The sequence below is a fragment of the Proteocatella sp. QWL-06 genome (assembly GCF_058684135.1).
The window spans coordinates 2,187,365-2,418,050 of record NZ_CM178755.1 but is presented as its reverse complement, the minus strand read 5'-3'; the positions used below and the strand labels follow the sequence as shown (position 1 = coordinate 2,418,050).

At 44.8% G+C, this 230,686-nt stretch carries 191 protein-coding genes, 1 tRNA gene, 6 rRNA genes, 1 other RNA gene, 4 pseudogenes and 4 riboswitches (2 of these 207 cut by a window edge); of the genes and pseudogenes, 147 read left to right on the top strand and 56 right to left on the bottom strand.

Translation table 11 applies throughout. The features are described from left to right. From AC4PGZ_RS11530 to AC4PGZ_RS11515, 4 genes are all read left to right on the top strand, one after another. Positions 1-959, top strand: partial view of an ATP-dependent nuclease gene (locus AC4PGZ_RS11530; protein WP_492158763.1) — the end only. 1,093 nt of this gene lie to the left of the window's left edge; only the last 959 of its 2,052 coding nucleotides appear in the window; the start codon falls outside the window, past its left edge; it ends in the stop codon at positions 957-959. After that, the gene (locus AC4PGZ_RS11525; protein WP_492158762.1) at positions 944-2,554 is read left to right on the top strand and encodes a UvrD-helicase domain-containing protein; all 1,611 of its coding nucleotides are present in this window, start codon (positions 944-946) and stop codon (positions 2,552-2,554) included. Before AC4PGZ_RS11530 ends, AC4PGZ_RS11525 begins: the two co-directional genes overlap by 16 nt. Positions 2,555-2,725: 171 nt before the next feature. Further along, on the top strand, positions 2,726-3,484 hold the full coding sequence (locus tag AC4PGZ_RS11520) for a DUF6414 family protein (protein WP_492158761.1): 759 nt from the start codon (positions 2,726-2,728) through the stop codon (positions 3,482-3,484). Further along, complete coding sequence (locus tag AC4PGZ_RS11515) at positions 3,481-4,590, top strand: AAA family ATPase (protein WP_492158760.1); 1,110 nt, start codon at positions 3,481-3,483, stop codon at positions 4,588-4,590. The genes AC4PGZ_RS11520 and AC4PGZ_RS11515 overlap by 4 nt, the downstream gene beginning before the upstream one ends. Before the next feature lie 15 nt (positions 4,591-4,605). Here the strand turns inward: AC4PGZ_RS11515 and AC4PGZ_RS11510 are convergent, their stop codons facing one another. From AC4PGZ_RS11510 to radC, 5 genes are all read right to left on the bottom strand, one after another. Beyond that, on the bottom strand, positions 4,606-6,006 hold the full coding sequence (locus AC4PGZ_RS11510; RefSeq protein ID WP_492158759.1) for a relaxase/mobilization nuclease domain-containing protein: 1,401 nt from the start codon (positions 6,004-6,006) through the stop codon (positions 4,606-4,608). Positions 6,007-6,086: 80 nt separating this feature from the next. After that, positions 6,087-6,371 carry a CD1845 family protein gene (locus AC4PGZ_RS11505; protein WP_492158758.1) on the bottom strand — a complete coding sequence of 95 codons (285 nt, stop codon included), beginning with the start codon at positions 6,369-6,371 and terminating at the stop codon, positions 6,087-6,089. An 86-nt stretch (positions 6,372-6,457) separates the two neighbouring features. After that, positions 6,458-6,796: a plasmid mobilization protein gene (locus AC4PGZ_RS11500; RefSeq protein WP_492158757.1), complete on the bottom strand. Its 339-nt coding sequence runs from the start codon at positions 6,794-6,796 to the stop codon at positions 6,458-6,460. Between the two features lie 49 nt (positions 6,797-6,845). Next, positions 6,846-7,070 carry a transposon-transfer assisting family protein gene (locus AC4PGZ_RS11495; RefSeq protein WP_492158756.1) on the bottom strand — a complete coding sequence of 75 codons (225 nt, stop codon included), beginning with the start codon at positions 7,068-7,070 and terminating at the stop codon, positions 6,846-6,848. Between the two features lie 2 nt (positions 7,071-7,072). Next, positions 7,073-9,181, bottom strand: coding sequence for a RadC family protein (gene radC / locus AC4PGZ_RS11490; RefSeq protein ID WP_492158755.1), 2,109 nt, complete (start codon positions 9,179-9,181; stop codon positions 7,073-7,075). Positions 9,182-9,306: 125 nt separating this feature from the next. Here radC and AC4PGZ_RS11485 point away from each other — a divergent pair, with 125 nt between their 5' ends. After that, the gene (locus AC4PGZ_RS11485; protein ID WP_492158754.1) at positions 9,307-9,666 is read left to right on the top strand and encodes a hypothetical protein; all 360 of its coding nucleotides are present in this window, start codon (positions 9,307-9,309) and stop codon (positions 9,664-9,666) included. Positions 9,667-9,736: 70 nt separating this feature from the next. Further along, positions 9,737-10,684, top strand: coding sequence for a 3-hydroxyacyl-CoA dehydrogenase family protein (locus tag AC4PGZ_RS11480; protein ID WP_492158753.1), 948 nt, complete (start codon positions 9,737-9,739; stop codon positions 10,682-10,684). 128 nt (positions 10,685-10,812) lie between these two features. Here the strand turns inward: AC4PGZ_RS11480 and AC4PGZ_RS11475 are convergent. After that, positions 10,813-11,022: pseudogene (locus tag AC4PGZ_RS11475) on the bottom strand (thioredoxin domain-containing protein); the annotation flags it as partial. Positions 11,023-11,140: 118 nt separating this feature from the next. Beyond that, a complete protein-coding gene (locus tag AC4PGZ_RS11470) occupies positions 11,141-11,914 on the bottom strand; it encodes an epoxyqueuosine reductase (protein WP_492158752.1) in 774 nt (257 codons plus the stop codon). A 173-nt stretch (positions 11,915-12,087) separates the two neighbouring features. Here AC4PGZ_RS11470 and AC4PGZ_RS11465 point away from each other — a divergent pair, with 173 nt between their 5' ends. Genes AC4PGZ_RS11465 through AC4PGZ_RS11455 form a run of 3 tightly spaced genes read left to right on the top strand, consistent with a single transcriptional unit; the run spans position 12,088 to position 14,478 of the window. Continuing rightward, on the top strand, positions 12,088-12,936 hold the full coding sequence (locus AC4PGZ_RS11465; RefSeq protein ID WP_492158751.1) for a DegV family protein: 849 nt from the start codon (positions 12,088-12,090) through the stop codon (positions 12,934-12,936). A gap of 26 nt (positions 12,937-12,962) precedes the next feature. Next, positions 12,963-13,469 carry a GNAT family N-acetyltransferase gene (locus tag AC4PGZ_RS11460; protein WP_492158750.1) on the top strand — a complete coding sequence of 169 codons (507 nt, stop codon included), beginning with the start codon at positions 12,963-12,965 and terminating at the stop codon, positions 13,467-13,469. A 13-nt stretch (positions 13,470-13,482) separates the two neighbouring features. Then, entirely contained in the window at positions 13,483-14,478 is a 996-nt protein-coding gene (locus AC4PGZ_RS11455) for an MBL fold metallo-hydrolase (protein WP_492158749.1), read from the top strand. A gap of 77 nt (positions 14,479-14,555) precedes the next feature. On the opposite strand, the gene AC4PGZ_RS11450 is transcribed toward AC4PGZ_RS11455, so the two are convergent. Next, positions 14,556-16,583 (bottom strand): methyl-accepting chemotaxis protein, encoded by a 2,028-nt coding sequence (locus AC4PGZ_RS11450; RefSeq protein ID WP_492158748.1) that lies wholly within the window; start codon positions 16,581-16,583, stop codon positions 14,556-14,558. A 254-nt stretch (positions 16,584-16,837) separates the two neighbouring features. Between AC4PGZ_RS11450 and AC4PGZ_RS11445 the strand changes: the two genes are divergently transcribed. From AC4PGZ_RS11445 to AC4PGZ_RS11435, 3 genes are read left to right on the top strand one after another with little or no spacing between them, the layout of a single operon-like run. Beyond that, positions 16,838-17,980, top strand: coding sequence for a 1-deoxy-D-xylulose-5-phosphate reductoisomerase (locus AC4PGZ_RS11445; protein ID WP_492160272.1), 1,143 nt, complete (start codon positions 16,838-16,840; stop codon positions 17,978-17,980). A gap of 45 nt (positions 17,981-18,025) precedes the next feature. Further along, on the top strand, positions 18,026-18,580 hold the full coding sequence (locus tag AC4PGZ_RS11440; RefSeq protein WP_492158747.1) for a LemA family protein: 555 nt from the start codon (positions 18,026-18,028) through the stop codon (positions 18,578-18,580). 55 nt (positions 18,581-18,635) lie between these two features. Next, positions 18,636-20,528, top strand: a complete 1,893-nt coding sequence (locus AC4PGZ_RS11435) for a DUF2207 domain-containing protein (RefSeq protein ID WP_492158746.1) — start codon at positions 18,636-18,638, stop codon at positions 20,526-20,528. A gap of 89 nt (positions 20,529-20,617) precedes the next feature. On the opposite strand, the gene glsA is transcribed toward AC4PGZ_RS11435, so the two are convergent. Next, on the bottom strand, positions 20,618-21,538 hold the full coding sequence (gene glsA / locus AC4PGZ_RS11430) for a glutaminase A (protein WP_492158745.1): 921 nt from the start codon (positions 21,536-21,538) through the stop codon (positions 20,618-20,620). A 257-nt stretch (positions 21,539-21,795) separates the two neighbouring features. On the opposite strand from glsA, the gene AC4PGZ_RS11425 reads away from it, so the two are divergent. From AC4PGZ_RS11425 to AC4PGZ_RS11385, 9 genes are all read left to right on the top strand, one after another. Continuing rightward, a complete protein-coding gene (locus AC4PGZ_RS11425; RefSeq protein WP_492158744.1) occupies positions 21,796-22,545 on the top strand; it encodes a response regulator transcription factor in 750 nt (249 codons plus the stop codon). Next, on the top strand, positions 22,514-24,490 hold the full coding sequence (locus tag AC4PGZ_RS11420) for a sensor histidine kinase (RefSeq protein ID WP_492158743.1): 1,977 nt from the start codon (positions 22,514-22,516) through the stop codon (positions 24,488-24,490). Before AC4PGZ_RS11425 ends, AC4PGZ_RS11420 begins: the two co-directional genes overlap by 32 nt. Positions 24,491-24,596: 106 nt before the next feature. Further along, entirely contained in the window at positions 24,597-25,502 is a 906-nt protein-coding gene (locus tag AC4PGZ_RS11415; protein ID WP_492158742.1) for a 2-thiouracil desulfurase family protein, read from the top strand. 32 nt (positions 25,503-25,534) lie between these two features. Continuing rightward, on the top strand, positions 25,535-26,179 hold the full coding sequence (locus AC4PGZ_RS11410) for a DUF4342 domain-containing protein (protein WP_492158741.1): 645 nt from the start codon (positions 25,535-25,537) through the stop codon (positions 26,177-26,179). A gap of 339 nt (positions 26,180-26,518) precedes the next feature. Next, positions 26,519-27,862, top strand: a complete 1,344-nt coding sequence (gene mgtE / locus AC4PGZ_RS11405; protein ID WP_492158740.1) for a magnesium transporter — start codon at positions 26,519-26,521, stop codon at positions 27,860-27,862. A gap of 209 nt (positions 27,863-28,071) precedes the next feature. After that, on the top strand, positions 28,072-29,415 hold the full coding sequence (gene mgtE, locus AC4PGZ_RS11400; protein ID WP_492158739.1) for a magnesium transporter: 1,344 nt from the start codon (positions 28,072-28,074) through the stop codon (positions 29,413-29,415). 150 nt (positions 29,416-29,565) lie between these two features. Continuing rightward, a complete protein-coding gene (locus AC4PGZ_RS11395; protein ID WP_492158738.1) occupies positions 29,566-29,811 on the top strand; it encodes a hypothetical protein in 246 nt (81 codons plus the stop codon). Positions 29,812-29,930: 119 nt separating this feature from the next. Further along, on the top strand, positions 29,931-30,554 hold the full coding sequence (locus tag AC4PGZ_RS11390) for a transposase (protein ID WP_492158737.1): 624 nt from the start codon (positions 29,931-29,933) through the stop codon (positions 30,552-30,554). A gap of 10 nt (positions 30,555-30,564) precedes the next feature. Next, positions 30,565-30,726, top strand: coding sequence for a hypothetical protein (locus AC4PGZ_RS11385; RefSeq protein WP_492158736.1), 162 nt, complete (start codon positions 30,565-30,567; stop codon positions 30,724-30,726). 383 nt (positions 30,727-31,109) lie between these two features. Here AC4PGZ_RS11385 and AC4PGZ_RS11380 read toward each other — a convergent pair whose 3' ends face one another. Together AC4PGZ_RS11380 and AC4PGZ_RS11375 are read right to left on the bottom strand one after the other, a co-directional pair. Further along, complete coding sequence (locus tag AC4PGZ_RS11380; protein ID WP_492158735.1) at positions 31,110-33,587, bottom strand: ABC transporter substrate-binding protein; 2,478 nt, start codon at positions 33,585-33,587, stop codon at positions 31,110-31,112. Positions 33,588-33,755: 168 nt separating this feature from the next. Further along, a complete protein-coding gene (locus tag AC4PGZ_RS11375; RefSeq protein ID WP_492158734.1) occupies positions 33,756-35,468 on the bottom strand; it encodes an IS1634 family transposase in 1,713 nt (570 codons plus the stop codon). 297 nt (positions 35,469-35,765) lie between these two features. Here AC4PGZ_RS11375 and AC4PGZ_RS11370 point away from each other — a divergent pair, with 297 nt between their 5' ends. The 10 genes and pseudogenes from AC4PGZ_RS11370 to AC4PGZ_RS11325 form a co-directional block, all read left to right on the top strand. Further along, a complete protein-coding gene (locus AC4PGZ_RS11370) occupies positions 35,766-35,975 on the top strand; it encodes a helix-turn-helix domain-containing protein (protein ID WP_492158733.1) in 210 nt (69 codons plus the stop codon). 270 nt (positions 35,976-36,245) lie between these two features. Then, complete coding sequence (locus AC4PGZ_RS11365) at positions 36,246-37,490, top strand: sugar ABC transporter substrate-binding protein (RefSeq protein ID WP_492158732.1); 1,245 nt, start codon at positions 36,246-36,248, stop codon at positions 37,488-37,490. Positions 37,491-37,563: 73 nt separating this feature from the next. Next, positions 37,564-38,445: a carbohydrate ABC transporter permease gene (locus AC4PGZ_RS11360; protein ID WP_492158731.1), complete on the top strand. Its 882-nt coding sequence runs from the start codon at positions 37,564-37,566 to the stop codon at positions 38,443-38,445. Between the two features lie 3 nt (positions 38,446-38,448). Continuing rightward, positions 38,449-39,288 carry a carbohydrate ABC transporter permease gene (locus AC4PGZ_RS11355; RefSeq protein WP_492158730.1) on the top strand — a complete coding sequence of 280 codons (840 nt, stop codon included), beginning with the start codon at positions 38,449-38,451 and terminating at the stop codon, positions 39,286-39,288. A gap of 73 nt (positions 39,289-39,361) precedes the next feature. After that, a pseudogene (locus AC4PGZ_RS11350) lies at positions 39,362-40,461 on the top strand (ABC transporter ATP-binding protein). Positions 40,462-40,546: 85 nt separating this feature from the next. Then, on the top strand, positions 40,547-42,268 hold the full coding sequence (locus tag AC4PGZ_RS11345) for a DUF4091 domain-containing protein (protein WP_492158729.1): 1,722 nt from the start codon (positions 40,547-40,549) through the stop codon (positions 42,266-42,268). A gap of 33 nt (positions 42,269-42,301) precedes the next feature. Then, positions 42,302-42,943 carry a cobalamin B12-binding domain-containing protein gene (locus tag AC4PGZ_RS11340; RefSeq protein ID WP_492158728.1) on the top strand — a complete coding sequence of 214 codons (642 nt, stop codon included), beginning with the start codon at positions 42,302-42,304 and terminating at the stop codon, positions 42,941-42,943. Then, positions 42,944-43,945 carry a uroporphyrinogen decarboxylase family protein gene (locus AC4PGZ_RS11335; protein ID WP_492158727.1) on the top strand — a complete coding sequence of 334 codons (1,002 nt, stop codon included), beginning with the start codon at positions 42,944-42,946 and terminating at the stop codon, positions 43,943-43,945. A 2-nt stretch (positions 43,946-43,947) separates the two neighbouring features. After that, positions 43,948-44,589 (top strand): hypothetical protein, encoded by a 642-nt coding sequence (locus AC4PGZ_RS11330; protein WP_492158726.1) that lies wholly within the window; start codon positions 43,948-43,950, stop codon positions 44,587-44,589. A gap of 208 nt (positions 44,590-44,797) precedes the next feature. Further along, positions 44,798-44,920, top strand: a pseudogene (locus AC4PGZ_RS11325) (cation efflux transmembrane domain-containing protein); the annotation flags it as partial. A 186-nt stretch (positions 44,921-45,106) separates the two neighbouring features. On the opposite strand, the gene AC4PGZ_RS11320 reads toward AC4PGZ_RS11325, so the two are convergent. Next, positions 45,107-46,114 (bottom strand): IS4 family transposase, encoded by a 1,008-nt coding sequence (locus tag AC4PGZ_RS11320; protein ID WP_492158725.1) that lies wholly within the window; start codon positions 46,112-46,114, stop codon positions 45,107-45,109. A gap of 329 nt (positions 46,115-46,443) precedes the next feature. On the opposite strand from AC4PGZ_RS11320, the pseudogene AC4PGZ_RS11315 reads away from it, so the two are divergent. Next, positions 46,444-46,638: pseudogene (locus tag AC4PGZ_RS11315) on the top strand (transposase); the annotation flags it as partial. Positions 46,639-47,021: 383 nt separating this feature from the next. Here the strand turns inward: AC4PGZ_RS11315 and AC4PGZ_RS11310 are convergent. Next, positions 47,022-49,499, bottom strand: a complete 2,478-nt coding sequence (locus tag AC4PGZ_RS11310) for an ABC transporter substrate-binding protein (RefSeq protein ID WP_492158724.1) — start codon at positions 49,497-49,499, stop codon at positions 47,022-47,024. Between the two features lie 220 nt (positions 49,500-49,719). Here AC4PGZ_RS11310 and AC4PGZ_RS11305 point away from each other — a divergent pair, with 220 nt between their 5' ends. Beyond that, the gene (locus AC4PGZ_RS11305; RefSeq protein ID WP_492158723.1) at positions 49,720-50,478 is read left to right on the top strand and encodes a DUF4097 family beta strand repeat-containing protein; all 759 of its coding nucleotides are present in this window, start codon (positions 49,720-49,722) and stop codon (positions 50,476-50,478) included. A 91-nt stretch (positions 50,479-50,569) separates the two neighbouring features. Here the strand turns inward: AC4PGZ_RS11305 and AC4PGZ_RS11300 are convergent, their stop codons facing one another. From AC4PGZ_RS11300 to AC4PGZ_RS11280, 5 genes are all read right to left on the bottom strand, one after another. Next, positions 50,570-52,411, bottom strand: a complete 1,842-nt coding sequence (locus AC4PGZ_RS11300; protein WP_492158722.1) for a methyl-accepting chemotaxis protein — start codon at positions 52,409-52,411, stop codon at positions 50,570-50,572. 163 nt (positions 52,412-52,574) lie between these two features. Continuing rightward, a complete protein-coding gene (locus AC4PGZ_RS11295) occupies positions 52,575-55,658 on the bottom strand; it encodes an EAL domain-containing protein (RefSeq protein WP_492158721.1) in 3,084 nt (1,027 codons plus the stop codon). Positions 55,659-55,668: 10 nt separating this feature from the next. After that, positions 55,669-55,911, bottom strand: a complete 243-nt coding sequence (locus AC4PGZ_RS11290; RefSeq protein ID WP_492158720.1) for a hypothetical protein — start codon at positions 55,909-55,911, stop codon at positions 55,669-55,671. Positions 55,912-56,082: 171 nt separating this feature from the next. Further along, entirely contained in the window at positions 56,083-57,345 is a 1,263-nt protein-coding gene (locus AC4PGZ_RS11285) for an IS1380 family transposase (protein WP_492158719.1), read from the bottom strand. Positions 57,346-57,789: 444 nt separating this feature from the next. After that, positions 57,790-60,459 carry a copper amine oxidase N-terminal domain-containing protein gene (locus tag AC4PGZ_RS11280; RefSeq protein WP_492158718.1) on the bottom strand — a complete coding sequence of 890 codons (2,670 nt, stop codon included), beginning with the start codon at positions 60,457-60,459 and terminating at the stop codon, positions 57,790-57,792. 342 nt (positions 60,460-60,801) lie between these two features. Here AC4PGZ_RS11280 and iadA point away from each other — a divergent pair, with 342 nt between their 5' ends. After that, on the top strand, positions 60,802-61,971 hold the full coding sequence (gene iadA / locus AC4PGZ_RS11275; protein ID WP_492158717.1) for a beta-aspartyl-peptidase: 1,170 nt from the start codon (positions 60,802-60,804) through the stop codon (positions 61,969-61,971). 113 nt (positions 61,972-62,084) lie between these two features. On the opposite strand, the gene AC4PGZ_RS11270 is transcribed toward iadA, so the two are convergent. Further along, a complete protein-coding gene (locus tag AC4PGZ_RS11270) occupies positions 62,085-63,482 on the bottom strand; it encodes an alanine/glycine:cation symporter family protein (protein ID WP_492158716.1) in 1,398 nt (465 codons plus the stop codon). Between the two features lie 320 nt (positions 63,483-63,802). Here AC4PGZ_RS11270 and AC4PGZ_RS11265 point away from each other — a divergent pair, with 320 nt between their 5' ends. From AC4PGZ_RS11265 to AC4PGZ_RS11255, 3 genes are read left to right on the top strand one after another with little or no spacing between them, the layout of a single operon-like run. Then, complete coding sequence (locus tag AC4PGZ_RS11265; RefSeq protein ID WP_492158715.1) at positions 63,803-63,991, top strand: hypothetical protein; 189 nt, start codon at positions 63,803-63,805, stop codon at positions 63,989-63,991. 24 nt (positions 63,992-64,015) lie between these two features. Beyond that, the gene (locus AC4PGZ_RS11260; RefSeq protein ID WP_492158714.1) at positions 64,016-65,383 is read left to right on the top strand and encodes a methyl-accepting chemotaxis protein; all 1,368 of its coding nucleotides are present in this window, start codon (positions 64,016-64,018) and stop codon (positions 65,381-65,383) included. Between the two features lie 6 nt (positions 65,384-65,389). Beyond that, complete coding sequence (locus AC4PGZ_RS11255) at positions 65,390-65,827, top strand: methyl-accepting chemotaxis protein (RefSeq protein ID WP_492160271.1); 438 nt, start codon at positions 65,390-65,392, stop codon at positions 65,825-65,827. Positions 65,828-65,929: 102 nt separating this feature from the next. Here the strand turns inward: AC4PGZ_RS11255 and AC4PGZ_RS11250 are convergent, their stop codons facing one another. Beyond that, the gene (locus tag AC4PGZ_RS11250) at positions 65,930-67,984 is read right to left on the bottom strand and encodes a methyl-accepting chemotaxis protein (RefSeq protein WP_492158713.1); all 2,055 of its coding nucleotides are present in this window, start codon (positions 67,982-67,984) and stop codon (positions 65,930-65,932) included. A 166-nt stretch (positions 67,985-68,150) separates the two neighbouring features. Next, positions 68,151-68,266: riboswitch (FMN riboswitch) on the top strand. 153 nt (positions 68,267-68,419) lie between these two features. Here AC4PGZ_RS11250 and ribD point away from each other — a divergent pair. Genes ribD through AC4PGZ_RS11225 form a run of 5 tightly spaced genes read left to right on the top strand, consistent with a single transcriptional unit; the run spans position 68,420 to position 72,531 of the window. Continuing rightward, positions 68,420-69,517 carry a bifunctional diaminohydroxyphosphoribosylaminopyrimidine deaminase/5-amino-6-(5-phosphoribosylamino)uracil reductase RibD gene (ribD, locus tag AC4PGZ_RS11245; RefSeq protein ID WP_492158712.1) on the top strand — a complete coding sequence of 366 codons (1,098 nt, stop codon included), beginning with the start codon at positions 68,420-68,422 and terminating at the stop codon, positions 69,515-69,517. After that, on the top strand, positions 69,502-70,170 hold the full coding sequence (locus tag AC4PGZ_RS11240) for a riboflavin synthase (protein ID WP_492158711.1): 669 nt from the start codon (positions 69,502-69,504) through the stop codon (positions 70,168-70,170). The genes ribD and AC4PGZ_RS11240 overlap by 16 nt, the downstream gene beginning before the upstream one ends. Positions 70,171-70,188: 18 nt before the next feature. Further along, the gene (locus tag AC4PGZ_RS11235) at positions 70,189-71,388 is read left to right on the top strand and encodes a bifunctional 3,4-dihydroxy-2-butanone-4-phosphate synthase/GTP cyclohydrolase II (protein WP_492158710.1); all 1,200 of its coding nucleotides are present in this window, start codon (positions 70,189-70,191) and stop codon (positions 71,386-71,388) included. Between the two features lie 29 nt (positions 71,389-71,417). Then, positions 71,418-71,885, top strand: a complete 468-nt coding sequence (gene ribH / locus AC4PGZ_RS11230; protein ID WP_492158709.1) for a 6,7-dimethyl-8-ribityllumazine synthase — start codon at positions 71,418-71,420, stop codon at positions 71,883-71,885. Between the two features lies 1 nt (position 71,886). Beyond that, positions 71,887-72,531 carry an HAD family hydrolase gene (locus tag AC4PGZ_RS11225; RefSeq protein WP_492158708.1) on the top strand — a complete coding sequence of 215 codons (645 nt, stop codon included), beginning with the start codon at positions 71,887-71,889 and terminating at the stop codon, positions 72,529-72,531. Between the two features lie 11 nt (positions 72,532-72,542). Here AC4PGZ_RS11225 and AC4PGZ_RS11220 read toward each other — a convergent pair whose 3' ends face one another. Then, entirely contained in the window at positions 72,543-73,235 is a 693-nt protein-coding gene (locus AC4PGZ_RS11220; RefSeq protein WP_492158707.1) for a hypothetical protein, read from the bottom strand. A 219-nt stretch (positions 73,236-73,454) separates the two neighbouring features. Continuing rightward, positions 73,455-73,565: riboswitch (TPP riboswitch) on the top strand. A 61-nt stretch (positions 73,566-73,626) separates the two neighbouring features. Between AC4PGZ_RS11220 and AC4PGZ_RS11215 the strand changes: the two genes are divergently transcribed. The 4 genes from AC4PGZ_RS11215 (at position 73,627) to AC4PGZ_RS11200 (ending at position 76,558) form a co-directional block, all read left to right on the top strand. After that, positions 73,627-73,929, top strand: coding sequence for a thiamine-binding protein (locus AC4PGZ_RS11215; RefSeq protein WP_492158706.1), 303 nt, complete (start codon positions 73,627-73,629; stop codon positions 73,927-73,929). After that, positions 73,898-74,683: an ABC transporter permease gene (locus tag AC4PGZ_RS11210; RefSeq protein ID WP_492158705.1), complete on the top strand. Its 786-nt coding sequence runs from the start codon at positions 73,898-73,900 to the stop codon at positions 74,681-74,683. Before AC4PGZ_RS11215 ends, AC4PGZ_RS11210 begins: the two co-directional genes overlap by 32 nt. Before the next feature lie 75 nt (positions 74,684-74,758). Further along, positions 74,759-75,769: an ABC transporter substrate-binding protein gene (locus AC4PGZ_RS11205; protein WP_492158704.1), complete on the top strand. Its 1,011-nt coding sequence runs from the start codon at positions 74,759-74,761 to the stop codon at positions 75,767-75,769. Between the two features lie 48 nt (positions 75,770-75,817). After that, a complete protein-coding gene (locus AC4PGZ_RS11200; RefSeq protein ID WP_492158703.1) occupies positions 75,818-76,558 on the top strand; it encodes an ABC transporter ATP-binding protein in 741 nt (246 codons plus the stop codon). A 95-nt stretch (positions 76,559-76,653) separates the two neighbouring features. Here AC4PGZ_RS11200 and AC4PGZ_RS11195 read toward each other — a convergent pair whose 3' ends face one another. The 3 genes from AC4PGZ_RS11195 to AC4PGZ_RS11185 form a co-directional block, all read right to left on the bottom strand. After that, a complete protein-coding gene (locus AC4PGZ_RS11195; protein WP_492158702.1) occupies positions 76,654-77,259 on the bottom strand; it encodes an acetate uptake transporter in 606 nt (201 codons plus the stop codon). A gap of 164 nt (positions 77,260-77,423) precedes the next feature. Beyond that, positions 77,424-78,482 (bottom strand): branched-chain amino acid aminotransferase, encoded by a 1,059-nt coding sequence (locus AC4PGZ_RS11190; protein WP_492158701.1) that lies wholly within the window; start codon positions 78,480-78,482, stop codon positions 77,424-77,426. Positions 78,483-78,565: 83 nt separating this feature from the next. After that, entirely contained in the window at positions 78,566-79,219 is a 654-nt protein-coding gene (locus tag AC4PGZ_RS11185) for a M48 family metallopeptidase (RefSeq protein WP_492158700.1), read from the bottom strand. A gap of 176 nt (positions 79,220-79,395) precedes the next feature. Between AC4PGZ_RS11185 and AC4PGZ_RS11180 the strand changes: the two genes are divergently transcribed. The 17 genes from AC4PGZ_RS11180 (at position 79,396) to rrf (AC4PGZ_RS11100) (ending at position 97,419) form a co-directional block, all read left to right on the top strand. After that, entirely contained in the window at positions 79,396-79,977 is a 582-nt protein-coding gene (locus tag AC4PGZ_RS11180) for an HD domain-containing protein (RefSeq protein ID WP_492158699.1), read from the top strand. 32 nt (positions 79,978-80,009) lie between these two features. Then, entirely contained in the window at positions 80,010-81,404 is a 1,395-nt protein-coding gene (gene mnmE, locus AC4PGZ_RS11175) for a tRNA uridine-5-carboxymethylaminomethyl(34) synthesis GTPase MnmE (RefSeq protein ID WP_492158698.1), read from the top strand. 75 nt (positions 81,405-81,479) lie between these two features. Further along, the gene (mnmG, locus tag AC4PGZ_RS11170) at positions 81,480-83,390 is read left to right on the top strand and encodes a tRNA uridine-5-carboxymethylaminomethyl(34) synthesis enzyme MnmG (RefSeq protein ID WP_492158697.1); all 1,911 of its coding nucleotides are present in this window, start codon (positions 81,480-81,482) and stop codon (positions 83,388-83,390) included. A gap of 27 nt (positions 83,391-83,417) precedes the next feature. Then, positions 83,418-84,212 carry a 16S rRNA (guanine(527)-N(7))-methyltransferase RsmG gene (rsmG, locus tag AC4PGZ_RS11165; RefSeq protein ID WP_492158696.1) on the top strand — a complete coding sequence of 265 codons (795 nt, stop codon included), beginning with the start codon at positions 83,418-83,420 and terminating at the stop codon, positions 84,210-84,212. 1 nt (position 84,213) lies between these two features. Beyond that, positions 84,214-84,972, top strand: a complete 759-nt coding sequence (locus AC4PGZ_RS11160; RefSeq protein ID WP_492158695.1) for a ParB/RepB/Spo0J family partition protein — start codon at positions 84,214-84,216, stop codon at positions 84,970-84,972. Between the two features lie 32 nt (positions 84,973-85,004). Further along, on the top strand, positions 85,005-86,168 hold the full coding sequence (locus AC4PGZ_RS11155) for an aminotransferase class V-fold PLP-dependent enzyme (protein WP_492158694.1): 1,164 nt from the start codon (positions 85,005-85,007) through the stop codon (positions 86,166-86,168). A gap of 10 nt (positions 86,169-86,178) precedes the next feature. Then, positions 86,179-87,348: a DUF5711 family protein gene (locus AC4PGZ_RS11150; protein WP_492158693.1), complete on the top strand. Its 1,170-nt coding sequence runs from the start codon at positions 86,179-86,181 to the stop codon at positions 87,346-87,348. 27 nt (positions 87,349-87,375) lie between these two features. After that, on the top strand, positions 87,376-87,924 hold the full coding sequence (locus tag AC4PGZ_RS11145) for a hypothetical protein (RefSeq protein ID WP_492158692.1): 549 nt from the start codon (positions 87,376-87,378) through the stop codon (positions 87,922-87,924). Between the two features lie 27 nt (positions 87,925-87,951). Continuing rightward, entirely contained in the window at positions 87,952-88,575 is a 624-nt protein-coding gene (yedF, locus tag AC4PGZ_RS11140) for a sulfurtransferase-like selenium metabolism protein YedF (RefSeq protein ID WP_492158691.1), read from the top strand. Positions 88,576-88,608: 33 nt separating this feature from the next. Further along, positions 88,609-89,667 carry an aldo/keto reductase gene (locus AC4PGZ_RS11135; protein ID WP_492158690.1) on the top strand — a complete coding sequence of 353 codons (1,059 nt, stop codon included), beginning with the start codon at positions 88,609-88,611 and terminating at the stop codon, positions 89,665-89,667. Between the two features lie 27 nt (positions 89,668-89,694). Next, positions 89,695-89,946: a putative Se/S carrier protein gene (locus AC4PGZ_RS11130; protein WP_492158689.1), complete on the top strand. Its 252-nt coding sequence runs from the start codon at positions 89,695-89,697 to the stop codon at positions 89,944-89,946. A gap of 9 nt (positions 89,947-89,955) precedes the next feature. Then, a complete protein-coding gene (locus AC4PGZ_RS11125; protein WP_492158688.1) occupies positions 89,956-90,171 on the top strand; it encodes a DUF951 domain-containing protein in 216 nt (71 codons plus the stop codon). Continuing rightward, on the top strand, positions 90,168-91,013 hold the full coding sequence (locus AC4PGZ_RS11120) for a bifunctional 5,10-methylenetetrahydrofolate dehydrogenase/5,10-methenyltetrahydrofolate cyclohydrolase (protein WP_492158687.1): 846 nt from the start codon (positions 90,168-90,170) through the stop codon (positions 91,011-91,013). The genes AC4PGZ_RS11125 and AC4PGZ_RS11120 overlap by 4 nt, the downstream gene beginning before the upstream one ends. Before the next feature lie 26 nt (positions 91,014-91,039). Beyond that, positions 91,040-91,837 (top strand): EcsC family protein, encoded by a 798-nt coding sequence (locus tag AC4PGZ_RS11115; RefSeq protein WP_492158686.1) that lies wholly within the window; start codon positions 91,040-91,042, stop codon positions 91,835-91,837. A gap of 375 nt (positions 91,838-92,212) precedes the next feature. Then, positions 92,213-93,849, top strand: a 16S ribosomal RNA gene (locus tag AC4PGZ_RS11110). A gap of 476 nt (positions 93,850-94,325) precedes the next feature. Next, positions 94,326-97,229, top strand: a 23S ribosomal RNA gene (locus AC4PGZ_RS11105). 73 nt (positions 97,230-97,302) lie between these two features. Further along, positions 97,303-97,419 (top strand): 5S ribosomal RNA (gene rrf / locus AC4PGZ_RS11100). The 16S, 23S and 5S rRNA genes sit together here, the layout of an rRNA operon. Before the next feature lie 72 nt (positions 97,420-97,491). Here the strand turns inward: rrf (AC4PGZ_RS11100) and dpaL are convergent. Both dpaL and yqeB read right to left on the bottom strand, forming a co-directional pair. Further along, positions 97,492-98,712: a diaminopropionate ammonia-lyase gene (gene dpaL, locus AC4PGZ_RS11095; protein ID WP_492158685.1), complete on the bottom strand. Its 1,221-nt coding sequence runs from the start codon at positions 98,710-98,712 to the stop codon at positions 97,492-97,494. Position 98,713: 1 nt separating this feature from the next. After that, positions 98,714-99,529, bottom strand: a complete 816-nt coding sequence (gene yqeB / locus AC4PGZ_RS11090; RefSeq protein WP_492158684.1) for a selenium-dependent molybdenum cofactor biosynthesis protein YqeB — start codon at positions 99,527-99,529, stop codon at positions 98,714-98,716. An 89-nt stretch (positions 99,530-99,618) separates the two neighbouring features. On the opposite strand from yqeB, the gene AC4PGZ_RS11085 reads away from it, so the two are divergent. From AC4PGZ_RS11085 to AC4PGZ_RS11065, 5 genes are all read left to right on the top strand, one after another. After that, the gene (locus AC4PGZ_RS11085; protein WP_492158683.1) at positions 99,619-100,647 is read left to right on the top strand and encodes a molybdopterin-binding protein; all 1,029 of its coding nucleotides are present in this window, start codon (positions 99,619-99,621) and stop codon (positions 100,645-100,647) included. Positions 100,648-100,991: 344 nt separating this feature from the next. Beyond that, positions 100,992-102,628: ribosomal RNA gene (locus AC4PGZ_RS11080) — 16S ribosomal RNA — on the top strand. Between the two features lie 476 nt (positions 102,629-103,104). Beyond that, positions 103,105-106,008: ribosomal RNA gene (locus AC4PGZ_RS11075) — 23S ribosomal RNA — on the top strand. Positions 106,009-106,082: 74 nt separating this feature from the next. Next, positions 106,083-106,199 (top strand): 5S ribosomal RNA (gene rrf, locus AC4PGZ_RS11070). Positions 106,200-106,421: 222 nt separating this feature from the next. After that, entirely contained in the window at positions 106,422-108,398 is a 1,977-nt protein-coding gene (locus tag AC4PGZ_RS11065; protein ID WP_492158682.1) for a methyl-accepting chemotaxis protein, read from the top strand. A 75-nt stretch (positions 108,399-108,473) separates the two neighbouring features. On the opposite strand, the gene AC4PGZ_RS11060 is transcribed toward AC4PGZ_RS11065, so the two are convergent. Further along, a complete protein-coding gene (locus AC4PGZ_RS11060) occupies positions 108,474-109,529 on the bottom strand; it encodes an XdhC family protein (RefSeq protein WP_492158681.1) in 1,056 nt (351 codons plus the stop codon). Between the two features lie 28 nt (positions 109,530-109,557). Further along, entirely contained in the window at positions 109,558-110,223 is a 666-nt protein-coding gene (gene yqeC / locus AC4PGZ_RS11055; protein ID WP_492158680.1) for a selenium cofactor biosynthesis protein YqeC, read from the bottom strand. 105 nt (positions 110,224-110,328) lie between these two features. Between yqeC and modA the strand changes: the two genes are divergently transcribed. The 3 genes from modA to AC4PGZ_RS11040 are packed head-to-tail and all read left to right on the top strand — an operon-like array spanning position 110,329 to position 112,451. Further along, entirely contained in the window at positions 110,329-111,093 is a 765-nt protein-coding gene (gene modA / locus AC4PGZ_RS11050; protein ID WP_492158679.1) for a molybdate ABC transporter substrate-binding protein, read from the top strand. A 15-nt stretch (positions 111,094-111,108) separates the two neighbouring features. Next, positions 111,109-111,765: a molybdate ABC transporter permease subunit gene (modB, locus tag AC4PGZ_RS11045; RefSeq protein ID WP_492158678.1), complete on the top strand. Its 657-nt coding sequence runs from the start codon at positions 111,109-111,111 to the stop codon at positions 111,763-111,765. Beyond that, positions 111,762-112,451: a sulfate/molybdate ABC transporter ATP-binding protein gene (locus tag AC4PGZ_RS11040; protein ID WP_492158677.1), complete on the top strand. Its 690-nt coding sequence runs from the start codon at positions 111,762-111,764 to the stop codon at positions 112,449-112,451. The genes modB and AC4PGZ_RS11040 overlap by 4 nt, the downstream gene beginning before the upstream one ends. Before the next feature lie 56 nt (positions 112,452-112,507). Here AC4PGZ_RS11040 and sstT read toward each other — a convergent pair whose 3' ends face one another. Beyond that, positions 112,508-113,746 (bottom strand): serine/threonine transporter SstT, encoded by a 1,239-nt coding sequence (sstT, locus tag AC4PGZ_RS11035; RefSeq protein WP_492158676.1) that lies wholly within the window; start codon positions 113,744-113,746, stop codon positions 112,508-112,510. A gap of 396 nt (positions 113,747-114,142) precedes the next feature. Here sstT and AC4PGZ_RS11030 point away from each other — a divergent pair, with 396 nt between their 5' ends. Beyond that, positions 114,143-115,642, top strand: a complete 1,500-nt coding sequence (locus AC4PGZ_RS11030; protein ID WP_492158675.1) for a DUF1846 domain-containing protein — start codon at positions 114,143-114,145, stop codon at positions 115,640-115,642. 56 nt (positions 115,643-115,698) lie between these two features. Here the strand turns inward: AC4PGZ_RS11030 and AC4PGZ_RS11025 are convergent, their stop codons facing one another. From AC4PGZ_RS11025 to AC4PGZ_RS10995, 7 genes are read right to left on the bottom strand one after another with little or no spacing between them, the layout of a single operon-like run. Continuing rightward, on the bottom strand, positions 115,699-116,367 hold the full coding sequence (locus tag AC4PGZ_RS11025; RefSeq protein WP_492158674.1) for a nucleotidyltransferase family protein: 669 nt from the start codon (positions 116,365-116,367) through the stop codon (positions 115,699-115,701). Then, the gene (locus tag AC4PGZ_RS11020) at positions 116,355-118,688 is read right to left on the bottom strand and encodes a xanthine dehydrogenase family protein molybdopterin-binding subunit (RefSeq protein ID WP_492158673.1); all 2,334 of its coding nucleotides are present in this window, start codon (positions 118,686-118,688) and stop codon (positions 116,355-116,357) included. Before AC4PGZ_RS11020 ends, AC4PGZ_RS11025 begins: the two co-directional genes overlap by 13 nt. Beyond that, a complete protein-coding gene (locus AC4PGZ_RS11015; protein WP_492158672.1) occupies positions 118,689-119,213 on the bottom strand; it encodes a (2Fe-2S)-binding protein in 525 nt (174 codons plus the stop codon). Continuing rightward, on the bottom strand, positions 119,204-120,079 hold the full coding sequence (locus AC4PGZ_RS11010) for an FAD binding domain-containing protein (RefSeq protein WP_492158671.1): 876 nt from the start codon (positions 120,077-120,079) through the stop codon (positions 119,204-119,206). The genes AC4PGZ_RS11015 and AC4PGZ_RS11010 overlap by 10 nt, the downstream gene beginning before the upstream one ends. Before the next feature lie 16 nt (positions 120,080-120,095). Further along, positions 120,096-121,265 (bottom strand): SpoIIE family protein phosphatase, encoded by a 1,170-nt coding sequence (locus tag AC4PGZ_RS11005; RefSeq protein ID WP_492158670.1) that lies wholly within the window; start codon positions 121,263-121,265, stop codon positions 120,096-120,098. A 9-nt stretch (positions 121,266-121,274) separates the two neighbouring features. After that, positions 121,275-123,026 (bottom strand): [Fe-Fe] hydrogenase large subunit C-terminal domain-containing protein, encoded by a 1,752-nt coding sequence (locus AC4PGZ_RS11000; RefSeq protein ID WP_492158669.1) that lies wholly within the window; start codon positions 123,024-123,026, stop codon positions 121,275-121,277. 11 nt (positions 123,027-123,037) lie between these two features. Further along, on the bottom strand, positions 123,038-123,298 hold the full coding sequence (locus AC4PGZ_RS10995; RefSeq protein ID WP_492158668.1) for a (2Fe-2S) ferredoxin domain-containing protein: 261 nt from the start codon (positions 123,296-123,298) through the stop codon (positions 123,038-123,040). Positions 123,299-123,557: 259 nt separating this feature from the next. Between AC4PGZ_RS10995 and AC4PGZ_RS10990 the strand changes: the two genes are divergently transcribed. The 4 genes from AC4PGZ_RS10990 to AC4PGZ_RS10975 all read left to right on the top strand — a co-directional run bounded on the left by AC4PGZ_RS10990 (position 123,558) and on the right by AC4PGZ_RS10975 (position 126,554). Further along, positions 123,558-124,334 carry an ABC transporter permease gene (locus AC4PGZ_RS10990; protein ID WP_492158667.1) on the top strand — a complete coding sequence of 259 codons (777 nt, stop codon included), beginning with the start codon at positions 123,558-123,560 and terminating at the stop codon, positions 124,332-124,334. 50 nt (positions 124,335-124,384) lie between these two features. Next, positions 124,385-125,416 carry a taurine ABC transporter substrate-binding protein gene (locus AC4PGZ_RS10985; RefSeq protein WP_492158666.1) on the top strand — a complete coding sequence of 344 codons (1,032 nt, stop codon included), beginning with the start codon at positions 124,385-124,387 and terminating at the stop codon, positions 125,414-125,416. Beyond that, on the top strand, positions 125,416-126,228 hold the full coding sequence (locus tag AC4PGZ_RS10980) for an ABC transporter ATP-binding protein (protein ID WP_492158665.1): 813 nt from the start codon (positions 125,416-125,418) through the stop codon (positions 126,226-126,228). The genes AC4PGZ_RS10985 and AC4PGZ_RS10980 overlap by 1 nt, the downstream gene beginning before the upstream one ends. A 149-nt stretch (positions 126,229-126,377) precedes the next feature. Beyond that, positions 126,378-126,554 carry a hypothetical protein gene (locus tag AC4PGZ_RS10975; protein ID WP_492158664.1) on the top strand — a complete coding sequence of 59 codons (177 nt, stop codon included), beginning with the start codon at positions 126,378-126,380 and terminating at the stop codon, positions 126,552-126,554. A gap of 68 nt (positions 126,555-126,622) precedes the next feature. Here the strand turns inward: AC4PGZ_RS10975 and AC4PGZ_RS10970 are convergent, their stop codons facing one another. Further along, positions 126,623-127,522 carry a LysR substrate-binding domain-containing protein gene (locus AC4PGZ_RS10970; protein ID WP_492158663.1) on the bottom strand — a complete coding sequence of 300 codons (900 nt, stop codon included), beginning with the start codon at positions 127,520-127,522 and terminating at the stop codon, positions 126,623-126,625. 199 nt (positions 127,523-127,721) lie between these two features. Here AC4PGZ_RS10970 and AC4PGZ_RS10965 point away from each other — a divergent pair, with 199 nt between their 5' ends. The 4 genes from AC4PGZ_RS10965 to AC4PGZ_RS10950 all read left to right on the top strand — a co-directional run bounded on the left by AC4PGZ_RS10965 (position 127,722) and on the right by AC4PGZ_RS10950 (position 133,901). Continuing rightward, positions 127,722-129,416, top strand: a complete 1,695-nt coding sequence (locus AC4PGZ_RS10965) for an FAD-dependent oxidoreductase (protein WP_492158662.1) — start codon at positions 127,722-127,724, stop codon at positions 129,414-129,416. Between the two features lie 34 nt (positions 129,417-129,450). Continuing rightward, entirely contained in the window at positions 129,451-130,716 is a 1,266-nt protein-coding gene (locus tag AC4PGZ_RS10960; protein WP_492158661.1) for a YeeE/YedE family protein, read from the top strand. A 158-nt stretch (positions 130,717-130,874) separates the two neighbouring features. Beyond that, entirely contained in the window at positions 130,875-133,001 is a 2,127-nt protein-coding gene (locus AC4PGZ_RS10955) for a hypothetical protein (RefSeq protein ID WP_492158660.1), read from the top strand. 33 nt (positions 133,002-133,034) lie between these two features. After that, positions 133,035-133,901, top strand: coding sequence for a prolipoprotein diacylglyceryl transferase family protein (locus AC4PGZ_RS10950; RefSeq protein WP_492158659.1), 867 nt, complete (start codon positions 133,035-133,037; stop codon positions 133,899-133,901). Here the strand turns inward: AC4PGZ_RS10950 and AC4PGZ_RS10945 are convergent. The 3 genes from AC4PGZ_RS10945 to ffs form a co-directional block, all read right to left on the bottom strand. Then, complete coding sequence (locus tag AC4PGZ_RS10945) at positions 133,824-135,146, bottom strand: Na+/H+ antiporter NhaC family protein (protein ID WP_492158658.1); 1,323 nt, start codon at positions 135,144-135,146, stop codon at positions 133,824-133,826. The genes AC4PGZ_RS10950 and AC4PGZ_RS10945 overlap by 78 nt on opposite strands. 109 nt (positions 135,147-135,255) lie before the next feature. Further along, positions 135,256-135,388, bottom strand: a riboswitch (SAM riboswitch). Positions 135,389-135,582: 194 nt separating this feature from the next. Beyond that, positions 135,583-137,220, bottom strand: coding sequence for a DNA polymerase III subunit gamma/tau (gene dnaX / locus AC4PGZ_RS10940; RefSeq protein WP_492158657.1), 1,638 nt, complete (start codon positions 137,218-137,220; stop codon positions 135,583-135,585). Between the two features lie 55 nt (positions 137,221-137,275). Next, an RNA gene (ffs, locus tag AC4PGZ_RS10935) (signal recognition particle sRNA small type) lies at positions 137,276-137,372 on the bottom strand. Between the two features lie 200 nt (positions 137,373-137,572). Between ffs and AC4PGZ_RS10930 the strand changes: the two genes are divergently transcribed. From AC4PGZ_RS10930 to AC4PGZ_RS10915, 4 genes are all read left to right on the top strand, one after another. Next, on the top strand, positions 137,573-138,727 hold the full coding sequence (locus AC4PGZ_RS10930) for a double-cubane-cluster-containing anaerobic reductase (protein ID WP_492158656.1): 1,155 nt from the start codon (positions 137,573-137,575) through the stop codon (positions 138,725-138,727). A 430-nt stretch (positions 138,728-139,157) separates the two neighbouring features. Then, a complete protein-coding gene (locus AC4PGZ_RS10925; protein WP_492157812.1) occupies positions 139,158-140,192 on the top strand; it encodes an IS1595 family transposase in 1,035 nt (344 codons plus the stop codon). 37 nt (positions 140,193-140,229) lie between these two features. Beyond that, on the top strand, positions 140,230-140,475 hold the full coding sequence (locus tag AC4PGZ_RS10920) for a (2Fe-2S)-binding protein (RefSeq protein WP_323386845.1): 246 nt from the start codon (positions 140,230-140,232) through the stop codon (positions 140,473-140,475). Between the two features lie 103 nt (positions 140,476-140,578). Beyond that, on the top strand, positions 140,579-142,552 hold the full coding sequence (locus tag AC4PGZ_RS10915; RefSeq protein ID WP_492158655.1) for a methyl-accepting chemotaxis protein: 1,974 nt from the start codon (positions 140,579-140,581) through the stop codon (positions 142,550-142,552). A 150-nt stretch (positions 142,553-142,702) separates the two neighbouring features. Here AC4PGZ_RS10915 and AC4PGZ_RS10910 read toward each other — a convergent pair whose 3' ends face one another. Together AC4PGZ_RS10910 and AC4PGZ_RS10905 are read right to left on the bottom strand one after the other, a co-directional pair. Next, positions 142,703-144,379 carry a formate--tetrahydrofolate ligase gene (locus tag AC4PGZ_RS10910; RefSeq protein WP_492158654.1) on the bottom strand — a complete coding sequence of 559 codons (1,677 nt, stop codon included), beginning with the start codon at positions 144,377-144,379 and terminating at the stop codon, positions 142,703-142,705. Between the two features lie 34 nt (positions 144,380-144,413). Beyond that, positions 144,414-144,971, bottom strand: coding sequence for a folate family ECF transporter S component (locus AC4PGZ_RS10905; RefSeq protein ID WP_492158653.1), 558 nt, complete (start codon positions 144,969-144,971; stop codon positions 144,414-144,416). 8 nt (positions 144,972-144,979) lie between these two features. After that, positions 144,980-145,092: riboswitch (THF riboswitch) on the bottom strand. Positions 145,093-145,263: 171 nt separating this feature from the next. On the opposite strand from AC4PGZ_RS10905, the gene AC4PGZ_RS10900 reads away from it, so the two are divergent. From AC4PGZ_RS10900 to bioB, 5 genes are all read left to right on the top strand, one after another. Beyond that, on the top strand, positions 145,264-145,512 hold the full coding sequence (locus tag AC4PGZ_RS10900) for a hypothetical protein (protein ID WP_492158652.1): 249 nt from the start codon (positions 145,264-145,266) through the stop codon (positions 145,510-145,512). 210 nt (positions 145,513-145,722) lie between these two features. After that, on the top strand, positions 145,723-146,565 hold the full coding sequence (locus tag AC4PGZ_RS10895; protein WP_492158651.1) for an undecaprenyl-diphosphate phosphatase: 843 nt from the start codon (positions 145,723-145,725) through the stop codon (positions 146,563-146,565). 4 nt (positions 146,566-146,569) lie between these two features. Further along, positions 146,570-147,259 carry a YjjG family noncanonical pyrimidine nucleotidase gene (locus AC4PGZ_RS10890; RefSeq protein ID WP_492158650.1) on the top strand — a complete coding sequence of 230 codons (690 nt, stop codon included), beginning with the start codon at positions 146,570-146,572 and terminating at the stop codon, positions 147,257-147,259. Positions 147,260-147,403: 144 nt separating this feature from the next. After that, complete coding sequence (locus AC4PGZ_RS10885) at positions 147,404-147,988, top strand: biotin transporter BioY (protein WP_492158649.1); 585 nt, start codon at positions 147,404-147,406, stop codon at positions 147,986-147,988. After that, positions 147,979-148,911 carry a biotin synthase BioB gene (gene bioB / locus AC4PGZ_RS10880; protein ID WP_492158648.1) on the top strand — a complete coding sequence of 311 codons (933 nt, stop codon included), beginning with the start codon at positions 147,979-147,981 and terminating at the stop codon, positions 148,909-148,911. Before AC4PGZ_RS10885 ends, bioB begins: the two co-directional genes overlap by 10 nt. A gap of 88 nt (positions 148,912-148,999) precedes the next feature. On the opposite strand, the gene yycI is transcribed toward bioB, so the two are convergent. The 5 genes from yycI to yycF form a co-directional block, all read right to left on the bottom strand. Beyond that, entirely contained in the window at positions 149,000-149,779 is a 780-nt protein-coding gene (gene yycI, locus AC4PGZ_RS10875) for a two-component system regulatory protein YycI (protein WP_492158647.1), read from the bottom strand. After that, the gene (locus AC4PGZ_RS10870; protein ID WP_492158646.1) at positions 149,779-151,119 is read right to left on the bottom strand and encodes a hypothetical protein; all 1,341 of its coding nucleotides are present in this window, start codon (positions 151,117-151,119) and stop codon (positions 149,779-149,781) included. The genes yycI and AC4PGZ_RS10870 overlap by 1 nt, the downstream gene beginning before the upstream one ends. A gap of 20 nt (positions 151,120-151,139) precedes the next feature. Then, positions 151,140-151,676: a hypothetical protein gene (locus AC4PGZ_RS10865; RefSeq protein ID WP_492158645.1), complete on the bottom strand. Its 537-nt coding sequence runs from the start codon at positions 151,674-151,676 to the stop codon at positions 151,140-151,142. A 97-nt stretch (positions 151,677-151,773) separates the two neighbouring features. Continuing rightward, positions 151,774-153,597, bottom strand: coding sequence for an ATP-binding protein (locus AC4PGZ_RS10860; protein ID WP_492158644.1), 1,824 nt, complete (start codon positions 153,595-153,597; stop codon positions 151,774-151,776). Between the two features lie 20 nt (positions 153,598-153,617). Then, positions 153,618-154,319 (bottom strand): response regulator YycF, encoded by a 702-nt coding sequence (gene yycF, locus AC4PGZ_RS10855; RefSeq protein WP_492158643.1) that lies wholly within the window; start codon positions 154,317-154,319, stop codon positions 153,618-153,620. A gap of 154 nt (positions 154,320-154,473) precedes the next feature. On the opposite strand from yycF, the gene AC4PGZ_RS10850 reads away from it, so the two are divergent. From AC4PGZ_RS10850 to AC4PGZ_RS10800, 11 genes are all read left to right on the top strand, one after another. Continuing rightward, complete coding sequence (locus AC4PGZ_RS10850; protein ID WP_492158642.1) at positions 154,474-154,935, top strand: Fur family transcriptional regulator; 462 nt, start codon at positions 154,474-154,476, stop codon at positions 154,933-154,935. Positions 154,936-154,969: 34 nt separating this feature from the next. Continuing rightward, complete coding sequence (gene rbr, locus AC4PGZ_RS10845; RefSeq protein WP_492158641.1) at positions 154,970-155,518, top strand: rubrerythrin; 549 nt, start codon at positions 154,970-154,972, stop codon at positions 155,516-155,518. A gap of 187 nt (positions 155,519-155,705) precedes the next feature. Beyond that, a complete protein-coding gene (locus AC4PGZ_RS10840) occupies positions 155,706-156,068 on the top strand; it encodes a BlaI/MecI/CopY family transcriptional regulator (RefSeq protein ID WP_492158640.1) in 363 nt (120 codons plus the stop codon). Positions 156,069-156,134: 66 nt separating this feature from the next. Further along, positions 156,135-158,543, top strand: coding sequence for an ATP-dependent DNA helicase (locus AC4PGZ_RS10835; RefSeq protein WP_492158639.1), 2,409 nt, complete (start codon positions 156,135-156,137; stop codon positions 158,541-158,543). Beyond that, on the top strand, positions 158,540-159,424 hold the full coding sequence (locus tag AC4PGZ_RS10830; protein WP_492158638.1) for a TMEM165/GDT1 family protein: 885 nt from the start codon (positions 158,540-158,542) through the stop codon (positions 159,422-159,424). The genes AC4PGZ_RS10835 and AC4PGZ_RS10830 overlap by 4 nt, the downstream gene beginning before the upstream one ends. An 83-nt stretch (positions 159,425-159,507) precedes the next feature. Beyond that, positions 159,508-159,597, top strand: a tRNA-Ser gene (locus AC4PGZ_RS10825). A 117-nt stretch (positions 159,598-159,714) separates the two neighbouring features. Further along, a complete protein-coding gene (locus tag AC4PGZ_RS10820; protein ID WP_492158637.1) occupies positions 159,715-160,443 on the top strand; it encodes a flavin reductase family protein in 729 nt (242 codons plus the stop codon). A gap of 188 nt (positions 160,444-160,631) precedes the next feature. Beyond that, positions 160,632-161,363, top strand: a complete 732-nt coding sequence (locus AC4PGZ_RS10815) for a Crp/Fnr family transcriptional regulator (protein WP_492158636.1) — start codon at positions 160,632-160,634, stop codon at positions 161,361-161,363. A gap of 68 nt (positions 161,364-161,431) precedes the next feature. Further along, entirely contained in the window at positions 161,432-161,734 is a 303-nt protein-coding gene (locus AC4PGZ_RS10810) for a hypothetical protein (protein ID WP_492158635.1), read from the top strand. Between the two features lie 38 nt (positions 161,735-161,772). Further along, complete coding sequence (locus AC4PGZ_RS10805; protein WP_492158634.1) at positions 161,773-163,635, top strand: heavy metal translocating P-type ATPase; 1,863 nt, start codon at positions 161,773-161,775, stop codon at positions 163,633-163,635. Between the two features lie 22 nt (positions 163,636-163,657). Then, positions 163,658-163,891, top strand: coding sequence for a heavy-metal-associated domain-containing protein (locus tag AC4PGZ_RS10800; protein WP_492158633.1), 234 nt, complete (start codon positions 163,658-163,660; stop codon positions 163,889-163,891). On the opposite strand, the gene AC4PGZ_RS10795 is transcribed toward AC4PGZ_RS10800, so the two are convergent. Then, positions 163,878-164,726, bottom strand: a complete 849-nt coding sequence (locus AC4PGZ_RS10795; RefSeq protein WP_492158632.1) for a LysR family transcriptional regulator — start codon at positions 164,724-164,726, stop codon at positions 163,878-163,880. The two genes, AC4PGZ_RS10800 and AC4PGZ_RS10795, sit on opposite strands and share 14 nt — an antisense overlap. Before the next feature lie 147 nt (positions 164,727-164,873). Here AC4PGZ_RS10795 and AC4PGZ_RS10790 point away from each other — a divergent pair, with 147 nt between their 5' ends. The 13 genes from AC4PGZ_RS10790 (at position 164,874) to lysA (ending at position 182,000) form a co-directional block, all read left to right on the top strand. Further along, the gene (locus AC4PGZ_RS10790) at positions 164,874-165,914 is read left to right on the top strand and encodes a YeiH family protein (RefSeq protein ID WP_492158631.1); all 1,041 of its coding nucleotides are present in this window, start codon (positions 164,874-164,876) and stop codon (positions 165,912-165,914) included. Between the two features lie 184 nt (positions 165,915-166,098). Further along, on the top strand, positions 166,099-167,877 hold the full coding sequence (locus tag AC4PGZ_RS10785) for a diguanylate cyclase (RefSeq protein WP_492158630.1): 1,779 nt from the start codon (positions 166,099-166,101) through the stop codon (positions 167,875-167,877). Between the two features lie 252 nt (positions 167,878-168,129). Further along, entirely contained in the window at positions 168,130-169,470 is a 1,341-nt protein-coding gene (locus AC4PGZ_RS10780; RefSeq protein ID WP_492158629.1) for an ABC transporter substrate-binding protein, read from the top strand. A gap of 125 nt (positions 169,471-169,595) precedes the next feature. Further along, the gene (locus AC4PGZ_RS10775; protein WP_492158628.1) at positions 169,596-170,438 is read left to right on the top strand and encodes a carbohydrate ABC transporter permease; all 843 of its coding nucleotides are present in this window, start codon (positions 169,596-169,598) and stop codon (positions 170,436-170,438) included. After that, complete coding sequence (locus tag AC4PGZ_RS10770) at positions 170,438-171,274, top strand: carbohydrate ABC transporter permease (protein WP_492158627.1); 837 nt, start codon at positions 170,438-170,440, stop codon at positions 171,272-171,274. Before AC4PGZ_RS10775 ends, AC4PGZ_RS10770 begins: the two co-directional genes overlap by 1 nt. Before the next feature lie 30 nt (positions 171,275-171,304). Beyond that, on the top strand, positions 171,305-172,330 hold the full coding sequence (locus AC4PGZ_RS10765) for a LacI family DNA-binding transcriptional regulator (protein ID WP_492158626.1): 1,026 nt from the start codon (positions 171,305-171,307) through the stop codon (positions 172,328-172,330). Between the two features lie 2 nt (positions 172,331-172,332). Continuing rightward, on the top strand, positions 172,333-173,856 hold the full coding sequence (gene malQ, locus AC4PGZ_RS10760) for a 4-alpha-glucanotransferase (protein ID WP_492158625.1): 1,524 nt from the start codon (positions 172,333-172,335) through the stop codon (positions 173,854-173,856). 9 nt (positions 173,857-173,865) lie between these two features. Continuing rightward, positions 173,866-174,981, top strand: coding sequence for an ABC transporter ATP-binding protein (locus AC4PGZ_RS10755; protein WP_492158624.1), 1,116 nt, complete (start codon positions 173,866-173,868; stop codon positions 174,979-174,981). 3 nt (positions 174,982-174,984) lie between these two features. Next, entirely contained in the window at positions 174,985-177,366 is a 2,382-nt protein-coding gene (locus AC4PGZ_RS10750; protein WP_492158623.1) for a glycogen/starch/alpha-glucan phosphorylase, read from the top strand. Between the two features lie 181 nt (positions 177,367-177,547). Continuing rightward, positions 177,548-178,516 (top strand): hypothetical protein, encoded by a 969-nt coding sequence (locus tag AC4PGZ_RS10745; RefSeq protein ID WP_492158622.1) that lies wholly within the window; start codon positions 177,548-177,550, stop codon positions 178,514-178,516. Positions 178,517-178,720: 204 nt separating this feature from the next. Continuing rightward, the gene (tnpB, locus tag AC4PGZ_RS10740) at positions 178,721-179,842 is read left to right on the top strand and encodes an IS200/IS605 family element RNA-guided endonuclease TnpB (protein ID WP_492158621.1); all 1,122 of its coding nucleotides are present in this window, start codon (positions 178,721-178,723) and stop codon (positions 179,840-179,842) included. A 63-nt stretch (positions 179,843-179,905) separates the two neighbouring features. Beyond that, positions 179,906-180,679 carry a S66 peptidase family protein gene (locus AC4PGZ_RS10735; protein WP_492158620.1) on the top strand — a complete coding sequence of 258 codons (774 nt, stop codon included), beginning with the start codon at positions 179,906-179,908 and terminating at the stop codon, positions 180,677-180,679. A 25-nt stretch (positions 180,680-180,704) separates the two neighbouring features. After that, positions 180,705-182,000: a diaminopimelate decarboxylase gene (gene lysA / locus AC4PGZ_RS10730; protein ID WP_492158619.1), complete on the top strand. Its 1,296-nt coding sequence runs from the start codon at positions 180,705-180,707 to the stop codon at positions 181,998-182,000. Positions 182,001-182,112: 112 nt separating this feature from the next. On the opposite strand, the gene AC4PGZ_RS10725 is transcribed toward lysA, so the two are convergent. Together AC4PGZ_RS10725 and tnpB (AC4PGZ_RS10720) are read right to left on the bottom strand one after the other, a co-directional pair. Then, positions 182,113-182,964, bottom strand: coding sequence for a pyridoxamine kinase (locus AC4PGZ_RS10725; RefSeq protein WP_492158618.1), 852 nt, complete (start codon positions 182,962-182,964; stop codon positions 182,113-182,115). Positions 182,965-183,221: 257 nt separating this feature from the next. Continuing rightward, entirely contained in the window at positions 183,222-184,352 is a 1,131-nt protein-coding gene (gene tnpB / locus AC4PGZ_RS10720) for an IS200/IS605 family element RNA-guided endonuclease TnpB (RefSeq protein WP_492158617.1), read from the bottom strand. Between the two features lie 206 nt (positions 184,353-184,558). Between tnpB (AC4PGZ_RS10720) and glgB the strand changes: the two genes are divergently transcribed. The 15 genes from glgB (at position 184,559) to mscL (ending at position 203,002) form a co-directional block, all read left to right on the top strand. Further along, a complete protein-coding gene (glgB, locus tag AC4PGZ_RS10715; RefSeq protein WP_492158616.1) occupies positions 184,559-186,427 on the top strand; it encodes a 1,4-alpha-glucan branching protein GlgB in 1,869 nt (622 codons plus the stop codon). Between the two features lie 18 nt (positions 186,428-186,445). Beyond that, complete coding sequence (locus AC4PGZ_RS10710) at positions 186,446-187,669, top strand: glucose-1-phosphate adenylyltransferase (protein ID WP_492158615.1); 1,224 nt, start codon at positions 186,446-186,448, stop codon at positions 187,667-187,669. Between the two features lies 1 nt (position 187,670). Next, positions 187,671-188,789, top strand: a complete 1,119-nt coding sequence (gene glgD / locus AC4PGZ_RS10705; RefSeq protein ID WP_492158614.1) for a glucose-1-phosphate adenylyltransferase subunit GlgD — start codon at positions 187,671-187,673, stop codon at positions 188,787-188,789. Between the two features lie 12 nt (positions 188,790-188,801). Further along, a complete protein-coding gene (gene glgA / locus AC4PGZ_RS10700) occupies positions 188,802-190,250 on the top strand; it encodes a glycogen synthase GlgA (protein WP_492158613.1) in 1,449 nt (482 codons plus the stop codon). Beyond that, positions 190,251-192,686 (top strand): glycogen/starch/alpha-glucan phosphorylase, encoded by a 2,436-nt coding sequence (locus tag AC4PGZ_RS10695; protein ID WP_492158612.1) that lies wholly within the window; start codon positions 190,251-190,253, stop codon positions 192,684-192,686. Beyond that, a complete protein-coding gene (locus tag AC4PGZ_RS10690) occupies positions 192,676-194,517 on the top strand; it encodes a glycoside hydrolase family 13 protein (RefSeq protein ID WP_492158611.1) in 1,842 nt (613 codons plus the stop codon). Before AC4PGZ_RS10695 ends, AC4PGZ_RS10690 begins: the two co-directional genes overlap by 11 nt. Positions 194,518-194,926: 409 nt before the next feature. Then, the gene (locus AC4PGZ_RS10685) at positions 194,927-195,895 is read left to right on the top strand and encodes an ATP phosphoribosyltransferase regulatory subunit (protein ID WP_492158610.1); all 969 of its coding nucleotides are present in this window, start codon (positions 194,927-194,929) and stop codon (positions 195,893-195,895) included. 16 nt (positions 195,896-195,911) lie between these two features. Further along, positions 195,912-196,559 (top strand): ATP phosphoribosyltransferase, encoded by a 648-nt coding sequence (gene hisG, locus AC4PGZ_RS10680; protein ID WP_492158609.1) that lies wholly within the window; start codon positions 195,912-195,914, stop codon positions 196,557-196,559. Between the two features lie 17 nt (positions 196,560-196,576). Beyond that, entirely contained in the window at positions 196,577-197,767 is a 1,191-nt protein-coding gene (locus AC4PGZ_RS10675; RefSeq protein WP_492158608.1) for a pyridoxal phosphate-dependent aminotransferase, read from the top strand. Next, on the top strand, positions 197,754-198,341 hold the full coding sequence (gene hisB, locus AC4PGZ_RS10670; RefSeq protein ID WP_492158607.1) for an imidazoleglycerol-phosphate dehydratase HisB: 588 nt from the start codon (positions 197,754-197,756) through the stop codon (positions 198,339-198,341). The genes AC4PGZ_RS10675 and hisB overlap by 14 nt, the downstream gene beginning before the upstream one ends. After that, the gene (hisH, locus tag AC4PGZ_RS10665) at positions 198,342-198,959 is read left to right on the top strand and encodes an imidazole glycerol phosphate synthase subunit HisH (RefSeq protein ID WP_492158606.1); all 618 of its coding nucleotides are present in this window, start codon (positions 198,342-198,344) and stop codon (positions 198,957-198,959) included. Positions 198,960-199,028: 69 nt separating this feature from the next. Next, positions 199,029-199,748 (top strand): 1-(5-phosphoribosyl)-5-[(5-phosphoribosylamino)methylideneamino]imidazole-4-carboxamide isomerase, encoded by a 720-nt coding sequence (hisA, locus tag AC4PGZ_RS10660; RefSeq protein ID WP_492158605.1) that lies wholly within the window; start codon positions 199,029-199,031, stop codon positions 199,746-199,748. After that, the gene (gene hisF / locus AC4PGZ_RS10655; protein WP_492158604.1) at positions 199,730-201,154 is read left to right on the top strand and encodes an imidazole glycerol phosphate synthase subunit HisF; all 1,425 of its coding nucleotides are present in this window, start codon (positions 199,730-199,732) and stop codon (positions 201,152-201,154) included. The genes hisA and hisF overlap by 19 nt, the downstream gene beginning before the upstream one ends. A gap of 54 nt (positions 201,155-201,208) precedes the next feature. Then, positions 201,209-202,477: a histidinol dehydrogenase gene (hisD, locus tag AC4PGZ_RS10650; RefSeq protein ID WP_492158603.1), complete on the top strand. Its 1,269-nt coding sequence runs from the start codon at positions 201,209-201,211 to the stop codon at positions 202,475-202,477. Positions 202,478-202,579: 102 nt separating this feature from the next. Then, a complete protein-coding gene (mscL, locus tag AC4PGZ_RS10645; RefSeq protein ID WP_492158602.1) occupies positions 202,580-203,002 on the top strand; it encodes a large-conductance mechanosensitive channel protein MscL in 423 nt (140 codons plus the stop codon). A gap of 76 nt (positions 203,003-203,078) precedes the next feature. Here mscL and AC4PGZ_RS10640 read toward each other — a convergent pair whose 3' ends face one another. The 4 genes from AC4PGZ_RS10640 to relB form a co-directional block, all read right to left on the bottom strand. Continuing rightward, the gene (locus tag AC4PGZ_RS10640; protein ID WP_492158601.1) at positions 203,079-205,322 is read right to left on the bottom strand and encodes a U32 family peptidase; all 2,244 of its coding nucleotides are present in this window, start codon (positions 205,320-205,322) and stop codon (positions 203,079-203,081) included. Between the two features lie 140 nt (positions 205,323-205,462). After that, positions 205,463-207,013, bottom strand: a complete 1,551-nt coding sequence (locus AC4PGZ_RS10635) for a hypothetical protein (protein WP_492158600.1) — start codon at positions 207,011-207,013, stop codon at positions 205,463-205,465. Between the two features lie 268 nt (positions 207,014-207,281). Further along, on the bottom strand, positions 207,282-207,548 hold the full coding sequence (locus AC4PGZ_RS10630) for a type II toxin-antitoxin system RelE family toxin (protein ID WP_492158599.1): 267 nt from the start codon (positions 207,546-207,548) through the stop codon (positions 207,282-207,284). Beyond that, positions 207,549-207,770, bottom strand: a complete 222-nt coding sequence (gene relB / locus AC4PGZ_RS10625; protein ID WP_492158598.1) for a type II toxin-antitoxin system RelB family antitoxin — start codon at positions 207,768-207,770, stop codon at positions 207,549-207,551. Positions 207,771-208,106: 336 nt separating this feature from the next. On the opposite strand from relB, the gene AC4PGZ_RS10620 reads away from it, so the two are divergent. The 6 genes from AC4PGZ_RS10620 (at position 208,107) to AC4PGZ_RS10595 (ending at position 214,884) form a co-directional block, all read left to right on the top strand. Next, on the top strand, positions 208,107-209,366 hold the full coding sequence (locus AC4PGZ_RS10620; protein ID WP_492158597.1) for an L-cysteine desulfidase family protein: 1,260 nt from the start codon (positions 208,107-208,109) through the stop codon (positions 209,364-209,366). A gap of 12 nt (positions 209,367-209,378) precedes the next feature. Further along, positions 209,379-211,175 carry a sigma-54 interaction domain-containing protein gene (locus AC4PGZ_RS10615; RefSeq protein WP_492158596.1) on the top strand — a complete coding sequence of 599 codons (1,797 nt, stop codon included), beginning with the start codon at positions 209,379-209,381 and terminating at the stop codon, positions 211,173-211,175. Positions 211,176-211,245: 70 nt separating this feature from the next. Beyond that, entirely contained in the window at positions 211,246-212,607 is a 1,362-nt protein-coding gene (locus tag AC4PGZ_RS10610) for an S-layer homology domain-containing protein (protein WP_492158595.1), read from the top strand. A gap of 56 nt (positions 212,608-212,663) precedes the next feature. Continuing rightward, complete coding sequence (locus AC4PGZ_RS10605) at positions 212,664-213,929, top strand: CAP domain-containing protein (protein ID WP_492158594.1); 1,266 nt, start codon at positions 212,664-212,666, stop codon at positions 213,927-213,929. Positions 213,930-214,059: 130 nt separating this feature from the next. Beyond that, positions 214,060-214,230 carry a hypothetical protein gene (locus AC4PGZ_RS10600; protein ID WP_492158593.1) on the top strand — a complete coding sequence of 57 codons (171 nt, stop codon included), beginning with the start codon at positions 214,060-214,062 and terminating at the stop codon, positions 214,228-214,230. Between the two features lie 219 nt (positions 214,231-214,449). Further along, on the top strand, positions 214,450-214,884 hold the full coding sequence (locus AC4PGZ_RS10595; RefSeq protein ID WP_492158592.1) for a VOC family protein: 435 nt from the start codon (positions 214,450-214,452) through the stop codon (positions 214,882-214,884). Between the two features lie 75 nt (positions 214,885-214,959). Here the strand turns inward: AC4PGZ_RS10595 and AC4PGZ_RS10590 are convergent, their stop codons facing one another. Both AC4PGZ_RS10590 and AC4PGZ_RS10585 read right to left on the bottom strand, forming a co-directional pair. Then, the gene (locus AC4PGZ_RS10590) at positions 214,960-215,793 is read right to left on the bottom strand and encodes a nucleotidyl transferase AbiEii/AbiGii toxin family protein (RefSeq protein ID WP_492158591.1); all 834 of its coding nucleotides are present in this window, start codon (positions 215,791-215,793) and stop codon (positions 214,960-214,962) included. Beyond that, positions 215,790-216,383, bottom strand: a complete 594-nt coding sequence (locus AC4PGZ_RS10585) for a type IV toxin-antitoxin system AbiEi family antitoxin domain-containing protein (protein ID WP_492158590.1) — start codon at positions 216,381-216,383, stop codon at positions 215,790-215,792. Before AC4PGZ_RS10585 ends, AC4PGZ_RS10590 begins: the two co-directional genes overlap by 4 nt. Positions 216,384-216,528: 145 nt before the next feature. Between AC4PGZ_RS10585 and AC4PGZ_RS10580 the strand changes: the two genes are divergently transcribed. From AC4PGZ_RS10580 to galU, 13 genes are all read left to right on the top strand, one after another. Next, positions 216,529-217,287, top strand: a complete 759-nt coding sequence (locus tag AC4PGZ_RS10580; RefSeq protein ID WP_492158589.1) for a polyphosphate polymerase domain-containing protein — start codon at positions 216,529-216,531, stop codon at positions 217,285-217,287. Further along, positions 217,281-217,964 (top strand): DUF4956 domain-containing protein, encoded by a 684-nt coding sequence (locus tag AC4PGZ_RS10575; protein ID WP_492158588.1) that lies wholly within the window; start codon positions 217,281-217,283, stop codon positions 217,962-217,964. The genes AC4PGZ_RS10580 and AC4PGZ_RS10575 overlap by 7 nt, the downstream gene beginning before the upstream one ends. A gap of 4 nt (positions 217,965-217,968) precedes the next feature. Further along, positions 217,969-219,261 (top strand): carbohydrate-binding domain-containing protein, encoded by a 1,293-nt coding sequence (locus AC4PGZ_RS10570; RefSeq protein ID WP_492158587.1) that lies wholly within the window; start codon positions 217,969-217,971, stop codon positions 219,259-219,261. A 104-nt stretch (positions 219,262-219,365) separates the two neighbouring features. Continuing rightward, complete coding sequence (locus AC4PGZ_RS10565) at positions 219,366-219,878, top strand: ferritin (protein WP_492158586.1); 513 nt, start codon at positions 219,366-219,368, stop codon at positions 219,876-219,878. A gap of 109 nt (positions 219,879-219,987) precedes the next feature. Beyond that, positions 219,988-221,238, top strand: a complete 1,251-nt coding sequence (locus AC4PGZ_RS10560; protein ID WP_492158585.1) for an efflux RND transporter periplasmic adaptor subunit — start codon at positions 219,988-219,990, stop codon at positions 221,236-221,238. A 1-nt stretch (position 221,239) separates the two neighbouring features. Continuing rightward, positions 221,240-222,394: an ABC transporter permease gene (locus tag AC4PGZ_RS10555; RefSeq protein ID WP_492158584.1), complete on the top strand. Its 1,155-nt coding sequence runs from the start codon at positions 221,240-221,242 to the stop codon at positions 222,392-222,394. Then, on the top strand, positions 222,387-223,196 hold the full coding sequence (locus AC4PGZ_RS10550) for an ABC transporter ATP-binding protein (protein ID WP_492158583.1): 810 nt from the start codon (positions 222,387-222,389) through the stop codon (positions 223,194-223,196). The genes AC4PGZ_RS10555 and AC4PGZ_RS10550 overlap by 8 nt, the downstream gene beginning before the upstream one ends. Continuing rightward, entirely contained in the window at positions 223,181-223,858 is a 678-nt protein-coding gene (locus AC4PGZ_RS10545; RefSeq protein WP_492158582.1) for a response regulator transcription factor, read from the top strand. The genes AC4PGZ_RS10550 and AC4PGZ_RS10545 overlap by 16 nt, the downstream gene beginning before the upstream one ends. A 1-nt stretch (position 223,859) precedes the next feature. Continuing rightward, positions 223,860-225,410, top strand: coding sequence for a sensor histidine kinase (locus AC4PGZ_RS10540; RefSeq protein WP_492158581.1), 1,551 nt, complete (start codon positions 223,860-223,862; stop codon positions 225,408-225,410). 97 nt (positions 225,411-225,507) lie between these two features. Then, positions 225,508-227,358, top strand: a complete 1,851-nt coding sequence (locus AC4PGZ_RS10535) for a sensor domain-containing diguanylate cyclase (protein ID WP_492158580.1) — start codon at positions 225,508-225,510, stop codon at positions 227,356-227,358. Between the two features lie 25 nt (positions 227,359-227,383). Next, the gene (locus AC4PGZ_RS10530; RefSeq protein WP_492158579.1) at positions 227,384-229,333 is read left to right on the top strand and encodes a diguanylate cyclase; all 1,950 of its coding nucleotides are present in this window, start codon (positions 227,384-227,386) and stop codon (positions 229,331-229,333) included. Next, a complete protein-coding gene (locus AC4PGZ_RS10525) occupies positions 229,302-230,600 on the top strand; it encodes a glycosyltransferase family 2 protein (protein ID WP_492158578.1) in 1,299 nt (432 codons plus the stop codon). The genes AC4PGZ_RS10530 and AC4PGZ_RS10525 overlap by 32 nt, the downstream gene beginning before the upstream one ends. Then, positions 230,597-230,686: the beginning of a UTP--glucose-1-phosphate uridylyltransferase GalU gene (gene galU / locus AC4PGZ_RS10520; RefSeq protein WP_492158577.1), read on the top strand. 774 nt of this gene lie beyond the right edge of the window; only the first 90 of its 864 coding nucleotides appear in the window; its start codon is at positions 230,597-230,599; its stop codon lies beyond the right edge, outside the window. The genes AC4PGZ_RS10525 and galU overlap by 4 nt, the downstream gene beginning before the upstream one ends.

Sequence of the window (230,686 nt, the reverse complement as noted above, 5' to 3'; positions counted from 1 at the left end):
GTTTAGCAGCGGGTAAAGATTTTTCGTTGCAAACAATAATCAGCACCCATTCATCGCACATCGTATCTCAATGTGACTTTGAAGATATAAAATATTTTTTAAGGCAATCCAGTACAAGCGTTAAATCACGTAGTTTAAAGACTCTTTTTTCAAAAATGGTTACCTCTGAGGATGTTCCTACTAAAGAAGAGCAAGAACGTGCATATAGATTTGTCAAGCAATATGTAACATTAAATCGTGCAGAGCTGTTCTTTGCAGATAAAGCCATTCTAATTGAAGGCGATACCGAAAGAATGTTGATATATGCAATGATGAAAAAAGCCGATGAATTTGCCGCACAGAACCCAGAGGCTGAGAATCACGATCCTCTTCTATCACAAAATATATCGGTGATCGAAGTAGGCGCTTACTCTCATATTTTTGCAACATTCCTTGGCTTTTTAGGTATTAAAACACTAATCATAACGGATCTTGATTGTGCAAAACCGGGTGAAAACGGGAGACCTGTAAAATGTAGATTTTTAGAAGGAACGACCACAACAAATGCTTCAATTAAGCATTTTACTCATCTTTCTAATTTGCAAGATATTGTACCGTTATGTAATTCACCCATGACATTGACTTATGACAATAATACCGGTTCTTGGAATCTTAAAGAAAATGGAAATTTACGCCTCCTTTTTCAAAAAGAAGAGAATGGGTATCAAGCACGCAGTTTTGAGGATGCGTTTATCTGTAACAACTTGCAATTTATCATAGATCATAAAAATATTTTTACAAGTTTAAAGAACCTCGGCGGATTAGACGATTCACCTCCAGATTTCTATGAAATTGCTGAAATGTGCATTGATAGTAAAACTTCATTCGCTTTAGATGTTCTTCTATATGGCGGAAAAGAAAATGAAAAATGGACAACTCCGTTGTACATAAGGGAGGGTTTGGAATGGTTGGCACAGTAATGGAAAAAATCAATTCCTGCCTTGATGATAAAAAGAATTTCTTGTTAAGCGGTGGTGCAGGGAGTGGCAAAACTTACACATTGATACAAACACTTCATCATGTCATGCAAAGTAACCCCAAAGCACATGTAGCTTGTATAACATATACCAATGTGGCAGCAGATGAAATAAAGGAGCGCTCTCCATATTCAAAACTTCGTGTTTCTACTATTCACGATTTTTTGTGGGATGAAATTAAAGAGTATCAAAAAAACTTAAAAAGCAGCGTGCTAAATCTTATATCTGCAGAAAAAGAGAATAAAGGTAGCGGATTAGTCTACTCAGGTGAGATTATAATCAATGAGCAGACGTTTAATAATATTGAATATCAAAACTTTCGCGACCTCGAGCATGGGATTATTTCTCATGATGATTTGTTGAAAATCGCAAACTATATGTTTGCCACATACCCTCTATTAGCAAAAATTCTATGTGATAAGTATGATTATATTTTCATAGATGAATATCAGGACACTCAACGTGCTGTGATTGAGATATTCCTAACGCATATTAAAGTAGCTGCAAATAACCGATTATGTGTTGGCTTTTTTGGCGACAAAATGCAGTCCATTTATGATTCAGGTGTCGGAAATATTCAGTCATATATAGATAATGGTGATGTATACGAAGTAGTAAAAGAGGACAACTATCGCTGCGCTGTAAATGTGATAAACATGCTCAACCGCATACGTTTTGATATTCAACAAGAACCTGCAAAAAGGACAACGGAAGGTGTTATTGCTAATAAATTGGGGAGTACTACATTTGTCTATTCAAACAATGAATTTGACTTGCAGTCTTTCAAAACAAGCAATTTCGCTTCTGGATGGGATTTTGAGAATTTTGAAGAAACACGGGTGTTATTTTTAACCCATAGATTAAGCGCGACTCGATTAGGGTTTGCGGAACTGTTAGCCGCTTATTCAAACAACGACCGTCTTATCGGAAATGAACCTGATCGATTAGCTCGGCATCTTCTAAGAATTGGTGGAATTTTATTCTACTATGGCAAAAAAGATTTTGCATATGTTATCAGTGAAATGCAATGTAAAATAAAAAATACCGCTGATAAAAGACGTATAAGCGAAGCGTTATCTCGCATACATGCAAATCTTGATATAAACATAGAACAACTAGTTGAGACATTTGACATAGAGCGTTTTGTTCGTAAGGACGATGGCTTTATTGAGTTTCTTAAAAACCATTCGGAAACATACGAAAAAATCAAGTTACTACCTGCTTCGCAAGTCCTCGCATATTTCAAATATTATAATGAATTTTCACCATATTCGACTCAACATGGGATTAAGGGTGCCGAGTTTGATAATGTACTTGTCATAATGGACAATGGCAGATGGAACAATTATAACTTCAATTATTATTTTGAACAAACGCCTAATAAAGAGTCTGTAATACAAAGAACAGAAAGAATTTTCTATGTATGTTGTTCCAGAGCAATGAATAATCTTGTTGTCTATTATCCCAATCCTACTCCTAAGATTATTGAAAGGGCGAAAGCCTTATTTGGAGCTGAAAATGTTTGCTCACTAGATTAATTACGGTAACAGATATTTGGTCAACAACAGTACATTATTGGCAAGCAATGCAAGTGTTTATACACTTGCGATTATTAAAAATCAATGTTGATTTTTAACATGCCTTTGGGAAATCTCCCAAACCCTTATGGAACAATTGTTAAGGCTAGTATATTGAAAGAAGGTGTTTACTTGGATGAAATAAGCAAGATCAAATTTGTAAAAATAATATATTTTGATGAGCCATCAGCAACAGATTTAATATACATTACCAGTGGTGGCAAACTACAATCAACTTCAGAAGAGATTGTCACAAAAGCAACTAAACTTGCTGCTGATGCTGAAGCACGGGCCGAAGCAAAAATCCCCTTCTTCAATTTCTTCAAGGCACAAGTTGGAGTTGGCAGTGAATTTAGTGTTGGCCGTGAAGGGCAGAATGTTCTAAGCCATGTAATCACGAGCACTATGCTTACTGATTACTTGGATCTTGTACACGAAAATGATGATCTTATAACACAATTTACGAATTATTCAATTAAGCCCTATCCAGAATCTTTCTCATATTATAAAATCTTGACTCCATTTATGACAATGACTGAAGGTAAAGTTGATGTAGGTTCAGATATTAAATTAAATATTGCAATGATGGATCAAGCACTTGAGCAAGGGCGTGGATATTATGAAATGGTTGCAGAAAAAGACAGCGAGCGCTGTGTACTTCGATTCAATATAAAGGCATTTAGAAACAACTATTCAATTGCCGATCTTGTAAAAATGAAATTGGTTTATCACGCGATTTTGGTTGGCTCAGTTGATGAAGATGAACTTAAAATGGAAAATGAGTTTTCACAGAAGACGAGTGAATTAAGTGGTTATGAAATGACGGGTGATAAAAAAGAATCTGAGAAATTGCAGGTTTATGATGTATTATTGGCAGGTATATGCAAATGATCAAAATATTCTATGGCCCCAAAAATGAATTTAAAAAGATACTGCCACCCAAGAAAAAACACACCTCAATAATTGAACTGGCTGTTTTAAGCGATCAAGCTCATAAAGCTGTTTCAGTAATAGTTCCTGGTCAAGAAAAAACGAAAAAGACCTATAAAAAACATGTTGCGTGTCTTGTTGCAAACTCAGAAGATTACTCCGGTATCAGTGAAACAGGTATTCAAAGTATTTTATCTTTTTTGTCAGAGTTTAGCATAAAGGAAATGTACTTTCAGAATCCACCTCAGTATATCACTGATCAATTATCAAAAGCAGGTAGAGACTACCAGATTCTCGAACATAAATATGCTAACATTTCGAATGATCACTTAAAAACTATTTATCACGATTTTGATGAGAATATTATTGGTCAAAATGCTGTAAAAAAGCAGCTCGTCGGAAGCCTATATTCACTAGCCGCAGGTCGGCAGACTAAGCCAGTCGTTTTAATGTTTTATGGACCTTCTGGTGTCGGTAAAACCGAAACAGCAAAATACCTTAGTAAAGTAATAAATGAACAATTGCTGCGAAAACAATTCTCGATGTATCAAAGCAATGAATTTGCAGACTATGTTTTTGGAGCAAAACATAACCAGGGATCGCTCGCAAGAGATCTTCTTGATAGAGAATCAAATATAATTCTTTTCGATGAATTCGATAAACCAAACCCCATATTTTACAGTGCATTTTACCAAATGTTCGATGAGGGTATTTTTGAAGATAAAAATTACAGGGTTAATCTGCAACATTCAATTATTGTTTGCACTTCAAATTTTAAATCTGAGCATGAAATTAAGACCGTTTTGGGTGAACCTATATATGCACGATTCGATGACATAATTAAATTTGAAGATCTTTCAACAAGTGACAAAATTATTATTATCATTAGAGAATTTAGAGAGCAAGTAGGTCTATTGACATCAGAAGAAAAAAATATTGTTGATGAAGCTGGTGTTGAGGCATGGCTTATTTCTAAAGCAACTGATCTTACAAATGTTAGACACATTAAACGCGTTGTAAAGCAAGCAATATCATCAAATTTAATAAGAGCTCGGTTCGAGTCTTAAAAGGGCATCTAAATATCATCTACTTTGCGATACCTCACTGATAATTTTGATCGGCTTCAATATACTATCAATGTTTTCTTTTGCGACGAGACATGCTTGAAGTTCGGATTTCATTGACTTGTATTTTGAATTTAAAGCTTTCCTCCTGTTTAGACATTGATTGTAGTCCAGTTGCAATGTTCTGAAGCTAGGAACTTTGACATTAGATAACGAGTTAAATGCTTTTTTCGCAGAATTATGAAGTAGAATGTCTTCTAGATTTGCTTCGAAAAATTTTTCGGAATATCCGGATTGTCGATACGCCGTAAATATATCCCTTGTCTTCGCATAGTTGATGATATGTTTCTTCAGCTCAGTAATTTCATACATACGTTTTTCAATTTCCTTGATCTGCTGTGACAGCTCGTGGTAACGATCCGTCGCAGCTTTTGTTTTTTCAACCAGGGTTTCATAGTCGGTGATGTTGTTTTCCGTCAGAAAATTGATGGTCTGAGCCATCTGTTTCAGGTTAAAGACTTTCGCCCAACGCTCGTAGCCAGGACCTTTTCCTGCCTGAAGCTTGGCCTGAATATCCACCAGGAGATTAATTTTGTCTGGATTTTTTCGATAAAGTTTTTTGGCTTTTGGCGTTTGGACAGTTTTTCCGAGTATCGCAGATCTTAGCTTATCCTCATAATATCCTTCACCCAAAGATCGCAATCTTGTGAATTTTTGCTGGCCGCTGGCTCTGAAAGCCAGATGCTGCCCCTGCTTCACTTCATAGCCATTCTCCGCCATTAGCTTCAGGAAAGTGTCAAAATTAGTAGGCTTTTGTGCCATGACGGCATCGATGGTTTGTCGCAGCTTTTCTTGCCAGGATAGCGGTTTTTTGTCGCCCAACCACTTGCCATAATGGGACGGTCCCAGCGTTGGAACTTCGATAATCGAGAGACCATTTTCAAGGCAAAGTTTGTCGCTGATTTTCTGAATCGCTTTACTGGAGCCAAGAAAATTTCTGAATTTCTGTGTATGGTCGATGGATGTGGAATTAAAAATAATGTGATTGTGGATATGGGCATGATCGGTATGTGTGGCGACAACGAATTGATACTTGCCCTTGGTGAAGCTCATGGCCAATTCATATCCAATTTCCTGAGCTTTTTCAGGTGTAATTTCTCCTGGTTTAAAGGACTGCCTGATCTGATAGAGCACGATGTCGCTTTTCTTCTCTTCACTGCGTCCAATGTAGGTCTCATATTCTTTCTTACAAAGCAGCATCTCTCCCGCAGCGGTTTCCGGTTCGCAGCCATAGGCTTTGACGAGCTGTCGGCTATTTGTTTTTTCAGGATTGATGGCATAGGATAGGCGTTCATGTACCGTGTGGGCCACGGTCTGACCTTTGATGACGTGCATGGGGATTAATCTCGTGGTTGCCACAGCGGACACCTCCTTCCAAAAGAAAAAGGCGCAGCAGATTGCTCCACCGCGCCTGTCACAGGATCATGCTATCTTATTTCTCAAATCGCTTTCAGAGAATCATTGAATACGCCAAGCAGTTCAACCAGGAATACTGCGATCAGCGGCAGTCCGAAGGGACTGATCAGCCAGGCCAGGCCCATCAATCTCAGGCCTTCCGGGAAATCCTGAAGCAGGACCATGGTTCCCAGTGCAATGGCAAAGCAGACAAAAGCCACGATCCCCAGCACCATGGTAGACAGCTGACACAGCAAACGGCAGGCTGCAACAAGGATCGTCAAGGCAAGTGTGATTGGGAATAAGAACAGCTTGATGAGAAATCTCATGCTGCACACCTCCATTCAACCAAATTATCTTCTACTCTGATCGTAGCAAGGAATCCAAATGTCGTCCATGTTGTCGATAAAAAATTTTAGTCAATGGTGGAAAGGCGGGTCATGATCTGATCCGCCTTTTCCCATACACTCTTTAGGCTGCTCTGGATATCCTCAATATCAGCCTCATAGATGCGTCCGGTCTCATGAGCCCGCTTGGCATATTGATTCAGGTTGTTGCTGCTTCTTCGAAGGAGCGATACCAGTTCAGAAATATCGGAGAGGTCCAGCCGGACCACATAGCCGTCAATAGCCATCTTTCTGATGTAGGCCCCCATGTTTTTTGTCCCCAGCTGGCGCATCTTTTCTTCGATCAGCGCTTTTTCACGCTCGTTGACCATGATAATAATGGGGATCTGACGCTTCCTGTTTGCCAAATCATCACCTCCTCAAGTGCTCACCACCCTTCTGCAACAGATGCTCCGCTTAGTCGTCTTCTTCCTTATAGTCGGGAACCAGGATCAACTCTCCATATTCCTGATCACTCATGGCCGTCAGCTTCTTCAAAGCACTTTGGATAAGCTCGGAGAGCTCTTCGTCTTCAGGGGCAAGCTCCAGGGCGATTTTTTCAAGCCCTGCCATCAGTCCAGCCCGGGTGCCGGTATCATAAATACACATGAGGTTAAGCTCTTCAATACTGAATCTATCCATCTTCATCTCTCCATTTTGGCAGTTTTGTGAGGCAGCGTTTTGCTGATCTCCGGTTTCTCAGAAGACTTTTTCAGCCGCTGCTTTACGGATTCCTTCTGGGGCTTTTTCTCTTCATGGCCTTCGGCAGCCTCTCTGGTTTTATCCACATCTTTGGTAGGAACGTTATTGATAAGTCCATCGAATTGATTGTCATTTTGCTCCACCGTATCCTCAATGCTCCGCAAGGGATTGATGGGCTTGATGAACTCCGGTACTTCCTTGAAGCCGATGGCATCCACATAATGAGCCGTATTCTTGCCATTTTGCTTCAGGACGATGACATCGCTCATAGAAAGACTATGCCCGGTGAAGTCTTTTGGCCGGTCCTCATTGAATTTTTCGTAGATGCCATTCAGTGTCCCATTGGTGTCTGCAGCCGCCTCAAATTGTCCGATATAGGTCAGATCATAATTCTTATAATCTACAGTCAGACCGAGCTTCTGCAGGTGATGCAGGCTCTCGAATTGATGGTTTCGCAGATTCTCGTCGTTTCTCAGTTGATAGATGGCGTAGGTGTCATCCGGACCTGTGAGGAATTCCACCTCCTGCAGGCGAGGAGATGGATTATCATCAGTCCCCGTCTTTTCGTTTTGCTTTTCTATGTCTGCTGCAGAAATCCCGCGCTCCTGGGTGATTTCCTTGAAATGGCGGTCGATGTCCTCGATGAGCTCGGCTGAGGTCTTGCTGATGGTTTCAAGAGAAGCCTTCAGCTCGGGCAGATCCTTGTCCTTACTCCAGGCAGCAATATAGCCAAAACTATTCTCGTCGGTGGCGATGCCATAATAGGCAAATACTGCAAAGGAAACACTTTCTGCCTCCACTTCTTCGGTTCTCCGATCTTTGGGCTTTTCCGGTGCTTTGCCAGTTTCTCCGTGATCTTGAACCTTTTCAGGCTGCTGATTATGAAGCTTTGCGTGAGCGATCTCATGGATGGCCGCAGAGACTGTCTGAATCTCGCTCATGTCATCCCGAATGGCGATTTTTTGTCTGCCCTGGCTGAAATAACCGTCGGTACTGGCAGGCATGGCTTCGAAGGATATGGGAACCGGGGAGGATCGCTTCAGAGCCTCCATGAAGACATCATATTGCTTAACATCACCGGTCAGGGTACCTGCCAGTTGGGGCAGGGGCTTCCCGTCCGTCTGGGAGACATCAAAGACAGAGACGACCCGAAACCTGGGGATCTTGATCTCCACTTCTTCCGTCAGTGTCTTGCCAGTGACATCCCGCAAGGGTTTCTGCGAAACAGGATCAAGCTTTTCAACTTCCTTTTTGGTTTTGACAGGGGCCGGGGCAATGATGCGGATACCTTTTTCACCCTTCAGTACATTGCGCTGAAACTGATCCTGCCAGCGGTTGTATCCCGCCACCAGTGTGGCATCCGGCTTTTGCATGGCGATCAGGATCGTATTGTTCAGGGAGTAATGATGGAACCTCGACATGGTGCGCAGGTAGTCCTGATATTTTTCACCACTGAAAAAATCACGGATGCCTTGCTCCAGCTTATCCGTGATTTCCATAAGCCCATCCTTGATGTTTTTTCCGGGTACCGCCTGAGCCGACGATTCCCTGACAGCTTGCTTTTGGCCATAAGCAGTGGATTCTTCCAACACACCGTGGGCTTGGAATGAGTAATGATCCTGCTGATTGATCCCATTGATGATCAGGTGATCCAGCACCTGGATGCCTAGAAGATTGCCCGTTTCCTTCAGCCTTTTTGTCACGGTAAGATCTTCGGAGCTTGGTGTCAGATCGCCGGATGGGTGGTTGTGACAAAGGATCACCGCATTAGCCTTGTTGACGATGGCATTGCGGAAGACTTCCCTGGGATGGACGATGGAGCTGTTGATGGTCCCCAGGGATACGACCTCGTGATCGATGACGCTGTTCTTGGTATTGAGGAAGGCCACGACAAAGGATTCCTTGTCATGGACCTGATCCATCACCGAGCAAAAAAAGTCCGCTGCCGTATCCGGTGAATTGATGACCGGGTTTTTCGTGTTGATGCCGCTGCTCATTCGATAAAGATCCAGAAAGGCCTGGTGCTTTTCCCGCTGGACTGGCGTACTCAATAGCTGGGTGGCATTCTCCACCAAAGCGCCGATGCCCTTTCTCTGAGCGTATTCCAGCGCGACATCCTCCTTGACGCCAATGATCCGGGCAAAGGCCTGGACATAGCGAAGTTCATCTAGTTAAGATGTTCCTTCTGGGGATATCAAGCAATCCTCTCGTTTCTGAGGCGATTTCAGTTTCTGTGCTTGCCGGAATAACCGGATCTGCATCGGGAGGACTGAGCATAGCACTTGCGACGCTTGGGGATACTTTCCTTGAAACTGCAAAACAGATCGGACTTAATCCACAGGTACTTCACAGGGTAGCATCAATAGCATGCGGAGGACTGGACACTCTTCCTCACAACGGTGCGGTAATAACTCTTCTTGGAATCACAGGAATGACGCACAAGCAGTCATATATAGATATTGGAATGTGTACAGTCATAATACCTACCATCTCCGTTATCGCGATCATAATACTGGGATCTATGGGAGTGGTGTAGAAATAATCTCTGATTGTATGATAAAATAGATAGAATGATAATTTCAGCAAAAAGAAGGGAAATGTTTCTTATGGAGATTAAAAACATAAAAAATGTAGTTATCGCAGGAGCTGGAGTCATGGGCTCATCAATGGCACAGACTTTTGCACAGAGCGGGTACAAGGTTACGCTTTACGACCTGAAGGATGAATTTCTGGACAGGAGCAGGAATCTTATCAACATAAACCAGAGCGCATCTGTGGATAAAGGGGTATTCACAAAGGAAGATTCTGAAAGAATAATGGGAAACATAAGCTTCACATGTGGAAAAGATTGTTTCAGGGAAGCGGATTTCGTGGTTGAGGCAATCGTAGAGAACATGGATGTAAAGCACAGCTTCTGGTCAGAGGTTTCAGATATGGCGCCGCAGAGTGCTGTACTTACTACAAACACTTCAGGGCTTTCAATAACAAAGATAGCGGAGTCTGTAAAAAATCCTGAGCGCTTCTGCGGAATGCACTGGATAAATCCACCGCACATAATCCCACTCATTGAGGTAATAAATGGGGACAGGACTGCGAAGGAGACCTCTCAGCTTGTCTACGACATCTCAAAGCTCATAGGAAAGCAGCCTATCATGATAAACAAGGATGCTCCGGGATTTGTGCTCAACAGGTTCCAGTTCGCGGTGCTGCGTGAAGCGATGCATATAATTGAAGAGGGAATCGCAAGCAAGGAGGATATCGACAATGTATTCAAATATGCGCTGGGCATAAGATATGCATGCCTTGGACCGCTTGAGATAGCCGATCTTGGAGGCCTTGATACCTTCTACAACATATCATCATATCTGTTTGAGGACCTGAGCGACACGAAGGAGGTATCTTCGATACTTGCGGATCTTGTAAGGGAAGGAAACTATGGCGTAAAGAGCGGGAAAGGCTTCTATGACTACTCAGATGGAAGAGACAAGGAAGTAATAAGGAAGCGCGATGAGGATTTCTATAAGATAACAGAGTGTCTTTTTGGAGAAAAATAAATAGAATTGAATAAAAAAATCCATCTGATGATTTTGCAGAGCCAGATTCTGGTCAAATGCAAAGTTTCAGATGGATTTATTATTTCTGTCAATTTATTATTTTTATTGATTGACAGAATTGAATTTTTTTACAGCCCGAGCTCTTCCTTGAGCTGAGATTTCTGATGAAGGCCAACCAGCCTTTTTGCTTCGTTCCCGTTTTCGAACAGTATCATCGTAGGGATAGACATGACTCTGTATTTTCTGGCAATGTCCTTGCCGTCGTCTACCATAAGCTTTGCTATCTTTACCTTGCCTACGCTGTCAAATACCAGCTCGTCTATTATCGGGGTCTGCGATGCGCATGCGCCTCACCAGGATGCATAAAAATAAACGAATACGGGCATCTTGCTCTCGAGAACTTCAGCTGCAAAGTTCTCACTGTTAAGTGCGATACTCATTACATAACCTCCTTTTCTAAAGCATTGAAACTGGATTTATATATGAACATGGGACTACAGAAAGACATTTTCCGCATACGTCCGCTGTGCCTACTTCTTTAAGCTTTTCGCCATTCTTCAGGCACATGTCATGGCATCTGTTTCTGTCAAATGAAGCCTCATTTTCAAAAAGTGCCTCATTCACGCATTTCTTAACGCACATGGTGCATGTCCCATTGTGCTTGTTAAGGCAGTATTCTCCTGACGGCCTTGTTGTAGGCTCCAGATACATATTAGTGACTATGCTACCTATCCTTCCGCAGCAGCCTTTTTCTGTTATCAGCATGCGATGTAGCCCGAATTTTCCAAGCCCTGCTATGAATGCCACGTGCCGCTGGGACCAGTCGCTTATGAGTTTTTCAGGGTCAAAATTGTTTGTAGGAGGAATGAGCGTGGATTTAAATCCCTTTTCCTTCATGAATGCCTGGATCTCGGCGTTTATAAGCTCTATCAGCCTGTTTGTTTCCACATATGCCTTTCCCCATTCTACGGAGCTGTATTCTCCGTAGGAATTACTTTCTGCCACATACTCATTAAATGGAAGAAAGTATGTAATCACGGTTCTGGGGTGTTCCATGAAATCAGATGGCATTGAATGAGTAGGTGAGACTGTCTCCCTGAGATCCAGAAACATTGGATCGTATGCCGAAGCATATGCGAACAGGGGCTCCTGCCAGATTCCTTCAAGGTTCTCAGTTTTTACATGGTTATCTATGAACTCCCTGATTCGGGTTTCAATAATATTTTTCAATAGAGCACCTCCCTTTTTTCTATATAACGGTTTAATTTCTATATACCCTTAAATTGTTATTGTAAATTTTTTGTTGAAATATGGCTTGACAAATTTTTCAAAAAGCGGCCTCTTTTTTTATTTTGGATTTGGAGTATAATTATATACAGGGGTTTGTATGCAGGGAGGTACAGATGGCAGTAAAGATAGTAACAGACAGCACTTCGTATATTCCGAAGCATATTGCGGAGAAATACGGCATTGAGGTGCTTTCGCTCAGCGTATTCATGAGCGAAGAGATCAGAAGAGAGCTGGACTGGAGCAACGAACGGTTCTATGAAGAGATGAAGAAAACCGGCATATTTCCCAAATCTGCTCAGCCGGGCATAGATGAGATAAGGCAGAGCTTTGAAAAGTTCCTGAAGTCGGGAGATCAGGTGCTGGGGATATTTCTCTCATCAAAAATGAGCGGGACGTACTCGACGGCCGGGACGGTAAGAAATTATCTTCTTGAGATATATCCGGATGCGAGGATAGAAATACTGGATTCAAGGACCAATTCCATGCAGCTCGGGTTTGCAGCGATTGAGGCGGCAAGGGCAGCGAGCGATGGCGCAGGTATCGATGAAGCCGTGAGCAGAGCTGAGCATGTAATACATAACAGCAGATTCCTTTTTACTCCGCAGACTCTCGAGTATCTGAGAAAAGGCGGAAGGATAGGCGGGGCTGCTGCGCTTGCAGGACAGATTCTGAGCATAAGGCCTGTGCTTACGGTTAAGGATGGAGAAACAAAGGTCTTCTCAAAGGCCAGGACAAAGCGAAAAGCTGTGGATGCAATACTTCAGAAGCTCTATGAAGATGCAGCGGGTCTAAGGGTAAAAGAGGTGGCAGTTCATCATATAAACTGTGAGGAAGAAGGCATAAGGCTGGCAGATGAGATATCACGAAATCTCGGCATCGAAGTGATGGTAGAATCCATAGGGCCTGTCATAGGCACTCATGTGGGGCCGGGCAGTGTGGGAGTTGCATACTGGTGGCAGTAAAAATATAAAAGACAGAGGAGAAAGATATGAACAGATATTATGAAACAGGTGTAGAAGATTTCAGGATAAGATTTGCGCAGGAATCAGATGTTGGGCTTATACTTAAATTCATAAAGGAGCTTGCTGACTATGAGGAGCTGCTCCACGAGGTAGTGGCGACAGAGGAGATCCTGATGGAATCGCTTTTTGTCAAAAAGCAGGCAGAGGTTATAATAGGAGAATACAAGGGAGAGCCTGCGGGATTTGCGCTGTTTTTCCACAACTTCTCTACCTTCCTGGGAAAAGCCAATCTCTATCTTGAGGATCTTTATGTGGATCCGGCATTCAGGGGAAAAGGACTCGGAAAGACACTGCTTTCATGTCTTGGAAGGATAGCCGTGGAAAGAGGATGTGAGAGGCTTGACTGGTGGTGCCTCGACTGGAACAAGAGCTCCATAGATTTTTATCTCCAGATGGGAGCAAAGCCTATGGATGAGTGGACTGTTTACAGAGTGGATGGAGAGAATCTTCCAAAGCTTGCTGACATGATGTAGAATCGGAGGAAACGTGGTAGAAAAGATTTTTGACAACCCGAAGATATACAGGGTACTTGTACCTCTTCCGGAGAATCCCCTTCGCAGCCTCAATTCATATGTAATTATGACAGAAGAAAGAAACCTCGTAATAGACACCGGATTCAACAGAGAAGAATGCTACAGAGCCTTGACAGAGGGACTTGATGAGCTGGGTATAGATATTGAGGACACGGACTTCTTCATAACTCATTTTCACGGAGACCACTGCGGTACAGTGGGTAGAATTGCCGGGGAGCACAGCAGGATATTCATGAGCGAGAAAGACTACAGCTACCTTGTCGGGGATTTTGAGGATGCTACCTGGGAGGGCATTGAATCAGTCTATGTAGAAGAAGGTTTTCCGATGGATATAGTGGAAAGGCTCAAAAGCAGCAATCAGGCGAAGAAATACAGGCCTGACAGGCTATTTAAGGCAGTAACACTGCAGGATAGAGATGTTATAAAGCTTGGAGAGACGGAGTTTGCCTGCATTCTCACCCCCGGACACACTCCAGGGCACATGTGCCTGTATCTTCCGAAGAATAAAATCCTGTTTTCCGGAGACCACGTGCTGTTTGACATAACACCTAACATAACCTCGTGGACAGGTGTGGATGATTCTCTTGGAGATTACATGCAAAGCCTCGAAATGATAAAAAATCTCGACGTGGAAATAACACTGGCGGCGCACAGAGACAGTAGAGGAAATCTGAGAGAGCGCGCAGAAGAGATACTGGAGCACCACAGGATAAGGCTGCATGATACGGCTGAGGTCCTCAGAGAAAGCGAAAGACCTCTGAATGCATATGAGATAGCACAGAGGATGAAGTGGAACCTGAGGGGCAGATCCTGGGACAGCTTTCCTGACAATCAGAAGTGGTTTGCCATGGGCGAGACCATGTCTCATATAGACTATCTCGTAAAAAGAGATCTTATATTAAAACAAATAGATACAGAATCAGGGATATATGTGTATTCCCTTAAGTAAAAACAACCCCTTAAAGAGCTTTAAAAAGTCTCTTTAAGGGGTTGTTTCTGTCTGTAAGGCTGAATACTGAGGTCAGGTTAATACTGCTCAGAAAGCACGAATCTCGAAACGAGAGACTTGAGCGCATCCGCCTGAGCTGAAAGCTCTTCGCTTGCCGCAGCGCTCTGCTCCGCCGTTGCGGAGTTGCTGTGAACTACTGAGGCTATCTGATCTATGCCCTGCTGCAGCTGGACTACGGCATCTGACTGATCTTCAGAATCTGAGGATATCTCATGTATTGCCTGAACTATCATTTTTGTGTGTTCAGTCACTGACTGCATTATTTCTGCAGTTCTGTCCGCAATGCCGCTTCCGTTCTCGACTGCGGATATGGAGCTCTCGATCAGCGCGGTGGTGTTTTTTGCGGCCTCGGCACTTTTGGTTGCAAGGTTTCTTACTTCGTCTGCAACTACTGCGAAGCCCTTGCCTGCGCTTCCTGCTCTTGCTGCCTCTACGGCCGCATTGAGCGCCAGTATGTTTGTCTGGAACGCTATGTCTTCTATGGTTTTTATTATCTTTCCTATTTCATTTGAGCTCATGCTTATATCTTCCATGGCCTTCATCATTCTCTGCATCTCGTTGTTGCAGCTCTCGACATCTCTTCCCACCTCTTCGGCCTTGCTGCTTGCATCGGAGGCATTTGCGGAGCTCTTCTTTATGAGCGAGGTCACTTCTTCGACAGAAGCCACGATTTCTTCTACTGAGCTGGACTGCTCCGTTGCGCCCTGAGCTAGTGTCTGGGCTCCTGCAGAAACCTGATCGGATCCGTTTGAAACCTGGTCGGCGCTCATAGCAAGCTCTCCGATGACTTCATTCAGGTTGGCGTTTATAGTGACCACAGACCTTGAAAGAGGCTCAAAATCACCCATATATTGCCCGGACATCCTTACGGTAAGGTTTCCAGACGCCATCTCCGTAAGGTTGAAGGCTACTTCAGATATAGATGAATTCAGAGTCTCAACGGTCGTCTTAAGATCCCTCAGGAGCTCTCCTGTCTCATCCTTTGCAGATGTTTCCGGTACAGGCGAAGACAGGTCTCCTTCTGAAAGCAGCTTTAGCCTTTTTGCGCATTCCATGACAGGAAGGGCAATCGAATCGGCAAATCTCCTCGCGACAATTATGCCGGCGGTCACAAAAATCGCTACGCTTATAAGCACATACATAAGGGCCTTGTATACTCCTCCCATGAATTCGCTCTGCTTGGTATTTACGCCTATGCTCCAGCCGTCGGTGTCTGCAATAGGGGCATATCCGCTGAGCTCGGTTTTTCCGGCATAGGTATATTTCCCAAATCCATTGTAGCCTTTTATCATCTGTTTTTCTATTTCTGCGAGTTTCTCAAGTGATTTGTCTGTCTGAGAAGCCTGGATGGTGTTTTCCACGCACACATTCTCCGGATTGGTGCTGGCTATAGTAAGCCCTTCCTTGTTCAGCATATATGCAGAGCCTGTATCTCCTATCTTTATCTCGCCCATGGCATCGTTGAGAAAATTCTCATCTGGGACAAGATAGATTATTCCCACTACCTCGCTGCCTGCAAATCCATTCTTCCACAGAGGAGCCGAGACTATGGTTGTAAGCTTTCCGGTCACCTTGCTTATCAGAGGCTCTGAAACAAAGGTATCCCCATTTATCGAAGCCTTATAATATTCTCTGTCTGAGTAGTCGTTTCCATCGAATATGCTTATGCCGTTTTCAAGGATTATATTTCCCCTTATAAATCCATATGAAGACAGGCGGCTGTCGATTATTCTCTGTTTTTCTTCCTTGGATATGTCCGGACTGGACAGTTTTGCAATGGAGCCTATCTCGTGGGCTATGTCCCTGTAGGACTGGAGCTGTACAGAAATCTCCTTTGATGCAAGCTTTGCGGTTTCCTTCATGGACACCTCGAGAGCCTCCAGTGTAGATGCATATGTAAGGTATGCCGAAAGCGCACCCAGCACGAGGCTGAGAGTGATTATTATTGCGGTTATAGCACTCGTGATCCTTTTTCGGATACTCGTATCTGAGCTGCCTTCAGTTCTTTTTTTCTTTATACTCCCAAAACTCCCAATTTTTTTCATAAAAATCCCTTTCACATTCTAACACGTTAAACGTTTTTTCTTTACAGTTATAAATATCGACAGCAAATATCAATAGTTAATACAATTCATCAAAAAAAATTATTCAGGGCTCAATTTGGGTATCATAGTGTTATCATTATGTCTGAATCAATTTCAACAGTTGTAGATTGATTAAATTAAGCGTATAATCTGTATGTGATAATATAAACGATAAGAAAACAATTAATCAGAATGAGAAGGAAAATGATATGAAGATGAAAAATATAGCGGTATTAGGGTCTACGGGGTCAATCGGTACTCAGACTCTCGATGTTGTGAGGAATAATGAGGATATAAGGGTAGTGGCGCTTTCTGCAGGCTCAAACATAGAGCTCCTGGAGCAGCAGGCAAGGGAGTTTTCGCCTGAAGTGGTGAGCGTTGCGGAGAAAAAGGATGCTGAAAAACTCAGAAAAAAACTGGAAGGAACCGGAGTAAAGGTCCTCTGGGGAATGGACGGACTCATTGAGGCGGCGCAGCATCCATCTGCGGATACTGTCGTTACGGCTGTGGTCGGAATGATGGGGCTCAGGCCTACCGTAGCGGCGATAAACGCGGGTAAGGACATAGCTCTGGCAAACAAGGAGACCCTCGTAACGGCAGGGCACATAATAATGCCGCTTGCAAAAGAAAAGAACGTAAGGATACTTCCGGTGGACAGCGAGCACAGCGCCATACTTCAGTGCCTGACGGGCGAGGATCAGAGAGAGGTAAGCAGGATAATAATAACCGCATCCGGAGGTCCCTTCAGAGGAAGGACCAGAGAACAGATGAAGGATGTAAGGCTTGAGGATGCGCTAAAGCATCCAAACTGGTCCATGGGAAGAAAGATAACCATAGATTCGGCTACCATGGTCAACAAGGGGCTCGAGGTAATCGAGGCAAAATGGCTTTTTGGCCTTGATGCAGAGGATATAAAGGTGATAGTTCAGCCGCAGAGCGTTATACATTCAATGGTCGAGTTCGTGGATGGCGGCATAATGGCGCAGCTTGGCACGCCTGACATGAGGCTTCCGATACAGTATGCGATATATTATCCTCACAGAAGACCGCTGCCTGGAGAAAGGCTGGATTTTGGGGCACTTAAGCAGATAACCTTTGAGGAGCCTGATTTTGAGAACTTCAGAGGCCTGGCGCTCGCATTTGAGGCGCTGAAAACCGGAGGATCAATGACCACTGTTTACAATGCTGCAAATGAGCTTGCGGTAAGCAGATTCCTTAACAGGGAAATAGGTTTTCTTGACATAACAGCCATGATTGAAGACAGCATGAAGGCGCATAAGGTCATCGAAAATCCTGACATAGAGCAGATTCTCAGAACTGAGAGGGAAACCTATGAATATCTGAATTCGAGATGGTAGATTATTAATTTTATTTTATTTTTTTACACACAAGGAGGTAATATTATGGGTGGAGCACTTATGATAATTCTGGCGCTGGTGGTAATTGCCGCAGTAATGTCCATAGCTTATTACAATACATTTGTAAGGCTCAGAAATCAGACGGATGAAGCTTTCTCTACGATGGACGTGTATCTTAAAAAGCGTTATGATCTTATTCCGAACCTGGTTGAGACTGTAAAGCACTATGCGATCCATGAGAAGGAAACTCTCGAAAAAGTAATCAGTGCAAGAACAATGGCCATGGGATCTCAGAGCATCGATGAGAGAGTCCAGAATGAGAATATGCTCTCTGGAACGCTCAAGAGCCTTTTCGCTGTTTCTGAAAGCTATCCTGATCTCAAGGCGGACACTAGCTTTCTCAATCTTCAGAATCAGCTGTCTTCGATAGAAAATGAGATATCGCAGGCAAGAAAATACTACAATGGCGCTGTAAGGGCGCTCAATACCAAGATCGAGATGTTCCCGTCAAATATTGTCGCAAATATGGCAGGATTCAAGAAATATCCATTCTTTGAGGCTGAAGAGGCTGAGAGGGAAAATGTGAAGGTACAGTTTTAACTGCCGGGATTTTTCGGGAGTCTGTATTTAAATTTATCAGACGGGAGGACATAATTTGAAAAAATTATCTTTAATGATTATTTCACTTTTGCTGGCGCTGATCCCGCAAAGCGTGCTTGCGCTCGAGGCCTTTAACATATCGTCATATGACATTGACATGAAGGCCAATTTGGACAACAGTTACAGTATAACCGAAGTCCTCGAGGTGGATTTCAGCGAGCAGAGACACGGCATAATAAGGAGCATTCCCCTGAAGACAAATGGAGGAAAGCGGGCAGAGGTAAAATCTGTCAGCGTTCCCGGGCATAATTTTGAAACCTACAGAGAAGGTGGAAATCTCAATATAAAGATAGGAGATGCGGATACCTTTGCAGCTCAGAAGCAAAAATACACTATACTGTATGAATATGAGATTGGCTATGACTATCTCGATGACATGGACGAGCTTTATTTCAACCTTATCGGTACTCAGTGGGACTGCTTTATAGATAATGTAAAGTTCAGGATCGAGATGCCGTCAGCATTTGACAGTGAAAAGCTCAACTTCACCTATGGCACTGAGGGAAGCAAGGACAGTGAGGCTGTAAAATACAGCGTTGATGGAAATATAATAACAGGAAAACTCAGCACAAAGCTTGAGCCATATGAGGCTCTTACAGTAGCGCTTCCGCTTGAGGAAGGCTATTTCAGCGAGGCTCACAAAAAAACAACTCCTGCAGATATAGTGCAGAAGTACTATATGGCAATACTGCCTGCCATCACTGCGCTTGGAGCTTTTTTCTGGTTCAGGAAGGGAAGGAGCAAGCCGTTTGTTCAGACGGTGGAGTTCTACGCTCCGGAAGGTGTTACACCTGCGGACGCAGGGTTTATAATAGACAATTCGGTAGACCCTATGGATATAACATCGCTGATCATATACTGGGCAGACAGGGGCTATATTGAGATCGAGGAGCATACGGAGAAGAAGCTGCTGTCTTCCAAAAAGACATTTACGCTCCACAAGCTCTCAGATATAAGTGCAGATGCAAAATCATATGAAAAAACCATGTTCGAATCTCTGTTCGATGAATTCGGAGACGGAACCAGGGTTACTACGGAAGAGCTCGAGTATAAGTTTTATAAGGTCATGAATGCAGTGAAGGAAATGGTAAGGTCATCATGGCAGGATGATCCTGACAGGAGAGTATATAAGAGGATAAACCTCCTTATCTCATTCACACTGATGCTGCTGTCGATTTTGACTGCGTTTCTCGGATTCATACCGGCAATAAACACGGCGTTTGCAGATACTTTTGGGATAACTGCCGTACTGGCTTTCATGTCTTCGGTTGGGGCAATGTTCCCGGTATGGATGCTGATATATTTCATCAGTCGCAACAGATACAGGGAAAAGAAATTCGGATATTTTGCAGGGCTGATAATGCTCACAGCATTAAGCCTCATGGCCTGGGCTCTGGCGCTTTATCTAAGCAATACTCAAAACAGCGCTATACCTCTGGCACTTGCTCTTGCAGGTTCGGCGGCTCTTGGGGCAATGGCTTCCATGTGTGATGGGAGGACAGAGACCGGAAACGAATTTTACGGCAGGATGCTCGGATTCAGAGAGTTCCTTCAGACAGCTGAAAAGGACAGGATAAACATGCTTGTCGAAGAAAATCCCCATTATTTCTACAGCACGCTTCCTTATGCTATGGTGCTTGGAGTTACCGACAGATGGGCAAAGAATTTTGAATCTATAATTACTCAGCCTCCTGACTGGTACAGGACGGATGGATACGGCGGGACCTTTAACACGATATTGTTTGCAAACGCTATCAGTAACAGTATGAACAGCTTCAATTCCGTGATGAGCACGCCAAAACCGCAGAGCACATCGAGCTCCGGCGGAAGCATAGGCGGAGGCTTTTCAGGAGGCGGCTCCGGAGGCGGAGGCGGCTCAAGCTGGTAAATAAAATTTATGGGAACAAAAACTTAATACGAAAACGAGCAAGTGCAGGTCCTTAATAAGGTCTCTGCACTTGCTTTTTTTAAATTATGCTAGAAAACGCTGAGGTAAAGCGAGCTGCTCAGCTTTTCAAGAAGTTTTATTCCGGCCACGCTGTTTCCCTTTGAATCGAGCGCCGGTCCATATATGCCTATTCCCATGATGCTTGGAGCCACAGAGAGTATGCCGCCGCCTACGCCGCTCTTTGCGGGCATTCCTACTCTTATGGCAAAATCCCCTGCGCCGTCATACATGCCACAGGTCATCAGGATCGCATTTACAAACCTCGTATATTTCTTGGAAACTATCTTTTCGTCTGTGCCTTTTGCTCTTCCGTTGTTTGAAAGCACGAAAGCTATGTTTGCGAGGTCCTTGCAGGTTATCTCTATTGAGCAGGCCTTGAAATATACGTCAAGCACATCTTCAACGTCTTCATTTATCATGCCGTAGCTCTTCAGAAGGTATGCGAGAGCCCGGTTCCTGTCACCGGTTTTTTTCTCAGATTCGAACACATCCTGATTTATTCCTATGCTCTCATTCCCTGAAAGCTTTTTCGTAAGGTCCAGAAGCCTCTGGAATTTTTCATCCCTGTCTTTTCCCTGTATAATGGAGCACATGGCGATTGCACCTATATTAACCATGGGATTTATGTGCTCCCTCAGGTCCTCAACCTGCGAGAAGTCCATTATGGCATTGAAGGGCTTTCCTGTCGATTCGACGCCGATCCTCTCTCTTATGAAATCCTCTCCGTTGTCAATCAGCGCAAGCAGCAGTATAAGGGGCTTGCATACGCTCTGTATTGTAAAGAGCCTGTCAAAGTCACCTGCATAAAATTCTTTCCCGTCATTCCTTATAAGGTATATTCCCAGGTCGTCCCTGTTGTATTTAACGAGCTCGGGTATGTAGTCTGCGAGCTTTCCCTGTACTGTAAACTTCCTGCTTTCTTCGACCATGTTCTCTAATAATTCTCTCACTTTACACCTCTCTGTGTCTTAGTCTTGTTATATTTTTATTATATCACCATAGTATGCACGAATTCAACCATTGCTTATTGATGAAGATTCAGTATACTATATTAGAGAGAGATGAATTAGTTCCATATTGAAAAATTAAGAAAAATGTAAGAAAAATATGCATAGTCATGTAAGAATTTGCATTTAGAATAATGTTCACAGGCTTATCTCATTCACGGAAAAGACCATGTGGAAAATCAAACGAAAGGAGAAGCAAATTGAACAGAGAAACAGCAGATGCGAAATCAGGAGAGGCCACGATACTGGTGGTGGATGATGACAGGGAGATTGCAGATTCCGTAGCCAAGATCCTTGAAAAAGAAGGATACATAACCCTTACGGCAAATGACGGAATGCAGGCGCTTGAGACGATAGCCTCCAGCCATGTGGACCTCATAATACTGGATATCATGATGCCAAGACTTGACGGGCTTTCTGCAACCATGAAGATAAGGGAGAAGAAGAATATTCCCATAATAATACTCTCGGCAAAGACCGAAGACAGCGACAAGGTGCTGGGGCTGAGCATGGGCGCAGATGATTATGTGTCCAAGCCATATAATCCCATGGAGCTGGTGGCGAGGGTAAAATCCCAGCTTAGGAGATATCTTTATCTTGGAAGCTCAGGGCGGCTTCAGGATATGTCTTCAGGACACGCTGACATGATAACTGTGGGCGGCCTCGAGCTTGATAAGAGCTCGAAGACCATAACTGTGGACGGCAAGGAGGAAAAGCTCACGGCCACGGAGTACAAAATCCTCAAGCTCCTAATGGAAAATCCTGGCAGGGTGTTTCCTGCAGAGGAGATCTACGAAAGAGTCTGGAATGAAGAAGCATATGCGGTGGAGAATACCGTGATGGTCCATATAAGAAGAATCCGTGAAAAGATAGAGATAAATACAAAGGAGCCTGAATATCTTAAGGTGGTGTGGGGAATTGGATACAAAATCGAGAATAAATTTATATAACGGATTTTTTAAATTCATAGCAGTACTATTTATAATAGCAGGAATGTCAGCGATAACTTTGAACATTTCAAATCCGGGAAGCCTTGAAAGCGTTGCAGTCTTCATCGAGGGAGATAGCTATTATAACTCAAAAGTATATTATGACACGCAGGAAATAGCAGATATGATAGGGCCACTCAAATTCTCAGAGAAGAATTCTGAGGATGGCTGGAACTATTATCCTGATGACGAAGCAAGAGCGAGCATGCAGGGCCGGCTTGACGATTACCTCAAGAAGGGGTACAGGTACCTGGTCACTTCAGATGGCAGGACAGTGCTTCAGGATGGGATAATTCCCGAGATATCGCAGCAAAGCAATTTAGAGAGCAGGTATATAGTAAATGAGTTCGGCCAGAGCTATATGGAAAATGGCGCCTACAAAGATGTTATGATAAAGGTTGCGGTACCAAAGCAGATACTGGCTGAACAGGGATATGATATGAGCCCGGATTCTCCGGAAGGCCGCATCATATTCTACAGCACTGTTGCCGGGATAGGAGCGATACTTGCAGGAGCGCTGTGGCTTATGATCTTTGCAGGACAGGGCAAAAAGGGCGATGAGGTAATTATCCGTCTTTATGACAGGGTTTACTTTGACATATTTCTTGTAATAACCTTTTTTGCAGAGCTTGGCTTTGGAGCGGGATTTATAGTGCTGTATAAGAACATAATAGACGAATCGGCAAATGCTGAGGTCATAGTCACTCTGCTCTGGCTTCTTTCGGCGCTGTTTGTGCTGTACAACATATATTTTGTGACAAACTTCGCCAAGCGGATCAAAAGAAAGGAAATTCTTAGATACACGCTCGTCTTCAGGAGCCTTGCATGGATGAAATCTCTATTCAGGACAGTCCTGAAGTTTTTCAGGAGAAGAGCCATGAATATGAGGACTGCGATCAACAGCCTTATGGGCGAAAAGCTGGCGAAGAGGCATTTCAGGTGGATAGTGCTTGTAATGACGGTTCTGCTTGTAAACCTTGCGCTGAGCGCAGCCATGGGACCGCTGTGGGCGATACTGACCTATCCGGTGATAGTCTTTTATCTGCTGAGGCCCGCAGCAAAGGAGATAAAGGATTTTTCAGAGATGGCAAGGGGAGTAAGAGAGATAAGAAACGGAAACCTTGGACACAAGATCTCGTTTGCATCATGCAGAGAGCTCAGTGAGGTCATAGATGACATAAACAACATAGCGGAAGGCTTTGACAAGGCAGTGCAGGGAGCGGTGAAGGCAGAGAAGATGAAGTCGGAGCTTATCACAAATGTATCGCATGACCTAAAGACCCCTCTCACATCCATAATAGGATATGTGGACCTTCTCGAAGGTACGGATAATCTGCCCGATGAAGCCAGAGACTACGTTGCCGTGATAAAGAAAAAATCCGAGAGGCTCAAGAACATAATATCCGATCTGTTCGACCTTTCAAAAAGCACGAGCGGAAATGCTGAGCTTGAGATGGAGAAGCTGGACATGAAAAAGCTCATGGAGCAGACGCTTGCTGATATGTCAGATGCGATAGAAGCAAGCGGGAGAAGCATAAGACAGACACTCCCGGAAAAGCCTGTAATGATAACAGGAGATGGAAAGAAGCTGTATCGGGTATTTCAGAACATAATTGATAATGCGCTCAAATATTCCCTTGAGAATACCAGGATATTCGTCACGCTGAAGGAGAAGGACGGCAGAGCCATAGCGGAAATAAAGAACACTTCAGCCTATGAGCTTGATTTTTCGGAAACGGAGATAACAGAGAGATTCACCAGAGGCGACAGGAGCAGGGCTACAGAAGGAAGCGGGCTGGGGCTTTCGATAGCGAGGAGCTTTACGAGTGCCTGCAACGGAGACTTCAGAGTCATTCTCGATGGAGACCAGTTCAAAGTTATAATAGAATTCGATACCGTGAAATAAGATATTTAATAGATTAATTTTTTTTATGATGTATTCCTTGTTAAGAAACCTGGAAATAAGGGTATAAATATTATCAGATATCGGATTATGACCAGATGGAGGTAATATGGATAACATACTGCATAGAAAGATACGCGTGGGCATAAGCGCCTGTGCATACGGGTCAAAGACAAGATACAACAGAAAAGGCTGGGATCTCGTATCTGAATTTGGAAGGGATATGTCCAATTTCATATGGTGTCCTGTATGCCCGGAGGTAATGTCGGGAATGGGAACGCCAAGAAGTCAGATAAGGATACAGGGAGAAAGCGGCAGAGATGTCATCGAAGGCCGTGCTAAAATAGTGGCGAGGGATGGAGATGATGTGACTGAAGACATATTGTTTGCCAGCAATCTCTGCATGGATATCCTCAGGAGGTCAGAGGTGGATGCATTCATATACATGGACGGCAGCCCTACCTGCGGAATAGAGCGCACGACTCTCAAGAACAACAGGGCAGGGAAACCGCCCGGAGTATTTGGAGCTATGCTTCTTGATGAGGATATATTCCTTATACCGGCACTCTCTCTTGCAAGCCCTGTCAGGAGATGGGATTACAAGAGAAGGCTGTATGCCTATGTATGGGCAAAAAGTCAGGAAATAACAAACAAGAATGACCTTTATAATTTCTGGCACAATGTAAAATTCCTCTGTCAGGAGCTCGATGAAAAAGAGTCCAGGGTCATGGGAAACCGGATTGCAAACAGCGAGTTCAGCCCTGAGCTTGCAGATGAGCTCAAGGCATTCGTCACGACGCTCATGAAAAAGCCTTCCACTCTGGAGAAGATAAAAAACAGGCTCTGGAAGCATTACGTATACATCAAGAAGACCCAGGGAGCGGAGATATCGGAGATAATGGAGCCACAGGACAACCGCAACATGCACCATATAGCTATGGAGCTTGAGGCAATCGAAAAATTCGCATTCACAAATGACGTTCTTTTTGGTTCAATGCCAGCCAGAAGCAGATAAAACATATTATATATAAACAAGGAGGAGATTTTATGGTAACTTTGGAAAAGATAGACAAAATCGTTGAGAGAACAGGTGTAACATTCGAAGAAGCAAGAGATGCGCTTAACGCATGCAATGGTGACGTTGTCGAAGCAATAATCCTTATACAGTCAGGACAGGACGGAAAGCAGGATAAGGAAGGCAAGGGCTCTGAAATAATTGCTACGCTTAAGGAATACATCAGAAAAGGAAACGTAAGCAGGATAATAGTTGAGAATGACGGAGAAGTAGTGCTCAGCATTCCGGTTACCGTTGGAGTGATAGGCGCTGTTATAGCTCCTGTGATCGCAGTAATCGGACTTGGAGCCACTGTGATAAATAAGGTTACCGTAAAGGTAGTGGATTCTGAAGGAAAAGTCACAAACATAAACAAGGTGAAGGAAGAGAAGGTAGAAGACCTTAAAAAAGCAGGAAAAGAGATGTCAGAGGACCTGAAGGAAATGAAGGATGACATAAAGGACAAGATCAAAATCAAAAAAAAAGCTGTAGAAGATAAGCTTGATGATCTTGACGAGATATTTGAAGACGGAAGCGAAGCAGAAGTAGAGCTTGAGGATGACGATGAGACCTGCGAATGGCGTGAGGATGCAGGCCATGAATGCAAGCCTGAGAAAGATACTAAACTGGATCAATGATTTTTTGAGAATCAGGGCAAAAGCTCTGATTTTCTTTTTTTTATGAAACTTGAAATTCATATCAGTTTACGGTATAATTAATAGTTGGTGAAAACCTGAAATTGAAATTAAAATTAATTCATAAAAATTGCAATTAAGGAGGTAAAGACGTGGACAGTCACAGTCGTAGTATGAAAACGGAAACAATAGAAACATCATATTCTGCAGACGGTTCATTTAATGAGCCTCCGGGGCGGAGCACCTGCACCCCATAGTTGCAAGGACATGCAGTTTCGGCCGTTTTCAGAAAAATCTGAAAGCGGTTTTTCCTGTTTTTGTACTTCTTTTAAGGAGGATAAAATGGAAAATAGAAATGCAGAACTATATGAACTTATAGAAAAAAAGAGATTCATTGAACTCAGAGAGATCCTCATAGAGATGAATGAGGTAGATATATCGGAGTTTCTCGAGACTCTTGAAATTGAGAAGATGACAGTAGTATTTCGAATGCTGCCCAAGGAGATATCCTCGGAAGTATTCGCATTCCTGGAATCAGACACTCAGGAGCACATAATAAACTCGGTAACGGACAGCGAGCTTTCTGAGATAATAGAGGATCTTTTCGTAGACGACGCGGTTGACCTTCTGGAGGAGCTACCTGCGTACGTAGTCAAGAGGGTACTTAAAAATGCAAAAAGCGAGACCCGAAATCTGATAAATCAGTTTCTCAGGTATGAAGAAAACAGCGCCGGCAGCATAATGACGGCCGAATTCATACATCTGAGGAAAAACATGACAGTGGATGACGCGTTCGAAAAGGTAAGAAAGACCGCGCGAGACATGGAGACCATATACACCTGTTATGTGACCGACGAGGGAAGGCGTCTGGAAGGCGTGGTATCTATAAAAAGCATGATCCTTTCAGATCCCAATGTACTTCTTGAGGAAATAATGGAAGATGATGTCATCTCCGTGAGCACGGATGATGACCGTGAAGAAGTTGCAGCATTGTTTTCAAAGTACGGGCTTCTTTCACTTCCGGTGGTAGATCATGAAAGAAGGCTCGTAGGTATAGTCACAGTAGACGACGCCGTGGACGTAATCAACGAAGAAGCAACTGAGGACTTTGAGATAATGGCGGCTATGAGGCCATCAGAAAAGCCGTATCTGAGGACGGGAGTATTCTCGCTCGCAAAGAACAGGATCATGTGGCTGCTGGTGCTCATGATATCTGCGATGCTCACGGGGAAAGTGCTTGAAAAATTTGAGAGCGCATTTGCGGCATTTCCGCTCCTTGTGACCTTCATTCCCATGCTTACGGGAACCGGAGGAAACGCGGGATCTCAGAGCTCAACCCTCATAATAAGGGGTATGGCTCTCTCTGAGATATCCATGAAGGATATAGGAAGAGTAATCTGGAAGGAAATAAGGGTGAGCGTGCTCGTGGGATTCGCGCTTTCTGCAGTAAACTATGCGAGGCTGCTGATGATGTATCCGGACAATGCACTGCTGGCTTTTGTGGTGGCACTGAGCCTTTTCGCAACAGTTATAATAGCCAAGGTTACAGGATGCATCCTGCCCATGCTTGCGAGGCTCGTGAATGCAGACCCGGCGATAATGGCAGCACCAATAATAACGACTCTTGTAGACGTATTCGCGCTTGTGTTCTATTTCACGATGGCACAGAAGATACTGAACATATGAAGGAGGTAAATGAGTGTACAGTCACAGCGACATAAACAGTATGAAAACGGAATCAACAGAATCATCATGTTCTGCAGACGGTTCATTCAATGAGCCCCGGGGCATGCAAGCTTAGCCCTGAATATGCATGATCATGCAGTTTCGGCCGTTTTCAGACTTATCTGAAGGCGGTTTTCCTGTTTTTGTACTTCTTTAAAAGGAGGAAAAAAATGGAAAAAAGAAATGCAGAGCTGTATGAACTTACAGAAAAAAATAAATTTGTTGAACTAAGAGAGCTTCTCATAGAGATGAATGAGGTAGACATCTCAGAGTTTCTCGAGACGCTGGAAATCGAGAAGATGACATTGGTATTTCGTATGCTCCCCAAGGATATATCCTCGGAGGTATTTGCATATTTGGAGCTGGATACCCAGGAGCACATAATTAAATCTGCTACAGACACAGAGCTTACGGAGATAATTGAGGATCTCTTCGTGGATGATGCGGTAGACCTTCTGGAGGAGCTTCCCGCGTACGTGGTCAAGAGGGTACTCAAAAACGCAAAGGCTGATACCCGAAATATCATAAATCAGTATCTGATGTATGGAGAAAACAGCGCCGGCAGCATAATGACGTCTGAGTTCATACACCTGAGGAAAAACATGACGGTAGACAGCGCATTTGAAAAGGTAAGAGAAAACGCGCGCGACATGGAGACCATATATACGTGCTATGTCACAGATGACAGCAGGAGGCTCGAAGGGGTTGTATCCATAAAGACCATGATACTTTCGGACCCGCAAGTGCTGCTTGGGGAAATAATGGAAGAGGACGTTATTTACGTCAGTACTGATGATGACCGCGAAGAGGTTGCCGCGCTGTTCTCGAAATATGGATTTTTATCGCTTCCGGTAGCTGATAATGAAAGAAGAATCGTAGGGATAGTTACCGTAGATGATGTACTGGATGTAATAAATGAGGAGGCTACTGAGGACTTTGAGATAATGGCAGCTATGAGGCCATCTGAAAAGCCCTATCTCAAGACAAGCGTGTTCTCTCTGGCAAAGAACAGGATCATGTGGCTGCTGGTGCTCATGATATCTGCCATGATTACGGGAACGGTGCTTCAAAAATACGAGCATGCATTTGCTGCATTCCCGCTCCTCGTGACCTTCATACCAATGCTTACTGATACGGGAGGCAATGCAGGATCTCAGAGCTCGACACTTATCATAAGGGGTATGGCGCTTTCTGAGATAAAACTCAGGGATGCGGGAAAGGTTCTTTGGAAGGAACTCAGAGTCAGCATAATCACAGGCAGCATACTGTCCCTGGTGAACTTCGCAAGGCTCCTGATTATGTATCCGGGGGATGAAGTAATTGCTTTTACAGTAACCCTGAGCCTTTTTGTCACAGTAATCATATCAAAGGCGGCAGGATGCATGCTTCCAATGCTGGCAAAGCTGATAAGGGCAGATCCTGCGATAATGGCAGCTCCTTTGATAACTACGCTCGTGGATGCATTTGCATTGATATTTTACTTCATGATGGCGCAGAAGCTTCTGAATATATAGATTTTAAGTTAAAAACATAAGGGGCTGTCGGGAAATAGCCCCCAAAGAAAAAGCGACTAGCTCGCTTTTTTTAATGCAAAAAAACACAAAAAAAAGATGACAAAATAATATTGCCATCTTTTTCCGTTATATTATAAAATATAACTACTCATGAAACAATATTATAACCGATTTTTTGAAAAAGGACAACAGGTTATTAATTTTAATTTTTACAATTTAGGTTTATCTGCTGACGATCCAGTCTATACCCTAATAAATATATTGGAGGATTTCGATTTTTCTAGCTGCTGGTTAGATACTCAAACAAGGGAAGAAAAGGCTATAACCCTATTTATTGATGGCACTAAAATTGAAGCAAATGAAATAGATATACATTTGTATGGAGAGGAACTGTAAATTATCATTTAGCAGGTCTTCTGGATAATATTGATAAGCTGTACCTAAGATATAATCAGTTTCTGGAATCTCAAAATTATCACAAAGCCTATAACTTACCTTTAGAAACCATGTTTGTTGTGGAAGGAATTGATAAAGTTAAGGATATTATTGCTAAAAATAGAAAGCGAAAATCATTAAATCTGGAAAAGATTTCAAACAACTCAATCATTGAAATCGGCAATATATGTCCATTGAAATTAATTGAGCTTCAAGCAAACTTAAGTCGCATTGCTGACGCAGAAAAAATTCTCTTTGTTCATGGAAAGAGAAATAAAAAAAGCGAGCTGCAAAAACTCTATGAGGCAATTGAAGAAGCTTCAACGAGACTATTGAAATATAAAGAACATTTCAAGCTTATGGGAACTGATAGAAATAGCTATTCAAAAACAGATATAGAAGCAACCTTTATGCGTATGAAAGATGATCATATGCAAAACGGACAGTTAAAACCAGCATACAACGTTCAAATTGCAGTTGAGAATTACTTTATTATCCATACTTACATAAGCAATGACCGAACGGATTACAATACACTTATTCCTGTACTTGAAAAACATAAAGCTTATCTTAATAATTTTCCGCAGGAAGTGACGGCCGACAGTGGTTATTCCAGTGAAGCTAACTTAGTTTACCTTAAAAACAATAACATAGATTCATACATAAAACTTCAAATGCAAAGATTGCAGCGGATGCGAGTTTAAGCCACACTGTTTGTATAAATACAACGAAGAAAAAGATATCCACAAAAACAAAGTTATGAAGATAAATCTGCTTTGGGAAACCTTAAATACAGAGTCCAATAATAATGTACAAAGTGAAAAAGGTATCTTGTATCGTCAGATACGTTCCATTCAGACCGAAGGTCATTTTTGAGACATCAAAGAAAATGATAATTTTAGAAGATTTAATCACCGGACATCTGAAAAAGTACATAAAGAGTTCTTTTTGTATGCTATAGGCAGAAATTTAAATAAGTATTATCGCTTCTCAAAAGAAATAATTAAGACCTATGAAGCAAAAATAGCTTAATCCTATCGGATTTTTATAAGTCATGAGAAACTATCAAGTGGCTTTTTTGTCATACAATAAATATTGAATTAAACAAAAAAAATCCTAAATTATTCTGTGTTCTACGTTTTTGTAGATGTTGAATAATCTAGGATTCTTAATTATTAAAGTTTGGGGGTCAAAAAACTTCATTCTCCGACAGCCCCCTAAGGCATATAGCCTGGAATTAATTTTTTATTAAGTGTTTTCTAAATGCTTTTCATGAAGAACTGGTCATATCTGATTACGGATATGGCATTAAGATTGGCGCCGCCGATATTCTTCTGATATGCGATTCCATTTTTCGGGTGGAACAGGAATGCCCATGGGGCATCCTCGTGGATTATTTCAGCGAGCTCGCAGTACATCTTTGCCCTCTTTGTCGGATTCACCATCTGTTTTGCATCCTCGAGAAGCTGTATAACTTCCGGATTGAAGTAGGATGAGAAGTTGTCGTTGCTGTCTTCTGTGAAGTTTGGTCTCAGGAAGTTGTCCTGATCTCCTGTGTCCGCCGTCCATCTTGATATGAATATGTCCGATTTCTGGTATGCGTTGGTCCTTATGAACTCCGCGGAAGGTATACTGTGAAGGTTTATGTTAAATCCCGCTGCCTTGAGATCCTCTACAACTAGCTTCTCTGTTCTCTTGAATAGGCCGCCTGAGCCGTCATCTCTCGTATATAGCTCTAGGGTGAGGTTGTTTATGCCGCTGGCTCTTATGAGCTCCTTTGCTCTCTGAAGATTGTGCGGATATGGCGAGATATGGCTTCCCTCAAGCATTGAAGGAGGAAGCGGAGACGCAGCTGCAGAACCATAGTTCATAAGCACCTCGTTCACTATTTTTTCCTTGTTTATGGCCATATTGACAGCCTGTCTTATAAGCTTTGAGTGAACAGCAGGATGATTTGACCTGAAGTTGAAGCCTAGATAATATACTGACAGCATATCCATGTACTGTATTTCCAGGTTTGCCTTTTTTGCCGCCTGGTAGGTCTGGCCGTCCTCTATCCTCACAAAGTCAAGTTCACCGCTTATGACTCTCTGGACTCTGTTTTCATCGCCCAGCGATATCTTAACCTTTGGTATATATGGAGCGCCTGAGTAACAGTCATCAAAGCCTTCCAGCAGCATCTCGTCAGAGGCATTCTTTGCCAGTCGATATGGTCCGCAGCCTGTTATGCGGCGGTCCTTTTCAAATGCGCGCATTGAGATAACTGAGGATGCAGGCTGTCCGAGGTTGAGAAGGAATCCTGTGTATGGTGTATTTAGTTTTATAGTGAGAGTATGGGGATTTATAACCTTTATGCCTGACACTGATCCGGCCTGGCCTTTGTGATACTCCTCTGCTCCTTCTATATCCATCAGTATCCATGCTGAATTTGCGTTCAGAGCCTTGCTGAGGAGTCTCTCATATGAGAATTTCACGTCTTCTGCGGTAAGCACATCCCCGTTGTGGAAACGGATTCCTTTTCTTATCTGGAATTCCCATGTGAGCTGATCCTCGTGGACGTGCCAGAATTTTGCGATTCCCGGAGAAACCTTGCCTTTGGTGTCTATATTTATGAGCGTGCCGTGAATATTATAGAAAGTACTTGAATCCACCAGGTCTGAGCTGGTCATAGGGTCTTCTGAGGATAGACCGTAAGGCTCGCAGCATCTAAGCACAAGAGCATCAGAGATTTCGCTGCTGATGTCCTTTGAGGATATGGTCTTCTGAGAGCCCTGTATGGAGCCGGAGATATCATTCAGCCTGCTCAGTGCGGTGCTTGTGAGCTCGGTGTTCAGTATCGTGAGCTCGACGGTCTTTATGAGCTGAGCAAAGCCATGGCTCATCTGCTGCGTAGAATATATCACAGACTCGAGGGAATCTGTCTGTCTTGATATTGCCGTGCTTATTTCGGCAGATACGCTCAGATTCTCTCTGGCAGAATCTATTATGCTTTCAAAGACCTGCTTTGTAGCCTCTGAAGTCTGTTTTCCATCGTTTACTCTGTCGATTGCTGAAAGCATGAGGTCTGAAGTCTTTCCTATGCTTTGCTTTATTTCATTCAGTATATTGTCTATGTGTGAGACTGATTCCATGCTGCGGTCGGCCAGTCTCTTGACTTCTCCGGCCACTACTGCGAATCCCCTTCCAGCTGCTCCGGCGTGAGCTGCTTCTATGGCTGCGTTCAGAGAAAGCAGATTTGTACTTGTGGCGATGTCTTTTATTATGTTCAGAAGATCGTCTATGTTCTTTGACTTTTCGAACAGCTCGTTAACGGATCTCCTTACCTCGTTCACCACATCTTCAATCTCGTCCATGGACACAAGGACATTCCCAACGGCATTTGTACCTTCGTTTGCGTTTTCAGCTGTTTTTTCAGCTATCTCCTTTGAGCTTTCTATGCTTGTGAAAACCTCTTCGGCAAGAGACGAATAGCTTGTGATCTCGTCAACTACATTTTCTATTATATCCATCTGCTTCTCGATGGATTGGTTGATTCCCTTTGTAGAGGCAATCAGCCCGTCTGCGACAACCGCTGTCTCTTCCACCTGGCTTGTAAGCCTGAATAGCATTTTTGAACGGTTGAGCTCCTGAAGCGCATCTCTGTTTTTTTCTGAGACAGATACTTTTTTAGGAGCATTTTCGCTGCTTAAGTAAGTACTTTCTTTTGATACAGGTGAATCCTTTTTCTTAAAGAACATGATTATGTAACTCCCTCTTTTTTATTTGAATGTATAAATATTAACACATTTTCCCGGAGTTGTAGTATAATCTCATCTTTGACACTTTAATGGAATAAAAACCTGTGAATCGAAGCAATATCAACGATTTACAGGTTTTCTTGTTTTTTGAAAAGTGAGTAATGTTTTTTATTTTTTTGTATCTTTGAAAATTTTTTTCATTTGTTTTGTATTTACTATCTGATAATCTGTTCTGAATCCAAATGCATCGTGAAGATCATCAGTTAAATCTGTTCTTGTATATGTTGGAAGGTAGCCTTCACCAGTGATTTCAAAGAAATTCATGTCTCTCAGTCCTGTCACTATGTCGTGACATGTATATTTTTCGCCCAACTTCTTTTCAAGAATTCTGTATATCATGAGTGAAATGAAGCAGGTAGTGAAGTGTGCCTCTATTCTGTCATCACGCTGCAGATATACCGGTCTAGCCTTGAACTCAGACTTCATGATCCGGAAGGATTCTTCAATCTCCCATCTTCTCTGATTTACCTTGATGATTGCGGAAGCATCGTCATCGAGGTTTGTGCAAACCGCATAGAATCCATCGTAAGCGGCTTCGCCGGCAATCAAATCAGTATCAATGGAGTAGCTTTCATTTTCGGCTACCTCACCATTTTCGGTGCAATGAGACTTGGATATGAATCTCTTGTAATCATTTGAATTACACTTCTTCAGTTTTCCAGAGTTTGTATCAATTACTTTCTGTGCGCGTTCTATCTGACGATTCCTGATGCTCTGCTGATACTTCTGATATTTGGTAGAGAATGTCACAATCAGTTTTTGTTCCAGGTCTTTCTCCTTGATCCATCTTTCTTTGTAGAATGTGAGGTCCAAGTTACTGTCCTCATTTAACTCCGTTAAATCATAAAGAACATCTGAACCACTCATTTTCCATCCCGTAGGATCCAGAGCCCATTCCCTGAGAGATGCCTTCAGTTTCTTGATAGACTGAGTAGTTATGAATGCCCGGTCCTGTATGTCGTTGAACTTGCGATTAGCAACAGAAGCCAGCCCGGCATCAGTACATACTACAAATCTTGAAAGACCAAAGTCAGATATTATCTTTTTCTCCAGTGGTTTCAACGTAACCTGTTCATTAGTGTTACCTTTGTTTATGCAAAATGCAAGCGGGAAACCATCCCCATCCATAAACAGTCCCATCTGGACAATCGGATTAGGCCTGTGCTCCTTCGAAACGCCATATTGCCTTAAGCCATCTTCCTGCTCTGTTTCGAAGAAATAGTTGGTGCAGTCATAGTAAAGGATCCCATTGTTTCTGTCGCAGATTTTGAGGCTGTTCTTGTAAAGCTCAGACTGTATGTAATCTGACTCTTTGGCGAGTACTTCCAGAGACCTGTAGAGATGCTGAAGCTCAAATTCAGGCTGTTCCATGAATAACTTCGATTGCTCGCATGTAGCGAGTTTAGAAGCAGGAAAGATAATCCTGCTGTAAACAAGTCTTGAAAGAACCGAATCCAGGTTGTATGTAAATTTGTATTTTTCTGAGATTACCTTTGATATCTTTGAAAGACCCAACTGGTGGTATATCTGCTGCAGGAACAGATATCCGCCATTGAATGTTTTTTGTTCATCCTTGGCAATCTGCTTCGCAGGAGAATACCTGACCATAACTTCTCTTTTTTCTTCTTTTTCTTTTCTTGTAAGCTCAGCAACATAAGCCTTAGCCCATTCGATAGGGTCCTCACCGTTGAGTTTTTTCTCAAGGTCTGCATAAGTACCAAGTTTTTCAACAATCTTGGAGGTATGAACCCCGTTAACATAAATAGATTTTGTGACGTATAAGGACGAAGCATTTTTAGATTTAGAAATAGTAAGTTTCATATTTACACCTCCATATATACTATATTATAACACATTGCCACAAATTCCTCAATAATTATTTTTAAAATTTGACAAAAAAATAAGCCTGTTGCAAGGCTTTGGAGCATATTCTAATGGGATAAAGTGTCAAAGATCCGGGTATATTCACACCTAAAATCCTAATCCTATATAGAAAAAACGATTTTCAAAGAGGAATTCGCAAATATCTATATATTTTTCTGCCATTTGGAAATTCATCGTGATATAATCGAATAGATAGGCAATGTATTGTAATCCTTATAAACGAGGTGTGAATTTATGGGTGTCAGCTACAACAAACTCTTTAAACTTCTGATCGATAAAAGCATGAAAAAAACGGATCTTCGCCTAGCCACAGGAATCAGTCCAAACACCCTCACTAAACTTTCGAATAACGAATATGTTTCCATGGAAGTGCTCGTTAAGATCTGCCGAGTGCTTGATTGTGATTTTGGGGACATTATGGAAATTGTGCCTACCAAAAAGTAGGCTTTATTACATGCGCTTTGAGAGAATAATTTTGTCGTTGTCATGAATAATTCAGGGTGAATATTATTAGGTGTATGTATAAAGATTATCAATAAAATAATGCTTCATTATAGAAATATTAAATTAATGTGTCATTATAGAAATATTAAATTAATGTTGACTATATAGTTTGGAGTGCCTATAATTATAAAAAGGGTTCAAAAACACATAGGACAAAAAGTGTATAGTTAAATGTATGCTTTTAATTGTAAAAGGAGGCAATAATCTATTATGAAAAAGAAATTCAAGGGCATTTATTCAGCGCTAATACTCCTGCTTGTAGCTTTTGTAGCGGGCTCAATGGTGGGCTGCACAGGAAAGAAAACAGAAGAGGCGTCAGGCGAAAAGCAGGTAATTAAAATATTCATTCCTGGTTACGAGGATGAGCTGTGGAAGGGTCTTTACGATGCAGGCATAAACGACTTTGAAAAGGAAAACCAAGGCGTGGATGTTGAGGTAATTCCTGCAGGCTGGGACGAGGCAAACAGCAAAATAGTCTCACTTATACAGGCAGGCGAGGCTCCTGACGTAATGATAACAGGCTCAAGATCGCTCAGACAGTTTGCCGAGATGGGCGCAATAGAAAAGCTGGACCAGTACATGACTGACGAATTCAAGGCCGGCCGTGTAAAGCCTGTGCTGGCTACTGCAAATATAAGCGGAACGCAATACGGAATCCCTCTGGCGTTCTCATCAAGGGCTCTTTACTACAGAACTGACCTCATACAGACTCCTCCTACTACCTGGGACGAGCTTTATGCGGCAGCTGAAAAGGTAAAGCAGGAGCATCCTGAGATGTACGGCTTTGCAATACCTACAGACATCACTTCAGGAACGGACGAGCTTTTCAACTTCATATATCAAAATGGCGGCTCGGCTACAGACGCTGAGGGCAACATAAAGTTGGCTACAGCTGAAAATATTGCAACACTTAATTTCTTAAAGAAATTCAATGATGCTAAGCTAATACCTGATCCAGTTTCAACATCAAGGTCAAGCCAGGCCCCTATGTTCCAAAACGGAGACCTTGCAATGTTCATATCAGGACCATGGGAACAAAAAACGCTTGATGAGAGTGCCGACAAGGCTCCTTACGGCGTGGCTATGCTTCCTGCAGGTACAAAAATGGCTGAGACACTTGTTACAGACTCATTCTCACTATCTTCACAAAGCAAGAACAAGGAGCTTGCATGGAAGCTTATAGAGCACATGGGCAAATTCGAATACCAGAACGCATATGATGAGGCAATAGGCTTCTTCCCTATACTAGTAGAGGAAGAAAAGGAAGAAAGATATAGCAGCGATTTCCTTAAGCCATTCAAGGAAATGATACAATACGGTGTGGCGGAGCCACAGGTTCCGGTTTGGGACACTTTCAACGAGCAGTTTATTACAGCGGTTCAGAAGGTGCTTACTGGAAACGCCACAGCTGAAGACGCTCTAAAAAGCGCGGAGCAGGAGCTCACAGCAAAATAAATACTATAACAAGAATGTAGCTGATTTCAGCTACATTCTTATGATAAAACGATAAAGGAGTTGTAAGGCAGCTATGATAACTGAGTTGAAAAGAAAGCAGGCGACTCCGTATGCTCTTATAGTGCCTGTAATCTTATTTATGGCACTAGTCTACGGCTACCCGCTGCTCTTGACATTTAAGTACTCTTTTCAGGACGTGTCCCTGATTGGGGGTAAGAGCGCTTTTGTAGGATTAGACAATTACATAACCGTACTTACAAACCCAAAATTCTACAATACGCTTATACTTACGATAAAATGGACGGCGCTGACTGTAGGACTTAAGATGGGTATCGGATTTGTTATGGCACTTTTGCTTAACGGAGAGATCTATTTCAAAAAAATTTACAGATTCCTTGTGCTTATTCCATGGGCTATACCCCAGGTTGTTGTGGCGACACTCTGGGCGTGGATACTTGACGGCCAGTATGGGTATCTTAATTACTATCTGCAAAAGCTGGGCGTAATCGGTGACGCCATATACTGGCTATCCAGCCCGAGGCTAGCCTTCCTGTCGGCCTCTGTAGTAGACGCCTGGATAGGAATACCTCTTGTGACCATGATATTTCTGTCGGGGCTAAGCGCTATTCCGGATTCGCTCTATGAGGCGGCAAGGGTTGACGGCGCCAGCTCTCTCCAGAGATTCACGCACATAACGTTGCCCGGCATGAAGAAGGTCCTGCTTATCGCCCTTACGCTTACGACTATCTGGACTTTCAATTCCTTCAACGTGATATACGTTCTGACGGGAGGAGGACCTATGGGCGGCACGGAGACAATGATGATAAGGATTTACAAGGAGATATTCGGCAAATACGACCTTGGAATGAGCGCCACGCTTTCAGTGACGGTATTTGCCGTATTGACTGTGCTGAGCATATTCTACTGGAAGCAAATACACAGGGACGGAGAATAGGCCATGGGAAAAACTAGAGCTTCGATATTCAAAATCATAAACACTTTAATAGTTACAATCGTAATAGGCCTTATGATAGCTCCCTTCTTCATAATGGTGTCAACCTCCCTTAAGTCCTACGCGGAGGTTACAAAGTGGCCACCTACATGGGTTCCGGATGTGATTAGGTGGGAGAATTTCAGCGAGGTGTGGAGTGGGGATGGTAATATAAGGACCGCCTTTACAAACAGCCTCATAGTATCTATAAGCACCATGCTCCTATGCACAGTTCTGGGACTTTTTGCCGCCTACAGCGCTTCCAGGTTCAAGTTTGCAGGCAAGAAGATTTTTCTGTTTGGTGTCATAATAACCCAGATGTTTTCCGCTGTAATTCTAATAGGTCCCATGTACGGCGTAGTAAGAGATATGGGACTTTTAAACACCTACCTGTCGCTCATAATACCCAACACGGCATTTTCGCTGCCCATGACGGTATGGCTGCTTTATGGCTATCTGGATGGAATATCTCCGAGTCTTGATGAGGCGGCCATGCTCGACGGCTGCACAAGGACCCAGGCGTTAATAAAAGTGCTTATGCCTGTACTGGCGCCGGGCTTGATAACCTCTGGACTGTTCGCGTTCATTGTAACATGGAACGATCTAATATTTGCAAACTCCTTCATAACACAAACAGAGATGAGAACAATTTCATTGGAGCTCACATCCTACAAGTCGCTCTTTGAGACATACTGGCACAAGATGATGGCGGCCTCGTTGATTTCAGTAGTGCCCGTTTTAGTTTTGTTCCTTGCAATACAAAAGTATATTGTTAAGGGTCTGGCTGCAGGCGGAGTAAAGGAGTAGGCACAGCCTGACTAAATTGAAGCATGCCCAATTAGCAACTTGATTCTTTATTATAGAGAAAGGGAGTGTCAGTATGGCTAATATAACATTCAAGAGTATGGGAAAAGTATATCCGGGCGGCGTACGGGCCATTTCCGATTTCAACCTTGAAATAAAAAATGAAGAGTTCATCATATTCATAGGTCCATCAGGCTGCGGTAAGTCCACAATGCTTAGGATGATCGCGGGCCTTGAGGACATAACCGAAGGCGAGCTATATATAGACGGCAAGCTTGTCAACGACGCGAAGCCCAAGGACAGGGATATTGCCATGGTATTCCAAAACTACGCCCTATATCCGCACATGAGCGTATACAAAAACATGGCCTTCGGTCTTAAGATGAGAAAGGTGCCTAAGGATAAAATAGACGAGAGGGTAAAAAACGCCGCAGGCATACTGGGCATACAGGAGCTGCTTGACAGAAAGCCGAAGGCCCTTTCGGGCGGCCAAAGACAGAGAGTGGCATTGGGAAGAGCCATAGTTAGAAATCCCAAGGTATTCCTCATGGACGAGCCTTTGTCGAACTTGGACGCAAAGCTGCGGGTTCAAACCAGGGCGGAAATAGTCAAGCTCCACAAAAGGCTTAGAACGACGTTCATATACGTAACACATGATCAGACGGAGGCCATGACAATGGCCGACAAGATAGTCTTGTTGAAGGACGGCGTGATTCAGCAATTCGCATCCCCTCAGGAGCTGTATGAAAAACCCCAAAACCTTTTTGTGGCAAGCTTCATAGGAATTCCTCAGATGAATTTCATAGATCTTGAGGTGAGGGAGAACGAAAGCGGATTGTACCTTGAAAGGGAAGGCCTGAGTATAAAGCCGGGTGATGATATCGCCAAACCGCTAAAGGAAAAATCGTATGGAGGCAAGACGGTGGTAGTAGGTATTAGGCCGGAGGACGTTTTTGTCGGAGGAGACGTGAAAAGCCATATTATCGACGCCACTGTAGATGCCGTAGAAAACATGGGAAGTGAAAAGTATGTTTACCTCAAGGTCGGAGCCGACAACGTGGCTGCAAAGGTTGGTCGGGAGACGCCTTCGGAGCTTGGTATGGCCATGAATATAAGCTTCAATGAAAAAAAATACATTGCTTCGACAAGGAAAGCAAACAGAGGATAGGGCTTTAGAAATTTCATAGCTTATAGTATAGCTTATATAGTAAAGCTCATAGCAGCAGCCACGGTAATGGGCTGATGGGAAAGGAGAGATAGCATGAACCTGGATTTGAAAATTTTTGATTCATCATGCAAGCATGTTAAGGGCTCTGAAGAGCTCCTGTCTGTGGAAACCAAGACTATGGAAGTAGTAAAGGAAGAGCTCTTCGGATTTCAGCTACTCATAAAGGGAGACAGGCCTTTCCTTTGCACTCTGGGAAGGTCAAGAGACATACATTGGAAGGGGCTTAATGACAAGGTGCGTTTTGAGATATCCGGGGCAGAGACAGAGCTCGATATGAATTTTCTCGGGTATGTGCAAATAGACGATGGAAGCATAGTAGCAGATCCTATGCTCAAGCAAAGGTCGGTGTATATAGAGGACGGTTACCAGATGGTATGGGTAGGCGGCAGGATACCCTCGGGATTTGACAAAGCTGTTATGGAGCTTGAAGTAAGGGCCTATTATTCAAAGGGCTATGAAAGGGAAGAGCCAGTAGCAAGCAAAATAGTTGATATAAAGGTTATTGACTATACCCTGCAGCCTGTGAAGGAAGGCGAATTCTATCTCGATCTCTGGCAGCATCCCTGCAGCTGGGCAAGAGCCTATGACGTGGAATATTTCTCGGAGGAGCATTTTCAGATTATAGACAACTACATCAATGAGCTTTCCGAGCTTGGCCAGAGGGTGGTGGACCTTATTGTGACTGACTATCCCTGGGCCGGCCAACGATGCTACCAGTTTGAGGAAAACGCCTCGAACCTCTTTGAATTCAACATAGTAAAAGTAAGCAGAAAAAACGGCAGGATAGTCTGCGATTTTGTCGCTATGGACAGGTATATAGACATATGCTTTAGCCACGGCATTAAAGAGGAGATAAACATATTCGGAATAATAGGCAACTGGGACGCCTATTCCTTTGGCAGCCCAATAGGCGACCTAAGGGACCCCATGAGGGTAGTCTGCTATAATGAGGACACTGGGCGCTTTGATTTCATAAGGTCTAAGGCCGAATTCAGAGAATATCTTTCACAGATTTTCAGGCATCTGGCCCAGAGAGGGCTGTGGGACAAGAGCCTTGTTATGAGCGATGAGCCTAACAACGTGGAGCTTTTCATGGAGACTTTGGAGCTCATAGAATCGGCGGCGCCGGAGCTCCAGGTCAGATTCAAATGCGCCATACATGACCAGCATTTCTTCGAAAAATACGGCGACAACATACAGAGCCTATCGCTAAACACATGCGAGCTAGTGAACAATATCGACAATCTACATTCAACAAAGGAGAAACTGGAAAGCAGGGGCGGAAGATTCACATGGTTTTCATGCTGCTTTCCAGAGGATTTGAATATTTTCATAAAGTCTCCTCTCATCGAAAGCAGGCTCAAGGGCTGGTTCACATATTATTGGGATTTCGACGGCTTCCTAAGGTGGGCCTATGCCATATGGCCTGCAGACCCTCTCAAGGATGTCAGGTACAAGTATCCGAAATGGAACGCCGGGGACATGTTCTTTGTATATCCGGGCAAGGATTTGAAGCCCATGGGCTCTGTGAGGGAGAAAAACTTCCTGTTTGGCATACAGGACTTTGGAATATTCAAGGAGCTGGAGAAAAAGGGGCTTTCAAAGGCTGAAATCCTGCGGGAAATGGAGCCTTTCCTTGGCAGCAAGGCTGAAATGGAGTTTGTGCCTGAAAGAAGCGTCAGGCTGGACTACTCGCTTAGCTATAAGGACTATATGGAGCTAAGGAACAAATTGATTAAAAGACACCTCATATAGCCTAGGCAGAAATTTTGCAATGGAGGAATAAGCATGGATATTTTAAAACGAATTTCAGACTGCATACTCAACATGGACGAGGAGAGCATTGGTCAATTAATTAAGCAGGCAATAGAATCAGAGCATATGCAGCTGCAGGATATATACGAAAAAGGCCTAAACGACGGTATGGTGAGGGCTATAGAATTTTTTGAAAGCAAGAGGTACGACATACCTGAAATAATAGTGTGTGCCGACACGCTAAACAAGGGTCTGAAGGCGCTTGAAGAGTACGGCAGCTTAAACAGCGAGAGCAAGGGCAGGATACTGCTTGCCGTCGTAGCGGGCGACACTCACGAGATAGGCAAAAACATAGTCAAGATAATGCTTGAGGCTGCAGGGTATGACGTCATAGATTTCGGAGTCAACAAATCAGTTGATGAAATAATAAAGGCGGCAGAGGCCGAGGGGGCTCAGGTTATAGGGCTCTCCTCAATGATGACCACCACAAGGGGCGAGATGAAGAAACTGATAGACAGGCTCGGCTCCATGGATTCGGCTGATAAGCCCTATGTCATAATAGGCGGCGGTAGCGTCACACAGAATTACTCTGTTGAAATAAACGCTGATGGCTACGCTTCGAATGCGCCTAATACAGTAAAGCTGCTTCAAAGGCTACTAAAGGAGGGAATATAGATGACTCTGTTTGAGTATATAAACAGCGAGGATAGAAGTTTTTTTCTGCCGGACATGGGTACAAACGGCCTCTTTTTAAAGGGTTACAAGGCCTACGATGTTTACACTGATCCAAACAAGCAACTTGAGCTTGCAAGAAAGATGAACGAGACCTTTGAAACCGACTTCATATATTCGCTGTGCGATGGCGCAATATTCTGCGAGACGCTGGGCTTGGACCTGATTAAGCCCGATTATGACTTCCCCAGCGTGCTGAGCCATCCCATAGTGGACATGGAATCACTCCTGCGTTTTGAAGTCCCCGACCCCTACAAGTCAGGCAGGATGCCAGTAAATCTCAAAAGTCTGGAACTGATAGCCAAAAATATTGACAAGCCGCTCTTCGTGTCTATACAGGGGCCATTCACACTGGCTGTACAGCTGGCGGGGGCCACACATCTTCTAAGAAGTGTAATCATAAACCCTGACTATGTAAACAGGCTTCTGGATTTTACCACAGAAACCGTAAGACGCTATGCCATAGCCGTGAATAAGGCCGGCGCAAAATACATATCCATAGCCGAACCGGCCACGGTCACACTGGGTCCCAAGAGATTCGAAAGGCTTGTGGTTCCCAATCTCAACAGGATATACGGAGAGCTCGACTGCTGGAAAGCGCTTCATATATGCGGAGACACCAATTTCCTGCTGGATCTCATGCTCAAATGCAACATAGACGCTCTCAGCCTCGACCAGATAATGAACTATGAGGAGGTAATGAAGCGAATACCTCCAAACATAGTGCTGCTTGGAAATCTTGATCCACTAGAGCTTCTTTTCAATTCGGATGCGGATACCATAAGAATTGAGACGGTAAGACTGCTCAAGAAGATGAGGAAATACGACAACTACATGTGCGCTTTCGGCTGCAACTGCATGAACGATACGCCGATTGAAAATCTCCAAGCTGCCATAAGGGCCGGCAGAATGTTTTATAGAGAGCTCGACAGCATAGAGGTGTAGTGATGCGATTGAACATTGAAAGCATCAGTCTTGACAAGGAGCAGGTGAAGAAATTCCTGGGCTATGCTAGCAAGCCGTGCCCTCCGATAATCCTGAAAAAAATTGATGAGGAAATAGCTGGGGCTGCCGAGCTTTTCGAAGCTAAGGTGTTTGTCAAACGTTTCAAGATAGATTCTATTAAAGGCTCTGAAACACGCTTTGGTGGAATTTATTTAATTGAGAGCGAATACGTGGTACAGGGGCTTCAGGGCTCATCAGAATTGTATCTGGTGCTTTATACAATAGGATACAGGATAGAAAAAAGGATACAGGAACACTCAAGCTGCAGCGAGATGATAAGGGCTATGATACTCGACAAGATAGGTGTAGTTGCTCTTGACGATATTAACCGCCAGATTAGGGAGGCTATAGCCACTGAGGCTGCGCCCTTGAAAATATCAGCGCAGCTCTTCCCGTCACAGAAGGATTTTGAAATATCGAACCAGAAAATAATATTTGAAGCGCTAGAGGATGAAATAAGGGGCATAACAATTAGCCCATATTTCCAGCTCCACCCCATCAAGACTGTGGCAGTAATTTTTGGAATGGGAAGCACCGAAGACAAGCTGAGCATGTGCGACAGATGCGAGGATAAATGCCATTAAAGTGTTGACATAAGCGGCAGCGTATAATATCATATTGAGTACGGTGCAGCTGTGCTGTATGCAGTCGGGCTTTGAACGAAGCAGTGGGCTTAAATCCATGGGACAATTTTTAAGGTTTTATTGTCTTGTGGATTTTTTATTTTGCGTAAAAGGAGTTGTTCTAGGGAATATGGAAAAATTCAAAAAGGTAAAGGAAATACTCTGAAAAATACTATTTGCTAACTTGTTTGTTGCTGTACTTAAGATAGTCATAGGAAGTATGATAAACAGTGCCAGCATGACAGCAGATGGCTTCCACTCGCTTTCCGACGGTTCGTCCAACATAGTTGGTGGATAGGTTACACTAATTTAGACAGAAAATACTCGGACATGATAAAATAAATTAAATTAATTTGGAGGTTTATCATGTCTAATACAAATAAAAGGTATAATGAAGAATTTAAAAAGCAAATTGTAGAACTTATAAATAGTTGAAAAAACATAAATGAAGTTGTTAAAGAGTATAACATTGCTAGGCCTACTGTAAATAAGTGGGTATTTCGTTTTCATCCAGGGTTATGTCTGTAGAAATGATTGCAAGATAGTCTTTCTTCTTATTTCGGTTCCTTACAAATACAACCTTTGCCGGAATCGAGGCTGCGCCTTTGACTACATTGACATCCACTGAAAGCAGGTACTTTGAAAGCCCCCTGCGTTTGCGATTCTGTTTGTATATCTCAGTGACCGGAAGCATCTCACCATTGTATTGATAATGCATTTTGGGTGTCTTTTTGGTCATTGCTATGGAGTCAAGTCCCATGCTTTTAATTGAAGTCAGGGATGATGGTGAGCAGAACCATGTATCAAAAAGTACATGCTTTGCAGGGATTTCATACTGAATTGCTTCTTTAATCAGCTCAAGCATTACAAGTGGAGCTTTTGTCTGAGCAAGAACTCTTCTCTTGTGACCTGAGGTTCTCTTGTCCAGTTTTTCAGCTTCATTGAATCTGTTCTTCATATTTTCAGAAGAAAGCAGGCAGCTGTTTACGGGAAGAAATGTATTGCCGTCAGACCAGCCTAGCGTGAGCAGGCGAAAGCCTCTTCTGAATTTTGAATTTGTATGATCGAATACTTTTGAAAGAAGTTCAACATTCTTAGACTTGTTTCTTTCAAACATAGTATCATCAACGATTAGAACATTTATGCGGTCTTCATCAGTAAGTTTCTCGATAGTTGTGCTTACAATCCTGGACGAAAGCATTGTCGTAAAGCGAAACCAGTTTATATTGGCTGATTTTACAAATCGATATACGGAATCCTTAGCGAAGCTATTTACACGCTTTTCGGACATCATCTCCATGTACATGCTTCTGTTGAAGAAGACAAGAGAAAAGATGTACTGAAAAATAGCTACTGAAGCAATCCCCTTGGATTTACAGCCATTGGAAGCTTTCAGTATGGAACCTACCCTGTAAGTCTTAAAAAAACTTGATATTCTTGAAGAAACTGTATTATCAATTTCGTATTTTTGTGTTATTATTTTCATAGCATGAACCTCCGGTTTTGATTTATTGTTTCTGATAACTCAATTATACCAAAAACGGAGCTTTCATGCTTTTTATTTGTCAAATATTATTGAATTTTCAAGGTTCATAGGCACTTTTTGAAGTGCGAAGTATGAGTTTATTATCCATACTTATATAAGCAATGACCGAACGGATTACAATACACTTATTCCTGTAATTGAAAAACATAAAGCTCATTTTAATAATTTTCCGCAGGAAGTGACGGCCGATAGTGGTTATTCCAGTGAAGCTAACTTAGTTTACCTTAAAAACAATAACATAGATTCATACATAAAACTTCAAATGCAAAGATTGCAGCGGATGCGAGTTTAAGCCACACTGTTTGTATAAATACAACGAAGAAAAAGATATCCACAAAAACAAAGTTATGAAGATAAATCTGCTTTGGGAAACCTTAAATACAGAGTCCAATAATAATGTACAAAGTGAAAAAGGTATCTTGTATCGTCAGATACGTTCCATTCAGACCGAAGGTCATTTTTGAGACATCAAAGAAAATGATAATTTTAGAAGATTTAATCACCGGACATCTGAAAAAGTACATAAAGAGTTCTTTTTGTATGCTATAGGCAGAAATTTAAATAAGTATTATCGCTTCTCAAAAGAAATAATTAAGACCTATGAAGCAAAAATAGCTTAATCCTATCGGATTTTTATAAGTCATGAGAAACTATCAAGTGGCTTTTTTGTCATACAATAAATATTGAATTAAACAAAAAAAATCCTAAATTATTCTGTGTTCTACGTTTTTGTAGATGTTGAATAATCTAGGATTCTTAATTATTAAAGTTTGGGGGTCAAAAAACTTCATTCTCCGACAGCCCCCTAAGGCATATAGCCTGGAATTAATTTTTTATTAAGTGTTTTCTAAATGCTTTTCATGAAGAACTGGTCATATCTGATTACGGATATGGCATTAAGATTGGCGCCGCCGATATTCTTCTGATATGCGATTCCATTTTTCGGGTGGAACAGGAATGCCCATGGGGCATCCTCGTGGATTATTTCAGCGAGCTCGCAGTACATCTTTGCCCTCTTTGTCGGATTCACCATCTGTTTTGCATCCTCGAGAAGCTGTATAACTTCCGGATTGAAGTAGGATGAGAAGTTGTCATTGCTGTCCTCAGTGAAGTTTGGTCTCAGGAAGTTGTCCTGATCTCCTGTGTCCGCAGTCCATCTTGATATAAATATGTCCGATTTCTGGTATGCGTTGGTCCTTATGAACTCCGCGGAAGGTATACTGTGAAGGTTTATGTTAAATCCCGCTGCTTTGAGATCTTCGACAACGAGCTTCTCTGTTCTCTTGAAGAGGCCGCCTGAGCCGTCATCTCTCGTATATAGCTCAAGGGTGAGGTTGTTTATGCCGCTGGCTCTTATGAGTTCCTTTGCTCTCTGAAGATTGTGCGGATATGGCGAGATATGGCTTCCCTCAAGCATTGAAGGAGGAAGTGGAGACGCAGCTGCAGAACCATAGTTCATAAGCACCTCGTTCACTATTCTTTCCTTGTTTATGGCCATGTTGACAGCCTGTCTTATAAGCTTTGAGTGAACAGCAGGATGATTTGACCTGAAGTTGAAGCCTAGATAATATACTGACAGCATATCCATGTACTGTATTTCCAGGTTTGCCTTTTTTGCCGCCTGGTAGGTCTGGCCGTCCTCTATCCTCACAAAGTCAAGTTCACCGCTTATGACTCTCTGGACTCTGTTTTCATCGCCCAGCGATATCTTAACCTTTGGTATATATGGAGCGCCTGAGTAACAGTCATCAAAGCCTTCCAGCAGCATCTCGTCAGAGGCATTCTTTGCCAGTCGATATGGTCCGCAGCCTGTTATGCGGCGGTCCTTTTCAAATGCGCGCATTGAGATAACTGAGGATGCAGGCTGTCCGAGGTTGAGAAGGAATCCTGTGTATGGTGTATTTAGTTTTATAGTGAGAGTATGGGGATTTATAACCTTTATGCCTGACACTGATCCGGCCTGGCCTTTGTGATACTCCTCTGCTCCTTCTATATCCATCAGTATCCATGCTGAATTTGCGTTCAGAGCCTTGCTGAGGAGTCTCTCATATGAGAATTTCACGTCTTCTGCGGTAAGCACATCCCCGTTGTGGAAACGGATTCCTTTTCTTATCTGGAATTCCCATGTGAGCTGATCCTCGTGGACGTGCCAGAATTTTGCGATTCCCGGAGAAACCTTGCCTTTGGTGTCTATATTTATGAGCGTGCCGTGAATATTATAGAAAGTACTTGAATCCACCAGGTCTGAGCTGGTCATAGGGTCTTCTGAGGATAGACCGTAAGGCTCGCAGCATCTAAGCACAAGAGCATCAGAGATTTCGCTGCTGATGTCCTTTGAGGATATGGTCTTCTGAGAGCCCTGTATGGAGCCGGAGATATCATTCAGCCTGCTCAGTGCGGTGCTTGTGAGCTCGGTGTTCAGTATCGTGAGCTCGACGGTCTTTATGAGCTGAGCAAAGCCATGGCTCATCTGCTGCGTAGAATATATCACAGACTCGAGGGAATCTGTCTGTCTTGATATTGCCGTGCTTATTTCGGCAGATACGCTCAGATTCTCTCTGGCAGAATCTATTATGCTTTCAAAGACCTGCTTTGTAGCCTCTGAAGTCTGTTTTCCATCGTTTACTCTGTCGATTGCTGAAAGCATGAGGTCTGAAGTCTTTCCTATGCTTTGCTTTATTTCATTCAGTATATTGTCTATGTGTGAGACTGATTCCATGCTGCGGTCGGCCAGTCTCTTGACTTCTCCGGCCACTACTGCGAATCCCCTTCCAGCTGCTCCGGCGTGAGCTGCTTCTATGGCTGCGTTCAGAGAAAGCAGATTTGTACTTGTGGCGATGTCTTTTATTATGTTCAGAAGATCGTCTATGTTCTTTGACTTTTCGAACAGCTCGTTAACGGATCTCCTTACCTCGTTCACCACATCTTCAATCTCGTCCATGGACACAAGGACATTCCCAACGGCATTTGTACCTTCGTTTGCGTTTTCAGCTGTTTTTTCAGCTATCTCCTTTGAGCTTTCTATGCTTGTGAAAACCTCTTCGGCAAGCGAGAAGTAGCTTGTGATCTCGTCGACTACATTCTCGATTATCTCCATCTGCTTCTCGATGGATTGGTTGATTCCCTTTGTAGAGGCAATCAGCCCGTCTGCGACAACCGCTGTCTCTTCCACCTGGCTTGTAAGCCTGAATAGCATTTTTGAACGGTTGAGCTCCTGAAGCGCATCTCTGTTTTTTTCTGAGACAGATACTTTTTTAGGAGCATTTTCGCTGCTTAAGTAAGTACTTTCTTTTGATACAGGTGAATCCTTTTTCTTAAAGAACATGATTATGTAACTCCTCTTTTTTATTTGAATGTATAAATATATTCTTAATTGTAACACTTATGTAAATTTAGTTCCAGTTAATTAATAAAATTTCACTAAAATACTCGGACAAAAAATCCGGTTCAATTGTATAAATATTAACACATTTTTCCGGAGTTGTAGTATAATTAATGTTATAGAATAATTCGAATATATAGAAAATAAAGATGGGTGGTGACTGATGAAGTTAAAAAGAGTATGGATGACGAGGGCCTTAGTCGCAGTCGTAGTTGCGGGAGCAGCCTTTTCGGTATGGGACAGAGGGAACGGATTTTTCAAGCTGGGGACATCGAGTGCTGATCCATACACGTTTTTTGGAGAGATTAAGGAGTACTCAACAGGAGGAGCAAAAATCCCTTATGGGAATGTAAGGCAGATAGACGTAATATGGTCCTGGGGAGAGGTGGAGATATCCGAATATGATGGAGAAGACATAGTCATTGATGAAGTTTATGACGAGGAGCTTCCTGACATAGACCGCATGAGATACCTTTCAAAAAACGGAAAGCTGATCATAAGATACAGTGGCAGAAGCTCTGAGCACAATCTCAAAAATCCTGGAAGCAAGACTCTTAAGCTGAGGATTCCAAAGGATGTAAGTGAGAATATAGATCTCATAAAGGTTATAACTCATGAAGCAGACGTAAATGTTTCTGCGGCTCACGAGGACAAGCTTGTGGTATCTTCTGATAAAGGAGACGTAGGTCTTGTGCTTGGCTCTGTCCCTGATGATATTGAAATAAGCACTGATACGGGAGATGTCACGCTGCAGATACCCGAGAACGAGGGATTTGAACTGGAATACAATATATCAGGGGGAACTTTTGAATGTGAATTTCCGCTTGTGTCGAAATCGAATTATGGAATATATAAGAAAGCCGGATCGAAATTTGAAATAGTAAGCGCGGATGGAGATCTAAGGATACTCAGAAGGGCATGATCGTAAAATAATATGCTCCTCCATGGAGCAGTCAGTTCCTGTGATTTGAACTGTCTGCCTCAAGGGGAGCATATTTTGTTTTTTCAGTATATTAATGTCTCATCTTGAATTTGCTTACAAGCGAGTTAAGGAGCTGTGCCTGTGCGCTGAGCTCTTCGCTTGCAGCAGCACTTTCTTCGGCAGTAGCTGAATTTGTCTGAACAACGCCTGATATCTGCTCTATTCCCTGAGTTACCTGGCCTATGGAGTTTGCCTGTTCATTTGATGCTTTTGATATATCCTGCATCAATGAGGTTATCTTGCTGGCTCCTGTCACGACTGAAGACAATGATTCTGCGGTTTCATCGGCTATCCTGGTTCCGTTTAACACGGCGGAGATAGAGCTTTCTATAAGCTCAGTTGTTTCGCTGGCAGCCTGAGCGCTCTTGCCTGCGAGATTTCTTACTTCGTCTGCAACGACTGCAAAGCCTTTGCCGGCAGCTCCTGCACGTGCGGCCTCTACTGCGGCATTTAGCGCGAGTATGTTTGTCTGGAATGCAATGTCATCAATAGTTTTGATGATCCTTCCAATCTGCGCAGACTTGTCGCTTATTTCAGAAATGGCTCTTATCATTTCCTGCATGTGGATATTGCTGCGGTCGATTTCTTTGCCTACTGATTCTACCAGTGAAGTTGCATTGTTTGCATTTACCGCATTGCTCCTGACCTGATCTGAGATTTCGATTATGGAAGCAGAGAGCTGCTCTATTGAGCTTGCCTGCTCGGTTGCGCCCTGAGACAGTGCCTGAGCGCCGCTTGAAACCTGATCTGAGCCGATGGCAACCTGATCTGAGCTGTTTTTTATCTCAATCATAGTATCTGTCAGTGAAGCTGCTATTTTTTCCATAGAATCCTTTATTGAAACAAAGTCTCCGATGTACTCTTTTTCAATCTCTACATTCAGTTCGCCGTTTGATATTTTTCCAAGAACGGCTGATATTTCTGTAATGTATTCACGCAGAAAGTTGACTGTATTTATAAGGGACTGATTCAGGGTTCCGATCTCGTCCTTTCTGTCGATAACACTTATATCAGAAGTCAGATCTCCCTCTGAAAGAAGCTGTATGCGATCACTCATGTCGCGAACCGGGTTGGCAATGCCAGAGGCTACTCGGTAAGCAACAAATAAGCCTATAAGCAGGAATACAAGACTCGAAATGCTCAATCCATATACAGTGTATATAAGGGATGAAGTCATTTCCTTTACTGGTGCAACGACGCCGTATGACCAGCCATCAGTTCCTGCTATAGGGCTGTAGTAGCATATTCTTTCGCTTCCGTTAAACGTGTATTTTCCTGTTCCGCTTTTACCGGCTGTCATCTCGGAGTATATGGCAGCAGCTGATTCATAAGCCTTGTCGGTTTTTGCGTTTTCGATAAAGTTTGCCTGTTCAGCAACAAGTTCAGGTCTCATGTTCGCAATCATGGTGCCTTCGCTGTTTATGATGAATATATTTCCGGATTTGTTTACAACGATGTCCTTGATTATGTTGCTGTATACCTGTTCGTCAATTGTTGCGCTTACGATTCCCTGATAGCCATGTATATTGTTTACCTTGGTATTTGCAAATACATTAAGTTCGCCATTTACATCCATGGTAGGGCTGCTCATTAGAAACTCGCCGGCCATTGCACGTTTGAAGGCATCATACTCTGCAATGCTCTCACCATTCTTGGTAGGATCTGTACTGATGGCAATACCGTTTGCATCTGCTATCATAAGCGATTCAAAGCCATACTGATCTCTCAGTCTCTCCAGATTTTTTATGATCTCTTCTGGTGTAAGGTTTGGGTCTCCTATGAATGACTGCGATGCGATACTTGAAACCATGACCTTATATTTTTCCATAGAGGCCTGAATAGCAATTTCTGCGGTAGTCCCGATTGACTTCATATCGTCCTTGACTGTGAGGTAAAAACAGAGTTGTGTTTGAAATATAACTACTAGCCAAAAGAGCTTAAAAGATTGCTCCGAATGAAAAAAATCCCCTAATTCCAGAAATATGGAATTAGGGGATTTTTATTTTGTTTGCTTAGTTATTATATCAAGTAATTTACTAACGGAGAGTTTGAAGGATCCCTTTGATTTCTTCGGCAACCATCGGTTTATAAAAGTAGTATCCTTGTACTGTATCACATTGTTCCTTCTCTAAAAAAGCAAGTTGTTCCGCTGTTTCCACTCCTTCAGCCACAACAGTAAGATCTAAACTTTTTGCTAAAGCAATAATTGTTCTAATAATCGCCTGGTCTTTTACACTCGTTTCAATGGCCTGGATAAACTGCATATCAATCTTCAGTCGATCCACTGGAAGCTGTTTTAATCGACTAAGCGAAGAGTACCCTGTACCGAAATCATCGATAGTAATCGAGGCTCCAGTCTGTTGAATTTCGTTTAAAATGTCAAGAACAACATCACCGCCATCAATTGCTATACTCTCTGTAACCTCTAATTCAATATATTTTGGATCGAGTCCTGTATCCTTCGTGATTTTCTTAATTTTTTCTGCAATACTCAGATTTCTAATTTGTGCTGCCGAGAGGTTCACTGCGACATTAATTGGGGGAAGTCCCATATCTTGCCATTTTTTATTCTGTCGAGTAGCCTCTTGTAGGACCCATTCTCCGATACTATCAATCAAATTATTTTTTTCAGCTAATGGAATAAAGATTTCAGGTGAGATTAATCCTCTTGTAGGATGCATCCAGCGAATCAGTGCTTCCACTCCAGATATTTCATTAGTCAAAAGATCAACTTGAGGCTGATAGTGAAGGATGAACTCTTCCCGAGCTAAAGCCATACTGAGATCAGCTGACAACTTTTGAGTCGTTAAATCATTCTCTTTCATTTCTTCAGTACAGAAAACATACTGATTTTTCCCTTGGATTTTAGCTTGATACATCGCCAGATCTGCATTTCGGATTAAAGTCTCTGAATTTTCACCGTCATTTGGATAGATAGCAATTCCTGCACTGGCTGTTACAATGAAATGTTGATTCTGGACTAGAAATTCTTCGGCGAAAACATTAATAATTTTATCGGCAATTTGTTCAATTGTCTTTGAATCATCGATATTATTAATCATAATCAAAAATTCGTCGCCACCAAAGCGAGCCACCGTATCAGTTTGACGGAGGGTCCTTTCCAATTTTTGAGCAACTTGTTGCAATAGAATGTCGCCCCCCTCATGGCCCAAAGTATCATTGACGGATTTAAAACCATCTAAATCAATAAAAAATATGGCAAACATTTTCCCTGTTCGCTGAGACAAGGGAATCGCTTGGTTGACTCGATCGATAAAAAGAAAACGGTTAGGAAGCATTGTTAAGGCATCGTTATAGGCCATAAATTTTGTTTTCTTATCGATTTGTATTGGAGTCAGAACATTCGCTAAAATATTCGCTAGGATCTTCAGTAATTCAATTTCTTTGTCTGACCAATCTTTATATTCTTTTACGGAATCGACTCCAATAAATGCATAGATTTTGTCGTTTTCTATAATCGGCACAGCGATTAACGACTTGACTCCTTGTCTTTCAAGCTGTTTTTGTTCGGCCATTGCTTCATCGGGCATTAGATTAACATCTTCAATTTTGACTAAATGATTACTTTTCATTTGTTCAACCCACCAAGAAAAAGTATTCAAGGGGACTTCAGTAATTGTTCCGATTTCAGGATCAATCCCCATTTTACACCACTCATTTGAATAGGTCATCGTAGAATTTGCATGGCTAATGGTAAACAAATAAATGCGATCAACATCAAAAAACTCCCCGGTTTTTTTTAAGAGATGCTGTATTTTTTCTCCTGAGTTTTCTTCGTTAAAAGTAAGAAAATCATAAGTAATAGCAGAAACAAGCTCTAAAAAGGTAATTTGCTCCCTGTTTTCTCTTACTTTAGCGATATAGACTTTATTTACATAGGAGCCTAAAATGAAGGCGGTAATTAAAAAGAGGATTCTTAAAATATAATCATATTTACCAACAAAGACATATGATTCGCCTTTTATGATCCAAATTAATAGCTGAGTAATAATGGCAATAATCGTTGTTGAAAGAAGCAGAAAGCGTTTATCAAATAAAAGAGACCCCATTAAAATCAGAAACGAATAAGCCCAGATAGTAGTCGTTGAAGTGTTGATAAATTGGAACAGAACAATTGGAATACTTGCGACTAAAATAACAAGGGTCAAGTTTTCTCTTAACCAATCATCAGTGATTTTTTGAACCCCAAGACTAATAATTCCTAGACCAAGGATGGCACTGCTTCTAAGCAAGGAATTGGTTAAATCTCCAGCAATGCTAGATTGATTTAAAAAAAACAGTAAGGTGAAAATTACAAGGCCCCCTAAGAAAAGGCCGATTGCAAGTTTTCGAAACACTTCTGCTTGTTGGTTGTTTGACAAAATACTTTCTTCTTTTTTTATCGGGTCCATATTTAAGATATCATGGTATCGTACAGAATAGTACATGGCCCAGACAGGAAATAGAGCAAACAAAGGCGCTAATTGTGGGAGGGAATCCGTTGTATAAGACGGGATGATTAAGTCTGTTAACGTTCCCAATATAGTCGCAAAAAAGATGGCATTTAAAAGGAGTTTCGCTTGTCGAATTCTTCCTTTATCTTTTAATCGATTTTTCCATTTCCAAACGATGAAAATACTTGCCGCCAAATAAACCCCATAAAAAAGATAGTAAAGATAATCCCAAGTGTTATTTACAACACTGTTTATCCAGCCAGTATCTACTTTAATCAGATTATATTGAACGGCTGACATCTTGTTTGAAAAAGAAAAGACAAACATTAAAATGAGTGATGGAATATACAGGAGCGGTCGAAATTTACAAAATGTACTTTCCCGCGAATCATCAGTTACTAAAAGAAAGAAATGCAAAATTAAACTAAAGATTGACGTCCAGCCAATTGCCGCAAAGCGCCTCCATAGTAAAGCCACCTCAACAGTACTTTGTGAATTGGCCATGGCAAAGCCTAGCAACCAAACACTTAATGCAAGACTCGAAAGTAGAAAGATTCGATTAATTATCAATTTAGAATCTAATCGGATCATGTACAGCCCCCAAAAAGGAGGCAACAAAGCACCTAAAAAGAATAATAAAGAAATAATTTCAGCAGTATTTTTCATAAGTCTCTCCTTAAAAAAATGGCGTCAAATAATTTTTCAAAAGTTCAACATCCTTGCTTATATCTCGTGGTTTGATTCTGTTGATTACCTTTTCTTCGACTTCTGGAGTCCAGTAAATCTTTAATTTTTCTCTTGCTCTTGTGATAGCAGTGTAGAAAATATTGTGAGTTACTAATTCTTCTACCTCATCAGTGATTACTATTTCTAAATTCCACGCCAATTTTAAAAATGCATCTAAATTCGCTATCCTCATGTATTTTAGGAGGAATCCAAGTAGTTGCTTCTACATTTTAACATTTATAGCACCCCCCTTTCAACAAAATCATTTCTAATATTCTTAGAGCACTTGATTTTGAAAGCGCTTAATAAGCCCCTTATTGAAGCAACATTAGACCTGAAATATTAAGGACATTCTTTTCAAAACTCAACATAAACATTTTTCATACACTTCCTTATAAGGATATTTTTCAGACAATTTCATAATGACAGACCTAGCCGTTTTAATAATTTTGGCAGCAAGAAACACGTATTTCAAACGGAATGTTTTGATTTGCTGTCTGTATTCAGACACGGCAAGGTAGTCAAACTTAAATAACAGAAACAGATTGTATGATAACATCATCATTTGAAAGACCGCTTCATTTGCCCAAAATGATTTTAGCAGAAGGTGGCCCACTGCCATGTCGTATTTAGCTTCTTTGATATAATTCTCAGCGTTCCCACGCTTTTCATATAAGATAACCACCGCTTCTGACAGTAGTTTTGTATTGGTCACAAAGAAGAAATACTCGTACTCAGAACCTTCTAGCAGGCATAACTGTGCTCTCTCTTTTTCTGGCTTCAGTACACGAGATACGACAAACCGTCTGCTTTTCTCCCACTTATCTAATTTTGTAAACAATTCTGTAGTTTCTCTACCTTCCGCACCCTTAACGAATAGAATGGATGAATCTGCTACCTGTGATGCAAGCGTTGAGTAAACTTTAGCTTTGATTAAGTAGTTGCAGCCAAGAGACTCGATTGTTTCGATGATTTCTTCATCAAAGTAACCACTGTCCATTCGAAAAAAGATTTCTAAGTCGTCAGTTTTTAGGGTGGCTACGATTTCTTTAATCAGTTCAGCAGCACCATTTGCAGTATAAGTATTGCCACTTCTAACAAATCCAGTGACGTATGCTTTTAATTCGTCGCAAAATGCAAACTGAATATTGTAGCATCTATTGCCGAGCTTTTTAGGATTGTACCCTTTGGTAGCGCCTTCTTGATGGCCTTCTACGTTTATAACACTGCTATCAATATCAATCGTGATGGATGTCAGTTTACTTTTCAAAAGTAGTTTCTTGAATACTTTGAAGTTTATTTCTCTAAACATTTGTGTTGTCTTGAAGTTGAATTTTCCTAAGAATCTTGAGACTGTTTCAGGTTCTTTTACGGAAATATCAAATTCATGTACGAGAGGGTCATTTTTTAAGAGCTTCAAACGTTCGAGCTTATCGATACCTATAAAATGGCCACAGAGCATGGTCTTAATATGATTCATTTTGATTTTGTTCACAGAGTCACTTTCAAAGACGAGATCATTTTCAATCATCTCAAAAATGGCATTTTCTTTTGCATTCTCTAACAGAAGGAAAAGTCCTGCATTTGATGTTAGATTCTTAGCATTAAAATCAATTTTATTAATCATAGGCCATCTCCTTCGCAACGTTTCTATTGCTATATTCTTACCAAATGAGCAAGGCAAAAAACATATAAATAGGGTCTTTCTGCTGTTATTTCCTTTCACCCAATGGGTGAAAGACCGGTTTTGGCCTAATCATTATAAATGCTTGCTTAAAGGACTATTGGGATACTTTGCACGTAGAATCTAGGTGTGATATTGATGCTGTTGTTTGCACTGATCAGCCCGATGATCAGGTTGGCTGCCGAGACGCTTAGGAGCAGTAGAGTAAATGACAATATCAAAATTTGCTTGATTGATTTCATTTTTTTAAATTTCTCCACTTCCAGTTCTGATTTTAAATTCTAATATGATAATATCGACAGGTACCGGAAAAGGATAATATAATTTCTTGGGACGTCAGTACTTTTATATTGACGGCAAATAAGTTTCTTGAACTCGATCAGAGCATCAAGGGTTGCCGACGCTTATAAGTGGTGACTTAAGTCCTACTGTTTCAAAAATGGTGGTTGAGTAGATTTCGGATCCAGTGTTTTTATCTGTTATTTTTAATCCTATGGTGTAGTTGGTTCCGTCATCGATATTTTTGATAATAACATCAAAAGGATCACTGCCTCCAAATGGATTTGTTGAGCCGTTTAAGTCACTGGTATCCATTACTTCCACTGGATTTTCGTGGATAAGATTTACTGTCATGGAGGCTCCGCTGAAGGACGCGGATTTTGGATCATTTAGATTTATAACAGTACCCTTGTCAGAAGAGATTGTCCATTTAAAATCGAAGCTAGCAGGGTTTTCCAGGCTCTTGCCCTCTGCTGTAAGCTTTACAGTTTTAGTTGTTCTGGTGATATTGGAGTATTCTCTCTTTACGCTTATGGCAGAATCTTCTACAGACACTCTGCCCTTCATGGTGTATTTTGTTGCATTAGGGTCATTTAATGCTGAGTTTCCAGCCACAAAGTAGATGATGTCTCCTTTTTCTACTTCTACAGTTGTAAATTTTTCCTTTTCGCTTGCCAGCTCCAAGATAGGCTTAATGTAAGCTGACTTGCTATTGGACTTTAGAAGGTATGCATTTACTCCCAGTCCCAGGTCTGGAGATTCAGCTTTTACAATTACCATTCTTTTTTCTTTGTCTGGTATTTCTATTCTGACTGCGCTGATATTTGGCACATAAGAATCGAAAAGGCTGAGATCTCTGTATATCCGGCCACCGTTAAAAGAAAGTTTATAGGATTCTGCATACATATCTGTAGTCGATAAATCCCCGGCACTGTCAAACATCATATAGCCGGCAAAATCCAGATAGGCCTTGCCGAGGATGAAACCAGGCTTCTTTGTCTTCATATAGTCTTCCAGGAACTGGAAATCATTTACCATAATTTGATTGCTGTAATGATTAAACATATCTGAAAGGTTTAATCCGTGGTTTTTCACCAGATATTCTATAAATTTGGAACTCTTATACTCGTGGCTTCCTCTTGACCACAGCAGGCTTTCTACTGTTCCGAGTTTAGTTCTGAAGTATTCCATGTTAGCAGTTCTTCCGGAAATTGGCATAGGGGATGGAGGAGCCAGTTTATAGCCGGCATACTCAGCCGTGGCCTCCATCAGCCATTCGTTTTTAGCCATATCCAATGGATTGGCATACATTCTCTGTACCATATGAAATACTTCATGGCCAACAGTAACCCATACATCGGCAGGTCTGTCTATATGATCAAGCGAAAGCTCCATGTGATTTTGATACTTAGTAACCTTTGGACTTCCCTCTGGAATAATCCTGATGGTAATAGGGTCTGATATTGGTCGGAAGCTTTGCTCATATTTACTGTATACGGCTTCTGCGATCATAGCAAACTCTTTTATTCTTCTTGGAAGAAGTGCGCTGGTTTGTGCTTCGTCAAGGCCTAATACATTTTTTATTAGAGCCGGTGACATCTGGTCGTTGTTGTATTGAAGGTAGAAATTCTTTCCGTATTCAACTTTTGGATACTGACTTTCGTCATATGCCCAGTCAATATAGGTAAATCCTTTTGCCGTCATATCTTTTTCTTCCTGTATATTGAATTTTACAGTAAAGTGTTTTGTCTGGTAAACAGCGTCATAGGCATGCAGATCCGGTATTTGCGGAGCCTTGCCTGATGCCGCCTCCGCCAGGACTTTTTGGGCACTGGCTTGTGTGGATACATTATGGATCTCAGGGTTTGTTCTGGCAACCATTATTTCTGTCAGATGATCAGTTTTTACTCTTACAACCATGGTGGATGGGTCAACTTCATATGGTATCAGCTTCCATTCTCTGTCGGTTGTATCATAGTAGGCTGCAAGAAGTTGGTCCCTGTCCGCATAGTCAGGGTTAAGTAAACTTTTTTTGTAAGGGAATTCAATGATCAGTTTTTTAGAAAACTGGCTTTGCTCTGCTATGGTGACATCATATGAAAGCAAGGGCGTAACAATTGCCGGATTCAAGCCACTTGGTAGAGTTGGTTTTATTGTGAGGGTACTTGACTGTCTTAATGCTCCCGCTGGTATTGCGACATAAAGTGAGTCCTCTCCATTTTTTCCGGCTGTATAAATTATTTCGTTATCAATATCTGTATTGCTGATCTTTTTGGTATTGCTGCTGGCTGAAATCAGGTCTACTATGCCAGGAATATTGCCAGTATCCATGGCATCTGTTGTATCTGTTTTTACAGCTACAAGTTTTTGTGAACTTTTCCAGTCCACATTTGCCCCAAGGCTTTCGGCAATAAACCTGGTAGGCACCAGAACCCGACCATTTATAGCATTTGCAGGTACGTCCAGAGTTACGCTTTTGCCGTTGATATAGGCAGTTGCAGATTTAAGAGCCAATCTGACAATTGTTCCATCTTTTTCTCCGGTGATTGTCTTGTTTGCTGAGTTATAGCTTACGTTGGCGCCAAGACCCTCAAAGATTGCCCTCAGCGGAACCATGACCCGTCCATTTATCATCATTGGCGGCTGGTCAAACTTAACATAGCTGTCATTAATGGTTACTTTAATTGCATTTGGCGCTGCGTGGGCAGCAAGAAGACCTGGTAAAAATATGCACAGCGAGATGGCTGTAAGCAGTTTCTTCTTGAAATTTCCTTTCATTTGGATACCCCCTTTAAAATTAAACTAAATCATATAAAATCATATAATATAATACCATCTCATCTCAAAAACGTCATTTGTTTTTTATGTTTCCTACTGTTATATTCTTACCCAATGATTCAGGGAGGGAAAATGCATAAGGCGATATTTTAAGATGGATTTTTCCTGAAAAACACTTGTGTGGCACAGGTGTTTTTTCATTGTGAAAAAGCTGTAGAGGTTATGTATTCTTGTCTAGTAAAACTATCTGTGGTAGTATATAATCAGGAATCTGAAAAAACTGACAATTCAGATATATGTAGATAGTCAGTAAATTATTTTATTTTCATGGAGGTGTTTATTATGATAACGCTGATTAAAAATGCAGAGGTTTATGCCCCAAGACACATCGGCAGACGGGATGTACTGCTTACAGCAGACAGGATCTGCAGAATCGGTGAGGTTATTGAGATAGGTGGATCTGTGGAATATACAGAGATAGATGCCACGGGAAAGATAATGTTTCCCGGATTCATAGATTCACATGTGCACATAGCAGGTGGAGGCGGCGAAGGCGGATTCAGCACGAGGACTCCTGAAATAATGCTGAGCGACATCACTCGCGGAGGAGTTACAACCGTCATTGGTACTCTTGGGACGGACGGAAGTACAAGGAGCATGGCAAATCTGCTTGCAAAGGCGAGGGCGCTTGAGGAAGAGGGGATCACGACCTTTGTAAATACAGGGTCTTATCAGGTACCCGTGAGGACTCTTACAGGGTCTGTAACGGATGATATAGTTTTCATAGACAAGATTATAGGCGTAGGAGAGATTGCAATTTCGGATCACAGATCATCTCAGCCTTCATTTGAAGACATAACGAGGATAATATCAGAGGCAAGAATCGGCGGAATGCTTAGTAAAAAAGCAGGGACCGTCAATTTTCATATAGGAGATTCTCCGAGGATGATGGATATTCTGGAGCAGGTAGTCGAAAACACGGAGATACCTGTAAAGAACATCGTGCCTACGCATATGAACAGAAATGAGTTTCTGTTCGAAAAAGGCATGGAGTATGCGAAAAACGGAGGGATAATAGATCTCACTACGAGCAGCATCCCGGGATTCATCGAGGAGGGAGAGGTTAAGTGCTCATCTGCTCTCAAGATAATGATTGAAGAGGGTGTTCCGATGGAAAACGTAACGATGTCATCTGATGGCCAGGGATCTCTTCCTGAGTTCGACTCGCAGGGAAGAGTGACAGGAATAAGCGTGGGAAAGGTCACTTCGCTTTACAAGGAAGTCCAGGATGCGATACTGGTAGACAAGGTGCCAGTTGAGGCTGCGATTATGACCGTGACATCCAATCCGGCATCCGTATACAAGCTGAGAGGCAAGGGAAGCCTGATCGAAGGCTTTGATGCAGACATAGTGCTTGTGGATGCGGATACTTTTGACATAGATACGGTAATCGCAAAAGGAAGGATAATGGTGAGAGGCAGAGAGGTCATAGTCAAAGGAACTTTTGAATAGAAATTATGATAATACGGATCTGATCCATAAATTGAAAAGCCCCATGAATATTTCTTCATGAGGCTTTTTGGGTGCGCCCAGCATCGACGCACTATGATTTTAATGTAATCAGATTACCATACATCCGTATTTTTTATTCCAAGAGCCTTTGCAGAGAAAACCGGGTCCTTTCCTGCCTTTTTCTGATCAGTATAGTCCTTGAGAACCAGGAATGCCGTATTTCCAAGGAGAAGTATGGCAGTTATGTTTATCAGGGCCATTATTCCCATAAGCACGTCCGCAATGTTCCATACAAGGTCGTATCCGGCGATGCTTCCGAGGAATACCGCTATTACGCAGGTTATCCTGAAAAGCGTAAGCGATCCGTCCGGCCTGTTCTGTATGAACATTACATTTGACTCTGTGTAATAGTAGTTTCCTATTATCGAGCTGAATGCGAAGAAGAAAACTGAAATCGTTATGAAGGTGATTCCCCATTCTCCTACCTGAGAAGACACAGCCTGCTGAACGAGTGGCATAGCCTTGAGCGCCGTGTAATCTACCCCTGAAAGGAGGATTATGAAGGCAGAGGTGCTGCATATAAGAAGCGTATCGATGAATACTGATATCAGCTGAACGAGTCCCTGTTTTGCAGGGTGAGAAACCTGTGCAGACGCCGCAGCATTTGGGGCGCTACCCATACCAGCCTCATTTGAGAAAAGACCACGCTTGATTCCCCATAGAACTGCAGAACCCATAAGGCCGCCGGAGAAGCTTTCAAAATCGAATGCGCTTACAAATATATTCGCAATAGTAGCTGGCAGTATTCCGATGTTTTTTACGATTATGAAAAGTCCGAGCGCCATATAGAATATAGCCATCACGGGAACCATTATCGAAGATATAAACGCGATATACTTCTGGCCTTTGAATATTATAAAACCTGTGAGAGCGGAAAGTGCAAGACCTATAGCAGCCGGAATTGCAATGCTCGGGAATTCTCCGCCGAAATAATATGAGAAGGCCGAGACTATGTTGTTAGCCTGAAGGGAGTTGAATCCATAGGCAAAGCATGCAATCAGAGAGATAGAAAAAATTATTCCAAGCCATCTCTGTCCCAGGGCTTTCTGAATGTAATATGAAGGGCCTCCGCGGAACTCTTCGCCATGCTTTACTTTGTAAACCTGAGCCAGAGTGCTTTCAACAAATGCAGATGCAGATCCCAGAACTGCGATGAGCCACATCCAGAATACTGCTCCGGGACCTCCGGCAGAAATTGCCGTAGCTACTCCGGCGATGTTTCCAACGCCGACACGCGATGCGGTAGATATCATTAGGGCCTGAAAAGAGGATACTGCCGACTTGTTGTCATTTTTCTCCATTATCTGTTTTATCCCGTCAGGAAGCAGTCTGAACTGAACAAACCCTGTTCTCAATGTAAAGTAGATACCAACTATAACCAGAAGGCCAACAAGGATGTAGCCGTACATAAAGTCATTGATAGTACCAATGATACTGTTTAATAATTCCATAAAAATCTCCTTTAAATAATATTTTTATAATACTTCATTATGACAGTAAACATTATACCATCCTTCAAGATACAAATAAAGATAAAATTTTAAAACAATGAGGTGTATTATAAAAAATATTGTAATTAAAGCAGTTTAATCTGTAACACAAAGTGTGTGTGCAAAAAAAGACAGATGAAACCGTGAAGCAAATCCTGCAAAATGCATAATATATACAGAAAAAATGCAAAATACAAAATTTGATATTGAATAGCATATAAGTGTTAATGTATAATGAGGGGACTAAGATAAAATCATAACAAGATAAGAGGAGGATGAAATTGAAGAGACAGAAGAGCAGTATCTTTTTCAAAATGATAGTAATGATTCTGGTGCCTGTGATAATAACGCTTACGATAATGCAGGCGGTGCTACTGAGAGAGGCGGGCGGCGAGCTGAACAAGCTGAGCAGTCAGCAGGTGGGGGACAATTCGCTTATGGCCGCAAAGGACACAGAGGCGTTTTTCTAAAAATACAGGATGATCTCAGAGCAGATGGCGGCAAATACATATGTGGCAGAGGTATTTACAAAGGTAAAAGACCCGACTGACAGAATTTCTGAAATGCCTCAGTATCAGCAAATATTGAGCGAAATGAAGGATTCGGCATCTCTTGATACCGAAAACGTGCTGTTTACATGGTACGCGGATGCAGACACAAGTCAGTATATCCAGAATGATGGATTTGTGGCAAAGGCCGAGTGGGACGTTACCAGCAGGCCGTGGTACAAGGTAAAGGACCTCGGAGCAACACTGCTTGTTCCGCCTTATGCAGATACATCTACAGGCAAGACCATAGTGAGCCTCGTATCCCCTGTCTTTGAGCCGGGCACCAGGAACGTGGTGGGATTTGCAGGGATAGATCTTCTTCTTGATACCCTCGGAGAAAACTTCAAGACATATAAGCTGGGAGAAACAGGATTCTTCATACTGTGCTCCGATGACGGAAGGATAATCTATCATCCGGACTCGGAAATGCTGGATAAGTCTGTCGATGAGATGGATATATCAGAAGCAGCCCTGACTGCAGTAAAATCCGGGGAGAGCAGTGGAATAAGCTATGAGTTCGAGGGAATCGATGTATATGGAGTAACTCAGCCTGTAGGAGATACAGGGTGGATGGTGCTTACAGGTCTTCCTGACGAGGAGTACGGAAAAATAGTAAAGGGACTTAACACAAGAGCAGGTATAATACTTGTTGCCGGAGCCCTTGCAATCGCACTGATAATATACCTTATCGCAAAGAGCATAATAAATCCTATGAAGCGACTTGCTGAAGGGGTGGAAAGAATTGCAGACGGGGAGCTTGATGTCAGCATAGACGTAAGGACAAATGACGAAGTCGGCCTTATAGCAGACGGAGTGAGAAAAACCACCGACAGGCTGAGCCAGTATGTGGCATATATAGAAGAAATCACGCTTATTCTTGATGACGTGGCATCGGGAAATCTCGACTTTGCCCTCACTCAGGATTACAGCGGTGAGTTTGCAAAGATAAAGGATGCCCTCATAAACATATCTGAATCGCTAAGCTCTACGCTTTCGCAGATAGGTACAGCAGCGGATCAGGTGGCTGGAGGATCGGACCAGGTAGCGGCTGGAGCGCAGAGCCTGAGCCAGGGATCTACAGAGCAGGCCTCATCTGTTGAGGATCTTTCTTCAAGCCTTTCAGAGATAACGGAAAGGATTTCTGAGAACAGCAGAAATGCAGAAGCAGCAAGCCGACTGAGCATGGAGACCGGAAAAGCCGTGAATGAGAGCAATCAGAAGATGAATGAAATAGTGGAAGCGATGGAAGTGATCACTCAGAAGTCGGACGAGATAGGAAAGATAATAAAGACTATAGATGACATAGCATTCTAGACGAACATACTGGCGCTCAACGCCGCCATAGAAGCAGCGCGTGCGGGCGCAGCAGGAAAGGGATTTGCGGTAGTGGCGGACGAGGTAAGAAACCTTGCCCAGAAATCGGCGCTTGCCGCCCGGGAAACCACAGAGCTTATAGAAGGCTCAATGGAGGCCATCTCCGCAGGAAGATCGGTGATAAGTCAGACTGCCTCGGCGCTGGAGCTCGTAGTTGAGAAGACAGAATCGGTAGGCAGAGAAATCACTAGGATAGCGGATGCCTCTTCGCTTCAGGCGCAGGAAGCAGAAAAGATAACCTCAGGAGTAGAGCAGATATCATCTGTCGTCCTGAGCACGTCAGCGACTGCAGAAGAGAGCGCTGCGGCCAGCGAGGAGCTTGCAGCTCAGGCGCAGACGCTTAGAGAGCTCGTAGGTACCTTCAGGATAAAAAGCGATTTTTAATAAGAATGATTGAAACCTGAATAAGAATATTTGAAGCATACAAAAAAAGCAGTACCTCTGAATGAACCGGAGGTACTGCTTTTACGTTTTTACTGAAGTGAGTTATTTTATTCTGAACTTGCCGATCAGATTGTCCAGGATCTGAGACTGTCCGAACAGCTCTTCGCTTGCTGCGGCGCTTTCCTCGGCTGTAGCCGAGTTTGTCTGTACAACTGCGGATATCTGATCCATGCCCGTCGTTATCTGAGATATGGCAACTGATTCCTGCTGGAGCGAGTCTGATATGAGATCTATTTTCTCTACTATGGACAGGGAATCAGAAGAAACCTTTGAAACTGAGTCTGCGGTCTTTACGGCCATCGCAGATCCATCTTTTATCAGCTCCACTGAAGATTCTATGAGCTCTGAGATATTTCTTGCCGCCTCGGCGCTCTTGCCCGCGAGATTCCTTACTTCATCCGCTACGACGGCAAAGCCTTTTCCGGCGCTTCCTGCTCTTGCGGCCTCTACTGCGGCGTTGAGCGCGAGGATGTTGGTCTGGAAGGTAATGTCTTCGATGGTCTTGACTATAAGGGAGATCTCATTTGACTTGCTGTCGATGGCCTTCATCGCTTCGAGCAGGTTCTGCATCTGGGAGTTGCTGCTTTCCATCTCGGTTCCCATCTCAGCTGCCTGCCTGCTCACGTTTTCGGCGTTTATGGCATTTTTATTTACCTTGTCTGAGATATCCTCTATCGTCGCTGAGAGCTCCTCGACTGAGCTTGCCTGCTCGGCAGCTCCCTGAGCCAGAGACTGGGATGCGCTCGAAACCTGATCTGAGCTTAATGAGACTTGACCTGATGCCTGCTGCATCTCGGCAAGTACTTCATTCAGAGAGTAGATTATGTTGTTGAGGGAATCCTTTATTTTCTGGAAATCGCCTTCGTATTCACGATCTACTTCGAGCTGGAGATTTCCTGAGGCAATGTTTTCGAGTATATATGATATGTCGCTTATATATCCATGCAGGCTCTCCGATGTGGATGTGAATATCCTCATGAGATCTCCGAGCTCGTCCTCAGGAATCTTTGATTCATCGAGCTTTGTATTCAGATTTCCTTTTCCCATCTGCTCCGCCATGTCTATGACATCATTCAGAGGAGAAAGAGATTTCTTGAGTATCGCAAGTGCCATAAGAGCAAGTATCAGGACGCCTGCAATCGCTATTGCGATAACGATTAGAGTTACGTTTCTCACCGGCGCCAGGGCTTCACTCTGGTCCACTACGAATACGCTCGACCATGATTTGTCAAAGCCGCTTATCTTCACGGGGGAATGCACTACGAAGGTCTTCCCGCTGCCGTCTATGGAGCGGTCGCCCTCGCTTATTATGAATTCTCCATTTTTTGAGGCATTCAGCACGAAATCATTTTCGCCGGCTGACTCATATACTGTACCTACCATGGAAGGGTCTGCCGAGTGGGCGATATAGCTTGCTCCGTTGGTGAGCATATAGCTGTAGGCTGTTTCGTAGTCGCCTCTGTCGTATTCAAGTCCGCTTATAGCGTCTGTGAGTATGTCGCAGTTGGCAACTCCTATGAAATTTCCGTTTGCATCGAGGATGGGATTGCTTAGAGTTATAAGCCATACGGTCTCACCTGTGGAAAGCTCGTATGAGTAAGGCTCTGTTATGTGCGTTGAGAGAGTGTCTCTTGCAGGAGCATAGTAATCTGCGGGTGAATATGTTTCATAGTCGTTATACACATCCATTACTACATCAGCGCCGTCGCGAAATGCATAGTATGAGAGCCCCTGAGGAGTATCTTCAAAGAACCTGTCCGGCTCAAACGCATAGTAGGCGGAAAAAATCCTGTCATCCTTGAGGATTTCGGTAAGGGAATTCTTCAGCATCCTTTCTGCAGATTCCTTATCAAGTGACCGGTACCTGTTGACCTCCATTGCGAGGGCCTTTGAGGTAGTCTGAAGATTTTCCAGGTAGGCCTGGGCAATGTTGGCGTTGTGTTTTGAGATATAGCTTATCTCGCTCTTTACATCTCCTGAAATAATGCTGTTGAGAAGTATGTTCAGCGCGATGCAGATAACGAGCATTACGGCTGTGACTATTCCCGCGATTTTCAGCGGTATCTGGAACATGAGGCTTTTTCTGTTTTTGATCATATACACATTCGATTCCTTTCTTTGTGGATAACTGGGGTCTTATAAAAAAGTTGTTTTACTATGATAGCACCATAGCGTGGGAACTGTCAATAATTTCAGAAATCATCTTTGTGAAAAAATAATTGACATGGGTGTAAAGACATGATATCCTTAAGAAAATTGAATAATGAATCTTCAGGGCAGGGTGAAATTCCCGACCGGCGGTAAAGTCCGCGAGCCTTAATTGGCTGAACTTGTGCAATTCAAGTACCGACAGTAGAGTCTGGATGAAAGAAGACATTTACAGGAATCATTTCCTGTATTTACAGCATGTAAAAAATGAGCTCTGGAATGTAACCGCATTTCAGAGATTTTTTATTTTTATGCAGATTTTTGAGCCCTGAATATTTTAAATATTCAGGGTTTTTTATTTGGTAAGAAAAAGGAGAGCGGATTATGAGAGAAAACTACATGAGACTCGCCATGGAGCTGGCACTTAAAGGCGGAAACAGGGTGAGTCCCAACCCGATGGTAGGCGCCGTCATAGTAAAGGACGGAGAAATCATAGGTCAGGGATATCATGAAGAATACGGCGGGCCTCATGCAGAGATAAATGCTCTCAGATCCGCAGACAGATCTCCCGAGGGGGCCACCATGTATGTAACGCTTGAGCCCTGCTGCCATCATGGAAAGACCCCGCCCTGCACAGAGGCTTTAATAAGGAGCGGCATATCGAGGGTAGTCGTGGGGGCAAAGGATCCTAATCCGCTTGTTGCTGGCAGAGGAATGGAGATTCTCAGAGAAAGTGGTATAAGCGTTGAAATATCAGAGCTCGAAAGTGAATGCGAGGCGCTGAACCGGATATTCTTTCACTACATAAGGACAGGAACTCCATATGTGGTCATGAAATACGCAATGACTCTCGATGGAAAGACAGCAACCTCGAGCGGCAGATCGAGGTGGATAAGCGGAGAGGTTTCCAGAGAGAACGTTCACAGGACAAGGAACATGCTGACGGCCATAATGACGGGCTCGGGCACTGTGCTTGCAGATGATCCTGAGCTTACCTGCAGGATAGAGGGAGGAAGAGACCCCATCAGGATAATATGTGACAGCAGGCTCAGGATTCCTCTTGATGCGAAGGTGTTCAGGAATACAGACAGGATACGTACCATAGTGGCAACCTGTACCAAAGACAGATTAAGGATTGAAAACCTTGAAAACGCTGGATGCAGGGTAATAAGAGTAAAAGAGCGCGATGGGCATCTTGATCTGAACATGCTGATGAAGAAGCTGGGAGAAGAGAAGATAGACAGCATACTGCTGGAGGGTGGATCCACGCTCAATGCGGCGGCGCTGGAGTCTGGAATCGTAAGCAGCGTGCAGGCATATATCGCGCCAAAGATATTTGGGGGAGAGAACGCCAAAGGGCCTGTCGGAGGTATCGGGGTATTCAGCCCTGAGATGGCATACATGATGAAGAACAGGAAGATCACGATTATGGATGAGGACATACTGCTGGAATATGAGGTGGAAAGATGTTTACAGGAATAATCGAAGAGACAGGAAGGATAGTCAGGATCGAAAGAGGCGCAAGGTCATCGAGGCTGTGGATTGAAGGAAAGAGAATATTTGACGACCTCAGGCTGGGAGACAGCGTAGCGGTAAATGGAGTATGCCTCACGGTGTCGCACATGAGCTCGAATATATTCACGGCAGACGTGATGAGCGAGACCATATCGAGGAGCTCCCTGGGGATGCTCAGGCAGGGGAGCAGAGTCAACCTTGAGAGGGCGATGCCCGCAAATGGAAGGTTTGGAGGGCACATAGTCAGCGGCCACATAGACGGAACCGGAACCATAGAATCCATGAAAGAAGACGAGAATGCCGTATGGATAACCATAAGCACAACGGAGAAGATATCGAGATATATAATCGAAAAAGGCTCTGTAGCCATAGACGGCATAAGCCTTACGGTGGCGCAGGAGAGCCCGGGAAGGTTCTCGGTATCGGTAATCCCTCACACAGGAAAAGAAACGACGCTTCTCGAAAAGAAAGCAGGAGACACCGTAAATATAGAAAATGATGTCCTGGGAAAATATATAGAGCGATTTTCAGGATACGCAAAGGTAAAAGGCACGGCTTCAGAGGAAAATAAAAGCGAGAGCAGGATCACTGCAGAATTTCTCATGAAGTCAGGATTTTAAATAAAGGGAGGATAAGAGATGTTTAAATTCAACACTATAGAAGAGGCGCTTGAGGATCTCAGACAGGGAAAGATAATAGTAGTGACAGACGATGAGGACAGAGAAAATGAGGGAGACTTCATATGCGCAGGCGAATTTGCCACCACGGAGAACATAAACTTCATGGCTATCCATGGAAAAGGACTCATATGCATGCCTATGAGCAGAGAGCTTGCAGACAGGCTTGATTTTCATCAGATGGTCACAAGAAACACAGACAATCATGAAACTGCATTCACTGTATCGGTGGATCACGTGGACACTACTACAGGAATATCCGCAGCAGAAAGATCGGTCACAGCCCTCAAGATACTTGAAGACGGGGCAAAGCCGGAGGATTTCAGGAGGCCTGGCCATATGTTCCCTCTTATAGCGAAGGATAACGGAGTGCTTGCACGAAACGGACATACAGAGGCGACTGTGGACCTTATGAAGATGGCAGGCCTAAAGCCATGCGGGCTCTGCTGCGAGATAATGAGAGAGGACGGCACCATGATGAGGACTCCGGAGCTCATGGAGCTTGCTCAGAGGTTTGGGTTCAAGTTCATAACGATAAAGGCGCTTCAGGATTACAGAAAGCGGTTTGACAACCTTGTGGAGAGGGTGGTAGAGACCAAAATGCCACTTATCCACGGAGAATTCAGGGCGATAGGGTATATAAACAGGCTAAACGGCGAGCACCACGTGGCGCTCGTAAAGGGAGATATTACAGATGGTGAGCCTGTGCTTTGCAGGGTTCATTCCGAGTGTCTCACGGGAGACTGCTTCGGATCTCTCAGATGTGACTGTGGCCAGCAGTTTGATGCGGCTATGGCACAGATCGAGAAAGAGGGCAGAGGCGTGATGCTCTACATGAGGCAGGAAGGCAGGGGCATAGGCCTCATAAACAAGCTTAAGGCCTATGCGCTTCAGGACACTGGCCTGGACACGGTCGAAGCAAACCTTGCACTCGGCTTTGAGGAAGACCTCAGAGAATACTATATAGGAGCTCAGATACTGAGGGACCTCGGCATAAAGAAGCTGAATCTGCTGACAAACAATCCGAAGAAGATCGATGGGCTTTCCGAATTTGGGATAGAGATAACAGAGAGAGTGCCTATCCAGATGGAAGCTACGGAGCACGACCATTTCTATCTCAAGACCAAGCAGGACAAGATGGGACACATGATGCATTTTTAATATTAAATTAAATCTAAAGGAGAGAAAACATGAAAACATACGAAGGAAATCTGGTATCAAGAGGAATAAAGGTAGGGATAGTTGCGGCGAGGTTCAATGAATTCATAGTTTCAAAGCTCATATCAGGCGCAACCGACGGGCTTGTGCGTCATGACGTCAGGGAAGAGGACATAGAGATAGCATGGGTACCGGGCGCATTTGAGATTCCGCTGATAGCTTCGAAGATGGCAAAGTCAGGAAAGTATGATGCAGTCATATGCCTTGGGGCCGTAATAAGAGGGGCTACCACCCACTATGACTATGTATGCAGCGAGGTTACAAAGGGGATCGCAAGCGTGTCTCTTGGAGCGGACATACCGGTTATGTTCGGGATACTGACTACGGAAAACATCGAGCAGGCTATAGAAAGAGCGGGAACAAAAGCGGGAAACAAAGGATATGACTGTGCCATGGGAGCAATCGAGATGGTAAACCTGATAAGGAAAATAGAGCAGTAAAATGAAGGGCGTGATTTTTGATTATGACGGCACCCTGCATGAGAGCATAAGGATATATTCACCGGCATTTAGAAGAGCCTACGAATATCTGGCAGCCAAAGGGCATGCGCCTCAGAGAGAATGGAGCGACATCGAGATAGGAAGGTGGCTCGGGTACAGCAGCAGGGACATGTGGAATGAGTTCATGCCGGGACTGGATGAAGATACGGTGCAGCACTGCAGCGCCCTGATAGGAGAGGCAATGCTCGAGCTCACGGCAGGCGGAAAGGCAAGGCTCTACGAAGGCAGCCTTGAGACCCTGGAGCTGCTTAAGAACAGAGGCTACAGGCTGATATTTCTAAGCAACTGCAAGACCAGCTATATGAACGCGCACATACAGGCTTTTCATCTGGACAGATATTTTGACGGGTTTTACTGTACCCAGCAGTATGACTTTGCACCAAAGCATGAGATATTCAGCCATATAATTTCTGAGCACCCGGCGGTCTATACCGTTGCCGGGGACCGTTTCCAGGACATGGAGATAGCGAAGAAACACCATCTCCTGTCCATAGGCTGCAACTATGGCTATGGGGAGCCGCATGAGCTTGAAGATGCTGACTTCAGGATTTCTGACATAAGAGAGCTCGGGGACATACTAAAGTAGGCGCTTGTCTGCTAAATTCCGCTGTAGCCCTCGGGGATTTCAAACATGTCAGGAGTGACATTTTCGGAGAACTCCGTGATTTCCATCATTACCGTTTCTACTGGATTGGTATTGAGGACAGCATGGAGTTTTTTGTCATCTTCAGTGTCAAAAAAGAACTTCAGCTTGCCTATGTCATAGCTGTATTCTTCGTATTTCATGGTCCTTCCGTCTATTATCTCCTCACCCTCGGAACTGAACTCCAGAGATTCTCCGTTTATCATGCTGGTTTCCATGTTGGACATTGTTCCGGTGATGTAGCTGCGGGATTCATCGTCGACCATGAAAGCGGTATCGCCCCTGGTTATTATGTGACTTTTTGAGCCTTCCGCCTGGATTATCCAAAGTGAATTTTCGCCTTCTCTTGCAATGGTCACGTCTGAGAATATGTCCTCAGGATCCAGATCCACAACTCCCCTGAACTTTAGGACGTATCTTCCGCTCTTAAGAAGCTCTACGTATGGATTTGAGAGCAGCTTTGAGGTATCGACCTGCGCGGCATCCTCTGAAGCAGTATCCTCGGGAGCGGTCTCTCCGGAGATGGCATCCTCTGAAGCGGCATCTTCAGACACCTGATTTTCGGTAGCGGCATCATCCTTGCTGCATCCTGCAAGTGAGAGGCTCATAGTTAATATGATCATAAGAAAATACAATATTTTTTTCATTGATTGCAAACCTTCCTTTATATAGGACATTTCAAATATATAATTAACGAATTTCAAATCATGTCATTCATTCCGTGTTTTTAATATGGTAACAAATAGATATTCTATCATATTATCGGCAGAAATCAAACCCGATTATTAAAAAATGGAAATTAATTTATGCCGCATGGACAACAGGCATTGACCAAAGCCTTCATGAGTGCTACAATCAGAGTATATCGATATAATACAGGGAGCTGATGCGAAATCGGCTGAGATAGGAGTTAGCGCACTCCTGACCTTAGACCTGATCCAGGTAATGCTGGCGTAGGAAAAATAAATTGAGAAATTTTTTCTGCGCAGGCTCAGCTTGCGTATTTTTTATTTATAAATAAATGAAATGGAGAACAGTATGAAACAACCGGAAGCAAGTATTGCAATACAGGTACTTCCTGCAGTCGAGGGAGAAAAGGTGATAGAGGTAGTGGACAAGGTGATCGAATATATAAAGTCCACCGGACTCAACACTTATGTGGGACCTTTTGAGACCACGGTAGAAGGTGATTTTGAAAAGCTTATGGAGATAGTGAAGCAGTGCCAGATAATATGCATACGCGAGGGTGCTCCGAGCGTTATGTCATATGTAAAGATAGCCTTCAATCCCGAGGCGGGGGTGTGGTCAATTGACAAAAAAGTTAAGAAGCATCACGAATAACATCCATTCGATTGTCTTCATGGCGGTGATAGTGCTCATATGGCATCTGGTATGCCGATTTGAGCTGGTGCCGGGATTCATGCTTCCTTCACCAGAAAGCGTGGCAATCGCTCTTTTCAGGGACGCATCTCTGCTGATGGATCACGCGGCAATATCTCTCACGGAGGCTTTTGCAGGGCTTTTTCTGAGCATCATCTTTGCCCTTCTGCTCGCAGTTGCTATGAATGAGTCGGAGTTTATCAGAAAGACGCTGTATCCTGCGGTAATAATAACGCAGACAGTGCCTGCGATAGCAATGGCTCCGCTTCTTGTGCTCTGGATGGGCTATGGCATGGCGCCAAAGATAGTGCTCATATTCATCACGTGCTTCTTTCCTATGACGGTGAGCACCCTTGGAGGGCTTATGTCCGTGGATGAGGATATAATAAGGCTTTTCAGGTCCATGGGGGCAGGAAGGCTAAAGATACTCCTGTGGGTAAAGCTGCCCTCGGCTATGGAAAGCTTCTTTTCAGGACTCAGGCTCGCGGTTTCATATTCGATAGTTGGCGCGGTAATAGCGGAGTGGCTAGGTGGAAATGGCGGGCTTGGCGTATACATGACCCGTGTGAGAAAGTCCTATGCGTTCGACAGGATGTTTGCGGTAATAATATTCATAAGCATACTGAGCCTGATACTGATCAAGCTGGTGGACATGATACAGAAAAAAAGCATGCCATGGAAGAGCATCAGGGAGAAATCGGAGCAGGGAGACTGATTATAAACGAGACAGATAAGATAAAAATAACGGACAGTTATAATACAACTGATAACAGGACAAGGAGAAAATGACATGAAATTCTGGAAAAAACTTGCAAGCGCAGCGCTTGCGGCTTCAATGGTGATTGCACTCGGAGCATGCTCGGGAGGAGACTCGGACGGAGGAGCTTCAGACGCAGCAGAGCTTAAAAAGGTTACATTCGTGCTCGACTGGACCCCGAACACGAACCATACAGGGGTATATGCAGCCATTGAGAACGGATATTATCAAGAAGCAGGACTTGAGGTGGAGATAATACAGCCTCCGGAAGACGGAGCGCTTGCTGCAGTAGGTACAGGGCATGCGCAGTTTGGCGTGGATTTTCAGGAATCCCTGGCAGTAGCGCTCACAGCGGAGCAGCCTGTTCCGGTTACTGCAGTCGCAGCGGTACTGGATCACAATACTTCGGGAATAATCTCCATGAAGGACAAAGGAATAGACAGCTTTGACAAGCTTGAAGGAAAGACATATGCTACCTGGGACATGCCATCGGAAAAGGCAATCATAAAGCAGGTAATGACTGATGCAGGCGCAGATTATGAGAAGCTGAACATGGTGCCTCACCCTGGATCAGATGCGCTTTCGCTCATGCAGACAGATGTAGACGCCGTATGGGTATATGAAGGATGGGACGTTATGATGGCAGAGCTTGCGGGGATAGAGTACAACTATATTCCTTTTGCAAACCAGTCTCCTGTGCTTGATTTCTATACTCCGGTAATAGTTGCCAGCAACGACTTCCTGGATTCTGATCCGGATACGGCAAAGGCATTCATGAGCGCTACGGCAAAGGGATATGAATTCGCTGCGCAGAACCCTTCTCAGGCAGCTGAAATACTGGTAAAGCATGTGCCTGAGCTTTCACCGGACCTTGTTAAAAAAAGTCAGGAGTATCTCGCTCAGCAGTATATGGGTGAAAAATCAGCCTGGGGAGCGATTGACGAAGAAAGATGGAGCGCATTCTATGGCTGGATGTTCGAGCAGGGCCTGATTCCAAGAGAGCTTGGAAATGAAGGCTTTACAAACGAGTACCTTCCTCAGTAGAAAGCATCGGCAGCTGCCGTATTTTGCAAAAAGAAATGGAGCGCAGACATGGCTTTTTTTGAAGCGGAAAATATATATAAATCCTATGACGGAGAGCCCATACTGGATAATGTGACGGTCAGGCTTGAAAAAGGAGAGCTGGTGTCCCTGCTTGGTGAAAGTGGTATAGGAAAGACGACGCTTTTCAACATAATGTCGGGGCTTGAAAATCCTGACAGCGGGAAAGTGAGCCTTGATGGAAATGACGTGACTGGAATACCGGGAAAGATAAGCTACATGCAGCAGAAAGACCTGCTTCTGCCTTTTCTGACCATAATAGATAATGTCAGCATTCCACTCAGGATAAAGGGCGTGAGCAAATCAGAGGCCAGAAGGACGGCAACGGAATATATACAGGAGTTCGGACTCGATGGGGCAGAGCACAAGTATCCTGTCCAGCTTTCGGGAGGGATGCGTCAGAGGGCTGCATTTCTGAGATCATATCTGTATTCGGACAATGTGATGCTCCTGGATGAGCCCTTCAGCGCGCTTGATTCCATCACGAAATCAGCTATGCACAAGTGGTACAGAAAGGTGTCTGATCTTCACGGGACCACAACCTTCTTCATAACGCATGATATTGATGAAGCGCTGCTGCTGTCGGACAGGATATATATAATGGAGGGGCCTGTCGGGCATATAACGAGAGAATTCAGTGTCGCAGGAGGCAGGGACAGAGGTGCGGAGTTTGCCATGACTGAGGAATTCATACAGCTCAAGAAGCAGATCATGGAATATATTAAAGGATAGTCTATGTCATAATTATTTATGATAATGCATAAATCCCTGCTGAAAGCATAACGCTTTTAGCAGGGATTTATCTGTCTTATTGAAAGATCATTATTTTATTTAAATATTCCGAACGGCTTTCCAACTGGAAGGAAAGTTTTTCCAAAGTGGTTGTTAAGCACGTTTGCGCCGCATCCGTAGAAAGAAAGGATAGCTATAAGAAGCTCAGAGTAAGCTGCAAGGCTGTGCATTGCGTGCTCCGCTATTCCAAGGTTTGAAAGCGCAAGTCCGAGGAAGAGGAAATCTATCAGTACGAAGATGAAGAACAGTACCTTGTTAGTTTCCATCGCTCCGATAGTCATGAAGAGCGTAAATATCAGATAACCTAAAAATGCGAATCCGAACTGCTTTGGATCTGCAGCAGCTGCAAGTGTTTCTCCAAAAACTCCGTTCTGGATCATCCATGACATTGCCATAGCGAACCAGAAGAATGCGTATGCTCCAAAAGCAGTAGCGCCAAAGTGGTTGTTATGCTTGAAATCATTTATGCAGGCAACAAGCTGAGCAGCAGCTCCTAAAAATATTGCCCATGGGATAACAAGTGATACCCCAGATGTGAGACCCAGTTTCTGAGAAGACGCAACAAGTGTAACCATTGCGAGTCCAAAAAGTCCGATAGCCGAAGGGTCAGCTACAACTATCTTAACCTTACTTTCGTTCATGATACCTCCGAATAATAATATAATTTTTAATAATGCAAAAAATGCATGCCATCAAACTTTACCAAATTTATGTACGCTTGTCAACAACAATTATGAACAATTTTAAAAAAAGCACCTCCATTGGATGAAGGTGCTCTGGATATTATATTTACATATGCTGAATATTATTCACAAACAACTATCCAGCCCTCTGGAGCTTCTACTTCTCCAAACTGGATTCCTGTAAGCGTCTCATAAAGCTTCTTAGTAACAGGGCCAACCTCTGTCTCGCTGTGGAATACGTGCATCTTGCCGTTGTGAGAGATTCCGCCTATCGGAGATATAACAGCTGCAGTACCACATGCGCCCGCCTCTGCGAACTCGTCAAGATTGTCTATGAGGACGTCTCTTTCTTCAACTTCCATTCCAAGATATTCCTTTGCAACATGCATAAGTGAATATTTAGTTATACTTGGAAGTATAGATGGTGAGAATGGAGTAACGAACTTGTTGTCCTTTGTTATTCCAAAGAAGTTTGCAGCGCCTACTTCTTCTATTTTTGTGTGAGTCGCAGGGTCAAGGTAGATACAGTCTGCAAAACCACTGTTAACAGCAAGCTGATGAGGATAAAGGCTTCCTGCATAGTTTCCTCCAACCTTTGCCGCGCCTGTTCCGTGTGGAGCAGCTCTGTCGAATTCAGATGTGATAAAGTTTACAGGAGTCATTCCACCCTTGAAGTAAGCTCCAACCGGCATGCAGAATACTGCGAATATATATTCAGGAGCAGGTTTTACTCCTATGTTCTCTCCAACTCCGATGAGCATCGGTCTCAGGTAAAGTGTAGCTCCTGTGCCGTATGGCGGAACCCACTTCATGTTTGCCTTGACTACCTGAACGCAGGCATCTATGAATTTCTCAACAGGAACCTGAGGCATAAGCAGTCTGTCTGCACTGTTGTTCATTCTCTTTGCATTCTGATCAGGTCTGAAAAGCTGAACCTTGCCTTCTTTTGTCGTGTAAGCCTTAAGGCCTTCAAAAGACTGCTGACCATAGTGAAGCGCCGTAGCACATTCTTCTATGTATAATCTGTTGTCTTCAACAAGAGCTCCGTCGTCCCATTTGCCATCCTTATATCTTGAAACATATCTGAAGTCTGTTTTAAGATAGCTGAACCCAAGATTTTTCCAGTCGATATTTACTTTTTCCATTTTAATTTCCTCCTTTGGATAAATAGCTGATAACAATATAATGCCACACTTTTTAAATAAAATCTATATTAAAGCGTTAAAACAGCAGGAAATTTTTATGAGCATCTGTTTTTTGATTATCATATGCTCATGAAAGGTCCGAATCTTGCGAGGTACTCCTGATGCTCCTGGTACTGCGGATCATATGCGCCTACTTTTCGCCAGAAGGACCTGTCGTGGTTGAGGTGGAGTATGTGGCAGAGCTCATGGATTATCACGTAATCTATCACTTCCTGCGGAGCCATGGAAAGGCGGTAATTGAAAGTGAGCTCTCTGAGTGAATTGCAGGTTCCCCAGGTGGCGGGGGAATCCACGATAGACACGCTCTTTGACTTTACGCCGATGATGCCTTCGAAATGCCTGACTCTTTTTTTAACTATTTCGCCTGTCTTTGATACATAAAACTTCTTAATCATCTCCTGAGCTTTCTCATCCGAATCCGGGATCTCTCCTATTATCTCAGAGAGGCTGCATGCATACCCGAGATACAGAAAGGTTTCTTCGCCCTCATAGCGCTTCTCCCTGGATATATATCTCCTGTTTTCAAGCTTCTCAAGCACTTTCAGGATTTCACTTGAATTGGATATCACGAAATCTGTTATATCGCTCGCCTGCGTCTTTGGAGGAGCCTTTACCGTGACATATCCTTCCGGCGTTATATCCAGGCTCAGCTTCTTTCTCTTTGAATATTCGACATTAAATACAACTTCTCTGCCTTTTATTTCAATCTGCATATCTGATTCTCCGGCTATAATAAAAACAAAACAATCCCATACAGATATATTATATCAGAATATTGCCTTCAGAAAATGCTCAGATATGGAAATCATGAATCAAAGATGATATAATGAAGGGTAACGACAGAACATGACTTTAAAACTATAAAATTAATATAAAAGGAGAACCCGATATGGATACTACGGTTAATATGGACAGAGAAAAGGCGTTTGAGCTTCTTGAAAAATATGTTTCCACTCCGCACATAAAGATACATTCACTTGCTACAGAGGCCGTGATGCGGGCGCTTGCGACGAGGCTATCTCCGGGAGACGAGCAGATGTGGGCAGTGGCAGGGCTTCTTCACGATCTTGACGAGGACTGCTGCGACTGGCGAAACGACATGTCCACGCATGGGCCAAAGAGCATAGAGATACTGAAGGAACACAATTTCGGTAACGAAGATATTTACAATGCAATACTGGCGCACAATCCGGAGAATGGAAAGAAGCCGGAGACGAAATTTGAGATAGCGATGTACGCGGGAGATCCTATAACTGGATTCATAAATGCCATAGCGCTTGTATATCCAGATAAAAAGATAGGCAGCGTGAAGGTAAAATCGATAATAAAGAGGATGAAGGAAACCAGATTTGCCGCAGGAGCAAACAGGGAGGCCATGATGGCGATCGAAAAGACCGGGATCCCATTCGCCGAGTTTGCTGAGATTTCGCTCAACGCGATGCAGGAGATAGCAGAAGATCTGGGCCTTTAAAGTAACGGCTTTTGAAAGAACAGGAGAACAAGATGTATATAGATGATACGATTGCCGCCATTGTGACTGCACCGGGAGAAGCCGGAGTAGGCATAATCAGGGTGAGCGGCAGGAATGCGCTCGAGTGCGTTAACCGCATATTCGAGCCCGCAAGGCCAGGAGTAAGGCTTGAAGAAAAGGTAAGATACATGACGCTCGGGCATATAGTAGATAGATCAGATGCCTCTCAGAAAAAGACCGTAGACGAGGTGCTGTGCGTATACATGAAGGCACCGTACACATATACGAGAGAAGATGTGGTCGAGATAAACTGTCACGGTGGTTACCTGAGCCTGAGAAAGACGCTTGAGCTTGTCCTGAAAAACGGGGCGAGGCTTGCTGAAAGAGGAGAATATACAAAGAGAGCGTTTCTGAACGGCAGGATAGACCTGTCCCAGGCGGAAGCGGTAATGGATATAATAACTGCAAAGACCGGAAAGAGCCATGAGCTATCCCAGCGGCAGCTTGAAGGAAAGCTTTCAGGAAAGCTCTCCGAGATAAGACACGCAGTCACGGCAGACCTTGCGAGGATAACCGTAGCCGTGGATTTCCCCGAAGAAGACGAGCCGGAGGTTACCTACGCGGAGCTCATAGAGAGCACGCAGAATCACCTACAGGAGATAGAGCGGATGGTTCAGAGCTTTGAGGCAGGAAAGATATACAGGGACGGCCTCAGGACGGTAATCATAGGAAAGCCGAACGTGGGCAAATCCTCACTTCTCAACGGCATACTGAAGGAAAACAGGGCAATAGTGACTGACATAGCAGGCACTACAAGAGACATAATAGAAGAATACCTTACTCTTGACGGGATACCGATAAGGCTCGTGGACACGGCGGGAATAAGATCCACCGATGACGTGGTAGAGAAGATAGGGGTTGAGCGCTCAAAGGAGTCCATCGAAAACGCGGACCTAGTGATCCTGATGCTCGACCGCTCAAGAGAGCTCGACCGCGAGGACATTGACATAATAGACATCGCTAAGGACAAGAAGCTCATAGTCATAATAAACAAGCAGGACCTTGAGAGCAGGCTCGACGAAGAGACCGTCAGGCAGCACCTTGAGACAGGCAGCATAATCCATGCCTCTGTGATAAACAATCAGGGGATAGATGAGCTCAAGGCCATGATAAAACATATGGTAGAGGGGCAGGGACTCACTGCGGACAATGATTACATGATAAACAACGTCCGCCACAAGAATGCCCTCGAAAGAGCGGCAAAGGCTTGCGAGGATGCGCTTGAGTCGCTTTCTGCAGAGCTTCCGCTGGACATAATAGAGACGGATTTCAAGAATATATGGGACTATCTCGGAGAGATAACAGGAGATACCACGTCAGAAACCCTTCTGGATACCATATTTGCAAACTTCTGCATAGGGAAATAAAGCTTCACAGCTATATTTCGGATGCAGTACTGATTAAAAAATCGATTTATTTACAGATAGAATTTTGGAGGAAAAATGTATTTTGATGCAGAAAAATATGACATTATAGTTGTCGGAGCAGGTCACGCAGGCTGCGAAGCCGCGCTTGCGAGTGCGAGGATGGGAAAAAAGACCCTGATGATAACTCTGTCACTTGACACCATAGCGCACATGCCGTGCAATCCGGCTATAGGCGGAACAGGAAAGAGCCAGCTCGTAAGGGAGATTGATGCTCTTGGCGGAGAAATGGGTAGGAATATAGACAGGACATTCATACAGTCGAGGACCCTCAATGCCTCAAAAGGACCGGCGGTTCAGTCGGTAAGAGCTCAGGCGGACAAGGTCAGATACCACGTCGAGATGAAGAAGGTCATGGAGAACACTCCAAATCTGGATCTCGTGATGGATGAGGCGGTCTCGCTTATACATGAGAATAGCAAGGTAAAGGGAGTAAGGACGAAGCAGTTCTGCCAGTACCTGGCCGATGCAGTCATACTCTGTACAGGAGTATTCCTCAACGGAAGGATTTATATGGGAGAAGTCAATTTCCCGTCAGGCCCTATAGGACAGCCAAATGCGCCGTACCTCAGCGACAGCCTGCTTGAGCTTGGACTTCCGCTGAGAAAGTTCAAGACAGGAACTCCGGCCAGAGTCCATGGAGATTCCATAGATTTCAGCAAAATGGAGATACAGCACGGAGATGATGACATAGTGCCATTTTCATTCATGACGGAAAAGGTAGAGGAGATGGATCAGGTTCCATGCTATCTCACAAGGACCACTACGAGGACCCATGACATAATAAGAGAAAACCTCAGCCGCTCGGCAGTATATGGCGGCATGATAGAGAGCACAGGTCCAAGGTACTGCCCATCGATAGAGGACAAGGTAGTCAGATTTTCTGAAAAGCAGAGCCACCAGTTCTTCGTGGAGCCGGAAGGAAGAGATACTAAGGAATACTATATCCAGGGCTTTTCGACCTCGCTTCCATATGAGATACAGCTTGAGATATATCACAGCGTTACAGGACTTGAAAATGCAAAGCTCATGAGGCCCGCATACGCCATAGAGTACGACTGCATAGATCCGCTTCACCTTATGCCTTCGCTTGAGGTGATGTCGGTAGAAAATCTCTTCAGCGCGGGGCAGTTCAATGGCACCAGCGGCTATGAGGAGGCAGCGGCTCAGGGGCTCATGGCAGGAATAAACGCCGTGAGAAAGCTTGACGGCATGGACCCCATTATATTCGACAGGGCTACCGCATATATAGGAGTTCTGATAGACGATCTCGTCACAAAGGGGACCAATGAGCCATACAGGATGATGACCTCAAGGTCAGAGTACCGCCTGCTTCTGAGGCAGGACAATGCAGACCTCAGGCTGACTCAGACAGGAAGAGATATAGGTCTCGTGGATGATGAGAGATACTCGAGATTCCTTGAGAAGAAATATGAGATAGAAAAAGAGATGAAAAGGCTCGAAGAAGAGAAGATAAAGCCTTCGGAGGCAAGGGGGCTGCTTGAGGAAATCGGCGCATCGCCGCTCAACAACACCATTTCCCTGGCAGACTTCATAAAGAGGCCTGAGATAAACTATGAGATACTGAAAAAGCTCGGGAAGTACGATGGAAGCCTCAACTGGCAGGTAACTGAACAGTGCGAGGTCCAGCTCAAATATGACGGGTATATAAAGAAGCAGGTACAGCAGGTTGAGTCATACCGAAAGCTTGAAAAGAGAATGATCCCAAGGGACATGGATTTTTCAGCAATAGACGGCCTCAGACTCGAGGCAAAGCAGAAGCTCGAGGCCATAAAGCCGCTGAACATAGGGCAGGCAAGCAGGATATCAGGAGTTTCGCCGGCAGACATATCGGTGCTCCTCGTATACCTTCAGGCATATAACAGAGAAAACGAACCTACCATGGAAAGCTACCATCCGCAGGACTGATATCCTGTAAGAGAAAGAGAGGCACAGATGAAAGAAGCTAAGGAAATCATAAGATATGATCAGGAAGTGCTCGACGAGATACTGATAAGCGGCCTTGAGAAGCTGGGACTTCTTGCAAGGGAAAACGACAAGATCGCAAGAGAGCTGTGCATGGACTTTGCGCTCTATAAGGACAGGCTCCTCGAATACAATTCGCACACGAACCTTACCGCTATAACAGATGAAAAAGAAGTATATATAAAGCATTTCCTGGATTCACTTTCGGCATTCAGGGCAATGGAGATGGCAAAAAAGAAGGTGGAGCTTCCGGAAGGAGCGAGCATAATAGACGTAGGGACAGGCGCAGGATTTCCTTCGCTTCCGATGAAGATATTCAGAAGAGATCTTCATCTCACTCTGCTCGATTCCCTCAACAAAAGAATAAAGTTCCTTCAGGAGGTATGTGAATCCCTTGAGCTTGAAGATACGCTTTGCCTTCACCAGAGAGCCGAGGAAGGCGCGAGGATGGAAGACCACAGGGAAGCCTATGACATGGCAGTATCCAGGGCAGTTGCTCAGCTGCCTGCGCTTCTTGAATACTGCATCCCATACGTAAAGGTCGGAGGATATTTCGTATGCCTCAAGGGCCCAGCCGTGGAGGATGAGATAAAGCTGAGCGAAAGAGCGCTGAAGGTGCTGAAGTCTGAGATAATAGAGGTCGTGGATGTGGAGATACCGCACAGCGAGCTGAGCCATAAGGTAGTAATAATAAGAAAGAATGGAAAGACAGACAAGGCGTATCCGAGAAAAGCCGGAAAGCCAAGCAAGGAGCCGCTGATCTAAGATGAACCAGATAACAGAGATAGCCCTTGAAGACATAATAAGGGATGAAGCCCAGCCAAGAAAGCACTTTGACAAAAGCGAGCTCTGTGAGCTGGCGGACTCGATAAAGAAATACGGCCTGCTTCAGCCCATAATAGTAACGAGGGATGAAAGCCAGGATAAATACACTATAATTGCGGGTGAGAGAAGATACAGATCCAGTGTCATCGCCGGTATGAAGACCATAAAGGCTCTTGTGAGGAGCCGCGAGGACAAATCGGAGATCGCGCTCATAGAAAACCTTCAGAGAAGGGACCTGAACAAGATAGAGGAAGCAAGTGCCATAAAGCGCATCATGGAAGAAAAGAAGTATACTCAGGAACAGGTTGCCGAGATACTGTCAAAAAGCAGGCCCTACATCGCAAACAGCCTGAGACTTCTCAGTCTGAGTCCTGATATCCAGAAAGCCCTGATAGACGAGAGAATATCGGATGCCCATGCCAGGGTGCTTGCCGGGATAAAGGAAGAACGTGAAAAGCAGAGGCTGCTGGAGAAGATAATAAACGAAAAGCTTTCCGTAAGGGAAGCTGAAAAACAGAGCAGAGATCTGAGGCAGAAGAAGGACATATTTCTTGAAAGCGCTCTGGTGGAGCTCGAAGACAGCCTGGGAACAAAGGTATACACAAAGGGAAGCGAAAAAAGCGGGACACTGTGCATCAGCTATCACAGCGGGTCACAGCTTGGAGATATAATTGAAAAATTGCTCGAGACGTTCAGATAAAACAGCTGACGCCTCAGAAAAGGAGAAATGTCATGATATATTTGGATAACTCAGCGACAACCTTTCCGAAACCGGAATCAGTGATTGAGGCTATCTCGGGATTCATGAGAAATACCTGCGCAAATCCGGGCAGGAGCGGTCATAAGATGGCTCAGGAGACAAACAGGGAGATACTGATGGCAAGGATGGAGCTTTCTGAGCTCCTTGGAGTTCAAAACCCCATGCAGACAGTGTTTACGAAAAATGCATCAGAGGCGCTCAATATGGCAATAAACGGATATCTGAGCCAGGGAGACCATGTGGTAACATCATGCATGGAGCACAACTCGGTGCTCAGGCCGCTGCACTTCCTTGAAGAAGAGGGTTTTATAACCCTTACGATAGTGGACAGCGATGATGAGGGATTTGTGCATGCGAAGGACATTCAAAAGGCCATAAACTGGGAGACCTCACTCGTGGCAGTTACCCATGCGAGCAATCTCACGGGGAGCATAAACGACATTGAAGAGATAGCGGACATGATAAGAAAAGAAAACGAGAGCAGAACAGGCAACAGGATAGCCCTTCTTGTGGATGCGGCTCAGACGGCTGGCTTTGCGGATATAGATATGACGGAGATGGGGATAGACCTGCTCGCGGGTGCAGGGCACAAATGCCTCTATGGCCCGACGGGAACAGGATTCCTGTGCGTGAATGAGCATATAAAGCTCAGACCGGTCTATCGCGGAGGGACAGGAAGCATATCCGAATCCCTTGAACAGCCGGATTTCATGCCGGACATGCTCGAGACCGGAACCCTCAATGCCGCAGGAATAGCAGGGCTAAGGGCCGGAGTGTCATATATCAGGGAAAATGGCATCGAAAAGCTCAGAGAGAAGCAGCAAAGCCACATAGCAAGGCTGATAAGGGAGCTTTCATCTATAGACGGAGTTACACTTTTTGGCACAAGAAATGCTTCAAAAAGAGCGGGAGCGGTAGCTATAAACATAAGAAACAGGGATTCTCAGGAGATAACGCATCTTCTCAGCAGTGAATATGATATAGCGACAAGAGGCGGCAAGCACTGCGCTCCTCTTGCACACACAAGGATGGGCACTCTCGAGCAGGGAATGGTAAGGATAAGCGTATCAAGCTTTACAACGGATAATGATATAGAGAGCGTGATACAGGCCGTAAGAGAGCTCGCGCAGGAATAAAGAGGTTCAGATGGATAAGGAAAAGATAGACAGCGTTCTGGAAGAGTTTCTGAAGCAGCAGGAGCTGCAGGCAGAGCGGGAGCGAAAAAAACAGGAGCTGGAGCTGAAAAAAGAAAGGCGTCAGAAGATATTCAACAGGGCAAAGATCATCCTCGCCGTGATTCTCATCTTTGCAGCACTCATATTCAACCCCTACAACATAAGGAAGATGAAGGATTATCGTCAGCAGCAGAGACCGAGGGAAGAATACCAGATGACCTGGAACTACTCGCAGGGCATGGAGGTCATCCCGTTTGGTCAGGACATACTAATATATGATTCTTCAAACCTCAGGCTGCTCAAGCTTTCGGGCGAGGAAATCTTCAATGTTAACCTTGCTCTTGACAGCTGGACTCTGGAGGTATCGGACAAAAACATATATCTTCTGGACAAGGTGGAAAAGACGCTGTATTTCATTTCCTCAAAGGGAGAATTCAAAAACAATGTGCAACTTTCGAACATACCTCAGAAGATAGTCGCAGGGAAAAACGGAGCAATCGCCGTATACTACAGGACAGAGGTTGGCGTCGAGGGGACTGTGTTTTTCAGCAGTGAAGGAAAACAGATAGCGGATCTCAACTTCCCGAAGGTAAGCATAACGAAGGTGATGGTGAACGACCAGAACCAGTTCACGGTACATGGGGTATACCGCATGGCACCGTCTCTTACGAGCAACATGTATCATTATTCTTCAGAAGGCAATCTTATATATTCTTCGGAGATAAAGGACGCCATAGTAATAGATCAGCTGGACATGAAGGACAGGTATATGCTCGTCGACATAAACAACCTTATAATGATGAAAAAGAACACCAACGAAGAGATGTTTCGCATAAGCTCTGCGATACCTTTCATATCGGTACAGCTTCACGAGGACAAAATCTATGCTCTGGACAGGAGAAACAAGCTCACGGTCATAAACCCCGATGGGACCATAGCGGATGAAAAGTATTTCCAGAGTGACTTTGAAGGCATAACCTGGCTGGATGGAGAGATGATTTTCTACAGCAGGGACTATATAAAGAACTCCCAGACTCAGCTCAAATTCCCCAAACCGATAGAAAAGGTAATACATGTCGGAAATCATCTGGGCGTTGTAATGAAGGGCGAGATCAGGCTGATGAACAGGATAGTGCAGTAATTTTGATATTAGATTGGAGAGAAGACGTTGAACAGTTTGGACATTGCATTTGGCATATATGCACTGACTCAGATATACAGAGGGTTCAGGCTCGGGTTCAGGCGCATGCTCTATGATACAGTAAAGTGGGTAATGATATTTGGCGGGGCAGGCCTTGGATACAGATTTCTCATGCCCCTTCTGATAAGACAAGAGAAGTACATCGAGATGTCAGCGGATGTAAACAAAAGCGTTCTCGGATTTATAAGCAAGACCTTTGAAGGAAGCGAAGGAAACCTCATAGCTGACTTCATACTTACCATTTCTCAGGATGCAAGCTTTGACAGGGTGGCCGTGTTCCTGATACTCATGATAATAGCAAGCCTCATTGCAAGGGCGCTCATCGTGGGCAGCTTCTGGAAATCCGGAAGCGAAGCAAAGATTCTCGGAGCGGCATTTGGATTTGTAAAGGCTTCTATATATACAATAATAGTTATGATGCTGCTTTCAGGAGTCATGAACATAGTGAATCCGGAAGGTTTCTACAGGTGGCAGATGGAAAGCAGGATATTAGATTATGTTAACCTTGTTTTTTAGAGATTTCGAAGGAGAATAGGAGAGAGTATGAAAACGACATTGGATCTTAAAGGGATGGCATGCCCAAAACCGGTGCTTGAGACACAGAAGGCATTCAAGAACCCTGAAATCACAGAATTTGAAGTCATAGTAGACAACACTTCAGCAAGAGAGAATCTAAAGAGGCTGGCAGCGAGCAAGGGATACAGATGCGATGTGTCAGAAGAGGGAAGCATAATAACGGTTACGATAAGAAGAGAAGCAGCGCTTGCCGTGGAAACTGACGGTCAGGAATATGTGGCGGCCTGCGACATAGATGCAGGAGATTCGATTACAGCGGGCAGGGTTCTCATGATAAAGAACGAATTCCTGGGAGATGGAAATGACGAACTCGGGAAGGTGCTGATGAAAGGCTTCCTTTATACTGTCACAGAAACAAAGCCATACCCTGAGAAGGTAGTGCTTCTGAATTCGGCGATAAAGCTGTCCACGATAAACGAAGAAACAGTAGTGCATCTTAAAAAGCTTGAAGAAGCAGGCACTAAGATATATAGCTGCGGAACCTGTCTCAACTACTATGATCTGGCAGATCAGCTTAAGGTAGGAGTTACAGGAAACATGTATGACGTGGTTGATTCGCTCATGTCCACTTCAGACAGGATAATATTATAGTACTTAAAGAGTTGATTGCTTAAGGAGAAGACGATGATAGAATTCGGAAATACCGGGATGAAGGTAAACAGGCTTGGATTTGGAGGAATCCCGATACAGAGGATAGATCAGCAGGGAGCAAATGAGCTGCTGGCCTTCATAAGAGAATCGGGAATAAATTTTCTGGATACGGCAAGGGCATACGGCCAGAGCGAGACCTATATAGGAGAAGCCATAAAAGGCATGAGAGACAGCTTTTATCTTGCAACTAAATCCATGTCCAGAGACTATGAGGGAATGAAAACGGATATCGAAAAAAGCCTGAGCGAGCTTCAGACGGATCACATAGACCTTTATCAGATACACAATGTGCAGTTTGCAGAGATTGAAAAGGTTATGTCAGAAGACGGAGCATACAGGGCGCTTTCAGAAGCCAGAGAGCAGGGAAAGATAAGGCATATAGGAATAACGACGCATACACTCGAAAGTCTTGAAAAAATAGTGGAGATGGGAACCGAGTTCTTTGCGAGCATACAGTTTCCATTCAACATAGTGGAATCCCAGGGAACGGAGCTTCTTACAAAAGCTCACGAAAAAGGCATGGGTACAATAATAATGAAGCCGCTTGCAGGTGGAGCCATAGAGGATCCGGAGCTTGCAGTAAGGTATATACTGGACAAGACATTTACGGACATAGTGATACCGGGGATGGGAGACATAGAAGAAGTAAGGCAGAACGTAGAGTCCGCAAAAGCCGTACTTGAGGCAGAAAACCATGAATTCAACGAGCAGGAGAGCCTAAGGATAGAAGAGATCAAGAAGGAGCTCACGGGAAACTTCTGCAGACGCTGCGGATACTGCAAGCCATGCCCACAGGGAATAGACATACCTCTGGCATTCCTTTCGGCAAGATACATGAAGAGATACAATCTCGCCGAGTGGGGATACGGAAGATATATGGCATCTCATATAGAGAAGGACGGAGAGCTCGCCTGTATAAGATGCGGCGCCTGCCTGCCTAAATGCCCATACTTCCTTCCTATACCTGATATGCTTGAGCAGGTATACAGAACGAAGATAGAGACCGATGCCGCAAGGAATGCCGGCAAATAAAATATACAGAAATGGAAAACATAAGATATGTATCTGATAAGCTTTAAATCGACCCATCACGCAATGATGATGGAAATGAAAGTAAAAGAGAAAAACCTCAAGGCGCTTACGATACCTACGCCCAGAGCCATAAGCAACAGCTGCGGGATGAGCATAAAGCTGATGGAGGAAGTAGAACTGGAAAAGCTTGTGGAGATAGTGGAAAAAGAAGACCTGAAGATACTTGGGATATTCAAGGTGGGAGACAATACCCTTGAAATGGTATATGAAGGAAGATAGGGAGGCAGTATGTACAAACCAATGAAGCTTGACCTTGGCGACAGAGTCACTACAAGGAAAAATCATCCATGTGGCGGCAATACCTTTGAGCTTACTAGAGTAGGAATGGACATAAGGATGAAGTGCGAGACCTGCGGAAAAGAAATATGGATTGCGAGACCAGAGCTCGAGCGAAGGATAAAGAAGCTTGAAAAAGCTCCCGGAAAGGAAGAGGTGCAGATATGAGCGCAAGAATCCTCAAAGGAAAACCGGTAGCAGATTCCATGCAGGCAGCTCTCAGCGAGAAAGCGCATGAGCTGAGGAAGAAAGGCATTATTCCAAAGCTGTGTATAATAAGGGTGGGCGAAAGAAGTGACGACATAGCCTATGAGACTGGCGCAGTAAAGAAGATGACCGCAACAGGCATAGAAGCAGACAGGGTGATACTCAATGCATCGTGCACTCAGGAAGAACTCGAAGAAGTCATGAAAGAAAAAAACAGTGACGAAGAAGTCCATGGCATACTCATGCTGAGGCCGCTCCCTGCACATCTTGACGAGAAAAAGATAACCCAGATGATATCTCCTGAAAAAGACGTCGACTGCATGAATCCGGCGACTCTCGCGGGAATATTCGAGCCTTCAGAGGGCCTTAAGACTCCATGCACTCCTCAGGCAGTAATAGAGATGCTCAGGTATTATGACATAGAGATGACAGGAAAGAAAGTCGCAGTTCTGGGAAGGTCAAGTGTTATAGGAAAGCCGGTAGCACTGCTTCTTCTCAATGAAAATGCCACAGTCACCATATGTCACTCAAAGACAGCTGACCTGAGAGAAACAGTCAGAGAAGCAGACATAGTCATATCTGCTATGGGCAGGGCAAAGATGATAGATGGATCCTACATCAGAGAAGGCGCGACCTTAATAGATGTGGGCATAAATACAGATGAAGACGGAAAGCTCTGCGGTGACGCGGATTTTGAAAGTGCAGAGAAAGTGGCAGGGGCCATCAGTCCTGTTCCGGGAGGAGTAGGAAGCGTGACCACTACGATACTTGCAAAAAATCTTCTTTCAGGAATATCAGAATAAGCTTGAGAGTCAAAGGAGGGTTTTGTATGAGCAGATTCATAAACAGGCAGATTGCGAAGCTGGATAAGAAGGAGCATAAAATGCTTCAGAAAAAATCATCAGGTTTTGTGCAGAAAAACATCGACAGCATATCGGAAAGACTCGAAGACAAAATTCCTCAGAATCTGAGGGATACGCTCGAAAATGCATTTGAAAAGGCATTCAGGCTGGTACTCGAAAAAGGAACCGGAGTAATCGAAAAAACATATTCAAAAGACAGAACGGCCTTTGAGCACGAGATAAACGATTTTGCCGTGGATGCAAACAAGCACAGGATGGCTGTCAGAAAGTACATGAAAAATATGGACAGGATATCCAGGAACAGCAGGATAGTTGGAAAAGGTCTGTCCTTTGCAGAAGGCGCGGGACTCGGGCTGCTCGGAATAGGAATCCCGGATATACCTGTGTTCATATCTGTGATGCTCAAGGGAATATACGAGACCGCAACGAGCTATGGCTACGAATATGACAGTCCTCAGGAAAGAATGTATATTCTCAAGCTCATACAGGCAGCCCTTTGCGAAGACGAAGATAAATACCTTAAGAACCATGAAGTCGACAGGTGGGCGGATGACATAAGAAAAAAACACTGGCACGGCGATCTTGAGAAGGAGATAAAGGATACCGCAAAGATACTCTCAGACAATATGCTTTTTGCAAAATTCATACAGGGATTGCCTATTGTAGGCGTTACAGGCAGCCTTTTCAACCTGAGCACATATTCAAAGGTTTCGGAATATGCGGCACTCAAATACAAAAAAAGATATCTTGAGAGCAAGAAATAAAAGGCGAAAATTACAGACAAAAAAGAGCGCGTCCCAGACATATTTTTTAGAATTTATGTTTGGGAATGCGTTTTCAGGGTATAAAACAGAAGTACACTAAAAAAATATACTGAAATAAATCAAAATAGTGCTTGACTTTTTTTCGGTATCGAAGTATACTAAGAAAGTCGCCAAAACAAAGCAACACAGACAGCGGCAGACAACAACAGCAACAGACGATACAGAATGAACCTTGAAAACTAAACAGCAGAATATACAAACCATTTAGATGAGAGCCTTCGGGTGATCATCAAAAAAAGAAACAAACCGTAATTTCAATTTATTGAGATAACAAAATAGATATGTCGGATGTTTAATCCGGCCAGTCAAACCATTAAATTTAAGAGTTTGATCCTGGCTCAGGATGAACGCTGGCGGCGTGCTTAACACATGCAAGTCGAGCGGACTTATTATTCAACACTGAGAGCTTTATATAAAAAGCGCCAGCGTAATTGTGAATTTCAACCCTGGTTTTTAAGGGTAGAAGAAATTCGCATTCGCCAAAAGTGCTTACACAGCCCCTGACGGGGATAGAGCCTTGAGTGTTGAATAATAAGTTAGCGGCGGACGGGTGCGTAACGCGTGGGTAATCTGCCCTTGTCACCGGGATAACACATCGAAAGGTGTGCTAATACCGGATGAAATACAGACCCGGCATCGGGGCTGTATCAAAGTCATGCGGACAAGGATGAGCCTGCGTCTGATTAGCTTGTTGGTGGGGTAAAAGCCTACCAAGGCGACGATCAGTAGCCGACCTGAGAGGGTGATCGGCCACACTGGAACTGAGACACGGTCCAGACTCCTACGGGAGGCAGCAGTGGGGAATATTGCACAATGGGCGCAAGCCTGATGCAGCAACGCCGCGTGAGTGATGAAGGCCTTCGGGTCGTAAAACTCTGTCCTAAGGGAAGATAATGACGGTACCTTAGGAGGAAGCCCCGGCTAACTACGTGCCAGCAGCCGCGGTAATACGTAGGGGGCAAGCGTTATCCGGAATTACTGGGCGTAAAGGGTGCGTAGGTGGCCTGACAAGTCAGGGGTCAAAGGCAACGGCTCAACCGTTGTAAGCCCTTGAAACTGTCGGGCTTGAGTTCAGGAGAGGAAAGCGGAATTCCTAGTGTAGCGGTGAAATGCGTAGATATTAGGAGGAACACCAGTGGCGAAGGCGGCTTTCTGGACTGATACTGACACTGAGGCACGAAAGCGTGGGGAGCAAACAGGATTAGATACCCTGGTAGTCCACGCCGTAAACGATGAGTACTAGGTGTCGGCCCTAAGGGTCGGTGCCGCAGTTAACACATTAAGTACTCCGCCTGGGAAGTACGCTCGCAAGAGTGAAACTCAAAGGAATTGACGGGGACCCGCACAAGTAGCGGAGCATGTGGTTTAATTCGAAGCAACGCGAAGAACCTTACCTAAGCTTGACATCCCTCTGAAAGCCCCTTAATCGGGGCCCCTCTTCGGAGCAGAGGTGACAGGTGGTGCATGGTTGTCGTCAGCTCGTGTCGTGAGATGTTGGGTTAAGTCCCGCAACGAGCGCAACCCTTGTCTTTAGTTGCCAGCAGCTTGGCTGGGCACTCTAGAGAGACTGCCGAGGATAACTCGGAGGAAGGTGGGGATGACGTCAAATCATCATGCCCCTTATGCTTAGGGCTACACACGTGCTACAATGGCTGTTACAAAGGGTTGCCAAGCCGCGAGGTGGAGCTAATCCCATAAAGACAGTCTAAGTTCGGATTGCAGGCTGAAACTCGCCTGCATGAAGCTGGAGTTACTAGTAATCGCAGATCAGAATGCTGCGGTGAATGCGTTCCCGGGTCTTGTACACACCGCCCGTCACACCACGGGAGTTGGGGGGGCCCAAAGTCAACTATCCAACCGTAAGGGGGAAGTTGCCTAAGGCAAAACCAATGACTGGGGTGAAGTCGTAACAAGGTAGCCGTATCGGAAGGTGCGGCTGGATCACCTCCTTTCTAGGGAGAAACTATTCTGCTGTTTAGTCTTGAGGGTTCATCATTTTTTTTGATGAAAAACTCAAAAATGTACCTTGAAAACTGCATACCAATTAAAAGAAACACATCTTTTAATTCCAGAATATAAATTACAGATGATACGCAAAGACGAAGAAAGAAATACAAATATACTAATCACCCTAAAAGTTGATAAAGTTATGTAGGTCTGAAATCCGTCGAAGGTAACACAAACTGTAATTTCATCGAGAAAAAAACAAAACAGTTAAAAATATCTATTATTTTTAACAACAATTCTTAAGTTGATTGCAAAATCATCAATAGATTTAAAGACGGCGAAAGCCGATTAAATAAACAGGCGAAAGATTTACAAGAAATCCGAGGCGTGGATTGAGCGACTGAGCGAGCGTACTGACGTACGTGAGTGAATGAGTGAAAGAACACAACAAAGGAGTTTGCAGTAAATGTGAAGCCGAATAGGTCAAGTTATTAAGAGCGTAAGGTGGATGCCTTGGCGCCAGGAGCCGATGAAGGACGTGGTAAGCTGCGATAAGCTTCGGGGAGGTGCAAGCAACCTTCGATCCGAAGATTTCCGAATGAGGAAACTCATACAGGGTAATGCCTGTATATCTCTGCATGAATACATAGTGCAGTGAGGGGAACCCGGAGAACTGAAACATCTAAGTACCCGGAGGAAAAGAAAGAAAACTCGATTCCCTAAGTAGCGGCGAGCGAAAGGGGAACAGCCTAAACCTGATCGGTTTTCCGGTCAGGGGTTTTGGACACCATCATGGAATAGAGGTATCATAGTAGAAGAGCTTTGGAAAGAGCCGCCGCAGAGGGTAACAGCCCCGTAAACGAAATGAGAAGACTTCCAGGTGTATCCAGAGTACCACGAGACACGTGAAACCTTGTGGGAAGATAGGGGGACCACCCCCTAAGGCTAAATACTACCTGGCGACCGATAGAGAATAGTACCGTGAGGGAAAGGTGAAAAGAACCCCGGGAGGGGAGTGAAATAGAACCTGAAACCTTATGCTTACAAGCTGTAGGAGCACGTTAATGTGTGACTGCGTACTTTTTGTAGAACGGGCCAACGAGTTGCGGTATTGAGCAAGGTTAAGGACTTCTGGTCCGAAGCCGTAGCGAAAGCGAGTCTTAACAGGGCGAAAGTTCAATGCTGCAGACCCGAAACCAGGCGACCTATCCATGGTCAGGTTGAAGTTTCCTTAATCGGAAATGGAGGACCGAACCCACGCACGTTGAAAAGTGCGGGGATGAACTGTGGATAGCGGTGAAATTCCAATCGAGCCTGGAGATAGCTGGTTCTCTCCGAAATAGCTTTAGGGCTAGCGTCGAGGTTAAGATTGCGGGAGGTAGAGCACTGAATGTCCTAGGGGCCCTTTGGGTTACCGAAGACTATCAAACTCCGAATGCCCGTACATCATACTCGGCAGTCAGACTATGGGTGATAAGGTCCATGGTCAAGAGGGTAACAGCCCAGACCGTCAGCTAAGGTCCCAAAATATATGTTAAGTGGAAAAGGATGTGGGATTGCACAGACAACCAGGATGTTGGCTTAGAAGCAGCCACTCATTTAAAGAGTGCGTAATAGCTCACTGGTCGAGTGGTCCCGCGCCGAAAATTACCGGGGCTCAAACATATTACCGAAGCTACGGATTCTCCGTAAGGAGAGTGGTAGGAGAGCGTCGTATACAGGCTGAAGCTGTACCGTAAGGAGCAGTGGACAGTATACGAGTGAGAATGTTGGCATGAGTAGCGAGATGGGGGTGAGAATCCCCCAGGCCGAAAACCCAAGGTTTCCTGAGGAAGGTTCGTCCTCTCAGGGTTAGTCGGGGCCTAAGCCGAGGCCGAAAGGCGTAGGTGATGGACAACGGGTGTAGATTCCCGTACCACCAAAGATCGTTTGAGCAATGGGGTGACACAGAAGGATAGCAGAAGCGCGCTGTTGGTTATGCGCGTCCAAGCGTCAAGGCAGTACCTGCAGGCAAATCCACAGGTACAATGCCAAGGCGTGACGGGGAGTGAAATTAAGTAACGAAGTCTGCGATTTCACGCTGTCAGGAAAAGCCTCTAGTTAGATCAAGGTGCCCGTACCGCAAACCGACACAGGTGGGTGAGGAGAGAATCCTAAGGCCAGCGAGAGAACTGTTGTTAAGGAACTCGGCAAAATTACCCCGTAACTTCGGGAGAAGGGGTGCCTGAGAAATCAGGCCGCAGAGAATAGGCCCAAGCGACTGTTTACCAAAAACATAGGTCTCTGCAAAACCGCAAGGTGAAGTATAGGGGCTGACGCCTGCCCGGTGCTGGAAGGTTAAGGGGATCTGTCAGAGCAATCGAAGCAGTGAACTTAAGCCCCAGTAAACGGCGGCCGTAACTATAACGGTCCTAAGGTAGCGAAATTCCTTGTCGGGTAAGTTCCGACCCGCACGAAAGGCGTAACGATTTGGGCACTGTCTCAACAACAGACTCGGTGAAATTGTAGTCCCGGTGAAGATGCCGGGTACCTGCGACAGGACGGAAAGACCCCATGGAGCTTTACTGTAGCTTAGCATTGAATTTAGGCAATACATGTACAGGATAGGTGGGAGGCTAAGAAGATGGGACGTCAGTCTCGTTGGAGCCGCCGTTGGGATACCACCCTTGTATTGTTTGAGTTCTAACCACGACGAGTGAATCCTCGTCTGGGACACTGCTTGGCGGGCAGTTTGACTGGGGCGGTCGCCTCCTAAAGAGTAACGGAGGCGCCCAAAGGTTCCCTCAGCACGGTCGGAAATCGTGCGAAGAGTGTAAAGGCAAAAGGGAGCTTGACTGCAAGACATACAGGTCGAGCAGGGACGAAAGTCGGGCTTAGTGATCCGGTGGTACCGAGTGGAAGGGCCATCGCTCAACGGATAAAAGCTACCCTGGGGATAACAGGCTGATCTCCCCCAAGAGTCCACATCGACGGGGAGGTTTGGCACCTCGATGTCGGCTCATCACATCCTGGGGCTGTAGTAGGTCCCAAGGGTTGGGCTGTTCGCCCATTAAAGTGGTACGCGAGCTGGGTTCAGAACGTCGTGAGACAGTTCGGTCCCTATCCGTCGCAGGCGTAGGAAATTTGAGAGGAGCTGACCTTAGTACGAGAGGACCGGGTTGGACGCACCTCTGGTGCACCAGTTGTCACGCCAGTGGCACAGCTGGATAGCTATGTGCGGAATGGATAAGTGCTGAAGGCATCTAAGCACGAAGCCACCCTTAAGATAAGATTTCCCATCCGTAAGGAGTAAGATCCCATGAAGACTACGTGGTTGATAGGCTCAAGGTGTAAGTGCAGTAATGTATGTAGCTTATGAGTACTAATAGATCGAGGACTTGACCAAAATTTACCTGGAAGAAAAAAGAAGCGAAGCTTAGATTGGCATGCAGTTTTGATGGTACATCCATCCAAATTAATATGGTTGCAATAGAGTAGGAGATACACCTGTTCCCATTCCGAACACAGAAGTTAAGCCCTGCATCGCTGATAATACTTGGAGGGCAGCCTCCTGGGAAAGTAGGACGCAGCCAATTGAAAAAATCACTTGAGAATATCTCAGGTGATTTTTTTTGATTCTTTAAATTTTTTGATGTGAGAGTCGGATATTAAAGCGAGTTCATGCCTTCCCATACTATAGATCTGTAACGATCGGGATCTGTGTCTCCCTCGGTAGAGAAAAGCATTATCGAAGAATTCTCATCAAGTTCCAGTTTATCCTTAAGCTCGCTGTATGCAGGATCCGTAAGGAGAGTATACAGAAGTCCCATAGTAACGGCGCCTGATTCTCCTGCGGTTACAGGGGCATCTCCCTTTGCTGGAGCAGCCAGTAGCCTCATTCCGAGGGTGCTTACCCAGTCAGGGCATGATACGAATGTATCCACATGATTTCTGAGGATATCCCAGGCGATAGTACATGGCTCGCCGCATGCCAGTCCGTTCATCAGAGTGAGCATGTCTCCGCCTACTGTCTGCGGATTTCCACTGCCTTCAAGAGCGCTTTTGTACAGGCAGTCAGCTACCTGAGCCTCTACGACCACGACCTTAGGCTCACAGTCGCTGTACTTGTTTGCAAAATATCCCTGCACGGCACCGGCAAGCGAGCCTACTCCGGCCTGTATGAATATGTGCGTAGGCCTTGTGCATCCATATTTATTCATCTGATTATCAGCTTCCAGAGCCATAGTTCCATATCCCTGCATTATCCATGTCGGGATTTCTTCATATCCATCCCACGCAGTATCCTGAATTATGATGGAATTTTCTCTTGCCTGAGATTCGCTGTATGCTTTTCTTACGCAGTCGTCATAGTTCAGAGATTCTATAGTCGCAGTCGCGTTTTCATTAAGAACGTGATCAAGTCGAGTCTGTGTGGTGCCTGTAGGCATGTATACCACGCATTTCTGTTTCAGCTTGTTGGCAGCCCATGCTATGCCTCTTCCGTGATTCCCATCGGTGGCAGTGTAGAAGGTTATCTCTCCAATTCTGTTTCTCAGCTCATCGGAGGTCAGAACGGAATAAGGAAGATCGCTTATATCTTCTCCGGTTATGGAAGATATGTATCTGGCTATGGCATAAGATCCTCCAAGCACCTTGAAGGCATTGAGATCAAATCTGTAAGATTCATCTTTTACAAATATGTCTTTTACGCCAAGATAAGCAGCGAGGCTTCTCAGTTGTACAAGAGGGGTCTCGCTGTACTGAGGAAAACTCTGGTGAAACTTAAGTACATCGGCTGATTTGTTCTGAGACATGAGATGAAGGTTCTCATCATCAGTCTTTGGCATTGTATTTGATATCCATCTTATTTTACACTCTTTATTATTCAATTTAAAATTTCTCCCTTCCAAGTTTAAGTATGGATTCAAGCGCTGACCCTCCTATGCTTCGGGCTTTGTCTGATATACTGAAGCAGTGAGAACGTTCTGCCCTCGGGTCGATATCGGCAACCTTCATTCCGGAGTGGACACGAAGTCCACCTCTGAGATGCCCGCGGAGAATTCCGTCAATAGAAGCCTTTACAGGCACATCATCTGCATAGGCAATTATGTCATCTTTATTCACATAGTCTCCAATATGGAAGATCTCGCGGTATATTCCATCAGAAGGAGATTTGATAACCCTTTCACTCGAGTATCCTCCAACCTCACCGGGAATGCCTGTATTTGGCGCCGCAGATCCAAAATATATGCATCTTCCAAGGTCGTGTCCGCGCTGAGACTCAATAACGCAGTCACAGTCAGATTTTGCGCAGAATCCAGGACCTACGCCTATAGTAACTGGAGCATCATTTATATTTAGCCCGAGATTCCTCTTTGCGAGTATGGCATCTATTATTATGTCAGGTTTCCACCCGTGTATTATGGACGCATTTTCGTCAATGATTACGCATATATTACCATCTTTAAAGGCCTCACGGCATTCGTTCAGATCCTTGCACAATATTGCAGTGATTCCTTCCAGCGTTATGGAGCCTTCATATACCGCTTCACAGAATGAGACAGTCCTTCTTATTGCGGTCGGTTCGGGAATTTCCGTCATTATTATCTGAAAGCCGGATTCGAAAAGCCTGCATGCGATTCCTGAGGCGATGTCGCCGGCCCCTTTTATCAGTACCTTGTAGCTTCTGTTAAAAATATGTTTCACCCCCTTTGAATTTACTTCATTTTACCATATTTGACATCAAAATAATACTGCTGTATACTCATTCTAGAAAAGAGATATGGAGGAATACGATGTATAAAGTAAGAACACAGGACAGCGTAGGAAAGGTACTCATACATGATGTCACAAAAATAGTATCTGATGGGAAAGTGCATGAGAAATACGCGGTCTTTAAGAAAAATCATGTAATAAAGGAAGAAGATATAGAAGTGCTGCTTTCGATAGGGAAAGAATATATATACGCCGGGGATACCGACTCGGGAATGGTCCATGAAAATGATGCGGCCCTTGCCATGGGCAGGATGTGCGAGAACGAGCATCTTATCCATACAGATGTTTCAGAAGGAAGGGTAGACATAGTAGCGCAGGAAGAAGGACTTCTCAAGGTAAATGTAGAAAAGCTTTATGCGATAAATACGGTTGAAAATTTCATGATATCTTCGATACACAACAATTCAGAAGTAAAAAAAGGCCAGAGGATAGCAGGAATGAAGATAATTCCTCTTGAAATAGAAGAAGAGCTTCTTGAATACGTGCTGAATATACAGAAAGATACTGCGATCTTTACCCTGATTCCATATGTCATAAAAAAAGCAGGACTGGTCATAACTGGAAGCGAGATATATCATGGAAGAAGAGAAGATGCATTCACTCCCGTAATGAAATCCAAGCTTGGCAGGTATGGCTGTGAGCTTATTGGAAGCAGGGTCGCGTATGATGACGAAGACCTGATTGCCAGCTATATAGATGATTTTATAAATGAAGGCGCAGAGATCGTATTCTGCACAGGGGGCATGAGCGTGGACCCCGATGACAAAACTCCGGTTGCTATAAGGAAGGCAGCCACAGAGGTAGTAACTCACGGAGCACCGGTTGTTCCTGGAGCAATGCAGATGGTAGCCTACAAAGGAGAGATTCCCGTCATTGGAGTTCCGGGAGGGGCACTTTTCAATAGGGTCACTACACTGGATATAATAATGCCGAGGCTTATGGCAAATGACAGGATAACAAGAAGAGATATAGTAGAAATGGCACACGGAGGATATTGCCTCAAGTGTGATGTATGCCATTTCCCACAGTGCGGATTCGGAAAATCTTAGAACAGCCTGATTCCAATGATTTAGAAGCAATTCATGAGGTACTGAAAAAAGGTTCAGGCAGCTAAATGATCACAAATAAAAAAATAAATCAAAATAGTGCTTGACTTTTTTTCAGTATCGAAGTATACTAAGAAAGTCGCCAAAACAAAGCAACACAGACAGCGGCAGACAACAACAGCAACAGACGATACAGAATGAACCTTGAAAACTAAACAGCAGAATATACAAACCATTTAGATGAGAGCCTTCGGGTGATCATCAAAAAAAGAAACAAACCGTAATTTCAATTTATTGAGATAACAAAATAGATATGTCGGATGTTTAATCCGGCCAGTCAAACCATTAAATTTAAGAGTTTGATCCTGGCTCAGGATGAACGCTGGCGGCGTGCTTAACACATGCAAGTCGAGCGGACTTATTATTCAACACTGAGAGCTTTATATAAAAAGCGCCAGCGTAATTGTGAATTTCAACCCTGGTTTTTAAGGGTAGAAGAAATTCGCATTCGCCAAAAGTGCTTACACAGCCCCTGACGGGGATAGAGCCTTGAGTGTTGAATAATAAGTTAGCGGCGGACGGGTGCGTAACGCGTGGGTAATCTGCCCTTGTCACTGGGATAACACATCGAAAGGTGTGCTAATACCGGATGAAATACAGATCTGGCATCGGGACTGTATCAAAGTCATGCGGACAAGGATGAGCCTGCGTCTGATTAGCTTGTTGGTGGGGTAAAAGCCTACCAAGGCGACGATCAGTAGCCGACCTGAGAGGGTGATCGGCCACACTGGAACTGAGACACGGTCCAGACTCCTACGGGAGGCAGCAGTGGGGAATATTGCACAATGGGCGCAAGCCTGATGCAGCAACGCCGCGTGAGTGATGAAGGCCTTCGGGTCGTAAAACTCTGTCCTAAGGGAAGATAATGACGGTACCTTAGGAGGAAGCCCCGGCTAACTACGTGCCAGCAGCCGCGGTAATACGTAGGGGGCAAGCGTTATCCGGAATTACTGGGCGTAAAGGGTGCGTAGGTGGCCTGACAAGTCAGGGGTCAAAGGCAACGGCTCAACCGTTGTAAGCCCTTGAAACTGTCGGGCTTGAGTTCAGGAGAGGAAAGCGGAATTCCTAGTGTAGCGGTGAAATGCGTAGATATTAGGAGGAACACCAGTGGCGAAGGCGGCTTTCTGGACTGATACTGACACTGAGGCACGAAAGCGTGGGGAGCAAACAGGATTAGATACCCTGGTAGTCCACGCCGTAAACGATGAGTACTAGGTGTCGGCCCTAAGGGTCGGTGCCGCAGTTAACACATTAAGTACTCCGCCTGGGAAGTACGCTCGCAAGAGTGAAACTCAAAGGAATTGACGGGGACCCGCACAAGTAGCGGAGCATGTGGTTTAATTCGAAGCAACGCGAAGAACCTTACCTAAGCTTGACATCCCTCTGAAAGCCCCTTAATCGGGGCCCCTCTTCGGAGCAGAGGTGACAGGTGGTGCATGGTTGTCGTCAGCTCGTGTCGTGAGATGTTGGGTTAAGTCCCGCAACGAGCGCAACCCTTGTCTTTAGTTGCCAGCAGCTTGGCTGGGCACTCTAGAGAGACTGCCGAGGATAACTCGGAGGAAGGTGGGGATGACGTCAAATCATCATGCCCCTTATGCTTAGGGCTACACACGTGCTACAATGGCTGTTACAAAGGGTTGCCAAGCCGCGAGGTGGAGCTAATCCCATAAAGACAGTCTAAGTTCGGATTGCAGGCTGAAACTCGCCTGCATGAAGCTGGAGTTACTAGTAATCGCAGATCAGAATGCTGCGGTGAATGCGTTCCCGGGTCTTGTACACACCGCCCGTCACACCACGGGAGTTGGGGGGGCCCAAAGTCAACTATCCAACCGTAAGGGGGAAGTTGCCTAAGGCAAAACCAATGACTGGGGTGAAGTCGTAACAAGGTAGCCGTATCGGAAGGTGCGGCTGGATCACCTCCTTTCTAGGGAGAAACTATTCTGCTGTTTAGTCTTGAGGGTTCATCATTTTTTTTGATGAAAAACTCAAAAATGTACCTTGAAAACTGCATACCAATTAAAAGAAACACATCTTTTAATTCCAGAATATAAATTACAGATGATACGCAAAGACGAAGAAAGAAATACAAATATACTAATCACCCTAAAAGTTGATAAAGTTATGTAGGTCTGAAATCCGTCAAAGGTAACACAAACTGTAATTTCATCGAGAAAAAAACAAAACAGTTAAAAATATCTATTATTTTTAACAACAATTCTTAAGTTGATTGCAAAATCATCAATAGATTTAAAGACGGCGAAAGCCGATTAAATAAACAGGCGAAAGATTTACAAGAAATCCGAGGCGTGGATTGAGCGACTGAGCGAGCGTACTGACGTACGTGAGTGAATGAGTGAAAGAACACAACAAAGGAGTTTGCAGTAAATGTGAAGCCGAATAGGTCAAGTTATTAAGAGCGTAAGGTGGATGCCTTGGCGCCAGGAGCCGATGAAGGACGTGGTAAGCTGCGATAAGCTTCGGGGAGGTGCAAGCAACCTTCGATCCGAAGATTTCCGAATGAGGAAACTCATACAGGGTAATGCCTGTATATCTCTGCATGAATACATAGTGCAGTGAGGGGAACCCGGAGAACTGAAACATCTAAGTACCCGGAGGAAAAGAAAGAAAACTCGATTCCCTAAGTAGCGGCGAGCGAAAGGGGAACAGCCTAAACCTGATCGGTTTTCCGGTCAGGGGTTTTGGACACCATCATGGAATAGAGGTATCATAGTAGAAGAGCTTTGGAAAGAGCCGCCGCAGAGGGTAACAGCCCCGTAAACGAAATGAGAAGACTTCCAGGTGTATCCAGAGTACCACGAGACACGTGAAACCTTGTGGGAAGATAGGGGGACCACCCCCTAAGGCTAAATACTACCTGGCGACCGATAGAGAATAGTACCGTGAGGGAAAGGTGAAAAGAACCCCGGGAGGGGAGTGAAATAGAACCTGAAACCTTATGCTTACAAGCTGTAGGAGCACGTTAATGTGTGACTGCGTACTTTTTGTAGAACGGGCCAACGAGTTGCGGTATTGAGCAAGGTTAAGGACTTCTGGTCCGAAGCCGTAGCGAAAGCGAGTCTTAACAGGGCGAAAGTTCAATGCTGCAGACCCGAAACCAGGCGACCTATCCATGGTCAGGTTGAAGTTTCCTTAATCGGAAATGGAGGACCGAACCCACGCACGTTGAAAAGTGCGGGGATGAACTGTGGATAGCGGTGAAATTCCAATCGAGCCTGGAGATAGCTGGTTCTCTCCGAAATAGCTTTAGGGCTAGCGTCGAGGTTAAGATTGCGGGAGGTAGAGCACTGAATGTCCTAGGGGCCCTTTGGGTTACCGAAGACTATCAAACTCCGAATGCCCGTACATCATACTCGGCAGTCAGACTATGGGTGATAAGGTCCATGGTCAAGAGGGTAACAGCCCAGACCGTCAGCTAAGGTCCCAAAATATATGTTAAGTGGAAAAGGATGTGGGATTGCACAGACAACCAGGATGTTGGCTTAGAAGCAGCCACTCATTTAAAGAGTGCGTAATAGCTCACTGGTCGAGTGGTCCCGCGCCGAAAATTACCGGGGCTCAAACATATTACCGAAGCTACGGATTCTCCGTAAGGAGAGTGGTAGGAGAGCGTCGTATACAGGCTGAAGCTGTACCGTAAGGAGCAGTGGACAGTATACGAGTGAGAATGTTGGCATGAGTAGCGAGATGGGGGTGAGAATCCCCCAGGCCGAAAACCCAAGGTTTCCTGAGGAAGGTTCGTCCTCTCAGGGTTAGTCGGGGCCTAAGCCGAGGCCGAAAGGCGTAGGTGATGGACAACGGGTGTAGATTCCCGTACCACCAAAGATCGTTTGAGCAATGGGGTGACACAGAAGGATAGCAGAAGCGCGCTGTTGGTTATGCGCGTCCAAGCGTCAAGGCAGTACCTGCAGGCAAATCCACAGGTACAATGCCAAGGCGTGACGGGGAGTGAAATTAAGTAACGAAGTCTGCGATTTCACGCTGTCAGGAAAAGCCTCTAGTTAGATCAAGGTGCCCGTACCGCAAACCGACACAGGTGGGTGAGGAGAGAATCCTAAGGCCAGCGAGAGAACTGTTGTTAAGGAACTCGGCAAAATTACCCCGTAACTTCGGGAGAAGGGGTGCCTGAGAAATCAGGCCGCAGAGAATAGGCCCAAGCGACTGTTTACCAAAAACATAGGTCTCTGCAAAACCGCAAGGTGAAGTATAGGGGCTGACGCCTGCCCGGTGCTGGAAGGTTAAGGGGATCTGTCAGAGCAATCGAAGCAGTGAACTTAAGCCCCAGTAAACGGCGGCCGTAACTATAACGGTCCTAAGGTAGCGAAATTCCTTGTCGGGTAAGTTCCGACCCGCACGAAAGGCGTAACGATTTGGGCACTGTCTCAACAACAGACTCGGTGAAATTGTAGTCCCGGTGAAGATGCCGGGTACCTGCGACAGGACGGAAAGACCCCATGGAGCTTTACTGTAGCTTAGCATTGAATTTAGGCAATACATGTACAGGATAGGTGGGAGGCTAAGAAGATGGGACGTCAGTCTCGTTGGAGCCGCCGTTGGGATACCACCCTTGTATTGTTTGAGTTCTAACCACGACGAGTGAATCCTCGTCTGGGACACTGCTTGGCGGGCAGTTTGACTGGGGCGGTCGCCTCCTAAAGAGTAACGGAGGCGCCCAAAGGTTCCCTCAGCACGGTCGGAAATCGTGCGAAGAGTGTAAAGGCAAAAGGGAGCTTGACTGCAAGACATACAGGTCGAGCAGGGACGAAAGTCGGGCTTAGTGATCCGGTGGTACCGAGTGGAAGGGCCATCGCTCAACGGATAAAAGCTACCCTGGGGATAACAGGCTGATCTCCCCCAAGAGTCCACATCGACGGGGAGGTTTGGCACCTCGATGTCGGCTCATCACATCCTGGGGCTGTAGTAGGTCCCAAGGGTTGGGCTGTTCGCCCATTAAAGTGGTACGCGAGCTGGGTTCAGAACGTCGTGAGACAGTTCGGTCCCTATCCGTCGCAGGCGTAGGAAATTTGAGAGGAGCTGACCTTAGTACGAGAGGACCGGGTTGGACGCACCTCTGGTGCACCAGTTGTCACGCCAGTGGCACAGCTGGATAGCTATGTGCGGAATGGATAAGTGCTGAAGGCATCTAAGCACGAAGCCACCCTTAAGATAAGATTTCCCATCCGTAAGGAGTAAGATCCCATGAAGACTACGTGGTTGATAGGCTCAAGGTGGAAGTGCAGTAATGCATGCAGCTTATGAGTACTAATAGATCGAGGACTTGACCAAAATTTACCTGGAAGAAAAAAGAAGCGAAGCTTTAGATTGGCATGCAGTTTTGATGGTACATCCATCTAACTGAATATGGTTGCAATAGAGTAGGAGATACACCTGTTCCCATTCCGAACACAGAAGTTAAGCCCTGCATCGCTGATAATACTTGGAGGGCAGCCTCCTGGGAAAGTAGGACGCAGCCAATTAAAAAAATCACTTGAGAATATCTCAGGTGATTTTTTTTGCTTAATCATGTGGTCAAAATCCTTCAAAGTGATTTATTTAACACAGAAATATTGCAATTATCTATTAATTTAATGTACTAAATGACGATATAACAGATATACAATAAAATCCCCCCCAAAAAAAGGAGACCATATGGGAAAAAATGGACAAAAAGCAAAAACAGGCAGAAATTATGGGTTAAGATGCTTCTGGGTATTTCCCTCCCGGTTATACTCATACTTGCCATAGCAGGATTCACGATAATGTCCTCTGTAAACAATTCAGTTTCAGGAATCGTAAAAAACAATCTTACATCAGATTCGATGTATCTTTCAAAACAGGTAAGCTCATTTCTGGCAGACTATATTTCAACATCACAGACAGGCGCAGGCACTTCAGAAATCATAAATTATATTATAGAGACAAAGCCTGGGGAAAAATTTGCGGACAAGCCTCAGTGGTCACAGATACGGACAAGTCTTATCAATTATACTGTAATCGACCCGGAAAACATCCTCAGAGTATGGATTGCAGACTTTGACTCCAGCCAGATAATAGCTTCGGATGATATAGTTACAGATGAGACCTTTGATGTCACAACGCGTCCATGGTATGTGGTAAATGAACTCAGAAGGCCTGTGGTAGTTCCTCCATACAAGGATACTGCCGTTGATTCTCTGGTCATCACGGTTGCCTCTCCTGTAATAGATCCAAAGACGGACAAAGTAGTAGGCGCCTTTGCCTATGATATTCAGATCGGCCAGCTTTCGCAGGTGCTTTCTCAGTTCAAGCTTGGAGAAAGCGGATTCATAATGCTGATTGATGAAAACGGTAATATAATATATCATCCACAGGAAGAATACGTTCAGAAGAACATATCAGACACGGATATATCATCAGAGCTCATAACATCAGTATCCTCAGGGACTTTCGGACCTGTCGAATATGAGATGAACGGAGAGAAATACGTTGGAGATACAAGCGCAGTAGAAGGCTCGCAGTGGGTAGTCATTACGGGAATAACTGAAGATGAAGCTTACAGCACGAATGCAAATATAAGGAACATAATCCTCGGTCTCTTCGCAGCGGGAATACTTTTTGTAATAGCGGCAATCGTTTTCATGTCAAAGAACATAACTAAATCCGTAAACAGGCTTTCATATGCCGCATCACAGATAGCGGAAGGAAACCTTGACGTGGAGATAAAGGCTGACTCTGACGACGAGATAGGCGAAGTGGCTGAAGCTCTGGGAGACACGGTAGTAAGGCTCAAGTCCTATATCCACTATATAGAAGAGATTACAGAAGTCCTGAATCAGATAGCGGTAGGTCGTCTTCAGTTTGACCTCAGACAGGAATATGCTGGAGAGTTTTCGACTATCAAGGAGGCACTCTTTGATATAAGAGATACTCTGAGCCAGACCATCTATGAGATAAAGGAAGTGGCGACGCAGGTAAACAGCAACTCCATGCAGCTTTCGACAGGATCTCAGATACTCGCGCAGGGTACTACCGAGCAGGCAAGCTCAATAGAAGAGCTTTCATCCACTATAAGCGACGTGGCTTCAAAGATAGATGACAATGCGAAGCACACGATAAAAGCCAATGAAAGCATGGTAAAGGCCAGCCAGAGGATAAGCGAGAGCAACAGACAGATGCAGGAAATGGTAGAGGCCATGAACGAGATCAATGCAAGGTCTACAGAAATTGGGACCATAATAAAAGCGATAGACGACATAGCATTCCAGACAAACATACTTGCGCTCAACGCTGCAGTCGAAGCGGCAAGATCAGGAGCTGCAGGCAAGGGCTTTGCAGTAGTTGCGGATGAAGTAAGAAATCTTGCTGCAAAAAGCTCTGAGGCGGCCAAGAATTCGGCTCATCTGATAGAACGCTCCATGAAGGCTGTTGAGGAAGGAAGCTCTCTCGCAGATGAGGCAGCGGCAAATCTTCAGGCGCTCTATGAAAACACAGGACAGATAACATCAACGATAACTGACATCGCAAACGCATCGCAGGAACAGGCATTTGCAGTATCTCAGATAAATCAGGGTCTTGAGCAGATAGCATCTGTAGTTCATACAAATGCGGCTACGGCAGAAGAAAGCGCTGCATCGAGCAAGGAGCTTTCAAATCAGGCGGAGCTTCTGCAAAACCTTGTGGACAAGTTCGAAATATAAGATTTTAAATTAAAAAGCAAAGTCAGATGGGGATTCCTCACTGGCTTTGCTTTTTCAATTCTGTTTCTCGATTTTTTAAACGATGTCGAACAGTATATCCACTGCCCCGCCGCACCACATGCCTATTCCTGCGGCATTTTCGTTGCTGAGGATGAAGTTCTTGATAAAAGGCCTTGGATCATCTTCATGAAGCAGCTTTACGGCTTCCTGTATGCAGAGGTGCTCTATTGTACCTCCGCCTATTGTATCCGCTATGGAACCATCTATTCGTATTATCATTTGGCTTCCTATGCCTCTTGGTGAAGAACCCTTTTTATTTATTATCTTTGCGAGAACTGCAGGAGAATCTGAGCTTAGTATGGCATTTTTAATTGAATCACTGAAGTACGACTTGGGATCATTATTTATTGTCTGTATAATTTCAGCTATTATGCTGACAGCTATTTCCTCAGGGGTCTGTCCGCCTATTGGAAGGCCTATTGGAGTGTGTATATTATCAAAATCCTCTTCGGTGAAGCCTTTGGAGAGAATCAGATTTTTTGTCTTCTGGACCTTTGCACGGCTACCGATCATTCCGGCATACATGAAATCCCGCCTCATTATGTTTTCAAGGCACAGGGCATCGTGGGAATGGCCTCTTGTAGCTATCACAAAACAGGCATTGGGCTCGAAGTCATTATTTTTGAATATGTTTTCAAAGGAATCCACAATTATTCTTTTTGCATCGGGAAATCTCGAGGGATTTGCAAATTCTGCCCTGTCCTCAAGTATGATGAGGTCATAGTTCATGAACTTGCATAATTTTGAAAGCGCAAGGCTTACATGGCCCCCGCCGCATATGACTACAGGGATCCTCGGGCTGATGCTTTCTATAAAGACTGAAGTTTCACCGTCCTGGTATGTAGAACCTGAAAGATCTATTCCTGAAATCAGATTTTTCCAGTATTCTTCAAGATCTGAATCCTGTATCAGATCAAGGGATATGCTTCCATCTTGCTTTCTGCTTGCAAGAGCCTTGCTTCCAAGGTTCGATTCGTCTGTCACGGTCAGTATGAAAGCGTCTTTCTTATTATTAGCTGAGTCAGAGATTATGTCTTTATAGAAATCTGATCTTGATATGTTTTTTTTCATGATTTTCCTCCATCTATCTTATAAATTCCTAAATCTGAAAGTTGATATAGTCTTTCCTGTCATAGAATATATATTTCAGGAATGCTCTTTTACCAACATTCTTTCGGTATCCGTAGACACTGTTCATTATTCTCAGCACATCCTCTCTCGTGACTTTATGATCCGGTCCTATATGGCATCCGTACTCATCTGAGAGAAATCGGCAGGCGAGCTCATATCTGTGACATACTTCTGATATGGGATGGCCGACGCACCACATTCCGGCAACGGCTATTACCATGTCGCTTTCAGCCGGGATTACCGGCTCGTTTTCTCCAGGAAATTTCAGGGGCATATGCTTTGATCCATCAGCTTCTATGAGCACAAAATCTGCAACCTTGAGGAAATCTTTTGGAGTGAGGCCGAACTGTTCACAGAAGCATAGCTTCTGAGGCTCAAAAAGGCCTGTACCTGGGCATGGAGAGCCGATTACGCATATAGGATCATTCTTGAGAGAAGAAGCGGCCAAAGAGAGGCATTCCTTATCGAGAAGCACTACATTATAATCCGTGGGAAGATATATCTTTGTGCTGGTGGTTATTATCACTTTCTTTCCAAGCTGTGAAAGCTTTTTCGCAACTGCAAACATAAGTGTGGTTTTTCCACCGCTCCCTACGAATGAAATTATCCTGTGCATTAAGATATCATTGATCAAGAAATCACCTCCATGAGAGGATTTTATCACAATTGACACAAAAATGATACTGATGTATACTCAATTTGTAGTTAAAAATATACTTAATATATAAGAGACAGAGGAATGGTAAAAGTCATGAAAAAAATTACTTACTTAATCTTGCTGGCAGTGCTTATCGCTTCGATGACAGGCTGTGAAAAGCAATCTGCAGTAAATATATCTGCAGCAATAAGCCTGAAGTCTTCGCTTGAAGAAATCGAGGCTGTTTTTGAGAGCGAGCATCCGGAGTATGACATAGCACTCAATCTTGGTAGCTCGGGAGCGCTACAGGCTCAGATTGAAGAGGGTGCGCCTGTCGACGTGTTCTTTTCTGCCGGAGCAAGGCAGATGAATGCACTGGAGGATAAAGGATTCATAAAGGAAGGCAGCCGAAGGTCGCTGCTCAGTAACTCACTTGTTGTAATCGTGCCTTTGAAGAGCGGGAATGTTCCGGAAAAAATAGAAGATCTTTCAAAGGACAGCTTGAAGGTCATAAGCTGCGGAGACCCTTCCGTGGCACCAGTCGGTCAGTATGCATCTGAGGCGCTTGCGTATTATGGAATCACAGAAAGCATAAGCGACAAGATGGTCCTTGCCCCGGATGCAAAGACTACGCTTTCATGGGTAGAGTCAGGTGAAGCAGATGCCGGGATTGTATATATGACAGATGCTGTAAGCAGTAAAAATGTAAAAATCGCATTTGTCATAGAGCCCCAGGCACATTCGCAAATTGAATATCCGGTGGCTGTGATAAACGAATCTGCAAACGCGCAGGGCGCACAGACCTTTGCTGAGTTTCTCGAATCGGAAGCAGCGCTGGACATATTCAGAAAAAATGGATTTTCATAAAAGGAGAATTTGAAAATGGATTATTCACCACTGCTGATCTCTGTAAAGACCTCTCTTGCAGCAACCGCGGCAGCTTTTGTTTCAGGGATAGCCGCAGCCTGGTTCGTAATGAGGATAAGACGCTTCAGGAATCTGGTGGATGGAATCTTTACAATACCGCTCGTGCTTCCGCCAACAGTAACAGGATTCTTTCTTCTGGTGCTGTTTGGAAAAAATGGGCCCGCAGGAAACCTGCTCATGAAACATGACCTGACTGTAGTCTTTACCTGGACGGCTACGGTGATCGCATCCTCTGTGGTAGCCTTTCCGCTGATGTACAGGGCTGCCAAGGCTTCATTTGAACAGCTCGACCAGGACCTCATATATTCAGCGAGAACGCTTGGAATGCCGGAGAAGGACATATTCTTCAGGGTGATACTTCCCAACTGCAGGTATGGGATACTCTCAGGAACAATACTGGCATTTGCGAGAGCCATGGGAGAATTTGGAGCTACGGTCATCATAGCAGGCAACATACCGGGAAAGACACAGACGATGGCGCTGGCGGTATATACGGCAATACAGTCGGGAGACAGGGCTCTCGCATATAACTGGGCTGTAATAATACTGGCTATTTCGCTTGCAGCTGTTATCCTTATGAATCGGATTTCACAAAAAGGGGATATGAGATGAAGCTTAAGGCAAAATTCACGAAGAGAATGGGGAGCTTTATTCTAGATGTCAACATAGATTCTGACTGCAGGAAGCTCGGATTTTTTGGATCTTCCGGTTCAGGCAAGAGCATGACTCTCAGGTGCCTGGCAGGAATCGAGAATCCGGATAAGGGATTCATATCGATTGGAGACAGGGTGCTATTTGATTCTGAAAAGAAGATAAACATAAAGCCTCAGCAGAGACGCGCTGGCTATCTGTTTCAGAGCTATGCCCTCTTTCCCAACATGACGGTAAGGCAGAATATAATGGCAGGCCTGAGGACAGGAGACAAAAAAGAAAGAAATAATATATTAGAAAGCTGCATCGAAAGTTTCAGGCTGAACGGCCTGGAAGACAGATACCCCTCTCAGCTGAGCGGGGGTCAGAAGCAGAGAGTAGCGCTTGCAAGGCTGATAGCATCTCAGCCGGAAATACTGCTTCTGGATGAGCCTCTCAGCGCTCTCGATGAAGACCTACGGATGAATACGGAGAAAGAAATTGAAAAAGTAATGGATAAGGTAGCAGGAACTATATTTGTATCCCACAGCCGGGGCGAAGTAGCAAGGCTGTGTGACGAGGTGGCCTTTGTAAAAAATGGAATAATAGACGGGGCGGCTTCAGCCGCGGAGCTGATGACTCTGGCGGTGAGGGTTGAAAAGCAATAGAAAAAGAGTGCAGATTTTTTAAAATCTGCACTCTTTCAATTTATACTGCGTATTTATTAACCTTTAGTATTGATAACAACTTTTTCTCCTGCAAGACGTCTTTTTCTGAACTCAGCAGAAGCTGTGAATAGAACGTCAGTTGAAGAGTTAAGAGCAGTCTCAGCTGAATCCTGGATAACTCCAACGATGAAACCAACTCCAACAACCTGCATCGCAACGTCATTTGGGATACCAAAGAGACTACATGCAAGAGGTATAAGAAGAAGCGATCCACCTGCAACTCCAGATGCTCCACAAGCACTTACTGCTGAAAGAACGCTCAGGATTATTGCTGTTGGGATATCTACAGTGATTCCAAGTGTATGAACTGCAGCAAGAGAAAGTACAGATATAGTAACCGCAGCTCCCGCCATGTTTATAGTTGCTCCAAGCGGTATAGATACTGAGTAAGTATCCTTGTCAAGTCCAAGCTTTTCACAAAGAGCCATATTTACAGGGATATTCGCAGCTGAGCTACGTGTAAAGAATGCAGTGATTCCACTCTCTCTAAGACACATAAGCACAAGCTTGAACGGGTTCTGACGTATACATACATAAGTTATGATAGGGTTTACAACGAATGCAACGAAAAGCATACATCCTACAAGAAGGATAAGAAGCTGTCCGTAGCTTAGAAGTGACTCAAGTCCGCTTGTAGCGATAGAATCAAATACAAGACCCATGATTCCAAGTGGTGCGAAGTTGATTACCCATCTTACCATTGTAGCAAGACCTTCAGCAAACGTAGATATCATGTCCTTTGTTGTCTGAGATGCACCCTTGATTGCAAGACCAAGAACTATAGCCCATGCAAGGATACCGATGTAGTTTGCGTTGAATAGTGCTTTAACTGGGTTGTCAACAACGTTCATAAGAAGCGCCTTAAGTACTTCAACAACTCCTCCTGGAGGCGTTATGCTGTCTACTCCTGCTCCAAGCGTAAGTGACACTGGGAAAAGGAAGCTTGCAATAACCGCGATAAGTCCTGCAAGGAAAGTTCCTAAAAGGTAAAGAACGATGATAGATTTCATGTTTGTCTCAGTACCTTCTCTGTGGCCAGAGATAGCAGACATAACAAGGAAAAATACCAGGATAGGTGCGATAGCTTTAAGTGCACCAACGAATAGTGATCCAAATATTGTGATACCACTAACTTGCTCTGGAACAGTAAGCGCAAGGGCTATACCGATTATAAGGCCGACAAAGATTCTTTTTACCAGGCTCAGGCTGTTCCATTTCTTCATAAGATTGCTCATAGATTATTCCTCCTATAATATTATAAAATAGGACATACACATTTGAAAGCGTTACCATTAAGCTGGAATAAATATTATGAATACGAAATAAAGGCGTTTTTCTTTCTTATTATGTATATGTACTAATATATTTAACATAATACCACAGTTTGTTTTATAACGGAAGACAAAATTTAACAAACTTGAAAAATTTTTGAATTGTTTGTTTTTTAACACTTATTATTCAGCAAGCGTTTTCATAAATAATGTAATTCTCATATAATGACAGAATATTGATTTGAGCATTATTTTGTGTTATCATAGAAACATTAATTATACAGACACCATTATGTTGCGATAAATCAGTTCAGGCGGATAAAATTTTGCCTGAACTGTCTGATTTAAAGAGGAGGAAATATGAAAATCGGATTTGATCATGCTAAGTATCTGGAGGAGCAGTCCAAATACATACTCGAGAGAGTAAACAACTATGACAAGCTCTACCTTGAATTCGGAGGAAAGCTCATGTTCGACATGCACGCCAAAAGAGTGCTGCCGGGATTTGACGAGAATGCAAAGATAAAGCTTCTGAACAGGCTTAAGGAAAAGGTAGAGGTAGTCATCTGCGTCTATGCGGGAGATATTGAGAGAAACAAGATAAGAGGAGATTTCGGGATAACCTACGACATGGATGTCTTCAGGCTTATCGATGATCTCAGGGGACATGAGCTTGAAGTCAACAGCGTAGTAATAACAAGATACAACGACCAGCCATCTGTGACAGTGTTCATGAACAAGCTAAAGCGCAGAGGGATAAAGGTATACAAGCACAGAGCCACCAAGGGATATCCTACAGACGTGGATACTATAGTGAGTGATGACGGATATGGTCAGAATCCATATATAGAGACTTCAAAGCCGATAGTAGTCGTGACAGCTCCAGGCCCGGGAAGCGGAAAGCTCGCGACCTGCCTGAGCCAGCTTTATCATGAGAACAAGAGAGGAAGAGCCGCTGGATATTCGAAATTCGAGACCTTCCCTGTATGGAACGTGCCGCTAAAGCATCCACTCAACATCGCATATGAGTCCGCAACAGTAGACCTCAGGGATGTCAACATGATAGACTCATTCCACCTTGATGCATATGGAGAGACTGCCGTAAACTATAACAGGGACATAGAAGCTTTTCCGGTCCTCAGGAGAATAATAGAGAAGATAACCGGAGAGGAATCCGTGTACAAGTCGCCTACGGATATGGGCGTGAACAGGATATCATGTGGCATAATCGATGACGAAGCAGTACAGGAAGCCTCACGCCAGGAGATAATAAGAAGATATTTCAAGACGGCATGCGAATACAAGAAAGGCTATGTAGACAAGGAAACTGCAGACAGAGCGAAGCTTATAATGGAAGAGCTCAGTCTTAAGGAATCAGACAGGAAGTGTGTAGAGCCGGCCAGAGCAAAATCCCAGAAGTACAAGCGCCAGGACGTAAACGTATACCCTGCGGTAGCGCTCGAACTCAGAGATGGAACCATAGTCACCGGAAGAAAGACCAACGTCATGGATGCGGCAGCGGCAGTTCTGCTGAACGCCATAAAGCATTTCGCGCACCTCGATGACTCGATACATCTCATAGCTCCGGAGATACTTGAGCCGATAATGAACCTCAAGAGCAACATACTCTCAAACAAGAATCCACTTCTTTCGTGCGAAGAAGTCCTGATAGCACTCACTATAAGCGCTACGACAAACCCTGTAGCCAAGGCGGCGCTATCTATGCTGGGAGAGCTCAGCGGGACACAGGCTCATTCGACTACTATACTGAGCAAGAACGACGATCAGACATACGGAAAGCTGGGAATAGATGTTACCGCAGATCCATATTTCCCGACGGAGAATCTTTACTATATATAGGAAGAAACGATTTATAAATTAAAGTATGATATCAGAAGACATGAAAAAAGAGCCTTTCAGCTCTTTATCATGTCTTCTTTTGTGTCTATGTCATGAAGCTCTTTTTCATCATCTGTATATACTCTGTTAAGGAAAAATTTCACGTCGCCGGACACGGCCTTTTTTATAACGCCCTTTCCGCCTGTATCTCCTTTTAGCATAAGCAGCTCGCTCAGGAAGTCTCTGGTGAATATGACCGGATTTCCGCTCATATCGCCACAGCACAGCATGGATATTACAGGAAGAGTTTCCCTGTTTACAGCCTCTGTGTGCGAGGCCGTCAGCCTGCACAGGGTATCCTTTTTCAGGAAGGGCTGGTCTGCCACCATGAAAATCACTGAAGATGCAGAGGCATCGCCGAAAAGATGAGTACCCTCATCATGGAGCTTGGTGTCCATGACAGCGCTGGTTCCTATCCTTATTGATGAAGATATTCCCTCATCTGCGAATGGATTGTGGATAACTGAGATGGTTTTCTGTCCGAATCGAATAAGGATATCCACATTTTTTTCTATATATTCCTCTATCTCCCGGTACCTCGTGACCACCGTTATATCTGTTATCTCAGGGCAGGACAGGGCATTTTCGAGGGCATATGAAAAAAGCGGCCGGCCGTTCAGGAGAGAGAGGAGCTTGTTTGCTCCAAACCTCCTGCTGCTGCCGGCTGCAAGTATTATCGCATGCATGACATAGCCATCATGAGTTTTTCAGATGTCATAGGAAGCTCTCTCAGCCTCACTCCGGTAGTATTCTCAATTGCGTTGGCAAGCGCCGGAGAAGGTGTGTTTATAACGAGCTCTCCTACAGACTTGGCGCCGAAAGGACCGGTCGGCTCGTAGGTTGGCTCGAGGTATACCCTGACGTTCCTGATATCCAGCCTTCCCGGAATCTTGTAGCTCATGAAGTTGTCATTGAGCAGCTTTCCGTTTTCATCAAAGCGCACATCTTCCCAGAGTGCCATTCCTATTCCCTGAGCTATTCCGCCCTCAGCCTGTATCCTTACAAGGTTAGGGTTTATAGGGGTTCCGCAGTCGAGTACGCCTACATAGTCTATGATCTCTATCTTTCCTGTGTATCTGTCGACCTCTATCTCTACTGCTCCTGCCATGAATGGAGGCGGGGAGTACTGAGAGAAATGGGACTCGCTGGCAGAGATCATGTCTACCGATCCTCCGCCTGTCTGAGCAGCCAGGTCAAAAAGGGAAAGCTCTTTATATTCAACGTTCGGAGCATCTATAGTGAATATCTTCTTCCCGTCGAATTCCAGTATGTCCTTTGAGACATCCATCATTCTTGCGGCCTGCTCGAGGATCTTCTCTGTAATCTTCTCACAGGTCTTTACAACGGCCATTCCGGTTATATATGTCGTGCTCGAAGCATAGGCTCCCGCATCATAAGGCGAAACATCCGTATCTACACCGCTCACGATTATGTCGTCCATGCTGCAGCCAAGCGCCTCGCATGCTATCTGTGACAGGATTGTATCACTTCCTGTACCTATGTCAGCGGCGCCCACATTCATATGGTAAAAACCGTGGTCGCTCAGCCTTATCTCTACTCCGGCCGTGTCTATTCCGGCTATACCGGAGCCCTGCATTGCGATCGCAAGCCCTACGCCGCGCACTTTTCCATTGCCCATTTCTCTTCTCGGATATTTGCTGTCCCAGTCGATGAGCTCCTTGGCTTTTTCTATGCATCTGTCGAGGTTGCAGGTGTTGACCGGCTTGTTTTCATACATGAACACTGCCTCTCCCGGCGTAACAAGATTCAGCTCTCTCAGCCTTATCGGGTCGAACTCCATGGCCTTTGCAAGCTCATCTATCGAGGATTCTATGGCAAATACTCCCTGTGTAGCACCAAAGCCTCTGTAGGCACCGCTTGGCACCTTGTTAGTGTAAACTACGTCATATGAGAATCTCTGAGCAGGAATCCTTCCGTAGAGGGATAGGGATTTTGTAGCGCTCAGTCCTACGGTTGTCGAGCTGTGCTCGTTGTATGCGCCTGCATTTGAAAGCGTGTACAGTTCCATTGCTCTTATCTTTCCATCTTTTGTAGCGCCAATCTTTACGGTCATCTCCATCTCATGTCTCGGGCTTCCTGCGATGAAGCATTCAGCTCTTGTATATATTATCTTTGAAGGCCTTCCGGTCTTAAGCGTTACTATTGCAGGATACATCTCGCTTACAGAGCTCTGCTTTGAACCAAATCCGCCGCCTATCCTTGGCTTTATAACTCTTATCTTTGATTTTGGAACATCGAGGGCATTTGCGACTATCCTTCTGACGTGGAAAGGAGTCTGGGTGGAGCTGACTATCTTTATTCTTCCGTAAGGGTCCACATCGGCAAAGGTAGTGAAGGGCTCCATAGGGGTCTGATTGTTCTGAAGGGTATGGTAGCTTCGTTCTATAACCACGTCGCATTTCTCAAACTCTTCATTTACATTCCCGTATTGAGTCTCTCCATAATATACTATGTTTCTTTTTATCTGCTCAGGAAAGAAAGGGTTTGTCTTTATGTCATCTTCAGGATGCACGAGCACAGGGTTGTCCTTTGATTTCCTGAAATCAAGCACCGGCTCAAGCACCTCATACTTTACTTTTATAAGCTTGAGGGCCTTGTCCACGGCCTTCTCATCTTCACCTGCGACTATTGCTACGGCATCCCCCACATATCTGAGGCGCCTCTCGAGTATGAGCCTGTCATAGTTGCTCGGCTCTGGATATGCCTGGCAGGCGATCGTGAATCTGCTTGACGGAACGTCCTTCCAGGTAAGCACACATGCTATACCTTCGACATTTTCAGCGCGGCTGACATCTATATCCTCTATGATCGCATGGGCGTGAGGGCTCCTGAGGATCTTTATTATAAGTGCATCTTCCGGAGCTATATCATCTGTGTATACTGGCTTTCCAGTGACCAGAGGCATGGCGTCTTTCTTTCTGAAACTGTTGTTTACAGATCTGAATTTACTTATGTCGACTTTAGGTTCTTTTATATAACGAGCCATCTATTTCACCTCCCCGATATAATCATTCGAAAGATCGGTATGACTTCCTGTTATATCTATGCTGTGAGCTGCGAAATATCTTCTGAGCGCTCTTATATGGCCCATGTATCCGGTGCATCTGCAGAGATTTCCGGCAAGGTATGACAGGATATCTTCTTCGCTGGCCTCAGTTCTTTCTTCGTTTACCCATTCGTTTTTCATTGCGATGATGTTCATTATAAATCCCGGGCTGCAGTAGCCGCACTGCTCTGCTCCCTCGTCAGCGATGTATCCGCCGATTTCAGCAGCGTCCTTCTGCATTCCCTCAAGCGTGGTGACCTGCTGGCCATCCGCTCTCACAGCCGGAGTCGAGCATGAAAGCACGGGCTTTCCGTTCAGATGCACTGTACAGAGCCCGCAGTTTGAGGTCTCGCATCCTCTCTTTACGCTGGTATATCCATTTTCTCTAAGGAAATCTATCAGCATCATGTCTGGAGAGATCTCCCTTATGAGGATTTTCTTGTTTACCGTTATTCTTACTTCCATGAAGAAGCTCCTTTCTCAGCAAGCTTTGCAAGGACCTTTGCAGCAAGAGCCCTGGAAAGGATCATTCTGTACTGGGCACTTGCCTTTATATTGCTTCCGTAATTCAGATTGTTCAGATCTTCTATCAGATATTTGTCGACAAGACTGTTAATCGCGTCACAGGAATTGTTATTCACATCCTGTGCATAACTTGTGAATAATTCAGATATGTCAAAATTTTCTGACTTTATCAACCTTGCCACGTTAGGCCTTGCACCTACTGCAATCTGAAGCCTGGAGGTATCTGACCCATGCATCGGTTTTTCGATTGAAGCGGACACATTGAGCTGTGGAAAATCTGTCGAGATTATGCGAAGAGACTCATATGAACAGACTGAGTCACGTTTATTTATGATTATCCTGGACAGCACGGAGTTATCTCTCTTAAGTGAAACGAAATTCTCAAGTGGAATTATCTCGGTGCTTCCGTTGAATATTTCCACGCTGGCATCAAGGACCATGAGCGCCGTAATGACATCCGAGAAGCCATAACGTCCAAAAACGCTTCCTCCGACTGTAGCTCCGTTTCTAAACTGAACTCCTACTATAGATCCGAGCGCATCCCTGAAATAGTCTCCAAAATATTTCTGAAGGACTTCGCTTTTTTCCATTTCCCTTAGCGTAACCATAGCTCCTATCTCTATGTGAGAATCGCAGTCCTTTATGTCGTCGAGCCCGAGCCCGGAAAGGTCTATGAGGGTATTAATGTTCTTCTTGCTCTGCTTGAGCCACATCAGGCCTCCCATGATGACGTTTGTCCTCGTCTTGTTGAGTTCATAGGCCTGCTCGAGGCTGCCTGCTCGTATATAATTTTTTGCAGTATACAACTGACTCCTCCTTAATTTAAAAATACTCAATATTAACTATCTTGCCGATTTTTTCAAGCTCTGCCTTCATCTCTTTTATGAGGTTGAGCTTGAGTCCGAGGGATATCGGCATCTCAGGGTTCTGATGGGCAGGATTTATAGCCCTTCCGACCAGGAATCTGACCTCGGTGGATTCTTCGAGGAGAATCCGTACAAGCCTTGAGGCTGCATCTTTTTTTGAAAGCGCGATGACCTTTTCAGAGCGGTCCATGTATGGGAATCTCTTTAACATGTCAAGTGTCTTTCCGATCGTGAGAACGCCCTCTGTTACAAGGTCGATGCCTTTTATATGAGCGGCAGGCGGTATGCCGGGGTTCTCGTAGTTAAGGGTTACTGAGAGCTGCTCTCCGGTATGGGTGCTTACGATCTGAGATGTAGTTCCGCCGCACACTACCTTTATACCCCTGCTTTGCACAAGCTTATCAACTACGATCGGATCAAGCTCCGGATTTATTGGAGGGCCTATCATTATGGTAACAGGATTGCTTTCTTTGAACCTGATCGCGCATACCGTGGAGTCATCTCCGATCTCTCCCATGTAAAGGGCATCCACCGCGTTGAGGATCCGGCTGCACATTTCAACAGGGGATATGTCATGGCTTATATTTTCACTCACGAACTTTACTATATTATCATATTGCCACCCAAGGTCAAGCAGTTTTCCTACGCCGGCATGGACGACCCCATCGCTGAAGCCTACGAGCATGTCTCCGTTTTCTGCCTTGAAGGATGAGTGATATACTGTTTTGTCATCTATGGACATGGGGACTCTCTCCAGATCCAGGATCTGGTTTTTGCGAAAAAGCGTCACGAGAGGATTATCAAACTCGGCAACAGTGCACATCCCATCGGGCATTACCCTTATTATGGTGAAGGTGGAGTAGGCTATGTCTCTCTCCCTGCACACAGGAAGCGTTCCGGCTATGGTCTCTATGGCGTCTGTCAGCCTTGCGCCGCCAAGGAGCATTGTAGCTATGATCTTGCTTGTAAGAGTCGAAAGTATGTTGGCTTTTACTCCGCTTCCGAGTCCGTCTGCAAGCACGGCCACAAAGCTGTTTTCCTGGCGCACGAACTCCACCTTGTCGCCGCACAGCTCCTCCCCGTGATGGTTGAGGCTTTCATATGCGGCATCTACGTAAATTTCCATGGCAGCCTCCTAATCGTTAACTATGGTTTCCTTGAGGTTGTTGAGTGCGAGCTTTGTTTCAGCGGCGGTCTCTCCAAGAAGGCTGGCAATCTCCTGGACTACCCGCATCTGCTTCTCGATGACGTTCTGAGTGACATCGGCAGTGTGTATCCTCATCTTCAATATCTGCTCCTTGTGGAGCTCTTCTGCGGAGGTATCCTTTATGAAGGCGACAAAGGTGTCATGCTCTTCGATGTATACCATTGTCTTCTCTATATATATCTCCATGTCCAGTATCTTGAGCTTCAGGTTCTGCATTACCGGAGATTTGGATTCTCGGGCCATGTCAAAGGAGTCATCGTCATAAAGCTCCGGGATTATGCCGCCTATTATCTCAGATTCATCTACCTTGTATATCTTTGCCGCCATAGGGTTTATGTCAACCACGAAATGGTCTCTGTCAAGTGCGACTATTCCGTTTGGAGAATGTTCGATGATTACATTTGAAAAATTCTCTGCTTTCTTCCTGAAGAAAGGAAGGCACATCTTTATGTCAGCCTTTCCGTAAAATACAGCCTCAGCCTTGCTCCTGCAGGTAAGGTATCCGCACGTTCCGCAGTTGAGCTCGTCTTCGGGCCTGTGCTTGCCCATTTGGGCAAGTATCGCGGTAATATCATCGGGCTGAGGATGCTTCACGACTGGTTTCCTGTTGAGGTACTGCCTCTCAAGAGTTATTGCATATATGCTTTCGTCTCCGGAAACGGCTCTGTCGTGCTTCTCTGGGGTTTTTGAAAGCCGGTGGCTCGCAAATACGGTACGCTTTCTTGCAATCTTGAATATGGGGCCATTCATGCAGGCGCCCTTGCATATGTTGGCTTCTATGAAAAGCTTTTCCTGCGGCATGTTTCCTGTCCTGAGGCATTCGTCCAGATAAGCAAACATGTCTATGCAGTCCCTTGCACCGTCAATCGCCACAGGAAGATAATCCGCAAACGGCTCTGTCACGGCCATCGAATCGATGACTCCTCTTGAGCGCGGATATATCCTTGTTGAGGAATCTCTCAGGCCGCTGACATCTGAGCCAGAAAAGCCGGGATCATCGATATGGCTCCTCATACGGCCTCTTCCACTGGCAAGCTCTGAGGAAATCCAGCTGTCTATCTCGTCAAAGGTAAGCACATTATCTATATATCCGCTTAGAAGAATGTCAGAGGGCTCATATTTCTTGCTTATGCACGGGCCTATGAACACAACGTGAGCATCCTTATGAATTTCCCGGATAAGCTTTGCGTGTGCCATCATGGGTGACAGCGTAGGTGCAATGAGCTCGATGACGCGTGGATAATGGCGTTCAATCAGCATTACGACAGAAGGGCAGGCGCTCGTTATGATAACGGGCATGTTGCCCTCTCTGATTATGCGTGAGTAATCGTGGTTTACCATGCTGGCACCAACTGCAGTTTCCTGAGCATCGGAAAATCCGAGGTCGAGGAGGCGGTCTCTGAGATTCTCAAAGCCGGATTCTGACCATGCCTTGTAGGAAGGGGCCACTGAGGCTATGACTTTCTTTCCTGATGCGATCAGAGTCTGAACCTGATATAGCTCGCTCTGTATGAACTTGGCCTTGTGAGGGCAGACCTCAATGCATTTTCCGCAGAGTATGCATTCACTTTCTATTATGGTGGCCTTGTCATCCTTGAACTGAATGGATTTGACCGGGCATTCCCTTATACATCTGTAACAGGCCTGGCAGCTGCCAGGGTTGAGATTTATATATGACATGGAGGCTCCTTTCAGGAATTGTCAGATACAGCTTTTGGAAGTATGAATTCCAGAAATCTGTCTGGAGCATTAGAGATATTCACACCAGAAATAAGCTGCCCGTCAACGCTCGTGGAAATTCCATTGACGCAGTTCTTCATGCAGAATGAAGCCTTGATATTAATCTTATCCGAAACACCATGCTCCTGAGCCATTTCCTTAAAAGTCTGGACAACTCTGTAGGATCCCTTCATATGGCAGGAACTTCCAACGCATATTACCACTTCGACCATCTTGACCTCCAGTTTTATCTGTTTATGAATCAGTAATATTATATCAATAACGCGGTATTATAGCAATAACACAGAATGGCGCTCTGGCTTCTGCGTCAATGCTGAACCGCAGAGATTGGATGTTCATAAGGATTTTTTATGCTTCATAAGACTTACTTATTATGAAATGAAATGAGAATATGGTATATTAAATTGAGATAAAATTAACAATTGTATAAAATTAACGAGCATATGAGCACATACTGGAAGGGAATTATAAATGTACAGAAAAACTGCAACTGAAAAAATACTCTCATGGGGGACTGCGGTTTCTATTTTGCTTTTGTGGCTTATTGTTTCTGAATTCGGACTGATTGACCAGAATCTGGTCCCGACTCCGCAGGCAGTATTTGCAGCTTTCATTGAAATCATGGAAAACGGCTACAAGAACTTTACTTTGCTGGAGCATCTGGGAGAGAGCATGAAGAGGCTTGTGATTGCCTTTGTGCTGTCCTGTGTGACCGCAGTTCCGCTGGGGATTGCGAGCGGCTATAATTCAAGGATCAGAGCGATTTTTGAGCCGATCATAGAATTCTATAGACCGCTTCCTCCGCTTGCATACTATACTCTGCTGGTTCTCTGGATGGGGATAGAAAACGAGTCAAAAATCTCGCTGCTGTATCTTGCATGCTTTGCACCGGCATATATATCATGCGTGTCGGCAGTGATAAAAATCAGGGAAGACTATATAAACAGCGCTTTTACGGTGGGTGCATCAAGGTTTCAGGTAATCGTCCATGTAATATTTCCTGCGTGTCTGCCAGATATTTTTACTGGACTTAGGACATCGCTTGGAGTTGCATACACGACGCTGGTGTCGGCGGAGATGGTAGCTGCGAATTCGGGGATAGGATGGATGGTGCTCGATGCGAGCAGGTACCTCAGGAGCGACATAATATTCCTGGGAATAATTGTAATGGGAATAACAGGCATATTGCTGGACCGTGGAATACAGCTCATAGAGCGAAGGGTAGTTCCGTGGAAAGGGAAAGAATAACAGTAAGGATGGATTATATAATACAATCAAAGCAAAAAGGAGATAATATCATGAAGTTAAAAAAAATACTTACGGCGGCAGTCACACTGGCCCTCATCACGGCATCGATTGCAGGGTGCAAATCACCTGAGGCTTCGGATGCAGGCGGATCGGATACTCTGGAAGTCGTAAATATAGGTACGCAGCAGATACCCAATGATGAGAAGATAGCCATAGCGAAGAATTATTTTGAAGAAGAGCTCGGAGTAAAGGTAAACGTAGTGGAATTTCAGGCAGGTGACATCAGAAATGCACTCATTTCAGGAAGCATAGATTTTGCCATGCTGGGATCGGCCTCAGCGACTCTGGGCATTGCAAATGGAATGGATGCGGAAGTAATATGGGTGCATGAAGTGCTTGGGGAAGCAGAAAGGCTGGTTGCCAGAAACGGATCCGGCATAGAGTCCATGCAGGATTTGAAAGGAAAGAAGATTGCAACTCCATTTGCAACAACTGCTCATTACAGCCTGCTTAAGGCTCTGGAGCTCAGCGGGATTTCTGAAACTGAGCTGACACTTCTGGACATGCAGATGCCGGATATATATGCAGCGTGGCAGAGAGGTGACATAGACGCGGCATACGGATGGGAGCCTGTACTTTCTGATCTTCTCAAAGATGGAAGCACTATAATAACTAGCCAGGATCTGGCGGCAGAAGGCATAATAACATCTAACGTGGAGATAGTCAGCAGGGATTTTGCGCAAAAACATCCTGAGATGGTGACAAAATATATCAGAGCGCTGGACAGAGCGGTAAAGCTTTATAATGAAGACAGAGATGACGCAGTAAAGACAATCGCGGAGGCTATGAACATATCAGAAGAGGAAGCGCTCAAGCAGACACAGGGATCGATCTGGCTTACAGCAGAGGAGCAGCTCAGCCCCGATTATTTTGGGACATCACAAAAGAAAGGCGCGCTTGCAGAAAACCTTAAAGATACAGCGGACTTTCTATACGAGCAGAAGAGCCTCATGACCGAGCCAAAGCTTGAAACATTTACAGATGCTGTAAATCCATCATATATAGAAAATGGAGTATCTTAATGGCCGAAGATCTCAAAAAGCCTGAAGGCAGCGTAGTATCCCTTAAAGATCTGTATTTCAGATATAGCAGTGAAAAGGGCAATTCCGATGTGCTTCAGGATATAAACCTGAGTATCGGCGAAGGCGAATTCATATGTGTGCTGGGACCGTCAGGATGTGGGAAAAGTACGCTCCTTAAAATCCTGGCAGGATTTATAAAACCCTCTTCAGGAGAAGCTCTGATGGAAGGTGAAGCCATAGATGGACCGGATTATCATAAAGGGGTAGTATTTCAGAACCCCGTACTGTACCCGTGGCTGAACGTGGAGGACAACATAGGATTCGGCCTTAAGATGAGAAAGTTTCCAAAGAGTGAGATAGAGGCGCTGACAAAAAAACATCTTGAGCTGGTGGGGCTGACTGGATATGAAAAATATAAACCCTATGAGCTTTCTGGGGGGATGAAGCAGAGAGTATCCCTGGCAAGGACTCTGGTAAACAAGCCGGGGCTTGTACTGATGGATGAGCCTTTTGGGGCACTGGATGCCTTCACGAGAAGTAATATGCAGAAGCTCATAAGAACGATATGGAGCAAGACATCTAACACAGTCCTTATGATAACTCATGACGTAGATGAAGCCCTGGAGCTTGCTACGAAGATAATAATACTGTCCCACAGGCCAGGGACCATAATCAAGGATTTCAACACATCATACACTTATGATATAATAGAAAACAACAACGAAAATATCAGATATTCGGAGCAATATATAAACGACAGGGAAGAGATTCTGAGAATAATCAACAGTCAGAACGATTTTTTCAATATATGAAGCAGTTGACAGGTCTTTGCTGTCTTATTGGAGAAGGGAGTTCAAACGTGAATATAACGATAACCTCTGCTGCGGCCGAAGCATTCAGATCGGAATATGGAACCAGCTCTGAAACCGGATTCAGGCTTTATCTTGCCGATAAAAGCTGAGTGGGTCCAAGGATAAGGCTGGTTCTGGATGAACTTGAGGACGAAGACATAATTGCCGAGATAGATGACATAAAGGTGTATTATAAGCATGATGTGACAATCTTGGCCAATAGCGTGAAGATAGACTACAAGGCAACATTTTTTAAGAAGAAATTTTTTGTGGAAAGAATAAACTGATATTGAAAATGGTCCCACTGAGGGACCATTTTTTGTAAAATTCCAATTGAGTGTTAAATTCGGCAGTTTTACTGATTTTTAAGCAGGAAATCGTAAAAGCTCTGTTCATAGGTATTGAGCTGATACTGCTTTCTTTTTATCAGGTGGTATGAAAAACGCAGATCGTCAAAATTATCAAGATCGGAGATTTTTATTATCTTCATCTGACCGCTTTTCAGTTCATTCTGAATACAGCTTTTCGAAACAAAGCTTGCGCAGCAGCTCTTGAGGATGGAGGATTTGATGATCTCCGTGCAGTTGCTTCTTATAAGTATGTCAAGATCTGACATATCGATTCCGCTCTTCCCCAGGAATCTCTTTACCATTTTATACGTCCCGGAATCAGAATCTCTCATTATAAGGGGGATTCTCTTTACTTCCTTTATTTTTATCTCATCCTTGGAATACGAAGGATTTATGCATAAAACTATTTCGTCATCATAAAAAGGTACTTCCTCTATCATTTCCTTTGCCTCAGGACTGCAGTGACCTTTGATTATTCCCATGTTGTAGTCGTGGCTCAGGATCTTGTCGATGACTTCGGATGTATTGTAGGTATCCATGCATATGTCCAGCCCTGAATGGATATCCTTAAAGTCGCATATATTGAAAGCCAGCTGGTATGAACCGTATGTCTTGCAGGAAGCTATGAACAGGGTGTTTTTCTTCTGCTCCAGAGAATTTATGCTGTTGTACATGTTTTCTTCCAGGGTGAATATGGATTTGGCATAATCATATACTATCTCCCCTTCGGTTGTAAGGAGCACACCCTTGTTTGAGCGGCTCATCAGAGAAAATCCAAGCTCTGATTCAAGGCTTTTGAGCTGCATGCTGAGCCCCGGCTGAGTAACGTGCAGGATCTCACTTGCCTTGGATATGCTGTTGCACTGCGCTATATAATAGAATGATTTAAGGTAGTCTAAATTCAATTTTCTCACCGATCCTTGTTAAATTAATGCCATAACAATACCTTATGGTACATAAAAGTTATTTATTATACAAACTTGTGACTTAAGTATACAATAATAAATGAAGATGGTAAAGATATTTTGCCAGGCTATGAATCGTTAATTTATACACACAATTTCATAAGATAGGAATAATAAATTATAATGGAGGAAATTTAAAATGAGCAAAAGAATTTTGATTGTCGGCGGAGTTGCCGGCGGAGCTTCTGTAGCAGCAAGAGCAAGAAGACTGGATGAAACAGCAGAGATAATCATGTTTGAAAAAGGGCCGAATGTTTCGTTTTCCAACTGTTCACTGCCATTCCACCTTAGCGGGATAGTTGAAGACAGCCAGAGCCTTGTGCTGATGGATCCGGTGGTATTCAAAAATCAGTACAACATAGAAGCAAGGACAAGAAGCGAAGTGACTGCGATAAACCGTGAAGAAAAAACGGTTACAGTAAAGAACCTCGAAAACGGAGAAGAATATAAAGAATCATATGACAAGCTGTTCCTTTCTCCAGGAGCAAACCCTATCCTTCCTGGAATAGAAGGAATAAACAACGAAAACGTATTTACAGTAAGAAATGTAGTCGATATAGAAAAGCTGAATACTTATATCAAAGATAACAATGCCAGAAAAATAACCGTAATAGGCGGCGGATTCATAGGAATGGAAGTAGCAGAAAACCTTGAGCTTGCAGGTTATGAAGTTACTTTAGTCGAAGCTCTCAACCAGGTTATGGCACCTTTTGACTATGATATGGCTCAGATACTTCACAAAGAAATGATGGATAAGGGAATAAACCTTGTACTTAGCGACGGAATACAGAAAATAGGAGACAAAACCATTGAACTGGCTTCAGGAAGAGTTCTGGATGCGCAGGTTGTAGTTATGGCAATAGGTGTAAGACCAGAAACAAAGCTCGCGAAAGAAGCAGGTCTTGAAATAGGAGAAACAGGAGCAATCAAGGTAGACCACAATTATCTTACAAGCGACAAAAACATATATGCTGTGGGAGATGCTATCGAAGTATATCACAGACTTACACGCAAGCAGACAAAACTGGCGCTTGCCGGACCAGCTCAGAGACAGGCAAGAGCAGCCGCAAATCATGTTTTTGGAATGGGAAGCAGAAATACAGGAGTTATAGGTTCATCATGCGTTCAGGTATTTGAAATGAATGCCGCATCAACAGGACTTAACGAAAAAGCAGCAAAGGCAGCCGGGATAAACTATGACTTCGTTTATATAATCCCGGGAGACAAGGTAGGACTTATGCCAGGAAGCAATCCAATGCACTTCAAACTGCTTTTTGAAGTACCTACAGGAACAATACTTGGTGCGCAGGCTATAGGAAAAGGAAACGTTGACAAGAGAGTAGACGTAATAGCAGCCATGATAACCATGGGAGCTACACTTGAAGATCTTAAAGAGCTTGAGCTGTGCTACTCACCTATGTTCGGAACTGCAAAAGACGTAGTGAACTTTGCGGCGCTCGTAGGCCTCAATATACTAAACGGAATATTTGAGCAGGTACCGGTTACAGCAGTAAGAGACCTTGTAGAGAACAACGCTTTCATAGTGGACGTAAGAGAGAAGGACGAATATGAAGCAGGCCATCTTGTAAATGCGGTAAACATTCCGCTAAGCGAAATAAGAGGAAGAATGTCAGAAATTCCAAAGGATGTTCCTGTATATCTTCACTGCCGTTCAAGCCAGAGAAGCTACAATGCGCTTATGGCACTGAAAAATTCCGGATATGAGAACGTAATAAACATTTCAGGTTCTTATCTCGGAATCAGCAACTATGAATATTTCAATGATCAGATAACAGGCAGAAGCAAGATAGTAACAGAATACAACTTCAACTAAAAATAAAATTCATCGAAACATGGAGGAGACGAAATTGAAAAATATAGAGAGAGTTTTAGGGTTTGTCCTCATTCTGGCAGCCCTGATATTGGGAAAGAACCTGCTTAAGACAGATATGCTGTTTTTCAGGCTGCTGGTGGGATGTGGACTTGGATACACGCTCACAAGAGCTTACATGGGATTTGCAGGCAGCGTTAACAGAGCGTACAGAACAGGCTCTACAAAGCTGATGAGAACGCTTATGTTCATGTTCTTCATATCATGTCTTGCATCCGTTGCATTTTTCTTCAAGCAGGACGTGACTGTTTACGGTCTGTGGATCAACCCTATAAACATGGGTCTTATACTTGGAGGAATCCTGTTTGGATTTGGTATGTCATTTTCATCATGCTGTGCATCAGGAGTGCTCACAGACCTTATAACAGGACTGCCAAGAGCGCTTACCACACTGATATTCTTTGGAATGGGAGTATTCCTTGGATTCCCTGTTCAGAATTCAGCTTCATGGGTCAAAGAATCATGGTTCACTTCTCCAGTGGGAGAGCAGATGGCGGGCGGAGTTTTCCTTCCCGATCTGTTCAAATGGGACGGCCTTGAAGGCTACCTGGGAGCACTTGTGCTGACTGCAGTATTTTGTGCAATAGTGGTTGCTGCTGCACATGCATATGAAAACAGCCGTAAGAAAAGCAAGACATTCATAGGCACTCCTATGGAAAAAATTCAGGCACAGCTTGCAGTCGCAGCATCAGATGATTACGCTCAGTCAAGTGACAAGCCATATGACAGGATATTCATAAAGCCGTGGACTATGAAGCAGGGCGCAGTTATCATCGCTATCCTCTTTACCATACTTATGGGAGTTACAAAGTCAGGATGGGGAGCATCTACTCCATACGGAATCTGGTTTGGAAAGGCGCTCATGATGACTGGCGTTTCAGCGGATTCTCTTGCAGCATTTGGAAAGATGAAGCCGGACGGATTCCTTCAGCCTTTCTTCGAAAATGCAGTATCAGTACAGAACTTCGGAATAATAGTCGGAACAAGCATATACCTTCTTACTGCAGGAATCTTCAAGAAGACATTCTTTGAAGAGATGAACATTTCCTTCAGAGAGATACTTCTCTATGCTATGGGTGGTCTGAGCATGGGATTTGGAACAAGACTTTCAAACGGATGTAATGTTGGAGCACTGTATACACCTATAGCAAACTTCTCGCTTTCAGGATGGTTATTCCTCGCTGTAATGGTAGTGGGAGGAATCCTCGGAAACAAGCTTGCAAGAAGGCTGTTCAAGAACTAAAAGAATCTGCACAAAGAATATCTATATATAAAGGAAGCTATTGGATTTTCAGTTATTGAGAATTCAATGGCTTTTATTTTTACTTAGAAGAATGGACTGTACAGTTCTAACAAGTTAATGTAAAATAAGTATAACAAATTCAAGGGGAGGATTACTATATGAAAAAAAGAAAGAAGATTTCGCTGCTTCTGGCAGTAGTGCTGCTGGCAAATCTAATGTACGGCTGCAGCCCAGATGGATCGTCAGGAAATGGGAAACTAAGGGAGTACACCATTTCAGAGGAAGAACCTGTAATCGAAGGCGAAGGCGTAAAGATAGCCTTTTCGCCATATGACGTGAACGCAGAGATGAAGGTAAGCGTGCAGCAGATAGATCCGCCGAATCTCTTCAGCGAAGAGGTCACGCCTGAAGAAGTAAAGGTTACGGCCTATGATATCAAGGCACCGGAGATCACAGAATTCACAGATCTTATAGAGATAAGGATTCCGTTTGACCAGAGCTTTATAGAGTCAGGGAGCCCGGAGAAAAACGTCGGAGCAATGTATTATGACGAGGAGCTTGGCGAGTGGACTCCTGTTCCATATGAAATCGACAAGGAGAGCTCAGAGGTAGTCATAACGGCGAACCACCTTTCAGTCTATTCGGCTTATACCATAAAGAATGCGAACACAAGGGTTGCGCAGATAATAAGCGTAAATTCGTTTCCGATGCTGCCTCCGGGAACCTCAGCGTCATTTGATGAGGTAATAGAAGAAGCTATGTCAAATCAGATGACTCCGGGTCAGAAGGCCATGGAGCTGGGGCTTGGGATAACCGGAGACTGGATGAATATAAGCGGAGCAGCGCTCACTACGATAACCCAGACCATGTACGCATCTGAATTCGCAGAAGGACTGGGCAATGCATTCACCAATGTAGGTCTTGCGGGAGCGTTCGTTCAGGCTGCATATGACTTCAGCAGAGGCGATGACACGGCCCTGTTCACAAATCTCACCAAAAATCTTTCATACTTCAGCGTAGGCAAATGGGGAACAAATGCGCTCAATCTGGCGTTTGTAGGCGTATATGCCATAGACTATTCGCTGAATAAATTTGCGACTGAGGCCTGGGATGGAAGGAAGGAAATCTGGTACGAGGCATACAAGGAATATTACAAGAAGGAAAATCCGAGGAGCTACAAAGAATGGTACAGCAAACTCTACTGGATATGGCAGGACAACAAGGACAGTAAGGATCCAAATGCGGTGAGCAACAAGATAAATCAGGCCATTGATGAATATACGAATGCGTTCTGGAACCTGCCGGAAGCAGACCAGGCATTCTGGCAGTCAGAGATCCAGAACACAGGATTCTCCGGCGGTGGAGGCCTCAGCGAAGGGCTTAAGAAAGAAATTTCAGCTGCTGCAAAAGCTGAACTGGTAGCTACGATGCAGGAGACCGTGTTCAATCGTCTGGAGCAGAAGATAACCGCACAGCTCATGGAAGAATACAGAAAAGAGCTGATAAGCCTCAAGAACTATCTCAACAAGAAAATAGATGTCCTCATAACTGAAAATATCAAGGAAAATGAGACTTCAGAGTATGCAGGCTACACGGTGAGATTCGCACCTCTTGCCGAAAACGTGTACAAGCCAAATTGGACAGGTAAGGTAAAGGAAGATGGTACGGTAAGGACCGTATTCACGCCGCTTGGACATATACAGTCAGGGGCGCCGGACAAGCTGCTCCTGTTCGAACCTTCGGCAGACCCTGATACAGATGAGCCAGTGAAGGAGATTCCATTCAGGATATCATTCCCTGAGACCCGCATAAACCTAAAAGAATCAAAGCCGACCATGGATGAGATTTCAGGGCCGTGGTCAGAGGTATACCTTGATTTTCCTAATCCACCGGCAGCTGAAGAATCCGCAGAAGAAGGAGAGTGCGACCTTGGACCTGCCATAGCTGAGATGATAAGGGTTGCAAAGCTCAAGTGCATATTCGATGTCAGAAAGATCGATGAGGAGAATGCCACTCTCATATTCGGAGTTTCGGGAGGGGTAAACAAGGAGACCGGAGAAGACCTTGAAGCCGAGCCGGCAGACCCTGTAAGCGGTACGGCGACGTATAAGGATGGAGTATTCAAGGCGAGCATATTATATGAGGAATCGAATATATCCATCAGCCTCAACATGAAAAAATCCCCGGAAGGCGAGATAACTGCAGAGGGCGGAGGCATGATTACCTTCATAGAGGAAGGATATAAAAAAGGGACACTGGATATAAGAATGGTTGGAAAGAAATAGATATATAGAAAATGTTGGGAAAAAGGAGGAGTCATGCTTCCGGAGATAAATTTCAGCGCAATGGGCGCTCAGATACACATACACACATATGATCTGTTCGTATGGCTGAGCATCGCGACAGGCCTTGCCATGGCCTATGTACAGCTCATAAGGATGGGTACTGGAAGAAGAACGGCAGCTTTTATATGCGCAGTGACAGGCGCAAGCTTCCTCCTGGGAGCAAGGATTCTTAACTATGTCATAAACTATAAGAAATATACGGAGGCAGGAATACCGCTTTTCATCATGAAAAGCGGTTACTTCTCTTTATATGGAGGAATGGCAGCTTCATTTATGGCATTGTACATATCATCTTACAGGCTCAAGGCAGATTTTTTGGAGCTTATGGACCGCCTGACCTTTCCTTTCCTGCTGAGCTACTTTGTCATGAAGATCGGATGTTTTCTGAACGGATGCTGCTACGGAAAGATGACAAAATCATCATTTTCAGTGCCGCTTCCATTAAAGGAGCAGGCGGAGCTTGCTGCAAGCCCGCTGATATCACAGTTTTTCGGGAGCCCTGAAATAAGGGTATATCCTGCCCAGCTCATGGAGGCATCAGCAGCAATATTAATAATAGCGGCTGTACTGCTTGCAGAAAGGCTGTTCAGGAGCAAAATAAAAGGCAACACAAAAGGAGCAGGATTTGCGCTTTCGGCAGCTCTTCTCAGCCTTTTCAGGCTGATAATTCTGCAATTTCGAAGCTCATCCTACTCCTATACTGTTCTTAATATATTCTATCCTATGCTCTACATCTCTGTAATTGCAGTCTCAGCAGCATTTTTATGCAGCCGACTCTGCCTCCGTAACTCTGACTTCCTTTCTCACGGCTATGAAGATCACAGCGCTGATTCCCATTAGGACAGGGTAGTAGAGGTTAGGAATGATTTGAAAAGGCGTGATTCCGGTAAGAGATGCAGCTGTAAGCAGCTGAGCGCCATATGGGATAAGGCCCTGGAATACCGAGGTGAATATATCAAGTATTGAGGCGCTTCTCTTGGGATCCACGCCGAATTCATCGCTTATCTCCTTTGCGATAGGGCCAGCCATGACGATGGCTACCGTGTTGTTGGCTGTACACATATCAACTGCTGATGCCAGGACTGCTATTCCAAACTCGGCGCCCTTGGCGCTGTTCACCTTTGATTTTATTACATTAAGGATAGCATTTATGCCTCCGTTTTCCTTCACAAGTTCGACCGTACCTCCGATTATTATTGAAAGGACGGTTATCTCAAACATCCCTGAAACACCTTCGCCTATGATTCCAAAAACCTCGCTGAATGCGAATGTTCCCTGAAACACCCCTACTCCGAGCGAAAGTACGGTTCCAAGCACAAGAAGCGCAAATACATTCATTCCGGAAAGCGCTCCGGCGAGAACGATCACATAAGGGAGTATCCTGAGTATGCTGTAATCGAGGTTCTGATCTACTGTAAAGGATCCTCCTGAAGTCCTGATAAGAAATATCGCAGCCGTTATGATGGCAGCAGGAAGAACTATAAAGAAGTTCTGTCTGAATTTATCCTTCATAAGGCAGCCCTGAGTCCTTACGGCCGCTATCGTAGTGTCGGATATCATGGACAGGTTGTCTCCGAACATCGCTCCGCATACGACTGCGCCTATGCAAAGCTCTATTCCAAAACCTGTCTTTTCGCTTATTCCAACTGCAATCGGGGAAAGTGCGGCAATAGTTCCCATCGAAGTTCCCATGGAAAGCGAAATGAAGCAGCCTATAAGGAAAAGTCCCATTACGGCTATATTTGATGGGAGTATCGAAAGTCCAAGATTTACAGTGCTCTCAACTCCGCCTGCAGCCTTTACAGCCCCTGAAAAGGCTCCTGCAAGAAGAAATATGAGCGCCATTATCATTATATTTTCGTGACCGGCTCCACGGCTCATAACTGAAAGCTTTTCATCAAAGCTCATGCTTCTGTTCTGAACGAAAGCTACAAAAAGTGCCGCAAGAAATCCGACTATTGCAGGCATCTTGTAGAAGTCGTTGAATATCAGTCCTGTTCCAAAGAAAAGGAGCAGAAATACCAGAATTGGAAGCAGCGCCGCCACGCTTGATTTTGGGTTGCTATCTGTCTTAATTTTGTTCATCTTTTTTGATTTTCCTCCTGAAAAAATAATATATTTGTCGCAGCGAGAAGTTTACTGCATTAAAAAAGCCTTCTCCAAGAGAAGGCACAGAATTAAAGCTCTATATCTTCTCTTATCTCTCAGATCTTTACCACTGCGAGCACACGCAGGCGATAAAATCTGATGGATTTGGCACCTTTTCACCGTAGTGAAGGTTGCCGAGACTTCTCAGGGCCATTTCCCTCCATCTCTCTAAATAAGAAAATTTTTATTAAGTTGTAAATAATTTTTGACAGTAAAAAATCGAGCGGGGTAACTCGATTTTTAAAAAAGGGGGTATTAATAAGGTTCAATAATTAGGGGGAGTGAACCCTTATTTATTCACTCTTCACTCATTATAATCAATATGGACAAATTTGTAAATAGTTTTTTTGTAATTTTTTTATAATTTTCAAACCTAAGGCTTTATATCGATATTTACATCCGGGAATGTCTCGGAAAGCTTTTCAATGAGCTTTTCCTCATCTGATATCTTCTTTGATTTTATTGATGAAAGCTCGCTGTAAAGTATATACTGCACGGCTATATTCCTTTTCAGGAGCTTGCTGAGTATTTTCTCGACGGAATTATTTATGTCCTGAGTCTCGAGCATGTTCTTGTGGAATATGTTCTTTTCCTCAAAGCAGAAGAAGATGTTGTCATCAAAAAACCTTTCAGGCTTTCCTTCCCTTATAAGTGCAGCGAGCTGTGCCTGCTTTACGGCCCTGAGTTCTTCATAAAGAACCGGGATGGCATCGTAGACTCTGTCAAGCTCAGCTTTTTCATCATCGCTTATCTCTACCCGCTCTATCTTCTTCGTGGAAACCCTTGAAGGAGATTTCGAAGATGAAGGTCCTTTTGTATGGCTTGTTACAGCCATGCGGCCGCTGTTTTCCACACTGCCTTCAATATTACCCACAGGTAGCTGTGGATTATTTTCGATCTCAGAAAGCCTGCTTTCAAGGCCCTGGACAAGGGTCTCAAGCCTTCTTATTTCGGAGTTCATCAGAGCGAACTCAGCCCTTATATCCTCGCTGACATAACGGTTTGAGCCTATTGCATCATATCTGGTGCCTGTTATCCTCACTATATCGGCAAGCAGGAGCACCTGTGGCTGTGGAGAATAGCGCATGTTGCTGCAGGTTGTGGATAAGTCCTCTATTATATTTGCCGCAATTTCATCCGTGCATATCTGCGCTGCCTGGCTGACATTCGGGTTATCCTGCTTTACGTCGTTGAACTCCAGTATTACCTGCTTCATGAAGTTTATGAGCTCAAGTGCGAATATCCTCGGGTCCATGCCTGACTTTTCTATGCTGCCCAGTACCATTATGGCATCACGAGTATTGTGGGCCATTATTGCCTTAAGCATCGAAAGATAGTTGTCCGAGTGAATCTCTCCAAGTACCTGCAGAAGGTTCTCCATTGTGAGATCTCCGTATGAAAGCGCCTTGTCAAGAATGCTTAAGGCATCCCTGAGGCCGCCCTCGCTCTTTAAGGCGATGAATTCAAGCGCCTCTGACTCAAAGTCCTTTCCTTCCTGCGCGAGCACGTCAGAGAGTCTTTGCACTAGTACATCCTTCTCAATCTTTCGGAAATCAAATCTCTGACATCTTGAAAGCACAGTCTGTGGAATCTTCTGAGGCTCAGTCGTCGCAAGAATGAATATAACGTGCGAAGGAGGTTCCTCCAGAGTCTTGAGCAGAGCATTGAAAGCCGCCGCGGACAGCATGTGGACCTCGTCTATTATGTATATCTTGTATTTTCCTGAAGTCGGAGCAAAAGCAAGGTTGTCTCTGATATCTCTGACATTATCCACGGAGTTGTTTGAAGCAGCGTCAAGCTCAACCGTATCGATATCGATGCCGCCGTTTATGGCAGAGGCGAATACCTTTGCAGTAGAAGTCTTTCCAGTTCCTCTTGGACCGCAGAAAAGGTATGCATGGCTCAGATTGCCGTTTTCCAGCTGATTCTTCAGTATGGAAACTATCTGGTCCTGGCCATATATCTCGTCAAAGTTTTTAGGTCTGTAAATCCTGTATAGAGCTTGTTGCATGATCGTTTTTATGACCGGATATGCCAGTCATATCTCCTTTCAATGAAAATAGATAACCCAACAGGTTGTTTCCGCACACAGGGGGCTCGACTTAGTGCTGCTATCTTCCGATCCTGACACGGTTCACCGATTCCTGTTGCAAAAGCCTGTTGGGCTAAAATATATTATATCAGCATATCCCGCTCAAGTCAACAAAAAACCTCTACAGCGCATCTTAAAGGTAGCTGGTGCGATAGAAAGACTTTATTGATGCGATACGTTTTTTCGATTAGACACTCAGATGCAGGTGATATAAAATGAAGTTTGATACAGAGATTTATGCTTATATTGATGTTAGAAAAGGAGATTGATTATGGAACTTAGAAAAGAACTTCCGGAGATATTTGACGAATTTGCAGAGGCAAGAAGAAATGGCTTCATAGCAGCAAAAAACCTTAAGGAAAAGAACGTTCCTATGGTAGGAACATTCTGTACATACATGCCTCAGGAGCTTCCACTGGCATTTGGAGCAGCAGTGGTGTCATTATGCGCTACATCAGACGAGACAATCCAGGAGGCAGAAGCAGACCTTCCGAAAAACCTGTGTCCTCTCATAAAATCAAGCTATGGTTTTGGAAAAACAGACAAATGTCCATTCTTCTACTTCTCAGACATAGTGGTTGGAGAGACTACATGTGACGGAAAGAAAAAAATGTATGAATATCTTGGTGAGTTCAAGGATGTTCACGTAATGGAGCTTCCAAACAGCCAGGCTACAAAGGAAGGCTTCCAGCTCTGGAAAAGCGAGATAATCAAGCTCAAGGGAATACTTGAGAACAAATTTGAGGTAGAGATCACGGAAGAAGACATAAAAAAAGCCATAAAGCTTAAAAATCAGGAAAGACAGGCTCTCAAGAATATGTATGAAATAGGCAAGCTCAATCCGCCGGCGATGTCAGGCTTGGATATATTAAAAGTGCTTTATGGAAGTACATTCAAATTTGACAAGAATGACACTATAAAGGAAGTAAACGAACTGGCAGACAGAGTAAGAAAAGAATACGAAGAGGGAAGAAGGCTTGATCCAAAGCCAAGGATAGTGGTTACTGGATGTCCTATAGGCGGAGTTACGGAAAAGGTAGTAAAGGCCATAGAGGACAACGGCGCATATGTAGTAGCATTTGAAAACTGCATGGGCGCAAAGGCTATCGACAGGCTGGTAGACGAAAGCAATGAGGACGTATATGACGCTCTTGCGGAAAAGTATCTTAACATAGGCTGCTCATGTATGACTCCAAATCCAAACCGTATAGACCTTCTCAGCAGGATGATAGATGAATACGAGGCGGATGGAGTTGTGGATGTAATACTTCAGGCATGTCATACCTATGCCGTGGAAACTCTCAGTATAAAGCGTTTTGTAAACGGAGAAAAAGAAATACCTTATATGAGCATAGAGACAGATTACTCTCAGTCAGATATAGGACAGCTCAATACAAGGATGGCGGCATTTGTAGAGATGCTGTAGACGCATAAAATTAATTTCAAAATAAATAGAACTGAAACAAGAGGCATGCTGTTTTTTATCCAGTATGCCTTTTGCTTTGATTATGATTAGAATATATTTATGAATCATATTTGCAATCTTCATTAAAATCTAAACTTTTTTTGTTTAATCTATTGAATTCAACCATTCCCATGAGTTATAATGAAGCGTAAATACTTATCAAACTTATATGTTCAGTGATAATTTCGACATTTTAGCGATATAGACCAGTGAACAATTATGCTATACTGTAAACATGCTGTTTATAAGTAATGTATATTTAATTATTTTTTTTGGAGGGTTATATGAAAAGGCTGTGTCACAATTAATAGTTGATAAATTAGTAATATTGCAAAATCCGGAGAGTGTGATACAATTTACTTAACACTCTCTCGAAAGGATGGGCCAAGTTATGGCAACTATCGAAGATATTCTTCTATTGGTAGAGGGGCTTACACCCTTCGAAAAAGATGAGCTGCGGGCTAAACTAATGGAAAACAGTATTGCTGCACCAAGCATTGAAAAATTGGTCAGTGAGGACCGGTTTTCCGGTGGTCTTGTATGCCCTCATTGTGGTTGCTTAGGTCATATCGTGAGGAATGGTCATCGAAGTGATGGCCGTCAACGCTACAAGTGTAGAGATTGCGACAAGTCTTTCTTGGCTGCTACAAACTCTATAGCTTCTGGAACCCGAAAGGAATTGAAAGTCTGGAAGCTGTACATGGAGTGCATGATTAACAAACTGCCAATTCGAAAGACGGCTGAAATATGCGGAATTCACAGAAATACTGCCTTCATCTGGAGGCATAAAATTCTTGACGCCCTTCAAAAGGTGGCAAACCAAACAAACCTCAGAGGAATTATCGAAGCAGATGAAACCTTCTTTCCCTTGTCTTTCAAGGGCAACCATAAGCATAGTTCAACCTTCAAAATGCCAAGGACGGCCCATAAACGCGGCAAAGCTATCAGCACCAGAGGAATATCTAAGGAGCAGGTTTGTGTTCCTTGTGCAATAGATCGGACAGGGAACTCACTATCTAAGATAGCTACATTAGGGAGAGTTAGAACCAAAGATCTTCACAAAATATATGACGGGAAGATCATTGATAAATCAGTGTTCTGCACAGATAAAATGAATTCCTACGTGCGATTTGCAAATAGCAATGGCATCGAGCTCGTCCAACTGAAGACAGGCAAATCCAAGAAGGGCATTTATCATATTCAGCACATCAACGCATATCACAGCAAGCTGAAGGCTTTTATCCGGATTTTCAAGGGAGTTGCGACGAAATATCTCAACAATTATTTGCTATGGAATAACTGGATCAATTCAAGTTACGGCACTCTTCGGGAACGAGTTGATCGAATCATTAAGGTTGCCTTGACTACAAGGGTAACGGTCAAATGCGCCCTGTTGTCAAGAAGGTCACCAGTCCCATTGGCATAGAATTACTATTATCAAAACACCAAGGAGGTGTGCGTATATGTCTGGCTGTTGTTGTGGTTGTACATCAACCGAGAAAGAAGAAGTTGTAATTGGAGAATACGTCTGCTATTGCAATCATGTGACGGAGCAGGACATCATTAATGCTATCCAAGATGGCGCTAAAAGTGTCCAGGAAGTGATTAACAGGACCGGTGCTATGAAGAATAGCAACTGCGCGGTAAATAACCCTAAGGGGACTTGCTGCTATCCAGATATTGTTTACGTATTCGATAAGCACAAATAAAGGTTTAGCCTCTTAAACGGAAAAAATGAACCAAGTATACCCTGCTTGGTTCATTTTTATGAAATATCAACTATTAATTGTGACACAGCCTATGAAAATAAGAATGAACAGCATCAGAACAAAAATCATGGCTGTGATTTTGATTGTGCTTCTGATTTCACTGGGAACAGTAACTACACTTTTCAGCATTATGAGCATCAGGAGCACGGAGGAACTGCTTTATGAATTGATGAAAGAAACATCAAAGACCGCAGGACTGGCTATGGAGAACAGGCTTGAATCATCAAGGCGTCTGCTTAATGAGTTCGGTACAATGCATGAGCTTACAGGGGAAGATACGCCTTTGGAACAAAAGATTGTGCTTCTTGACAATAAGATAAAAAAATATAATCTTGCAGATCTTGATGTGGCATATCCTTCCGGGAAAACGCTCAAGGGACATGATGTTGCAGACACAGAATACTTCAGATCTGCACTTGAGGGAACTACATATATAAGTTCGCCGATTATTGATTCAGGAGTTCAGACCGTTTTTGTTGCAGCACCAGTATGGAAAAATGGAGTTTATTCATCAGAAATTACCGGTGTAGTATTTACGAGGTTAAGCGGGAATTTCTTTTCAGATATAGTTAAGAATATCCAGATAGGAGAGACTGGAAGCGCATATATATTAAATGAGAATGGAATCACTATAGCTCATAAGGATAACAAGGAAGTTGAGAATCAGAAAAATCTCATAAACACTGAAAATATGGATCCTGGTCTGCTTGAGCTTTCAGAAATAGCAAAGTCGGCAGTTGGAGGAGAAGAGGTGTCTGGAGAATACACGTACGCCGGAGCTACCAAGATAGTTGTTTTTGAACCAATCGCGGGAACCGAATGGACAATGGGAGTAAGCGTAGAAAAAGGTGAGTTCATGAAGCTGAGCTACATTACAGCTGCCATATGCACCGCTATATCAGCAGCGGCTCTAATTATCGCGGCATTTATTGTAATAAGGGTTGCAAACTCAATAGTAAGGCCGGTGAAGGAAGTTGAAGAAGCGGCTCAGAGGATGGCTATGGGAGACTATGACATTGCTATTGCTTACCAGTCGGAAGATGAAATAGGAAGCCTTGCAGAGAGCATGAGGACCATGTCAGCGACTACTAAAATGCTGATAGAGGATGCGACGAGAGGCCTCGAAAAACTTTCAGAAGGTTATTTCGATCTTCACAGAGATATGGAATATCCGGGCGTGTTCGCGCCTATAGAAGCATCAATACTGAACATCGCAGTATCGCTAAGTGATACGCTTTCGGTTATACAGAGGTCATCCGACCAGGTGAGCGCAGGCGCAGATCAGGTGTCCTCAGGCTCGCAGACCCTTGCTCAGGGAGCGGCGGAGCAGGCGAGCTCTATCGAAGAGCTTGCAGCATCGATAGCTGCAATCTCAGACAAGATAAATCAGAACGCAAAGAATTCGCAGCAGGCAGATGAACTGTCTTCAAGAGTCGGAGAAGAACTGAGGTACAGTACGCAGAAGATGGAAAGCATGGTAACTGCGATAGAGGACATCTCTGTAAAATCAGCTGAGATAAACAAGATAATAAAGGTAATAGAGGACATAGCATTCCAGACCAACATACTTGCGCTCAACGCAGCAGTAGAGGCTGCAAGAGCGGGTGCTGCCGGAAAAGGATTCGCAGTTGTGGCAGATGAGGTAAGAAATCTTGCTGGAAAATCTGCCGAAGCCGTAAAGAATACTACGGCGCTTATAGAAGATACCGTAAGGGCTGTTTCTCAGGGAACATCCATAGCAAAGGAAACCGCAGAGGCCATAGAGCATGTAGTTGGAAATGCGGAGAAGGTAGTTGAGGCAGTAGGTGAGATAACGAGTGCATCTACAGAGCAGGCGGGTGCAATATCTCAGATCACCGCAGGACTGGACCAGATATCAAACGTAGTGCAGTCAAACTCAGCGACTGCAGAGCAGAGCGCAGCTGCGAGCGAGGAGCTCTCAGGGCAGGCGATGATGCTTCAGGAAGAGGTTGCAAAATTCACGCTCAAGGAAGGCAGAGAGTTCAATCAGATATAGCTAAGAAAGAACACACAGAAAATTTTGCAACTATAGAAACGTATTAGAATATACGCATATAATATCAAAGAAATCACCGGTTACGAAACTGTAACCGGTGATTTCTTTGTGTTGAGATACTCATCGTATATTTTTATATCAGCCATCAGCCTAGAAAAGCCCGGAGATCTTTCCGTTCTCATCAACGTCGATCCTGTTGGCAGCAGGGACCTTAGGAAGTCCAGGCATGGTCATTATCTCTCCTGTGAGCGCAACTGCAAATCCTGCTCCGGCAGAGATCTTTACATTTCTTACGGTTATCCTGAATCCTTCAGGTCTTCCAAGCTTCGTCTGGTCGTCAGTGAGAGAATACTGAGTCTTTGCCATGCAGACAGGCACCTCTGAAAAACCGAGGTCCTCGATCTCCTGGATCTGCTTGAGGGCAGAAGGAAGGAAGTCCACGCCGTCAGCGCCATATATCTTAGTCGCTATTGCGTTAATTTTGTCCTTTATTCCCATTTTAAGGTCATAGGCATACTCAAATCCATCTGACCCTTTTTCGATCAGTTCAAGCACGTTTTCAGCGAGCTCTTTTCCGCCTGCGCCACCGTTTGCCCACACCTCTGAAAGCGCTACATTGACTCCGAGCTCCCTGCATCTGCTGCGGATGAGCTCGAGCTCAGCTTCAGTGTCGAGCGGGAATCTGTTTATTGCAACCACAGCAGGAAGCTTGAATACCTGAGTTATGTTCTCGACATGCTTGAGCAGGTTGGGAAGTCCCTTTTCAAGAGCTTCGAGGTTTTCATTTCCAAGGTCTTCCTTCTTAACGCCGCTGTTGTATTTGAGAGCTCTCACCGTAGCTACGATGACTACTGCATCAGGCTTTATCCCAGCCATTCGGCATTTTATATCAAGAAACTTCTCCGCGCCAAGGTCCGCTCCAAATCCGGCCTCGGTAACTACATAGTCTGCAAAATGCATTGCCATCTTTGTCGCTATAACAGAGTTGCAGCCATGCGCTATGTTGGCAAATGGTCCGCCATGAACGAATGCTGGCGTTCCTTCGAGTGTCTGAACGAGATTTGGCTTGAGAGCGTCCTTCAGGAGCGCAGCCATCGCGCCGTTTGCATCAAGCTCGGCAGCGGTTACAGGCTTGCCGGCTCTCGAGTATCCGATTATTATCTTTCCCAGTCTTTCCCTGAGGTCTGATATGTCATTTGCAAGGCAGAATGCAGCCATTACCTCAGATGCTACGGTTATGTCAAACCCGTCTTCTCTTGGAGTTCCGTTTGCCCTTCCTCCGAGTCCGTCCGTTATGAATCTCAGCTGACGGTCATTCATGTCCATGCAGCGTTTCCATGTTATTCTTCGCGTGTCTATATCAAGCACATTGCCCTGCTGGATGTGATTGTCGATCAGTGCTGCAAGCAGGTTGTTTGCAGCGCCTATCGCATGAAAATCTCCTGTGAAGTGAAGATTTATGTCCTCCATAGGTATAACCTGGGCATACCCGCCGCCTGCAGCGCCGCCCTTTACCCCAAAAACCGGTCCGAGAGAAGGCTCCCTGAGAGCCACCATAGTATTCTTTCCGAGCTTTGAAAGCGCATCAGCAAGTCCTATAGTAGTTGTCGTCTTGCCCTCACCGGCAGGAGTGGGGTTTATGGCGGTCGTCAGTATCAGCTTTGCCTTTTTTCCGCCCGGCTTCTTGAGCAGGTTGTAATCAAGCTTTGCCTTGTATTTGCCATAAAGCTCCAGATCATCCTCGGTGAGTCCCATTTTTTCAGCTATCTTTCGTATATCCGAAGCTATTGCTTCCTGTGCGATTTCAATATCAGATTTAAATCCCATAATATCCTCCCGTATTAACGAAATATACTGGAAATCAAGCTCTTCCAGTCTTACCAAAATGTCCCCTGAAAGCTGTCAGAAGAACCTTGAGCAATATGGCTTCTATGAACGCTATAGCAAGGGCAGATACTATCCTTGTAGGAAGAAGTACCAGAAAACCCTTCTTAAGCAGTATTGTAAGCCAGAAAGTGTTGAGGATAAGAGAGCAGATCACTGCGCTCAGTATACTCGAAATGGCGATCAGGCTTATCGAAGGCTTGCGTCTGTAAAGAACGAGCCCCGGTATCAGGCCTGAAAGCGCCGCAGTAAGCGTAAACCCTGGAAAGAATGCTCCCTGTGGAAACAGCGTGGCTCCAAGCACGTCGGCCACCATCCCGGTCATTGCGCCCCAGAAAGGTCCCAGCAGTGCGCCGGCAAGCGCTATAGGCAGGCCGCCGAAGCTTATCCTTACAGCACCTCCAAAAGCCATGAAACCAAGAAATCTTGTGAAGATGATGCTTGTAGCTACAAGCAGGCCACTGAATACAATACTCTGGGTATTGCTTCCTCTGCCGGCATCAAGTCCAGATGCGTTAATGCTTTTTTTATTCATTTTTCCTCCTCAGCGGATGCGGCATCATATCGCAGACATAGCCCCTCAAATTTGAGCATGTCCTTCGTCTTCAGGCAACTTCCCATCTCTGCAGCACTTTACGCATGATACCTACTCTGCACAACTTCATTATATACTGACACGTAGTATTATTGCAATAAAAAGCAATTAAGTTAACTAAAATCTTTCCGAATATTCAATGCATATGGTATAATTGAGTCATAAAAATGCTGTAACGTTTTCTTTTCGTACATTTTGTACGATTTGTGCGGTTTTAACAAGGAGGCCGGCCATGAAAATAATAGACAGAGGAATGAAAGGCGTAAAGAGATTTGATGTGATGGATTTTGCATTTTTCAAGATTTGCATATTCACGCTCGGAGTACTGACTGGGGTTTATTTCTTCAAGTTCTTCAGGCGAAAGGAAGGCATGCTCTGGGGAATATTTGGAACTACCTGGATATACACTCTCTGCAAGGCGTTTGGACCTGACAGATATGAAAAGGCAGTGAGGAAATGTTCTAAAAAACTTAAGTTTTAGACTGGAAATACAGGCTTCACACTGTAAAACATAAGCTTCGCACTGTTAAATCAAAGCCCTGCCGGAATAATCCTGCGGGGCTTTTTCTGTGTGCGCTCAGAATGGGCGACAGAAGGCTATTCCTGTACTGTGGCAGCGGCGGTTCACAACAGATGTTTTTTGTGATATAATTATATTTTGGAAAAATAAAAATCAATAAGGAGAATGAGGATGGATTTTACTGAAATACTTAAGGTAATACTTCTGGGAGTGGTAGAAGGCATAACAGAATGGCTTCCTATAAGCAGCACCGGCCACATGATACTTGTGGATGAATTCGTAAAGCTCAATGTATCAGAAGCCTTCAGGGAGATGTTCTTCGTAGTCATACAGCTGGGAGCTATTTTTGCAGTAATAGTGCTTTACTGGAGCAAGCTGTTTCCATTTAAGAAGCAGAAAATCGCAGATGCAAAGGCCAGGATAGTTCTTGACAGGGAAACCATGCTGATGTGGCTGAAGGTAATAATAGCTGTGCTTCCGGCAGCGCTTATCGGAATCCCGTTTGACGATCAGATAGATGCGATGTTCTACAATTATCAGACAGTAGCCGTGACACTCATACTTTACGGGGTGCTTTTCATAGTTATAGAGACCAGAAACAGAGGAAAGCTTCCAAGGATAAATTCAATTGAGAATATAACATACGGGACCGCGATAATAATAGGTATATTTCAGGTGCTGTCGCTTATTCCGGGGACTTCGCGCTCAGGGGCGACTATTGTAGGAGCGATACTTATAGGAGTTTCAAGGACGGTTGCGGCAGAGTTCACATTCTTCCTTGCAATACCTGTAATGCTGGGAGCGAGCCTTCTCAAGCTTGTCAAGTTCGGGCTGGTATTCACGCAGGCAGAGGCAGTCATACTGGCTGTCGGGATGGTTACGGCCTTCGTGGTTTCAATCCTTGCCATCAAATTCCTGATGGGTTATATAAAGAAGCATGATTTCAAGGTTTTTGGATACTACAGGATAATTCTTGGTATTGCAGTAGTGGCATACTTTATGATAGCAGGTTAATGATATGATAAAATACAATACGATAATGTTTGATGTGGATGACACGATCCTTGACTTCAAAAAAGGAGAAGAACAGGCGCTCCGCAGTCTGTTCAGCGAAATAGGAGCACCACAAAACAGCAGGATAATAAATGAATACAGAAAGATAAACCGAATGCTATGGCTCAATTTTGAAAAAGGTGAGACAGACAGAGATTATATATTCCGCAGCAGATTTACCATGCTTTTCAGGAATTATGGGATCGAAGTAGACGGAGAAGATATGGAACAAAGATATCGAAGGTATCTGGACATGCAGCATGACCAGATAGAAGGAGCACATGATGTTCTGGAATATCTTCACTCAAGATGCCGTCTCTATGTAGTGACAAATGGAGTCTCGAGCACACAGTACAGGAGGCTCTCAGATGCGAAGATGGACACTTATTTCGAGAAGATATTCGTATCGGATGATATAGGATACCAGAAGCCCATGAGAGAATTCTTTGAGACAGTGACGGCGCAGATTCCGGAATATGATCCAAAGAAGACCCTGATAGTGGGAGATTCGCTCAACGCCGACATACTCGGCGGGATGAACATGGGCATGGACACCTGCTGGCTCAACCGCTTTGACGAAAAAATATCGGATATAGTACCTCATTATGAAATAAATGAGCTGAGCCAGATTTTTGAAATCGTAAAGATTGTATAGAAAAATAGCAGCCATAATCAAATCTGACACAAACCCATGTCAACCAAAAATAAAATTTGGTTGACATGGGTTTTCTTTAGTTATATAATGAGAAAAACTGATCAGGTAAAGACTATAATATAACAGTTAATTCAGGGGGTAATTTTGGAAACATCATCAGGAATAAAAAGAAAAATAAGTACAAAAGAGATGATTCTGTGCTCTCTCTTTGCAGCGCTTATAGCAATAGGAGCATTCATAAAGGTTCCTCTTCCGTATGTGCCGTTCACCATGCAGCTCATGTTCACCACTCTGGCGGGGATACTCCTCGGATCAAGGCTGGGAGCCATGTCTACAGGAATATATATAGCAATAGGACTCATAGGGATTCCCGTATTTACCAAAGGCGGAGGAATCGGATATATATTTCAGCCTACATTCGGATATCTGGTAGGATTCATGGCAGGCTCATATCTTACGGGAAAAATAGTTGAAAGATTTGAAAATCCTGGATTCTTTCATGTCCTGGGAGCAAGCCTTGCAGGACTCTTAACGGTATATCTCATCGGAGTCCCATACCTTTACATGATATCGAATTTTATGATAGACAGCCCTCTCGGTGTAAAGGCGGCGCTCAGCTATGGCATGATGATGTTCATTCCGGGAGACATCACGACCTGCATTATATGCGGATTCCTTGGCAAAAAGCTGGTTCCGATTATCAGGAGGCAGAGACGCTCATGGAACTGATAACGCGCCGTCAGGCACTGGAGCTTTTTGAATCGCCTCTGGATGAGCTTCTTTCTGCAGCCGATGATCTGAGAAGGAGATTTCGCAAGGACCACTTTGATCTCTGTACCATAATAAACGCAAAGAGCGGGAGCTGCTCTGAAAACTGCAGATTCTGCAGCCAGTCATCTCATTACGAAACTTTTTCAGAGACATATCCCCTGCTTTCAGAAGAAGATATACTCGTAGACGCGAGGCATAATGAATCTCAGGGTGTGAGGCGATATTCGCTCGTGACCTCAGGACGAAGGCTCAGCTCTCAGGAACTGGACAGAGTCTGCGGCATATATGAGTGCCTTAAAAGAGAGACTGGGCTGTATCTTTGCAGCTCGCACGGGCTTCTTGAATATGATGATTTTGTGAGGCTCAGAGAGTCCGGAGTGAGCCGCTATCACAACAACCTTGAGACAGGAAGGGAATTCTTTCCTCAGATATGCACGACTCACAGCTACGATGACAAACTCAGAGCAATAAGAGAAGCGATGAGAGCTGGACTGGAGGTATGCAGTGGAGGAATAATAGGGCTGGGAGAAACGATAGAGGACCGTATCGACATGGCCATGGACCTCAGGGAGCTCGGTATAAAATCCGTGCCCGTCAACATACTTAATCCGATAAAGGGCACTCCCTTTGAAAGCAACAGGCCTCTTGATGAAGAAGAAATCCTCAGGACCATAGCGGTGTTCAGATTCATTCTTCCAGATGCCGACATCAGGCTGGCAGGAGGCAGGAGCCTGCTTTCGGACAGGGGAGAGAGGGCATTCAGGTCAGGCGCAAACGCCGCGATTACCGGTGATATGCTGACTACGGCCGGCCTTGGTACAAAGAGTGACATTGAGCTTGTGAAAAGCCTCGGATATACGGTATGTCAAAATAATATGTGAAACTAAAAACTCAGCCCGGAGAAGGAAAACACACATCCTTAGAGCTGAGTTTTTTTATATTCAATCCAATTTAGCTTTTTCAGCTGCACTAATTTTCGAGTGCAGGTACATAAAATAATTCATTATCAGAGGTCATGAGCCTCCAGCATGGGAATGCGCGGGCATTCTTTACCTTATAGATATCCTCTGCTGAAGCAGTCTCAAAGTAATATATGAAATCTATCCGCGTTATCACTGTATTCTCCTTCATCGAAGGGAAAGCCTTGAGTATGGCCTCTACGCTGGTTATGGCATTCGTCCTTGTCGCGGAGACGTCGATTGGCTTCATTACTATCATTACGATCTTCATGCCTTCATCTGAAAACTCGAATTTCAGAGTGCTGTCTTCATAGGCAAAGCCTTCATATACCGGATTGTAGAAAAAGGTTATCACTCCGTCATCCTGAGTATAGTTTCTAAGCTCGTAAGTGTAGTCACCAAGATATCTCGCGATGAATTTAAGGGCAAAATTCTCTGCGTCGACGCTGTCCTCTATATTGATTTCGCTGTCGAGTATTACCAGCTTCTTGAGAGAGTTGACGCTTATTCTGTCCTGATATTCTTCAAAGAGAAGCGGATAAGCCGCTGCACTGAGTGTCTGGTATTCTACGTTGACAGTTCCGGTATTGTAGATTTCCTCCGGTATCTCGGTAGTTATCTTCACATTTCTGCGGTCAAGCATTGTATGGAGATCGGTGAGCGATTTTTCCGAGAAATATATGTTGTCTATGGACACATTGTTGTTGTGATTTACTATGCTTATCACAAGAAATATGTTGAGAACGGCAAGAGCCATTATCAGATAGTTTTTTGCCTTGTCCCAGTCCATCAGAAAACCTCCCCGCTCAGCGTGGAAAAATAAAATATCTTTCCGCCGATTATCATCTTGTAAGCAGGCACGTAGTTAAGCTCATCGTCGTATACATAAACGACATCGATGAGCGAAATCCTGTCAAAAAGCTCGATGCTGTCCTTGAATCCCACGAGGGATTTGATGTTATCATAGTTTATGTTAAGCACATCCAGCGCGCTGAATACATATCTATCAGCAGCTTCGGATGGTTTTTCTGTACTTTCTTCATATGTCCTGAAGAGGCCTCTGAAGCTGTAAACCCTGCCGTTAACCACACTTATCTCGGTATTGACATCTTCGTTTTTCAGGCATGCTCTCAGACCGTCTATTCTAGGGGCAAGCGTGAAGGTATATCCGCTTGTACCGTTCTCAGCAAAATCTCGGACATCTTCGACTGTGTAGACGTCATTGTTAAGGTTGAACTTGTCCAGGAACAGATACGCTATTACGAGGCTGCTTGTCATGGAGGTCTTTACAGGATTGCTCAGGGCATCGGTATTTGAATACAGGACCCTTCCGTCAGGCGATATCTTGAGCAGCTCTCTACCGTAATCGTTTGAGGTTATGGTGGTTCCATCGAGCTCCTGTATGCGGTTTGCAAAATCATACCTGGAAGAAAACACTGACCTTGAAACCGGTCCCGAATTATCCTCGTTAAAAGGAGAATATGTGCTGTAGCCGGGAATGCTTATCGCACTTTCAGAAATAAGCACATCGCTTGAAGAATCAAAAAGCTCCTCGAGAGAATAGTATTTTGCGTATTTCAGCTTGCTCAGATTGTCGACATAAGGCATGTAGTTTATAGCCTTGTTACTTATCCTAAAAAATTTTCCATCTGAAGTCCTTATATATATTGAAGTGTCATTTGCAAGTGGCATGAGCACTTCTCTGATATTTTCAAAATCGCCAAAGCTTCCGTCTTCTAAAAAAAGACTCCCGTAAAGGAGTCTTTGATTGACAGCAGGTTCAAAATCGAGCTGAATGCTCTTGGAAATCTTCGTTTCACGATATTCTTCCTCCGGAATTTCTGAAATTCCAGTTATATCACCCAAAGAATCCCTCAGCACTATGCGCGCCTCCTGATAATAAAATCCATCCTTGTCTACTAATTTGGTTACGTTGTTGGTACCATATCTTATTATGATTGATGTGGGCCTGACAGAAGATTTTAAAATTCCTTCAACTCCGACGGCATCGAAAGTCGTTGCGGTGACGGAAGAAGGGGAGACAAACAATTCAAACCTTACGGACAGAAGAACTATCGACGATATCAATAAAAAAATTATAGCAGAGTTCCGTAGCTGGTTTTTATTCATATCGGCATCCTTCAGTTAAATTAAGGCTTTACAGCAGACGTTGCTGAGAAAGTGCTGAAACCTGTACTCCTCAAGGTACTTAGAGATTCCTGAAGATCATTTTTGTCTGAAGCTTTTATTACTCTGTAATCCCTTAGAACGGAATCACCTCTTTTGAGTGTGAGGACTACAAGTGTATCCTTGGAAATCCTTGACTCAACTGGAAATTTTGAAGTCTGATATTTGAGGGAAATCTCTTGTGTGAAGACTCCTATTGGTCCTATTTCAAAATCTATAGAATCCTTCATTGGAACATACTCATCTCCAGATCTTGTGTAGAGCGATACAGTTATCCTGTCGCCTTCTTTTCCCATTCCGGATATTATGACATTGTCATCTATCGTAGCGAGAACAAAATCCTTTGGCTTGTTGATGACGCTGCGCTCTGAATTGAATGATTCCGATAGTGTCTGAACAGTATCAGCTGATATGCTGTCTGCCGGCGCTGCAAATGACATGGCAGTGAACGCAATAAATATGAACATCGTCATCAGTGATAATCTGATTGCTTTTTTCATTCAGCCAACCTCCTTTCTCCATTAATATATACTTACATCACTTTAACATTATACTATGCTCATGTTACAAACAGGTTACATAGTAGTTAAAAATGATTTACACATTTAAACCCTTTAATTCCGGGATTACTTCAGAGTTATCCACAGGGAGGCTTATCCTGAAGGTACTTCCCCTGTTGATTTCTGATGAAGCGCTTATCGTGCCGCCGTGAGCAGTAACTATATCCTGAGCTATGGAAAGCCCAAGTCCAGTCCCACCCTGCTGTCTGGAGCGTCCCTTGTCCACTCTGTAGAACCTTTCGAATATGTGATCGATATCCTCTTCAGGGATGCCTATACCGTTATCGCTGATGTAGATATCTACAAAATTGTCCACAGTATCAACAGATATATCCACAGTTCCGAACTCTGGTGTGTACTTTATTGCATTGGATAGTATGTTCAGGATAACCTGTTTGATCTTGGCTTTATCCACTAAAATATTCGGATTATCTGCCGCCGTAAGATTTACGGTCTGATTTTTTTCAAGATAATATATCTTAAGATGCTCTATGCATTCCTTTATTATATCTTCAATAGGATGGCGCTCAAAGCTCCACTGAGCCTTCTTGAAATCGAAATGAGACAGCTGGAGGAGATCCCTCACTATGGCCGTCATCCTGTCAGCCTCACTTTCGATGACGCTGAGGAACTCACTAACTATTTCAGGCTCTGTGACGATTCCGCTCGAAAGGGTCTCTGCATAGGACTTAATAGTCGTTATAGGGGTCTTGAGCTCGTGAGACACGTTTGCTACGAAATCCTTCCTCATATTCTCTAGCCTCTGAGCATCAGTGATGTCCTGAAAAACAAGGATGAAGCCCGTCTGCTTCTTGGCATCATCACTGTAATAGGCAGGAGATATCCTCAGGATCTTGTCATCGCCGACATTTACTACCAGATGATTTGTGCTTTCATCAAAAACACATTTCTTTATTGCAGAAAATGAGATTTTGAGACCTGTCTGAAGCGCCATGTCGTGGACAGAGCTTCCATATATATCTATGTCGCGGGCCTTGAGGAGCTTGAGCAGAGCCTTGTTGTAAAGGACTATGAACCCATGCTCATCCAGAGCCATGAGCCCGTCAGCCATGTTGTTTATTATCGCATCAAGCTTGCTCTTCTCTGAGGATATCTCAACAAGTGTATTGTCAAGCCGTTTTGTCAGATAGTTGAAGGTGTTTCCGAGCATTCCTATCTCGTCGTTCGAGTGATTGCTGACCCTCTGCGAGAAATCTCCCTTTGCGATAAGGCTTGCCTTAAGGTTGAGTTCATTTATTGGCGTAGTTATAGAGCCTGATATCAGAAATCCTACCAGAAGCGATACGATAAGCGCTATGAGAGTTGCAGTGAGGAATACATCCGTGACGGTGTTGAGCGAGGCGTAGACTCCTTCGAGGCTCGCACTCGAATATATGATGTAGCCTCCTCCGTTTGCATCATTTATAAAGGAAAACGCCATTATCTTTACCATGGGGCTTCCCGGAGCCGGATTTACGATATCGAGCTCATATGATTTCTGGGTGAGGCTGCTCATTATGACCTTTCTGTCGAGGACATCAAGGCTGTTCTTTCCCGTAAAGCTGTCGTTTGAAGATGCTATGACGCTGTAGTCCAGCGCATCCACTATTGAAATGCTGTAGCCTATGGGAAGCGTGATCATGTCGATACTGTCCTGTATGGACTCTCTTGCATCGGGAAGGTCCGAATCGGGTATTATACTTCTTATGGTGTTGTTTGAAATAGACACCAGGTTCTGACGCACAATATCCAGATTGTAATCTTCCAGGCGGTCGGTTATGAATATGCCGACGATGGCCATTGCAATAAAGACCAGAACAAAGTACAGTATACTCAGTTTCCAGCGTATACTTTTAAACACTCTTTATTCTCCTGACTTTCTCATTCACCTTTGAAATAATAGCCGACGCCACGTCTGGTCATTACATATGAAGGCTTTGCGGAGTCATCCTCGATTTTCTCACGCAGCCTCCTGACTGTCACATCCACAGTCCTTATATCTCCGAAGTATTCATATCCCCATACTCTTTCGAGGAGCTGCTCGCGTGAGAATACCTGCTCCTGCTGAGTGGCAAGGAATTTGAGCAGCTCGAACTCCCGTACTGTAAGTGGCACAGGGTCGCCTGATTTAGTGACCTCATATTTTGAGACATTTATCGAAAGATCGCCGCTGCTTATGAGATCCTTTGAATGATCGTCATGTTCAGGAGCTGTGACAGGCATGGCAGTCCTTCTGAGGTTTGCCTTAACTCTGGCTGTGAGCTCGCGCACGCTGAAAGGCTTTGTGATGTAGTCATCTGCGCCAAATTCGAGCCCGAGTATCTTGTCCACTTCCTCTTCCTTTGCCGTAGCCATTATTATAGGAACATTTGATGTCTCCCTTATCTTTTTGCACACGTCAAACCCGTTCATTCCAGGGAGCATTATGTCCAGAAGTATCAGGTCCGGATTTGCAGAAAGCGCCATTTCGAGGCCTTCCTTTCCGTCATATGCAGTAAGTATGTCAAATCCTTCCTTCTGAAGATTGAACTTTATTATATCCGATATCGGCTTTTCATCCTCTATAATCAGTATTGTACTCATGATAACCTCCTGTTTCCATATAAGTATACAAAACAATTTTACCACAAAAAACAGAAAAAGAAATCAGTATTTGCAAATCGGGCTTGACAGAAATTAAAAATACCCATATACTACTAAGTAGGAACTATTCTCAGTAAGGAAACAAGGTGTAATAATGGAAAAGATAATTGTAAATGAAATTGAAAGTACAGACTGCGAAAGACCTGTACAGAGAAGAAACACTATACAGAAAAAGCTTGTGCTAGATGCAGTGCAAAGCCTTCAAAACCATCCTACTGCAGAAGAAGTGTACAGGCACATTATCAAGACATACAAGAATATAAGCAAGGGGACTGTGTACAGAAACCTCAACATGCTTGTAGAGGAAGATGTCATACAGAAGGTAATGGTTATGGATGGGGCGGACAGATTCGACCATACCATGACAGACCACAACCATATAAGGTGTGACCTTTGTGGAAATGTATACGATGTTCCGGCAGAAGCGGGAGAACTTGCAGACAGGATGATCAGCATGGACACGGATTTTCTGAAAAAATCAGGATTTACGGTAAGCGGACATGAGATAATCTTCAGAGGAATATGCCCGCACTGCAGCAAAAAATGTCAGCAATAAAATAAAATATAAAAATGAGAAGGAGAACATTAAAATGGCAGAAGTAAAAAGCTTAAAAGGTACAAAAACCGAGAAGAACCTGCTTGACGCATTCGCAGGAGAGTCAATGGCAAGAAACAAATATACTTATTATTCAAGCATTGCAAAGAAACAGGGATATGTTCAGATTTCAAAGATATTCGAAGAGACAGCTAACAACGAGAAAGAGCACGCAAAGATGTGGTTCAAGCTTCTTGACGGAATCAGCGCTGATACAGTAGAAAACCTTATGCATGCAGCTGAAGGCGAGAACTACGAGTGGAATGAAATGTATCCTACATTTGCAAAAGAAGCTAAAGAAGAAGGATTTGACCACATATCATTCCTTTTCAGCAAGGTAGCTGAGATAGAAAAAGAGCACGAAGACAGATACAAGGATCTTCTTCAAAATATCCAGAGCGGACAGGTGTTCAGAAGAGAAGAAAAAGTACAGTGGCATTGTGACAACTGTGGCTATATAGTTGAGAGCCTTCAGGCACCTCCAAAATGTCCAGTATGTGATCATTCTCAGGCGCATTTCCAGATAAGAGCATGCAACTGGTAAGACAGGAAAGCATATTTAAGAATATAAAAAATAAATAATGGTTTACTCAAAAAATCCATAGTGTGTCCGTAAAAAGGAACATTATGGATTCTTTTTGTGGCATATGTCCGTTAAAGTATTGACCATAGTCAACAATTCTGATAGAGTAAACATATAACTAAAAAACTGTCAAAAAGGAAAGAGAGCCATGGAGAGAATACGAATATTCGATGCAGAACTGAAAATGATGGAAATCTTATGGAAGAATGAACCCATGTCAACCGGCGAACTCTCAAAAATGTGCGCAGAACAGCTTAACTGGAATAAATCGACTACATACACAGTTATAAGGCGACTGGTAGACAGAGGCGTGCTGAACAAGAACAGGACGATACTCACTTCAAGACTCTCAAAGAAGATGGTTCAGTTTACTGAATCAGAGGAGCACATTGAAAAAATGTACGGGGGCTCACTCAAGAAATTCTTTGAGACTTACCTCAAGCATGCAGATCTCAGGGATGAAGAAATAGAGCTACTCAGGGACATACTCGAAGAAAAACAGGTCTGTTAATAACTTGAATTATCTTAATGCAGCGGGGCACAGCACAATGCCCGGCTGTTTTTACGTGGAGAAGAAATGGAAAAAAGGATAAGATACACCATATCCGTGAGAGAGCTGGTAAACTACAGTATGCTCTCAGGCGACATTGACAGCAGGTTCACTACGAATGCGAGCGCACTCGACGGCATAAGGCTTCACAGGAAGATACAGGAAGAATCCCCCGAAAACTATCAGAGCGAGGTAACTCTCCAGCACATAAAGGATTACAGCGATTTCGAGCTTTTGATCCAGGGCAGGGCAGACGGCATAATAACAGAGGACCTGGAATCAGGGACAAAAGTCACGGTAGATGAGATAAAGACCACGAAGCGGCCTCTTGACATGATACAGGAAAAAGAGCTGCACAGCGCGCAGGCAAAGTGCTACGGGTATATATATGCCCTGCAGAATGAACTTGACGAAATAAACATAAGGCTTACCTACTGCCATGCAGTAACGGAGGCAATACGAGTTTTTGAGAACCGATTCAGCTTTGATGAGCTTAGCAGTTTCTTTGAAGGCCTCACGAGATCATTTGAGAAGAAGCTCAGAGAAAAGAAGCTCTGGAGAGAAATGCGGAATCTCAGCCTGAATTCGCTCGAGTTCCCGTTTCCTCACTACAGAAAACATCAGAGGGAGATGGCGGTTACCGTATACAGGGCTCTCAGAGACGAAAAGAACATATATCTTCAGGCGCCAACCGGAATAGGAAAGACAATATCCACGCTGTTTCCGGCGCTCAAGAACATGGGCGTGACGGACAGCGAAAAAATATTCTATCTTACGGCGAGGACCACGATAAGAAAAGTAGCAGAGGATACTCTGCATTCAATAAATAAAGGCGGAACCAGGGTAAAATATCTCACCATAACAGCCAAGGACAAGATATGTTTCATGGAAAAGACACGGTGCATTCCGGAGTACTGCCCATACGCAAAGGGATATTTTGACAGAGTCAGAGCTGCAGTTGAAGACATCCTTGGTGAAAAAGACTGCATAAACAGGGAGGCTGTAGAAGCATATGCGTCAAAGCACAGCGTATGCCCCTTCGAATTTCAGCTTGACATATCCATGGAATCCGATATCATAATCTGTGACTATAATTACCTCTTTGACCCCAATGTAGCGCTCAAGAGGCTGTTCGGGATGGAGCAGAAGCAGGACTATGTATTTCTCATAGATGAGGCTCACAACCTTCCGGAGCGGGCAAGGGAGATGTACTCCTCAGTGATAGACCACTCAGATGTAAAGGAGCTCCGCAGCCTCTTCAAAGACTCACATGGGGAGACTCAGGAAGAAGTCGAAACCGCCCTCAGCAGACTTTCGAGAGCCCTCACGAGGCACAGGAAAAAATATCTTACAGACTCCCATGGGGAGATGATCGAACACGCAGTAGAAAAAGAGGCGCCCGAAAAACTAGGAGAAGACCTCAGGAAGTTCAATCGGAGCATAGAGGACTATCTTCTCGAGAACAATCAGGACGAAAAGAGCGAAAAGCTGACCACCTTCTACTTCGAGGTTCTCAGGTTCCTCAAGGCGCTTGAGATGTTTGACGAGACATATCTCATGTATGTAGAAGGCCAGAAATACTCAAGGACCAAGCTTTACTGCCTCGATCCAGCCAGCAGGATAAGAGCGGCTACGGATCAGGGAAAATCAGCCGTATTCTTTTCGGCGACTCTTGTTCCCGGAGACTACTTCAGGAGCCTTCTCGCATATCAGGAAGGAGATGTGCTTGCAGAGTTCAGCAGTCCGTTTCTTCCTGAAAACAGGAAGATAATGATAGCTCCGGATGTCTCCACAAAATACAGGAACAGAGAGTACAGCTACGAAAAAGTCGCAGACTACATCCACAGGATGATAAGCTCCAGGACCGGGAATTACATGGTATTTTTCCCGTCATACAGATACATGAACACAGTCTATGACAAATACACGCAGAAATACAGCAATTCGGATGAAGAGATTACCGTATTTCAGCAGTCGGGCGACATGAGCGAGGAAGAAAGAGAAGAGTTCCTTGAGAGATTTGAGGACTCTCCAAGCAGGACTCATGCTGGCCTTTGCGTAATGGGAGGAGTGTTTTCAGAAGGAATAGACCTTCGTGGAGAGCGGCTCATCGGAGTTGCGATAGTAGGAGTAGGGCTGCCACAGGTATGCCTCGAAAGAGAGATAATAAACAGGTATTTTAAAGAACACAGAAACCAGGGCTTTGAATATGCATATGTATACCCGGGCATAAACAAGGTGCTCCAGTCTGCAGGAAGGCTCATACGCACGGTATCCGACAGAGGAGTTATACTCCTCATAGACGAGAGATATATGGAGCTTCAGTATCAGAGACTGCTGCCCGCAGACTATTATCCATGCAGGAAGATAAACCTTCACAATATAGATGATGAGCTTGCCCGGTTCTGGAATTTACAAACAGGAGAACAAAGATGACCACATTTTTAACCGCATTCACCCTCATATTCCTTGCAGAAATGGGAGATAAGACCCAGCTGCTTGCGCTCGCATTTTCGACGAGATTCACAATGAGACAGGTGCTCACAGGAGTAATAGCAGGCTCGTTCCTCAATCACGGGATAGCAATAGCCCTCGCTTCGCTTGTATCGGGATTTGCATCAGAGAGCTTGATAAAGATTGCAGCCTCCGCGCTTTTCATATTCTTCGGGCTCTGGTCCATGAAACTTGATTTTGAGGATGAGGAAGATGAAGACCAGAAGATGAAATTCGGGCCGGTACTGACCGTAGCGCTTGCATTTTTTGTCGGAGAGCTCGGAGACAAGACCCAGATGAGCGCGATGGCTCTGGGACTCAATTCTGCAAACCCTTTTATAACCCTTCTTGGCACGACCGCCGGCATGGCAGCAGTCAGCCTTGTGGGCATAATAGCAGGAAAGCTTATCGGAAAGAAGATTCCGGAAGTCACCATGAAGTTCATAGCATCTCTTGTATTCCTCGGATTTGGAACGGCAGGGCTTGCAGCATCTCTGCCTCAGGATTATCTTGGAATCATACCGGTATCCGGCTTTGCAGTTCTTCTGGCGGCATTGGTATATATGATTTACAGAATGAACATGAAAAACAGGGATTCATACTACTCGGCAAAGCTTGAGGAAGCCGTATCCAGGTGCAGGCGCTGCAAGGTCCATGATGAAAAATGCCAGGTGGGCATAGATATACAGCGAGTTGCAAAGGAATATATAGGAGAAGACATCCCATATGCAGGCAAGGTGATCCAGTTCTTTGAGTCAATGAAGAAGATATCTCCAAAGAAGACGATCGCGCTGAGTGAATGTCAGAAAAAATTTCTGGAATAGGGATAACAGCATATAAATAATATTGCTTGATGAAAAAGAAATTCTGTGGTAAAATAATTTGGTGACAGTGCAATCAAATATATGGAGAGGTGTCCGAGCGGTTTAAGGAGCACGCCTGGAAAGCGTGTATACGGGGAACTGTATCGGGGGTTCGAATCCCCCTCTCTCCGCCATAAAATCATACAGCATCAGTGTTAAATGTGTGGCAGGTTTCTGAAAGGAATCATGCTATTTTTTTTATATAAAAGCGGATCCGCAGAGCGGATATTCACCCAGAAACAGGAGAAAAAATGAAAAAAGAATTCAAGGCAGGCACGCTGTTTGGAGCAGTGCCACCAGTGATGGTATCATGTGGAGACATGAAGAATCCAAATATAATAACAATTGGATGGACAGGAATAGTGAACACCAAGCCGCCTACGACATATATATCGATAAGGCCTGAGAGACATTCATATGACATGATAAAAAAAAGTAAGGAATTCGTCATCAACCTTACCACAAAAGACCTTTTACACGCAGCAGACCTCTGTGGAGTAATAAGCGGCTCCAAAAACGACAAGGCGGAAAAAGCGGGACTCACATATGAAAAAAGCACTCACGTTGCAGCTCCCTCTATAAAAGAGAGCCCAGTATCCATAGAATGCAAGGTAAAGCAGATCATAAAGCTCGGAAGCCATGACATGTTCCTCGCAGAGATCCTGGCAATAAATGTAGATGAGTCAATAGTCAACCGAAATGGAAAGATAATGCTGGACAAGGCAGAGCTGGTTTCATATCTCCATGGAGAATACTTTGAGCTTGGCAGAAACCTTGGCAAATTCGGATTCTCAGTAAACAAGAAGAGAGCAAACACAAGAAACAACAGCGACAGCACGAACAGGAAATCTACATCAAAGAAGAGCCCTGAGAAGCAGAGCAGAGCGCTTGCTGCAAACAGCGGAAAAAGCATAACTCCGGGAAGCGCAAAAAGCAAGAAGCACAGCAAGGACAAATACAGCCACCTGAAAAATAAATAATCAGAATCCAAATAATAAAAAACCATCTTTTCGATAAGAATTCTTATCAGAAGATGGTTTTTTTATCAAAACTTGATCAGGATCAAGGTTATTATCTTCACGCTGAGCTAAAATGAGGTCAAGAATAGAATTTTGGGTATCAAACTACTAAGAGGGCATAAAATAAGAAGGCATGAAAGGAGAATGAAATGATTGACAAAGTGAATGCAGGACATCAGAGCCACGGCCATCATCACAGCCATGATCATGATACAGAAAACCATGAAAGCTGTGTTGCTCTGGTCCCGATTTTTAATCATCTTGAAAAGAGTCAGATGGATGAAATAATGGCGGTGACTCACTCTGTTTCATACAGAAAAGGAGAGTATATTTATCGGGCAGGTGAAGAGTCGGACTCTCTGTACATTGTCAGCAAAGGCCGGGTGAAGATATATCGGCTCTCTGAATCAGGAAAAGAGCAGCTGCTGCGAATTCTGAACCCGGGAGACTTCACCGGAGAGCTGGCTTTATTCAGCGAGACTATTCATGAAGCCTATGCATGCGCTATGGAAGACACAAGCATATGCACGGTAAGGCGCTCGGATCTTCAGAAGCTTCTCCTTAAATATCCCTCCATATCCCTGAAGGTTCTGGCTGAATTTTCGAGCAGGCTCGAACAGTCGGAGAAGCAGACCACCCGTTTTGCTACCGAAAAAGTAGAGACAAGGATAGCGCTTTTCCTGGCAGAATGCGCTGACTCAGACAGTCACGATGTGGAGATAATACTTCCGATGAGCAAAAAGGATCTGGCATCATATCTGGGTACGACACCAGAGACGATCAGCCGCAAGTTCTATGAACTTGAAGATGCAGGATATATAAAGCAGAAGTCGAACAAAAGGATTCAGATACTGGATATGGACAGCCTGCTTCTGGTGTGATCCTGTCAAACCACATGCAGCAGGATAATAAAAATTATAATTATAAGCTAAAGAAAGAAGGGGAGAATATGTCAGGAAAATCAATGTTCAGTGAGGCAGCAGAAAGACACCTTGCGACTCTGGAGCAGTATGTTCCGATCGTAGCAAGAGTCCATGGAGGCAACCATCCGGAGTTTCATGAGGTTAAGAGGCTGTTTGATTCAATCAGCAAGAAGATAAAAGCATTAGGTATGCAAAGACCTGAATTAGGCGATGAATTTGCCAGACTGCGCGAGATTACAGACAATTATTTAGTACCGTCAGACGTGTGCGAAAGCTACCAGGCTGTCTACAACATGCTGGCAGAGATGGACAGAGCATATAAGGCTTAGACTTGGAAAATGGCATGATAAGAAAGGGGGAGCATGACTTGCAGAAATTCATACTCAGCAGAAAAAATCATATAACATTAGTAAGTGGAATATTAATTGCAGCTGCATATGCCGCAAAACTGGTCTTTGCAAATCCAGGCATATTCAGATGGGCCCTTATTGCGGCCTCTGTCGCAGGAGCTGTACCAATCGCGATTCAGGCTTTTCAGGCATTAAGAGTACGGGTCGTGAGTATAGATCTGCTGGTTACCATAGCAGTAACGGGAGCCTTCATAATCAGCGAATTTGAAGAATCTGCAATCGTAACCTTCCTGTTCCTGTTTGGAGCATATCTTGAGCAACGCACGCTTAATAAGACCAGGTCTGCCATAAAGGAGCTTACTGAGATGGCGCCGGAAAGCGCCCTTAAACAGATGGAGGACGGCGAATTTGAAGAGGTAGCGGTAGAGGAAGTAGACGTGGGTGACATCCTGCTGGTCAGGACCGGGGCAAAGGTTCCTGTAGATGGCACGGTTCTTAGCGGAGGAGGCCATATTAATGAGGCCAGCATAACCGGAGAATCCGTTCCGGTAAGTAAAGAGGAAGGCTCCGGAGTTTATGCAGGCACTATACTCGAAAATGGAACCATTAAGATCGTTGCAGACCGTGTAGGAGAGGATACCACCTTTGGAAAGATAATTGAGCTGGTCGAAGAAGCGCAGGATTCAAAGTCAGAGGCGGAGAGGTTCATTGACAGGTTCTCCAGATACTACACTCCTGCAGTCCTGATGCTTGCCCTTATAGTATGGGCATTCTCGCGAGACATTGAACTTTCCATCACGATACTGGTTCTCGGATGCCCTGGGGCGCTTGTCATAGGCGTGCCGGTTTCAAACGTGGCAGGTATAGGCAACGGTGCTAAAAATGGCGTTCTGCTCAAAGGCAGCGAGGTCATCCAGTATTTCAGCAAGGTAGACACAATAGTATTTGACAAGACGGGCACACTTACCATAGGAAGCCCTGAAGTGGCTGAAATGCAGACTTACAGAGATAAAGACAAAGAAGATGAGGACGAAGTGTCAGGTTATCTGGCAAGCATCGAAAGAGAATCAGACCATCCTCTCGCCAAAGCCATAGTGCAGCATCTGGGTGATGTAAGAAGATATGCCGTTGAAGGCACTGATGTCGTAAAAGGCGGAGGAATCGTAGCGAACGTAGACGGACATCGTGTAGCAGTTGGAAACATGGCGCTTATGGAGCAGGAACAGGTTCACATAAGCGAAAAAGCCCGTGAAGCTGCTGCAAGGCTTGAAAAAAATGGAAATTCAATTGTTTTCACATCGGTAGACGGAGAACTGAGGATCCTTACAGGAATCCGTGACAGGATTCGTCCGGGGGTAAAAGAGGATCTTCAGAAGCTGAAGAAGCTTGGGGTCAGAAACCTGGTGCTCCTCTCAGGGGATAATCAGGGAACCGTAGATCTGGTAGCTCAGGAACTTGGACTGACAGAGGCTCACGGCCACATGCTTCCTGAGGACAAATCCAGATATATTGAAAAATTGCAATCTGAGAATAAAATAGTGGCATTCGTAGGCGATGGAGTAAATGACAGCCCTTCGCTGGCCCTTGCGGAAATAGGGATTGCCATGGGAAGCGGCACTGACGTAGCAATCGAGACCTCTGATGTCGTGCTCATGAACTCAAACTTCAGCAGGCTGCCTCATGCACTGGGGCTGGCAAAAGCCACCGCTCATAACATGCACCAGAACATATTGATAGCAGTGGGAGTCGTAGTATTCCTGCTTGCCAATGTATTTTTCAGCGAGTGGATGAATATGTCTATAGGTATGCTGGTTCATGAGGCAAGCATACTGGTCGTAATATTGAATGGCATGAGGCTGCTCAGATACAGATTAAGATAGAAACAGAAAGGGAGGCATTAAAATGCAAAAAATCGTAATTCAGTTGGAAACATTGACATGTCCGTCATGTGCACAGAAAATCGAAAATGCCGTAAAATCGCTGGACGGAGTAGTAAGGGAAAGCGTGAATGTGCTATTCAACTCTAGCAAGGTAAAGCTCGACTTCGATTCTGAAAAGGTATCGGCAGAGCAAATCGCAAAAGCGATAACTACGCTTGGGTATGAGGTCCTCAAAATCCAGGTTAAAGACAGATAAGCTCCAGAAGCTCATCTACGCATGTATCCTTTAAAAAAACATAATTATACTCATGAAGAATCTCTGCATTTTCAATCCTGAAGGTGCGGAGATTCTTGTTGCTTCTGGCAATGGATTCATATACAAAGGATATCCCGCAGTTCTCGCTCACGGCAAGCTCCGTCAGATGGAAGCTGCTTATTACGGATTTTCGGGCAAAGCTGTCGAAAGAATAGCTGCTCTGCTGAAGAAACTGCTCAAATATGCTTCTTGTTCCTGAGCCAGGTTCCCTGATTATTATATGCTCCTCAAGCAGATTGGAAAGGCTTACAGTGCGGTTTGCGAATGGGTGCTCGCCGGAGCAGATCCCAACGAGCTCTTCCTGTCTGAGAAGCCTGAATCCGTAGCTGTCCTTGTCAAAGGAACCCTCTATAAGAAGAATGTCCAGCTCCAGGGCATTCAGCCTGCCCAAAAGGTACTGAGTATTATCTATGACAAGCTCAAGCTCTATATCCTCAAGCTTAAGCAGATCCATGACCTTCTCCTGGATTATGTAATCCCCTACGGTTTTTGTGGCTCCGACAGATATCTTTCTGACCGGAGGCTTTTCTATGTTTCTCCTCATGACAGTGTCGTTGTATACGACCGAACGGGCATATACCTCAAGCTCTGTGCACTTTGGCGTTTTGGATAAAACCCTTCCGTTGTATTCAAACAGCCGGCAGCCATACTCTCTTTCCAGAAAATGGATCTGCTGCGTGACCGCAGGCTGGGACATATTGAGTGACTCGGCAGTCTTTCTGTAGTTCATGAGTTCGCAGAGCTTTAAGAACGTATAGATTCGGGTATCAAGCATGATAAATATCCCCTTTCATTGATAATTATTATTTATCGATATATTACAAATGATTATTTTATTTTATCATTAATCCGGTATAAAATAAACATGGAAGATATATCAGGAATATAAAATACAATCAAGCTGTGAAGGAGAAATTTTGAAATGGAACTCATAAGATCGAAATCAAAAATAATCCCGGGCTTTGTGGTAGCCGTACTTATAGCGCTATGTGCCAGGTACATAGAGGGACTGATGCCGATACATCTGGTAGGGGCCTCTGTAATAGCGCTGTTCATAGGAATGACGATAAACTCGTTCTGGAATCCGGACATACTGCAGGAAGGACTAAAATTTACCTCGAAGAAAATCCTCAAATTCGCCATAATCCTGCTGGGAGCCTCGCTGAGCGTAAACACCATACTGACAGTAGGAAAAATATCTCTTTCGGTAATGATATTTACACTTCTTACATGCTTTGGAGGGGGATATTTCATAGGAAAGGCCCTGGGGCTCAACTGGGAGCTGTCCAATCTCATTTCTGCCGGGACTGGAATCTGCGGAGGCTCGGCAATTGCGGCAATCGCGCCGGTCATTGATGCAGAAGACAAGGAAATAGCGTATGCGATGTCAGCGACATTTCTGTTCGATATGGCCATGATAGTGCTGTTTCCAATAATGGGGCACTGGCTCGGACTAAGCGACATGGCCTACGGGCTCTGGGCAGGAACGGCTGTAAATGATACATCGAGCGTTGTAGCAGCCGGCTATGCATTCAGCGAATCAGCAGGTGATTTTGCCACGATGGTAAAGCTTACGAGGACTCTTTCGATAATACCTGCTGTAATAATATTTGCGCTTATCAACATAAGGCTCAAGCAGAAATCTCAGCTTTGCAGCGAGGGGAAGTCTGGTGAGAGCCTGAGCGGGAAAGTTAACTTCATCTCCCTGTTTCCATGGTTCATACTGGGCTTCGTAGGACTCTCTGTTGTAAACAGCATGGGTTTCATCCCGGCTGCTGCTTCAGGTGCGGCCAAAGAGCTGAGCAAATTCCTGATGGTAGCTGCTCTGGCAGCCATAGGCCTGAATACGAGTTTTAAGGATATGAAAAAAGCAGGCTTTGCTCCGATGCTGCACGGATTCATAGTCTCCGTGCTCGTGGTGATCGTTGCCATTGCCGTGGAGTGGGGCATGGGAATTGTTTAATCGCGGAGAGCGGACAGACTTTTTAAAATGAGATGAAACCTCTGAAATTGACGGATGTCCGTGAATTTCAGGGGTTTTTAAGCAAGCCTGGAAATTAAACAGATTGTCAAAAAATTCGGGATAAAGTATAATACATAGAGATGCTATAAGAGATCGGAAAGTAATGAAGGCGAAGGAGAAAAAGGTGGACGAAAATATATACAGAGGAGCCATTCAGCAGGCATCATGTGCATTTGCATGTCATGAAGCTGTATTTGACGAATCCGGGAATATGACAGATTATGTTTTCCTGGATGTCAACAGGGCATTTGAGGAATTCACTGGGCTTGAAATGGATAAAGTCATAGGCAGAAGATTTGTACAGGATATAGCAAGAGACAGGGAGCATGCCATGAAATGGGTAGGCATATTCGGGAAAGTGCTTTCAAATCAGGAAACCAGTGAATTTGAGGAATATTCTACTGAGTTCAGAAGGCATTATCATGTGAAGGCATATCCTGTATCGAAAAATCAGTTCGTAACCCTTTTTCACGACATGACCTTCGAAAAGAAGATACAGGAGACAACTGAATATTTCAGGGAAAACATGGGAAGTTATATAGACTACGAGGAAATAACGAGGCTGGCCTGCGATCTCTCAGGGGCGGAGTATGCCGCACTGAATATTTTAAGCCGGGAAGATAATAAGACAGTGACTGTCTCCATCCACGGAATCGCAGAAAGCATGAAGGAAAGACTGGTTGAAATGGACATGGACTTCGTAGGTAAGAAATGGGAAAATTCTTCTCAGAGGCAGGCACTGTTTAATGATAGCGCAATAACGCACTTTGCATCTATCCATGAGCTTGCAGGGGATGCAGTCGAGAAACAGCTGATGGATCAGATAGAGGAGACCTTTGACACTGGTGCAGCTGCTGTCGCCAGGATAGGAAAGACTGAAAAACACATAGGAGACTTCATACTTCTGTTCAGAAAAGGCGAAAAGCTGAAGAATCATGATCTGTTCATGCTGTATCTCTCTCAGCTGGGACAGTTCATCGAAAAAACCCGTCTGGAAAAGTCACTGAGATCAAGCCAGCGAAGATTTTACACCCTTGCAGAGTATGCGCCGATAGGGTTCGTTTCATGCAATCTCAGCGGCGAGGTTACCTATGCAAACAGAAAGCTGCTCGAGATAATGGATTCTCCTTCATATCATGATACCCGCAAGATAAATCTGCTTGAGCTTCCAAGACTTGTAAAAACAGGCTTTTCAGAAAATCTGAGAAGCTGCATGGACAGGGACCTGCAGATGTCCTTTGACGTATCCTATGAAAGCATATGGGGAAGAGACAGCTGGCTGAGCGTCCATATAACGCCAAGCCGGGAGGGGGATCTGGTAACGGGAGCAAACATACTCATAAACGATATTACGGATAAAAAGAAGACCGAGGATGAGCTGAGGGAAAGAGCAGTAAGAGATTCGCTCACAAGGGCATACAACCGGTATGCGCTTGATACCGTACTCGCGGAGAGACTCAGCGAAGCAGGAGAGAAAGAACTTATCAGCTGCATCGCAGTCCTTGACATAGACGATTTTAAGGAGATAAACGATACCCGCGGCCACAAGGCCGGAGACAGCGTCCTGAAATACCTTGCCACCAGGATAAAGAAGGAACTTAGAGAAAATGACCTCATAATAAGGACGGGCGGAGACGAGTTCGTGATATATCTGCATGACATAAAGGATGAGAAGAACGAAGGAATATTCATGGACAGGATCTTCAGAAAGATAACGGGCGAATATACAATCGAGGACACCTTTGACGACGAGAAGTATACTCTCGAGATCGGATGCAGCATGGGAGCAGCATTCTATCCGGTAGATGGAGATACTGCGGAAAGGCTCATGGCAAAGGCAGACGAAGCGCTCTACAAAGTAAAGAAATCCGGGAAATGCGGGTACAAACTAGCAGATAAATAAATTGAAGATTCAGTAACTTAAGAGCAGCAAGCTTATCGCCATATTAAGATAAGCTCGCTGTTCTTTACTTTCAGACTGATTTTGAAACAGGCGGCCGTTATCATGATTTACTCATCAAGTACTAATATTTCGTATTTTGCAAAAATTAGGGTTGACTTTTGCGGGAAAACGATAGTATAATAGGTTTATACATAACAGGAAACGTTTCCAGTAACGGTTCCTGCATTTGAATAATTCACGGGAGGGTTAAAAATGAAAAGATTATTGGCACTTTTAGTTACAGCAGTGATGACCATGTCACTTGCAGCATGTGGTGGAACGACAGATTCAGGGGACGCCGCAGCAGCAGGATCAGGAGAAATCTATTACTTAAACTTCAAGCCGGAGATAGCTGAAGTATATGATGAGATAGCGGCAGCATACGAGGCAGAGACAGGGGTAAAGCTCAACGTAGTAACAGCGGCATCAGGAACATATGAGCAGACTCTTAAATCAGAGATTGCAAAAGAAGACGCACCTACGCTTTTCCAGATAAACGGACCAAAGGGATACGCAAGCTGGAAGGATTACACAGCTGACCTCAGCGATACAGAGCTTTACAGCCATCTTACTGACAAGAGCCTTGCAGTTACAGACGGCGAAGGCGTATATGGAATTCCATATGTAGTTGAGGGATATGGACTTATCTACAACAACGCTATAATGGAAAAATACTTTGCTACAGCAGATCCAAAAGCTGCATCCATGGATGAAATCAACAACTTTGAAACTTTCAAGGCAGTTATAGAAGACATGACCGCTAAAAAAGATGAGCTTGGAATCAAGGGTGCATTTGCAAGTACTTCACTCAAGCCGGGTGAAGACTGGAGATGGCAGACACACCTTGCAAACATTCCTGTATACTATGAGTTCAAGAACAACAACATAGACCTTGCAAGCGATGCAACAAAAGAGATTCAGTTCCAGTATGCAGACAATTACAAGAACATATTTGATCTTTACATCAACAACTCAACGACAGACTCCAAGCTTCTTGGAACAAAGCAGGTTGCAGATTCGATGGCAGAATTCGCTCTTGGACAGTGTGCATTCGTTCAGAACGGAAACTGGGCATGGTCACAGATCAATGAAGTTGACGGAAACGTTGTTGCAGAGGATGACATCAGATTCATGCCTATATACACAGGCGTTGAAGGAGAAGAGACACAGGGACTTTGTACAGGAACTGAGAACTTCTTTGCTATAAACTCACAGGCTTCAGAAGAAGATCAGAAGCTTGCTGCAGACTTCATCTACTGGTTATATTCAAGCGAGACTGGAAAGAAATTCGTTATAGAGAAGCTTAACTTCATAGCTCCGTTTGATACATTCACAGAAGAAGAGAGACCTGCAGATCCTCTTGCAAAAGAAGTAATCAGATGGATGGAAAAAGAAGGAACTACATCCGTAGCATGGAACTTCACAGTATTCCCAAGCCAGACATTCAAGGATAACTTTGGAGCAGCTCTTCTTCAGTATGCTCAGGGAACAATGCCTTGGGAAAATGTAGTGACTACAGTAGTTGACGGCTGGAAAGCTGAAAGCGCTGCATAGGCAGAACATACAATTTAACTCATGATTAATCAAAAGCCCCTGCCTGGAAAAACGGGCAGGGGCTGTATTAAACAAAAAACCGTACTAACGCATTAACATTTACCGAAGTAAACCGGAGGAAACATATGGAAAAGGCACTAAAAAAATATTTTGCAGTATTTGCGCTTCCTACCCTCATAGCCTTTGCGATCTCATTCCTTATACCATTTCTGATGGGAATATACCTGTCATTTACAGAATTCACCACAGTAACCAACACTACATGGGTAGGATTGAAAAACTACAAGGCGCTTCTCGGAAGTCCGGACTTTATGAACGCTCTCTGGTTCACCGTGAAATTCACGGTAGTATCGGTGCTTTCTATAAATCTCATAGCATTCACGCTGGCGCTGCTTCTGACAAGAGGGATAAAGGCAACGAATCTTTTCAGGACGGTATTCTTCATGCCCAACCTCATAGGAGGTATCGTGCTTGGATATATCTGGCAGATAATAATAAACGGAGTGCTCATAAAATTCGGAGTGGACATCACCTTCAGCGCCAAATACGGATTCTGGGGACTGGTAGTGCTCATGAACTGGCAGATGGCAGGATACATGATGATAATATATATAGCAGGGCTTCAGAATATTCCGGGAGACCTGAAGGAAGCTGCTGAGATAGATGGAGCATCGCCATTCCAGACGCTCAGGCACATAACGATACCGATGGTCATGCCGTCAGTAACTATATGTACATTCCTTACGCTTACCAACTCATTCAAGCTCTTTGACCAGAACTTCGCCCTTACAGGAGGAGCACCCGCAAAACAGACTGCGATGCTCGCACTCGACATATACAACACCTTCTACGGAAGAATAGGATCCGAAGGAATAGGACAGGCCAAAGCCGTAATATTCTTCATAATGGTAGCGGTCATAGCCTTCGTGCAGCTCTACATCACGAGGAGAAAGGAAGTGGAAAGCTAATGGAAAGTAGAAGCAAAGCGGCAAACAGGGCCATATTCATTTCGATGATAATACTTTCAGTAGTATTTCTGGCACCAATATTCATAGTACTCATGAACTCATTCAAAGGACAGTTCTTCATATCGGATGCTCCATTCGTGCTTCCTACGGCGCAGACCTATGTTGGAGGGAAGAACTATGTAAACGGGATAGAAAAGACAGGCTTCATATCGGCTTTTGGATACTCGCTTTTCATAACTGTCTTCTCTGTTATGGCCATAACCCTCTGTACATCCATGACAGCATGGTTCATAGTAAGGGTAAAGAACAGATTAACATCAGGGCTCTATTACCTGTTTACATTCAGCATGATAGTGCCGTTTCAGATGGTCATGTTCACGATGTCAAAGACCGCAAACGTGCTCGGGCTTGACAATCCAGTAGGAATCATAATAATATATCTGGGATTCGGAGCAGGGCTTTCGGTATTCATGTTCTCCGGGTTTGTAAAGAGCATACCGATAGAAATCGAAGAAGCGGCGATGATAGACGGCTGCAATCCTATACAGACATTCTTCCTGATCGTGTTCCCGATACTCAAGCCTACAGCAATAACTGTATCGATCCTCAACACCATGTGGATATGGAACGATTATCTGCTCCCTTATCTTGTCATAGGAAACAAGTACAGGACTATACCGATAGCGGTACAGTACCTTCAGGGAGGCTATGGCTCAAAGGACATGGGAGCGCTCATGGCGATGCTGGTGCTGGCTATAATACCTATAGTGGTGTTCTATCTTTCAGCGCAGAAATACATCATCAAGGGTGTCGTATCAGGAGCAGTGAAGGGATAACATATTAGAATTTACAGGGAGAAATCACAGATGCCAATGGTAACGATAAGAGATATAGCAAAAGAAGCAGGCGTAGCGGTGAGCACCGTATCAAGGGTGCTGAACAACCATCCTGACGTCAGCGAGTCCACAAAACAGAAGGTAAATGAAGTAGTCATAAAGAGGAATTTCGTGCCGAACAGCAACGCAAAGCATCTGAAGCAGCAGAACACCAGGGTCATAGGGATATTCGTCAAGGGTACATTCAACTTCCTGTTCTATTCGATACTTGAAAAGATACAGCATAATATTGAAGGAAAGAAATACATTGCGGTCGTAAACTACCTGGATGAGGATACTGACGAAGTAGATCAGGCAAGGATATTCTGCAATGAGAAAAAGCCTCTTGGAGTAATGTTTCTTGGCGGAAACCTCGACAATTTCAGAAATGGCTTTGAAAGGATAAAGCTCCCCGCAGTGCTCGTGACAAATACCGCAGAGTCGCTCGGATTTGACAATCTCTCAAGCGTGACTACGGATGACAAGGCGGCCTCAGAGAGCGTCGTGGAATATCTCGTATCCATGGGGCACGAGAAAATCGGAGTCATAGGAGGCTCATGTGAGTCCTCAAACATAAGCAATACGAGGATGAAGGGCGTTCTGGCAGTGACTGAGGCGCATGGCCTTGGATTTGATCCGGAGCTTCAGTTTGAGCAGGCAAGATATTCGTTTGAAAGCGCATACAGAGCGGCGCACAGGCTTCTTGAAAAAAACCCCGGAATAACCGCAGTCTTTGCGATGAGTGACGTGATGGCTATAGGGGCCATGAGAGCCATGGCAGACAGAGGGCTCAGGATACCGCATGACATATCCATAGCCGGATATGACGGAATAGAGCTCGTGAACTATTACAATCCAAAGCTGACGACCATAAGGCAGCTCCAGGACGAGCTGGCAAAAAACGGAGTAGACATACTCCTCAAACAGATAGAAAGAAACGCAGCCCCGCTTCACAAGGTTCTTTCATATGAGCTGGTAGAAGGAGAGAGCGTAAAACCCTCAGGCAAGGTGGTATGATTATGATAGATAAAACAGAAACAGGCACTATAGATAAAAAACAGCAGCCGTTAAAGCGAGGTGCAGGCACGCTCCTTCCCGTGGCGAGCCTTCCCTCGAAATACGGCATAGGTACATTTGGAAAAGCCGCATTTGATTTCATAGATTTCCTCAGGGATTCAAAGCAGAAATACTGGCAGGTACTCCCTGTAGGCCCTACAGGCTACGGAGACAGCCCGTACCAGAGCTTTTCCGCCTTTGCAGGAAATCCGTACTTCATAGACCTGGAGATCCTCATAGAAGAAGGACTCATAGAAAGAGAAGATGCAGATTCAGTGAACTGGGGCGATTCCCCGGCTTGCATAGATTACGAAAAGATTTACAAAGAGAGATTCGCTGTCCTTCGAAAGGCGTTTTCAAACAGCAGCCACATGAAGGATCAGAAGTATACGGATTTCTGTGAAAAAAACAGCTTCTGGCTGGGGGACTACAGCCTCTACATGGCTGTAAAGGAGCACTTTGGAGGAATAGAGTGGCTCAGGTGGCCTGATGATATAAGGCTCAGAAAACCGGAGGCGGTAGAAGCATATGCGGACAGACTTAAGCAGGATGTCCAGTTCTGGAGCTTCACGCAGTACAAATTCACAGAGCAGCTTCAGGCACTCAGGAGATATGCGCACGAAAACTCCGTAGAGATTATAGGGGACATACCTATATACGTAGCTATGGACAGCGCGGACACCTGGGTAAATACTCAGCAGTTCCAGATGGATGAGGATCACAGGCCTTTACTGGTTGCAGGAGTGCCGCCGGATATGTTCTCAAAGACAGGCCAGCTGTGGGGCAACCCGCTCTACGACTGGGACTACATGAAAAAAGACAACTTCAGTTGGTGGAGAGAGAGGATGAGATATTCCGCTACGCTGTACGATATAATAAGGATAGATCACTTTATAGGCATAGTAAACTATTACGCCATAGACGCTGAAGCAGATACGGCTATGGAAGGAAAGTGGAAAAAAGGCCCGGGAGCAGAGCTTCTGAATGCGATAAACGAAGAGATTGGAGATACCCTCATCATAGCAGAGGACCTGGGAGTTGTTACGAAGGAAGTTACAAGAGTCCTTGAGATGTCAGGATATCCAGGCATGAAGCTCATGCAGTTCGGCTTTGACGCAAATCCGAGGAACAGCAACCTCCCAAGACATTTCAGCAGCAACTGCGTAGTGTACGGAGGCACTCACGACAATGAGACCCTCAGGGGATATTTTGAAAATGCAGGCAGCCAGATAAGGGCAAATGCACGAAAAGCCCTCAGGATAAAGCGAAACAGGCAGCTTGTATGGGCAATAATAGAAGCGGCATTCAGGTCAAAGGCAGATACGGTAATATTCCAGATTCAGGACTATCTTGAGCTTGACAACAGCGCAAGGATGAATACCCCTTCCACAATAGGAGGCAACTGGTGCTGGAGGCTGCTGCAGGGTCAGGCGACGCCGCAGCTTGCGCACAGGATAGCAGAGCTTTCAGAAAAACACAGGAGATAGGAGATAAATATGGCAAATATAAGTCTTAAGAACATATACAAGGTATATCCGGGCAATGTGACCGCCGTGAGCGACTTCAACCTTGAGATAGATGACAGGGAATTCATAGTCCTGGTAGGGCCTTCCGGATGCGGAAAATCTACCACTCTAAGGATGATAGCCGGACTCGAGACCATAAGCAGCGGAGAGCTTCGAATAGGAGACAGGCTCGTGAACGACGTAGCCCCAAAGGACCGCGATATCGCAATGGTTTTCCAGAGCTATGCCCTCTATCCGCACATGTCAGTGTACAAGAACATGGCATTCTCCCTTAAGCTCAAGAAAATGGAAAAAGACGAGATCGACAAAAGGGTAAGAGAAGCTGCAAAGATACTTGACATAGAGCATCTGCTCGACAGAAAGCCAAAAGCGCTTTCGGGAGGTCAGAGGCAGAGAGTCGCGCTTGGGAGAGCCATGGTAAGAAACCCAAAGGTATTCCTTCTTGACGAGCCACTTTCCAACCTCGATGCAAAGCTCCGTACAGCGATGAGGAGCGAGATAAGCAAGCTTCACCAGAGGCTGGGCACAACCTTTGTATACGTTACGCACGACCAGACCGAGGCCATGACCATGGGAGACAGAATTGTGGTAATGAAGGACGGATTCGTGCATCAGGTAGACACTCCGCAAAACCTCTATGACCATCCCGTGAACCAGTTCGTGGCAGGCTTCATAGGATCTCCTCAGATGAACTTCATGAAGGCTGAAATAACGAGAGGAAGCAGGGGATACGTCGCAAAGCTTGGAAAATATGACATAGACATAAACTGGGACGACAGAAAAGCGCAGAATCTTGGCGCATATGTAGGAAAGCAGGTTATCCTGGGTATAAGACCAGAAGAGCTTCATGATGACCAGAGCATCGAAGATTCTCAGAATCTCAGCCATGTGGACGCCTTTGTAGAGCTCTCAGAGCCGATGGGATCGGAGATATATCTTTACGTGACCATAAACGGGGAAAAGAACATAGCCAAGATACCGCCAAGGAGCAGCGCAAGACCTGGAGACACAATAAAGCTGGGAATAAACACGAATCAGATTCATCTCTTTGATATGGAAACAGAAAAATCAATAGCAGTGAGGTAGAAAATGGATATAGAAAAAATAGTGAAATCAGCGCAGAAAAAAGCCCGGACGAGCCATGGAAAGGACCTTTCAGAGGCAAATACATGGCAGCTGCACGACGCGCTCTCATCGTCGGTAATGGAAGCCATAGGGCCGTCATGGATGAAACACTCAGGAGAAAAGGACAGAGGCCGCAAAGCCGCATATCTTTCAGCGGAGTTTCTTGTGGGAAGGGCAGTTCAGAACAACCTGCTCAACCTTGGCATATCCGAAAAGCTTCAGAAGGAGCTTTCGAAAAAGGGCACAGACCTCAATATCCTCGAGGACGTCGAAGATGCCGCACTTGGAAACGGAGGGCTCGGGAGGCTCGCGGCCTGCTTCATGGAAAGCGGCGCCACCATGGGACTTCCGCTAGACGGATATGGGATAAGATACAGATACGGCCTGTTCAGGCAGAAGCTTGAGGATGGCTTCCAGAAAGAGGAGGCGGATGATTGGGCAAAGCACGGAGATCCGTGGTCAGTGCGAAGGGATGAGGACACGGTAAGGGTCGATTTTGCAGACTACAGCGTGCTTGCAGTGCCTTATGACATGCCGATAATAGGATATGGGGGAAAGAACATATCAACTCTGAGGCTTTGGCAGTCAGAGCCTCTGACAGAATTCGACTTTGCAAAATTCAATGACCAGCAGTACGACCTCGCAGTCCAGGCCAAAAACCGCGCCGAGGATATATCAAGGGTGCTATACCCAAATGACGATGCCCTCGAAGGAAAGAAACTTAGATTCCGCCAGCAGTACTTCTTCAGCAGCGCAGCCCTTGCTGACATGGTGAGGATATTCAAAAGAGAGCATGGATCAGACCTTTCGAAATTTGCAGATTACAATGCAGTCCAGCTAAATGACACGCATCCGGTCATAGCCATACCTGAGCTAATCAGGATACTGACAGATGAGGAAGGCATGGGATTTGCGCAGGCGCTTGAGATAAGCAAAAAGACCTTCGCATATACAAATCACACCATAATGCCCGAAGCCCTCGAAAAATGGGATGCAAGGCTCATCAAGTCGCTCGTTCCAAGAGTGTATGAGATAATAGAGATGATACATGCAGCCTTCGAGCAGGAAAAGCTGGAGCTCATAAGGCAGGACAGGATATCCAAGGCCCTTGCTCACCGGACGAAGATAATAAGAAACAGGACAGTCCACATGGCGCATCTCGCCATATATGGAGGCAGCTATGTAAACGGCGTGGCAGCAATCCACACAGAAATAATAAAGCATGATACCCTCAGGGACTGGTACCAGCTCTACCCTGAAAAATTCCAGAACAAGACCAACGGAATAACCCAGAGAAGATGGCTGGCGCTATGCAACAGAGAGCTTTCAGACATGATAAGCCACAAGCTCACAAACAGGGACTGGATAACAGACCTGACTCAGCTCAAGGCACTCGAGGTATTCTCAGATGATGAGAAGGTGATAGAGCAGTTCAGCCAGATAAAGGACCTCAAGAAGCAGCATCTCGCTGAGTATATAATGCACAGGGAAAACATAGAGATAGATCCGGCCAGCATATTCGACATCCAGATAAAGAGGCTCCATGAGTACAAGAGGCAGCTGCTCAATATCCTGACCATACTCTATATCTACAGGGAGATAAAATCAGGCAATCTGAAAGACTTCCACAAGACCACCTTCATATTCGGCGGGAAATCAGCGCCGGGATACAGGCGGGCGAAGAGCATAATAAAGCTCATAAACGAAGTCGCAGCGCTCATAGACAGCGATGAAGAGGTAAGAGATATAATTAAAGTCGTGTTCATCTCAAACTACAATGTATCCTATGCCGAGAAGCTTGTTGCAGCAGCAGACGTGTCAGAGCAGATATCAACGGCAGGCACCGAGGCCAGCGGCACAGGCAACATGAAATTCATGCTCAACGGCGCCGTGACCCTTGGTACCCTCGATGGAGCAAACGTAGAGATCGTGCAGGAAGCAGGCCTTGAAAACAACTTCATATTCGGGGCTACCGTAGAAGAGATAAAGAAAATATCAAAGACCTACGATCCGAATGAGATCTACGCCTCAAATCCAAAGATAAAGGCAGTCCTCGACATGCTCATCGACGGAAGCCTCAGCGATGGCGGCACAGGCGGCTTTAAGGAGCTCCATGACTCAATCCTCAAGGGCGCGTCATGGCACAGGCCTGACCAGTACTTCATACTGCATGACTTCATGGCAGCGGTAGAGGGCAAGATAAGGGTAAACGAAGCATACAGGGATATAAAGAGCTTCAGGAAGAAGTGCTATATAAATATGTGCAACGCAGGCAAATTCAGTTCAGACAGGACGATAATGGACTATGCGCAGAACATATGGAAGATAGAAAAAATAAGAATGTAACAAAAAACAATCAGGCGATATCTGCATTTTTAATGCGGGTATCGCTTTTTTTGGGTAAAACAGCTTCAGAATCAAAATAAATATAGTTATGTAACATGTTTGTTGACTTGTAACATTGTAAATGTTACAATGAAAATAAAATGTTACAAATGATATAAATTATTAAAAAGGAGCATTGTTTATGGGTAATTCGATTGATATTCTTGGACTGGATTTTGTATTTCACATAATGAAAACTGAAGATAAAGATAAGCTGCCAATTTATCTAAGGGAATTGTATGATATTTGCTGGGTTGAGATACTGGGCAGAAATTATATATATGCAAGGCTCCTGGAGCCAGTTACAAAAGCAGATGCAATGAAAAAGCACAGAAATGCAATGTTTAAGATATTTTCAACCGAATGTATATTTGAGATTCCAAAAATTACAGTATACAAGAGAAAAAAATTGATAGAATCAAAATTAGCATTTGTAGTACCAGACAAACAGGTTTTTCTTGCTTATCTGGGAATAAATCTCACTGATAAAGTCAATAAAGAAATAGAGAAATATGATATAGAAATATTTTCGACTTCTTCTCAGATTTTGTTTCTTAACTTGATTTACAATGAGACTTTCCAAGAGATTAACCCTACTGATGCTGGGAAAATACTGGGATTTACAAGGATGACAATGACAAGAGCATTTAATGAAATGGAATCTCTGGGATTAGTATCATCAAAAAAAATAGGAAATAAAAAGATATATTATCATTCATCGAATTACAGCCAGATGATAAAGAAAGCTTTTGAACATTTGAAAAATCCAGTGTCAGAAAGACTTTGTACAGATGATTTGGAAATACTTAAAAATGCTCCAATATCAGGATTACAGGCATTATCTGAGATATCTATGATTAATCCACCTTCATATGAGATCAGAGCTCTGAAAAAAGACGATAATAGACTTAAAGCAGTTAAGCTATGTGATAAAGAACATATTTCAGAGCCGGGGTTTTATGAACTCGAGCTTTGGGATTATGATCCATCACTTTTCAAAAAGGATGGAGTTATAGATATTGTTTCACTAATTGCATGCATGAAAGAGATAAATGATGATCGCATACAAATAGAAATTGAAAAGTTGATTGGAGGAGCACACAATGGTTAAAGGCATAGAGACTTTTGAAAACCTTTTATAAATTCTGAGAGAACACCCCTGCCTCTAAACCACCTTACTCGGTTAACCGAGAGTGAAGGCGGCGGGATGAATCTCATGTGTTTTTTTAAAGAAAATATAAGCCCTCTTAATGCCTGAAAGCCATTGATTTAATAATGCTTTTGCGGTATACTGCAGTCATAGGAGGTGAGTATATTGTTGGTTCATAAGGCGTACAAATTCAGGATATATCCTGACAGTAATCAAACGCAATTAATAGTTAAAACCATCGGTTGCAGTCGTTTTGTTTTCAACCATTTTCTTGCTGAGCGTAAAAACCTGTATGAATCTGAAAAGAAAACTTTAAACTACAACAACTGTTCGACTATGCTCACTGACCTCAAAAAGGAACTCATCTGGCTTAAGGAAGTAGACAGTACTGCGCTTCAGTCATCTCTGAGGTTTCTTGATGATTCCTTCAGGAGATTCTTCAGCAGGCAGAACGACTACCCAAGGTTCAAATCAAGAAAGAATCCTGTGCAGTCATACACTTCCAAATTCACCAACAATAATATTGCAATAGAAGGCAGTTTCTTGAAGCTCCCAAAACTCGGCCTTGTCCGCTTCGCAAAATCAAGAGAAGTGGATGGCCGCATAATCAGTGCTACTGTCTCAAGGAAACCTTCGGGTAAATTCTTTGTATCTGTTCTTGCAGAAACTGAGGTGTCTGAGCTTCCAAAAACTGGAAGCTCCTGCGGCATAGACGTAGGTCTCAAGGACTTTGCGGTCATCTCAGGTGAGAAAACACACGCCAACCCAAGATTCTTCAGAAGTCTTGAAGCAAAGCTCGCCAAAGAACAACGAATCCTCTCAAGAAGAGTGAAGTTCACAAACAACTGGTACAAACAGAAGCTCAAGGTTGCTAAAGTCCATGAGAAAATAACAAACACAAGAACCGATTACCTGCATAAACTGTCTATCGATATAGTCAAAAACCACGACATCATCGGTATGGAGGATTTGCAGGTATCAAATATGCTTAAAAACAAAAGACTGTCAAAAGCAATATCTGAGGCCTCCTGGTCGCAGTTCAAGGAACTGCTTGAGTACAAGGCTCTCTGGTACGGAAAGAAAGTAATAACCGTATCCAAAACCTTTGCATCAAGCCAGCTTTGCTCTGCTTGTAGTTACCAGAATAAAGCCGTTAAGAATCTGTCCGTAAGGACATGGACTTGTCCATCCTGCAATGCTGTGCATGACAGGGATATTAACGCAAGCATAAACTTACGAAACGAAGCCATAAGGCTTCTAACCGCAGGTACTGCGGGGCTAGCCTGATAAGAAACCGCCACAAGGGCGGTGTTTCCAGGAATCCCCTGCCTCTAAGTTTTAACTCAGGCAGTGGGAGCGTTCAAGGCAGGAGACGGAGAAGTCAGAGCCAAGTGGATAAATGCCATGTTCGCAGACCCTGAGGTAGACGCCATATTCTGCGTAAGAGGAGGCTACGCGGGAAACCGTGCCATGGAATATCTTGACCTCGACGTCATAAGAGCAAACCCGAAGATATTCGTAGGCTACAGCGACGTAACGAGCATGCACATAGCAATAAACAAAGGCTGCGACCTTGTAACATTCCACGGACCTATGGTTTCTTCAAACATAGTGGACAAATTCGACGATCTTACAAGAAAAAGCTTTTTCAAGGCCCTGAGCGCAGAATCACCCTTTGAGTTCAAAAACCCCGATGAGCATGAGATAAAGGTACTCAGAGAAGGAAAGGCTTCAGGCGAGCTGACAGGTGGAAATCTTGCGATTCTCACGGCATCCATAGGGACTTCATATGAGGTAGACACAAAGGGAAAGATACTCTTCATAGAAGAGGTGGGAGAGACCATAAGCAGGATTGACCGCATGCTTTATCAGCTCAGGAATTCAGGCAAGCTGAGAGACTGCGCGGGAATAATTCTCGGACAGTTCACGGACTGCCCTAACGAAGAGGTTCCTCAGTATACAGAAATACAATGCCTCAATGACATACTCAGAGACATCGACGTGCCGGTAATGTACAACATCCAGTCAGGGCACGACCATCCTATGATGACACTTCCACTTGGAGCGGTCTGTACAATGGATACCTTCAGCAGGACAATAGTCTTTGAAGCCCCAGAAAGATAAATTGTATTAGATTGGAGAATAATCAATGATAAGACAGATAAAAAACGGAGAGCTGTATTTCGACGGATGCAGCACTCTGGAGCTGGCAGAAAAATACGGTACGCCTCTGTATGTACTTTCCGAGACAGATATAGTGAGCAGGTTCTCAGAGCTGAGGGAGTGCTTTACGGATAAATACCCGGACACGAGAGTCGCATATGCTGCCAAGGCGTTCAGCACCATGGCGATGTACAGGCTCTGCCAGAGAGAAGGGGCATGCATAGACGTAGTTTCGGCAGGAGAGCTCTACACAGCTATAAAGGCGGGATTTCCTCCCGAGATGATAGAGTTCAACGGAAACAACAAGCTTCCGTATGAAATCGAGATGGCGCTCGACTACGGCATAGGCAGATTCATAGTAGACGGCCTGGGAGAGACAGACCTTATCGAAGCTATATGCAGAGAAAAGGGAAAGAAGGCGAGCATACTGTTTCGTATAACGCCGGGAGTCAAGTCAGATTCGCATGACTATATGGTCACCGGAAAAAAAGACTCCAAATTCGGGATACCCCTCGATGAAGACGTACTCTATCCTCAGATAGAAAAAGCCATAGCATCTGAATATATAGACTTTCTCGGATTTCATTTTCACGTTGGCTCACAGCTGCATGACAATGCATCACACCTGAAGGCGGTGGAGATAACCCTCGGGCACGCAGGCGAGGTAAAGAAAAGGTTCGATTATGACGTAAAGGAGCTCAACATAGGAGGAGGATTCGGGGTACATTACACCGATGAAGAAAGAAAGCCTTTCTCATACTTCCTTGACCCTGCAATGGACATGATCGAGAAATACTTCAGCAGCCTGGGAATAAAGAGGCCTGAGATAGTCATAGAGCCAGGCAGGAGCATAGTGGCAGAGGCAGGCATAAGCCTCTATACAGTAGGAAGCATAAAGGATATTAAGGGAATAAGAAAATATGTTTCCGTAGACGGAGGCATGACAGACAACATAAGACCGGCGCTCTATCAGGCAGTTTATGACGGCATTATAGCAAACAAGGCAGATGAGCAAAAGACAGAGAAGGTTACGATCTGCGGCAAATGCTGCGAGTCGGGAGACATACTCATAAGAGACATAAATATAGCAGAGCCTCAGACAGGAGACATATTCGCTGTGTTTTCCACAGGAGCCTACGGCTATTCTATGGCATCCAACTACAACAAGAATCCTATCCCTGCGGTAGTCCTTGTAAAGGAAGGCAGAAGCGAGCTGATAGTAAAGAGGCAGAGCTTTGATGACATCATAAAGAACGAGCTGATCCCGGAATCGCTTAGATAATTACCCCCAGAGAACAACATATTACCCATAAAAAAAGCAAAACCCTCAATAAATCGAAGGGTTTTGCTTTTTTAAAATACAGTATTTTCTCAGACTGCCATCCTGACTGCCGCTATATCAGCCCAAGCCTCTTTATAAGATAAGGTATCGCCATCTCAAAGCACACGCCGTATCTCTTTTCCTGGTTCATGCTCTCTGTCAGCTTTATGCATTCATAGGTGTAGTCCACCGCTATCTGCGCAGATTCGGCAAGCGAGAAGCCGTGCATCACACCTGCAAGCAGGCTGCTTGCAAATACATCCCCGGTCCCGTGGAATATCTCGGGATTCTTTCCGTTGAAGGCATAGTCTATGCTTCCCGTAGACCTGTCATAACATACCGCACCAAGTCTTTCATCATCATAGGAGACCCCGGTGAGCACGACCTTTTCAGGACCAAGGTCCGACAGCCTCACGAGCAGGTCCTCTATATATTTTCGGTCATAGTTCTTTCCGACATATTCCTCATCCAGCAGAAACGCCGCCTCAGTAAGGTTGGGCACGATTATGTCAGCCTTAGCGCAGAGCTTCTTCATTCCTCTTGCCATTTCCCTTGAATATACCGAGTACATCTCGCCGTGGTCAGCCATTACAGGGTCTACCATTATCAGGGTCTGTGAATCCCTGAAGGATTCAAAAAGATTGCTGACTATCTCTATCTGGTCGTATGAACCCAGAAAGCCGCTGTAGAAAGCGTCAAACCTGAGTCCGAGGGATTTCCAGTGGCTCGCTATGGGCGCTATGTCCGAGGTGAGGTCACGGTAAGTGAAATCCTCAAACCCTCCGGTATGAGTCGAAAGCACTGCAGTGGGAAGTATACCTGTATCAAAACCCGCAGCTGAGAGCACAGGAAGGGCCACCGTGAGTGAGCATCTTCCGACACATGATATGTCATGCACCGCTGCGATTCTTTTTTGCATTTTCATATAAAACCTCCAAGTCTTAATATGATAATTATAACAGGAATCTGTTATCTGTAAAAGTGACAGTTTTCAAAAAATTAAAATATACAGATTACAGAAATATACGGCTATCTGTTAGATGCTTCAAATATATTTAACATAGTTGCGGTAGCAAAAATATCTTCTTTGTAATATAATACTAATTGAACACTCCCGCCGCCTGCACTAAAATTTAGAGGCGGGGGATTCCTGGAAACACCGCCCTTGTGGGCAGTTTCTTATCAGGCTAGCCCCGCAGTACCTGCGGTTAGAAGCCTTATGGCTTCGTTTCGTAAGTTTATGCTTGCGTTAATATCCCTGTCATGCACAGCATTGCAGGATGGACAGGTCCATGTCCTTACGGACAGATTCTTAACGGCTTTATTCTGGTAATTACAGGCAGAGCAAAGCTGGCTTGATGCAAAGGTACTGGATACGGTTATTACTTTCTTTCCGTACCAGGCAGCCTTGTACTCAAGAAGTCCCTTGAACTGCGACCAGGATACCTCAGATATTGCTTTTGACAGTCTTTTATTTTTAAGCATATTTGATACCTGCAAATCCTCAATACCGATGATATCGTGGTTTTTGACTATATCGGTAGACAGTTTATGCAGGTAATCAGCTCTTGTGTTTACTATTTTCTCATGGACTCTTGCCACCTTGAGTTTCTGTTTGTACCAGTTGCTTGAATACTTCACTCTTCTTGAGAGGATTCGCTGTTCTTTGGCGAGCTTAGCTTCAAGGCTTCTGAAGAATCTGGGGTTAGTGTGTCCACTGCCGTCAGATAAAACAGCAAAGTCCTTGAGTCCTACATCTACGCCACAGGCGATTTCGGTTTTTGGAAGCTCAGACACTTCAGTTTCCGCAAGAAGAGACACAAAGAATTTACCCGAAGGTTTCCTTGAGACAGTAGCACTTATTATACGGCCGTCCACTTCTCTTGATTTTGAGAAGCGTACGAGTCCGAGCTTTGGAAGTTTTATGAAACTGTCTTCTACGGCAATATTATTGTTGGTGAACTTGGAAGTGTAGGACTGGACCGGATTCTTTCTTGACTTGAACCTTGGGTAGTCATTCTGCCTGCTGAAGAATCTCTTGAAGGAATCATCAAGAAACCTCAAGGACGACTGAAGTGCAGTACTATCGACCTCTTTAAGCCAGGTGAGTTCTTTTTTAAGTTGAGTGAGCATAGCTGAACAGTCGTTGTAGCTCAGAGTCTTCTTTTCGGACTCATATAAAATGCTGCGCTCAGCAAGGAAGTGATTGAACACAAAGCGGCTGCAACCGATGGTTTTAACTATTAATTGCACTTGATTACTGTTAGGATATATCCTGAATTTGTACGCCTTATGAACCAACAATATACTCACCTCCTATAGTTGTAGTATACCGCAAAAACATCATTAAATCAATGGCTTGCAGGCATTAAGAGGGTTTATATTTTCTTTAAAAAAACACATGAGATTCATCCCGCCGCCTTCACTCTCGGTTTACCGAGTAATGTGGTTTAGAGGCGGGGGTATTCTCTCACAAATTTTAATAAAAGATTGAAAATTCAAAAAAACGGGAGGATAAAATGGAAAACAGACTTGAACTTCCCATATACCTTTTTCATCAGGGAACAGCAGAAAGAGCCTATGAGCTTCTCGGAGCTCATCCGTGCACAAAAGGCGGCAAGGACGGATATATATTCAGGACATGGGCTCCGAATGCTGTGAATGCCTATGTCACAGGAGAATTCTGCAGCTGGAGGGCAAAAGCCATGCCCATGAAGAAGATAAGCGCACAGGGAATCTGGGAACTCTTTATAGAAGGCGTAAAGGAATTCGACATGTACAGGTACATACTCGAGGACAGCGCAGGAGAGCTTCATGAAAAGAGCGATCCTTACGGCTTTCACTCAGAGACCCCTCCTGCGAGCTCATCCCGGACCTGTGATATTTCCGGATACAGCTGGAATGACCAGAACTGGATGGAGTACAGGAAAAACCTCAACCCATACAAGAGCCCAATGAACATCTACGAAGTCCACGCAGGCTCATGGCGGAGATATGATGACGGCAACTACTTTGATTATGCAAAGCTTGCGCAGGAGCTCATACCCTATGTAAAGACTATGGGCTATACCCACGTCGAGTTCATGCCCCTTGCAGAGCATCCGTTTGACGGCTCGTGGGGATACCAGGTTACAGGCTACTATGCTCCAACGTCGAGGTTCGGAACCCCGAAGGACTTCATGAAGCTCGTGGACATCTTCCACCAGAACGGCATAGGCGTCATACTTGACTGGGTGCCGGGGCATTTTCCCAAGGACTCGTTCGGTCTCATAAACTTTGACGGAGCTCCCTGCTATGAGTACAGCGACCCTCTCAAGAATGAGCAGAAGGAATGGGGTACGATGGTGTTTGACTGGGGCAGAAACGAAGTCAGGAGCTTTCTTATCTCGAATGCCATTTACTGGTTTGATAAATTCCACATAGATGGCCTTCGGGTGGATGCGGTGGCATCCATGCTCTATCTTGACTATGGAAGAGAAAATGGAGAGTGGAGGCCGAACATACACGGAGGAAGAGAAAACCTCGAGGCCGTAGAATTCTTCAGAGACCTGAATGAATCAGTGCTCACCAATTATCCGGGAGCGCTCATGATAGCAGAGGAATCCACATCCTGGCCTATGGTAACGAAGCCGCCTCATACAGGAGGGCTGGGCTTCAACTTCAAATGGAACATGGGGTGGATGAATGACACCCTCGAATACATGAAATATGATCCGATGTACAGAAAATACAGGCACAGCGCCCTTACATTCTCGATGACATATATATACACCGAAAACTTCCTGCTGCCGCTCTCGCATGACGAGGTAGTCCACATGAAGGGCTCCATGATAAACAAGATGCCGGGCAGCTACAGCAACAAATTCGCCAATCTCAGGAGCTGCTATGGGTATATGATGGCTCACCCGGGCAAGAAGCTGCTCTTCATGGGAGGGGAATTCGCACAGTTCTCAGAGTGGGACTATTCCAGAGAGCTCGACTGGAATGTGCTTGAATATGGCGCTCACGCCAGCATGCAGAAATATGTGGCAGACCTCAACCACTTCTACCTCAGAAGCCCAGAGTTCTGGGAGGAAGAGGAGGACTGGGACGGCTTCAGGTGGATAAGCTGCAATGACAGCGACCAGAACATAATAATATTCTCAAGGCTTAACTCGAATAAAGATGAAATAATCGTTATATGCAATTTTGCACCCGTAAAAAGGACAAATTATAGCATAAAGGTTCCCAAAATGGGAATATATAAAGAAATATTCACAAGCGACGATGTCACATATGGAGGAGAAGGAAACCACATACAGAGCGCGCAGGCAGAAGAAGACGAAAACGGGATATTCATAAGAGTCGATATCCCGCCTCTTTCAACCGTATTTTTAAAAATATCATAATATAAAGGGGGACTACAATTGCTACAGACAAGAAAAAAACAGATGATAGCGATGATACTCGCAGGAGGCCAGGGAAGCAGGCTGGGAATACTTACCCAGAAAATAGCCAAGCCCGCAGTTCCGTTTGGAGGAAAGTACAGGATAATAGACTTCACGCTCTCAAACTGCACCAACTCGGGCATAGATACAGTAGGCGTGCTGACTCAGTACATGCCTCTCGAGCTCAACGCCTATATAGGAAACGGCCAGCCCTGGGACCTTGACCGTCAGAACGGCGGAATCAGCATACTGCAGCCTTATGTAAAGGGAAAGAAGGGCGAGTGGTATACCGGGACAGCCAACTCCATATACCAGAACATGCACTTCATCGAAGCCTCAAATCCTGACTACGTACTTATACTTTCGGGAGATCACGTGTACAAGATGAACTACGACCTCATGCTCGAGCACCACAAGGCAAAGGGGGCAGACTGCACCATATCCGTGATAGAAGTCCCCATAGAGGAAGCCAGCCGCTTCGGGGTAATGAACTGCGATGAAAGCGAGCGCATATATGAATTTGAAGAAAAACCGGAGCATCCAAAGAGCAACCTCGCTTCCATGGGAGTGTATATATTCACCTGGAGCAAGCTCAGGGATTATCTTATAAAAGATGAAGAAGACCCTGAGTCAGACAACGACTTTGGAAAGAACATAATCCCGGCCATGATAAAAGGCGGGGAGAACATGTTTGCATACAAATTCGCAGGGTACTGGAAGGACGTAGGAACCATAGAATCGCTGTGGGAAGCCAACATGGACCTTCTCGATCCGGACATGCCTATAAGCCTCTATGATCCGCCGTGGAAGATATATTCCAAAAATCCCGTAAAGCCTCCTCAGTATATAGGAAAAGACGCCGACATCAAGAACTCGCTCATAACAGAGGGCTGCGTCATAGAAGGCACTGTCACTAAGAGCATAATATTCCAGTCCGTAAAGATAGGAAAGGGAGCATTCGTGAGCAACTCCATAATAATGCCTGGAGCAGAGATAAAAGAAGGCGCAGTTGTGGAATACACTATAGTAGGCGAAGAGTCCATAATCGAAAAAGACGTGACCACAGGAGAATGCGGCGGAATAGACTATTCAGGGAGCAGGCCTCCGATAACCGTCATAGGACAGGAAATAAGGATAGGCGAAGGCGCAGTGATATGCTCGGGCGCCATGATAGACAAAGACATAGAAAGGGAGGAGGCATAACATGAACGCACTTGGAATCATCTTCACATACTCAGAATTTGCAAACCTCAGAGAGATAAGCGACGAGAGGACCATGGCCTCGGTATCCTTTGCAGGAAGATACCGCCTGATAGACTTTGCGATGTCAAATTTCGTAAACTCAGGGATATTCAACATAGCCCTCATAACCAAGGACAGCTACAACTCCCTCATAGACCACGTAGGGATAGGTACGGAGTGGGACCTTGACAGAAAGCGTGGAGGCCTCAGCATACTCACGCCATACGGTGGTGCGAGCACAGGCGGCATATACAGAGGAAAATTAGACGCTCTCTCCAGCCACATGAAGAGCATCAAGAGCTCCATGGCAGAGTACGTGATACTTGCATCGAGCAGCCTCATATACAGCATAGACTACAGAGAGATGATAGAGCACCACAAGGCCACCGGCGCAGACATAACCATGGCATACACCAGAAATGCTCAGAGCTGCGAAAACATACCTCTTGGAGCGCCGCTGTGCACCTTCGACCATGAAAACCGCATGACCGACATATACCTCAACAAGGACGAAAGCTGCGCAAACCCTGTAAACCTTGGCATGGGTGTCTTCGTTATGAGAAAATCCCTGCTCGAGGCTCTCGTTGCAGACGCCATGTCCTACGGGAGATACGATATATATACAGGCCTCATAGGAAAGCAGCTGAACGCGCTTCGAATAATGGGATATGAATATACAGGAAACCTCATGCTGCTTGCCTCAGTGACGAATTACATGCATGCCAATATGAGCCTTTTAGATCCGCAGATAAGAGAGCAGGTATTCAAGAATACTATATACACCAAGATAAAGGACAGCGTTCCCGTAGAATACGGCCCTCAGGCAAGCGTGAAAAATTCTATAATAGCAGACGGCTGCATAATAGAAGGCACCGTGGAGAACTGCATAATATCAAGGGGCGTCAGGATCGGGAGAGGTTCAGTCATAAAGGACAGCATCATAATGGAATATACCACCATACTAGAAAATTCAGAGCTTGACTACGTGATAATAGACAAGGATGTAATAGTAAGAAACTCAAGCCAGATATCAGGCCATATAACATTCCCTGTGGTAATCAAAAAAGGCAGCATAATTTAAGAGGGAGAAAAGATGAATATATTATTTGTAAGTTCAGAAGCCACACCCTTCGCAAAGAGCGGAGGGCTCGGTGACGTAATAGGCACGCTTCCTGCAGAGCTCGTAAAAAGGGGCATAAGCGCAGGAATAATGATACCTCTTTACAAAAGCATAAAGGAGAAGTATGCGTCCTCGCTCGTTCTCCTGGAGACCTTCAATGTGCAGCTGGCGTGGAGGAATCAGTACTGCGGCCTCTACACCATAAGAGAGAGCGGCGTGGACTACTACTTCATAGACAACGAGCAGTACTTTAAAAGAGACAGGTATTACGGCTACTATGACGATGGAGAGCGCTTTGCATACTTCTCAAAGGCAGCTATAGAGGCAGTAAAGCACCTTGAGAAAAAGCCGGACATCATACACTGCAGCGACTGGCAGACAGCGCTGATACCGATATACCTGAGGACCCTCTATGAGCAGGACGCTTATCTCAGGGACATAAAGACCGTATTCAGCATACACAACATAGAATATCAGGGGAGGTTCAATCCCTATATAACAGGAGATATCCTCGGGCTTTCGCAGGAAGATGAAAAGCTCATGATAGACGGAGACTCAATAAATCTCATGAAGGGCGCCATCAAGACCAGCGACGCGCTTACGACCGTGAGCAGGAGCTATGCATATGAGCTGTGCGACCCATTTTTCGCAGCAGGCCTTCAGGACACTATAGCCCGGTATTCATTCAAGCTCAGAGGCATAATCAATGGGATAGACACTTCGCAGTATGACCCGCAGACAGACAAAAACCTAAGATACAGCTTCAGCGCGGAGAAGATGGAAGGAAAATTAAAGAACAAGGAAGCTCTCCAGGAGGAACTGGGGCTCGAGGTGAACAGGGAAGTTCCTGTCATATCGATGATAACCAGGCTCGTATCTCACAAGGGAGTAGACCTCGTGCAGAAGGTATATGATGAGATTATGGCGCTTGGAGTGCAGCTCATCATACTGGGCACAGGAGACAGGGAGTACGAGGAATTCTTCAGCTGGAAGGCCTCTCAGTACGAAGGCAGAGCCGCAATGCTGAACTGCTTCTCATCAGAGCTTGCAAGCCGTATATACGCTTCCTCCGACATGTTCCTGATGCCTTCAAAGAGCGAGCCTTGCGGGCTTGCGCAGATGATAGCCTCAAGATACGGAACAGTACCGATAGTCAGAGAGGCAGGAGGACTGAGGGACAGCATAGAGCCGTTCAATCCGGTAAGCAGGAAGGGGAACGGAATAACCTTCAGGAGCTTTGATGCATATGACATGCTTGACGCCATAAAGAGGGCGCTCGAGATATACTCAGATCACAGGCTGTGGAAGCATCTCACCGCAAATGCCATGAAAAAGGATTTTTCGTGGGATGGCCCGGTCGAGGAATATATGGATCTTTACAAGGAACTGGAAAAGAAATACGAACAGGAAACGGAGGTATAGATGAGGCTCAATTACACATCAAGACAGATATCCGATCAGATAGAAGGAAAACTCATGAGGTATTTTGCCCGTGAACCGCACAATGCCACGATGCCCCAGTATTACGAGGCTGCATGCAGAGTCATAAGAGACATAATGTCAGAGCTCTGGCTTGAGAATCATGACCTTGTAGACTCGCATCAGGGAAAACAGGTGTATTACCTTTCTATGGAATTCCTTCCGGGGACATCGCTGAGAAACAATCTCTTCAATCTTCATCTCGAAGACGTCATGTCAAGAGCTCTTGCCAATTTTGGGAAAAGCCTCGAGGACCTGTATGCCATAGATCCGGATGCGGGTCTTGGAAACGGCGGCCTTGGAAGGCTTGCCTCATGCTACCTCGATTCCATAGCCTCACAGGGAATGGCAGGCCACGGGATGTCTATATGCTATGAATACGGCATATTCAGGCAGGCCATAGAAAACTGCAGCCAGGTAGAAAAGGCGGATGACTGGCAGGATCTTGGAGGAGCATGGCTTCTGGAAAAAGAAGATGAAGCAGAACATGTTCATCTTGGGGGAGACCTCGAAGAATACTGGCAGGATGGAAAGCTCAGGGTAAATCACAAAAACTTCCATACGGTCATAGCAATACCAAACGACTACTATGTCAGCGGATATGACAGCAGGGTAGTGAACACTTTGAGGCTCTACAGAGCCACATCTCCGGTCAGCATAGACATGGAGCTGTTTGCTCAGGGCAAATATCTAAAGGCCATGGAAGAAAAGCACATGGCAGAGGTCATCTCAAAGATACTCTATCCAGAGGATGCCCATCAGGAAGGAAAGATGCTTAGGCTCACCCAGCAGTACTTCTTCACATCGGCAGGCGTACAGACCATAGTAAAAAGGCATATGCGCACCTTCAAGGACCTTAAGACATTCCCTGACAAGGTGGCAATACACATAAATGACACCCACCCGGCGCTTGCGATACCGGAGCTCATGAGGATACTGATAGATGATCACAGGCTCGAATGGGAAGACGCATGGGACATAGTGACAAGGTCCGTTTCATACACCAACCATACCGTAATGCCGGAGGCCCTCGAAAAATGGCCCGAAAATCTCATAAGAGAGATACAGCCGAGGATATATTCTATAATAGCGGAGATAAACAGGAGGCTCACCCTTGAGCTCAACATAAAATACCCTTATGATCAGGACATGATAAGGGAAAATGCCATAATATACGACGGAGAAGTAAGGATGGCCAACCTCTGCGTCGCGGCCTCCCATACAGTAAACGGAGTATCAGCGCTTCACAGCGAGATAATCAAGAAGGACATATTCAGCGGCTATGCAAGGTCCGCGCCTTCAAAATTCACCAACGTGACAAACGGGATCGCATACAGAAGGTGGCTGTGCCAGGCCAATCCGAGGCTCAGCGAGCTGATAGAGGACCTCATAGGGCCGGAGTTCAAAACCGATGCCATGAACCTCGAAAAGCTCCTCAAATTCAGGGATGACAAAAACGTCCTCGAGCAGCTGAGGCAGATCAAGAAGGACAACAAGATAAAGCTTGCAGACAGGATATTCAAGACGACCTCCATAAAGGTAGACCCGAACTCCATATTCGACGTTCAGGCAAAGCGTATCCACGAATACAAGAGGCAGCTGCTCAATCTGTTCCACATAATATATATCTATGACAGGATAAAGACAGAGCCTGACTTTGACATGGAGCCGCGCACCTTCATATTCGCAGGAAAAGCGGCCGCTGGCTATCAGGTAGCCAAGGAGATAATCAGGTTTGCCTGCCACCTTGCAAAGAAGGTTAATTCAGACCCACAGGTCAGAGACAGGATAAAGATAGTGTTCCTCGAGAACTATTCCGTATCCCTCGCTGAGCTCATAATGCCGGCGGCGGATGTGTCGGAGCAGATATCCCTCGCAGGAAAGGAAGCCTCGGGTACAGGAAACATGAAACTCATGATAAACGGAGCCCTCACAATCGGGACCTACGACGGGGCCAACATAGAGATAAATCAGCAGGTAGGCGATGAAAATATGTTCCTCTTCGGAATGAGAGAAGACGAGGTCCAGAGGCTCAGGGATTCTCACAGCTACAGCCCGTATGACTACATGGTGAATGACAAGCATATATACAGGATAATGAAACAGCTCTCCTGCGAGATAGACGGAGAGTGCTTCAATGTGATCGCAAACCTTATAACAAGCGGCAGCGGAGGACCCGCTGACCAGTATTTCGTGCTTGCGGATTTCGAATCCTACATGGATGCCCACAGTCGTATCCAGGAAACCTGGAAGGACCGGGACAGATGGACAAGGATGTCTCTTACCAATATAGCAAAATCAGGGATATTCTCGGCAGACAGAAGCGTAGGCGAATATGCGCAGCGGATATGGGGGATTGAATCGATAAATGGAAAATAAAGTGATAGAGTACGACTCCAGGGATGAATTCTTTAAATCGCCATTCGGAGCGACCGCCGAAGGCATCCCTATAGTAATACGTGCAGGCATCCCGAGGAGTCTTGGACAGTGCCAGGCAGTGCTTGTCGCATCAAATGATGAGACCAGGAAAAGTGAAGAGATACAGGGAGAGTGGATATCCATGAAGGCAGGCATTGACTACTATGAATTCAGGTGGACGCCGCAGACCCCCGGACTCTACTTCTATCATATCCGGGCCATCACCACCAGCGGCCTCAGCAGGATGCTCACGAGCACCCACCAGAGCCAGGAATACCAGCAGACTGTATACCGAAAGGATTTTTCAGTCCCAAAGTGGCTGGGAGAGGGGATTATGTATCAGATATTCCCCGACCGTTTCGCGAAAAGCAGAAGTTATGAAGCGCCTCGGATAGACAAGGACTATATCCTGAGGAGCGACTGGGGAGGAAGGCCTGACGGAAGAGATGAAAACGGAGTGGTAAAGAACAACGACTTCTTCGGAGGAAACCTCGCCGGCATACAGGAGAGGCTGGGATATCTTTCGGATCTCGGCGTTACGGTCATATACCTCAATCCGATAACGGAGGCCTATTCCAACCACAGATACGATACCGCCGACTACAGGAATGTTGACCCTCTGCTCGGCACTAACGAGGACTTCAGAAAGCTCTGCAGCGCCGCCGCAGAAAAGGGCATCAGGATAATCCTTGACGGGGTATTCAACCACACCGGCGATGATAGCATATACTTCAACAGGAAGAGAAGATATGACGATTCAGACGGAAAAGGTGAAAACGGAGCCTATAACAGCAGGAATTCGAAATACTACAAATGGTACAGCTTTACCAGCTATCCGGACAAATACGAGTCCTGGTGGGGAATAGATACCCTTCCGAAGGTAAAGGAAGAAGATGAAAGCTACCTTGACTTCATAATAAGGGACGAAGATTCAGTCATAAATCACTGGCTCAGCCTTGGTGCGTCAGGCTTCAGGCTCGATGTCGCAGACGAGCTTCCGGACATATTCATCGAAGAGCTCAGAAAGCACATGAAGGCCAGATATCCAGACAGCGTCCTGATAGGAGAAGTATGGGAGGACGCCTCCAACAAGATAAGCTACGGCTACAGAAGAAAGTATCTTCAGGGCAGCCAGCTGGACAGCGTCATGAACTACCCCTTCAAGAAGGCAATCATAGGATATATGGAGACCGGCGATGCAAAACTGCTCTCAGGCGAGGTGGATACCATAAGAGAAAATTATCCCCCTCAGGTGCTGAATTCCCTTATGAACATACTTGGCACCCATGACACCGCGAGGATCCTCACGGTATTTGCAGAAAACGAGTATCATACAGCAAAGCGAAAGCTCTGCCTCTCAGTCATACTCTGGGCATTCCTGCCGGGCACCCCGTGCATATATTACGGAGACGAGACCGGAATGACAGGAGGAAAGGATCCCCTCAACAGAGGCTGCTTTGAGCTGGAAAAGAAAAATGACAGGATATATTATCACTACAAGGACGTCCTCAGCATCAGAAAGCGCATGACAGATATCGGAAGCTATGACTGCAGGACCGTGAGAGACGATGACGGAGCCTTTGTGTTCACCCGCGAGAAAAAGCCAGAGCCGGGATCAGAAAAAAAGGCAGACAAGCTTCTTGCAGGAGTCAACCTGGGCGAGGAAAAGATAATACACCTTCCCTTTGGCAGGATCCGCACCTTCTTCAGGATGGGAAAAGTCGAGGTCCTGGACCCATACAGCGTAAAGCTCGGAAAATATGCAGGGATAATAGTGACAGGCGAGGAATGAAGCAATAAGGTGAATGAAAAATAGAACGAATTCACAAAAAAATAGAAAGAATTCACAAAAAATTCTTGACAATGTAAAAATAAGGTCTATAATAAGTATCAATTAATATTTCAGAAAGTTTTTTATTTAAATCAGGTTTTTTTCACCAAGAAGGAGATTACGATGTATATATTTGACTCATCAAAACAGAATCAGAACAGAATACATCATCATTGGCGCAAGAGTTTGTAAATGAGAGATAATCTCATAGATACAAGCTCTGATTGTGATTCAGCAAAGCTTGTGCCTGTGAGGAGAGAATATAGATCCCCCGACCATCCGGCATACAGCTGGGTGGTTTTTTTATACTTATTTTCAGGCGTGCGCCAGCGCCCGGGACCCGTGGGCCCTCACCCGGCAGGGCCCGCCAGTGCTCTGGCGCAGAAAGGAAGGAAGCATGAATTTTTACAGGATAGAAGACGAGATAGAATTCACGGACAGACGCCAGCGTCTCATAGATGGCATGATGCAGCAGATGAGAGGAAAAGGCTACAGATACATGGAGCCGGTTATGTTTGAGGATTATGACGCCTTCGTGGGCGAGAACAGCATGATAGAAGGGAAATCCACAGTAAAGGTCCTTTCAAACGACGGAAATATAAGCATTCTCGCAAGGGACCTCACCAGCGGGCTCATATCCGCCATACTTCGCAGGTGCGATGCAGACTCAAGGCTCAGGATAATGTACTGCGGAAAGGTATTTAGAAATACCAGCTCAGGCATACAGGAAATAAGAAAGCTCGGTGCAGAGTACCTTGGAGAGGAAAGCTCAAGCGCGGACATGGAGATCCTCGAGATGGCGATGGACATAATGTCAGGGCTCAGTAAGGATTACATCTTCGAGATAGGCAGCAGCAGCTTCCTGAGAAACCTCATAAAGGATCTCGGCCTCAGCCTTGAGAGCTATCTAGAGATAATGGAGATCATCTACAGAAAGGATGCCTTCAGGCTCGGAAGATACATCTCGGAGTTCGAGGACAGCCAGAGCCGCAGGATGCTTGAAAACATCTTCAGCCTCAGCGGGACCTTTGAGGAAATCATGAGCCGCATGAAAGAGCTTGGAGCGGGCAGCGGACTCATATCCAGCCTCAGCCAGCTTGAGGAGACAGACAGCTTCATAAGGCAGAAGGGGCTTGAAAAAAATGTGGTATATGACCTTTCGACAGTGTCCGAGCTCAACTACTACAGCGGCATCATATTTCGAGCATACATCAAGGATTCAAACGGAGCCGTAATCAAAGGCGGCAGATACAGGGCAAGCTCCCCGGGCGTCAATGCCCAGATGAGCGCGACAGGATTTTCGGTAGAGATAGACAGGCTTACACATATACTGGTTTAAAAGGCAGGAGGAAAAAATGAGCATAACGATAGCAGTACCCAAGGGAAGGCTTGGAAACGACCTTATAAGGCAGCTTCAGAAATCAGGAATAGGAAGCTCCATAGACCTCAAATCCAGAAAACTCATATTCAGGGATGAAGAAAACGACATGGAGTTTGTATTCCTCAAAAACTCCGACGTCATAACCTATGTAGAAAACGGCATAGCAGACATGGGGATAGTCGGAAGCGACGTGATAGCAGAGAGCGACTCTCAGATATACTGCCTCCAGAAGCTCGACATCGGAAAATGCAAGATGTCCGTAGCCGGAATAACAGGAAGGGAAAAATTCAGCGAAGACGCCGTGCTCAAGGTAGCCACCAAGTTTCCAAGGACGGCAAAAAGCTTCTTCGAGGGCAGGGGTCAGGAAATAAAGATAATAAAGCTTAATGGATCTATAGAGCTGGCTCCTATACTGGGACTCTCGGATGTCATCGTAGACATAGTAGAGACAGGAAACACACTGAAGGCCAACGGGCTCAGCGTGCTCGAGGACATATGCGAGATAAGCGGATACATCATATCGAACAGGGTCAGCTACAAATTCAACAAGAAGCAGATGGACATGGCTATAAAGGCTATGATCGCAGAAGAAAAAACAGAACAGAAAACAGAACAGGCATAGAAATAAGGGAGGACAAAATGATAAAACCAAGAAAGACCGTACAGAAAATGCAGCCATATTTCGTAAACGACAGGCCGTGCAGGATAAAGCTCGATGCCAACGAGGGCAGCAGTTACCTGCTTGACAGCATTGACGGGACGCAGATGATAGAATCCCTCGCAGGAAAAGGCTCATTTCGCGCAAATCTCTATCCGGACAGCGACTGCGTATCGCTCAGAGAAAAGCTGGCGCAGTATTATGGCTGCAGGAAGGAAAACATGGTGATTGGAAATGGCTCCAGCGAGCTCATCCACTTCGTAATAAGCACCTACTGCGAGCCGGGAGACAGAGTGCTCACATTCTCACCGGGGTTCAGCATGTATGACATATATTGCCAGCTGTGCGAGGCTGAGATAGTAAAGCTCGAATCAGGAAAGGACTTTGAGCAGAATATAGACCGCCTCATAGAAAAAGCCCGGGAGACTGCTCCAAAAGTGGTAATCCTCTGCAATCCCAACAATCCTACAGGCTACGTGAATTCAAGAGAAGACGTCATAAGGCTCGTGAAAGCCCTGCCGGATACAGTCGTAGCAGTTGACGAGGCCTATGCAGATTTTGGAGACCAGTCAGTAGTATCAGAGATAGAAAACTTCAGCAACCTCGTGGTGCTCAGGACCATGTCCAAGGCCTTCGGGCTCGCAAATCTCAGAGTGGGATGCGCTGTCGCATGCGAAGCTATGGCTTCAGACATATGGAAGGTAAAGGTACCCTACAATCTTAACGGCCCTTCCCAGCTGCTGGCGGAGCTGGCCCTTGAAAACAGGGACAGGATAGAGCCATATGTACAGCAGGTAAACGAGGAGAGAGCAAAGCTCACAGAGGCTGTAAACGGTAAGGACGATGCAGTTGCATCATCCGACCCTGCCGCAGCAAGCGAAATTTCAGCTGAAGCTGCAGAAACTGCCGCAGCTTCAGCCTCTAAGGCAGACGGCCGCCCGCTTCTTCGGGCATATCCTTCCGGCGCCAACTTCGTGCTCATAGAGAGCCCGGACATAGATCTTGAAAGAGAGCTCTTTGAAAGAGGAATAGCAATAAGGAGCTTTGGAGGAAGCCTTGCAGGGTTCTACAGGATAAGCATAGGCGAGCCTGACCAAAACCAGGAGGTAATAAAAGCGATAGGAGAGATAATAACCATTGAAGAGAGAAGGAGAGGATATGAGCAGAGATAGATCAGCCTCAGTAAAGCGAATTACAAAAGAGACCGACATAGAGCTCAGCCTCAGCCTCGATGGCAGCGGCAGGAGCAGCATAGATACGGGCATAGGATTTCTGGACCATATGCTCGAGCTGTTCGCATTCCATGGCAGCCTGGACCTTGAGATAAAATGCAGAGGAGACCTTGAGGTGGATACCCATCACACGACGGAGGATATCGCGATAGCCCTGGGACAGGTCTTCAGAGAAGCCCTTGGAGACAAAAAGGGAATAGAGCGCTATGGCATGTGCTACCTTCCTATGGATGAGACTCTTGCGAGGATAGTACTCGACTTCAGCGGCAGGAGCTGCTGCGTGTTCAACGCCGGATTTACGAGAGACAGCCTCGGCAGCCTCGCGACAGAAGACATAAGAGAATTCTTCATGGCGCTTTCGGCAAATGCCGGCCTCACGCTCCATGCAGAGGTGCTTTACGGCAGCAATGACCACCACAGGGCAGAGAGCCTCTTCAAGGGACTCGGAAGAGCTGTAAAGTCAGCGATCTCAGTGACCTCGGACAGGATACTTTCAACGAAGGGAGTAATATAGATGAACATTATAGCAGACTATGGGAGAGGAAACCTCAGATCCCTCAAAAACGCCCTCGACAGGATAGGCATGGAGACAGAAATCTCGAGCTCGCCCCAGAAAATAATGAGAGCAGACAGCCTCATAATTCCGGGAGTCGGAGCCTTCGCAGATGCCATGGATGCCATGGACGCAGCCGGACTCACTCAGGTTATAAAGGATTTTGCAAAAAGCGGGAAATACGTGCTAGGCATATGCCTTGGCATGCAGCTGCTTTACGAAAAAGGCTACGAATACGGCGAGCGTGAAGGGCTCGGGCTCATAAAAGGCAGCATAAGGTACCTGGACATAGAGGAAAAGGTGCCGCACATGGGATGGAACGACCTGAAATTCGAAAAGGATAGCGACCCTGTGCTCAGAAAAATCAAGGAAGGCGAATACGTATATTTCGTGCATTCATATTACGCGGACTCGGACGGATCCGAAATCGTAGCCTTCGCCGAATATGGAACAAAGATACCGGCAATCGTCAGGCAGGGAAGCATCTACGGCATGCAGTTCCACCCAGAGAAGAGCGGAGACACAGGCGAAAGACTGCTCGAAGCATACAGGGACATGGTTGAAAAAAGAAGACTGTAGCAAGAACGCGGCAGAGCCTGCTTCAGCTGAAGAGAAATCGCAGGCCTGTTATTTGAGAAAGGACTTAAGATGATTATATTTCCGGCAATAGATATAAAAGACGGCAGATGCGTGAGGCTCACCCAGGGAAAATTCGACCAGGTGAGCATATACAATGACAATCCCGCAGAGGTGGCAAGGCTCTGGGAATCCATGGGGGCCCAGTATATACACCTCGTGGATCTCGATGGAGCAAAGGACGGCTCACCAGCCAGCAGGGCCATGGTAAAAAGCGTCATAGATGCTGTAGACATCCCGGTGCAGGTCGGCGGCGGCATAAGGAGCCTCGAGAGGGCAGACCAGCTGATAGCGCTCGGAGCCCGCAGGATAATCCTCGGCACGGCGGCCGTAAACGACAGGGAGCTCACACAGGCAGTCGCAGAAAGATATCCGGGAAGAACAGCGGTGTCAGTTGATGCCGTAAACGGCATGGCAGCAGTGAACGGCTGGGCGAAGGTCAGCGATACGGATGTGCTCGACATATGCACCTTCATGCAGGAAATCGGGATAAATACCCTCATATACACGGACATACTCATGGACGGGATGCTGAAGGGACCCAATTTCGGGGAATACGAGAGGCTGATGAGAGAGACCAGCCTTGATATAATAGCCTCAGGCGGAGTGACCACGAAAGAAGACATAGAGAGGCTCGCGCAGATGGGGATATATGGAGCGATAGTAGGAAAAGCGCTCTATGACGAAAAGATAGACCTTAAGGAGGCGATAATATGCTCGCGAAACGAATAATAGCCTGCCTTGACGTAAGAAACGGCAGAGTGGTAAAGGGAACGAAATTCACGGACATAAAAGACGTGGACAGCCCCGAAAAGCTTGCGAAGTTCTACAGCGACAATTCGGTCGATGAGCTCGTGTTTTATGACATAACCGCATCAAACGAAGAGCGCAAGACCTCCCTCGAGTTCGTGGAAAGAGTGGCGAGGGTCATAAACATACCCTTCAGCGCAGGCGGAGGCGTAAGCACGATAGAGGATTTCAAATATATACTTCGAAAAGGCGCAGACAAGGTATCCGTGAATTCAGCAGCAGTAAGAAATCCCCAGCTCATACGCGAGGCTTCGATGGCATTCGGATCCCAGTGCGTGGTGCTTTCCATGGACGTAAAGAAAAACGACGAGGGCTCGTGGAGCGTATATGTAAAGGGCGGCCGGGAAAAGACAGAGCTCGATGCGATAGAGTGGGCAGTCAGGGCAGCAGAGCTTGGAGCCGGAGAGATAGTAGTAAACAGCATAGACGAAGACGGAATGAAAAACGGATATGACCTTGAGCTGCTGCGCAGGATAACCTCAGCCGTTAACATACCGGTCATAGCTTCAGGCGGAGCAGGTAAAAAAGAGCATTTCCTTGATGCTCTCCAGAAGACAGGCGTAGATGGAGTGCTTGCGGCATCAGTATTTCACTTTGGCGAGATAAAGGTTCCCGAGCTCAAGCAGTACCTTAAGGAAAACGGAGCCGAGATCAGGATGCCAGAGGCAGCGCCGCAGAAGAAGGAGTCCCCATCAGCTGCAGATGCAGATATAAGCATGATAAGATTCACAAAAGACGGCCTCGTGCCCTGCATATGCCAGGATGCAAAGACTGGAGAAGTGCTGATGCTCGCATACATGAATGAGCAGTCCCTAAGGCTCACTCTGGAAAAAAAGCGCGCCGTGTATTATTCGCGCAGCCGCAGCGAGCTCTGGGAAAAAGGCGCGACCTCCGGAAACACTCAGAAAGTCAGGGCGCTTTACTATGACTGCGACGCAGATGCGCTTCTCATAAAAGTCGAGCAGACAGGAAACGCCTGCCACACAGGAGAGTACTCGTGCTTCTTCAATGCAGTGTTCGACGATCAGGAAGCTTCAGCAGATCCAGGCAGCTCCGTCTTCGGGGAGCTATACGCCACAGTGATAGGCAGGAAAAACGACCCTTCAGAAGGCTCCTACACAAATTATCTCTTTGATAAGGGCCTTGACAAGATCCTCAAAAAAGTAGGCGAAGAAGCCGCAGAGACCATAATAGCCGCAAAAAATCAGGACAGGCAGGAGCTCATAGGAGAAACCGGAGATCTCATATATCACCTTACAGTGATGCTCGCAGAAAAAGGGATAAGCATAGATGAAATAGAGCAGGAGCTGAAAAGCAGATTCAGATAGAATCGATGCAGACGGCAGCCATATTAAGATATAAAAAGAGAAAGAAGGGATACAATGCAGTACTTCAAATCATCAGTTAAAAAAGATGCAGAGCAGAAGGATGAACTTGAAATCCGGGTAAGAGAAATAATAAAGGACGTTATCCAAAACGGTGACAGTGCTCTGATGAGCTATAACATGAGATTCGACGGCTGCGAAAGAAATAGCTTAAGGGTCAGCAGAGAGGAGATAGAATCTGCATACGCCCAAGTATCTGTGGAGCTCCTCAGCGACATGAAAAAAGCAGCGGAGAACATAAAGGCCTTTGCGAAGGCGCAGAAGGATACCATAAAAAATCTGGAGAGCTTTGAGGCGGCGCCTGGGGTCGTGCTCGGACACAGAGTGATTCCCATACAGTCCTGCTGCTGCTATGTACCGGGAGGCAGCTACCCGCTTTACTCGAGCGCCCTCATGCTGGCAATTCCTGCAAAAACTGCGGGAGTCAGCCGCATAGCTGCATGCTCGCCGCCCGTGAGAGGGACGGCGCATATCCATCCCGCGACGCTTGTCGCCATGGACATCGCAGGGGTCGATGAGATCTACGTGCTCGGAGGAGCACATGCGATAGCAGCATTCTCATATGGTACAGAGCAGGTAAATCCCGTAGACATCATAGTCGGTCCCGGAAATCAGTACGTGGCAGAGGCCAAGCGCCAGTGTTACGGCCAGGTAGGGATAGACTTCGTGGCAGGACCCAGCGAGGTCCTAATAATAGCAGAAGAGGGCGCAAATGCCGAGTATATCGCAGCTGACATCCTCGCGCAGTCAGAGCATGACCTCCAGGCGAGGGCAGTCCTTCTTACGACCGACATCGAGCTGGCCCGCACAGTAGAAAAACAAGTAGAAACTCAGCTTGAGCAGCTGGACACAAAAGAAATCGCAGCAGCTTCATGGAGAAACAACGGAGAGATAATCATAACGCAGAGCCTTGAAGAAGCCTTTGAGCTGTCAAATCAGGCTGCACCCGAGCACCTCGAGCTTCATGTGAAGGATGAAGAATATGCGCTGGATCGCCTCTTCAACTACGGCTCCCTCTTCATTGGAGAGAATTCAGCCGAGGTATTTGGAGACTATGCCTCAGGCACCAATCACACCCTTCCGACTCTGAGAGCCTCCAGATACACAGGCGGGGTATATGTCGGCACATTCATGAAGACCTGCACATGGCAGAAGATAGGCAGAGCAGGCATTGCCTCAATAGGCAGGACGACATACAACATGGCCATCGGCGAAGGACTCAGCGCCCATGCAAACGCGGCACTCAAGAGACTTATGGACAATTGACACAAATGCACAGTGAAAAGCTATTAATTCTTTACTTTTTGGTTAGGAATATGACATAATGAAATTACATGAATTAAGAAACAAAAAAGGAGGAATTATAGTATGTGGAAAGAATTTAAGGAATTTGCATTCAAGGGCAACGTGCTTGACCTTGCAGTAGCGGTAGTTATCGGGGGCGCATTTGGAAAAATCGTCACATCGCTCGTTAATGACATCATAATGCCTATAGTAGGATTTCTTACAGCGGGAACAGACTTCAGCAGCCTCAAATACGTAATGACCCCGGCGGTCATGGACGGAGAGACAATAATAACTCCAGAGGCGGCAATTCTCTATGGAAGCTTCATAAAGAATATAGTGGACTTCCTTATAATAGCCTTCTCGATCTTCATTGCCATAAAGTTCATAAACAAGGCAAACAGGAAAAAGAAAGAAGAACCGGCGCCAGCTCCAGAGCCAGCACCAGTCCCAGAAGACGTAAAGCTTCTTGTAGAAATCAGAGACCTTCTGAAATCTCAGAAATAAATGAAGTTTGCAAACGAATTAAATATCAATACAGCAAAAGCGCTCAACTGGACTTATCCCGCGGAGCGCTTTAAATTTATATGATTTCTTTATTAAAATGGCCTCTCGTATCTTTCTTCTGATTAAAGACAGACTTGGAAACTGTGCCTTTCAATTTGCCTTGGGCATCACTGATGGTTTTTATAACCTGCTCCTTCGACTCGACAGTGAAGCTCAGCCTGAAGGCCTCGATTCCTGTCATGCCCGGCAGCTCATCCAGAAGATTGAGCGTCCTGCTGTTAAGGATGGTCGTTGTACAGTCATCATGAGAGATTATCGGGAAGGTTCCGTGCTCATCTCTTATAACATAGCTCTTCGTCCTGCAGGTTCCGCACTGATCCATTTTTTTCATCGGACAGTATTTCGTAAACATCAGAGGCGCCCTTCCATATACGATCATTTCCAGCGAAGGCAAGCCGCCGTTTTCTTTCTGGTAGGCATCGATCAGATCATTGATCTGATTCCTGTTCAGTTCATGTGACAGCGTCACTCTTTTAGCGCCCAGGCGGTACAATTCGTAGCAGCTGTCAGAATTGACGACATTCAGAGAGTAGTCCGTGACAAAAGGATTGGTTTTTCTGTAGTGATAGATTCCGCCGTATCCTCCGATCAGCAGCTGACCTTTCATTTCCTTATAATCGTTCTGGTTTCTTCTGACTATGTTTTCAAAATAGATTTCCTCAATTCCGCAGCTCACGCAGGCCTCATACTGCTCTCTGGTAGTTACAGAGGCTGTAAGATAGGGCTTTACAGGCTCAAAGCTTATTTTTTCCTTGGCTTCCAGAGCTCTGGTCCTTTTCTTCTGGCTGCCCAGCTTCAGGTCATACAGCCCCTGCACTATATCTCTTCTTGCTGCATTAAGCAGCTTTGCCGGGATGAATGCATTGCACTGCTCAAAATCCACCTCGCCAAGTTCGAATACAGTATCATTCAGTCTTGAAAACTGCTTTATCACCTGTTCTTTTGTCGTCGGATTGTTGATCGCTTCGCCAAGCAGCTCATCGCTCTCATATGAATAATCAAAGCCAAAGCCCTGAGCATCAATCACAAGCTTTGAATCCGGATATGCATGCACTCGTATGTCCAGGGCAAAACGCCTGAATTCCTTTTCCGGGGATGATTCCAGCTCCCTGTAATACAGATTATTCTTCGTTATATATACGGGATCTCCATTGGACAGCTTTTCCTTGACCCTTATATAGCAGACATTGTCCGCCTTGTTTATCAGATTGCCATCCTTATCATACAGCTTCACGACAGTCAGATTGACATCTTCGTTGTTGTGGCTTATCCTGATCGTATCGTGCTGGTGCAGAGTACGGGTGAGCTTTATCTCATACATATCCTTTACAGTCCTGCTGATACAGCCGATTTCATAGCCGTGGTTGTTAGGCCTTGAGATGTTTGTTATATCCTTCTTATCTTCGTGAAACAGATAGCCTTTGGTGAATGTCCTGTGGAATGTCTTCTGCAGATCCTCTTTATCCTCTTCGGTTATCCTGCTGTCCAGAGCCTTGCGGTATTTGGACACAGCATTGGCGACATACGCAGGTTCTTTCATCCTGCCTTCTATTTTCAGAGAATCAATTTCTCTCAAATCATCTATGTGATCGATAGTATTCAGGTCCTTGGTGGACAGGATATAACTTTTTCCCAAAGCGGTATCTTCAGTCCTGTCAATCAGTTCATATTCCTTACGACATGAACCGACACATCTGCCGCGGTTTCCGCTTCGATATCCCATAAGGCCTGACATCAGGCAGTTTCCTGAATAAGACACACACAGAGCGCCGTGAACAAATATCTCCAGAGGTATCTGTGCTGCTTTTTTTATCTCTTTTACTTTTTCAATCTCAACCTCTCGGGAAAGGACGACTCTTTTGGCGCCAAGCTCTTTAAATAATAAAGTTCCATCCAGATCGTCTATTCCCATCTGAGTAGAACAGTGAGCTTCCATATCAGCATAGTTTTTGACTATATAATCGAAGGCAGCCAGGTCCTGGACGATGATTCCGTCAACTCCGATCTCATTCAGTTCGTCAATCTGTGCCTTCATCTCTTCGATTTCATCTTCGAAAATGATGGTATTCATAGTAACATATATCTTAACATCCCTCAGGTGAGCGTACTGGACAGCATCTCTCAGTGATTCAAAATCAAAATTAGATGAGTATGCACGTGCACCAAACTTCTGCATTCCCAGATATATTGCATCACAACCATTAGAGATTGCAAGCTTCAAAGCCTCCATGCTTCCTGCAGGAGCTAGTAATTCAGTCATTTTTTCCTCCATACTGCGCATTATCCTGCGCTAAGCCATATGTGTTATATCGGCTGTTATTTCCAAAGTAAATTATATTGTATTTGTCATTACAAGTCAACAAAACACAATTTCACTATAGAATCAAAAAAGCAGAATTCCTAATAGGAAGCTGCTTTTTTGATTCTATCGATATATCTCCTTAGCCTCTCTGATTCCTCAGATCTGTCAAAATCCGTATATCCAGAGCTGCCCGACATGTCGCTGAGAAAATCCCAGAAAGCTGCGGTCATGTTGGTCTCATTGACATAGAGCACTACATAGGGCGCAGAGGTCTTGGAGATTATTGCGCCATAATTTTCCTTTATATAGAGCATGTAATTAATATCAGATATGCCGCCTACGAGCTTTACGTGAAAATTCTCGTACTTATCCATCAGGTGAATAAGGTTCTCAAGATGCTGAATATACTCCTCAGCAGTATAATATACAGGATGACCATACATCATGTCCGAAAAAGACACCTTCACTTTTCCATCGGCTACATCCTCGGGAGGAAATTCCGGGATTATCTCTCCAAAAAAGCTTGTTCTCAGATTATCTTTAAATGTAGCGGTCCTATGGCTGCGATACCTCGCAAGCGTGCTGTCAGGCTCTCCTGCTCTCTCGGATATATTCAGAAAAATATTTTCGGGCATAGTCAAAAAAGACAGGGATTCACTTCTTATAAGCGAATTCACATCGTGGCTCTCAAATCCGGCCAGCATATTCAGATGACTGTCACGATTCCTGTCCATCAGAATCTGCATCAGAGGCCTGCACTGCGCAAGATACTGGTTGAACTGGATTTCATAAGAAGCAAGGACATCCTTTCTCCTTACGAGAAGATTGGGCGCACTTTCTACAGAGCTGCCAACAGAGCTGGAAATGACCGCCGAAACACCCGGCGCCACAAAAAGCGTCTGCCGAAATATTCCATCCCTTTTTCTCGGGTAATAATATGGCTCGATAAGACCAGTCATGTAGAGCGGCATCCACTGATGGATAGCCCTCAGCATCTCGTCAAGGTCCCTGCTTACAGTATGGATTATGCGTATGCGGTTGCCTTTTCCAAGCACCTTCTTCATGAGCTCAGCCCATCTCATACAGAATTTCGGATCCTGAGTCATCCAGTCGGTGACTTCATCGCTGTAAAGAAGAAGCGTCCTCGGAGTTTCCTGCTCAATTACTTCCTGAAGGAACATAACCGCGGCTCTGCGTTTTCCTTCAGGACCGATATATACAGAGATATCATCATCCGGAATATCTCTTTCGGTCTCCATTTGGCCAGCTTTGCCTTGCGAAGAAGGAGCGACAGAAAACCCTGAGCCCATCCTGTTCAGGCTTTCGAGAAAGCCCCCGATAGCTCTTATCTCCTGGCTTTTTTCATCTGCAAGCCATTTCGCTATGTATAAAGAACGCGCCCCCTCATCAGACAGATCCGTCCCCTTTTCAAGCCTTTCAGCCAGTGCCTTCATCTGGTAATCAGCTGTGAAGCTGCGTGCAAAATACTCCGCCATAGACCTTATTATGCCTTCATCCTTTACGGCATTTCTCTGGCCCCTTCGCAGGCGGCTTATGTATGAAGGATCCAGCTTCACCCTGTGACCGAGCGCGCTGTTGGTGGTCCTTGTTATATCCATCAGAAAATCAAGTTTTTCATTAAATTTCAATGTGTTCACCTCTCTTGTGATATGATATCAGCTTAAAGAATCAGAGTCAATATTTTTGTCACGATTCATGACAAAAACTGTCATTGTCATATGCTGTTTTGACGAGATTTTTCTCTTGCTAAAATGACATAATCCATGCAAGAGGGGTCACAATACATTTAAAGAACTGAGGAATCATGCAGGGACGGTTTCGAAAGAACAGGGACATGATACTCTTAGTTATTGCAGAAGGCTGCAGTTTCTATTAATGAAACTGCAGCCTTCTGTTTTAATCCATATATATGTCTTTTCTGTGCCCTGTTTTGACGATCAGTATAGTTACTTTTTCGTCATTTATTTCAGCTATTAATCTGTAATCTCCGATACGGTATCTCCAAAGATCGGACATATTCCCTTTTAGAGATTTACCATGAAGCCTTGGATTACTGCATCCTTCAAGATTTTTTCGTATCCATGAAATAATAAGAAAGCTCTCCATTTTATCCGCTTTCTTAAGCTCCTTGAGCGCTTTTTTTGAGAATTCTACCTTATACATTTACCTGAACCCCAGTTCTTTTTCGACTTCTTCAAGAGTGAAAGTTACAGGATCTCTGTCAAATTCTGCTTTTGCTTCAAAATATTCTCTTATGTCAAACTCGTCTTCGATCTGTTCTATGACAGCTCTTCTTACAACCTCAGAAACACTCATGTGTTTCATGGATGCATATGTTTTAATCAGTTTTTCATCTTTAGGATTGAGTCTTAGTGATATGGTCATAACAACACCTCCTCTTTGTATTACATTGTATTACAGAATGATTCTCCTGTCAATGCATCATAATTGATTATACCAATCTCGTTGTTTGCTATTCTCAGTTCTATCTCATTATGATACAATAAACCTACACGGTATCATTATGAAACACGATTATCGGATGCGAGACAGTCGGACGTATCAAAATGAAACATATCCATACATGACAGCGGCATCAAAACTCCTGAAAGCATTCAAATACAGAACATCCCGACTGGTGGCATGATATTTGCATAATATATTCATAATAAGCTTTATCGCATTATGCGGCGAAAATATATTATACAGGAGGAAATAATCATGTTTGAAAATTTCATAGATATACTTAAAGAGGAACTGGTTCCGGCGCTTGGATGCACTGAACCTATAGCGATAGCATATGCAGCGGCAAAAGCCAGAGTGGTGCTAGGGGAGATGCCTGATTCAATGACGGCGCACTGCAGCGGAAACATAATAAAAAACGTCAAGGGCGTCACAGTTCCATCTACAGGAAACATGAAGGGAATCGAGACCAGCGCAATCCTCGGAGCAGTAGGCGGAGATGCCTCAAAAGAGCTTGAGGTCCTTACCTCGGTAAGGCCGGAGCATGTAGAAAAAACCAGAGAACTCCTTGAGCAGAAGATATGCAGCGTGACCCTTGCAAAGGGCGTGGAGAATCTATTCATAGAGATAACTGCTGTAAAAGGAGATAAAAGCGCGGTAGTCACTATAGCAGACAGCCACACCAACATAATAAGGATACTGAAGGACGGCGAGACCATTTTTGAAAAGGATCAGAGAGCCGTTTCCGCCCAGAAGAAACTGGACAGATCAAACCTGAGCGTAAAAAACATATATGAATTTGCAAATACTGTAGACATCGAATCCGTAAAACCGGTACTGGACAGACAGATAAAATGCAACATGGAGATAGCGAATGAAGGACTTAAGAACAAGTACGGAACAGCTGTTGGAAAAACTCTGCTCAAATATGACTGTGACGAGATAAAGACAAGAGCAAAGGCATACACCGCGGCAGGATCAGATGCGAGGATGAGCGGCTGCGTGCTTCCCGTAGTTATAAATTCAGGCAGCGGAAACCAGGGAATGACGGTCTCGATTCCTGTAGTGCTTTACGCAGAGCACATAGGAGCATCTCAGGAAAAACTTTACAGAGCCCTCACCCTGAGCAATCTCCTGGCGATACATCAGAAATCAGGAATAGGCAAGCTCAGCGCCTACTGTGGAGCCGTGAGCGCAGCATGTGCATCAGGTGCTGCAATAGCTTATCTTGAGGATAAGCCGCTTTCAGTCATAGAAGACACCCTTACAAACTCACTTCTCAACGTTTCAGGCATAGTATGCGACGGAGCCAAGCCTTCATGCGCAGCAAAAATAGCATCCTCAGTAGATGCGGCATTCATGGGATATCACATGGCACTCGAAGGAGACAGATTCTCTCCTGGAGAAGGCCTTGTGACATCTGATATAGAAAAAACAATAAAGAACATAGGCCTCATGGCCAAAGAAGGAATGAAAGAAACCGATGTAGAGATACTGACCCTTATGATCAGCGAATAACAGGAGGAAATATTGGAACTTAAGGATATTCAGTCGACCGTACAGCAGATAGCCGAGGCGATATCGAGCGTCATAGAGATAGACGTAACGGTGACAGACCGCAGCCTCGTCCGCATAGCAGGAACAGGAAAATACAAGGCCCAGATCGGAGAAAAAATATCCCAGAGCGGCGCCTTTGCCAGCTGCCTCAGGGACAATTCGGCATATATAGTCGAAAACCCAAGAGAAGCTGAGGTTTGCAGTGACTGCAGCGTCAAGGACACCTGCACGGAGTGTGCGGAGATGGTAGCTCCTATAACCGCAGGAAATAAAGCAGAGGGCGCGATAGGGCTCATTGCCTTCGATCAGCAGCAGAAGAAAAAGCTCCTCAAAAACGAAGCCGGCATACTCAGCTTCCTGCAGAAGATGTCCCAGATGATAGCCGCGACTCTGACAGAAAAAGAAAAGACTTCTCAGATCAACATACTCGCAGGCCAGCTCCAGACAGTCATGGACATAATGGACAAGGGCATCATAACCGTCGACAGCATCGGAGACATAAAATACAAAAACAGCATAGCCGACAGCATGCTGGGGATAACGCAGCAGAGATTCAGAAATATCCAGGAAATAATAAATCATACCAGCATAAAGGACTTCAGGCTCGGGAAAAAACTGAAGAGCAGGGAATTCGAATACCGCCACCCGTCAGGAAAAGTGACCGGCGGCATAATAAGCACGAAGATAATCGAGAGCGAAGAAGGCACGCAGTCCTCGGTCTTCATAATACAGGAGATGCAGGGCCTCATAAAGTCAGCCCGAAGCCTCATATCAGCCAACATAGCGACCCCTTTTGACAACATAATCCACAAAAGCCGCATAATGGAAGACACCATAAAGCTTGCAAAAAAAGCTTCGCAGAGCAATTCCACGCTCCTCATAACAGGAGAGAGCGGCACAGGAAAAGAGCTTTTCGCAAGGGCAGTGCATTACGCCAGCGACAGAAAAAGCGAGCCCTTCATAGCCATAAACTGCAGCGCCATACCCGAAAATCTCTTCGAGAGCGAGCTCTTTGGCTACAGCGAAGGCGCCTTCACAGGAGCATCAAGAGGCGGTCACCCCGGCAAGTTCGAGCTTGCAGACCGAGGAACCCTTCTTCTCGACGAAATAGGCGAAATGCCGCTTCACCTTCAGCCCAAGCTTCTCAGAGTGCTCCAGGACGGAAAAGTAACGAGAGTAGGAGGGAGCCGCCAGATTGAAGTTGACGTCAGGATAATAGCCTCCACCAACGTAAACCTTGAGGAAAAGGTAAGAAACCGGGAATTCAGAGAAGACCTCTACTACAGGCTCAACGTCATACCCCTTGACGTACCTCCGCTGAGAGCGCGAAGAGAAGACATCGGGATAATGACCAGTACCTTCATAGAAAAATTTTCACGCAAGCTCGGCAAAAAAGTCGAGGGAGCAGAAATCAGCGTGCTCCAGGCGATAGAAGCATATGAATGGGAAGGAAACGTGCGCGAGCTTGAAAATGCCGTGGAATATGCGGTCAACATGTCAGAAGGAAGCATTATATCCCTCAGAGACCTCCCGCCAAAGCTACAGGAAAAAGGTAAAGACAGTAACAATCAGCAGGGAATCGAGAAGGTCGCAGCGGAGCAGTCAGAAAAACAGAGGACAAATATAATGAACCTCGAAGAACTCGAAAAAATGGAGATAGAAAAAGCCATGATCTATAGAGAAAATCACGGCCTGACAGTGGATGAGATGTGCGCTATGCTTGGAATAAGCCGCGCAACGCTGTACAGAAAGATAAAGAGAAATAAGTAAACCGATATGGACTAAACTTACTATTATCTGTAAAATAGAGGGTAATAAAAACTACATAAAGGGGGTTCATATGAAGAACAAAATATTACTATTCACACTGTTTTTTACGCTGGCATTCAGTACTTTCTCTTTTGCAATGTCAACAGAGTTATCAAAAGCAGAGTCCACAATATCCCAGTTAGAGGTATTAAGAACAGAAGAGAACAGGGTATCCAAGTCACTAATAAGTGAAATGGCGAGTGGGCTATTAGAGTTAGAATCAGCAGTAAGGATGTCAGGCAAGACAGCAACAGCAGAGGTGTATTCCGTTTTAGACAGAGCAGAAAGTGTCTTAAAAGGCGTACCAGATAGTTATGCAGAGGTACAATCAGCAAAGAAAGCAATAGAGACAGTAAGAACAAGTTTAGGTGTAAGTGCCTATATAGAAGAAAAGAACACCAGTGCAAAGGCAGTAGCCCTATCTGATATAAAAGGTCATTGGGGAGAAGCCAATATAAAATCGCTTGTAGCAAGAGGTGGAATAGCAGGTTATCCAGACGGTACATTTGGTCCAAACAAAACAATAACCAAAGCCGAGTTTGTGACCATAGCTGTAAAGAGTCCATTAAACGGTCAGATATCAGGTTCAGTAGGACCTCACTGGGCTTCAGGTGCATTTCAGTCAGCAAGGGATAATAATGTACTCTTACTGAATGACTTTCCTGAGAGTGAGTGGAACAAGCCAATCACAAGGTATGAGATGGCATATGTAATGATAAGGGTAACAGAGAACATAATGAAAGAGCAAAGTGTAAGCACAACAGATGTAGCCAAGATAATGAGTGACTATCAGGAAGTGAGTAAGCAATCAAAATATAAATACTATGTAGAGCAAGCCTTTATGAAAGGTTTAGTAGGTGGTAAAACCACAGATGGTTTATATGATGGTAAAGCGAATGGAACACGAGCAGAAGCAGCCACAATGATAGTAAGGATGTTAGAGAAATCAGAACGAGGGGTAGTCGATACGAACAAGGTAATCACTTCAGACAAAGTAATCAGTCTAACAGATGGCAGCAGACCATTAGTACCAAAGCCAGGTGATACAGTAGTCAAGGCAGACGGTACAAAAGTTGTATTAAAAGTAGGTCCAGCGGGTGTTTTAGGTGAAGGTCAAGGGGTAGATTACTATTCAGGCATAACATTTGCCAATGGTTATGTTTTTGGTCCAAATGAGTTAGGACTTCCTTCCATGGGTACAGATGGTCAAACCTACTTAGTAGACCCACGAACAGGCGAAGGACACTTTGCATTAGAGTGGAATGCAATAAGAGGTTATTATGCAGATGCCGCTTTTAAGGAGTATGGACACAAAGCAAAAGTAGGTACAGTATACAAGAACATTGTAATGTATGACGGTACAGGATGGCAGTGGTTAGGACCAGTAAACTAATAAATAGTTACTATAAAAGAAGAAAGGGTATAACTTAACAGTTTAAGGGGGTTAACATGAAAAAATCAGTATTACTTATTTTTACTCTCATAATGATCCTGGGGAGTACAGGAAGTGTATTTGCACAAACCCTAACTATGATACTCAGGGACAATGAGGCAGTATGGGTAGATGTAAACAGCAAAGAGGCAAAGGATTATTTTGCGAGGGTAAATGCTTATACTATTCCTCCTGAGGAGTTAGAGCGTGAGGTTAAATCTTTAAATAAAAAAATAATTGAATCTGAGCCAAAAGAAGTACAGGCAAATCCAACAAGTGAGAAGATAACAGTAGACGGAAAACCTGCGAGTTTTCGTGCCTATAACATAGGTGGGTATAATTATTTTATGCTTAGAGACTTAGCTCACATATTTAATGGTACCATGGCTCAGTTTGAAGTATTATGGGACCAGTCAAAACAAGGTATAAATTTAAAAACCAATACACCTTACACTGGAAAAGGTGAGGGTTTTGACATGAAAACCCCTCATGTGGCAGAAAAAGGTTACAAGAGCAGGGCAACAATCTACAAAAATGGTAAAGAATCAGTTATGTTAGCTTATACAATAAAAGGCAACACATACTTTAAGTTACGTGACTTAGGCGATGAAATGGGATTTGGTGTAAAATGGGATGACAAAAGTAAGACATTAGTATTGCTTTCAGACAAGGATGCCGAAATACCAGTAGTAACACCAGACCCAACAGAAGTATCGGAAAAAGAGGAAGAATGGGACCCATTCAAAGACTACAACCCCTTTGAAATTGTCAAAGTAGACTTAAGTGAAGTAAAAGGAGCAACAGAAAGTCAGAAGCAACAAATGAGAGAAGAAATGTTGGTATTAATCAATAAAGCAAGAAACGAAGTAGGAGCAGGCCCATTAGTATTAGATAATAATTTAATTAACATGTCAGAATACAAAGTAGCCGATATGGTAAAAACGGGTAAAGCAAATCATGAGGGGACTTATGGTAGTATATTAGATTTAGCAAGGATGTTCAATGAAGTAAGTGTAGGTGAGAATGTATTATCTGGTGGTATGAGTGCAGAAGATATGTTTACTATGTGGTGGAACTCACCTGGGCACAAAGCAAATATGTTGAATCCAGAATATAAGAGAATAGGTATAGGTTTTGCAGAGCAGGAAGCCTTAACAATAGCAAGGGCAAAAGTATATAAAGATTTAGAAAAATTGGCGCATAAGGTAATATATAATGAACCAACAGGGTTATATCATATTTCTACAATGTCTTATTGGGGGGCACAGAACTTTGGATTTTAAGAGATACTAAGCTGAAAGGAAGGTGATACCTTCCTTCTAATATATAAATTGGACACGTATGGAGAACATGCCCAATTTATGTTATTATTTGGGCATGTAAAGATAATATGTCCAAATAAGGAGGTCCAAGGTGTACAAACTGCCGTTGAATGTTGATATAAAGGAGATGACGAGTGAAACATCTGTATCTGATTCAGCAAAAGAAGTTTTAAGGTACAGGACTGCAATTTCAAACGGTTTTGAAGAGCTCAAAGCTAAAGGCTTTATAAGCATAAACAGCCTGATTGATATTCAGGAGTGAGTTGAAGCAAGCAGGGCTGGCATTCGGAAATTGCCGGGTACCGTAATAAAAAATACTCTTACAGATGAAATCGTACACACTCCGCCTCAAAGTGAAGAGGAAATCCCGGATTATCTGAAAAATCTTGAAGAATATATAAATACAGATCAACGTCGCATTATTCAACCTGATGGACAAATGGTAAGTATACAATCTTTTGCAGAAAACGGAGGAAAACCCATGAACAAGATCACTTGCATATGCCTGGGAGTCAGAGATATGGAGAGCGCTGTAAAATTCTACAGAGACAGCCTGGGATTCGAAACAGAGGAAAAAAACAATAATCCGGATGTTATATTCTTCAATACGCCCGGGACAAAATTCGAGCTCTACCCGTTAGAACTGTTGGCCAAGGATATAAGCGAAGAAGATCCTCCTCAGATTTCCAGCGGTTTTTCGGGAATCACTCTGGCCTATAACGTAGAAAACAAGGAAGATGTAGATAAGGTGATAGAAAAAGCCAGGGCAGCGGGAGCCAGAATCGCAAAAGAACCGCAGCCAGTTTTCTGGGGCGGTTATCACGCATATTTTGCCGACCTTGACGGATACTACTGGGAAGTAGCCTGGGGACCAAACTTTAAATTTGATGAAAAGGGAATGCTCGATTTTGATTAAAAACAATATATACTGCTTTTACAAAAATACTTATATTGCACATGATATAAGTATTTTTGTATTTTTAGATAAAACTCAGCTCAAAAAACCAATCAGCTTTACAAGCGCATCTACAGTGTTTTCGTAGGCAATGTCTTTTGCATACATGTAGTTTTCTGAGTACTTTGTCCATCTGTCTCTGAGCGCGCGGCTGCTTCTGATTATTTCTATCCTGTCTCTTATATCACTGAATATATGTGCTGTATTTCTATGATTTACAGTTTCTTTCAGTGCCTCGGCAAAGATAGCTCCGTCAAATTTCTGGGTATTTACCAGTATATAGACATCATAGAAGTCTCTGGGCCTGGTATTCAGCTCGCCTCTGTTCAATATGGTCTCTACCTTCTCAGCAAGAACGGTTTCAATATTATATGCCCATATTCCTATGGCAGATTTTTCGAATATCATCTTGTAAAGATACAATACTTCATGCGGGGTTATGGCATCACCTGTAGTTATATCGATTGAAAGCGGGGTAACTATTGTATCATAAGTTGCTTTTAGCAATACTCTGTAGCCGCCGTACATGTCATCATCCCTTATAGGCTCTATTCCTGAGAAAGAGAAAACTACATCATCAGGAATTTCTATGTTGCAGATTTCGCTTATTGCCTTTGTCAGGGAATCTGCAGATATCGGATAGTTTTTGACAGTTGCATCCATATCCATTGTAGAGCGGCTGTCGATGCCCACAATTGAAGCGATAAGCATACCGCCTTTTAGGATGAAGTTGTTTTTAAAATCAGATTTTGACAGTCTTTCTAAAAACCTTTCGAACATATAGTTCTGCAATATGGCTTGTGGTGATACATTCTTTTCCTTGGACAGATTTCTTATCCTTGCTTTCAGGCTCATTGCATTTCCGTTCATAGAAGCACCTCCATATAAGTGTGTAAAATATTTTCCACATCAAGCCTGCGTGCATATTCTGAAAGCAGAATGTAATCCAGGCTGTTTTTCTTTACGGCTCTTTTAAGGGCATCTGTCACAATCTGAATGTCCATTCGATTCCTGCTTCTTAATACATCGCATACAGTTCTTTCGACGTTATAAAGCTGGACGCTGTTTCCAAATGTAGTTTTTCCTTCGGTCACACCCATGAGATGAAGATCTTTTTTTATATAATAAATTTTAAATTTCTCACTTATATTGTTTACGACCTTATATCCGCTTGGCACCGTTGCAGAATTCTCAAAAGGAGTTCTGTCAGACAGGCCATGCAGAAAGAGTGCAGTTTCATGTGAATAAATAAGGTTAGGATATTTTCTCTGCATTATATACATTTCATCCTCAAGCGCATCTGGCAATAAATATATGCCCCTTCCCGCTCTTTCGATTTGCCCTTCTTGAACCATCATCGACAGGTAAGCCCTCGGTATATCGTAACTGTTCAGATCTGAACTCAGAATAACTCCGTTTTGTTCATTCATTATTTTTTCTATGATTTCAATATAGTTCATGCTTTCACCTCCTGTTTACAAATATACTTATATTGTACCCGGAATAAGTATATTTGTAAACAAAACTTTCACCCATTGTTCACATTCCCGACATATAACAGTCAGAAAAGTCCTGTATCATGTAATCATGAAGGAGGCGGTAAAGATGTCAATAAGTACATTCAAGAGATACGAAAAAAAATACATGCTAAACGAAGCTCAGTACAGAGAGCTCGCTCAGGCACTCTCGGAGCACATGGTATGCGATGCCAACTGCAGGGACGGAGCGATGTACACCATATACAATGTCTATTACGATACCGATAATGACGAGATAATACAGAAATCGCTCTCAAAGCCATACTACAAGGAAAAGCTCAGGATGAGGAGCTATGAAATCCCAGAGAGCGGCGATGCCAGAGTATACCTCGAGCTCAAGAAGAAAATCGGAGGTATAGTCAGCAAGAGGCGGGTAGCAATGACCTTCAGCGAGGTCGAGGCCTTCGTCGAAAAAGGGATCAGGCCCGGGAATCAGGACTACATCAGCCGCCAGGTCACGGGCGAGATAGAGTTCTTCCTGAAAAATCATACCGTATCCCCCAAGGTATTCATAGCATACCAGCGAAACGCCTATTTTGACAGAGAAGACAGCAGCTTCAGGATAACCTTCGACAGCAGCATAAGAACGAGAAGAACCAGTCCGCAGCTCAAATTCGGTGACTTTGGCCAGCTTCTCCTCAGCGAAGGGACCTATCTCATGGAAGTAAAAACCTCAGGCGCGCTGCCGCTTTGGCTCACAGCAGAATTCTCAAGGCTTGGCATAAGATCACAGAGCTTTTCAAAATACGGAACTGAATACAAGAGCAGAATAAGCTATATCAAAAAAGAAAACTATAATAAGGAAGAAGGAAGGATAATATGTTAGACACACTGCTTACATCAACGGCCGCAGCAGAAACCATCACCATGAGCGGGACGGTAACCATAATACTCTCATCTCTGGCACTGGGGCTCTTCATCAGCCTGATATACAGGTTCACAGAAAGAGAAAGGGGAGCCTCAGCCTCATTCGCAGTAACGCTCATAATGCTGCCATCCATAATAGCCATGATAATCCTGCTCGTAGGAAACAACGCAGCGAGGGCCCTCAGCCTCGCAGGAGCCTTCAGCATAATAAGGTTCAGGAGCGCTCCCGGAGATCCAAAGGACATCGGATATATATTCTTCACCCTCGGAGTCGGACTGGCCTGTGGAATGGGATACATCCTCTATGGAGCCATATTTGCAGCAATACTGTGCGCGGCGATGGTAATACTCACCCAGACCGGATACGCGCAGAAAAAATCAGGCAGCATGCAGCTTAGGATAGTGATCCCGGAGGACACGGACTACCAGCACCTCTTTGACGACATATTCGCCAGCTATACAGACAGCTTCAGGCTGGAAAAAATAAAGACAGCGGACTTCGGGGCCCTGTTTGAGCTCCATTATGCAGTCATGCTCCCAGAAGATATAAATCAGAAGGAATTCATAGACAGCCTGAGATCCAGGAATGGCAACCTCAACATCACACTAAGCCTAAAACACACAGAAAGTTGGTAGAAAAATGAAAAGAAAAATCATAACAGCATTTCTGCTGGCCTCAGCAGTAATCATAGCATCATCAGGATGCAGCTCCCAGACATCAGGGAGTTCAGGCACATCATCATCTCAGGATGCAGACGTAAAAAAGATAGTGCTCTCAGGAAGCACTGACCAGCAGATAACCACAGGCGGAACCTATTCCCTCAGCGGAAGTCTGAGCGACGCAAAGCTTGTCATAGACACCGATCAGGAAGTATATCTTCAGCTTGACGGGGTCACCATAAACAACACCAAAGGGCCGGCAGTACAGGTGGAAAACGCAAAACAGCTCACAGTCTCAGCAAATGAAGGCACAAAGAACGAGCTCTCAGACGGAGGCACCGATGAGATGAACGCGGCCTTTTTCAGCAATGACACTGTAATATTCGAAGGAAAAGGCGAGCTCAGGATAAACGGCAACAACGAGCACGGCGTGGAATCCGATGACGATATAATCATAAACGGATCAGACATCATAATAAACGCAGTCAACGACGCCCTCCATGCCACCGACAACATAACCATAAACGGAGGAAACGTGACCGTAGAGAAATCCGAAGAAGGCATAGAGAGCAAGAATGACATCATCGTAAACGGAGGAAATGTAAAGGTAAACTCAAATGACGATGCTCTGAACGCTTCAAATGACATAACGATAAATGGAGGCGAAGTTTACGCAAACGCATCAAAGGGTGATGCCATAGACTCAAACGGAACCATCCACATCACAGGCGGAACTGTAACTGCGATAGGAGCAGACATGCCCGAAGCCTCGATAGACTGTGACGGAAACAACCTCATAATAACAGGAGGAACGATAATCGGAGCCGCAGGAAGCACCAGCATGCCCACATCCGAATCCTCAACCCAGCCCTCAGTAATCCTGGCAGGAGCCGCCAAGGGCGAGACCATATCGATAAGCGATGAATCAGGAGAGCTGATGACATTCACAGCTGATAAAAGCTTTTCCACCCTCATTTTCAGCTCGCCTGAGATATCACAGGGAGAGAAGCTCACTGTAAAGGTAGCAGGCAAAGAAAGAGAAACCGTGACAGTTTCGGCTATGGTCACAAACCAGGGCGGCAGCGCAGGCATGGGAGGCAAAGGCGGCTTTGGCGGAGCAGGTGGAAAAGGCACAAGGCCGGAAGGAGACAGGCCGCTTCTTCCAGATGGAACCCAGCCGCCATCACCTGATGGAGCAGAGCCAGCAGGAGATCCTCCAGCAGGAGCGCCGGCTGAAGGAGAACCCGCGCAGACAGCTCCAGATGCGCAATAAATGAGTGACAAAATTCGTTTGACATGTGCTATAATGGGTATAAGTTATAAGACTCTTTAAACAAGCAAATAAAATTCTTACAGGAAAAAGAGAGGGGAAAAAACATGTTAAACGAAAAAGTATCAAAATTACTCAACGAACAGATCAATCATGAGCTTTACTCAGCATATCTTTACCTTGATATCTCAAATTACTACAAGGACAACGGCCTCGACGGCTTTGCGAACTGGTACAAGATCCAGGCGCAGGAAGAAAGAGACCATGCAATGCTTTTCATGGAATATCTTCAGAACAACGGATACAGAGTTACGCTTGATGCGATAGCAAAGCCTGACAAGGAATTCGAGGGCTTCAAGATGCCACTTGAGGCAGGGCTCGAGCACGAGATAATCGTAACAAACCTCATAAATGCGATATACAGCCAGGCTGCGGAAGTTAAGGACTACAGGACGATACAGTTCCTTGACTGGTTCGTAAAGGAGCAGGGAGAAGAAGAAGCCAACGCAGAAGCTCTCATCAGAAAGATGGAACTGTTTGGAGCAGATCCAAGAGGGCTTTACCTTCTTGACACAGAGCTTGGAGCAAGAATATATGCACCGCCATCACTTGTTCTGTAAAAATCAGGCTACGTTATGCAGATAAATTACCCCCGACGAGCAAATCTCTTCGGGGATTTTTTTCCATAAATACTGATACCCGGATATACAGATATGACGAGGAGCAACCATGAAAAGAAAGACAGTAATCATAATAGCAGGACTGGCACTGGCAGTGTCAGCCGCAGCATATATGGCAACGAGGCCTGAAAAAGCAGCCTGGACGACTCCCGTGAGGCAGGATTATGTGCAGAGCGTGCTCGCGAGCGGGGAGATAGCCGCGGACGAATCCCTAACGGTGATTTCCGAGGCAGCCGGAAAGCTGACGAAGGTAGGCTTTGAAGAAGGCGGTCAGATTGAAGCATCAAAGACAATTGCAGAGCTGGATTCCCAGGATCTGCAAAACAGCATAAATGAAAAGACAGCGGCCCTTTCTGCGGCTCAGAGCAATTATAACGCAGTAGTGACAACAAACTATCAGGTAGCCGTGCAGGAATTAAACAAGCTAAAAAAAGAGCTTGAGATCCAGAAGCGGGATTACGAAAAAAACCTTGCCCTTTTCCAGGCTGGAGCCATATCGGATTCCGAGCTGCAGAAGCTTAAGGATGCCATATCAAAGCTTGAGACTGATCTCAAGGCCTCAGAGATAAGGATGAAATCATATGCACCGGGCGGAAGCGAGGCTGCAAAACAGGGCGCGCTCGTAGCGCAGGCCCGCACAAATCTGGAATCCAGCCGCAGCGATGCGAGCAAATATAGCATAAAAGCACCTTTTTCAGGGGTAGTTGTCCAGAAATTCGTAAGCGAGGGACAGATAATCCAGAGCGGCGCAGCTATAGCAGAAATAGCAAAATCAGGAAAGAAATACGCAGAGATAAAGATAGATGAAAAAAATGCGGTATACGTAAAACCGGGTCAGCCGGCATATGTGTATCCTTCCTCAAACCCTGACAGAAAGATAAAATCACAGGTAAGCTGGATATCTCCGGTAGTAGACAGAGCATCCGGCACTATACTCGTGAAGATAGAGATCCCCGAGTCCGCAGCATCTGACTTCCTGCTCTCCATGACCGTGACCGCAGAGCTAGTCACCGCTGAGTTTCCTCAGGCGCTCGTAGTCGATGCGACATACGTGGCAAGAGATGCAGACTCAGGCCATGTGTTCGTGCTGGATAACGGCAGGGCGAAGCAGGTATATGTAAAAGTGACAGGCGAGGGCGCATTCGTGATGATAGAGCCAGTGAGCGGCCTCCAGGCAGCTGCAGGCGAAAGTCAGCCAGAGACTGAAGCTCCAGTTCTTTCAGAGGAAAGCATACTTCTCTATCCTGAAAAACTGAGCGACGGCGACAGAGTAGAAAAGCAGGAAAACGGAGGAAACTGATATGCCATATGAATGGAAGATCGCAATAAGATTCCTCACCGACGGCAAGGCACAGACCTTCTTCATACTCCTTGGGATAGCAGTGGGGGTAGCAGTCCAGATATTTCTAAACTCCATAATAACCGGAGTACAGGAAAACCTCCTGGACAACACCATAGGTACCAGCTCCCACATAACCATAGCGAGCAGCGATGCCGACTCCAAAAACCGCATAGACCAGTATGAAAAAGTGCTCGAGAGGCTTGATATAGACAAGGACATAATCAAGGCGTCCCCCTCAGTCGATGGAAATGCATTCCTGAAAAAGGCCGACAAGGATACCTCGCTCATCGTAAAGGGAATCGAGCTTGAGAGAGCCGACAGCATATACAATATAAAGGACAGGATGGTATCAGGAGCAGCCCAGATAGGCGCCAACCAGATTCTCATAGGAAGAGACCTTGCAGAGGAATATGAACTGGAAGCCGGAGGAGCGGTAAATCTCACCATGCCCGACGGTTCCATCCAGAGCTTCATAGTCGCAGGGATATTCGACCTCGAATCCGCAAACATAAATGGAAGCTGGGTGTTCATGGATATAATGAGAGCCCAGAAGCTCTACGGCCTCAGCGGATACGCGAGCAGGATAGAGATGCAGGTGAGAGAGCCGTTTGAAGCAGACCTCAAGGCCGCAAAACTCGCAGGCTCATTCCCGGGCCTGAGCGTCGAAAACTGGAAGCAGCAGAACGCGCAGCTCCTTTCCGCGCTGAGCAGCCAGTCGAGCTCGTCCTACACCATACAGGTGTTCGTGCTTATTGCCATAGCGCTGGGGATATCCAGCGTGCTCGCAGTCTCCGTAGTGCAGAAATCAAAGCAGATAGGCATACTCAAAGCCATGGGAGTCACAGGCAGATCAGCCAGCAGAATATTCATCATACAGGGGACCCTGCTCGGCTTTGCAGGAGCAGTAGCGGGCATAGGGCTTGGAGCCCTTCTTCTTGAGTTATTCAGGATTGGCACCGCATCGAGCGGAGGCCTTGGATTCTCGCTCGACATAAAGAGAGAAAACATCATCATAGTCCTTGCGGTAGCTACATTCGCAGGAATGGTAGCAGCCTTCGTTCCAGCAAGGAATTCAGAAAAGCTCAACCCGATGGAGGTAATTCGTAATGGTTGATAAAAATAAGGTGAAAAACAGCAGCAGCGAGGCGCAAAACGGCAGCAGCGAGGCGCAAAACGGCAGCAGAGAGACAAAAAATGGCAGCAGCGCCTCCCCGCTTTTTGAGATAAAAAAGATCACCAAGGTCTACGGCGAAAAAGTCAAGACCCAGGTGCTCCATGGAGTGGATCTCATTCTTGAAAAAAAGGAATTCGTCAGCATAATAGGACCCTCCGGATGCGGCAAGACCACGCTCCTCAACATACTTGGCACCCTCGACGGCGCCACCTCGGGAGAGATTATATTTCAGGGAAGAAACCTCACTTCGATGAATCCGGACGAGCTCGCAGACTTCAGAAACAGGAACCTCGGATTCATATTCCAGTTCCATCACCTTCTTCCGGAGTTCACCGCGCTCGAGAACGTCCTCATCCCTACCTGGATAATGGACAAAAGGTCCAACATGAAGCACAGGGAGAGAGCCGAGTTCCTGCTCGAGACAGTAGGCCTCAAGGAACAGATGAACAAGAAATCCACAGACCTGTCGGGAGGACAGCAGCAGAGAGTGGCAATCGCGAGAGCCCTTATAAACTCCCCGCAGATAATACTCGCAGACGAGCCCACAGGGAACCTCGACACAGAGAGCACAAATCAGGCATACGAGCTTTTCAGGAAGATCAATTCCGAGCTGGGCACGACCATGCTCATAGTTACCCATGACAGCGGCCTTGCGGCAAAATGCGACAGAGTAATAAAGATGAAGGACGGAAGAGTAGAGAGAGACTGCAGAACGGATGTGGTAGAATGTATAGAATTTTAGTAACAGATGACGAAGAAAAGATAAGAGCCCTTATAAGAAAATACGCCCAGTTCGAAGGTCATAGCGTGACCGAGGCAGGCACCGGCATGGAAGCGGTAGAGCTGTGCCGCAGGGAAAGCTTCGACATAGTGATAATGGACATAATGATGCCGGACCTCGATGGATTTGGCGCCGTTAAGGAAATCCGTAAATTCAGCTCCGTACCGGTCATAATGCTCTCCGCGAGAGGTGAGGAATACGACCGCATACACGGCTTTGAGACTGGAGTCGATGACTACGTGACAAAGCCCTTCTCCTCAAGAGAGCTCATGATGAGGATAGACGCCATAATGAAGCGGGTGAGGCATTCATCCGAGGATGAAAAGGCCCATGACATATATCAGAGCAGAGGGCTCACGGCCGATTTCACGGCAAGAAAGATAACAATAGATGGAGTCGAAGCAGACCTTACCCCAAAGGAATACGACCTTATCTTCTATATGATAAAAAACCGCAACATAGCTCTTTCAAGAGAAACGCTGATAACCAGTGTCTGGGGATATGACTTCTTTGGCGACGACAGGACCCTGGACACGCACATAAAGAAGCTCAGGAAATCCCTCGGAAGCTGCAGTGACATGATAACAACTCTCAGGGGAGTTGGATACAGATTCGAGGGCTGATATGGAAAAACCGCAGAAAAAAAATAAGCCGGGCTTCAACCTGAAGAAAGGCCTTAGCTTTAAGAATGACTTCAGCCTCAAGTGGAAGCTGTTCATGTATCTTCTGAGCTTCAGCGCGATACTTCTTATAATCCTCTGGCTCTTTCAGATAGCCTTCCTCGATGAATTCTACAGGCAGGTAAAAACCTCGGAGCTCAGAAAGACCGTAGCAGAGGTTACGGATCATATAAAAGGCCCGCTGTACTCGGGCGAAGACTCGGAGCTTCCGGCTGTCGGAGAGCTTTCTTATATGGAAACTCTTTCGGATATGCAGGCAGTCGTGAGGGAGCGGGATCTTGATATAGAGATAGTAGACAGCAGCGGCAATACGTTGTTCTCGGCGCAGGGGACAAGAGAGCCCATCCTCAGCAGGATATCGGCGCTGGACAAGTATGACATATACGATCAGACGATAAAGAGCGGAGGAAATCTCACGGGATTTCTCAGCCGCCATGACGAGCTTCCCCTACAGGAGGGAAGGCCTCCGTTTGTCGACAACATCATATACTGCGAGATACTGAGCCTAGAGGACTCCCAGAGCATCATGATAATGGCGAGCACGCGGATAGTGCCGCTCGATGCCACTACAGATACGCTCCGTACCCAGCTGTACTTCATAACCGCGCTGATGATAATATCCTCAGTAGCGCTTGCATTCATGATTTCAGGCAGGATAGCGAGGCCTATAGAGAAAATAAACAAGAGCGCAAAGCTTCTCTCAAAGGGAAACTATGATGTCACCTTCAGCGGAAAAGGCTACAAGGAGATAAAGGAGCTTTCAGACACGCTGGCCGTGGCGGCCACAGACCTCGGAAAGGCTGAGAACTACAGGCGCGAGCTTCTTGCAAATGTATCCCACGACCTTCGCACTCCGCTTACCCTGATTGGAGGATACGCAGAGGCCATGAGAGACCTCCCGGGAGAAAACAACGCCGAAAACGCGCAGATAATAATAGATGAGACCAGGCGCCTCGCAGAATTCGTAAACGACATGCTCGAGATAAGCAAGCTGCAGTCAGGAGCCCGGGAGCCGATCCTCAGGAGGTTCAGCCTCACGGATATGCTCGCGTCGATGACCTCGACCACGGCAGAGCTCCTGAGGGTAGAAGGCTACGACATCAGCTTTGAGAAGAGCGATGAGGATATCTATATAGAGGCAGACGAAAAGATGATATCCCAGGCATTCTATAACATCCTCATAAACGCAGTCAACTACACAGGAAGCGACAAAAGGGTGACCGTGAGACAGGTCCGCCTGCCGTATTCAGCTAGGATAGAAGTCTCAGACACGGGAGACGGAATTTCCGAGCAGGAGCTTCCGCATATATGGGAACGGTACTACAAGTCAGACAAATCCCACAACAGAGCTGTAAAAGGAAGCGGTCTCGGCCTCTCCATAGTCAGATCCATCGCAGAGCTCCACGCAGGAAGCTGCGGCGCAGGCTCAGAGCCGGGAAAAGGCAGTACCTTCTGGATAGAGATACCGCTTTATGATCATTCAGGCCCCGCATAAGCGGGGCTTTTCTGCGTACGAAATTAATCCGTCAAAATTATATCAAAATGTTCAGTTCCTCACGAAAGCATGTTATAATTAGGTATCAGGTTAGGGGGTGTCAGAACTGATAAGGAGAGAATACGCCGAGAGATACATAGAAAAATATGAAAAAAGCAAAGCCGCCGGAGACGTGATGGCTCAGATAACCTGCTGCTCAAAGCTGGCATGCATATTCAGCCATTTCAGCATGTATGAATACGCTGCGCAGTGGGCCAAAAGGGGGCTCAAAAAATGCGCGGTTCATGAAAACAGGGATTTTGTGCCGGCGATCAGGCTCCAGATGCTGGAGATATTCAGCCGTATCTGCAACACAAAGCACAACAGCAAGCTGTTCTGCACAAAGGAATTTGAGAAAAGGATGGAGGAGCTGCTCAGCTATGATGCCGTGTTCTCATCTCTGGAGCTGGCAAGGATACACCTTCTCAGGACTGAAAAAAGCCTCAGAGAAGGCGCTGCAGAAGAGGCGGCAGTCCATCTCGGGCTCGCAAAATCAGAGCTCGGCTCAGACAATTCCCTGAGGGTATCTGCGGTCACAGACAGGATATACCTGTTTGACTGCATGGTCAGAGCCAGCAGGGCTCAGGCCGCGATAATGGTATTTTCAGAAGAAAGAGCTAAGCATAAATGCGGAGACGCAGCCCTGATGCATCTTGAAGAAGCGCTCAAAGCCGCGGCAGAGCTTGGAAACAATCTCTACCAGCATGAGATAAACAGGGAGATTGCCGCAATATATCAGCATAGAGGCGACTACATGAATGCCCTCAGATATCTCGAGAACTCATCCTGGCACAAAAAAAGCATGATAAAGGACCAGAGCCTCATGGCGCTCGTCCAGAAAAGATACAGCAAGGTAAGGCAAAAAGCCAGAATATATGAAAAACAGCATGCAGATATAGACAGAATATACTCCATATGTCAGAAAATCAGCTCAAGGCTTGAATATGACGAGATAGTAGAGATCCTCTACAGCGAGGCCAGGCAGCTCTTCAGCCTCGACATCCTCCTGCTTGCACAGTACGACTCCAAAAACGCGAGGATAAACAGGGCAACCTATGTCGAGAACGGGAAGACAAACCGCATCGAAGGCTTCGCGACAGGCGAAAAATCCACGGTGGGAGAGCATGTGCTGAATGAGAGGGAGAGCATACTCATAAATGACAGAGACAGTGAATATTCCAGATATATAGATCAGGCGAAGCAGAGCAGCTTAAAGGAAGGCAGGCCATATCCGCAGTCAATGATATACTGCCCGCTTTTCATAGGCGAGGTATCCACGGGATACATAAGCATACAGAGCTTCAGCAGAGGCACATACACAGCCGAAGACGTATACAAGCTCGAGACCATAGCGGCCTATCTTTCGATAGCGCTTGAGAACTCAGACCTTTATCACGCCATAGAGCATTCTGTGAGCCATGACTTCCTGACAGGACTGTCCAGCCGCAGGGAGATATTCGTAAAGGGCAAAAAGCGGTATTTTGAATGCGTCACCTCAGGCAGCCCCTTCTCGCTGGTAATGATAGACATAGACTATCTCAAGAAGATAAACGACGCCTACGGGCACAGGACCGGAGACCGCCTGCTTACAGAGGCTTCGGATATAATAAGGCTGAATTCCCGCGCAGGGGACATAAGCGCGAGATACGGAGGAGAGGAGTTCATACTGATCCTTCCGGAGACAGACATAGAAGGCGCCAGCAAGGTCGCTGAGAGAATAAGGGAGCAGTTCGAGAATCATGCATTCTGTTCAGAGTGCGGCCAGGAGATATCATTCACGGGCAGCTTTGGGGTATATCAGTACGACACTTTCAAAAACGAGGAATTCGAACACGGGCTGATGGCTGTGGACGAAGCCCTCTATCAGGCAAAGAAAAGTGGCAGGAACAGGATTTCATACATGAAATAATATAGGGCATTAATTGGGGGACAATATGGAAAGTGCAGCATATTTTGAATTTGAAAGAGACTTTGAATTACTGACGCAGGATGAAAGCCACATAGAAGAAATAACTGCAAGAATAAGGGAAAACCTGGTAAAGGACATCGAAAAATCCGAAAAGATAATAGATCGCCTCCTCGAGGTAACAGAAGCAAACGGACAGAAGATGGCGAATGCCCGCGCTAAATATCTGAGGAGCATGTGCCTTACAGAAAAGATGCAGTACGCACAGTCCAAAGTTTACGCAAAACAGGCCTATGAATATTTCAGCAGGACAGAAAATACAGCCGCCACCATAGAAGCCTGCAACGAGATAATGCTTTCGAGCATGCTTTCGGAGCTCTACGTCGAGGCGATAAACTGGGGAAACTTTGCCCTCGAGCTGTGCGAAAAAGAGCAGGAATACAGATACACCTTCATAACCGGCGTAAACCTTGCCTATGCATACGAAAGGCTCGGAGAATACAAAGAAGCCAATGAGATGCTGAGGAGGCTCGAATCCTTCCAGGCAGAGGGAACGGACATGCACCGCTTTGCACTCTGGATAAACATGGCCCACAATGAGATATCTCTGGACAACCTGAAGGAAGCAGAGCGCCTGGTAGAAAAATGCACCGAGGCAGCCATCGGAGGGGGTTACGAATGGGACGTTCCTGAGCTTGAATGGATAAAAGGCCGCATACATGCCAGAAGATATCAGTTTTATTCCGCAGATGAAGCTTTTTCAAGAGCAGTCCGTGAATCCGAAAATACAGGCAACCTTTCCCTTGTCCCGGAGATCCTCATAGACTGGGGAGAGCTCGAAATAAAGAGATACAGATATGACGAGGCAAAGCAGAGATTTCTCGATGCAAAAGAGGCCCTGTCAGAAGAAAATTCGGGAAGAAAGCTTCAGCAGATATATACAGGCCTTGCAAAGGTAGAAAAAAAGCAGAACAACTACAAAGAGGCATATGAATACTTCATCAGGGCACAGGAGCTGTTCGACATGGAGAACGAGAAGAACAGCCACATATACATCGCAGGCATGAAGATAAAGCAGGCAGAGAGGCACACGAGATTCGTAAGGAACATGACTCGTGAACTAAAAGAGCTTGCGGAGATTGGAAAGGCTGTCATATCAGACTTAAACAGCGACAAGATCCTTAATACGGTAAACTGCGAGATATGCAGATATATGCATTCAGATGATATTGTGGTAGAATTTGCAAAGAGCAGAGAAAAGCTCGCATCTCAGAATACCTCTCATTCAAGGTCCTCAATCAGTGCAAGAGTGATGGCCGGAGAAAGAGAGCTCGGAATACTGAGGCTCAGCCGAAGCAGAGAAAAATCCTTCAGCTCAGCAGATTACAAGAAGCTGAGGATAATCGCCTCATATGTAGGCATAGCCATGGAAAATTCAAGATTTCTGGAGGCGACCAGATATGCGGCGGATCATGACTTTCTTACGGGGCTTCTCACGAGAGAGCGCATAATGAGCATAGCAGAAAAGGCCTGCAGGGATTTTGCTCACAGAGGAGGAAAAGGGCCACTCTCGATAGCGATCGCAGACATAGACCATTTCAAGACTGTAAACGACAGCTACGGCCATCTGAGCGGAGACCACGTAATCGCAGATGCAGCCCGAATACTAAAAAATGAATTCACAGAAGCAGCCTTCAGCGCCAGATACGGCGGCGAAGAATTCCTCATACTGCTTCCAGACAAATCTCTTGCTCAGGCAGTGAGCCTCGCACAGGCTGCAAGAAAGGCGATCATGGATTCATGCGTCACCGCAGAGGACGGAAGGAAGATCAGATATACGGCAAGCTTTGGAGTATACGAGTTCACGGCGGACGCTTCATATCTTGACCACGGCATAAAGCGGGTGGACGAAATGCTCTACAGAGCCAAACAAAATGGAAGGAACCGTGTTGAATATAATGGAGATATCAAGTATTAACATAATGGAAACAGTAAGGATAATAAGGATGGCCATAACGGTCGGGCTGTTCATCTACTCGATGTACTTCCTGACGATATGCCTGTTCTCCTTCAGTCCCAATCCGGAGTATCCGCAGACGGACAGAAAGAGAAGGATAGCGGCTGTGATAGCGGCGAGAAACGAAGAGGCAGTCATAGCCAATCTCGTGGAGAGCCTCAAGAGGCAGGACTATCCGAGGGACAGGTATGACATAATCGTAATACCCAACAACTGCACAGACAGCACCGAGCAGGAGGCAAGGCGCAGCGGGGCCGAGATATTCACCTGCAAAAGGACCATAAAATCCAAGGGCGACGTTCTTTCGGAGTTCTTTGACCACATGCTCTCTCTTGATGAAGATGAGCGCTACGACGCCTACTGCATATTCGATGCAGACAACCTCGTGGACGAAAAGTTCCTGGATTCCATGAACAGGGCGCTCGAGGCAGGCGCATACTCGGCCCAGGGCTACAGGGACTCCAAAAACCCTTATGACAGCGCAGTCTCAGGCAGTTACGCGATATACTACTACGCGGCCAACAGATTCTTCAACCAGGCAAGGAGCCGCATAGGGCTCTCGGCCCTCATAAGCGGCAGCGGCTTCATGGTCAGCCATGAGCTCATACAGAAGATGGGCGGCTGGGTCACCCACACGATGACCGAGGACATAGAGCTCACCACAAAATGCGTGCTCATGGACTGCAGGGTGCACTGGGTACCTGATGCCATAATATATGACGAGCAGCCTCTGAGCTTCGAGCAGTCATGGATGCAGAGAAAAAGATGGACCACCGGACTTATACAGGGCATAGAGAGCTACTTCTGGCCCCTGATGAAAAAAGCCTTCACAAAGCTGAGCCTCAGCAGCTTCGACATGATGATGTTCATGTCAGCGCTCGCGAGCCAGATCCTTTATATAGTAGCGATAATTCTTACGGCAGTAATAGACTATGAGCTCGTAAAGACCGGCAGCATGAGCCCAATGTACGTATTTTACAGGCTTTCAGGCGCTGTGGCGCTTTCGTACATGTTCTGCATGATGATGAGCACGATAGCCGTCATAATGGCTCACCGCAAGCCACACAAGATGCGAAAGGGGATACTGTTCTTCTGGGCATTCGTATTCAGCTGGGTTCCTATAAACATAATATGCATGATAAAAAAAGAGACCGTATGGCGCCATATAGACCATACCGTCGCAGTAAAAATAGATGACCTCCAGGCAGACGAAAGGAAAGAGACATGAAGATAACCAAAGCGGTAATCCCGGCGGCAGGACTTGGAACGAGATTCCTTCCGGCCACCAAGGCACAGCCCAAGGAGATGCTGCCG

Excerpts from the sequence above, each read along its gene's own strand:
- mgtE (WP_492158740.1), top strand. The coding sequence starts at position 26,519 with ATGGAAAATAGAAATGCAGAACTATATGAACTTATAGAAAAAAAGAGA.
- AC4PGZ_RS10675 (WP_492158608.1), top strand. The coding sequence starts at position 196,577 with ATGATAAAACCAAGAAAGACCGTACAGAAAATGCAGCCATATTTCGTA.
- AC4PGZ_RS10920 (WP_323386845.1), top strand. The coding sequence starts at position 140,230 with ATGTCTGGCTGTTGTTGTGGTTGTACATCAACCGAGAAAGAAGAAGTT.
- AC4PGZ_RS10560 (WP_492158585.1), top strand. The coding sequence starts at position 219,988 with ATGAAAAGAAAGACAGTAATCATAATAGCAGGACTGGCACTGGCAGTG.
- AC4PGZ_RS10815 (WP_492158636.1), top strand. The coding sequence starts at position 160,632 with ATGATTGACAAAGTGAATGCAGGACATCAGAGCCACGGCCATCATCAC.
- AC4PGZ_RS11355 (WP_492158730.1), top strand. The coding sequence starts at position 38,449 with ATGGGAAAAACTAGAGCTTCGATATTCAAAATCATAAACACTTTAATA.
- AC4PGZ_RS10895 (WP_492158651.1), top strand. The coding sequence starts at position 145,723 with ATGGATTTTACTGAAATACTTAAGGTAATACTTCTGGGAGTGGTAGAA.
- AC4PGZ_RS11135 (WP_492158690.1), top strand. The coding sequence starts at position 88,609 with ATGATAGAATTCGGAAATACCGGGATGAAGGTAAACAGGCTTGGATTT.
- AC4PGZ_RS10565 (WP_492158586.1), top strand. The coding sequence starts at position 219,366 with ATGTTAAACGAAAAAGTATCAAAATTACTCAACGAACAGATCAATCAT.
- AC4PGZ_RS10575 (WP_492158588.1), top strand. The coding sequence starts at position 217,281 with ATGTTAGACACACTGCTTACATCAACGGCCGCAGCAGAAACCATCACC.
- AC4PGZ_RS10790 (WP_492158631.1), top strand. The coding sequence starts at position 164,874 with ATGGAACTCATAAGATCGAAATCAAAAATAATCCCGGGCTTTGTGGTA.
- AC4PGZ_RS11215 (WP_492158706.1), top strand. The coding sequence starts at position 73,627 with ATGAAACAACCGGAAGCAAGTATTGCAATACAGGTACTTCCTGCAGTC.
- AC4PGZ_RS10780 (WP_492158629.1), top strand. The coding sequence starts at position 168,130 with ATGAAAAGATTATTGGCACTTTTAGTTACAGCAGTGATGACCATGTCA.
- yedF (WP_492158691.1), top strand. The coding sequence starts at position 87,952 with ATGAAAACGACATTGGATCTTAAAGGGATGGCATGCCCAAAACCGGTG.
- AC4PGZ_RS11030 (WP_492158675.1), top strand. The coding sequence starts at position 114,143 with ATGAAAATCGGATTTGATCATGCTAAGTATCTGGAGGAGCAGTCCAAA.
- hisD (WP_492158603.1), top strand. The coding sequence starts at position 201,209 with ATGCAGTACTTCAAATCATCAGTTAAAAAAGATGCAGAGCAGAAGGAT.
- AC4PGZ_RS11195 (WP_492158702.1), bottom strand. The coding sequence starts at position 77,259 with ATGAACGAAAGTAAGGTTAAGATAGTTGTAGCTGACCCTTCGGCTATC.
- AC4PGZ_RS11320 (WP_492158725.1), bottom strand. The coding sequence starts at position 46,114 with ATGAAAATAATAACACAAAAATACGAAATTGATAATACAGTTTCTTCA.
- glgA (WP_492158613.1), top strand. The coding sequence starts at position 188,802 with ATGAATATATTATTTGTAAGTTCAGAAGCCACACCCTTCGCAAAGAGC.
- AC4PGZ_RS11130 (WP_492158689.1), top strand. The coding sequence starts at position 89,695 with ATGTATCTGATAAGCTTTAAATCGACCCATCACGCAATGATGATGGAA.
- AC4PGZ_RS10795 (WP_492158632.1), bottom strand. The coding sequence starts at position 164,726 with ATGCTTGATACCCGAATCTATACGTTCTTAAAGCTCTGCGAACTCATG.
- glgB (WP_492158616.1), top strand. The coding sequence starts at position 184,559 with ATGGAAAACAGACTTGAACTTCCCATATACCTTTTTCATCAGGGAACA.
- AC4PGZ_RS11295 (WP_492158721.1), bottom strand. The coding sequence starts at position 55,658 with ATGAAAAATACTGCTGAAATTATTTCTTTATTATTCTTTTTAGGTGCT.
- AC4PGZ_RS10550 (WP_492158583.1), top strand. The coding sequence starts at position 222,387 with ATGGTTGATAAAAATAAGGTGAAAAACAGCAGCAGCGAGGCGCAAAAC.
- AC4PGZ_RS11395 (WP_492158738.1), top strand. The coding sequence starts at position 29,566 with ATGAAACAATATTATAACCGATTTTTTGAAAAAGGACAACAGGTTATT.
- AC4PGZ_RS11370 (WP_492158733.1), top strand. The coding sequence starts at position 35,766 with ATGGGTGTCAGCTACAACAAACTCTTTAAACTTCTGATCGATAAAAGC.
- modA (WP_492158679.1), top strand. The coding sequence starts at position 110,329 with ATGGTAAAAGTCATGAAAAAAATTACTTACTTAATCTTGCTGGCAGTG.
- AC4PGZ_RS11285 (WP_492158719.1), bottom strand. The coding sequence starts at position 57,345 with ATGATTAATAAAATTGATTTTAATGCTAAGAATCTAACATCAAATGCA.
- rbr (WP_492158641.1), top strand. The coding sequence starts at position 154,970 with ATGGCAGAAGTAAAAAGCTTAAAAGGTACAAAAACCGAGAAGAACCTG.
- AC4PGZ_RS10605 (WP_492158594.1), top strand. The coding sequence starts at position 212,664 with ATGAAAAAATCAGTATTACTTATTTTTACTCTCATAATGATCCTGGGG.
- AC4PGZ_RS11120 (WP_492158687.1), top strand. The coding sequence starts at position 90,168 with ATGAGCGCAAGAATCCTCAAAGGAAAACCGGTAGCAGATTCCATGCAG.
- AC4PGZ_RS11360 (WP_492158731.1), top strand. The coding sequence starts at position 37,564 with ATGATAACTGAGTTGAAAAGAAAGCAGGCGACTCCGTATGCTCTTATA.
- AC4PGZ_RS11330 (WP_492158726.1), top strand. The coding sequence starts at position 43,948 with ATGCGATTGAACATTGAAAGCATCAGTCTTGACAAGGAGCAGGTGAAG.
- AC4PGZ_RS10595 (WP_492158592.1), top strand. The coding sequence starts at position 214,450 with ATGAACAAGATCACTTGCATATGCCTGGGAGTCAGAGATATGGAGAGC.
- AC4PGZ_RS11155 (WP_492158694.1), top strand. The coding sequence starts at position 85,005 with ATGATATATTTGGATAACTCAGCGACAACCTTTCCGAAACCGGAATCA.
- AC4PGZ_RS10890 (WP_492158650.1), top strand. The coding sequence starts at position 146,570 with ATGATAAAATACAATACGATAATGTTTGATGTGGATGACACGATCCTT.
- malQ (WP_492158625.1), top strand. The coding sequence starts at position 172,333 with ATGATAGATAAAACAGAAACAGGCACTATAGATAAAAAACAGCAGCCG.
- AC4PGZ_RS10530 (WP_492158579.1), top strand. The coding sequence starts at position 227,384 with ATGGAAAGTGCAGCATATTTTGAATTTGAAAGAGACTTTGAATTACTG.
- AC4PGZ_RS11125 (WP_492158688.1), top strand. The coding sequence starts at position 89,956 with ATGTACAAACCAATGAAGCTTGACCTTGGCGACAGAGTCACTACAAGG.
- AC4PGZ_RS10750 (WP_492158623.1), top strand. The coding sequence starts at position 174,985 with ATGGATATAGAAAAAATAGTGAAATCAGCGCAGAAAAAAGCCCGGACG.
- AC4PGZ_RS10910 (WP_492158654.1), bottom strand. The coding sequence starts at position 144,379 with ATGGGATTTAAATCTGATATTGAAATCGCACAGGAAGCAATAGCTTCG.
- AC4PGZ_RS11495 (WP_492158756.1), bottom strand. The coding sequence starts at position 7,070 with ATGGATAGATTCAGTATTGAAGAGCTTAACCTCATGTGTATTTATGAT.
- AC4PGZ_RS11180 (WP_492158699.1), top strand. The coding sequence starts at position 79,396 with ATGGATACTACGGTTAATATGGACAGAGAAAAGGCGTTTGAGCTTCTT.
- AC4PGZ_RS11465 (WP_492158751.1), top strand. The coding sequence starts at position 12,088 with ATGGCAGTAAAGATAGTAACAGACAGCACTTCGTATATTCCGAAGCAT.
- mscL (WP_492158602.1), top strand. The coding sequence starts at position 202,580 with ATGTGGAAAGAATTTAAGGAATTTGCATTCAAGGGCAACGTGCTTGAC.
- bioB (WP_492158648.1), top strand. The coding sequence starts at position 147,979 with ATGGAACTGATAACGCGCCGTCAGGCACTGGAGCTTTTTGAATCGCCT.
- AC4PGZ_RS11380 (WP_492158735.1), bottom strand. The coding sequence starts at position 33,587 with ATGTTCTTTAAGAAAAAGGATTCACCTGTATCAAAAGAAAGTACTTAC.
- AC4PGZ_RS11375 (WP_492158734.1), bottom strand. The coding sequence starts at position 35,468 with ATGAAACTTACTATTTCTAAATCTAAAAATGCTTCGTCCTTATACGTC.
- AC4PGZ_RS11060 (WP_492158681.1), bottom strand. The coding sequence starts at position 109,529 with ATGAAAAAAAACATATCAAGATCAGATTTCTATAAAGACATAATCTCT.
- AC4PGZ_RS11415 (WP_492158742.1), top strand. The coding sequence starts at position 24,597 with ATGGATAACATACTGCATAGAAAGATACGCGTGGGCATAAGCGCCTGT.
- AC4PGZ_RS11480 (WP_492158753.1), top strand. The coding sequence starts at position 9,737 with ATGGAGATTAAAAACATAAAAAATGTAGTTATCGCAGGAGCTGGAGTC.
- AC4PGZ_RS11025 (WP_492158674.1), bottom strand. The coding sequence starts at position 116,367 with ATGCATGCGATAATACTTGCAGCCGGCAGCAGCAGGAGGTTTGGAGCA.
- hisB (WP_492158607.1), top strand. The coding sequence starts at position 197,754 with ATGAGCAGAGATAGATCAGCCTCAGTAAAGCGAATTACAAAAGAGACC.
- AC4PGZ_RS11305 (WP_492158723.1), top strand. The coding sequence starts at position 49,720 with ATGAAGTTAAAAAGAGTATGGATGACGAGGGCCTTAGTCGCAGTCGTA.
- AC4PGZ_RS10690 (WP_492158611.1), top strand. The coding sequence starts at position 192,676 with ATGGAAAATAAAGTGATAGAGTACGACTCCAGGGATGAATTCTTTAAA.
- AC4PGZ_RS10620 (WP_492158597.1), top strand. The coding sequence starts at position 208,107 with ATGTTTGAAAATTTCATAGATATACTTAAAGAGGAACTGGTTCCGGCG.
- AC4PGZ_RS10745 (WP_492158622.1), top strand. The coding sequence starts at position 177,548 with ATGGGTAATTCGATTGATATTCTTGGACTGGATTTTGTATTTCACATA.
- AC4PGZ_RS11485 (WP_492158754.1), top strand. The coding sequence starts at position 9,307 with ATGTTCCTTCTGGGGATATCAAGCAATCCTCTCGTTTCTGAGGCGATT.
- AC4PGZ_RS10950 (WP_492158659.1), top strand. The coding sequence starts at position 133,035 with ATGCTTCCGGAGATAAATTTCAGCGCAATGGGCGCTCAGATACACATA.
- AC4PGZ_RS10905 (WP_492158653.1), bottom strand. The coding sequence starts at position 144,971 with ATGAATAAAAAAAGCATTAACGCATCTGGACTTGATGCCGGCAGAGGA.
- AC4PGZ_RS11410 (WP_492158741.1), top strand. The coding sequence starts at position 25,535 with ATGGTAACTTTGGAAAAGATAGACAAAATCGTTGAGAGAACAGGTGTA.
- AC4PGZ_RS11345 (WP_492158729.1), top strand. The coding sequence starts at position 40,547 with ATGAACCTGGATTTGAAAATTTTTGATTCATCATGCAAGCATGTTAAG.
- AC4PGZ_RS10610 (WP_492158595.1), top strand. The coding sequence starts at position 211,246 with ATGAAGAACAAAATATTACTATTCACACTGTTTTTTACGCTGGCATTC.
- AC4PGZ_RS11310 (WP_492158724.1), bottom strand. The coding sequence starts at position 49,499 with ATGTTCTTTAAGAAAAAGGATTCACCTGTATCAAAAGAAAGTACTTAC.
- AC4PGZ_RS10850 (WP_492158642.1), top strand. The coding sequence starts at position 154,474 with ATGGAAAAGATAATTGTAAATGAAATTGAAAGTACAGACTGCGAAAGA.
- rsmG (WP_492158696.1), top strand. The coding sequence starts at position 83,418 with ATGAAAGAAGCTAAGGAAATCATAAGATATGATCAGGAAGTGCTCGAC.
- AC4PGZ_RS11005 (WP_492158670.1), bottom strand. The coding sequence starts at position 121,265 with ATGGAAATTTACGTAGATGCCGCATATGAAAGCCTCAACCATCACGGG.
- AC4PGZ_RS11220 (WP_492158707.1), bottom strand. The coding sequence starts at position 73,235 with ATGAAAAAAATATTGTATTTTCTTATGATCATATTAACTATGAGCCTC.
- AC4PGZ_RS11200 (WP_492158703.1), top strand. The coding sequence starts at position 75,818 with ATGGCTTTTTTTGAAGCGGAAAATATATATAAATCCTATGACGGAGAG.
- dnaX (WP_492158657.1), bottom strand. The coding sequence starts at position 137,220 with ATGCAACAAGCTCTATACAGGATTTACAGACCTAAAAACTTTGACGAG.
- AC4PGZ_RS10930 (WP_492158656.1), top strand. The coding sequence starts at position 137,573 with ATGGAACTTAGAAAAGAACTTCCGGAGATATTTGACGAATTTGCAGAG.
- AC4PGZ_RS11065 (WP_492158682.1), top strand. The coding sequence starts at position 106,422 with ATGCTTCTGGGTATTTCCCTCCCGGTTATACTCATACTTGCCATAGCA.
- AC4PGZ_RS10810 (WP_492158635.1), top strand. The coding sequence starts at position 161,432 with ATGTCAGGAAAATCAATGTTCAGTGAGGCAGCAGAAAGACACCTTGCG.
- AC4PGZ_RS10945 (WP_492158658.1), bottom strand. The coding sequence starts at position 135,146 with ATGAACAAAATTAAGACAGATAGCAACCCAAAATCAAGCGTGGCGGCG.
- AC4PGZ_RS11505 (WP_492158758.1), bottom strand. The coding sequence starts at position 6,371 with ATGAGATTTCTCATCAAGCTGTTCTTATTCCCAATCACACTTGCCTTG.
- yycI (WP_492158647.1), bottom strand. The coding sequence starts at position 149,779 with ATGGACTGGGACAAGGCAAAAAACTATCTGATAATGGCTCTTGCCGTT.
- AC4PGZ_RS10985 (WP_492158666.1), top strand. The coding sequence starts at position 124,385 with ATGAAGTTAAAAAAAATACTTACGGCGGCAGTCACACTGGCCCTCATC.
- AC4PGZ_RS11335 (WP_492158727.1), top strand. The coding sequence starts at position 42,944 with ATGACTCTGTTTGAGTATATAAACAGCGAGGATAGAAGTTTTTTTCTG.
- AC4PGZ_RS11525 (WP_492158762.1), top strand. The coding sequence starts at position 944 with ATGGTTGGCACAGTAATGGAAAAAATCAATTCCTGCCTTGATGATAAA.
- AC4PGZ_RS11085 (WP_492158683.1), top strand. The coding sequence starts at position 99,619 with ATGTATAAAGTAAGAACACAGGACAGCGTAGGAAAGGTACTCATACAT.
- AC4PGZ_RS10835 (WP_492158639.1), top strand. The coding sequence starts at position 156,135 with ATGGAAAAAAGGATAAGATACACCATATCCGTGAGAGAGCTGGTAAAC.
- AC4PGZ_RS10725 (WP_492158618.1), bottom strand. The coding sequence starts at position 182,964 with ATGAAAATGCAAAAAAGAATCGCAGCGGTGCATGACATATCATGTGTC.
- AC4PGZ_RS10900 (WP_492158652.1), top strand. The coding sequence starts at position 145,264 with ATGAAAATAATAGACAGAGGAATGAAAGGCGTAAAGAGATTTGATGTG.
- AC4PGZ_RS11260 (WP_492158714.1), top strand. The coding sequence starts at position 64,016 with ATGGCGGCAAATACATATGTGGCAGAGGTATTTACAAAGGTAAAAGAC.
- glgD (WP_492158614.1), top strand. The coding sequence starts at position 187,671 with ATGAACGCACTTGGAATCATCTTCACATACTCAGAATTTGCAAACCTC.
- ribD (WP_492158712.1), top strand. The coding sequence starts at position 68,420 with ATGAGAGAAAACTACATGAGACTCGCCATGGAGCTGGCACTTAAAGGC.
- sstT (WP_492158676.1), bottom strand. The coding sequence starts at position 113,746 with ATGAGCAATCTTATGAAGAAATGGAACAGCCTGAGCCTGGTAAAAAGA.
- AC4PGZ_RS11205 (WP_492158704.1), top strand. The coding sequence starts at position 74,759 with ATGAAATTCTGGAAAAAACTTGCAAGCGCAGCGCTTGCGGCTTCAATG.
- AC4PGZ_RS11115 (WP_492158686.1), top strand. The coding sequence starts at position 91,040 with ATGAGCAGATTCATAAACAGGCAGATTGCGAAGCTGGATAAGAAGGAG.
- AC4PGZ_RS10630 (WP_492158599.1), bottom strand. The coding sequence starts at position 207,548 with ATGTATAAGGTAGAATTCTCAAAAAAAGCGCTCAAGGAGCTTAAGAAA.
- mnmG (WP_492158697.1), top strand. The coding sequence starts at position 81,480 with ATGTATTTTGATGCAGAAAAATATGACATTATAGTTGTCGGAGCAGGT.
- AC4PGZ_RS10800 (WP_492158633.1), top strand. The coding sequence starts at position 163,658 with ATGCAAAAAATCGTAATTCAGTTGGAAACATTGACATGTCCGTCATGT.
- AC4PGZ_RS11235 (WP_492158710.1), top strand. The coding sequence starts at position 70,189 with ATGTTTAAATTCAACACTATAGAAGAGGCGCTTGAGGATCTCAGACAG.
- AC4PGZ_RS11270 (WP_492158716.1), bottom strand. The coding sequence starts at position 63,482 with ATGGAATTATTAAACAGTATCATTGGTACTATCAATGACTTTATGTAC.
- AC4PGZ_RS11150 (WP_492158693.1), top strand. The coding sequence starts at position 86,179 with ATGGATAAGGAAAAGATAGACAGCGTTCTGGAAGAGTTTCTGAAGCAG.
- iadA (WP_492158717.1), top strand. The coding sequence starts at position 60,802 with ATGATAACGCTGATTAAAAATGCAGAGGTTTATGCCCCAAGACACATC.
- AC4PGZ_RS10590 (WP_492158591.1), bottom strand. The coding sequence starts at position 215,793 with ATGAACGGAAATGCAATGAGCCTGAAAGCAAGGATAAGAAATCTGTCC.
- AC4PGZ_RS11340 (WP_492158728.1), top strand. The coding sequence starts at position 42,302 with ATGGATATTTTAAAACGAATTTCAGACTGCATACTCAACATGGACGAG.
- AC4PGZ_RS10755 (WP_492158624.1), top strand. The coding sequence starts at position 173,866 with ATGGCAAATATAAGTCTTAAGAACATATACAAGGTATATCCGGGCAAT.
- AC4PGZ_RS10640 (WP_492158601.1), bottom strand. The coding sequence starts at position 205,322 with ATGACTGAATTACTAGCTCCTGCAGGAAGCATGGAGGCTTTGAAGCTT.
- AC4PGZ_RS10870 (WP_492158646.1), bottom strand. The coding sequence starts at position 151,119 with ATGAATAAAAACCAGCTACGGAACTCTGCTATAATTTTTTTATTGATA.
- AC4PGZ_RS11250 (WP_492158713.1), bottom strand. The coding sequence starts at position 67,984 with ATGATCAAAAACAGAAAAAGCCTCATGTTCCAGATACCGCTGAAAATC.
- AC4PGZ_RS10840 (WP_492158640.1), top strand. The coding sequence starts at position 155,706 with ATGGAGAGAATACGAATATTCGATGCAGAACTGAAAATGATGGAAATC.
- AC4PGZ_RS10695 (WP_492158612.1), top strand. The coding sequence starts at position 190,251 with ATGAGGCTCAATTACACATCAAGACAGATATCCGATCAGATAGAAGGA.
- AC4PGZ_RS11240 (WP_492158711.1), top strand. The coding sequence starts at position 69,502 with ATGTTTACAGGAATAATCGAAGAGACAGGAAGGATAGTCAGGATCGAA.
- hisA (WP_492158605.1), top strand. The coding sequence starts at position 199,029 with ATGATTATATTTCCGGCAATAGATATAAAAGACGGCAGATGCGTGAGG.
- AC4PGZ_RS10555 (WP_492158584.1), top strand. The coding sequence starts at position 221,240 with ATGCCATATGAATGGAAGATCGCAATAAGATTCCTCACCGACGGCAAG.
- AC4PGZ_RS11440 (WP_492158747.1), top strand. The coding sequence starts at position 18,026 with ATGGGTGGAGCACTTATGATAATTCTGGCGCTGGTGGTAATTGCCGCA.
- AC4PGZ_RS11015 (WP_492158672.1), bottom strand. The coding sequence starts at position 119,213 with ATGGAAGTAAGAATAACGGTAAACAAGAAAATCCTCATAAGGGAGATC.
- AC4PGZ_RS11445 (WP_492160272.1), top strand. The coding sequence starts at position 16,838 with ATGAAAAATATAGCGGTATTAGGGTCTACGGGGTCAATCGGTACTCAG.
- hisF (WP_492158604.1), top strand. The coding sequence starts at position 199,730 with ATGCTCGCGAAACGAATAATAGCCTGCCTTGACGTAAGAAACGGCAGA.
- relB (WP_492158598.1), bottom strand. The coding sequence starts at position 207,770 with ATGACCATATCACTAAGACTCAATCCTAAAGATGAAAAACTGATTAAA.
- hisG (WP_492158609.1), top strand. The coding sequence starts at position 195,912 with ATGAGCATAACGATAGCAGTACCCAAGGGAAGGCTTGGAAACGACCTT.
- AC4PGZ_RS11020 (WP_492158673.1), bottom strand. The coding sequence starts at position 118,688 with ATGGCTCGTTATATAAAAGAACCTAAAGTCGACATAAGTAAATTCAGA.
- AC4PGZ_RS10580 (WP_492158589.1), top strand. The coding sequence starts at position 216,529 with ATGTCAATAAGTACATTCAAGAGATACGAAAAAAAATACATGCTAAAC.
- AC4PGZ_RS11000 (WP_492158669.1), bottom strand. The coding sequence starts at position 123,026 with ATGTCATATATAAATCTCAACCCTGGCAGCTGCCAGGCCTGTTACAGA.
- AC4PGZ_RS10570 (WP_492158587.1), top strand. The coding sequence starts at position 217,969 with ATGAAAAGAAAAATCATAACAGCATTTCTGCTGGCCTCAGCAGTAATC.
- modB (WP_492158678.1), top strand. The coding sequence starts at position 111,109 with ATGGATTATTCACCACTGCTGATCTCTGTAAAGACCTCTCTTGCAGCA.
- AC4PGZ_RS11160 (WP_492158695.1), top strand. The coding sequence starts at position 84,214 with ATGAACCAGATAACAGAGATAGCCCTTGAAGACATAATAAGGGATGAA.
- hisH (WP_492158606.1), top strand. The coding sequence starts at position 198,342 with ATGAACATTATAGCAGACTATGGGAGAGGAAACCTCAGATCCCTCAAA.
- AC4PGZ_RS11515 (WP_492158760.1), top strand. The coding sequence starts at position 3,481 with ATGATCAAAATATTCTATGGCCCCAAAAATGAATTTAAAAAGATACTG.
- AC4PGZ_RS10540 (WP_492158581.1), top strand. The coding sequence starts at position 223,860 with ATGGAAAAACCGCAGAAAAAAAATAAGCCGGGCTTCAACCTGAAGAAA.
- AC4PGZ_RS10915 (WP_492158655.1), top strand. The coding sequence starts at position 140,579 with ATGAACAGCATCAGAACAAAAATCATGGCTGTGATTTTGATTGTGCTT.
- AC4PGZ_RS11365 (WP_492158732.1), top strand. The coding sequence starts at position 36,246 with ATGAAAAAGAAATTCAAGGGCATTTATTCAGCGCTAATACTCCTGCTT.
- AC4PGZ_RS11040 (WP_492158677.1), top strand. The coding sequence starts at position 111,762 with ATGAAGCTTAAGGCAAAATTCACGAAGAGAATGGGGAGCTTTATTCTA.
- AC4PGZ_RS10955 (WP_492158660.1), top strand. The coding sequence starts at position 130,875 with ATGAAAAAAAGAAAGAAGATTTCGCTGCTTCTGGCAGTAGTGCTGCTG.
- AC4PGZ_RS11185 (WP_492158700.1), bottom strand. The coding sequence starts at position 79,219 with ATGCAGATTGAAATAAAAGGCAGAGAAGTTGTATTTAATGTCGAATAT.
- AC4PGZ_RS10820 (WP_492158637.1), top strand. The coding sequence starts at position 159,715 with ATGAAAAAAGAATTCAAGGCAGGCACGCTGTTTGGAGCAGTGCCACCA.
- AC4PGZ_RS11460 (WP_492158750.1), top strand. The coding sequence starts at position 12,963 with ATGAACAGATATTATGAAACAGGTGTAGAAGATTTCAGGATAAGATTT.
- ribH (WP_492158709.1), top strand. The coding sequence starts at position 71,418 with ATGAAAACATACGAAGGAAATCTGGTATCAAGAGGAATAAAGGTAGGG.
- AC4PGZ_RS10765 (WP_492158626.1), top strand. The coding sequence starts at position 171,305 with ATGCCAATGGTAACGATAAGAGATATAGCAAAAGAAGCAGGCGTAGCG.
- AC4PGZ_RS10865 (WP_492158645.1), bottom strand. The coding sequence starts at position 151,676 with ATGAAAAAAGCAATCAGATTATCACTGATGACGATGTTCATATTTATT.
- AC4PGZ_RS11225 (WP_492158708.1), top strand. The coding sequence starts at position 71,887 with ATGAAGGGCGTGATTTTTGATTATGACGGCACCCTGCATGAGAGCATA.
- AC4PGZ_RS10830 (WP_492158638.1), top strand. The coding sequence starts at position 158,540 with ATGACCACATTTTTAACCGCATTCACCCTCATATTCCTTGCAGAAATG.
- yycF (WP_492158643.1), bottom strand. The coding sequence starts at position 154,319 with ATGAGTACAATACTGATTATAGAGGATGAAAAGCCGATATCGGATATA.
- AC4PGZ_RS10925 (WP_492157812.1), top strand. The coding sequence starts at position 139,158 with ATGGCAACTATCGAAGATATTCTTCTATTGGTAGAGGGGCTTACACCC.
- AC4PGZ_RS10980 (WP_492158665.1), top strand. The coding sequence starts at position 125,416 with ATGGCCGAAGATCTCAAAAAGCCTGAAGGCAGCGTAGTATCCCTTAAA.
- mgtE (WP_492158739.1), top strand. The coding sequence starts at position 28,072 with ATGGAAAAAAGAAATGCAGAGCTGTATGAACTTACAGAAAAAAATAAA.
- AC4PGZ_RS10585 (WP_492158590.1), bottom strand. The coding sequence starts at position 216,383 with ATGAACTATATTGAAATCATAGAAAAAATAATGAATGAACAAAACGGA.
- AC4PGZ_RS11280 (WP_492158718.1), bottom strand. The coding sequence starts at position 60,459 with ATGAAAGGAAATTTCAAGAAGAAACTGCTTACAGCCATCTCGCTGTGC.
- AC4PGZ_RS11300 (WP_492158722.1), bottom strand. The coding sequence starts at position 52,411 with ATGAAGTCAATCGGGACTACCGCAGAAATTGCTATTCAGGCCTCTATG.
- AC4PGZ_RS11450 (WP_492158748.1), bottom strand. The coding sequence starts at position 16,583 with ATGAAAAAAATTGGGAGTTTTGGGAGTATAAAGAAAAAAAGAACTGAA.
- AC4PGZ_RS10545 (WP_492158582.1), top strand. The coding sequence starts at position 223,181 with ATGTATAGAATTTTAGTAACAGATGACGAAGAAAAGATAAGAGCCCTT.
- AC4PGZ_RS10995 (WP_492158668.1), bottom strand. The coding sequence starts at position 123,298 with ATGGTCGAAGTGGTAATATGCGTTGGAAGTTCCTGCCATATGAAGGGA.
- AC4PGZ_RS10990 (WP_492158667.1), top strand. The coding sequence starts at position 123,558 with ATGTACAGAAAAACTGCAACTGAAAAAATACTCTCATGGGGGACTGCG.
- mnmE (WP_492158698.1), top strand. The coding sequence starts at position 80,010 with ATGTATATAGATGATACGATTGCCGCCATTGTGACTGCACCGGGAGAA.
- AC4PGZ_RS11290 (WP_492158720.1), bottom strand. The coding sequence starts at position 55,911 with ATGAGGATAGCGAATTTAGATGCATTTTTAAAATTGGCGTGGAATTTA.
- AC4PGZ_RS10770 (WP_492158627.1), top strand. The coding sequence starts at position 170,438 with ATGGAAAGTAGAAGCAAAGCGGCAAACAGGGCCATATTCATTTCGATG.
- lysA (WP_492158619.1), top strand. The coding sequence starts at position 180,705 with ATGATAAGACAGATAAAAAACGGAGAGCTGTATTTCGACGGATGCAGC.
- AC4PGZ_RS10965 (WP_492158662.1), top strand. The coding sequence starts at position 127,722 with ATGAGCAAAAGAATTTTGATTGTCGGCGGAGTTGCCGGCGGAGCTTCT.
- AC4PGZ_RS10775 (WP_492158628.1), top strand. The coding sequence starts at position 169,596 with ATGGAAAAGGCACTAAAAAAATATTTTGCAGTATTTGCGCTTCCTACC.